Origin of the sequence: Fodinibius sp. Rm-B-1B1-1 (assembly GCF_038594945.1) — a bacterium.
Classification (GTDB): Bacteria; Bacteroidota; Rhodothermia; order Balneolales; family Balneolaceae; genus Fodinibius; species Fodinibius alkaliphilus.
The window spans coordinates 519,045-749,730 of sequence record NZ_JBCFYD010000002.1 but is presented as its reverse complement, the minus strand read 5'-3'; the positions used below and the strand labels follow the sequence as shown (position 1 = coordinate 749,730).

212 protein-coding genes (2 of these 212 only partly in view) are annotated in these 230,686 nt (G+C 40.2%); 100 read left to right on the top strand and 112 right to left on the bottom strand.

Annotation, left to right across the window (positions count from 1 at the left end; genetic code table 11):
* The 16 genes from AAFH98_RS10575 to AAFH98_RS10500 all read right to left on the bottom strand — a co-directional run.
* Positions 1 to 565, bottom strand: the 5' portion of a protein-coding gene (locus AAFH98_RS10575; protein ID WP_342522679.1) for an anthranilate synthase component II. 17 nt of this gene lie to the left of the window's left edge; 565 of the gene's 582 nt are visible here — the first part of the coding sequence; its start codon is at positions 563 to 565; its stop codon lies beyond the left edge, outside the window.
* A gap of 106 nt (positions 566 to 671) precedes the next feature.
* The gene (trpS, locus tag AAFH98_RS10570; RefSeq protein WP_342522678.1) at positions 672 to 1,661 is read right to left on the bottom strand and encodes a tryptophan--tRNA ligase; all 990 of its coding nucleotides are present in this window, start codon (positions 1,659 to 1,661) and stop codon (positions 672 to 674) included.
* Positions 1,662 to 1,925: 264 nt separating this feature from the next.
* Complete coding sequence (gene trpE, locus AAFH98_RS10565; RefSeq protein ID WP_342522677.1) at positions 1,926 to 3,395, bottom strand: anthranilate synthase component I; 1,470 nt, start codon at positions 3,393 to 3,395, stop codon at positions 1,926 to 1,928.
* Positions 3,396 to 3,683: 288 nt separating this feature from the next.
* On the bottom strand, positions 3,684 to 4,511 hold the full coding sequence (gene pssA, locus AAFH98_RS10560) for a CDP-diacylglycerol--serine O-phosphatidyltransferase (RefSeq protein ID WP_342522676.1): 828 nt from the start codon (positions 4,509 to 4,511) through the stop codon (positions 3,684 to 3,686).
* Positions 4,512 to 4,513: 2 nt separating this feature from the next.
* On the bottom strand, positions 4,514 to 5,170 hold the full coding sequence (locus AAFH98_RS10555; RefSeq protein WP_342522675.1) for a phosphatidylserine decarboxylase family protein: 657 nt from the start codon (positions 5,168 to 5,170) through the stop codon (positions 4,514 to 4,516).
* 14 nt (positions 5,171 to 5,184) lie between these two features.
* Positions 5,185 to 6,519 (bottom strand): RIP metalloprotease RseP, encoded by a 1,335-nt coding sequence (rseP, locus tag AAFH98_RS10550; protein ID WP_342522674.1) that lies wholly within the window; start codon positions 6,517 to 6,519, stop codon positions 5,185 to 5,187.
* A gap of 15 nt (positions 6,520 to 6,534) precedes the next feature.
* A complete protein-coding gene (locus AAFH98_RS10545; RefSeq protein WP_342522673.1) occupies positions 6,535 to 7,680 on the bottom strand; it encodes a 1-deoxy-D-xylulose-5-phosphate reductoisomerase in 1,146 nt (381 codons plus the stop codon).
* Positions 7,681 to 7,766: 86 nt separating this feature from the next.
* Positions 7,767 to 8,666 carry a histone deacetylase family protein gene (locus AAFH98_RS10540; RefSeq protein ID WP_342522672.1) on the bottom strand — a complete coding sequence of 300 codons (900 nt, stop codon included), beginning with the start codon at positions 8,664 to 8,666 and terminating at the stop codon, positions 7,767 to 7,769.
* 14 nt (positions 8,667 to 8,680) lie between these two features.
* Complete coding sequence (gene pgeF, locus AAFH98_RS10535; protein ID WP_342522671.1) at positions 8,681 to 9,445, bottom strand: peptidoglycan editing factor PgeF; 765 nt, start codon at positions 9,443 to 9,445, stop codon at positions 8,681 to 8,683.
* Positions 9,426 to 10,307 (bottom strand): shikimate dehydrogenase, encoded by an 882-nt coding sequence (locus AAFH98_RS10530; RefSeq protein ID WP_342522670.1) that lies wholly within the window; start codon positions 10,305 to 10,307, stop codon positions 9,426 to 9,428. The genes pgeF and AAFH98_RS10530 overlap by 20 nt, the downstream gene beginning before the upstream one ends.
* 55 nt (positions 10,308 to 10,362) lie before the next feature.
* Positions 10,363 to 10,860 (bottom strand): SRPBCC family protein, encoded by a 498-nt coding sequence (locus AAFH98_RS10525; RefSeq protein WP_342522669.1) that lies wholly within the window; start codon positions 10,858 to 10,860, stop codon positions 10,363 to 10,365.
* A 200-nt stretch (positions 10,861 to 11,060) separates the two neighbouring features.
* Positions 11,061 to 11,675 carry a dTMP kinase gene (gene tmk, locus AAFH98_RS10520; RefSeq protein WP_342522668.1) on the bottom strand — a complete coding sequence of 205 codons (615 nt, stop codon included), beginning with the start codon at positions 11,673 to 11,675 and terminating at the stop codon, positions 11,061 to 11,063.
* A gap of 106 nt (positions 11,676 to 11,781) precedes the next feature.
* Positions 11,782 to 12,483, bottom strand: coding sequence for a PspC domain-containing protein (locus AAFH98_RS10515; RefSeq protein WP_342522667.1), 702 nt, complete (start codon positions 12,481 to 12,483; stop codon positions 11,782 to 11,784).
* A 77-nt stretch (positions 12,484 to 12,560) separates the two neighbouring features.
* The gene (locus AAFH98_RS10510) at positions 12,561 to 13,133 is read right to left on the bottom strand and encodes a 5-formyltetrahydrofolate cyclo-ligase (protein ID WP_342522666.1); all 573 of its coding nucleotides are present in this window, start codon (positions 13,131 to 13,133) and stop codon (positions 12,561 to 12,563) included.
* Positions 13,134 to 13,135: 2 nt separating this feature from the next.
* Positions 13,136 to 14,752: a bacillithiol biosynthesis cysteine-adding enzyme BshC gene (gene bshC / locus AAFH98_RS10505; protein WP_342522665.1), complete on the bottom strand. Its 1,617-nt coding sequence runs from the start codon at positions 14,750 to 14,752 to the stop codon at positions 13,136 to 13,138.
* Between the two features lie 3 nt (positions 14,753 to 14,755).
* The gene (locus tag AAFH98_RS10500; protein WP_342522664.1) at positions 14,756 to 15,313 is read right to left on the bottom strand and encodes a bifunctional nuclease family protein; all 558 of its coding nucleotides are present in this window, start codon (positions 15,311 to 15,313) and stop codon (positions 14,756 to 14,758) included.
* 167 nt (positions 15,314 to 15,480) lie between these two features.
* Between AAFH98_RS10500 and AAFH98_RS10495 the strand changes: the two genes are divergently transcribed.
* From AAFH98_RS10495 to nuoH, 9 genes are all read left to right on the top strand, one after another.
* Entirely contained in the window at positions 15,481 to 15,855 is a 375-nt protein-coding gene (locus AAFH98_RS10495; protein ID WP_342522663.1) for an Mth938-like domain-containing protein, read from the top strand.
* A 163-nt stretch (positions 15,856 to 16,018) separates the two neighbouring features.
* Positions 16,019 to 16,396, top strand: coding sequence for an NADH-quinone oxidoreductase subunit A (locus AAFH98_RS10490; protein WP_342522662.1), 378 nt, complete (start codon positions 16,019 to 16,021; stop codon positions 16,394 to 16,396).
* 21 nt (positions 16,397 to 16,417) lie between these two features.
* A complete protein-coding gene (locus AAFH98_RS10485; protein WP_342522661.1) occupies positions 16,418 to 16,900 on the top strand; it encodes an NADH-quinone oxidoreductase subunit B in 483 nt (160 codons plus the stop codon).
* Position 16,901: 1 nt separating this feature from the next.
* Positions 16,902 to 17,414 carry an NADH-quinone oxidoreductase subunit C gene (locus AAFH98_RS10480; protein WP_342522660.1) on the top strand — a complete coding sequence of 171 codons (513 nt, stop codon included), beginning with the start codon at positions 16,902 to 16,904 and terminating at the stop codon, positions 17,412 to 17,414.
* A gap of 8 nt (positions 17,415 to 17,422) precedes the next feature.
* Positions 17,423 to 18,715, top strand: coding sequence for an NADH dehydrogenase (quinone) subunit D (nuoD, locus tag AAFH98_RS10475; protein ID WP_342522659.1), 1,293 nt, complete (start codon positions 17,423 to 17,425; stop codon positions 18,713 to 18,715).
* A 64-nt stretch (positions 18,716 to 18,779) separates the two neighbouring features.
* Positions 18,780 to 19,331: an NADH-quinone oxidoreductase subunit NuoE family protein gene (locus AAFH98_RS10470; protein ID WP_342522658.1), complete on the top strand. Its 552-nt coding sequence runs from the start codon at positions 18,780 to 18,782 to the stop codon at positions 19,329 to 19,331.
* The gene (gene nuoF / locus AAFH98_RS10465) at positions 19,331 to 20,620 is read left to right on the top strand and encodes an NADH-quinone oxidoreductase subunit NuoF (RefSeq protein ID WP_342522657.1); all 1,290 of its coding nucleotides are present in this window, start codon (positions 19,331 to 19,333) and stop codon (positions 20,618 to 20,620) included. The genes AAFH98_RS10470 and nuoF overlap by 1 nt, the downstream gene beginning before the upstream one ends.
* Positions 20,621 to 20,708: 88 nt before the next feature.
* Complete coding sequence (locus tag AAFH98_RS10460) at positions 20,709 to 22,442, top strand: NADH-quinone oxidoreductase subunit G (RefSeq protein WP_342522656.1); 1,734 nt, start codon at positions 20,709 to 20,711, stop codon at positions 22,440 to 22,442.
* Between the two features lie 11 nt (positions 22,443 to 22,453).
* Positions 22,454 to 23,464: an NADH-quinone oxidoreductase subunit NuoH gene (nuoH, locus tag AAFH98_RS10455; protein WP_342522655.1), complete on the top strand. Its 1,011-nt coding sequence runs from the start codon at positions 22,454 to 22,456 to the stop codon at positions 23,462 to 23,464.
* A 71-nt stretch (positions 23,465 to 23,535) separates the two neighbouring features.
* Here nuoH and AAFH98_RS10450 read toward each other — a convergent pair whose 3' ends face one another.
* The 15 genes from AAFH98_RS10450 to AAFH98_RS10380 all read right to left on the bottom strand — a co-directional run bounded on the left by AAFH98_RS10450 (position 23,536) and on the right by AAFH98_RS10380 (position 42,565).
* Positions 23,536 to 24,645 carry an NAD-dependent epimerase gene (locus AAFH98_RS10450; RefSeq protein ID WP_342522654.1) on the bottom strand — a complete coding sequence of 370 codons (1,110 nt, stop codon included), beginning with the start codon at positions 24,643 to 24,645 and terminating at the stop codon, positions 23,536 to 23,538.
* 181 nt (positions 24,646 to 24,826) lie between these two features.
* Positions 24,827 to 26,014, bottom strand: a complete 1,188-nt coding sequence (gene rffA / locus AAFH98_RS10445; protein ID WP_342522653.1) for a dTDP-4-amino-4,6-dideoxygalactose transaminase — start codon at positions 26,012 to 26,014, stop codon at positions 24,827 to 24,829.
* A 35-nt stretch (positions 26,015 to 26,049) separates the two neighbouring features.
* Positions 26,050 to 26,982: a glucose-1-phosphate thymidylyltransferase RfbA gene (gene rfbA / locus AAFH98_RS10440; RefSeq protein ID WP_407935506.1), complete on the bottom strand. Its 933-nt coding sequence runs from the start codon at positions 26,980 to 26,982 to the stop codon at positions 26,050 to 26,052.
* 8 nt (positions 26,983 to 26,990) lie between these two features.
* Positions 26,991 to 28,190 carry a TDP-N-acetylfucosamine:lipid II N-acetylfucosaminyltransferase family protein gene (locus tag AAFH98_RS10435; RefSeq protein ID WP_342522652.1) on the bottom strand — a complete coding sequence of 400 codons (1,200 nt, stop codon included), beginning with the start codon at positions 28,188 to 28,190 and terminating at the stop codon, positions 26,991 to 26,993.
* Positions 28,187 to 28,888, bottom strand: a complete 702-nt coding sequence (locus AAFH98_RS10430) for a WbqC family protein (RefSeq protein WP_342522651.1) — start codon at positions 28,886 to 28,888, stop codon at positions 28,187 to 28,189. Before AAFH98_RS10430 ends, AAFH98_RS10435 begins: the two co-directional genes overlap by 4 nt.
* A 5-nt stretch (positions 28,889 to 28,893) precedes the next feature.
* A complete protein-coding gene (locus AAFH98_RS10425; RefSeq protein WP_342522650.1) occupies positions 28,894 to 29,613 on the bottom strand; it encodes a NeuD/PglB/VioB family sugar acetyltransferase in 720 nt (239 codons plus the stop codon).
* A gap of 397 nt (positions 29,614 to 30,010) precedes the next feature.
* Positions 30,011 to 30,781, bottom strand: coding sequence for a nucleotidyltransferase family protein (locus tag AAFH98_RS10420; RefSeq protein ID WP_342522649.1), 771 nt, complete (start codon positions 30,779 to 30,781; stop codon positions 30,011 to 30,013).
* Between the two features lie 2 nt (positions 30,782 to 30,783).
* Complete coding sequence (locus tag AAFH98_RS10415) at positions 30,784 to 32,091, bottom strand: NAD(P)H-dependent oxidoreductase (RefSeq protein ID WP_407935505.1); 1,308 nt, start codon at positions 32,089 to 32,091, stop codon at positions 30,784 to 30,786.
* 51 nt (positions 32,092 to 32,142) lie between these two features.
* The gene (gene lhgO / locus AAFH98_RS10410; RefSeq protein ID WP_342522647.1) at positions 32,143 to 33,351 is read right to left on the bottom strand and encodes an L-2-hydroxyglutarate oxidase; all 1,209 of its coding nucleotides are present in this window, start codon (positions 33,349 to 33,351) and stop codon (positions 32,143 to 32,145) included.
* Complete coding sequence (gene rfbF, locus AAFH98_RS10405) at positions 33,344 to 34,144, bottom strand: glucose-1-phosphate cytidylyltransferase (RefSeq protein ID WP_342522646.1); 801 nt, start codon at positions 34,142 to 34,144, stop codon at positions 33,344 to 33,346. Before rfbF ends, lhgO begins: the two co-directional genes overlap by 8 nt.
* 190 nt (positions 34,145 to 34,334) lie before the next feature.
* Positions 34,335 to 36,053, bottom strand: coding sequence for an ABC transporter ATP-binding protein (locus AAFH98_RS10400; RefSeq protein WP_342522645.1), 1,719 nt, complete (start codon positions 36,051 to 36,053; stop codon positions 34,335 to 34,337).
* Positions 36,054 to 36,175: 122 nt separating this feature from the next.
* Positions 36,176 to 36,706, bottom strand: coding sequence for a hypothetical protein (locus AAFH98_RS10395; protein ID WP_342522644.1), 531 nt, complete (start codon positions 36,704 to 36,706; stop codon positions 36,176 to 36,178).
* Between the two features lie 49 nt (positions 36,707 to 36,755).
* On the bottom strand, positions 36,756 to 39,095 hold the full coding sequence (locus AAFH98_RS10390; RefSeq protein ID WP_342522643.1) for a GumC family protein: 2,340 nt from the start codon (positions 39,093 to 39,095) through the stop codon (positions 36,756 to 36,758).
* Positions 39,096 to 39,148: 53 nt separating this feature from the next.
* Entirely contained in the window at positions 39,149 to 41,065 is a 1,917-nt protein-coding gene (locus AAFH98_RS10385) for a polysaccharide biosynthesis protein (protein WP_342522642.1), read from the bottom strand.
* Between the two features lie 288 nt (positions 41,066 to 41,353).
* Positions 41,354 to 42,565 carry a DegT/DnrJ/EryC1/StrS family aminotransferase gene (locus tag AAFH98_RS10380; RefSeq protein ID WP_342522641.1) on the bottom strand — a complete coding sequence of 404 codons (1,212 nt, stop codon included), beginning with the start codon at positions 42,563 to 42,565 and terminating at the stop codon, positions 41,354 to 41,356.
* 514 nt (positions 42,566 to 43,079) lie between these two features.
* Here AAFH98_RS10380 and AAFH98_RS10375 point away from each other — a divergent pair.
* Positions 43,080 to 43,811, top strand: coding sequence for an outer membrane beta-barrel protein (locus tag AAFH98_RS10375; RefSeq protein WP_342522640.1), 732 nt, complete (start codon positions 43,080 to 43,082; stop codon positions 43,809 to 43,811).
* 232 nt (positions 43,812 to 44,043) lie between these two features.
* Entirely contained in the window at positions 44,044 to 44,865 is an 822-nt protein-coding gene (locus AAFH98_RS10370) for a hypothetical protein (RefSeq protein WP_342522639.1), read from the top strand.
* On the opposite strand, the gene AAFH98_RS10365 is transcribed toward AAFH98_RS10370, so the two are convergent.
* The 18 genes from AAFH98_RS10365 to AAFH98_RS10280 all read right to left on the bottom strand — a co-directional run bounded on the left by AAFH98_RS10365 (position 44,862) and on the right by AAFH98_RS10280 (position 67,710).
* Positions 44,862 to 45,968 (bottom strand): ATP-grasp domain-containing protein, encoded by a 1,107-nt coding sequence (locus tag AAFH98_RS10365; RefSeq protein ID WP_342522638.1) that lies wholly within the window; start codon positions 45,966 to 45,968, stop codon positions 44,862 to 44,864. The two genes, AAFH98_RS10370 and AAFH98_RS10365, sit on opposite strands and share 4 nt — an antisense overlap.
* Positions 45,969 to 45,983: 15 nt before the next feature.
* Complete coding sequence (locus AAFH98_RS10360) at positions 45,984 to 46,586, bottom strand: sugar transferase (RefSeq protein ID WP_342522637.1); 603 nt, start codon at positions 46,584 to 46,586, stop codon at positions 45,984 to 45,986.
* A gap of 10 nt (positions 46,587 to 46,596) precedes the next feature.
* The gene (locus AAFH98_RS10355; protein WP_342522636.1) at positions 46,597 to 47,817 is read right to left on the bottom strand and encodes a phenylacetate--CoA ligase family protein; all 1,221 of its coding nucleotides are present in this window, start codon (positions 47,815 to 47,817) and stop codon (positions 46,597 to 46,599) included.
* A gap of 99 nt (positions 47,818 to 47,916) precedes the next feature.
* Entirely contained in the window at positions 47,917 to 49,053 is a 1,137-nt protein-coding gene (locus AAFH98_RS10350) for a hypothetical protein (protein WP_342522635.1), read from the bottom strand.
* A gap of 62 nt (positions 49,054 to 49,115) precedes the next feature.
* Positions 49,116 to 51,383 carry a glycosyltransferase gene (locus tag AAFH98_RS10345; RefSeq protein WP_342522634.1) on the bottom strand — a complete coding sequence of 756 codons (2,268 nt, stop codon included), beginning with the start codon at positions 51,381 to 51,383 and terminating at the stop codon, positions 49,116 to 49,118.
* Positions 51,380 to 52,492 carry a glycosyltransferase gene (locus AAFH98_RS10340; protein WP_342522633.1) on the bottom strand — a complete coding sequence of 371 codons (1,113 nt, stop codon included), beginning with the start codon at positions 52,490 to 52,492 and terminating at the stop codon, positions 51,380 to 51,382. Before AAFH98_RS10340 ends, AAFH98_RS10345 begins: the two co-directional genes overlap by 4 nt.
* A gap of 5 nt (positions 52,493 to 52,497) precedes the next feature.
* Positions 52,498 to 53,181, bottom strand: a complete 684-nt coding sequence (locus AAFH98_RS10335) for a hypothetical protein (protein WP_342522632.1) — start codon at positions 53,179 to 53,181, stop codon at positions 52,498 to 52,500.
* A 361-nt stretch (positions 53,182 to 53,542) separates the two neighbouring features.
* Positions 53,543 to 56,128: a hypothetical protein gene (locus AAFH98_RS10330; RefSeq protein ID WP_342522631.1), complete on the bottom strand. Its 2,586-nt coding sequence runs from the start codon at positions 56,126 to 56,128 to the stop codon at positions 53,543 to 53,545.
* Between the two features lie 407 nt (positions 56,129 to 56,535).
* The gene (locus AAFH98_RS10325) at positions 56,536 to 57,894 is read right to left on the bottom strand and encodes a leucine-rich repeat domain-containing protein (protein WP_342522630.1); all 1,359 of its coding nucleotides are present in this window, start codon (positions 57,892 to 57,894) and stop codon (positions 56,536 to 56,538) included.
* A 5-nt stretch (positions 57,895 to 57,899) separates the two neighbouring features.
* Positions 57,900 to 58,916, bottom strand: coding sequence for an ATP-grasp domain-containing protein (locus AAFH98_RS10320; protein ID WP_342522629.1), 1,017 nt, complete (start codon positions 58,914 to 58,916; stop codon positions 57,900 to 57,902).
* A gap of 6 nt (positions 58,917 to 58,922) precedes the next feature.
* The gene (locus AAFH98_RS10315) at positions 58,923 to 60,053 is read right to left on the bottom strand and encodes a sugar-transfer associated ATP-grasp domain-containing protein (protein WP_342522628.1); all 1,131 of its coding nucleotides are present in this window, start codon (positions 60,051 to 60,053) and stop codon (positions 58,923 to 58,925) included.
* Complete coding sequence (locus tag AAFH98_RS10310) at positions 60,050 to 61,171, bottom strand: hypothetical protein (protein ID WP_342522627.1); 1,122 nt, start codon at positions 61,169 to 61,171, stop codon at positions 60,050 to 60,052. The genes AAFH98_RS10315 and AAFH98_RS10310 overlap by 4 nt, the downstream gene beginning before the upstream one ends.
* Before the next feature lie 10 nt (positions 61,172 to 61,181).
* Positions 61,182 to 62,438, bottom strand: coding sequence for a hypothetical protein (locus tag AAFH98_RS10305; RefSeq protein WP_342522626.1), 1,257 nt, complete (start codon positions 62,436 to 62,438; stop codon positions 61,182 to 61,184).
* Complete coding sequence (locus AAFH98_RS10300; RefSeq protein WP_342522625.1) at positions 62,426 to 63,559, bottom strand: glycosyltransferase family protein; 1,134 nt, start codon at positions 63,557 to 63,559, stop codon at positions 62,426 to 62,428. Before AAFH98_RS10300 ends, AAFH98_RS10305 begins: the two co-directional genes overlap by 13 nt.
* Before the next feature lie 50 nt (positions 63,560 to 63,609).
* Positions 63,610 to 64,479, bottom strand: a complete 870-nt coding sequence (locus AAFH98_RS10295; RefSeq protein ID WP_342522624.1) for a glycosyltransferase family 2 protein — start codon at positions 64,477 to 64,479, stop codon at positions 63,610 to 63,612.
* A gap of 1 nt (position 64,480) precedes the next feature.
* Positions 64,481 to 65,455, bottom strand: a complete 975-nt coding sequence (locus AAFH98_RS10290) for a glycosyltransferase family 2 protein (protein WP_342522623.1) — start codon at positions 65,453 to 65,455, stop codon at positions 64,481 to 64,483.
* Positions 65,452 to 66,780: a protoporphyrinogen/coproporphyrinogen oxidase gene (locus tag AAFH98_RS10285; RefSeq protein ID WP_342522622.1), complete on the bottom strand. Its 1,329-nt coding sequence runs from the start codon at positions 66,778 to 66,780 to the stop codon at positions 65,452 to 65,454. Before AAFH98_RS10285 ends, AAFH98_RS10290 begins: the two co-directional genes overlap by 4 nt.
* Positions 66,781 to 66,783: 3 nt before the next feature.
* Positions 66,784 to 67,710 (bottom strand): NAD-dependent epimerase/dehydratase family protein, encoded by a 927-nt coding sequence (locus tag AAFH98_RS10280; RefSeq protein WP_342522621.1) that lies wholly within the window; start codon positions 67,708 to 67,710, stop codon positions 66,784 to 66,786.
* A 542-nt stretch (positions 67,711 to 68,252) separates the two neighbouring features.
* Between AAFH98_RS10280 and AAFH98_RS10275 the strand changes: the two genes are divergently transcribed.
* On the top strand, positions 68,253 to 69,941 hold the full coding sequence (locus AAFH98_RS10275; RefSeq protein WP_342522620.1) for a PQQ-dependent sugar dehydrogenase: 1,689 nt from the start codon (positions 68,253 to 68,255) through the stop codon (positions 69,939 to 69,941).
* A gap of 858 nt (positions 69,942 to 70,799) precedes the next feature.
* Here AAFH98_RS10275 and AAFH98_RS10270 read toward each other — a convergent pair.
* Positions 70,800 to 72,080 (bottom strand): class I SAM-dependent methyltransferase, encoded by a 1,281-nt coding sequence (locus AAFH98_RS10270; protein WP_342522619.1) that lies wholly within the window; start codon positions 72,078 to 72,080, stop codon positions 70,800 to 70,802.
* Between the two features lie 198 nt (positions 72,081 to 72,278).
* Positions 72,279 to 73,304, bottom strand: a complete 1,026-nt coding sequence (locus tag AAFH98_RS10265) for an NAD-dependent epimerase/dehydratase family protein (protein ID WP_342522618.1) — start codon at positions 73,302 to 73,304, stop codon at positions 72,279 to 72,281.
* A 572-nt stretch (positions 73,305 to 73,876) separates the two neighbouring features.
* Here AAFH98_RS10265 and AAFH98_RS10260 point away from each other — a divergent pair.
* On the top strand, positions 73,877 to 75,007 hold the full coding sequence (locus tag AAFH98_RS10260; RefSeq protein ID WP_342522617.1) for a hypothetical protein: 1,131 nt from the start codon (positions 73,877 to 73,879) through the stop codon (positions 75,005 to 75,007).
* 102 nt (positions 75,008 to 75,109) lie between these two features.
* Here AAFH98_RS10260 and wecB read toward each other — a convergent pair whose 3' ends face one another.
* From wecB to AAFH98_RS10240, 4 genes are read right to left on the bottom strand one after another with little or no spacing between them, the layout of a single operon-like run.
* On the bottom strand, positions 75,110 to 76,213 hold the full coding sequence (wecB, locus tag AAFH98_RS10255) for a non-hydrolyzing UDP-N-acetylglucosamine 2-epimerase (RefSeq protein ID WP_342522616.1): 1,104 nt from the start codon (positions 76,211 to 76,213) through the stop codon (positions 75,110 to 75,112).
* Positions 76,214 to 76,243: 30 nt separating this feature from the next.
* The gene (locus tag AAFH98_RS10250) at positions 76,244 to 77,650 is read right to left on the bottom strand and encodes a nucleotide sugar dehydrogenase (RefSeq protein ID WP_407935504.1); all 1,407 of its coding nucleotides are present in this window, start codon (positions 77,648 to 77,650) and stop codon (positions 76,244 to 76,246) included.
* The gene (gene gmd / locus AAFH98_RS10245) at positions 77,607 to 78,707 is read right to left on the bottom strand and encodes a GDP-mannose 4,6-dehydratase (protein ID WP_342522614.1); all 1,101 of its coding nucleotides are present in this window, start codon (positions 78,705 to 78,707) and stop codon (positions 77,607 to 77,609) included. Before gmd ends, AAFH98_RS10250 begins: the two co-directional genes overlap by 44 nt.
* Before the next feature lie 32 nt (positions 78,708 to 78,739).
* The gene (locus tag AAFH98_RS10240; protein WP_342522613.1) at positions 78,740 to 79,687 is read right to left on the bottom strand and encodes a GDP-L-fucose synthase family protein; all 948 of its coding nucleotides are present in this window, start codon (positions 79,685 to 79,687) and stop codon (positions 78,740 to 78,742) included.
* Positions 79,688 to 79,978: 291 nt separating this feature from the next.
* Here AAFH98_RS10240 and mtaB point away from each other — a divergent pair, with 291 nt between their 5' ends.
* The 3 genes from mtaB (at position 79,979) to dnaB (ending at position 83,830) form a co-directional block, all read left to right on the top strand.
* Complete coding sequence (gene mtaB, locus AAFH98_RS10235) at positions 79,979 to 81,313, top strand: tRNA (N(6)-L-threonylcarbamoyladenosine(37)-C(2))-methylthiotransferase MtaB (RefSeq protein ID WP_342522612.1); 1,335 nt, start codon at positions 79,979 to 79,981, stop codon at positions 81,311 to 81,313.
* An 8-nt stretch (positions 81,314 to 81,321) separates the two neighbouring features.
* A complete protein-coding gene (locus tag AAFH98_RS10230) occupies positions 81,322 to 82,188 on the top strand; it encodes a uracil-DNA glycosylase (RefSeq protein ID WP_342522611.1) in 867 nt (288 codons plus the stop codon).
* A gap of 142 nt (positions 82,189 to 82,330) precedes the next feature.
* Positions 82,331 to 83,830, top strand: a complete 1,500-nt coding sequence (gene dnaB / locus AAFH98_RS10225) for a replicative DNA helicase (RefSeq protein WP_342522610.1) — start codon at positions 82,331 to 82,333, stop codon at positions 83,828 to 83,830.
* 71 nt (positions 83,831 to 83,901) lie between these two features.
* Here the strand turns inward: dnaB and AAFH98_RS10220 are convergent, their stop codons facing one another.
* Positions 83,902 to 85,140, bottom strand: coding sequence for a glycosyltransferase family 2 protein (locus AAFH98_RS10220; protein WP_342522609.1), 1,239 nt, complete (start codon positions 85,138 to 85,140; stop codon positions 83,902 to 83,904).
* 468 nt (positions 85,141 to 85,608) lie between these two features.
* On the opposite strand from AAFH98_RS10220, the gene AAFH98_RS10215 reads away from it, so the two are divergent.
* Positions 85,609 to 86,454: an AAA-type ATPase lid domain-containing protein gene (locus AAFH98_RS10215; RefSeq protein WP_342522608.1), complete on the top strand. Its 846-nt coding sequence runs from the start codon at positions 85,609 to 85,611 to the stop codon at positions 86,452 to 86,454.
* 152 nt (positions 86,455 to 86,606) lie between these two features.
* Here AAFH98_RS10215 and AAFH98_RS10210 read toward each other — a convergent pair whose 3' ends face one another.
* The 12 genes from AAFH98_RS10210 to AAFH98_RS10160 all read right to left on the bottom strand — a co-directional run bounded on the left by AAFH98_RS10210 (position 86,607) and on the right by AAFH98_RS10160 (position 96,797).
* The gene (locus tag AAFH98_RS10210) at positions 86,607 to 87,635 is read right to left on the bottom strand and encodes a sigma-54 interaction domain-containing protein (protein ID WP_342522607.1); all 1,029 of its coding nucleotides are present in this window, start codon (positions 87,633 to 87,635) and stop codon (positions 86,607 to 86,609) included.
* Positions 87,636 to 88,014: 379 nt separating this feature from the next.
* On the bottom strand, positions 88,015 to 88,761 hold the full coding sequence (rnc, locus tag AAFH98_RS10205; protein WP_342522606.1) for a ribonuclease III: 747 nt from the start codon (positions 88,759 to 88,761) through the stop codon (positions 88,015 to 88,017).
* A gap of 3 nt (positions 88,762 to 88,764) precedes the next feature.
* A complete protein-coding gene (gene fabF / locus AAFH98_RS10200) occupies positions 88,765 to 90,009 on the bottom strand; it encodes a beta-ketoacyl-ACP synthase II (RefSeq protein ID WP_342522605.1) in 1,245 nt (414 codons plus the stop codon).
* Positions 90,010 to 90,035: 26 nt separating this feature from the next.
* On the bottom strand, positions 90,036 to 90,275 hold the full coding sequence (locus AAFH98_RS10195; RefSeq protein ID WP_342522604.1) for an acyl carrier protein: 240 nt from the start codon (positions 90,273 to 90,275) through the stop codon (positions 90,036 to 90,038).
* Positions 90,276 to 90,409: 134 nt separating this feature from the next.
* The gene (gene fabG / locus AAFH98_RS10190) at positions 90,410 to 91,159 is read right to left on the bottom strand and encodes a 3-oxoacyl-[acyl-carrier-protein] reductase (protein ID WP_342522603.1); all 750 of its coding nucleotides are present in this window, start codon (positions 91,157 to 91,159) and stop codon (positions 90,410 to 90,412) included.
* A gap of 12 nt (positions 91,160 to 91,171) precedes the next feature.
* Positions 91,172 to 92,059 (bottom strand): ACP S-malonyltransferase, encoded by an 888-nt coding sequence (gene fabD, locus AAFH98_RS10185; protein WP_342522602.1) that lies wholly within the window; start codon positions 92,057 to 92,059, stop codon positions 91,172 to 91,174.
* Between the two features lie 3 nt (positions 92,060 to 92,062).
* Entirely contained in the window at positions 92,063 to 93,058 is a 996-nt protein-coding gene (locus AAFH98_RS10180) for a beta-ketoacyl-ACP synthase III (RefSeq protein ID WP_342522601.1), read from the bottom strand.
* 14 nt (positions 93,059 to 93,072) lie between these two features.
* Positions 93,073 to 94,056, bottom strand: a complete 984-nt coding sequence (gene plsX / locus AAFH98_RS10175) for a phosphate acyltransferase PlsX (protein ID WP_342522600.1) — start codon at positions 94,054 to 94,056, stop codon at positions 93,073 to 93,075.
* Positions 94,057 to 94,077: 21 nt separating this feature from the next.
* Complete coding sequence (gene rpmF / locus AAFH98_RS15090; protein ID WP_407935495.1) at positions 94,078 to 94,257, bottom strand: 50S ribosomal protein L32; 180 nt, start codon at positions 94,255 to 94,257, stop codon at positions 94,078 to 94,080.
* 21 nt (positions 94,258 to 94,278) lie between these two features.
* Positions 94,279 to 94,791, bottom strand: coding sequence for a YceD family protein (locus AAFH98_RS10170; RefSeq protein WP_342522599.1), 513 nt, complete (start codon positions 94,789 to 94,791; stop codon positions 94,279 to 94,281).
* 46 nt (positions 94,792 to 94,837) lie between these two features.
* A complete protein-coding gene (locus AAFH98_RS10165) occupies positions 94,838 to 95,503 on the bottom strand; it encodes a deoxynucleoside kinase (RefSeq protein ID WP_342522598.1) in 666 nt (221 codons plus the stop codon).
* 4 nt (positions 95,504 to 95,507) lie between these two features.
* Positions 95,508 to 96,797, bottom strand: coding sequence for a glucose-6-phosphate isomerase (locus AAFH98_RS10160; protein WP_342522597.1), 1,290 nt, complete (start codon positions 96,795 to 96,797; stop codon positions 95,508 to 95,510).
* Between the two features lie 306 nt (positions 96,798 to 97,103).
* On the opposite strand from AAFH98_RS10160, the gene AAFH98_RS10155 reads away from it, so the two are divergent.
* The 3 genes from AAFH98_RS10155 to AAFH98_RS10145 are packed head-to-tail and all read left to right on the top strand — an operon-like array spanning position 97,104 to position 101,287.
* Positions 97,104 to 98,123, top strand: coding sequence for a polyprenyl synthetase family protein (locus AAFH98_RS10155; protein ID WP_342522596.1), 1,020 nt, complete (start codon positions 97,104 to 97,106; stop codon positions 98,121 to 98,123).
* Between the two features lie 12 nt (positions 98,124 to 98,135).
* Entirely contained in the window at positions 98,136 to 98,921 is a 786-nt protein-coding gene (locus tag AAFH98_RS10150) for a UDP-2,3-diacylglucosamine diphosphatase (RefSeq protein WP_342522595.1), read from the top strand.
* A complete protein-coding gene (locus tag AAFH98_RS10145; RefSeq protein ID WP_342522594.1) occupies positions 98,921 to 101,287 on the top strand; it encodes a penicillin-binding protein 1A in 2,367 nt (788 codons plus the stop codon). The genes AAFH98_RS10150 and AAFH98_RS10145 overlap by 1 nt, the downstream gene beginning before the upstream one ends.
* Positions 101,288 to 101,502: 215 nt before the next feature.
* Here AAFH98_RS10145 and atpC read toward each other — a convergent pair whose 3' ends face one another.
* Together atpC and atpD are read right to left on the bottom strand one after the other, a co-directional pair.
* Positions 101,503 to 101,922 carry an ATP synthase F1 subunit epsilon gene (gene atpC / locus AAFH98_RS10140; protein WP_342522593.1) on the bottom strand — a complete coding sequence of 140 codons (420 nt, stop codon included), beginning with the start codon at positions 101,920 to 101,922 and terminating at the stop codon, positions 101,503 to 101,505.
* A gap of 16 nt (positions 101,923 to 101,938) precedes the next feature.
* Complete coding sequence (atpD, locus tag AAFH98_RS10135; RefSeq protein WP_407935503.1) at positions 101,939 to 103,441, bottom strand: F0F1 ATP synthase subunit beta; 1,503 nt, start codon at positions 103,439 to 103,441, stop codon at positions 101,939 to 101,941.
* Positions 103,442 to 103,821: 380 nt separating this feature from the next.
* On the opposite strand from atpD, the gene AAFH98_RS10130 reads away from it, so the two are divergent.
* From AAFH98_RS10130 to AAFH98_RS10075, 12 genes are all read left to right on the top strand, one after another.
* Positions 103,822 to 105,420, top strand: a complete 1,599-nt coding sequence (locus tag AAFH98_RS10130; RefSeq protein WP_342522591.1) for a histidine kinase dimerization/phosphoacceptor domain -containing protein — start codon at positions 103,822 to 103,824, stop codon at positions 105,418 to 105,420.
* A 184-nt stretch (positions 105,421 to 105,604) separates the two neighbouring features.
* On the top strand, positions 105,605 to 106,453 hold the full coding sequence (locus AAFH98_RS10125; protein ID WP_342522590.1) for a class I SAM-dependent methyltransferase: 849 nt from the start codon (positions 105,605 to 105,607) through the stop codon (positions 106,451 to 106,453).
* 40 nt (positions 106,454 to 106,493) lie between these two features.
* Complete coding sequence (locus tag AAFH98_RS10120; RefSeq protein WP_342522589.1) at positions 106,494 to 107,831, top strand: APC family permease; 1,338 nt, start codon at positions 106,494 to 106,496, stop codon at positions 107,829 to 107,831.
* Between the two features lie 157 nt (positions 107,832 to 107,988).
* On the top strand, positions 107,989 to 109,308 hold the full coding sequence (rsmB, locus tag AAFH98_RS10115; protein WP_342522588.1) for a 16S rRNA (cytosine(967)-C(5))-methyltransferase RsmB: 1,320 nt from the start codon (positions 107,989 to 107,991) through the stop codon (positions 109,306 to 109,308).
* A gap of 232 nt (positions 109,309 to 109,540) precedes the next feature.
* Positions 109,541 to 112,240, top strand: a complete 2,700-nt coding sequence (locus AAFH98_RS10110; protein ID WP_342522587.1) for a valine--tRNA ligase — start codon at positions 109,541 to 109,543, stop codon at positions 112,238 to 112,240.
* A 103-nt stretch (positions 112,241 to 112,343) separates the two neighbouring features.
* Positions 112,344 to 114,608 (top strand): ATP-dependent helicase, encoded by a 2,265-nt coding sequence (locus AAFH98_RS10105; RefSeq protein ID WP_342522586.1) that lies wholly within the window; start codon positions 112,344 to 112,346, stop codon positions 114,606 to 114,608.
* 32 nt (positions 114,609 to 114,640) lie between these two features.
* Entirely contained in the window at positions 114,641 to 116,203 is a 1,563-nt protein-coding gene (locus AAFH98_RS10100) for a DUF5723 family protein (protein ID WP_342522585.1), read from the top strand.
* Positions 116,204 to 116,366: 163 nt separating this feature from the next.
* Positions 116,367 to 118,901: an endopeptidase La gene (gene lon / locus AAFH98_RS10095; protein WP_342522584.1), complete on the top strand. Its 2,535-nt coding sequence runs from the start codon at positions 116,367 to 116,369 to the stop codon at positions 118,899 to 118,901.
* Between the two features lie 90 nt (positions 118,902 to 118,991).
* On the top strand, positions 118,992 to 119,918 hold the full coding sequence (gene rsgA / locus AAFH98_RS10090; RefSeq protein ID WP_342522583.1) for a ribosome small subunit-dependent GTPase A: 927 nt from the start codon (positions 118,992 to 118,994) through the stop codon (positions 119,916 to 119,918).
* An 83-nt stretch (positions 119,919 to 120,001) separates the two neighbouring features.
* A complete protein-coding gene (locus AAFH98_RS10085) occupies positions 120,002 to 121,114 on the top strand; it encodes a DUF6588 family protein (protein WP_342522582.1) in 1,113 nt (370 codons plus the stop codon).
* A 72-nt stretch (positions 121,115 to 121,186) separates the two neighbouring features.
* Positions 121,187 to 121,810 carry a trimeric intracellular cation channel family protein gene (locus tag AAFH98_RS10080; protein WP_342522581.1) on the top strand — a complete coding sequence of 208 codons (624 nt, stop codon included), beginning with the start codon at positions 121,187 to 121,189 and terminating at the stop codon, positions 121,808 to 121,810.
* A gap of 53 nt (positions 121,811 to 121,863) precedes the next feature.
* Positions 121,864 to 122,256, top strand: coding sequence for a DUF2914 domain-containing protein (locus AAFH98_RS10075; RefSeq protein WP_342522580.1), 393 nt, complete (start codon positions 121,864 to 121,866; stop codon positions 122,254 to 122,256).
* On the opposite strand, the gene polA is transcribed toward AAFH98_RS10075, so the two are convergent.
* Positions 122,253 to 125,033, bottom strand: a complete 2,781-nt coding sequence (gene polA, locus AAFH98_RS10070; RefSeq protein WP_342522579.1) for a DNA polymerase I — start codon at positions 125,031 to 125,033, stop codon at positions 122,253 to 122,255. The genes AAFH98_RS10075 and polA overlap by 4 nt on opposite strands.
* A 128-nt stretch (positions 125,034 to 125,161) precedes the next feature.
* Here polA and AAFH98_RS10065 point away from each other — a divergent pair, with 128 nt between their 5' ends.
* Complete coding sequence (locus AAFH98_RS10065; protein ID WP_342522578.1) at positions 125,162 to 126,313, top strand: PP2C family protein-serine/threonine phosphatase; 1,152 nt, start codon at positions 125,162 to 125,164, stop codon at positions 126,311 to 126,313.
* Between the two features lie 57 nt (positions 126,314 to 126,370).
* Here AAFH98_RS10065 and tkt read toward each other — a convergent pair whose 3' ends face one another.
* The 8 genes from tkt to AAFH98_RS10025 all read right to left on the bottom strand — a co-directional run bounded on the left by tkt (position 126,371) and on the right by AAFH98_RS10025 (position 134,624).
* A complete protein-coding gene (gene tkt, locus AAFH98_RS10060; RefSeq protein ID WP_342522577.1) occupies positions 126,371 to 128,380 on the bottom strand; it encodes a transketolase in 2,010 nt (669 codons plus the stop codon).
* A 144-nt stretch (positions 128,381 to 128,524) separates the two neighbouring features.
* Positions 128,525 to 129,547 (bottom strand): tetratricopeptide repeat protein, encoded by a 1,023-nt coding sequence (locus AAFH98_RS10055; RefSeq protein ID WP_342522576.1) that lies wholly within the window; start codon positions 129,545 to 129,547, stop codon positions 128,525 to 128,527.
* Positions 129,548 to 129,748: 201 nt separating this feature from the next.
* Positions 129,749 to 130,450: an LOG family protein gene (locus AAFH98_RS10050; RefSeq protein ID WP_342522575.1), complete on the bottom strand. Its 702-nt coding sequence runs from the start codon at positions 130,448 to 130,450 to the stop codon at positions 129,749 to 129,751.
* Between the two features lie 6 nt (positions 130,451 to 130,456).
* On the bottom strand, positions 130,457 to 131,119 hold the full coding sequence (locus AAFH98_RS10045; protein WP_342522574.1) for a DUF5683 domain-containing protein: 663 nt from the start codon (positions 131,117 to 131,119) through the stop codon (positions 130,457 to 130,459).
* Positions 131,103 to 132,035 (bottom strand): ParB/RepB/Spo0J family partition protein, encoded by a 933-nt coding sequence (locus tag AAFH98_RS10040; protein WP_342522573.1) that lies wholly within the window; start codon positions 132,033 to 132,035, stop codon positions 131,103 to 131,105. Before AAFH98_RS10040 ends, AAFH98_RS10045 begins: the two co-directional genes overlap by 17 nt.
* Before the next feature lie 13 nt (positions 132,036 to 132,048).
* Positions 132,049 to 132,849, bottom strand: a complete 801-nt coding sequence (locus tag AAFH98_RS10035) for a ParA family protein (protein ID WP_342522572.1) — start codon at positions 132,847 to 132,849, stop codon at positions 132,049 to 132,051.
* A gap of 279 nt (positions 132,850 to 133,128) precedes the next feature.
* Entirely contained in the window at positions 133,129 to 134,241 is a 1,113-nt protein-coding gene (ald, locus tag AAFH98_RS10030) for an alanine dehydrogenase (protein WP_342522571.1), read from the bottom strand.
* Between the two features lie 110 nt (positions 134,242 to 134,351).
* Entirely contained in the window at positions 134,352 to 134,624 is a 273-nt protein-coding gene (locus AAFH98_RS10025; RefSeq protein ID WP_342522570.1) for a hypothetical protein, read from the bottom strand.
* A gap of 172 nt (positions 134,625 to 134,796) precedes the next feature.
* Between AAFH98_RS10025 and AAFH98_RS10020 the strand changes: the two genes are divergently transcribed.
* A complete protein-coding gene (locus AAFH98_RS10020; RefSeq protein WP_342522569.1) occupies positions 134,797 to 135,672 on the top strand; it encodes a DUF58 domain-containing protein in 876 nt (291 codons plus the stop codon).
* Between the two features lie 3 nt (positions 135,673 to 135,675).
* Here the strand turns inward: AAFH98_RS10020 and AAFH98_RS10015 are convergent, their stop codons facing one another.
* On the bottom strand, positions 135,676 to 136,974 hold the full coding sequence (locus AAFH98_RS10015) for a M23 family metallopeptidase (RefSeq protein WP_342522568.1): 1,299 nt from the start codon (positions 136,972 to 136,974) through the stop codon (positions 135,676 to 135,678).
* Between the two features lie 162 nt (positions 136,975 to 137,136).
* Here AAFH98_RS10015 and AAFH98_RS10010 point away from each other — a divergent pair, with 162 nt between their 5' ends.
* The 4 genes from AAFH98_RS10010 to AAFH98_RS09995 all read left to right on the top strand — a co-directional run bounded on the left by AAFH98_RS10010 (position 137,137) and on the right by AAFH98_RS09995 (position 143,551).
* Positions 137,137 to 138,162, top strand: a complete 1,026-nt coding sequence (locus tag AAFH98_RS10010; RefSeq protein ID WP_342522567.1) for a hypothetical protein — start codon at positions 137,137 to 137,139, stop codon at positions 138,160 to 138,162.
* Entirely contained in the window at positions 138,159 to 139,151 is a 993-nt protein-coding gene (locus tag AAFH98_RS10005; RefSeq protein ID WP_342522566.1) for a vWA domain-containing protein, read from the top strand. Before AAFH98_RS10010 ends, AAFH98_RS10005 begins: the two co-directional genes overlap by 4 nt.
* A gap of 127 nt (positions 139,152 to 139,278) precedes the next feature.
* Complete coding sequence (mfd, locus tag AAFH98_RS10000; protein ID WP_342522565.1) at positions 139,279 to 142,632, top strand: transcription-repair coupling factor; 3,354 nt, start codon at positions 139,279 to 139,281, stop codon at positions 142,630 to 142,632.
* Positions 142,625 to 143,551 (top strand): L-threonylcarbamoyladenylate synthase, encoded by a 927-nt coding sequence (locus AAFH98_RS09995; protein WP_342522564.1) that lies wholly within the window; start codon positions 142,625 to 142,627, stop codon positions 143,549 to 143,551. The genes mfd and AAFH98_RS09995 overlap by 8 nt, the downstream gene beginning before the upstream one ends.
* A gap of 9 nt (positions 143,552 to 143,560) precedes the next feature.
* Here the strand turns inward: AAFH98_RS09995 and AAFH98_RS09990 are convergent, their stop codons facing one another.
* Entirely contained in the window at positions 143,561 to 144,640 is a 1,080-nt protein-coding gene (locus AAFH98_RS09990) for a M42 family metallopeptidase (RefSeq protein WP_342522563.1), read from the bottom strand.
* A gap of 269 nt (positions 144,641 to 144,909) precedes the next feature.
* On the opposite strand from AAFH98_RS09990, the gene AAFH98_RS09985 reads away from it, so the two are divergent.
* Positions 144,910 to 145,356 (top strand): acyl-CoA thioesterase, encoded by a 447-nt coding sequence (locus AAFH98_RS09985; RefSeq protein ID WP_342522562.1) that lies wholly within the window; start codon positions 144,910 to 144,912, stop codon positions 145,354 to 145,356.
* 48 nt (positions 145,357 to 145,404) lie between these two features.
* Positions 145,405 to 146,661: an HD domain-containing protein gene (locus tag AAFH98_RS09980; protein WP_342522561.1), complete on the top strand. Its 1,257-nt coding sequence runs from the start codon at positions 145,405 to 145,407 to the stop codon at positions 146,659 to 146,661.
* An 88-nt stretch (positions 146,662 to 146,749) separates the two neighbouring features.
* Here the strand turns inward: AAFH98_RS09980 and AAFH98_RS09975 are convergent, their stop codons facing one another.
* Genes AAFH98_RS09975 through mgtE form a run of 3 tightly spaced genes read right to left on the bottom strand, consistent with a single transcriptional unit; the run spans position 146,750 to position 149,470 of the window.
* Positions 146,750 to 147,223 (bottom strand): dihydrofolate reductase, encoded by a 474-nt coding sequence (locus AAFH98_RS09975; protein ID WP_342522560.1) that lies wholly within the window; start codon positions 147,221 to 147,223, stop codon positions 146,750 to 146,752.
* Positions 147,220 to 148,068, bottom strand: coding sequence for a thymidylate synthase (locus AAFH98_RS09970; protein WP_342522559.1), 849 nt, complete (start codon positions 148,066 to 148,068; stop codon positions 147,220 to 147,222). The genes AAFH98_RS09975 and AAFH98_RS09970 overlap by 4 nt, the downstream gene beginning before the upstream one ends.
* Before the next feature lie 19 nt (positions 148,069 to 148,087).
* Positions 148,088 to 149,470, bottom strand: coding sequence for a magnesium transporter (mgtE, locus tag AAFH98_RS09965; protein WP_342522558.1), 1,383 nt, complete (start codon positions 149,468 to 149,470; stop codon positions 148,088 to 148,090).
* Positions 149,471 to 149,682: 212 nt separating this feature from the next.
* On the opposite strand from mgtE, the gene AAFH98_RS09960 reads away from it, so the two are divergent.
* On the top strand, positions 149,683 to 151,095 hold the full coding sequence (locus AAFH98_RS09960) for a phytoene desaturase family protein (protein ID WP_342522557.1): 1,413 nt from the start codon (positions 149,683 to 149,685) through the stop codon (positions 151,093 to 151,095).
* A gap of 113 nt (positions 151,096 to 151,208) precedes the next feature.
* On the opposite strand, the gene nfi is transcribed toward AAFH98_RS09960, so the two are convergent.
* Positions 151,209 to 151,904, bottom strand: a complete 696-nt coding sequence (gene nfi / locus AAFH98_RS09955) for a deoxyribonuclease V (RefSeq protein ID WP_342522556.1) — start codon at positions 151,902 to 151,904, stop codon at positions 151,209 to 151,211.
* 280 nt (positions 151,905 to 152,184) lie between these two features.
* On the opposite strand from nfi, the gene AAFH98_RS09950 reads away from it, so the two are divergent.
* The 3 genes from AAFH98_RS09950 (at position 152,185) to AAFH98_RS09940 (ending at position 156,967) form a co-directional block, all read left to right on the top strand.
* Positions 152,185 to 153,606 carry a pyridoxal phosphate-dependent decarboxylase family protein gene (locus tag AAFH98_RS09950; RefSeq protein ID WP_342522555.1) on the top strand — a complete coding sequence of 474 codons (1,422 nt, stop codon included), beginning with the start codon at positions 152,185 to 152,187 and terminating at the stop codon, positions 153,604 to 153,606.
* 302 nt (positions 153,607 to 153,908) lie between these two features.
* A complete protein-coding gene (locus AAFH98_RS09945; protein ID WP_342522554.1) occupies positions 153,909 to 154,613 on the top strand; it encodes an SDR family oxidoreductase in 705 nt (234 codons plus the stop codon).
* 47 nt (positions 154,614 to 154,660) lie between these two features.
* On the top strand, positions 154,661 to 156,967 hold the full coding sequence (locus AAFH98_RS09940) for a M28 family peptidase (protein ID WP_342522553.1): 2,307 nt from the start codon (positions 154,661 to 154,663) through the stop codon (positions 156,965 to 156,967).
* 97 nt (positions 156,968 to 157,064) lie between these two features.
* On the opposite strand, the gene AAFH98_RS09935 is transcribed toward AAFH98_RS09940, so the two are convergent.
* Entirely contained in the window at positions 157,065 to 157,406 is a 342-nt protein-coding gene (locus AAFH98_RS09935; RefSeq protein ID WP_342522552.1) for a DUF971 domain-containing protein, read from the bottom strand.
* An 85-nt stretch (positions 157,407 to 157,491) separates the two neighbouring features.
* Between AAFH98_RS09935 and AAFH98_RS09930 the strand changes: the two genes are divergently transcribed.
* On the top strand, positions 157,492 to 158,205 hold the full coding sequence (locus tag AAFH98_RS09930) for a hypothetical protein (RefSeq protein ID WP_342522551.1): 714 nt from the start codon (positions 157,492 to 157,494) through the stop codon (positions 158,203 to 158,205).
* On the opposite strand, the gene AAFH98_RS09925 is transcribed toward AAFH98_RS09930, so the two are convergent.
* The gene (locus tag AAFH98_RS09925; RefSeq protein ID WP_342522550.1) at positions 158,202 to 158,609 is read right to left on the bottom strand and encodes a CoA-binding protein; all 408 of its coding nucleotides are present in this window, start codon (positions 158,607 to 158,609) and stop codon (positions 158,202 to 158,204) included. The two genes, AAFH98_RS09930 and AAFH98_RS09925, sit on opposite strands and share 4 nt — an antisense overlap.
* Before the next feature lie 136 nt (positions 158,610 to 158,745).
* Between AAFH98_RS09925 and AAFH98_RS09920 the strand changes: the two genes are divergently transcribed.
* Complete coding sequence (locus AAFH98_RS09920; protein WP_342522549.1) at positions 158,746 to 159,816, top strand: DUF2914 domain-containing protein; 1,071 nt, start codon at positions 158,746 to 158,748, stop codon at positions 159,814 to 159,816.
* A 78-nt stretch (positions 159,817 to 159,894) separates the two neighbouring features.
* The gene (locus tag AAFH98_RS09915) at positions 159,895 to 160,332 is read left to right on the top strand and encodes an FKBP-type peptidyl-prolyl cis-trans isomerase (protein ID WP_342522548.1); all 438 of its coding nucleotides are present in this window, start codon (positions 159,895 to 159,897) and stop codon (positions 160,330 to 160,332) included.
* Positions 160,333 to 160,393: 61 nt separating this feature from the next.
* Here AAFH98_RS09915 and AAFH98_RS09910 read toward each other — a convergent pair whose 3' ends face one another.
* On the bottom strand, positions 160,394 to 161,020 hold the full coding sequence (locus tag AAFH98_RS09910) for an O-methyltransferase (protein ID WP_342522547.1): 627 nt from the start codon (positions 161,018 to 161,020) through the stop codon (positions 160,394 to 160,396).
* An 82-nt stretch (positions 161,021 to 161,102) separates the two neighbouring features.
* On the opposite strand from AAFH98_RS09910, the gene AAFH98_RS09905 reads away from it, so the two are divergent.
* On the top strand, positions 161,103 to 161,765 hold the full coding sequence (locus AAFH98_RS09905) for a lysophospholipid acyltransferase family protein (protein WP_342522546.1): 663 nt from the start codon (positions 161,103 to 161,105) through the stop codon (positions 161,763 to 161,765).
* 448 nt (positions 161,766 to 162,213) lie between these two features.
* Here the strand turns inward: AAFH98_RS09905 and AAFH98_RS09900 are convergent, their stop codons facing one another.
* Positions 162,214 to 163,293, bottom strand: coding sequence for a hypothetical protein (locus AAFH98_RS09900; RefSeq protein WP_342522545.1), 1,080 nt, complete (start codon positions 163,291 to 163,293; stop codon positions 162,214 to 162,216).
* A gap of 184 nt (positions 163,294 to 163,477) precedes the next feature.
* On the opposite strand from AAFH98_RS09900, the gene AAFH98_RS09895 reads away from it, so the two are divergent.
* The 5 genes from AAFH98_RS09895 to AAFH98_RS09875 all read left to right on the top strand — a co-directional run bounded on the left by AAFH98_RS09895 (position 163,478) and on the right by AAFH98_RS09875 (position 167,999).
* Positions 163,478 to 164,560 carry a glycosyltransferase family 2 protein gene (locus tag AAFH98_RS09895; protein ID WP_342522544.1) on the top strand — a complete coding sequence of 361 codons (1,083 nt, stop codon included), beginning with the start codon at positions 163,478 to 163,480 and terminating at the stop codon, positions 164,558 to 164,560.
* A 74-nt stretch (positions 164,561 to 164,634) separates the two neighbouring features.
* The gene (xerA, locus tag AAFH98_RS09890) at positions 164,635 to 165,552 is read left to right on the top strand and encodes a site-specific tyrosine recombinase/integron integrase (RefSeq protein ID WP_342522543.1); all 918 of its coding nucleotides are present in this window, start codon (positions 164,635 to 164,637) and stop codon (positions 165,550 to 165,552) included.
* A 23-nt stretch (positions 165,553 to 165,575) separates the two neighbouring features.
* Positions 165,576 to 165,875 carry a ribosome hibernation-promoting factor, HPF/YfiA family gene (hpf, locus tag AAFH98_RS09885; RefSeq protein WP_342522542.1) on the top strand — a complete coding sequence of 100 codons (300 nt, stop codon included), beginning with the start codon at positions 165,576 to 165,578 and terminating at the stop codon, positions 165,873 to 165,875.
* Positions 165,876 to 165,881: 6 nt separating this feature from the next.
* On the top strand, positions 165,882 to 166,913 hold the full coding sequence (gene hprK, locus AAFH98_RS09880; RefSeq protein WP_342522541.1) for an HPr(Ser) kinase/phosphatase: 1,032 nt from the start codon (positions 165,882 to 165,884) through the stop codon (positions 166,911 to 166,913).
* 111 nt (positions 166,914 to 167,024) lie between these two features.
* Complete coding sequence (locus AAFH98_RS09875; protein WP_342522540.1) at positions 167,025 to 167,999, top strand: M23 family metallopeptidase; 975 nt, start codon at positions 167,025 to 167,027, stop codon at positions 167,997 to 167,999.
* A gap of 108 nt (positions 168,000 to 168,107) precedes the next feature.
* Here the strand turns inward: AAFH98_RS09875 and AAFH98_RS09870 are convergent, their stop codons facing one another.
* Entirely contained in the window at positions 168,108 to 168,794 is a 687-nt protein-coding gene (locus tag AAFH98_RS09870) for a TrmH family RNA methyltransferase (RefSeq protein ID WP_342522539.1), read from the bottom strand.
* Positions 168,795 to 168,877: 83 nt separating this feature from the next.
* Here AAFH98_RS09870 and AAFH98_RS09865 point away from each other — a divergent pair, with 83 nt between their 5' ends.
* On the top strand, positions 168,878 to 169,321 hold the full coding sequence (locus AAFH98_RS09865; protein WP_342522538.1) for a CBS domain-containing protein: 444 nt from the start codon (positions 168,878 to 168,880) through the stop codon (positions 169,319 to 169,321).
* Between the two features lie 80 nt (positions 169,322 to 169,401).
* Here the strand turns inward: AAFH98_RS09865 and AAFH98_RS09860 are convergent, their stop codons facing one another.
* On the bottom strand, positions 169,402 to 170,079 hold the full coding sequence (locus tag AAFH98_RS09860) for a response regulator transcription factor (RefSeq protein ID WP_342522537.1): 678 nt from the start codon (positions 170,077 to 170,079) through the stop codon (positions 169,402 to 169,404).
* 99 nt (positions 170,080 to 170,178) lie between these two features.
* Positions 170,179 to 170,880: an alpha/beta hydrolase gene (locus tag AAFH98_RS09855; RefSeq protein ID WP_342522536.1), complete on the bottom strand. Its 702-nt coding sequence runs from the start codon at positions 170,878 to 170,880 to the stop codon at positions 170,179 to 170,181.
* Positions 170,881 to 171,061: 181 nt separating this feature from the next.
* Between AAFH98_RS09855 and bioB the strand changes: the two genes are divergently transcribed.
* Positions 171,062 to 172,066: a biotin synthase BioB gene (gene bioB / locus AAFH98_RS09850; protein ID WP_342522535.1), complete on the top strand. Its 1,005-nt coding sequence runs from the start codon at positions 171,062 to 171,064 to the stop codon at positions 172,064 to 172,066.
* A 64-nt stretch (positions 172,067 to 172,130) separates the two neighbouring features.
* Here bioB and AAFH98_RS09845 read toward each other — a convergent pair whose 3' ends face one another.
* Both AAFH98_RS09845 and AAFH98_RS09840 read right to left on the bottom strand, forming a co-directional pair.
* Positions 172,131 to 173,090 carry an integron integrase gene (locus tag AAFH98_RS09845; RefSeq protein WP_342522534.1) on the bottom strand — a complete coding sequence of 320 codons (960 nt, stop codon included), beginning with the start codon at positions 173,088 to 173,090 and terminating at the stop codon, positions 172,131 to 172,133.
* Between the two features lie 471 nt (positions 173,091 to 173,561).
* The gene (locus AAFH98_RS09840; protein WP_342522533.1) at positions 173,562 to 173,822 is read right to left on the bottom strand and encodes a hypothetical protein; all 261 of its coding nucleotides are present in this window, start codon (positions 173,820 to 173,822) and stop codon (positions 173,562 to 173,564) included.
* A gap of 97 nt (positions 173,823 to 173,919) precedes the next feature.
* On the opposite strand from AAFH98_RS09840, the gene AAFH98_RS09835 reads away from it, so the two are divergent.
* The 13 genes from AAFH98_RS09835 (at position 173,920) to AAFH98_RS09775 (ending at position 184,193) form a co-directional block, all read left to right on the top strand.
* Positions 173,920 to 174,729: a hypothetical protein gene (locus tag AAFH98_RS09835; protein ID WP_342522510.1), complete on the top strand. Its 810-nt coding sequence runs from the start codon at positions 173,920 to 173,922 to the stop codon at positions 174,727 to 174,729.
* A gap of 180 nt (positions 174,730 to 174,909) precedes the next feature.
* Positions 174,910 to 175,170, top strand: coding sequence for a hypothetical protein (locus AAFH98_RS09830; RefSeq protein ID WP_342522532.1), 261 nt, complete (start codon positions 174,910 to 174,912; stop codon positions 175,168 to 175,170).
* 15 nt (positions 175,171 to 175,185) lie between these two features.
* Entirely contained in the window at positions 175,186 to 175,434 is a 249-nt protein-coding gene (locus tag AAFH98_RS09825) for a hypothetical protein (protein WP_342522531.1), read from the top strand.
* 235 nt (positions 175,435 to 175,669) lie between these two features.
* On the top strand, positions 175,670 to 176,164 hold the full coding sequence (locus tag AAFH98_RS09820) for a Crp/Fnr family transcriptional regulator (protein ID WP_342522530.1): 495 nt from the start codon (positions 175,670 to 175,672) through the stop codon (positions 176,162 to 176,164).
* An 82-nt stretch (positions 176,165 to 176,246) separates the two neighbouring features.
* Entirely contained in the window at positions 176,247 to 176,804 is a 558-nt protein-coding gene (locus tag AAFH98_RS09815; RefSeq protein WP_342522529.1) for an NADPH-dependent FMN reductase, read from the top strand.
* Between the two features lie 159 nt (positions 176,805 to 176,963).
* Positions 176,964 to 177,518, top strand: a complete 555-nt coding sequence (locus tag AAFH98_RS09810; RefSeq protein WP_342522528.1) for a hypothetical protein — start codon at positions 176,964 to 176,966, stop codon at positions 177,516 to 177,518.
* A gap of 154 nt (positions 177,519 to 177,672) precedes the next feature.
* Entirely contained in the window at positions 177,673 to 178,161 is a 489-nt protein-coding gene (locus tag AAFH98_RS09805; RefSeq protein ID WP_342522527.1) for a hypothetical protein, read from the top strand.
* Between the two features lie 688 nt (positions 178,162 to 178,849).
* Positions 178,850 to 179,575, top strand: coding sequence for a hypothetical protein (locus AAFH98_RS09800; RefSeq protein WP_342522526.1), 726 nt, complete (start codon positions 178,850 to 178,852; stop codon positions 179,573 to 179,575).
* 237 nt (positions 179,576 to 179,812) lie between these two features.
* Entirely contained in the window at positions 179,813 to 180,481 is a 669-nt protein-coding gene (locus tag AAFH98_RS09795) for a DUF6064 family protein (protein ID WP_342522525.1), read from the top strand.
* Between the two features lie 139 nt (positions 180,482 to 180,620).
* Positions 180,621 to 181,682: a hypothetical protein gene (locus AAFH98_RS09790; protein ID WP_342522524.1), complete on the top strand. Its 1,062-nt coding sequence runs from the start codon at positions 180,621 to 180,623 to the stop codon at positions 181,680 to 181,682.
* Positions 181,683 to 181,892: 210 nt separating this feature from the next.
* Positions 181,893 to 182,378 carry a DUF2306 domain-containing protein gene (locus AAFH98_RS09785; RefSeq protein ID WP_342522523.1) on the top strand — a complete coding sequence of 162 codons (486 nt, stop codon included), beginning with the start codon at positions 181,893 to 181,895 and terminating at the stop codon, positions 182,376 to 182,378.
* Positions 182,379 to 182,646: 268 nt separating this feature from the next.
* A complete protein-coding gene (locus AAFH98_RS09780; RefSeq protein ID WP_342522522.1) occupies positions 182,647 to 183,435 on the top strand; it encodes a hypothetical protein in 789 nt (262 codons plus the stop codon).
* Positions 183,436 to 183,578: 143 nt separating this feature from the next.
* Positions 183,579 to 184,193 carry a hypothetical protein gene (locus AAFH98_RS09775; RefSeq protein WP_342522521.1) on the top strand — a complete coding sequence of 205 codons (615 nt, stop codon included), beginning with the start codon at positions 183,579 to 183,581 and terminating at the stop codon, positions 184,191 to 184,193.
* Between the two features lie 269 nt (positions 184,194 to 184,462).
* Here the strand turns inward: AAFH98_RS09775 and AAFH98_RS09770 are convergent, their stop codons facing one another.
* A complete protein-coding gene (locus AAFH98_RS09770; protein ID WP_342522520.1) occupies positions 184,463 to 186,127 on the bottom strand; it encodes a hypothetical protein in 1,665 nt (554 codons plus the stop codon).
* 345 nt (positions 186,128 to 186,472) lie between these two features.
* On the opposite strand from AAFH98_RS09770, the gene AAFH98_RS09765 reads away from it, so the two are divergent.
* Together AAFH98_RS09765 and AAFH98_RS09760 are read left to right on the top strand one after the other, a co-directional pair.
* Positions 186,473 to 187,672: a PIN-like domain-containing protein gene (locus tag AAFH98_RS09765; RefSeq protein ID WP_342522519.1), complete on the top strand. Its 1,200-nt coding sequence runs from the start codon at positions 186,473 to 186,475 to the stop codon at positions 187,670 to 187,672.
* Positions 187,673 to 187,886: 214 nt separating this feature from the next.
* Positions 187,887 to 188,618, top strand: a complete 732-nt coding sequence (locus AAFH98_RS09760; protein WP_342522518.1) for a hypothetical protein — start codon at positions 187,887 to 187,889, stop codon at positions 188,616 to 188,618.
* A 163-nt stretch (positions 188,619 to 188,781) separates the two neighbouring features.
* On the opposite strand, the gene AAFH98_RS09755 is transcribed toward AAFH98_RS09760, so the two are convergent.
* On the bottom strand, positions 188,782 to 189,066 hold the full coding sequence (locus AAFH98_RS09755; RefSeq protein WP_342522517.1) for a hypothetical protein: 285 nt from the start codon (positions 189,064 to 189,066) through the stop codon (positions 188,782 to 188,784).
* 94 nt (positions 189,067 to 189,160) lie between these two features.
* Between AAFH98_RS09755 and AAFH98_RS09750 the strand changes: the two genes are divergently transcribed.
* The 15 genes from AAFH98_RS09750 to AAFH98_RS09680 all read left to right on the top strand — a co-directional run bounded on the left by AAFH98_RS09750 (position 189,161) and on the right by AAFH98_RS09680 (position 200,929).
* Complete coding sequence (locus tag AAFH98_RS09750) at positions 189,161 to 189,655, top strand: hypothetical protein (RefSeq protein ID WP_342522516.1); 495 nt, start codon at positions 189,161 to 189,163, stop codon at positions 189,653 to 189,655.
* 154 nt (positions 189,656 to 189,809) lie between these two features.
* Entirely contained in the window at positions 189,810 to 190,379 is a 570-nt protein-coding gene (locus tag AAFH98_RS09745; RefSeq protein ID WP_342522515.1) for a hypothetical protein, read from the top strand.
* 597 nt (positions 190,380 to 190,976) lie between these two features.
* Positions 190,977 to 191,330, top strand: a complete 354-nt coding sequence (locus AAFH98_RS09740) for an antibiotic biosynthesis monooxygenase family protein (RefSeq protein ID WP_342522514.1) — start codon at positions 190,977 to 190,979, stop codon at positions 191,328 to 191,330.
* A gap of 162 nt (positions 191,331 to 191,492) precedes the next feature.
* Positions 191,493 to 191,939, top strand: a complete 447-nt coding sequence (locus tag AAFH98_RS09735; RefSeq protein WP_342522513.1) for a hypothetical protein — start codon at positions 191,493 to 191,495, stop codon at positions 191,937 to 191,939.
* Between the two features lie 142 nt (positions 191,940 to 192,081).
* Positions 192,082 to 192,759 carry a hypothetical protein gene (locus tag AAFH98_RS09730; protein ID WP_342522512.1) on the top strand — a complete coding sequence of 226 codons (678 nt, stop codon included), beginning with the start codon at positions 192,082 to 192,084 and terminating at the stop codon, positions 192,757 to 192,759.
* 167 nt (positions 192,760 to 192,926) lie between these two features.
* Entirely contained in the window at positions 192,927 to 193,634 is a 708-nt protein-coding gene (locus tag AAFH98_RS09725; RefSeq protein ID WP_342522511.1) for a DUF948 domain-containing protein, read from the top strand.
* A 168-nt stretch (positions 193,635 to 193,802) separates the two neighbouring features.
* Positions 193,803 to 194,612: a hypothetical protein gene (locus tag AAFH98_RS09720; protein ID WP_342522510.1), complete on the top strand. Its 810-nt coding sequence runs from the start codon at positions 193,803 to 193,805 to the stop codon at positions 194,610 to 194,612.
* A gap of 157 nt (positions 194,613 to 194,769) precedes the next feature.
* Positions 194,770 to 195,687: a hypothetical protein gene (locus tag AAFH98_RS09715; RefSeq protein ID WP_342522509.1), complete on the top strand. Its 918-nt coding sequence runs from the start codon at positions 194,770 to 194,772 to the stop codon at positions 195,685 to 195,687.
* Between the two features lie 148 nt (positions 195,688 to 195,835).
* Positions 195,836 to 196,324 (top strand): hypothetical protein, encoded by a 489-nt coding sequence (locus AAFH98_RS09710; RefSeq protein ID WP_342522508.1) that lies wholly within the window; start codon positions 195,836 to 195,838, stop codon positions 196,322 to 196,324.
* Positions 196,325 to 196,482: 158 nt separating this feature from the next.
* The gene (locus tag AAFH98_RS09705; RefSeq protein ID WP_342522507.1) at positions 196,483 to 197,175 is read left to right on the top strand and encodes a hypothetical protein; all 693 of its coding nucleotides are present in this window, start codon (positions 196,483 to 196,485) and stop codon (positions 197,173 to 197,175) included.
* A 153-nt stretch (positions 197,176 to 197,328) separates the two neighbouring features.
* Entirely contained in the window at positions 197,329 to 198,042 is a 714-nt protein-coding gene (locus tag AAFH98_RS09700; protein ID WP_342522506.1) for a hypothetical protein, read from the top strand.
* Between the two features lie 157 nt (positions 198,043 to 198,199).
* Positions 198,200 to 198,934 carry a hypothetical protein gene (locus AAFH98_RS09695; RefSeq protein ID WP_342522505.1) on the top strand — a complete coding sequence of 245 codons (735 nt, stop codon included), beginning with the start codon at positions 198,200 to 198,202 and terminating at the stop codon, positions 198,932 to 198,934.
* Positions 198,935 to 199,110: 176 nt separating this feature from the next.
* Entirely contained in the window at positions 199,111 to 199,443 is a 333-nt protein-coding gene (locus AAFH98_RS09690) for a hypothetical protein (protein ID WP_342522504.1), read from the top strand.
* A gap of 168 nt (positions 199,444 to 199,611) precedes the next feature.
* The gene (locus AAFH98_RS09685) at positions 199,612 to 200,265 is read left to right on the top strand and encodes a COG1361 family protein (protein ID WP_342522503.1); all 654 of its coding nucleotides are present in this window, start codon (positions 199,612 to 199,614) and stop codon (positions 200,263 to 200,265) included.
* Positions 200,266 to 200,431: 166 nt separating this feature from the next.
* On the top strand, positions 200,432 to 200,929 hold the full coding sequence (locus tag AAFH98_RS09680; RefSeq protein ID WP_342522502.1) for a hypothetical protein: 498 nt from the start codon (positions 200,432 to 200,434) through the stop codon (positions 200,927 to 200,929).
* A 176-nt stretch (positions 200,930 to 201,105) separates the two neighbouring features.
* Here the strand turns inward: AAFH98_RS09680 and AAFH98_RS09675 are convergent, their stop codons facing one another.
* The gene (locus AAFH98_RS09675; protein WP_342522501.1) at positions 201,106 to 202,092 is read right to left on the bottom strand and encodes a hypothetical protein; all 987 of its coding nucleotides are present in this window, start codon (positions 202,090 to 202,092) and stop codon (positions 201,106 to 201,108) included.
* A gap of 247 nt (positions 202,093 to 202,339) precedes the next feature.
* On the bottom strand, positions 202,340 to 202,942 hold the full coding sequence (locus AAFH98_RS09670; protein ID WP_342522500.1) for a toxin-antitoxin system YwqK family antitoxin: 603 nt from the start codon (positions 202,940 to 202,942) through the stop codon (positions 202,340 to 202,342).
* A gap of 373 nt (positions 202,943 to 203,315) precedes the next feature.
* On the opposite strand from AAFH98_RS09670, the gene AAFH98_RS09665 reads away from it, so the two are divergent.
* From AAFH98_RS09665 to AAFH98_RS09620, 10 genes are all read left to right on the top strand, one after another.
* Complete coding sequence (locus AAFH98_RS09665) at positions 203,316 to 203,537, top strand: hypothetical protein (RefSeq protein WP_342522499.1); 222 nt, start codon at positions 203,316 to 203,318, stop codon at positions 203,535 to 203,537.
* A 195-nt stretch (positions 203,538 to 203,732) separates the two neighbouring features.
* Positions 203,733 to 204,191, top strand: a complete 459-nt coding sequence (locus AAFH98_RS09660; protein WP_342522498.1) for a M23 family metallopeptidase — start codon at positions 203,733 to 203,735, stop codon at positions 204,189 to 204,191.
* Between the two features lie 233 nt (positions 204,192 to 204,424).
* On the top strand, positions 204,425 to 204,865 hold the full coding sequence (locus tag AAFH98_RS09655) for an MgtC/SapB family protein (RefSeq protein WP_342522497.1): 441 nt from the start codon (positions 204,425 to 204,427) through the stop codon (positions 204,863 to 204,865).
* Between the two features lie 330 nt (positions 204,866 to 205,195).
* Positions 205,196 to 205,540, top strand: coding sequence for a DUF6249 domain-containing protein (locus AAFH98_RS09650; protein WP_342522496.1), 345 nt, complete (start codon positions 205,196 to 205,198; stop codon positions 205,538 to 205,540).
* A 2-nt stretch (positions 205,541 to 205,542) separates the two neighbouring features.
* Positions 205,543 to 206,106 carry an RNA polymerase sigma factor gene (locus AAFH98_RS09645; protein WP_342522495.1) on the top strand — a complete coding sequence of 188 codons (564 nt, stop codon included), beginning with the start codon at positions 205,543 to 205,545 and terminating at the stop codon, positions 206,104 to 206,106.
* Complete coding sequence (locus tag AAFH98_RS09640) at positions 206,106 to 206,477, top strand: hypothetical protein (protein WP_342522494.1); 372 nt, start codon at positions 206,106 to 206,108, stop codon at positions 206,475 to 206,477. Before AAFH98_RS09645 ends, AAFH98_RS09640 begins: the two co-directional genes overlap by 1 nt.
* Before the next feature lie 289 nt (positions 206,478 to 206,766).
* On the top strand, positions 206,767 to 207,423 hold the full coding sequence (locus AAFH98_RS09635) for an outer membrane beta-barrel protein (RefSeq protein ID WP_342522493.1): 657 nt from the start codon (positions 206,767 to 206,769) through the stop codon (positions 207,421 to 207,423).
* Between the two features lie 189 nt (positions 207,424 to 207,612).
* Positions 207,613 to 208,227, top strand: coding sequence for a hypothetical protein (locus AAFH98_RS09630; RefSeq protein ID WP_342522492.1), 615 nt, complete (start codon positions 207,613 to 207,615; stop codon positions 208,225 to 208,227).
* A 310-nt stretch (positions 208,228 to 208,537) separates the two neighbouring features.
* Positions 208,538 to 208,996 carry a TspO/MBR family protein gene (locus AAFH98_RS09625; protein WP_342522491.1) on the top strand — a complete coding sequence of 153 codons (459 nt, stop codon included), beginning with the start codon at positions 208,538 to 208,540 and terminating at the stop codon, positions 208,994 to 208,996.
* Positions 208,997 to 209,013: 17 nt separating this feature from the next.
* Positions 209,014 to 210,180, top strand: a complete 1,167-nt coding sequence (locus tag AAFH98_RS09620; RefSeq protein ID WP_342522490.1) for a lycopene cyclase family protein — start codon at positions 209,014 to 209,016, stop codon at positions 210,178 to 210,180.
* Here the strand turns inward: AAFH98_RS09620 and AAFH98_RS09615 are convergent.
* The 11 genes from AAFH98_RS09615 to AAFH98_RS09565 all read right to left on the bottom strand — a co-directional run bounded on the left by AAFH98_RS09615 (position 210,177) and on the right by AAFH98_RS09565 (position 220,557).
* Positions 210,177 to 211,256, bottom strand: coding sequence for an AI-2E family transporter (locus AAFH98_RS09615; RefSeq protein WP_342522489.1), 1,080 nt, complete (start codon positions 211,254 to 211,256; stop codon positions 210,177 to 210,179). The genes AAFH98_RS09620 and AAFH98_RS09615 overlap by 4 nt on opposite strands.
* Positions 211,257 to 211,267: 11 nt before the next feature.
* Positions 211,268 to 211,981: a PIG-L family deacetylase gene (locus tag AAFH98_RS09610; protein ID WP_342522488.1), complete on the bottom strand. Its 714-nt coding sequence runs from the start codon at positions 211,979 to 211,981 to the stop codon at positions 211,268 to 211,270.
* A gap of 109 nt (positions 211,982 to 212,090) precedes the next feature.
* Positions 212,091 to 212,828 carry an ABC transporter ATP-binding protein gene (locus AAFH98_RS09605; RefSeq protein WP_342522487.1) on the bottom strand — a complete coding sequence of 246 codons (738 nt, stop codon included), beginning with the start codon at positions 212,826 to 212,828 and terminating at the stop codon, positions 212,091 to 212,093.
* 11 nt (positions 212,829 to 212,839) lie between these two features.
* Entirely contained in the window at positions 212,840 to 214,207 is a 1,368-nt protein-coding gene (locus AAFH98_RS09600; protein WP_342522486.1) for an efflux RND transporter periplasmic adaptor subunit, read from the bottom strand.
* Between the two features lie 15 nt (positions 214,208 to 214,222).
* Positions 214,223 to 215,593, bottom strand: a complete 1,371-nt coding sequence (locus AAFH98_RS09595) for a TolC family protein (RefSeq protein ID WP_342522485.1) — start codon at positions 215,591 to 215,593, stop codon at positions 214,223 to 214,225.
* 104 nt (positions 215,594 to 215,697) lie between these two features.
* Positions 215,698 to 216,093: a hypothetical protein gene (locus AAFH98_RS09590; RefSeq protein WP_342522484.1), complete on the bottom strand. Its 396-nt coding sequence runs from the start codon at positions 216,091 to 216,093 to the stop codon at positions 215,698 to 215,700.
* Between the two features lie 9 nt (positions 216,094 to 216,102).
* The gene (locus AAFH98_RS09585; protein WP_342522483.1) at positions 216,103 to 216,540 is read right to left on the bottom strand and encodes a phage holin family protein; all 438 of its coding nucleotides are present in this window, start codon (positions 216,538 to 216,540) and stop codon (positions 216,103 to 216,105) included.
* A gap of 1 nt (position 216,541) precedes the next feature.
* Entirely contained in the window at positions 216,542 to 216,754 is a 213-nt protein-coding gene (locus AAFH98_RS09580; protein WP_342522482.1) for a hypothetical protein, read from the bottom strand.
* Between the two features lie 70 nt (positions 216,755 to 216,824).
* Positions 216,825 to 218,078: a glycosyltransferase gene (locus tag AAFH98_RS09575; RefSeq protein WP_342522481.1), complete on the bottom strand. Its 1,254-nt coding sequence runs from the start codon at positions 218,076 to 218,078 to the stop codon at positions 216,825 to 216,827.
* A 12-nt stretch (positions 218,079 to 218,090) separates the two neighbouring features.
* Positions 218,091 to 219,314, bottom strand: a complete 1,224-nt coding sequence (locus AAFH98_RS09570) for an ABC transporter permease (RefSeq protein WP_342522480.1) — start codon at positions 219,312 to 219,314, stop codon at positions 218,091 to 218,093.
* Between the two features lies 1 nt (position 219,315).
* Positions 219,316 to 220,557: an ABC transporter permease gene (locus AAFH98_RS09565; protein ID WP_342522479.1), complete on the bottom strand. Its 1,242-nt coding sequence runs from the start codon at positions 220,555 to 220,557 to the stop codon at positions 219,316 to 219,318.
* A 144-nt stretch (positions 220,558 to 220,701) separates the two neighbouring features.
* Between AAFH98_RS09565 and bshB1 the strand changes: the two genes are divergently transcribed.
* Positions 220,702 to 221,445 (top strand): bacillithiol biosynthesis deacetylase BshB1, encoded by a 744-nt coding sequence (gene bshB1, locus AAFH98_RS09560; protein ID WP_342522478.1) that lies wholly within the window; start codon positions 220,702 to 220,704, stop codon positions 221,443 to 221,445.
* 26 nt (positions 221,446 to 221,471) lie between these two features.
* Here bshB1 and AAFH98_RS09555 read toward each other — a convergent pair whose 3' ends face one another.
* Complete coding sequence (locus AAFH98_RS09555) at positions 221,472 to 222,296, bottom strand: inositol monophosphatase family protein (RefSeq protein ID WP_342522477.1); 825 nt, start codon at positions 222,294 to 222,296, stop codon at positions 221,472 to 221,474.
* A gap of 43 nt (positions 222,297 to 222,339) precedes the next feature.
* Complete coding sequence (dnaG, locus tag AAFH98_RS09550) at positions 222,340 to 224,412, bottom strand: DNA primase (protein WP_342522476.1); 2,073 nt, start codon at positions 224,410 to 224,412, stop codon at positions 222,340 to 222,342.
* 201 nt (positions 224,413 to 224,613) lie between these two features.
* Between dnaG and sucD the strand changes: the two genes are divergently transcribed.
* Entirely contained in the window at positions 224,614 to 225,489 is an 876-nt protein-coding gene (sucD, locus tag AAFH98_RS09545; protein WP_342522475.1) for a succinate--CoA ligase subunit alpha, read from the top strand.
* A gap of 396 nt (positions 225,490 to 225,885) precedes the next feature.
* Here sucD and AAFH98_RS09540 read toward each other — a convergent pair whose 3' ends face one another.
* Positions 225,886 to 227,421, bottom strand: a complete 1,536-nt coding sequence (locus AAFH98_RS09540; protein ID WP_342522474.1) for an N-acyl-D-amino-acid deacylase family protein — start codon at positions 227,419 to 227,421, stop codon at positions 225,886 to 225,888.
* A gap of 190 nt (positions 227,422 to 227,611) precedes the next feature.
* Between AAFH98_RS09540 and AAFH98_RS09535 the strand changes: the two genes are divergently transcribed.
* From AAFH98_RS09535 to AAFH98_RS09525, 3 genes are all read left to right on the top strand, one after another.
* Positions 227,612 to 227,935 (top strand): hypothetical protein, encoded by a 324-nt coding sequence (locus AAFH98_RS09535; protein ID WP_342522473.1) that lies wholly within the window; start codon positions 227,612 to 227,614, stop codon positions 227,933 to 227,935.
* Between the two features lie 88 nt (positions 227,936 to 228,023).
* Entirely contained in the window at positions 228,024 to 228,506 is a 483-nt protein-coding gene (locus AAFH98_RS09530; RefSeq protein WP_342522472.1) for a hypothetical protein, read from the top strand.
* Between the two features lie 73 nt (positions 228,507 to 228,579).
* Positions 228,580 to 230,686: the 5' portion of a TonB-dependent receptor gene (locus AAFH98_RS09525; protein WP_342522471.1), read on the top strand. 161 nt of this gene lie beyond the right edge of the window; the window shows 2,107 of its 2,268 coding nt (coding positions 1-2,107); its start codon is at positions 228,580 to 228,582; the stop codon falls past the right edge of the window.

Here is a 230,686-nt window from a genome sequence, read left to right as displayed (position 1 = left end):
ATTCCAATTCAAGCCAATTTTTTACAAGATTTGGTCCCTCTTTTGTGAGAATACTTTCGGGATGAAATTGAATACCTTCAAGGGGATATTTACGATGCCGTAATCCCATAATCACATTGTCATCACTGCGCGCAGAAACCTCTAATTCATTAGGTATGTGGTCAGGATCCAAAATCAACGAATGATATCGCGTAGCAATAAAATCATCGGGGATGTTTTGAAATACTGATTTCCCATCGTGTTTAATCAGAGATGTTTTTCCATGCATCAATTTTGGGGCATGAATTATTTTTCCACCAAATACTTCACCGATGGCCTGATGACCAAGGCATACGCCTAAAATAGGTGTGTAGGCCCCCAACTCTTTAATGACCGGCTCAGTAATGCCGGCGTCAACGGGACGGCCTGGACCTGGCGATATAAGTATTTTATCGGGACCTAATTCCTTCACCTCATCCACCGTGAGCTCATCATTGCGGACTACTTTATAGTCATCAGTAAACTCCGCAACAATATGTACCAAGTTATAAGTAAAAGAATCGTAATTGTCGATTATTAAAATCATGGCTAATTCAATTGTTGCACAGAGTTACGCAAAGAAAACACGAAGATTCACAAAGGGTCTCCTTGTAAATCTTTGAGATACTCTGTGATTCTTTGTGTTATAATAGTTAACTCGTAAAATCATATGTTTTAAATAAGCCAGTGGCCTCACGTACCGGCTCCATCACTTCCTCGGCACGTTCGCGGGCTTTCTTCCCTCCTTCTCTAAGGATGTCACGAACAGTATCCAAGTCCTGCGACAGCTCTTTTCGCCGTTCTCTGGCTTCCGCAAAATACTCTTCAATCATACCCAATAACTCATTCTTTGCATGCCCATAACCGTATCCACCCGCCCGATACTTCTCGGCGATCTCATTCTTCTTCTCTTCATCCGCAAAAAGTTTAATCAATGCAAATACATTACAACTTTCCGGATCTTTAGGTTCATCCAACGGTGTAGAATCGGTCTGGATTGACATTACCTTCTTCTTCAACTCTTTCCCTTCATCAAAAATGCCAATAGTATTTCCATAGGACTTGCTCATCTTCTGTCCGTCGACCCCAGGCACAACCGCCACCGATTCCAAAATATGTGGTTCAGGTAACTTTAGGTATTCATCCCCATAATTATGATTAAATTTGCCAGCTAAATCGCGACAAATTTCAATATTCTGTTTCTGATCCTGCCCTACGGGAACCAAATCGGCATTATACATCAGGATATCAGCGGCCTGCAAAATCGGATAAGTAAACAACCCTATATTGGGATTCAATCCCTGGGCAACTTTATCCTTATACGCCACGCCCTTCTCCATCAAACTTACAGGACAAAACGTGCCTAAAATCCAAGCTAATTCCGCGTGTTGGGGCACATCACTCTGGGCAAAAAACGTGGCTTTATTGGGATCTAACCCCAGTGCCAGGTAATCGAGCGCTACATCAATAGTATTCTGGTAAATTTCTTCACCGTCGTTAATAGAAGTTAATGAGTGGTAGTTCGCTATAAAGTAAAAAGCGTCGCCTTCCTCCTGCATCTGGATATGCTGACGCAAAGCTCCAAAATAGTTACCCAGATGAAGTTTTCCTGACGATTGTATGCCTGATAATATTGTTTTCATTGGTTCAAGTTGTTCTAATTCAATTATTAATCAATTTAAGATTCCGTGTCATCTTGAATTCATTTCAGGATCTATCAACTTTATTCTTTGATGTACTAAAATAAGTTCAGCATGACACTGCCTTTTTTCTTTACTCTTATCTATATAATCAATCTCCCTAAATCCCTCTTCTCCAAAAGGGATTTCAAAACGTTAATCCTTAGAGTTTCTCCTTGGAAAAGGAGGTCAGGAGGATTGAACTTAAAACATCAATATTTTTTGTATTCAATTATCATCCGTTATCGACAGCGCTACGCTAAGTGCTTCAACCAGCGCACCGGCCTTGTTTTGTGTTTCTACATATTCTTTTTCTGGATCACTGTCGGCCACAATGCCGGCCCCAGCCTGAATATACACTTTTGAATCCGTGACAAGCATCGTGCGAATCACAATGCAGGTATCCATATTGCCAGAAAAATCGAAGTAGCCAACAGCCCCTGCATATGGACCACGCTTGGTTGGTTCCAACTCATCAATAATTTCCATGGCACGAATTTTAGGCGCCCCGCTGACCGTTCCTGCCGGAAAACAATATTTGAGTGCATCTACTGCTGTTTTATCCTCAGCCAGTTTTCCTTTTACGTCCGAGACGATGTGCATTACATGCGAATACCGTTCAATCACCTGCTCGCGAACAGGCTTAACTGTGGCTGGCTTACAGACACGCGACAAATCATTACGACCCAAATCAACCAGCATCACGTGCTCAGCAATCTCCTTGGGATCATTTTTAAGATCCTCTTCCAGCTCCAAATCCTCTTCCGGAGTTTCCCCACGGGGACGAGTCCCCGCAATGGGTAGTAATTGTGCCGTTTCATCCTGAGCACGTACCAACACTTCCGGAGACGAACCAACGAGCCCAAAATCATCGAAATCAAGAAAAAATAAATACGGCGACGGATTAACCATCCGCAAGGCACGGTATAACATAAAACGATCTCCGCTGAAATCTGTTTCAAATCGCTGCGATAAGACCACCTGGAAAATATCACCCTCGTAAATATACTCCTTTGCTTTTTGGACCATTGCCTCAAACTCAGGCTGGTCAATATTGCTGGACAACTTATCCGGCTCAATAGAAAATGAATCAGTCGATCGTTCCGGCCGATATACCAACTCTTCCATGTCGTCCAATCGTTGCTGAGCCTCATCAAAAAGCTTTGCAGGTGAGGAATTGTTATCCGTAAACACTGTTTTGATGATGATTACCTGCTGTTTCACATGATCAAAGGCATACACTTCATCATAAAACGCCCAAATAGCCTCCGGGATATTAAGATCATCTTCCGGAGCATCCTCCAGTTGCTCCACTTCCCGAACGGTATCATAAGAAGAAAACCCAACAGCTCCACCCGTCAACCGCGGCAAATTGGGAATTTCAGGCTCACTGTGCTGCGTCGTCAACCGTTTCAGTGCATCGAAATAAGATTCTTCAAGATTCTGTGTCCTTCCTTCTGATTCCAGCGTTACTGCTTCTCCATCATATTGTAGCACTTGATATGGATTACGACCCAGAAAAGAATACCGGGCCACCTGTTCTCCCCCTTCCACTGATTCCAGCAAAAAAGGATAACGAGCTTCTTTTCGGAGTGACAGAAACAATGAAACCGGAGTTAAAACATCGGCCATGAGCCGACGATACACCGGTACTGCCGTATAATTCTTTGTTAATTTTTTAAAGTCTTCTAAATCCATTTACCGTCGTTTAAGATCCTGAAACAAGTTCAGGATGACATTATATCTTCAATAACTATTTTAAAACAAAAAAGCCCACTCCAGTTTCCTGCAGTGGGCTCTCAATAATTCTTTGGATCAATTCAGCTTATAAAAATGCCACTGCCTGTGTATGTTGCTTCACAGGCCAGCACCAATTGATATTTTTATGAGCTGATTTTTTCATAACGGAGTGAAGATAGTATCCGACAAGGCGAAAATCAACAAGTTTATTTGGTTGATTAAACATCAACCATGATTAGTTTAATCCTAATTTGCTCCTTCTTCCAAATAAGAGTCATCTCCAAAAGCTTCTTTCCAAAAAAAGTACGCTCCAAAGAAAATGCCTTTCAGAATAAACACAGAAAAGACGATCATTAGCCCTACCTCCTGAAATAAAAGAATCAGTATTCCATACACGATAAAAAGTGACAGCTTCCCTTTATATCTTCGGATTGATTGCTTATCGAAACTGGGCATCTTGTCGAATGGAATAGTGCTTACCATTAAAAAGGACAGTAAGACAATTAAGGGTATTAATATAGTATTGATTCCATATTCGAAACCTCCGAAGAGTTCAAGTTGGTTATAGAAGGTCAAATAAAATGCCGCTATCATAATGGCTTGGCCGGGAATGGGCAGCCCTTTAAAGAAATCCTCCCTGCTTTCCTGCACATCAACATTATAGCGGGCAAGACGAACAGCTCCACAAAGTGGCGGCAAGGCACTTAAAATGATCCCAACAAAAGGAAGTTCTTCTAACCCAAATGAATACAGCAGAAAACCCGGGGCTACACCAAATGAGACGACATCGCTAATAGAATCGAGCTCGATACCAAATTGACTGGTGGCATTGGAAAGGCGTGCCATAAATCCATCCAGCGCATCAAATAATCCCGCAAAAACGATAAGCCAGGCTCCAAAGAAAAGGCGTCCTTCAGCAATACTAATGATCGCCAGAAATCCACAAAAGAGATTCATCAGCGTAAAAAAGCTGGGGATTACAGTTCGTGGAATTTGTCGACGGTTATCCCTATTCTTTTTTTTGCGTTTTCTACGGCGGCGAAACTTCTTCCATTTTTGAATTGGGTATTTCATCTTTATGCGTTAATAGTCGCTAAAATTGTTTTTCCAGCCACAGCTTTTTCCCCTTCGGATACATTAATTTCAACTTCTGGCGGAACAAGTATATCCATTCTGGAACCGAACTTCATCATCCCAAACCGTTTTCCGGCTTCCAGCTGATCTCCTTTCTCAATATGATATACAATACGTCGAGCTAAAAGACCGGTGATTTGTCTAAAAAATATTTTTGTCTCTGAAGGATGTTTTACACCAAAATCAGCACGCTCGTTGAGCTCTGAGGCCCGATGATCATAGGCCGCCAAGAATATGCCGGGTTCATATTCCAGATATTCCAACGTACCACTTATAGGTATACGATTTACGTGTACATTTAGTGGAGATAGAAAAATACTTATCTGCGTGGCAGGCCCATTTATATATCGTTCTTCTTCTACCTCTTTTATTTGAACGACCTTTCCATCAGCCGGAGATAATATGTAATTATCGCCCTTTGTAATTTCTCTATCAGGATCACGAAAAAAGTAGAGTATAAATGCCACAAGCAAAACCATGGCACCATAAAGTACATATGATGACCAATGGGGTCCCACAAAATATTTTGTTAATCCACTTACAATAAGTGCAAAAATGATAGTTACGAATATTGTAGCATATCCGTCGCGTGCAAACATAGGTATATATTTAATTAGCCGAACTGTCGTAGAATGTCATTAAAGGTAACAAAAATAAAGAGTGCAATGATAAGCAAAAAGCCAATTTGCTGCAGTGCCATCCGAACTTTAGGAGAAGGCTCACGGCGGGTAATCCCCTCATAAATCAAGAACATAAGATGCCCTCCATCTAAAACAGGAATTGGTAAAATATTCATAATCGCCAAAGTAATACTTAAGAAGGCCGTAATTCTCCAAAATCCAACAGCTCCTCCTGCATCCGTAGCTTCTTTGGTTACATTGGCAATGGCTACAGGTCCGCCTAAATTATCACGAACCGATATATCACCGGAAAACATTTTACTAAAGCCCCCAATTATACCCGTAACCGTTTCATTCGTCCGATCAACGCCAACATCCAGCGATGCTAAGAGACCATAATTAAATTGTTCAACTTCAAATACTTCTTCTGAGGGGGCATAAATTCCTAATCGGTTTTGAGAATCCGGCTGAATGGTAAAGTCCAACAGCTCTCCATCACGATTAATAACTAATGAAACTGAATCTTGGGCAGTAGAAATTTGCTCTACCAAATGAGCCCAGTGCGAAACTGACTGACCGTTTATTTTTGTGATCATATCACCCGCTTGTAGCCCAGCCTCTTCTGCGGGACTTCCGCCAGCCACTTGGCTTATTTTGCTTGGCAATATGTTGACAAGCGTTATTAATCCCTGTTGGCCAATTTCATCGAGCAAGCTATCAGCAACGGTAACCGTCTGTTGCCTTCCATCGCGAAGAACCGTATAGCTCAGAGAAGAAGCCATCATTTTATTGGGCGCAAATAAATCCTGAAAATACGGGACTTCTTCTCCATTCACCCCCACAAGTTTATCCCCCGTTTGAAATCCGGCCTGTGCAGCTATTGAGTTTTCTGTAACATAGATGCTATCAACACTGTCCAGCTTAACTTTCGTATCACCATTAGAAAATGCTAAACCCGCGTAAATAAGCACGCCTAAAATCATATTAAAGATCACTCCGGCGGTAATAACAATTATGCGCTGCCAGACGGGTTTACTCCGATACTCCCACGGCTTGGGTTCCTCATCAAGATAATCGTCGTCCATACTTTCGTCGATCATCCCCGAAATTTTAACGTATCCGCCTAACGGAGTAGCACCAATACAATAATCGGTCTCTCCTTTCTGAAACCCCCAAATTCGAGGTGGAAAGCCAAGAGAAAACCGTTCGACACGCATGCAAAAAAGTTTCGCCGCTAAAAAGTGCCCCAACTCATGAAAAAATACCAGTATTAACAGAGCTGCAGCAAAAATTCCCAGCGTTGACAGTAAACTTATAATCCATTCCATGAAGCAAAAAAGTACTTAAATAGTTAATGCCAGCTTTCTGGCTCGTTGGTCTATATTTTTCAGTGATTCTAACGTAACAGATTCAGAATTATTTAATTGTTCTAAACACGATTCTATAACCTTAGGAATCTCAATATACGTAATTTCTTCTTTTAGAAAGCGAGCAACAGCCACTTCATTAGCCGCATTTAAAATAGCTGGGGCTAAACCTCCTTCTTTAATGGCCTCAATAGCTAAACGTAAGCAGGGAAAACGATCATAATCAACCGGTTCAAAATTGAGATCAAAAGCTGATTGCCAATCTAATCGTGGGGCATCAAGAGTAATTCTATCGGGATATGTTAGTGCATATAAAATAGGCACTTTCATTGTTGGCGGGCCTAATTGTGCTTTACTGGATCCATCAGTAAAAGTAATAACCGAATGAATAATACTTTGGGGATGAACAACCGGCTCAATTTTCTCCAGTGGAATATCAAAAAGCCAGTGGGCTTCAATAATTTCAAGTCCCTTGTTCATCATCGTGGCCGAATCGATGGTAATTTTGGCCCCCATCGACCAATTGGGATGATCCAGGGCATCCTCAACTGTAATCTCCTTCATCTGTTCTTTCGTCCATGAACGAAACGGACCGCCACTGGCGGTAATAATTAATTGTTCTATTTGATCGACAGATTCGCCCACCAAACACTGCAACATGGCACTATGTTCAGAATCCACCGGGATAAGCTGTTCTCGATTATCACCCAATAATTCGTTGATTAACGCTCCGCCAACGACAAGAGATTCTTTATTTGCCAATGCTACTTTTTTACCCGCTTTGATAGCCTCAACCGTAGGATCAAATCCCGAGTAGCCTACTAAACTATTCAAAATCACATCAGCGTCATTAAGGGTAGCCAGTTGTAACAGTGCATCACTGCCGACCAGTAATTCAGTTTCATCAGGCAGTTCATCTTTGAACCTATCTACATATTTTTCTGATCCGATAAGAGCATATTCTGGGACAAATTCCTGCGCCTGCCTCAACAGTTTTTCCCAACTGCTGTTGCAACTGATAGCCAATACACGAAACCGATCAGGATGTGCCCTGACAATATCTAACGCTTGCTCACCGATAGAACCGGTGGAACCCAATATGACAATATTCTTTTGTTTCAAAAGCGGCAATTCAGTTCAAAAATAGCTCTGAAGATAGATAAAATGAGATAGAACTCAGAATGATTTTCGAAGTCGTTTTGATCGCTCTAATATCCGACTTCTTTCGCCATTTTATACATCAAAGCATGTGCTAACACCGTTTCTTTGAGCGTTGGAGCATATCCCCCCGAAAGTAATAAAACCAATGGTAAATGTTCGCCAACAACTTTTTCAATTACGATTCGATCGCGCTGTTTTAATCCATTTAGTGATAACGACAAGCGACCATAATGGTCTGTTTCAAGAGGATCAATACCTCCCAGATAAAATACCAAATCGGGCGAAAAATCTTGAAAAATTTTATCCAGTGCATCGCCAAGGATTTGCAGGTATTTTTTATCTCCTGTTTCATCCGGCAACCCAATATCAAGCGTAGAAGGTGGTTTCTTAAATGGATAATTCTTTTCGCCATGCAGCGAAAACGTATAGACATCCGCGTTATCCTTAAAAATTTCTGCCGTTCCATTTCCTTGATGGACATCACAGTCAATCACTAAAATTTTCTTTGCCCACATCGACTGCTGCAACACATGGATAGCTACGGCTACATCATTAAACACACAAAATCCTTCCCCGAAATCAGGCATGGCATGATGCGTTCCTCCCGCTAAGTTTCCGGCAATCCCATCTTCTAAAGCCATAATCGCTGCGTTAATGGTACCTTGTACTGCCAGACGCGAACGAATAGCCAACCGTTTTGACCATGGAAGGCCCAACCGCCGTAACTTTTTGTCTCCCAAAGCCCCATTCATAATTCCATTGGCATAAGCTGAGCTGTGTACCATCTGCAAGTTTACCATATCAACCATGGAGGGAGCTATTACATCAGCTGCATTTAGAATATTCTGCTCCAGCAAATAACGATGTAATCCCGTAAACTTCTTCATCGGGAAAATATGATCCTCTGGGATAGGCGCATAATATCCGGGAGCATAAGAGACTCTCACAGTATACCGTAACTTTATTTTTGAATTGATATTAAGGCCATCATCCGCCCACTATTCTTCCCTTCCCTTCGAAAGGAATAGAACTTACCAGCATCATCAATAGTACACTCCGGTCGTATTTCTATCTTGTGTTTGGAAATCCCAGCACTTGTCAGTTGATCTTTTATAAAAGCCTTTAAATCGATGTGTGGCTTTTCAAAATTTGTAGCATCAACAAATCGATCAGGAAATTGTTCGGCAACCTCTATTCCTACCTCAAAGTTTGTTTGTGATATACATGGACTTACAAAAGCTTTTAAATGCTTAGTTTCTCCGCCCTGCCTTACCACTTCTTCTATTCCCCGAGGTACAATATTACCGGCAGCGCCACGCCACCCGGCATGTAAGGCTGCAATGACATTATTGGAGGAATCCCATAGTAACACAGCTGCACAATCGGCAACCTGTATAGCAAGCGTCAGCCCGGGGATTTTTGTTACTAAACCGTCTGTTGAGGGGTACGTTCCTCCCTCCGAAACAACTTGTATACGGTTACTATGTACCTGATCAGCATAAGCAGTCCATTCCGAATCAATATTAAGACTTTGAAGTAACGCCAACCGATTTTGGGCTATTACTTCTTTGCTTTCGGGGGTGTTAAAACCAAGGTTAAGTCCCGCAATAGATTGCCCAGCACTGACATAGTCAGCATTTTTTAAGGTAAACCAAGCCCCTACACTTTCGTCCTCCTCAAGTAATTGAGGCCTAATACATTCAAACTCAGTTTTTAATTCTTTCATGGAGTCTTTTACGAATTTTATCAATCGGAAATGATTTTCCTGTCCATAATTCAAACGACTTATTCCCCTGTTGAATTAACATCTCCAACCCATTAATCGTTTGTGCTCCCACTTCTTTAGCCTGTTTTAGAAATTTTGTTTCAAGGGGATTATATACGATATCGTAACATATACGATCCTGCAAGAAGTATTTTTCTGCCTCACGAACCGGGGATTGGTTAACATCGGGATGCATCCCCAACGGTGTAGCATTTACAATAAGAAATGTATCATCCAAAAAGGATGTCCAGTTATTATAAGAGATTAATTCCACATCTTTGCGATTAATCCAAGAAGATGAATTCGATCCCGGGGAACGAGAAACTAAATAAATTCGTGACAATCCCATGTCGCGAAGTGCAACAACAATAGAACGTGAAGCGCCCCCAGTACCAAACACAATGGCAGAACTTCCATCAAGCTCATATTCATAGTCCAGAAGTGGAGCCTTAAACCCCTTATAGTCAGTGTTGGTACCCCTTAACTGAAAATCATTTTTCACAATAGTATTAATAGCGCCAATAGCTTTGGCAGATGGATCAATACTATCCAAATAATCCATCAGAATCTCTTTATATGGAATCGTAATATTAGCTCCTAAAAAATTCTCCTCATTAAAAAAAGCCGCCAACTCATTAAGCTCATTATTCTGCACAGCTATGGCAACATACTGCGCTTCTATATTATGATACTTCAGTGCCAAGTTATGCATCAGTGGAGACCAACTATGCTCAATTGGATATCCCAACAAAGCATAAAATGGCGTATTGCTTTTGTCGCTTTTCTTAAAGTCAGAAAGGGTCATTATAATTTTATCAGACAAAAAAAATGCGCACTAAAAAGTGCGCATTCCTAATATTCCCAATTAAATCTATTGGTTATGCTGCCGCCTCTTCTTCAGCCTCAGCCTCTTCTTTTTCAATTGCTGCAAGCGTATCATCAGCTTTTTGCTTAAAAGTACCATCTTCAGCCTCTTCCTTAAAACGCTGAAGATCCTTTTTCATTTGAGCAGGAAGCCCTTGAATAAAATTGGCTAACTCTTCATCCGGCTCTCCATAAAAAGTACGATAATCTAAACTAAAATCGACACGAGTTCGCTCACCATTATCAAGCGGAGTAAAACGAATTGTTCCGGTTTGATTTAAATTACCATTGATTGTAATCCATGCGAATCGTGTATTGCGCAGGTCATCAATGATGTTGGTAGTCCATTCGAAATTCTCACTACCAAGAGTAGTAGCAAATTCGAATGTCTGTGAATTTATTTTGTTGACTTTTTCAATACGTTCGAAGAAGTGAGGAAAGTAAGTGGGATCACTTAAGTATTCATAGACTTTGGCTAAAGGCAGGTCAACGTCAATTCTTTCGTGCGCCATAATTTATACTTCAGAGTTGGTTAAAATTAAAAATTGAAAGATTTCAAAAGCAGATTTTCAATTTTGTAATAGGGTTAATCCACAATGCAATAAATATAAGCATTTTATCTGTTTTCAGCAATAAATTTCATTCTTAGAATTAAGAGGCTTTTTTTGAATAATACTTATACAAACGCTTTAGGGGCTATTTCAAAATTTTTCTATCGATTTCTATTCTTATACAACTGCTGCACATGCTCCCAAATACAGTCACCTACTTTTGAGGCAGGCTTTGTAGCATCTACCGTAAAGAAGCGCTTCTCTTGATTTGCCAACTTATCATACCCTTCAATAACTTTTTTATAAAAGTCATCTCCCGACAACTCCATCCGGTCTTTCCTTTTTGCCATCCGTTTTTTAGCATCTGCCAGAGATAACTTCATGTAAATAGTAAGATCTGGCTCACGCTGATGGCTCGCTATATTGTTGAGATGATGAATTTCATCTATTGAAACGGAGTTTCTGCCATATCCCTGATAGGCCGTAGTGGAATCGAAAAAACGATCCAGGATAACCACCTCTCCCTCTTCTAAATGTGGAAGTACGTTTTCTGCCATTAACTGGGATCGCGATGCAGAAAACAGTAATAATTCGGTAACCGGATCAATATCATAATTGGGATTTAATAATAACTCTCGAACCTTTTCCGAAACCACAGGTCCGCCGGGATCTCGAAAAACATGTACTTTTGTTCCCTTTTGCTCGAAACGTTTTTTTAAATTGGCTATCTGCGTTGATTTGCCACTACCATCAATCCCTTCAAAGGTTATAAACACATTCACATATTTTATATTCAAGAAATATTTCTGTGAATATAACAATCATCTCCCAGTAATGAATTCCTTTCCTCCAAGTTCTCCAATGAGATGCTTACGAAAAAGCCTAAAAATTGAAATCATCCATCATTTCCGGCGGCTCTTTATCTAATGCAATAGCAAGAGCTATATATATAAGAAGAGACGTCCCCCCGGCTGCGAAAAGAGTAATTACAAAAAGAGCCCTGATAACCCCGGCGTTAATACCAAAATACTTTGCCAATCCACCACAAACACCCGCAATCTTTTTGTCTGTTCGTGATCGATATAATTTTTTACTCTTTGAAAAAGCATACCGATCAAAACGCTCTTTTGTTGATGACTTTTTCTCATCATTGCTTTTGCCTTTGGAACCCAAATCATTTTCTAATGTAAAACCCTCTTCTTCTTTACTGCCCGTATTTTCTTCAAAGTCGTAATCATAGTCATAATCAAAACTTTCAGCAGTCTGGTTTTTCTTTTTCTTCTTCCGGTCTCTCACGAAGAACCCAAAACCAACAAGGGTTACAATAATACCACCAATAAGAGGCAAAACTCCAACGACTCCAGAAACATCCGGACCGATTGACAAACCGATCATCTGAAAAATATAGACGATCGCTACAAAAAACATGGCTATGCCTGCAATGGTAGCAAAGTTCCAGATATTGGTGTTCGACTTCTTTTCTTCTTTTAAAAACTCCTGCATGGTAGCTTGCAACTCATGAGCCTCAAAGTCCATGAGTGAATCTGCCTGTTGCCTGGATCGTCGTTTTGTTTGATCAGCCATAACTTTTAATGCCCAAGGATTATTTATTAACATCGCCTGATACGCAAAAGAGTATATCGGTGTTACAATTAGCAATGTTATTTTTTCAAAATACGTTTTTCAGTAATGATTTTCTCTAACGGAACATCAAAACTTTCTGTGGGAATACTTTCAACTACATTCCGATCAAAAATCAATCCAACTGTTGGACAATTAAGCTCCTCTAAAAATCGGTCATAGAACCCCTTTCCATACCCTATTCGATTGCAATTACGATCAGCACCTACCATTGGGACAATCACCAACTCTAATTCTTGGGGAGATACTTCCACTCCTGTGGCAGGCTCTAAGACTCCCCATTTGTTCTCTTCCAAATCATCAAAAGATTGCAATCGAATGTGGGTAAGCGTTCCATCATCCATATTTGTAACCGGCACAACCACCTCTCTGCCCTTTTGGATCATCTCCCAGATCAGTGCCTTCGTTTCAACCTCACGGCGCTTGTTGATTGACACATAACAATGTATAGTCTGCGCTTGCTGATATTCTTTCTGCTCTTTTAGCTTTTCGATGATCGTTGCCGATGCGCCATAAAACTCCGGCTCTGAAATAGCCTCTCGTTGCGCTAATAACTGTTGTCGAAGTTCTTCTTTGTTTTCAGCAGTCTCCACAACTATAAGTAAACTAATTTATGTTGATCAAAGTCTTCATTTTCATCAAATGCATCCAACAGGTTATCCCACAAATCAACGCCATACTTATTCATAAAAAAGATGGCAGCTAACGTTCGCTCTTGCAGACCATCCCCAGGATATAAGTTGGCTTTAATCCTTCGGATACGGTTAAGTTGCGTTTGGTCCTGTTTTTTAACCGATCGGTACACCTTGCCTTTCAACTTGTTGAGTTCATTAATATAAATAGAGGTTGCCTTTTCGGCCGCTGCTTCCAGCGTTGGATCAATTTCCTTTATATCCTTTTTCTTCTGATCCGTCAACTCCTCAACGGGCTCCATCCATTCCTTAAAAATTCCTTCAATATCATGCTGGTCCGTTTTTGAAACGTAATCCGATTCTAAATCCTCAATTCGATTGCCAAACTCATGAAATTCAAATGGCAACTCATTACTAATTCGATCAATGGCTGGTTCAATCAACGTGGCACTAAAACGTGGAAAAATGATGGGCATGGAAAGCCCAAAACACTCATACATCGATTTCATCTGTCCGTAATATGCCGTTTCTCCCGGTCCCGCTACATAGCCAATAGTAGGAAGCAAAGCATCTTGCAAAATGGGACGCATAAATACATTAGGGGAAAAACGTTCGGGATGTGACTCAATTTCATCAGTAAGTTGCTCTAACTCCCACGTATTATAGCTATCTGCCTTCCATCCTTGTCCATTGCGACTGATTTTTGTCCGTCCGGCTTCCTCATCCAAATAAAATAAATTGGAATCATACAGGGTAACCTGCTGGTGATACCGTTGACCAATAGCCTCACTTTTAGCTTGCAGCTTTTCTCGTATTTGATCAGCCTTTTTTACAGAAGTTTTTAGATACTCTGTCGTAAGCATTTTTGCCTTGGGGTGATTGCTCCCGGCAAGAACTAACCCGTGTTTGGAAAATAAGCGACTTATCAATAGGCCAAATGCTTTTAAAAAAGTGTTGCCCGGCTTAAAGGCTTCATCCAACAGGCCCCAAAGGTCATTTGAGAAATCAGTATTATAAAGTACTTGCTTTAATTCTTTTTTGAGCTCAGATATGTCTTCGGGAAGTGCGATTTCTGCGACCGTTGGCAAATGATCATTAAGAGGTGGTAATGAAAATGTTTTATGCTCTTCATCATCAATAACAGTCAGTTTTCGAACCTCATCATAATCATGATCTTCATCTGCCAACCAAAAAACAGGAATAACCGGTCGGTCTAACTCTCGCTCTAATTTTTGGGCCTGATGGATTGTACCAAGTGTTTTAAATACTGTATATAATGGCCCACCCAAAACCCCCAGCTGTTGGCCCGTTACTATGGCAAGGGCATCATCTGATTTGAGCCGTTCAATATTTTCTTTAGCTGCCTCATGGACATCAAACGGAGCATTAAATTCTTGAAGAAAAGCCCCTATTTCCTCTCGGTCTCCCTTAAACTCAAACTGTTGCGCTTTTTTCCGGACAGCTTCCGCATCAAAGGGGTTGACTTCAAAAAAATCACTTAACGTATCAAAACTCTGCACATATGTTTTAAATAGCTCCGAAAATGGAAGGTGTTCGAACGAATAATCGGTAATCTGCAACACTTAACCTTTTAATTTTTGGATTTTGTCCCGCAACCTGGCGGCCTTCTCGTAATTTTCAGTATCAATTGCGGTTTGCAGTTCGCTCTCAAGTTGTTCCAACTTACTCATCTCTTGGGGCTGATCTTGTGATTGTGTGGAAGCAGTCAAATCGCCACTGGATTCCCCTTCCGACACAATACCGGCTTCTTCTAAAATTTCACTGGCTACATAGATCGAGGCATCAAAACGAACAGCCAGAGCAATGGCATCACTGGGACGCGCATCCTGTTCCATCTGTTGGCCATTATCTTCATAAATAATCTTAGCGAAAAACGTACCTTCACTTAAATCGTTAATAAAGATCTGATCAACATTGGCACCAAAATTCTGGATCATATTTTTTAGTAAGTCATGTGTCATAGGTCGTGGAGGCTTAATATGTTCCAGTTCCAAGGCAATAGCCTGTGCCTCAAACGTTCCTATAATAATGGGTAAGCGCCGATTACCATCAATCTCATTCAAAATTAACGCATAGGCCCCACCACTACTTGGACTCGTCGAAAGTCCTAATATATCCATCTTTATTTTATCCAATGCTATAAAAGTTTCGTTCGAAATAGTTACTACTATTAAAGAATAGTAAATTTACTGATTTTTATGGTACCCGTAAACTTTAGAACCAACTTTAATAAAGCTATTTTATAAGTAAGAGTAAGTTAAAAATTACTGATAAGATTTTTCACCTCATGGATATAAAAACAGAATCACCCAAAATTAATTCCATAGAATGGGGAAAGATTAACGTTGGTGACAACCATATATATAAGGATGCAAAACTATTTCCCGGAGGATCGCGAGAATGGGATTGGAACGAAACGGGTACCCATCACCAACCGGGAATACAACCGGCCGATGTTGAAGAACTGGTTGATAAGAACGCACAAGTAATTATACTCTCAAAAGGTTTTCATAAACGGCTACAAGTTTGTGATGAAACAGTCGATTTTCTCAAAGAAAATGAGATAACATTTCATATATTAGAGACTGGTAAGGCTGCTGAAAAATATAATGACATCCGAAAAGAGAATCCGACGGGTGCACTGATTCATTCTACCTGTTGAAAAGACTTTTTTGCCAGCTATATATACTCATTTTAAATAAGATTGGGTCCGAAAATTTATATCTTTTCAAAGTCAGATGTCATATATTCTTTGCCTTATTTTCATTGACATTACGAGCCATTGCTACTAATTTCCGACTGACCAAAATCAATATTATTAAGCGATGTTTGAGAATTATTTACCTATTGTAATTTTAGCCGGTATTGCTGTTGTTCTGGCTATCCTTTTAATGAGTTTATCCCGTTTACTGGGGCCTTATCGCCCGAACAAAAACAAGCTGGATCCATACGAAAGCGGAATGGATCCTGTTGGCGATGCAGCTGATCGTTATTCTATCGCTTTCTACTTAGTAGCAATGGAATTTATCGTTTTTGACTTGGAAGTTGTTTTTATCTATCCCTGGGCGGTCAACTTTCTTGAGTATGGAGTAGGAACAATTGTAGCAATGGTTGTATTTATACTGATTCTTTTTGTTGGCCTACTCTATACCGTTAAAGTAGGTACGCTCGACTGGGATATGAAGAAAGGAATGTTTAATTAATCATAGTTAGCCTATACATTTATGGGTATTGAAAGTTCACTTGGTGACGGTTTTCTCACCACTAAAATTGATGCACTTACAAATTGGGCACGATCTAATGCGGCTTGGCCAATGCCAATGGGACTGGCTTGCTGCGCCATTGAGATGATGGCTTTTGCCGGACCTAAATATGACGCTGCTCGCTTTGGTTCAGAGGTAATGCGTTTTTCTCCTCGGCAAAGTGATGTTATGATTGTAGCCGGCTGGGTCAATTATAAAATGGCTCATGCTATTCGTCGTATCTGGGATCAGATGCCAGACCCTAAATGGTGTATTGCCATGGGAGCTTGTGCTTCTACCGGCGGCATGCACCGTTGTTATGGAGTCGTTCAGGGATGTGACAACTTCCTCCCTGTTGACGCATATATTTCTGGATGCCCTCCTCGGCCCGATGCCCTCTTACATGCCTTGATGAAAATTCAAGACAAGATTCGTACCGAACACTCCGTAATGCTCGATACTTAATATGGAATTAGAATTATCTGACACACTACAACATACGGTAGATAAATTAACCGAAGAATTTTCGGATGATTTTATTGAGGTCTACCAATCGACCGGTGACACTTTCATTCGGGTAGAACCCCAAAATATTGTAGACATATGCAGCTATCTTAAAAATAAACTGCATTATATTTACTTGAGCGATATCTTTGGGATTGACCGATTTGCATCCGAAAATCGCTTTGAGGTCGTATATAACCTGGTCTCTTTGCGAAATCGCGAAGTACTCTTCCTCAAAGTTCAGCTTCCCGAAGAAGAACCCGTACTTGATTCAGTAACCGATATCTGGAAATCTGCTTCATGGATGGAACGGGAAGTCTATGACATGTTCGGTATCAAATTTAATAACCATCCCGATTTTCGTCGTATTTATATGCCGGAGGATTACGACTTTTATCCCATGCGTAAAGAATTTCCACTGTTGGGTGTTCCCGGCTCTATTGAACTGCCAAACACAACACCTGACACTGAGTAGTTTTTATTATGGATAAGACTAAAATTACTGATCAATTAGATTCAAAGTTTTTTGAAGAGCACCAGAACAAACTGTACCAGGCTCTTGAAGACAAGCATACAACTGTAGAAATGCTTGACGACGAGGATCCACTGAGTACAAAAATGGTACTCAATATGGGTCCACAGCACCCGGCTACCCACGGAGTATTACGACTAATACTTCAACTCAATGGGGAACTTATTGAAAAAGCCAAAATTGACATCGGCTATCTGCATCGAGGTGTTGAAAAAATAGCCGAGAATAAAACCTATCAAGAGTTCATGCCTTATACTGATCGCATGGACTATCTTTCTCCCTACAGCAATAACGTTGCTCTTTGTACCGCTGTAGAGAAAATTGCCAATGTTGAAGTACCCGAACGTGCCCACTATATCCGGATGATTGGATGCGAACTTGCACGTATTTCTTCTCACCTACTTTGGTTGGGTACCATGGTGATGGATGCTGGTGCTGTTTCGTTCTTTATTTGGACCTTCCGAGAACGAGAAAAATTATACGATATTTTTGATCATATTGGTGGCCACCGTTTTACTATTTCTCATGCACGTATTGGCGGAGTCGCAAATGATCTTACTGATGATGCGCTTGGCATGATCAAAAATTTTGTAAATGAATTTCCACAAGAGCTGAAAGATTTTCACGGACTGCTGGATAGAAACAAAATTTTCTTTGATCGTAACCGTGAGGTTGGGGTGTTATCTACTGAAGATGCCTTAGATATTGGAGCTACGGGACCTACCTTGCGAGCTTCAGGTTATGCTTATGATATTCGCGATTTTGCCCCCTATGCTCGGTATGATGAAGTGGATTTTGAAGTACCAACACGACTGGAAGGTGATAACCTTGCCCGATATTACGTGCGGATGGAAGAAATGCACGAAAGTATTCGCATCATCCGACAATGTCTTGATAAACTGCCAAAAGGACCGGTTAGAACCGATAACGCCAAGCAGGCCTACCCTTCCAAAGATGAAGTTTATTACTCGATGGAAGGAATGATTCATGACTTTATGATGACTGACACCGGAATTTGTCCCCCGGAAGGTGCCGAAACGTACCATGCTGTTGAAGGTCCCAAAGGGGAACTTGGTTACTATATCCAAAGTGACGGTACCGGCCATCCGTGGCGGTTAAAAATCAACTCTCCATCATTTAAGAACTTACAAGCACTTGAAGATATGCTGGATGGAGAAAGCGTTGCCGATACCGTAGTTATTATCGGTGGTGTTGACCCAGTAATGGGCGAAGCAGATAAATAGAACTAATTGTGAGATTTTGAGCTAAACAAGCTCAACTTTTCGAAATATAAGATAGTAGAATTCAATGGCTGAATTGTCATTTACACAAGAAGAACTTGACGAAATAGAACGCCTCAAGGACAAGTTTCCTACGGCAAAAGCGGCTACGTTACGTGTTTTATGGTTGGCCCAGAATAAATACGGGCACGTAAAAGACGAAGTGCAAAACTTGGTGGCTGAAGCACTTGATGTACCTAAAGCCCATGTTCATGGAGTTGCTCGCTTTTATACACAGTATTACAAAGAAGAAAAAGGGAAATTTGTTCTTGATGTTTGTACCTGTCTTAGTTGCCAACTTTGTGGTGGCTATGATATTTTACATCACTTAGAAGACGAGCTGGGTATTCAAGCTGGTGAAACCACCGATGATGGCATGTTCACTGTTAATGAAGTAGAATGCCTCGGTGCCTGTGGATATGCTCCTATGCTTCAGGTCACAAATGGCGTATACGTCAATAATTTAACAAAAGAGAAAGTTGATACTCTTTTAGAAAATCTTAAGAACGGCAATATGCCTGAGTTTGAATCCAAGGCAATGCCGGAATTAGAAAAACGAAATCAAGCTGCCTCAGAATAATGGCTCAAGACTGGAAATCATTCGAACCACTACTTATTCCTGATATTCCCAATCTCCAAAAGATTGATGTATATGAGGAAAACGGTGGCTATGACGCTTTAAAGAAAATTTTTAATGACCAAAATACCTGGTCGCGTAAAAGTGTTGTTGAAGAAGTTAAACAAGCTAACATTCGCGGCCGTGGCGGCGCTGGGTTCAACGCCGGTCTAAAGTGGAGCTTTATGCCCGATCCCGACGGAGGCCCCCGCTACTTGGCCTGTAATGGTGATGAATCAGAACCGGGTACGTTTAAAGATCGCAAGATTTTTGAGTACAACCCGCACCTTTTTATTGAAGGGGCTTTGATTGCAGCCTATGCGATGACGATTGACACTATCTATGTATATATCCGAGGAGAGTACATTTCTTGGGTTGAGATGTTCCAGGAGGCCGTTAATGATGCCTATGAAAAAGGATATTTAGGTGAAAATATTTTAGGCACTGACATCTCAATTGATTTGGAGGTTACGTATGGTGCCGGAGCTTATATCTGTGGTGAAGAAACTGCTATGCTTGAATCGCTTGAAGGAAAACGCGGTTATCCACGAACAAAGCCTCCCTTCCCTGCTCAAAATGGATTATGGGGACGTCCTACCACCATCAACAATATTGAGACGTTAGCTAATGTACCGTTGGTGATCAATAACGGGGCTGACTGGTATGGAGATATTGGAGCCGAAGAACACCCTGGACCTGTACTTTATGGCATATCTGGCCATGTAAATCGCCCGGGAGTTTATGAATACCCAACGGGGGTTTCGGTAATGGATTTGATTAATGATGTAGCCGGTGGTATTCGCGGTGGAAAAGATTTGAAAGCTTTAATTCCAGGTGGATCTTCAACTCCCGTTCTCCGGGCCGATCAGCTTGAAGGTGTTACGATGAATTCTGATTCACTTAAAGATGCCGGATCCATGATGGGAACAGCTGGTATGGTGGTCATGGATGAAGATACCGACATGGTTGACGTATTGTGGCGTATTGCTCACTTTTATCATCACGAATCATGCGGACAATGTACGCCCTGCCGCGAAGGTACCGGTTGGTTAGAAAAGGTATTGAAGAAGATTAAAGACGGAGAAGGAGAAATGAAGGATCTTGATCTCCTTCTTGATGTAGGTAATCAGATGGAGGGCCGTACTATTTGTGCTCTTGCTGATGCCGCGGTATGGCCTGTGCGTCATACTATCAACCGTTTTAGAGATGAATTTGAAGCACGTTGTAAGAAATCTGTTCACGCTGTAGCGTGATCTAAATAACAAATCACAGATTACAAATTGTGATAGTCAATTAGTTGGCTATCGCAATTGCTTTGTGAATTGAAATTTATTCAACATTATGCCAGAAGTATTTATAGACGGTAAGCGTTACGAATATGAAGGACAACCAATGTTGCTCCAGTTTATTCTGGATCAGGGATTGGAAGTTCCATTTTTCTGTTATCATCCATCCATGTCGATTCCGGCAAACTGCCGGCAATGTATGGTTAAAGTGGGAACTCCTGTTAAAGATCGTGAAACGGGAGAATTTGAACTGGATGAAAATGGAGATCGTAAGATCCGTTGGTTTCCTAAGCCACAAACTTCCTGTTCTACCCCTCTGCAAGATGGCATGGTTGTACATACGCAGGAGACTTCCGAAGAGATTGCACGCGCTCAAAAGGATAATCTTGAATTTATTCTTATTAATCACCCGCTGGATTGCCCTATTTGCGACCAAGCCGGTGAATGTCCGCTGCAAATACAGACGTACAAATACGGACCGGAAGGCAGTCGATTTGAGGTTAAAAAAGTTCACAAACCGAAGCATGTTGACTTAGGACCTCGTGTTACATTGGATGCTGAACGATGCATTAATTGTACGCGCTGTGTACGTTTTACTGAGGAAATTAGCGAAACGAATCAGCTTACAATTGTTGACCGTGGGGATAGCAACTATCCAACGACGGCACCGGGAGAAACCTTTGATGATCCCTATTCAATGAATACGGTGGATATCTGTCCGGTTGGCGCGTTAACTTCTACCGATTTTCGATTTAAAGCTCGCGTTTGGGAAATGAATCAAACGCCAAGCATTGATATCACAAATGGGAAAGGCTGCAATATTGACCTTTGGACCCGCGATAATGAGGTTCTACGCATCACACCTCGACAAAATGAGGACGTCAATGATTACTGGATGCCTGATGCCGGTCGTGATGCGTATAAATTATTCAATGAAAACCGCGTTGATCGCCCGTCTATTACCCTCGATGAGAATAATCAGTCTAATACTTCTTGGAATAATGCAATTGAAACTTTTGCAGAGGTAATAGAAGCTAATGATCCGAGCGACATAACAATTGTTGGAAGCCCCCATGCTTCAGTTGAGGAAAATTATGTGTTTAACAAATTTTTCAACCTGCTGGGCGTCTCCAATGCGAAATTCACCCCCCATGTAATTCCGGGATCTGGGGATGGATTCTTAATCACTGATGACCAGGCACCTAATACAAATGGTTGCCGTGTTATTAATCTTGATGAAACCGATGATGGAGCTATCCAATCGGTGGTTTCGGATGCAAAAGTGGTTATTATATTGTCTGATGATTTAATAGGACGTGATGTTCTCACTTCATCAGATTTAGAATCCCCATACACTATCTCGCTCGCAACCAATATTAGTGACACTACAAAAGCTTCCGACTTGGTTATCCCGATCACTTGTGTCGCAGAACATGCTGCAAGCTATGTAAACGTGGATGGACGCATTCAGCGCTCCTATCCTGCCAAAGAAACGAAGTATACAAACCGCCGACTCAATTTAGAAATGTCGGAAGGTCGTTTAGATCGTTTTGGTACAAACTTTGACAACTGGGTAAGCGAAGAAAACAAGGTGGATTGCCTGCCCCTTTGGGAGTTTTTGAACAAACTGGCAGACCGCTTGGGATTGGAGTTTGAGTATAATCACTCTCGCGAAATTTTCACTGAACTGAGTAACTCGTTAGATGTTCTCAGTAATGTGTCTTATGATCGCATGGATGAAGAGAAAGGCGTTCAACTGCCCATCAAACAGAAAGAAGTTAAAGCATAAATAAAATTTTAATGGAACCAGTAACAACAACCTCATATATCGTTTTAGGAGTTGCCCTCTTTATGCTGTTGAACTCAGCAGCTATTGCCGTTTACGCCGAAAGACGTATTTCGGCAGCGATCCAAAATCGTTTGGGGCCTAACCGAGTTGGACCATACGGAATTTTACAGCCCCTGGCTGACGTAGTTAAGCTACTTTTAAAAGAAGATGTAACCCCGGCTCGTGGATTTAAGACTGTCCATGCCATTGCCCCTATGATTCCGGTCATTACCGCATTAATGACGGTAGCAGTTATCCCTTTTGGGGATGGGCTTTATGCCACAGATATCAATGCTGCAGTTCTTTATTTACTTGCTGTCAACTCATTAGGCGTTTATGGAGTTACACTTGGAGGATGGGCATCAAACAGTAAATACTCTCTATTGGGGGGATTACGCGCTGCCGCCCAAATGATTAGCTATGAATTGCCCATGGGTATGGCTATTGCTTCCTGTATTTTGTTTACAGGATCGTTAAGTATGATTGATGTTGTCAATTCGCAAGAAGTTTGGTGGAATATTTTCCGTAATCCCATTGGAGCTGTAATTTTTATTGTAGCTGCCTTTGCCGAAGCAAACCGAACCCCCTTCGATCTGGTTGAGGCCGAACAAGAACTCGTTGGTGGATTCCATACTGAATACAGTAGTATGAAGTTTGGAATGTTTTTTCTTGCCGAATATATGCACGTTGTTATTGGCAGTATGTTAATTACTACTTTCTTCTTTGGCGGTTACCACCTCCCCTTTGCAGGTTACTGGTTGCCAGAAATGAGTCCGATGGCAAAATCAATTTTAGATGTCTCGGTATTTACAGTTAAAACGCTCTTTTGGGCTTTTGTCTACATCTGGGTGCGATGGACCATTCCACGATTTAAGTATAACCAGGTGATGAAATTAGGTTGGAAACGCATGCTCCCGATCAGTATCCTTAACTTCATTGGATTAGCGATCATTATTTATGCATGGCATCATTACATAGCATAGACAAAAATTGTAGTAGGGATTAGATACCAAAGTAAAAAGGGGAAGAAAAATTAATTTCTTCCCCTTTTTCATTAGCCGTTAATTAGAGCTGCCTTCTCATCATCTACCGGTACTCTCTCTTTACTTTGTGGGATCAAATAATATTCTTTATACCACTTCACAAACTGTTCAATTCCCTTCTTATATCCCACCTGTGGATGGAAATTGATATACTCAAAAAGATCATCCACATCAGCCCACGTTTTGGGGACATCTCCAGGTTGTAAGGGAAGTAAATTTTTCTCGGCTCTAAAACCAAGCTGATGCTCAAGCTCATCAATAAAATCCATGAGCTTAACCGGACGACTATTGCCAATATTAAAGATACGGTAGGGAGCAAAACTTGTTGATGGGTCAGGTGCAAGCCCCGTCCATGATTTATTGGGGGTCGGTGGCTTTGGAACCAAACGTTTAATCCCCTCTACAATATCATCGATATACGTAAAATCTCGTTCCATATCCCCATAATTGAATACATCGATGGGCTTATCTTCAATTATGGCTTTAGTAAAAAGAAACAAAGCCATATCGGGACGTCCCCACGGACCATAGACCGTAAAAAAACGTAATCCGGTAGTGGGAATGCCATACAGATTAGAATAGGTATGCGCCATTAACTCATTAGCCTTTTTGGTAGCTGCATATAAGCTCATAGGATGATCTACATTGTCCTTGGTCGAAAACGGCATACTTGTATTTGCTCCATATACCGAGCTCGATGAAGCATAAATTAAGTGCCGCAAAGAATAATGACGAGCGGCCTCCAAGATATTCAGAAAACCTGAAATATTGCTATCAATATATTGATAGGGATCCTTTAAACTGTGCCGAACACCAGCTTGGGCAGCCAGATTTATTACCACATCAAACCCCTCTTGATGGAAGAGTTCGTTAATAACATCCTTATTTTCAAGATCCGCTTTAATAAATCGAAAGTTACCGATTGTTGAACTTTCAATAAGAATATTTTCTTCAACAGTCCCCTTGATGATTCCTAATTCATTTAAGCGATCATACTTTAATGAAGTTGAGTAGTAATTATTGATATTATCTAACCCTACAACCTCATGGTTTTCTTTAATTAAACTTCTTACTGTGTGAAACCCAATGAACCCCGCTACCCCAGTGACTAATATTTTCATAATGTATTTCTCTCTAACTAAAGTTATTTATTTCACCATGTACAGAGATCTCAAAAAACGTGCCAGCTTCTTATTTGATCATTAATACTCCAATTAGAGCTTTTCATAGGGAGCTACAACTGGTTGTATAGGCATTAATTACAAACACAATGCAGGCATGAGTAAATTTTACTCCCCCTATCTATGTCGACTTAGCTACTAACTTCTGATGTTTTCTATCCGTTATGATTGTCTCTTTCTTAAGGTTGATAGCTGTTAATGCCTTTATAACCTTCTCTTGTTCAGTATCCTCAAGCTCGAAGTATAACGGTAATCGTAGCAAACAATCCGAATAATAATCGCTCATAGGCAGTTCCTGATCAGTATCATATCCCTGCTGCTTGCAATAGGTACTGTTATAGAGGCTCAAATAGTGAGACACTGTGTGTATCTCCAGTAATTTCAAGCGGTCAATAACAAGCTGCCTATCAGCCTCCCTCTGGAAACACAAATAGTACATGTGAGCATTATTGCTGGCATAAAATGGAACAATTGGTTGGCGGATATTATTATAGTCTGCCCATGAACGTAGTTCCTTATGATAACGAAGCCATACTGATCTTCTCCGCTTTTGGATATCTTCGATATTCTCTAACTGAGCCCACAAGAATGCTGCCGTCATATCTGATGGCAAAAATGAAGAACCTGTATCTTTCCATTCATACTTATTTACTTCTCCCCTGAAAAATTCAGCTCTGTTTGTCCCCTTCTCCCAAATAATCTCTGCTCTCCCAACAAAGCGTTCATCATTTATTGCCAGCAACCCTCCTTCGCCCGAGATAATATTTTTAGTCTCATGAAATGAAAAGGCCGCCAAATGCCCTATACTACCTAATGGCTTCTCTTTATAAGTCGATTCTATAGCCTGTGCGGCATCTTCTATCACGATTAGATTATATTGATCGGCCAGATCCATTATTTTATCCATATCACAGGCCACCCCAGCATAATGGACGGGTACAATAGCTTTTGTTTTTGATGTGATAAGCGATTCCAAACATTCCTCAGCTATCCCGGGATGGTCACCTCTACTATCAGCAAAAACAATTTTGGCTCCCTGTCGAACAAATGCCAGTGCCGTTGATACAAAAGTATAAGACGGTACTATAATTTCATCACCAGGCTTTATACCAATTAGCAAAGCACACATTTCCAATGCATCTGTACATGAGGTAGTCAACAAAGCCTTTTTAAGATCATAGCGATCTTCAAAAAAGCTCTGACATTTCTTGGTATAAATTCCATTACCCGAAATCTTGCCCGAATATACCGCTTGGTACATATAATGCATCTCTTTGCCTGTCAAATATGGCTTATTAAATGGAATCATAGCTATTCTCCCTTTATTCTTTTGTCTTGCTAACCCTATACCATTTCTACAGCTGGATACGCTTCATTTTGTTGCCATTTATTTCTGTCATCATTAATCAATAACGACTTCAGATACTCTCCGTACCCATTCTTACACATATCACTGGCTAATCCCAGTAAATCACTATCATTAATCCACTTTCTGCGCCATGCTATTTCTTCGGGACATGATATTTTCAATCCCTGTCGTTTTTCAATAATCTCAACAAATTGTGAGGCTTCCTGCATAGCTGTATGTGTTCCAGTATCAAGCCAGGCAAAACCCCGTCCCAATACTTCAGCACGCAACTCACCTTGCTCTAAATACATTTTATTGATGGATGTTATTTCAAGCTCTCCCCGCTCCGATGGCCTCACCTGCTTCGCAAAATCCACCACCTGATGGTCATAAAAGTAAAGTCCTGTTATCGCAATATTACTTTTGGGAACCTTCGGCTTCTCTTCGATACTGAGTATGCGGTCAAACTTATCCACTTCTACAACACCAAACCGTTGCGGATCACTAACGCGATAGCCAAAAATCCGTGCACCCGAAAAATCATCCACTACATCTTCGAGCAGCGGACGAAATCCGTGACCATAAAAGATGTTATCTCCCAATATTAAACATACGTTGCTATTGCCGATAAATTCTTCACCAATAAGGAACGCCTGAGCCAATCCTTCGGGACGCGGTTGAACTTCGTATCGAATATGGATGCCCCATTCATAACCATCCCCGAGCAATCGCTCAAAACTGGCTTTATCTTCGGGCGTCGTTATAATTAAAATATCTCGAATTCCAGCCAGCATCAGTACAGACAGCGGGTAATAGATCATCGGCTTGTCATAAATAGGCATTAACTGCTTTGATATTCCCTTTGTGACCGGATATAAACGAGTACCTGAGCCCCCTGCTAAAATAATGCCCTTGCTTACCCCCCTCATCATTTTCTTCATAATGCCACCTCTTGCTGGTTTAACGTATTGTTATAATCAAAAATATCTTTAAACGCTTTTCGCATTTCTTCCACTAAAACAGCTGTACTTAACAACTCCTCTAATACAGCTCGATTATGCATCACCTGATTACTTGATAGGAGTTCGAATGGTTTCTTTTGGGATGTTAAATCTTCATCAATTAAAAAGATATGGCACCCTAATCCCTTAAAATATTCGTATACATTAGTAGTGTTTAAGAAAACCTTTGCGCCCATATACAGTGCAGCAATAATATTTCCCATCGCCTGTGGACGATAATGGTTCATTATCACAATACCACAATGACTTATCACCCGATTATATTCATCAATCGGAAGAAACTTATTTAGAGGCACAAACTGATCACCAAACAGTTTTTGTCCTTCATCCACAATAGCTTTGGCATATTTTTCAGACCCATAGCTTAAAGGGGTAATAATTTTTCTATCCCCCAGATTAATTGATGACAGAAGTTCAAAAGCTTCCAAATGATTATTCGTTGCAGAAGCTGAATTTCCCAGCAGGATGTCTTTTCCCTGTACCCTTAAATCTTTGTCACTGATAATAAAATCAATGGGATAGTAGCTGAAAGGAATATGCTGTACAAATGGGTTATATATTTTTTCGTTAATGTATTTCTGATATGATATCCCTGGCAACGACCCAAACACCTGCATTTGATACAAAATGTGTAATAAATCAACCTGCTTGGGATATTTATGATTACGGTATTTAATTTTTCGAAGAAGATTCTTTGCTCGTTCAATAAACGTTGTTTGAGAGGTGTTTTGATACAATTTTTTTGTCTCATCTCCCATTAACACTATATCCATCAAACCACTGTTATAGATCTCTCCTCCGTGGATAATCCCCATAAAACGATCTTTAAAAACAGCCGAAGAGTAGATAAGAGCATGTTCATTATTAAGTCCATGTAATACCGTAACTGAGTATTCTGAACTCCGGTCAGCAAGCTGCTTAATAGTAGATCGCGATATAATCTTAAATTCTGCTTTAGCAACTAATTTTTTATTTAGATAGCGAATCGGCGGATCGGCCGGTGGCTTAAGCACAACAAATCGATTTCGGTTGGGAAATGCTTTCTCAAATAAGTAGTACGCACCGTCGATGAATTTTTCGTCCTTGGTAATATGCAGTATCTCACCGTTGCTCATATTTCTACTTGTATAGCTGTTTTTAGGTAATCAAGCGCTTGGGGACCAGTATTGAACAATAAATCAAGTATTGAAACGGTATGGTCAAACTCCCCATACAATTGAGGATACTCTTTATAGTCCTCATAATTCATCCATTGTACGGTAATGCCCTCTTTGTTGAATAATCCTACATCTAAATATGCTTTGGCTGCCGGACCCGAAACATAAACATCAGCATTCGCCTGTTTACAAATTGATATCAATCGTTCAGTTCTATCACCTCTTGCATTATAATCCGTACTCCAGCTAAAAGAAGTTTTAATCCCTAATAGCTTAGTAATACCAACAAGGAAATGACGATTGATCTCACTTAACCGACTGAATGTCGCCTGCTCATACAGTCGTAAAATGTCCCGTTCCCAATAACTAAAAAATGGAGCTTGATTGTATATATGCCGAAGTATTTGCCAATGCTTTTCATTCCAGTCATTATCAGCAATGTCAACTTCATCAATACTATCACTTTGACTTCCGTGGACCGGTATAGTAAGCCATTTTGGCCCCTGAGGAGTTTTAATACGATTCCGATTCCGCCAATCCCGAGTGGTATACTGCACTTCGTCGTAGAGAACAAACTCATCGACCTCTGCAATGAAATCGAAATAACCTTTCCAGGGAATATAATTGGATTGCGATATAGCTATTGTTTTGCTCACTGGTATTAGCTGTTGGTGATAAATAACGTTTTCGATACATTCTCGACCACATCTTTAGAATGCTTTTTACCATTTCCATTGAGGTGATTAATGGGCTTAGCCGGATTGCCAATAACAGTCGTATTATCTGGCACATCTTTAGTTACAACAGCTCCCATTCCCACCACACAATTTTTCCCGATGCTAACATTATTTCTGATCAGCGCTTTTGCGCCAATAAATGTCTTATCCCCAATATTTACATTGCCCATAATTCCAACATTAGGACCTATAAAACAGTAATCCCCGATGTCGCAGTTGTGACTAACAATTGATTGCTGACGGACAATTACATTTTTTCCGAAATGGACGCCGGCTCCGACAATAACTTGTGGAGAAATGATAGAACCGGCTCCAACAGTAATGGTATCCAAATCGATATCCGGTGGTTCAGGAAAGATAAGCGTGCAAATTTTAGCATTATGACGATCAATTTTTTTAGCCACCGCTTCCATTTTATCAGTCGATGAAGCCACGTTATTGAAAAAATAATATCCCTGTTCAACAAAAGCGGAAATCGAAGTCTCATCACCAATAATGGGATAACCATGATAACTAACCTCTTCTCCAAAAAGGCTGTCATCCAGATACCCCGCTATTTGCCACTCTTCTCCTCTCATATTTAAATATTTAACCAAACTTGTAATAGACGGATAACCGCATCCATATATCAATAACTTTTTCATAGAGATCCCTCTTTTTATCAAATTAAAACCAACGTATTACCCCAATAAACCACTCAGCATAAATGACTCTCGTAATTTACCTGATCATTAAATGGAACTGCCTCATAATCTGAAACCTTCCTCTTTTCTTATATACAATTGTCATGCCAACTCTAATACAACTTGTAGTACTTATAGAGGAGAATTCAAGATGCATTATATATACTTTGTGTACTGTTTTCTCCTGCTAACATTTTTCTTTTTGAAACTTCCTTATATCAGAAATGACTTCATGAATGCTATAGGGTTTTATTTACTTTCTTTTGAGTAATAATTACTCGAACTATTCTCTAATCACCTTAAAAGCAATCACTTATACGGATAAAGAAATACCTTATTTCTTCTTGGCAACCAACCCCTAAAAAACATCCATCCAGCTTTGATCTCGTATAGTACTAAGCTCTTCAGGTGTTCCAATATCAAGGAAAGATCCAGAATCAAATGTTACATATGAGGTCTTCATTTTTGAATGAATAGCTGCTCTTACAACTTCTCCAATATGTAACTCTTGTTGACCTTTAGGGGACACATTTGCGGAAAGAAAATCATGGAGAAATTCCGTAAAGGCAGGCGTCCAAAGTGCAATGATCCATGTATAAGAAAGGGATGTTTGTTCAGGTTTAATGACAATATCCTGCAACTCATTTTTGCCATCCAACGAAACCATGTCTGCCTTGTGTGGCTTCTGGGTTTTGAAGAGTCCCAAAACCAGGTCAGCATCGGTTCTCTCCTGCTTTTGGAGTAATTGTTGAAATGCATCAACAGGCCTAAATATAATATCAGGAAAACCCAGGAATACTATGCTATCTTTTATAAATCCATAACTTTTATCCAGGGTAAAGGGCACTCCACTCGTAGATCCAGTGACAATATAAGCTAATGGTAGTTCAATAGCTTTATCATTTGCTAACGTCTCAGGAATATCCCATTTACCCTCTCTTAATATCACATAAGCTTTATCAGTGCCAGCTTTTTGAAAACTGTCAATCAAAAATGAGGCTACCGGTTTACGGTATCCATCCGCTAACATTACCGGGAATACCTCTTTGCTTACTGAAATTTGTGATGAAATACGCCGGGCAAATCCGGCTGCTGGAATCAACCCGACTACAGGCAATGATGCACACATAGTTATTCAATTGCCATGTTCTTAGAAAAAAAGGATCGCTGTTCCGCTAACAACTGATCTATTAACCGACCTTCAGGCAGCTCCACGTCTTGATAACACAACACCTCGTCTTTATTAACATCCCGTTTCAATATGCAATCTTCGGCAGCCCCTAATGGCAATAACTGCTCTTCGGTAACAACTTCCGAGTTTTCACACATCCCATAAGTCATATAGAATCCAATTCCATCAATCTTTTGGCCAGCTTTTAGATCTCTCTTAGCCACTGCCACTACTTCTACCTGTGGAGCAGATACAGGTGCAATGGTGGCATCGTTAAATAACATTGCCCGGGCAACAGTATTGGGTACTTCGAAATGACATAAGTGAAAAGGAGTATAAAAACAGTAAAACGGACCATCGCCCAGCTTATAAAGCTTTAAATAATGCTGCTGCAAAGGGTGATCGCAAGTTCCTACGATGAAAATGCCTGGCCCTGGCTCGGCGCCTACTATATAGTCAACAATTCCGGCTTCGAAAGTAAACGCTTCATCAGGGTACGATTTTATAGCTTCTGTTATAGCAGTACCGGCATCAACAGTTGGCCCATACATACCCCTTTTTGCCACTTTCATTTCCGTAGCATTAGCAATCACCGCCTGTTCAAATGAAATTTTACTGCCATCAGCAAAGGACGTGACCATAGCTGCATTTTGTCCCCATTTATTTGCAAACTCTTTTTGCGTTTGTGGATTTCGGTACGGATCATGCAACCCCTTAATGTTCCCACACAGCACTGGTTTAATCCCCACTCCTTTGATGAACCGATAGAGATTCATAATTACCCCCGGTTGATCGCCATCAATATCAGTAAAAATAACGCCAGCTTTATCGGCATATATTTTTAAAATGGGACCCACCGTACCGTCAAGTTCCGCATTTACAATCACATGTTTTCGATGCTCAATAGCAGAAAGAACAACCTGAGCCCCAAAAGATATATTTCCCGTTGCCTCGATGATTACATCAATTCTATCAGACTTACATAACAAAAATGGGTTGTTCGTCACACAGGTTTTGCCATGCTGTATAGCTGCATCCAACACTATCTGTGATTCTACTTCTACCACATCATCGATACCCACTTCATCACAAAGCCGAATTGCATTTTCTGGTGTTCGATTTGCAATAGCAACCAAACGCATTCCAACAGCTGCAGACACAAACTGCAAAGCAACCCCACGAGCAAAAAAACCAGCCCCAACAATACCTACCTTAATAGGAGTATCAGCTTTTTCAAGCATTTCCAACTTTTTATCCGTAATAATCATAGATGTACTCACAAGCTAAAACGTTAAACCATTACTTCTATAAGAAGATATTTAAACTGCTACTCCCGTAGATTGATGTTTCATTACATAGTCGGCTATTTGGTCTCCGATTTCGAGTGATGCCGTTGCAGCCGGTGAAGGTGCATTGCATACGTGGATGGTTCTGCCATGATATTTGATCAAGAAGTCATCTACCAAGCTTCCATCCCTATTCAACGCCTGTGCCCGTACACCAGAGTTGGATGGAACCAGATCTTCTTCTCGTATTTCGGGAATTAACTTTTGGAGACTTTTCACAAATTGAGACTTTGACAGCGACCGGTGCAATTCTCGAAATCCCTCCCGCCAATGTTTACCAGCGAGTTTCCAAAAACCGGGATATGTTAATGCACTCCAGGCATCTACAAAGTCAAAAGAATACTTCGAGTAGCCCTCCCTTTTTAAACTAAGCACAGCGTTGGGACCGGCATGGATACTACCATCAATCATTCGCGTAAAGTGAACTCCCAGAAATGGAAAGCTTGGATTAGGTACTGGATAGATCAGGTTATTCACAAGATGTCGGCGTTCGTCAACAATTTCGTAGTATTCGCCCCGAAATGGAACAATGCGATGCTGGACATTTGCTCCCGTCTCATTTGCTATCCGATCGCTCTGTAAGCCCCCGCAATTGATAATATATCTTCCCTTGAAACGACAATTTTGAGTTCTAACCTCACAACTTGTTTCACCACATTTGATTCCCTTAACATATTGATTGAAACCGATCTCAACGCCATAATCTTTTAACCGATCAACAAGCACTTCGGCAACGTTTTTATAACTGACAATCCCAGCTTCTGGCACATACAAAGCTGCCTTTCCCGTTACATGCGGCTCCCGCTCGGCAAGCTCTTCTTCTGTAATCTTGCGAACATTAAGCCCATTCTGTATTCCTCGCTCTTGTAGGATATCTAAATAAGGAAGCTCATCCTTATTGGTAGCAACAATAACTTTTCCACATTGCTCATACTTAATACCATGGTCTTTGCAGAATTGAATCATCCGTACACTTCCACGGGTCGCAAGTTCGGCTTTTTTGCTACCCGGTTTATAGTATATCCCTGAATGTATAACTCCACTATTTCTACCGGTTTGATGGGCAGCCGGGTGAGACTCCTTCTCCAATATCAGAATAGCCGATGCCGGATTCCTTTTTTTGATAGCATAAGCCGTAGACAGCCCAACGATGCCGCCCCCAACAATGATAAAATTATACATATATTTGCTCTTTCGGTTGTTCCCAAATTTTCCATGGACATTGACCGGAACTCCACAAATCTTCTAAGACATTTTTATCCCGCAACGTATCCATACACTCCCAGAACGAATCGTGTCGGAAGGCACAGAGTTCTCCTTTTTTAGCCAACTGTTCCATCGGTTCACGCTCAAATACAGTTGCATCTCCTGCTATATAATCAAATATGGTCGGCTCTAAGACAAAAAAGCCACCATTGATCCAGGCATCATCCTGTTTTGGCTTTTCTCGAAATGAGTTAATTTTATATTCTCCTGAACTTAACCGAAATGCTCCAAATCGTCCTGTTGGCTGTACGGCCGTAACCGTAGCAATGTTTTTATGGCTATTATGAAATTCAATTAAGTTCGTGATATTGACATCACTAACTCCATCTCCATATGTAAGACAAAACGTTTCGTTACCTATATATTCTCTTACTCTTTTTAATCGCCCGCCAGTCATTGTACCATTGCCAGTATCAATTAGCGTAACCCGCCACGGCTCAACATCATTTTGCAAAACTGTCATCTCATTCTTCCGTAAATCAAAAGAGATATCGGAGCGATGCAGAAAGTAATTGGAAAAATATTCTTTAATCACATACCCTTTATATCCACAACAAATGATAAAATCATTCACTCCATAATGGGAATATATTTTCATGATATGCCACAATATCGGCTTTCCTCCTATCTCCACCATCGGCTTAGGACGAACGCTCGTCTCTTCACTTAACCGTGTACCAAATCCCCCTGCAAGAATTACTGCCTTCATTGGAAACCCCCGTTTTTTTTATTCATCTTGTTTTAACACTCTCAACTACCAATAGGAATTCAAATAATGTGCCAGTAGTACATAAATATCTAATTGTTTAACAATTAGGAGTTCTAAGGCTATTTCTCTCTTTCCCCGAAATCATTACCGAGTAAATATTTCACCCTCTCCCAGCTTTTTACCCACTCTTCTACTGCTCAAGAGCCATTTCTTTAAATAGAATATTCGACCGAACCAGATCTTCGTAAGCCCCTTCTTCTACGATCTTACCCCCTTCCATAAAATAAAGCGTATCACAATTCTTGACCGTAGTAAGCCGGTGTGCAATCATAATTAATGTCCGCTCTCCTTTTAATGACTCTATAGCCTGGGTGATCTGTCGTTCTGTAATATTATCCAGTGCCGAGGTCGCTTCATCCATAACCAATACTTCAGGCTCATGGTAAAGAGCACGGGCAATCCCTACTCGCTGCCGTTGCCCCCCTGAAAGTCTTGTGCCATGTTCACCAATAATAGTATCTAATCCCTCCGGCAATTGCTCAACCAATGAGTTGAGTTGTGCAAGCTCTACAGCTTTTAGCACTTGTTGATTATTGATTTCTTCTTTTGGAATACCAAAAGCTATATTTGAACGCAGGGTCTCATCTGCCAAGTAAATGCTTTGTGGGATATACCCGATGTTTTTTTGCCACGCTGATATATTCTGCCTGATATCCACTCCATCAACAGCAATTGCACCCTCATCGGGTTCAAGGAGTCCCAGAATTAAATCTACTATTGTTGTTTTTCCAGCCCCTGAGGATCCAACAAACCCAACCGCCCGCCCCTTGGGAATCGTTAGTGAAATATTTTGTAAAGCATGCACTTCACTATCGGGATAACAATAACTTACATTTTGGATCTCAATACTATGGCGCAGTGATAGCTGTATATCTTTTTTCCGATCTTTAACAAATGCCTTAGTAGCAGATTCTAACTCTTTCAAATCATTGTAAATAGGATCCAGCGATACCATATTATACCGGAGCCGAGTATACATTGTCGCCAATTGCTGGATGGAGGGCATCAACCGTACAGTGGCCATCGCAAAAAGAGTTAATATAGGAATGATAGCTCCCATTGGACGATCCTGCCATACCAACAATACGGCAATAAGCAGCATCCCCAAAACCGCGGTAGTTTCAACAACGGGACGTGGTATCTGTTGGATAAATCGCAAATAAGCCATAAGACGCGTGCTGTAATAGGCCTCCCGCCGAAATTTTTCAATAAAATCATCCTCTCGGTTCAATACCCGCGCTTCTTTTATACCACCTAAGCCTTGATTTACGGCCTTAATCATTTCTGCACGTCTCACCTGTTCCTCTTCCCCATACTCTTTCATTTTTCGTTTGTTTAACAAGATAAACGTACCCGCACCAAATCCCGATAAAGCGATAACAAGGAGCGTAATAAGTGGTTCTACGGTAAACAGAAAAGCCAAAATAGCCAATGTTACCACCCCCTCTCGACCCATCATCAGTATATTGGTTATAACACTATTAATAAGCACGTTTATTTCCTGGCTGATATTTCGAAGTAGTTCAGCGGTATTTCTTTTCAAATGAAATACATACGGAGCTTGCATATAGGAGCGCATTAGCTCAAAACTAATCTGATAACGGCGATTGAAAATAAAGCGTGCTTCGAAATAGTTAAATATTATGATATAGCCTCCCTTGATGATAAAAATACCCAATAGCAGTGCTGATCCCCATATAAGCAGATCTTGAGCATTCGTGATATCTAAAAAGCCTATCAGCGGTTGCAACCATTCTGCATTGAGTACGCGTCCAGGATCAGCAACTATGGCTACAAAAGCAGGAATCATCCCAATACCTGCCACTTCAAGCGCCGCGGCCACAAGCATGAGTAAAAATAGAATAAAGAGCTTAATAACATCTCTTTTAGATAGTATATAAATGAACTTTCGAATGGTTGTTATCACGTTATCGCACCAAGGATTAAATATTTATTAGCTATATATAGCTGTTAATTGTTGCCGCGTAAATTTTCTATCAATAAAAATGAGGTAGCGATAACTCCCACCACTGGCGCTACAACCCCCACATAATCGGTAAATGATGGCTTACGGCGGACCTGTACACTTACGATGTCGTTGTTTTGTAAATCGAACTCAAACATTCTAACAGGTTCCGGATCATGGTATCGATATCGAAACATAGCCACTTCTACTAATTTTCTTTGCTTATTGTAGCGGGATACTTTTACTTCGATCTGTGTTTTAGACCAGTCAATATTTGACTCATTTCCCCGTAGTTGGGTATAGCCAAAACTAAATGAAAGCAATTCAGGGATATTAGTGCCCTCAGGCACGATATATCGCCCTGAACTTCCCACATCTCCCCAAACATTTACTGAATCGGCCAGCTCTCCAATTTCGGCCACACGTATATACCGATCCCCCATTCCCTCGGCCACTTGTTGAGCCATTGCCCCCATAGGCCATTGAATAAGCAGGGCAAAAACCGGTACAAACAGATAAATAATTTTTCTTCTCATGGTTGTTTTTCTTAATAGGATAATAATAGTATCAGGTAATAGAACTTTTTTATTTAACATAAGTCTCGTAATTGGTATACAACGAGTGGTAATAGCCCGAGCCATAGTAATTGCTCGTTTCTTTGCGATAGTCAAAATCATTTAAGACTACCCCAATTACATTTGCTTGTATCTGCCCAAGCTCTTCTAAAGTACGTCGCAACATGCCCTTATTTGTTTTTCTGTATTTTGCAACGACGACAGTAGCTTCAGCATTTTTCAGAATAGCAGTAGAATCACTGATAATACCAAATGGTGGGGTATCGAGAATGATGACATCATAGGTTTCTTCCATCTTTTTCATCAACTGACGGAACAACAGGCTGCTACCCAATACTTCCGGATTATGGGAATTTTGGCCTGCTTCAATAACGTGAACATTTTTTTGATCAGTCTCCTGAATCAATTTTTCAAAAGCCAAATTACCTTCCAAATAATCAGATAATCCCTTTTTAGTCGTAAGACCAAAGTATTTACCGACTTGCGGTCGGCGAAAATCTGCTCCGATAAGCACTGTCTTAAACCCTTCTTCAGCAAAGGCAATTCCAAGATTAGCCGCGATAGTAGATTTTCCATCTCCTTTTTCGGGACTTGTAATCGCAATTGATTTCGGAGGTACATCTCCATATTGATAGATAATATTATTTTTCAATCTTCGTATGGCTTCAGCAGATATGCTGTCTCGATTTTGCATAAGTACCAATTCGGCAGGAACTTTTCCTTGCCCTACTTTAAACGACTTTCGCTTGCGGCGAGATATTTTGTCAAATGAGGGTACCACCGTAACTGATGGCAGATACATTGTTTTCAACTCACCCACATCATTCACACTATTATCACGGAACTCTTTAATAAAAATGAATCCAGCCGAAACCAACCCACCAAGCATTACCCCCAATAAAAGTAGTATCTTTTTATTGGGACTTACCGGATTGGAAGGGACTTGACCAGGATCGATAATGCGGCCAAAACCAAATTGTGATTGTTTCCAGACTGACATATCAGCAAACTGGCGGGAGATATTTACATAAAGTTCTTCATTAATTCGTACATCACGCTGTAGCTTCGCCAACTCCACTATATCATCAGGTAACGAATTAATATCCGTGTTCATCTCATCTCGGTATTGCTCAAGTGCTTCTATTTGTGAGGCCAATTGGTTTTGCTCAATACGCAGCTCCACAAGTCGTGCCTGCAAATTTGAAACGATTTGTGCCCGATCCTCACTATCCATACCCAGGTATTCATCATTTTCTGTAAAGAGCTGATCTGAAAGCATTTGGATCTCATCTTTGAGACGTGCAATCTGTTTATCCAAATACTGTAACCTTGCCGGCAAAGGATTTCGGTCTAAAACTCCAGGGTTCTTTGAAATAATGAGCGTTCGCTCCCGCTCATAACGGGCTAGGTCTTCTTGCGCATTTCTTATTTTAGGGCCCACTGCATTCGTAAATTGCTCATTAAGCCCCGGCTTCACCTGGTTAAGCTGCTCCTCATAATTTCCGATAGTTTCTTCGACAGTTTGTAAATCCAGCCTCAACCGTCGAAGCTCAAGCTCAGTATCAGCCTGCTGTTGAACCATGCCCGTTGTCTGCTCATTAACCTGTACAATACCCGTATTATCCATATAGTTACGCAGACGTCTTTCCGATTCATCCAGCTTTTGCTTCACTTCTGCTTTTTCTTTTTCCAAGAATTCGGCCGTAGATGTTGCAGCCTGTCGATTTTGACGCGTAGAATTTTCTACATATATCTTCATCGCAAGATTTACAATTTCTGTAGCCTCTCGTGGTGAGGTACTACTAAAGGCGACTTGAACAACATCTGACTTCTCTTCAGGTAAGATAAAAGTGAGATTATTCTTTATACGAGAAGTCACTACAGCTTCACTAGCCCGATAGCTTTCTCCATTTTCATCTGTAACCCAAAAAATGGGCAGCTCATATAACTGATCTGGTTCATTTTCGGTAAGGCGATTTGCTACTTGCTCTGAAAAAGTTCTCGATTGCAATACCTGTAATTCATTCTCGAGCGTAGAACTTGTTCCATAGCCTGTCGCTTGAGAAATTATTTGAGAAAGCTCATCATTACGTGCCTCCCCATTAGAGCTAATCATCAATAGTCCCCTGCTTTCGTACACTGGTTCAATGGTATCAGCATAGAACCACGCGCCGGTGCCGCCTGCAATTAGAAAAAAGATTACCAGCCATTTATATCGCATTAACAAAGCGATAATTTGCTTGGGATCCAGTCCATTGCTTTCAGTACCTGATGGTGTGAAATGGGGGACGTACTCAAACTTGGATAAGCTATTTGAACTGTTATTATATTTTTGAATTGAATCTGACATTGCCGTTTCCTGAATTACATTGTTTAGAGCTATGAGAATAGCTATTTAAAAAATTATCCTATCAATAATGGTTCATCTGCCTTCTTGAGGTTTTCACTTGGCCTTTTTCCTTCTTTTTCTTTGAAGGAATAGGTTGGCACTAATGATTTTAGTAACGCCCGTATTGAAGATGAATCTTGATTTTCAAGGGCTCCAAAAAGTTGATCTATGCGGGTCTCCAACATTGTAGCCGAAAGCTTCCGGCTACATATGGCTTTAAATATTTCTTTATGCTGTGTTTCTATCACTCCTTCTTCTGCATTTAAGAGTTCTTCAAACAACTTTTCCCCGGGGCGTAATCCCGTAATTTGAATTTGTATATCCCGATATGGTTCAAGTCCGTGCAAGCGAATAAGTTCTTTTGCCATATCGAGTATCTTAACTGGTTCGCCCATGTCAAGCACAAAAACCTCTCCCCCATTACCAATAGCACCAGCCTGCATCACAAGCAATACAGCTTCGGGTATCGTCATAAAATATCGCATCATCTTAGGATCAGTAATCGTTACCGGTCCACCATTTTTTATCTGATTAATAAAAAGTGGTACCACAGATCCCCGAGACCCCAAAACATTTCCAAAACGTACTGACATAAATTTTGTACCGCACGTACCGTTATAAGACATACAGATTTCTTCGGCAACTCGTTTTGTTGCTCCCATAACATTGGTCGGGTTCACGGCCTTATCTGTAGAAACCATAATAAATCGTTCTACATCATGCTTACAAGCAAGCGAGGCCAACAAACGGGTTCCACCAACATTAACCTTAATTGCCTCTCCCGGAAAGCTTTCCATCATGGGAACATGCTTATATGCTGCTGCATGAAAAATGATATCCGGTTTATACAATGCCAACACTTTATCAATTTTTCTACTGTCCGTAATACTTGCTACACAGGGGATAACTCTTGTTTCTTTGTTTTTAAACTCGTTTTCAATATAGAATAACTCTGTTTCATCAATATCGAGCGCTATTAACTTGGCAGGCTTTAAATTTGCACACTGCCTAACCAGCTCACTACCAATAGAGCCCCCGCCCCCTGTTACCAACACTATTTTATCACTGATGCTTTCTTTAATTGAGTGCAAATCAATTTCTACCGGTTCACGTCCTAATACGTCTTCAATACTGATCTCTCGTACATGCTCAAAGCCAACCGGATCATCCGTTAACGAGTGGAATGAGGGCAATACTTTGATATCAATTTCGGGTCGGATGGTCTTTACTTGATCAATAATCTCTTTCAAATCTTTCTTTGGATACTGTGGGTATGCTACGATAAGCTGATCTACCGGATGTACTTTAATGTATTCAAACATACTCTCTTTACCTCCTAAAATACGCACACCATGTAATAATAACCCTGGCATCACGCGGTCATCGAAAATACCATAAACTGATACCTTCCACTGTTCATTCGTCAAAATATCCCGCAAAATCTGTTCACCTTCACTTTCACCACCAAATATTATGGCGTGTTTATTTTCTTTATTCTGAGATTTTATTAATCCGTAATACATTCGCTTGCTTATACGAAATCCCCCAACTGTAAGAACAGCATTAGATAAAACCAGTGTTACAAAGGTTGCTTCATAGCTATCCATCCCAACAGCAAATTGAGCCACTCCTAAAGCAATACCTCCGCCCAACGTAATGCCAAGAATAATCCGGCCCAGATCATTTAAACTGGTATAACGCCAGTTGACCATATACATCCGAAATACAATTAATCCAAACAATACAGATCCGACTATAATAAGGGTATGAGCTATTGGAAATGCTTTTTGTGATGCTCCAAATGGAATTAACAATCCATAAACAATCACTGCTGACAAAAAGAGTGAAGCCGTATCTCCCACCAGTAGAAATATCCCTCTCGTATATTTATTCAAGTATTTAGGCTTTGTTTCAAATGTTACACTACTCATAAAATTCCTCCCCTTTTTCTCCATGATGTTCTTTCCCTATTACCTGTTACAATAGTTATGCCAAAACGTTAAGTGTGAATCAACAACCTATAACTTTATTCAAAAGCGTCATTTTATAGACCTCAGGGATTCTGATAATCGATCCCAACTGAAAAAAACGAAATGGCGTACATTGCAGGTCTTGCTATCATGGATAGTTAACGTGTTATTTTTATCATCGTCACGAGTAAATATTACGCGACCTTTGTTCTCTATTATTATCTAAGATCATCTTGGATGTTCGGCCGATTATACGACCACTCGTTTTGTTGAGAGAACAGCCTTTATTGCTGAACAAACCTCTTCCCTTTGATCATCAGTAAGGTTGCTGCCCGAAGGCAAACATAATCCATATTCAAAGAGTTGATCCGACACTCCTGCTCCGTAATAAGGATACTTCTCATAAAGCGGTTGTTGATGCATGGGTTTCCAAAGCAAGCGCGACTCAATGTTTTGAGCCTCCAAAGCCAAACGAATATCGTTATTAGTAATACCTCCTGTCTCATCGGGATGTACCAACAGCGTTGTTAACCAACGATTGCTAACATAACGCTCCGGCTCCTTTAAAAAGTAAAGTCCCGTATCAGAATATCCGGTAAATCCTACAGAGTTATTTTCAGGATTAGAATCGAGCCAACTTCCATTGAGGAAATCGAAATAATCTTGATGATTTTTTCGACGAACGCGTACCCGTTCATCCAACACTTCCATCTGTCCCCGGCCAATGCCTGCCACAATATTACTCATCCGATAATTATAACCCAGCTTGGAATGCTGGTAATGAGGAGCATCATCTCGTGCCTGTGTAGCAATAAACCGGGCTTTATTAATTACTTCTCCATCATCGGCAAGTAATGCACCACCTCCCGATGTTGTAATAATTTTATTTCCGTTAAAAGAAAGCACTGAAAATTGACCCAAAGCCCCACATTTTTTATCCCCCAATGTAGATCCCAGCGCTTCTGCAGCATCTTCTATTACTGGAATATTATATTTACTTGCGACTTCTATAATTCGATCCATTGGGGCGGGCATTCCATACAAGTGCACTACAATGATAGCTTTGGGAGTCCCTTTTTTACGGATACGATCCTGAATAGCTTTTTCCAACAAATCGGGATCCATATTCCAGGTCGTAGTCTCCGAATCCACAAATACGGGTTTTGCCCCTTGGTACAAAATAGGATTAGCCGATGCTGCAAATGTTAATGATTGACAGATAACTTCGTCCCCGGCCTCCACCCCACATAGCATTAAAGCCAAGTGAATAGCAGCAGTTCCCGAAGTTACGACTGCAGCATGTGCTCGACCTGTGTAATTTTGTAGATCTCGTTCAAAACCGTCCACATTTTCTCCCAATGGAGCAATCCAGTTTTTCTCAAAAGCATCATTTATATAGTTAATCTCATTACCGCCCATATGCGGTGAGGATAAGTAAATACGAGCACCGGCTTTTTTCATATCGCTATTGTTACAAAATCTTTTGTTACTGTTGTCCGCTTACCGCAGTTTTGCTTAAGTAGATACAATAGCTATGCCAACAGGTGCCAAAACATATTTTATGCTGGTATAACGTTCAGAACCGCATAATTATACCGCTTGTTGTTTCTTTAACCGTCACCTTTACAAGTGGTGTGAGTAATTATTACGTATTTTTTTTAAAATCGTATCGTTAAGTGCAGCTACGAAATTACTGAGTATATTACTTCATACTCACTAAAAAGCTGCCGCCGTTGATAAAAATTATGATAGCTATCTATACGAAAAGCTGTCGATTTCTTATTCTATAAAAAATGATGTTCATCATAGGAAATTTAAATTTCTCGAAGCAATTTGGACCTATTCTTGCATAAGTAAGAGTAACGAAACACTTACATCAGTGGCGGATTGGGCTTTAAATTTGAGACATAGAACAATCAACGTTCGTGATACTGAAAACAAGAATATCAACAGACCTATAAAATTAAAACGTACGATGAGCAGCATTCGAGCGATTTTATTAACGACATTCATCATTATCCTCATTATTATTTCAGGATTTACTAACAATGCGAAAGCACAAAATATAGACTGGGGACCTACGGCGGGGCTCACGGTTAGTTCTCACCTCAACAAATTTTGGTTTATCGAAGATGATATCCGCATCCGATTAAATCCTGATGTTGCGGTAGGTTATCAACTTGGTCTGATAGGACGGGCAAATATCAGTTCTACTCTTCGTATTCAGTTAGAGCCATCCATAATACTTTTAGGTGCCAAATACGATGACTCTTTTACGTTAAGAGGAGTCGAATTTGAAACAGATAGTCGAACAGAATTAACCTATATTCAGCTTCCTTTGTTGCTCCAACTCTCCACAGCTGAAAATCAATATAACGTATATGGTCGTAAGCGTTCTATTACCACCTATCATATTTCGGGGGGACTCTTTGGTGGATATTTATTGGATGCCCGATTTGAAGGAACAAATAGAGGCGCTCCTATCGGCATTGAATTCGAAGGGGGATTTTCTAATGATGTAACGCCTCAATATTCTAATTATGATGTAGGTCCTATGCTTGGATTGGGACTTGAACGCGGTCATTACAATAAGGTTGGATTTGAAACAAGAGCTCAGTTTTCAATCATTGATTCTGGTAGCGAAAAACTATTTTTCTTTCGACCTCAAAACATCGCATTAACATTCTCGTTGTATGTTTTGTTTTAAAAACAAGGGAAGATGATAAATAAGTATGATTAACGTCATCTTCCTGAGAGTTTAACCTTTTAGGCCTATTCTATATAAAACCCATCGTTCCGCTTATTCCACTGTGGGTTTCTCTCTTACAAATTAAGCAGAAGAACTTTTCTGGAGACTATAGGTATATACGTTATAAATGAAGCTTCACTCATTACCGTTAAAAGGCTTCTCCCCTGCTATCTGATTATGGTCTAAACAGATGAATTATATAGAAATTATTGGCCCTCCCGGCGTTGGTAAATCAACACTTTTAAAAGCCCTTGTCAACAGAAGAAAGAATGAGAGGTGGAAAACCTATCAGGAAGCTATAATCAATATTGCCAACACATTGAAATGGAAGCAATTAGGCAGCTCCAAGAGCCAGCTCCTGTACGTACTCAACAAAATTAACGTAAGCAAATATAAGGAGCTTGGCCTCGCTAACACCATCGTTCAGTATGAAGCTTCGCAAATAGCTAACTCGATAAAGAAAAAATATGAATATTTCGTTGATGCAGAATTCGAAGCCCTTAATAAAATGCCCTTACGTATATCTGCAATAAATAAAAGTAGTTTCCTTAGCTGGCATATCAAATCCCTGAATAAACTGTTTATCATGGAAGCCTTCGGCTACATGCCCACTGTTATCTTTGCTGAAGGTCCGTGTAAAACACACCATGGGCTAAAATATATCCAAGAACATAAAGTCACAGCTGATACTTTGCCCAGAGCCATCATTTACTGTACGCTAAGTGCTAAAGATAATATCAAACGGATTCAGACCCGTGCAACAGCAACAGGCTCTGTAAGTACCATCCATAATCAATTAAATGACGAACAGCTGGAAACGCTGGTTTTGTACACGCACCAAGTAGCTGAGGAGAACCTTACATTTCTAAAAAGGTTGGGAATTCCTACATATGAACTCAACCTCACTGATACACAGTCAGATGTCGAATTGAATCATATTCAGGATTTTATCACAGAAAATATCAACAACAGCAGACACTCACTCTTAGACTTTGCCCGTATATACCCTTAGGGCTGATAAGCAACATGGGATCCTATGTTGTATTCTTTGAGCAAGTTTTCTTCACTCATAATGATCGGCTCTGCATCAACATCCCGTAAAAAGATGAACGGTTCGCTGTATGTGTAATCGATTCGCTCCATCCCATTGATATTCTCATCAAACAAAGCCAACAATGTATCAGCTGGCAGATTGGCTCCCCCCGCTGCAATACTGGATGTAAAAGCAACATGCCGCACATTAATTTCAGTTATATTGGGAGTTCCTGATCTATCCTCTTTGTAATCGACGGTGAATATACCATGCAGATTAGCACCTGTTGCAGAAGATATCATTTGCAGAGCTTGTTCAGATAATTCCACAAGCTTAGGCTCATTTATAAGCCTTCCAAACGATGTATTTCCGGTGACTCCTGACGGGGCTACTTTAGCCATAATATAGTTGATACGCTCAGCACAAGCTGTTCGTTTGAGCTCTCCATCAAAATAGAGCATCTTGCACGCCATATTGCGTCCTGGCAAGTACTCCGTTGCAATAAACTCATTTACTTTAGGATTGATGGAAATCCACTGACGAAGCGCTCCTTCAGACTCAATTTTAAGCGAACCCAATCCACTGGAACCTTTGGTACTACGAATCCAAAATGGCTCACCTATTTTGTCAACAATTAGCTGATAATTAAAAGAGGTTGGGCTTATTTTTATAAATTTGGGAATTAAAGAAGAACCTGCCAGCTGCTTATGCATGGCGTGTTTATTTACAAGAGCGCGGGCCAATTGGTAATCAGGAAGATGGGTATGAATTCTCTGGTCTAACCTCGAACGATTTTTAGCCCACTCCAGTACTTCTTCTTCTGGCAAAATGATGGCTGCATCAATGTGCTCTTTTGATATGATATTATTAATCACAGACCAATAAGCCTCATCATCAGCACGTGGAATCACATAGCTTTGATCAAAAAGCGACTTGTCATACAAACCATATGCCAGTGGATTACAATCTACTCCAATAAATCGATACTGATTTTCTGGGGTATGATCTATCAATTTTACCGCTCGTACAAAAGATCGTGGTGTTGGCCCACCCACTCCGGTTATTAGAATATTTTTCATCATTTTGTCTACTAATAGTTAATTTGTTCCATCAAATGGTTGCATGGGACGCATTTCAGATTGATTTACCCCCTCACGCTGCAATACTTTTATAAACGTTAGCCATAATATTTTCAGATCTAAATACAGCGACTGGTGCGTAACGTAATATAGATCATGCTCAAATTTTTGGGTCCAACTGATAGAATTCCGTCCATTTACCTGGGCCCAACCAGTTATACCGGGCTTTACATCATGCCGGTGATGTTGTCGTTCAGAATATAGAGGCACATACTTGGGTAACAGCGGACGCGGCCCCACTAAACTCATCTCTCCCTTCAATACATTGATAAGTTGAGGAAGTTCATCCAAAGAAAGCTGGCGCACCCACTCTCCGACTTTTGTAATTCGTTCGGTATCGGGCATCAGGTGTCCCTCGGCATCTTTCTTATCCGACATTGTTTTAAATTTTATGATCCAAAACGGTTTTTCCTGATAGCCAATACGTTGCTGGTAAAAAAAGAGGTGTCCCCTATTTTGGATAAAAAGAAGTATCGAAATCAATATCACAAGAGGACTCAGCAATGCCAGAATAACCATTGAAAAAACAATATCTATTATTCGTTTAACAATTAGATACATTTATTCATCCTCAATTTAAATTTAATTCATTAACCACAAACTGTCTTTTCCCAGAGGACAACAATGGTATTTCATGCACAAATTTAATGCTTATTGAGGCATCATCACCCACATATTTTTTCAAGGCTGATTTTATATCCCTACAAAATGACTCAGTAGTATTAAATGTATTCAACTTTAAGGTATAGCTTGTTTTCCCGGTTTGAACTAACTGGAACTGGTTGATGCTGTCATATTTTCTTAATGCATAATCAATGAAATGCGGGGATAAGCGTTTCCCATTGGTAGAGTGAATAAAATCCAGTTTTCTTCCTTCAATTCTTTGGAAGAATAATAATTGTTCTTTGCCCGGTTCTTGAACCTTTGTGATTACCCCAATATCTCCGGTATCATATCTGATGAGTGGCATTGCATAATTAAATAAATCTGTAACTACTATTCGTCCGGATTTGCCAAAATCGACTGGTTTATCCTTTTCAAAATCTAATATTTCGATATGATAACTGGCTACATTCACCAAATACTCAGGACGATATGATGCAACCTGGTGCCCTAAAAATCCATTTTCAGAATTCGAGTATCGGGATAAGATTTGACACCCAAACTTTTCTTCTACTTCTTTTCTTGTTTGCGGGTCTAATGCTTCGGCCATGGTAAAAATACATGTTATATCAGAATCTACCTTCGTGATACCCAAACTATCTAAATTCTGATTTATGGCTTTTAATGTAGATGGGTACACCAAAATAGCCTTTTTGCTATGATCTTTTGATAGTTGACCTATAAGGTCCTTGGTTTGCTCTTCCGATAAGTCTGAAACATCAACGGGCACAATATTTTTCAAAAATAATTCTACGGGATGAAGTGCATTTGTTTCATTCCAAACCCTGAGATAGTATAGTCGATCCCCAACCTCAAATCCTCCTAACTCATTAAAATAGATATTTTCGGCATGCTGCCGATTTTGTTTACCCTTGTCGTGATATAGTTTTAGTGGTACTCCTGTCGATCCACTGGTGCTTATTTTTTTAAGATTTTCCCCTTTAAATTTTCGGGACTTGAAATCTTCAAAATGATCCAGCACGGTATTTTTATTTATCACTGGAAAGTCTGTAATACGATCTGTATAACTAAACCGACTATAAAATGGAGTTGTATTTACAGCATGGGTTAATACTCGCTTCAGGTAATCATTTTTATTCGTATGATGTCCATGCCCTTTTTCAAGCATCTCCTTAACATCCAGATAGTGCTTGTGTACTTCTCCCCCTCTTAAATAATCCAAACCCCAAAATAATGGCTTTCTCCAATTCATGTTATCCTCCTCTTGTTATGTAACTTCAATAGTTTCCCCAAGTTCATTCGCTGATAAAAACTCTACCTCTGGCCATCTTGCAATAATACGATCAAGCAATTCTTGTAATGCTGTAATACCTATAGCCCTATTTTGTTCATCGATGTGACCACAAAAATTTACGCGATGTGAGCTTATTATGGCCGGACGATTCCACCGAAATGCTGTCTCTATCTGTTTCATCGCATATCCGACCCAATCCAAACCTCGATCATCAGTGGGCTCAAAAACAACATTCCTAACCAAGTAAATTTGTCCCCACGTATTTTGCTTTCCGGTATAGTTAAAAACCGTCCTGTAATCCCCCTTTCCTTGATGCTCGTTCTTTAGCAGAGGCGTATCAAGATATTTAATCCCATTATCGTACAAGGCTTTATGTATAACGGGATGCTCTCGTCCACCCGGCGGATTAAAATGCACAGCCGGATAACCAAAAACATCCTTAAATGCTCGCAAACCATCACAAATCACATCCTTAAATCGATCATTTTCCTTTACATCCCAAAATTCAAATGCTGCAGATGGTGTAATTGTCTCGTAGTTTTTTGCAGAAATACTGGTGTACGAACGATTTTTAAGTGCAGTAAGAATCTCATTGTCGTTAGAAGCTAATTTCTCTTCAAAGATCTTCAGGTTCAAATGCTCTCTTCCATGAAATTGCGGAAGAAATATTTTTTCTGTGATTCCTTCTTGAATTAATTCCCACGCCCCATCATACGCCTCTGGTTGTTGGGATGACAATTTACTAAAAGTCTGAGGAAGCAATTCATACTCATATTTTTGATACCCGTTTGCTGCCATTTTTTCGAAATTGATATTACATGGCACTGCAAAAGGAGTAAATACAGCGTTACGACCATTGGAATCTGTTACACTCATCAGCGTTTCAAATAAAACCTCAATATCTTCTCTGGTTTCAAGCGTATCGTAAGCATCAAAACGATTATAAACCTTTAACCCATGTTGGTTCATCCGTTGACGAGCAGCCTTCGAATCAACCCGTACATTCCCATAATCATCCACTGAAAAAACGACGATCTTTCTATCTGTACGCCACCCAACTACGTTTTTGGCATTTAGGATTGAGTATGTTTTTAGAGCTTGAATAGTCATTGTTTTAGATTTAGATATATCCTCATGGTCTGATCAATCAACCTTATTACTAATAGCTAATTTCATGCCAAATAGTATTCGACAATTTTATCAGCGTTAGAGCGACGATAATTTTGAGACGCTTTGACCGCATTTTGGGCATATTTCTCCCTTAAATTACAGTCTGATTTAAGCGAAAGAATAAAATTGGCAGCCTCTTGCAAGTTTGAACTACTCACACATTTTGCATGCTGATACTTCACGGCGTAGTCATAGAGCTCAGAATCTTCCCCTGCGATATATAACGCTGGGATACCATAGCTCATAAGGTTATACGACTTGCTGGGCACACTGCCCTTTGAAGTGGCTTCATCAAGGATAACAACACCAATGTCAGCTGCCGAAAGAGAATATGGAAACATTTCATCAGACTGGAAGGGCAAAAACTGGCAGTTGAGTAAATTTTTCTCTTTTACTAATGCTTTTAAATGAGGTACGCGCGTCCCCCGACCAATAATCTGAAACAAAATATCATCATGATCTTTCATCTTTTCGGCCAACGCTATCATCGTTTCCACATTATGGGTCAACCCAATATTTCCGGAGTACTGTACAACAAACTTATCTTGCAGCTGTTGAGCCAAAACAAAGGGATTATTTTCTTTTTCAACCTTCCCATTAGACTGAAAAATGGACCAAATAGGCGTAATTTGAATTTTCTCTCGATCCACATAATTAGCTAACAATTCGGCCATTTTAACACCAATAGTATACACCCGGTGGGCCTTCTTGAACGCTATCTTGTTCAGCTTAGCCCACGTTTTATATAAAAGGTTAGTCTCTGTCATCCCTGTAATCTTAAATACATCGGGATAAACATCCCAAATAAGCATACTGCAGCGGTTAGGAAGAACTATGGATAACAGGTAGGCCATTGGTGGCAACGACATGAAAAACACATCGTGTTTTCGGTACCGCGTAAGTAATAACGTATAGATCCTCAAGCATCCCCATACATAAGAAAGCATCTTTTTCCAGCTGGGACGATCTACCCATGTATTCATCTTCGTAACCCTAACAGATTTTTTTAGTGATTCCCCTTGCTCATGAATGCTACCCGTTATCAAATCTACCTGCCCAAACTCCTCGGTAAAAGCGTTACACAAACCTACCGTCAAATAGTTGACGGCCTGATTAACAACTACAATTTTTCGGTCCTTATTCCGATCAGCTTTGACAACCTTTCGGCAAATATCGAGATACCGTTCAGCCCGCTGTCTGGCAGACAAAAACTTCTTTTGTTCTTCTCTACCATTCTGTATTAATGTTTGTCTGAGATCGGAATCATTTATCAACTGTATAATTCGGGCTGCCCATTCATTGGGATTTACCGGATCAGCATATAAGGCAGCATCACCACAAACGGTATGCGCAAAGCCTAAGTCAGACGTTATGATTGGCTTTCCCATCTTCATCGCCTCAGCATAGGTTGCAGAAAAACATTCGAGCAATGTTGGTAGAAATAGCGCATCACACTCTTTATACAGCGATGGCCCCTCCTCGGGCCGGATAGGTCCAACATTGATAATATGTTCTCCTAACTTATCAGAAAAACTCCTTTTAAAATCCTCCTCTGGAAGGGTCACCACAAATCGAACACGCTCTCTCACCGCTTCAGGTAAGGCTTTAATTACGGTGGGAATTATTTCCAGATTTTTATGGGCATGCCATGCTGATAAAATCAAAAAGCGAAATTCTTGGTCACTCTGGCGATGAAGCTTATCGCCAAATTTTCGGGGATGCTCATAGTGCTGATTATAGGTGTTTGATACTGTATACACCCGATGACTTTTTACAATGGGCTGTAATCGTTCATTAACGTCATCAGTCTGAACGACATATGCATCAGCTTCTTTTTTAAAGAAATGTGTGACGATTGCTCCCTTCAAGGCCCACTTTTTTTTCTTCCAAAATGATATCTGATTAAAAAAGGGAGAATCTTTATACACATAATGCGGCAAATTATATCCTACAACATGCGGTGCATGAGGACGCCAATAAGCCGGTCCCGAGGTGGTAAATACCACATCAGGATTAACTTTTTGTTCTAACTTTTCGAAGAACTCACTTTGCGATTTGAATCCCAAAACCCGTGTTGCGGGCCGGTAACCTATCTTATAAAAAAAGAAATTCGATGGGTAACGATTTGTATCGATAAGTTCAGCAATCATCTCTCCTAAAACGACATGGTATTCATGATCCCTGAACTGTTGACACTCTTCTAAAAATGATTGGGCAACCTGTACGCCTCCTCCCTTATACGTGCTGGCAGTATTTATGAGAATTTTCATATACCCACCCTCACAGGAGTGTAATGATGATTATTTATCGTGATAAAGCTGAAAAAACGATCAGCAGTATCACTCGAATTTAAATGACTTATAGATTCAGCACATTTTTCACTCATTTGATTTCTTAGTTGCTCATCATTCATCAACTGTTTTAGCTTTCGTTTAAATTTTTCCTGATCAAAGAGGGGAACAAGAAATCCATTTTTATTATCTACTATCATTTCTGAAGGTCCTGCTATACAGTCATAAGCAACAACCGGCAGGCCAGCCGAGAGCGCTTCTCCTATGACATTGGGGAACCCCTCTGAACTGGAAGTAAAAGCAAATATTTTACTCCTGTTATAATATCGGTGAATATCAGATTGTTCTCCTTCGAGCTGTACTTGTCCGTCAGCATTTAATTCTTTAACCAAGCTGTAAAGCTGGCTGGATATATTCTGCTTCTTCGCATCTCCACCTACAATCATTAATCTCCAACCTGGGGGAGCAACCTCTACAAATATTTTTATAAGCTGATCGAAATGTTTAGTGTCAATTAACCGGCCGACAGACAGAACAATATTGTCTTTTTGAATTGCATGCTCTCTCTTAATACTTCTTATCGGATTCCCGATCACTTCAACATTCGTATTCCATCCATTTGTTAAACAAATTTCTCGGGCCTTTTCGGTCTGTGCAATATATCCCTCCGCTTTTGGATACAATTGTCGGCGAAGATAATTATGTAATTGACCAAGATTTTTATCGGGCTGACTTCGATCAGATATATAAATAGGAACATCCAATCCCTTCAAGGCAATGAGAACCAAATTATTCCACAGTTCCCCAAAACTTAGCACCGTATCAGGATTAATTCGTTTAACCGTTGTCCGTAAAAAAACAATCGTACGAAGGGTATCAAGATGACGCCGCTTATTCTGAAATCTAAAATTTGGTTTATGAATGGTAACCAATTCTGAAATCTGATAAGCTACCTCGCGTTTTCTACCTATCAAAATAATATGAACCTGAACATCTTCTCGTGCTGAAAAATTATTTGCAAGCTCAGCCATAACCCTTTCCATCCCCCCGATACCCAGCGAATGGATAACAAGACATATTTTCTGCATGCTGATTATTTTTCGGCGATAGTAATAACAGTTTGAACATCAATCGGCATTTCAGCTACCACGGCAAACTTTGCCCCATTTTGATCAAAGTTGAAGCTCTTATAATTTGCTTCAACAAAATCCAGGATTTCATATACCTTCTCATAACTGAATAAAGCTTTCCCATCTTTCCGAAACTGTCCGGGCAAGTTTTCTATAGAGGTAGTTTCCAGATCAAATTCGGGATAGGCCCGTAATGACCAAATAACCAGTTGGATTTCCAGCCATGTTATTTGGGGATCATTATTTCTTAACGCCTGCTGGACATTAAGCAAATAGTTTACCGGTTTCCATTGTTCAACAAGATGAGTAGAGTACAACTTGATATTCGTATATACTCCATCATTGCTGTCTATAGATTTCCAAACATCAATACACCAACCATCTTTTAACTCATTATCAATAATTTTATTAGATCCAATATTGGAGAATTCGATATTAAAATAAGCCTTCTTTGCCCCATTTATATTGATAGTCAACGTTGCACTCTCTGCCCCTTCAATCAAACTCATTTCTTCAATTGGAGTAAGGGATTCACCCAGATCAGGTTTTCTGTCATCTTTGTTGCCCGTTAAAGGATTTTCACAAGCCATAAACATGATCGATGCAACCAAACACCAAATCACAACCAACTTTTTATTTGTACTCATTTTTGCCCTCTTTTAGTTAATGATCATATTCAAACATTGATAAATAGCTTCTGCAAGATAGATACCATGAGTTACTATTACGTGATACAATAGTTGTGCCAAATAACTTGGAGACTTAGTTATACTGCAACAAAAAAGAATAAAGGTGGGCAGAGTTCTTATTAGCTACTAAAATATATGAATGTGGTTAGTTGCCACTTACTCTTTAGTCCTTAAAATAATTGCTCATTTTTTCTAATCCGACGAGTATGTGTAAAAGTTACACTGAAGCCCTCGAAAAGAATTGTAAGAAATGGTCTAAAATAAAAAGAGGAAGCACCCAAAAGTGCTTCCTCTACTTTAAAAGTATATGTAATTAAAATTAATAACTTAGCACATTCAGATTGCCATCCGCCTCAAGTGCATTTATAAGTGGATCTAAATCAGAATCTGATAATGAATTTGCTCTCAAATCCAAGTCTCGGAACTTTGGTAGATTACCAACTTCGGCCAAATCAGCATCAACCTGATCAGACAACTCGTTGCCACGAAAATCTAAGAACTGTAAATCTCCATTTGATGTATCCACCATCGGGGGAGCCCCAGTAAAATTGTTGTCATTGGCTCGCAGATACCGAAGCTGGTGTAGATTGGATAAGTCAGGAATCTGCCCTTCTAAATTATTCCATCCCAATCCAAAGTTCTTGATACTATCTATATTTTTTACCGACTCTGGCACCTTGCCCGTTAACTGATTACCATCTAACTGTAAAGCCTTTAGATTATTGGGCGTCCCAAATTCTGGCAGAGTTCCTGTCAGTTCGTTAAAACCTAAGTCAACCATGTTAATTTTTGGCATCGTACCATCGAAAAAATACCTGGGGATTTCACCGGTAAATGCATTCTTTTTAGCAATAAAGGCTTGCAAATCAGATAAATTGCTTAGATCAGGAATTGAACCAGAGAAACCGTTGTCTTCAATTAGTAAATATTTCAACTTTGTCCAATTTGCTATCCAAGAAGGCAACTCTCCAGTTAACTTACTTTCGATAATGCCAAATTGATATAAATTAGTCAGATTACTCATTGACGTGGGTAGAGAATCAAAACTATTGTAACTCAAAAATAGCCCTTCAAGTTTAGTTAGTTTCCCTATCTCCTTTGGAATAGGACCTGTTAATCCCGTATGATCAGAATTCACTCCCATCAATTCTAAATGGATCAAATTTGACAAGTTTCCAACCTGGGCTCCCATTGATCCAGTAAAATCATTCGTTCTCTCGTCAGAATAACTTCCACTCAGATCTTTCCCAGGATGGTGATAAGCCTCATTAGGCCTTGGATCAACCGTTCGACCATTTAATAGCAAATATTGCAGACTGGTCATATTCCCAATTCCATTCCACGGAAGCGTTCCTGACAACCGGTTCTGCTTTACATTGAAATAAGTAACCTTTGTAAGGTTTCCAAGGCTTTCCGGGAGCTCCCCCTGCAGACCATTGCTACGCAAGTTGACTTCCACAACTCGTCCCTGGCCGTCAACCTCAATACCGTGCCAGCTGTTGTCGGGATTTCCACTACCCCAACCACTGTCGTTGTGCCAGCCTGTGCCGCCCGTCGCTTCATATAAGTCCATCAGCGCCTGGCGATCTCCTTCTACAGAATTTGCATAGTCTCCGCTATCATTATTACTGGATTCGGATTCAGTTGTAAAGCTATATATGGCAGACCAATTTTGGGAATCGCCATCTCCATCCACTTGAACTCTCCAATAATACGTCTGATTATAATTCAGCCCAGATGCCGAGTAAGAGGATTCACTAACGTATGTATCAACTTCAGGAGAAGAAAATGAATTATCTTGTGCAACCTGTACTTGGTACTCATTTGCCCCTGATACTGTTTCCCAATCTAATGTCAAGTTGGTAGATTGATAGCTGGAACCATCAGATGGGGAATTCAATGAAACAGATGAATCATTGGAATCATCGCTTCCTCCTGATCCAGTAGTAAAGCTGTGAATTTCTGACCATTCGCCCTGCGTATCACCGATAACGGCTCGAACTCTCCAGTCGTGATCTGTTTGTGTAGCTAAATCACTTTCTGGAGTAAAGGTTGTTCCTTCCACTTCCGTTTCTACCACCATTTCTGTAGGATCTATACTGTTGGCATGCAGGATATAATAATCGGCACCATCCACTTCTTCCCATTCGAAAGTAGGTTGCAATGCAACATCAGTAGCTCCGTCATTCGGAGATAGTTGTGCAGGAGCTGGAATTTCACCCTCGGCAAGTGTAGAAAATTGAAATACATCGGACCATTGGGTTTCTTTGCCAGAAACAACGGGTTCAACCTTCCAATAGAAGGTCTGCTCTGCAGATAAATCAGTAGTTTCATAGGAACTTGACGTCACCTCTTTATCTATAATCAAAGAGCTAAACTCTTGGTCAGATGCTACCTGTACGTTATAGGCGGAAGCACTCGCTATTGCAGTCCACGAAAATTTAACTGAGTAAGGACTTTTAGATGCTCCGTCACTTGGTGAGGTTAAATCCGTTGCCAAAGGTTCAGAATCTTCTGAGGTTGACTGAGTGAAAAACTGCCATGTTGCTGACCAGGGTCCTTCTTCACCATCAATAACAGGACGAACCTGCCAATACAATATGGTATCAGAAGGGAGTCCCTTAACTTGGAAACTATTTTCTTCTGTTAAACTATCTATTATTATAGAAGAGAATTCTGAATTTCCCGAGAGCTGGAATTCATAAGAATCGGCTTCTTCGAGTTGACTCCAATCAAAAGATACAGCAGTACTTTGATCGGACCCATCTTCAGGGGAAGCTAAACTAACTTCGGCTAAATTGTTGTCTTGATTTTGATTTGCAGTTATTGTTAAAGAATCTTCGCATTGAGTTAAAGTAACAAGCAAAAATATACTCGTTATGAGATATAGAATCTTTGATCTCATGGTAAATATGAGTCTTTTTGGGGTTTGTAGAGAGGGCCCAGAAGGTGGGGTAACCTTCTGGAAAGCCGTCTATAGATGACATTTAAACATAATGATTACAATAATTTAGGGGTAACCATTACAAGAAGTTGATACCCAAACCTACAACCATTGTTCCAGTTATATTAATTTTTATTAATATAATCTTTGATGAGGATAATAGGTTGGCTCACAAGAAATTAAGAAAGGGAAAAAGCCTACTCGAGAAAGATACTACAAAAAAAATATCAGGAAATGGTAAATTCTGTTCGTAAAAAAAAGATGGAAACATAGCCCTTGCTTTATTTCTACAGGTAGAATGGAAAAGATAAATACGCTAAACAATTAAAAAAATGTAGGGATATGCTGTATCAACGTGTGAGCGATCCTTAATATCTAAGCAGATCAGTCTTCCCCATTTTGGTTAGCTCTTCCATCAATAGCTCGACATCAGAATCGGAAAAATTGTTATTTCTTAGGTCTATTTCTTTAAACTTTGGCAGGTAGGCAAGTTTAGACAAATCTTTAGGCACTTCTCCAGATAAGTTATTCTCTTGCAGATGAATAAACTGTAAATCTCCATTTGATGTATCCACCATCGGGGGAGCCCCAGTAAAATTGTTGTCATTGGCTCGCAGATACCGAAGCTGGTGTAGATTGGATAAGTCAGGAATCTGCCCTTCTAAATTATTCCATCCCAATCCAAAGTTCTTGATACTATCTATATTTTTTACCGACTCTGGCACCTTGCCCGTTAACTGATTACCATCTAACTGTAAAGCCTTTAGATTATTGGGCGTCCCAAATTCTGGCAGAGTTCCTGTCAGTTCGTTAAAACCTAAGTCAACCATGTTAATTTTTGGCATCGTACCATCGAAAAAATACCTGGGGATTTCACCGGTAAATGCATTCTTTTTAGCAATAAAGGCTTGCAAATCAGATAAATTGCTTAGATCAGGAATTGAACCAGAGAAACCGTTGTCTTCAATTAGTAAATATTTCAACTTTGTCCAATTTGCTATCCAAGAAGGCAACTCTCCAGTTAACTTACTTTCGATAATGCCAAATTGATATAAATTAGTCAGATTACTCATTGACGTGGGTAGAGAATCAAAACTATTGTAACTCAAAAATAGCCCTTCAAGTTTAGTTAGTTTCCCTATCTCCTTTGGAATAGGACCTGTTAATCCCGTATGATCAGAATTCACTCCCATCAATTCTAAATGGATCAAATTTGACAAGTTTCCAACCTGGGCTCCCATTGATCCAGTAAAATCATTCGTTCTCTCGTCAGAATAACTTCCACTCAGATCTTTCCCAGGATGGTGATAAGCCTCATTAGGCCTTGGATCAACCGTTCGACCATTTAATAGCAAATATTGCAGACTGGTCATATTCCCAATTCCATTCCACGGAAGCGTTCCTGACAACCGGTTCTGCTTTACATTGAAATAAGTAACCTTTGTAAGGTTTCCAAGGCTTTCCGGGAGCTCCCCCTGCAGACCATTGCTACGCAAGTTGACTTCCACAACTCGTCCCTGGCCGTCAACCTCAATACCGTGCCAGCTGTTGTCGGGATTTCCACTACCCCAACCACTGTCGTTGTGCCAGCCTGTGCCGCCCGTCGCTTCATATAAGTCCATCAGCGCCTGACGATCTCCTTCTATGGAGTCTTCAAAGGTTTTTATTTCGACTAAAAATGAAAGACAAACCCCAAATATTAATATGATGAGTGGATACTTTATCAATGTTTTTATTTTACGACTTTTTCTAAAAGACTTTCAACCATCCATCCCTGGGCATCAAAAGATCCAGGATTCCAATTTAAATTTCTATCCCAATAACCTTCACAGGAATAATAAACTTCTTTAATAAATCCATAACTAATTTCAACAACCATCGGCTTTGCCCCATCATATACATAATCTATAGCTAAACATTGACTTTTTAACTGATCAGCAATTTCAAAAGATTGTTGTATTAATTCTTCGTCAAAATGTTTTTTCTCGTATAAAACATGTCCACTTCCTGAAGCTCGAAAGTCCCCTTCTCGAGTCAGTCGCTTGATAGCAAAAGCCTTACCTGCAATCACTATTACACGGATATCATAGTCATTTTGAGGTATAAAGTCTTGAAAATATACATATCCTCTTTCATTACCTGCGATTTTGGCGAATTGAGTAGTTTTAGCCAAACGTAATACTCCTTTAATTACATTCCACCAACTGTTCTTTCCATTTCTAAACTTATACAAACGATCTTTAATACTCGCTATTTTATCATATTGACTAAAACCCCGGCTAAATGCTCTATGAATTATTTTTCTCGCATCCTTACTACTTTCTATCAATTTTACGTGTGCCGATCCTGCTCCATGACGTAATTTAAAAACCTTAGGAAAGGTGGTTTGCTCAACCCAACTTAGTGCTTCTGTCTTATCATAAAAAACATAGGTAGGAACCAAAGGGGCTCCTATAGCTTCTAATAGATATTTTTGAGCCACTTTATCATCAAAATGCCAAGAGGTACAAAAATCTGGAAATACTTTTTTTCCTGAAGCCTCTAATGCAAAAATAAGCTGTTTAGCAAATAAATAATCAGCTGGGATAGCTTGATTAAAATGCCACATTAAGGCATTACACTCCTGCAATTCCTCAATAATATTATTGCTATAACAGTTAACAATCTTATAATCTATACCATTATTTTGACAATACTCTATCCATTTAGAGCTGAAATCATTCTTTTTTTGATGAATAGCAATTTTCATAAGCGATCACCTCAATGACCAATGATTATTTTTACAAAATTCAATTACCTCACTTGTGAATTTTCCCAAAAATGGACTTCCCCCATATTGAGAAAAACGAATAGTATGACCTTTAGTATTTAATTCTATTACTCTCCATTGATTACTTGTATCCAAACAAATATCCAATCCTATAATATGTGAGAAAAATACCTTGCCAGCTATTTTTAAGGTAAGTTCTTTTAATCCATCATAATTAGGGATAATTCCTTCAAATGGATAATTGGTATCGGGATGCTTACTATACTTCCTGCAAAACTTATCAACAGCATATCCATTAAGATGACCACTTGGTTTTATTAGACAATGAATTCCACCATCCGTTTCATTATCGAGAGATCCCCCTTTACCCATTCTAAGAGTAGTACTTAAAATATGAAGTTGATGATCTACAACTGATCGATATACGTAAACCCTAATTGTATTTAGCCCTACAGGATTAAACTTCGAAAAGAAATCATGTTGTGAAATTTGTTCCTGTACTACAAAGTTATCTTCATTCTCTACCAACCTAACTAATTCTTCTTTGCTTCTTACGAAGTGAATATTCTTTCCACCATAGGAATCCTTATTGGGCTTCATTACCACCGGATAAGAAATATCAGCCAAGCAACTTTGAATTTGCTTCCTTTCAACTCGTTTAAAATTTTGATCCAAATATTCTCCATCAATTCGATGCAAAATATCTTTTGGAAATACTCCTTCATCAAACCACTGGTTATAAAAACTTTTATGACTTAAGAAATGAACAGACTCTTCTATTAGCAATGTAGGCTCAATATCAGATACAAAAATATCTTCCGGAATAAATCTTGGATCTGCTATTCCTGAAATGTTCTGGCAAAGATTAAGTGTACTCACGTTAACATTATCTCTAAAAGGAGCCCATATTTTTTTGTGTTCGGCCTCAATATTTCTTGGAGATGACTTAGCATATGAGCTATTAACTTCAAATACCTTTTGATGACGATTTTTCCATGACCGCTCTGCTCCTCTTTTACGAGCTTCGTAATAAAGTAAGTTCTTTACTTTATTTTTGTTGCTCAGTCTATGGGACCCTAAAATATTTTTTTGTATTTGACCTATCATAGTTTTCATTCCATCATTTTTCCTAATTGTACTGAGTTCATAAACTCAACATCAGGCCATTTTTTAACGATTTCTGTTAATAATCTTTCTAATAGCTTAAGGTTTTTGTCTCTATTTTGTTCATTAATATGTCCTACATAATTTAAACGGTGAGAACAAATAATTGCAGGTTTATTAAATCGAAAAGATGAATTGATATCCTTTAAACATTTTTCCACCGTATCACTACGAGAGTTATTCATAGCAGGTTCAAAAATTGCATTTCGAACCAAATACTTTTGTCCAAATGTATTTTCCTTTCCCAAAATGTGAGTATTAAATCTAAAGCTACCATCAAAACGAGGTTCTTTCATTTTCCTGCAGCCCTGATAATATCGTACTCCTCTCTTAGATACTTTTTCATCAAAGTCAGGGCTCCATATATAGTTTGGGGGAATAAAAGACTCTGAGTGATATCCCATCAAATTTTCAAATAAATCTAACCCTTCAAGAACAATATCAAGCTTATACTTTTTATCTATTTCATTGTTAAATCGTAACGATTCTACATATTTGTTACCCTTCATTCCATTGTTTTTTGATATACAACCTGGCAAACCATTTTTAAAACCAAAATGAACATCTTCATCTCCTTGTTGAAGAGCATTCATAAATAATGACACATTCAGATGTTCTCTACCATGAGATTGTGGATAAAACAGCCTGTTTCTTTTTCCTTCTTTCCAAAGCTCAAAACAGTTATGATGATTCGGATACTTTTTAAAAGTTTCAGTTATCAATTCATAAAAATATTTCTGAAAATGGGCTTCCTTAATTTTTTCAAAATCTGGATTGGCCATTAAAACATTAGCTGTTATCACCGGTGAATTACCCTTATGGTCTTTTATAGAACTCAATAGATTAAACAACAGTTCTAAATCATCTTCACTTGCTAAACTATCTACCCTTTCATATATAATGTGATCTACTCCATAACCAGCTTTCAAACACTTTTCATACACTTCTTTTGAAGGCATCCTTATACTCCCCCAATCATCACTTTCAATAACGACTATTTTTCGATCCGTTCGCCAACCGGGAATGTTTACTAAATTTCTTTTTACGGATTGTTTTAGATTCTTCAACATATTTCACCTCCTATAATATCATTTTCATTACATCATTAAGGGAAATATGCTCTCCCATAAACAATATGGCGATGACAGGATTACCGAGCACCGCAGTTGCACTCATGGAGTACAATCCTATCCGAAAAGCTACGAGAATAAACAATAGTAGCGCAGGTGTAGCGAACCAAACAAAACGCTCCATTACTGTTTCCTGTTCTTTATTCTGTATGTATAAAATGATTAATACTAATGCTATCACATTAGCGATACTCGAATAGCGTCCGCCTGAAGGCAATGAGCTAAATAGATTCGCCACACCATAAAACAGCAGCGTAAAAGAAAATAGATTACCCCAACTTAGATTATTTCTAAAAAAGTCGCGTCCTTTAATAAATAATATTACTAAAAATCCCATTATCGACCATTTTAAAAGCCGACCGTACCATACAGCATACCATACGGTGTCTGTATTTGTCTCTTCTCTATATGCTTCAACTTTTTCTTCCCCCCTATATCCTGAAGAACGATCTTGGATAATTTCAGGTGCATAAGATTCAATTATATTGTTTAAAGCCGTTACATCAATCTCTGATACAAAAATTGTTGCAAAGAAAAAGCAGAAATAAATAATGGGTCGATTTCCTGCAATCAAATATCCCAAAAGAATGCCAATCGGCACTATAAAGGCGAAATGTACCAATAAGGAAAGTAGTGAAACTACAATGCCCCCTTTTTTCTGATCAAAAAGAAAAAGTAATAACCCATAAATAAATATGTGTGCAGCGGTCCAAAATCGAAATCCATTTATTTGCCAGATAGGAATAATTAGAAATAAACACGCTACAAGAATAAGAACTATCGGCTGAATTTTCCCTTTCAACCGCTCAAGAACAAACCACATATTTCTTGAAAAGAAATATCCAAAAATAATCCCATATATAAGTGTGAGCACTGCTGATTCACTGGTGAATCTGGAAACCAAAACAGCAAGAAAAGTTCTTAAAACATCTATCTCTCCACTCTCCATGTAATATTGAATAGCCCCTGAAAAAGTCATTTTTATCCCTGCCAGGTATTCAAGCTCAGTAACATAACGAACGATATCACTGTTTTGACTTTCGGTGCCTATGGCAAAAGCAAATCCATAAAAAGCCACAAATGCCCATAAGATATTTTTACCCCATCCTGAAGAGTAGTTTCTCAAGGCAGATATAACTGCTAACAGCGGCCAAATAAGAAATAAAATAACCGCGTAATATCCGGATTTATCATTTACACTTTGCATTGATTCTCATTCATGTAACATAAATTCAAAAACTGATCGCAAACATTTTCGATTTTATAACGATCCATATTTTCAAATTTATATTGGTTCTCGTAGTTGCCAAATAAAAACTCTTTGATTACAGTCTCATCAATTTCAAAACTTGATACCGAAAGCACTGGCCGAGCCGTTAAATAATAATCAATCAACTTGCTCGGCAGCTGTAACGAAGTTTTATTTTCAAAGTTGATTAAAAAATCCATGCCTGATAAAAATTGAAGTAATTCTTTTCGAGGTAGGTAATCCCGTATTTCAATGTTACCATTTGCCCTTTCTAAATAAGGCTGAACCATGTTTTTATTTTTGGTGAATATGATAAATTTAAAGTCCCATTCAATCGAAGTTAAATACTCCAGGAACGCTCGCGGATCTCTTCCTCCTGGAATAAATCCACCGGCATAAGCAAAAGTAGGAACTGGATTTTTTTGATGATCAGCAGGATCAATTTCTATATCATCAAACTTAAACCCCTGAGGAATTACTCTAATTTTGTCACGAAATTCAGGATAATATGCTTTCTTGGCCTCCTTGATAGGAACAGTTATATAATCAGCTTTAAAACAGAAATTCTTTTCGAAATATTTGAAATAAAACATTTTGCTAAACGAATCGAGCGTTTGCCCCATGTAGGGATCTCCGCAATCAGCTACCCAGGTTTTTGCAATAGGATTTTCTTCTCTCCAAGCCCAAGCTACCCCCCAATGAATAGGATGTGGTACGGCTATTGAAATCAACAGATCGTACCCTTTTTCAAAGGCTAATGCCTTTTTTACCCGGTACATCAGCTCTATATCCGGATACTCAAAAAGCTGATATAATGCCCTGCGAATAATCCTTTTTCCCAGTTTCTGGACTCGTGCCCCTTTATTTAAATTGATATCAGGTAGATTTAATGGGCCTAAATCTTTTATAGTTACTCCAAATTCATTCTCGAATGGAATATGATACTCATCATTTTTTACGGTTAACAATGTCACCTTATGTCCCTGACGTGCAAACTCCTTAACAAGCTCCGTCGTCCTAAAAGAACGAGGAGAATTAACAGGAAAAAACGAACCGGATACTATGAGAATATTTTTCATTTAACTTTCAATTTATCTTAGGTAACACTCTTTTTTGCATGATGCTGCCATTACTCTCTCACTTTATCGGGATTTATCAATCGAAATATGACTCCGACATAAATAATTACGCGATACATAAACTTCATCAGGTCAATAGAATAAACGATGAAACGCTCATTCATACTTAATTCTACTTTTGACCTCTTTTTTCTGCCTGTGAATCCGCTTTTTAGATGACTCCCCAACATTCGCAACTGGCTATGCCCATATTCTCTCTTTATGTTTAAAGCTCCTCCACACGTTAAGCGGTAATGCTTTCTAAAAATAGTGTGCAAATTCCGCGCCGGATGTTTTACTTTTACATCATCAGCATAAGCCATGTGGTGGCCAGCTTCGGTACATCTGAGTGTAAATTCCCAATCACCTCCTGATTTAATTGTTGTATTAAATCCTCTCATCTTTTCAAACACTTCTTTTTTTACAAATAAGTTGGCTGTCACCCCTCTTCCCATAGGCACATTGTTATGCTGTGGAAATGCCGTTACTCGTTCATACAAATAGCCATATTTACTCCCCCCGTCTGGTTGGAAAATTTCCACCTTTCCCCCAACCAGATCTGTCGTTTGATCAAAATGTTTTTGAGCATTTTTTAGCCAGTTTCTACCGGGAATACAATCTGAGTCTGTAAAAGCCAATATTTCACCTGTAGCTATCTTGGCCCCTCTATTTCGAGCGGCATAAGAACCAGGTTTGGGTTCGTGGACAAGTTGAACACTGCTTGGCAAATTTACCTCTTCTGGAATCTCTCCATTTTCACTATTATCTACCACGATAACTTCATACTGATCGTGAGACAATGTTTGATCTTCTAAGGCTATAACACACTGTTGCAACCTTTGCCAATCGTTATAAGTAGGTATGATTACGGAAAATTTCATCTCAGGCCTTTTCTAATTTCAATCCAAAAATACTAAAGAGTTGCAGAACCATTTCTCTCATAACGTTTTTGAGAAAACGACCAGTCTCGAACTCTAACTCTAAATGATCAAGTATTTCGCGTTGACGGTTAAATTCTTCTATGGACTTAGTCTCAAATAAATTGCGTGCAAGCAAGATGTAATACTTATTTACCTGAAATGTGAAGCTTTTTTTGTACTCCTCCTCACTTAGAAAAATGGGTCCATAGGTTAACAGGCAAAACAACCTTGCATGAATAAACGCATTATTCTCTTTGGCCTCAGTATTTGATATGCTCATATCATGGCGACGTGTAAACGTGAGTACCTCATGAACAAATCCAAAGTCGGACTCTTGTAATAGATCGATACAAGCAGTAGTATCTGTTGCCAAAAGGGAATCCTCATACACCTTATCCCGTTTCCGGATAAGATCCGACCGAAGTAACAAAGAAGACGGAGAGCCAAATTGTGAGGTCCCATGCTTCAGGTATCTCCGGGCAACTTCTTTGCCCTCATTAACGTGACTTGGATATGGCAAACCATCTAAATTTACGACGGTTTCATCTAACCGATAGGCACTAACAATCCCCACGGATGGATGTGCTTCGCCCAGTTCAACCATTTTGGCAATACACTCGGGAAACAGCCAATCATCGGCATGGACCACCTTACAATATTTACTCTTGGGGGAGATTTGCCGAAATGCATGGTTCAGGTTTTCCATCTGTGGCAAGAATTCCTCATTAGAATGAACCCTAATACGACTATCTTGCTCTACATACTTTTTGATGATATCAAGACTGCCATCCGTACTTTGGTTGTCAACAATTACGTACTCCCAATTACTGTAGGTCTGATTAAGCACGCTCTGAATACATTCTTCTAAGTATTTCGCGCCATTATAAACCGGCGTCAAAACGCTTACAAATGGCTCTTTTTTAGTTTCCTTGTTCATATTTCTCTCGTTGATAGTTTGTTATCTAAAACTTGTTGTGCAGCATTCTCTCCACTCTTAAAAGCTTCATCAGTCCACAGGTATCCCCAATCTCCATACCGGCCACAGTATCGTATCCCAATGTCATCTAAGTAATCATGGACTATTTTCAATGCTTCTTGCCGGTCAAGATCAAAAATCACATTCGCATATTTGATAAATAAAGTACTCGTATGCAGAATGTTATCATCTTCAGTCAGTAACCCACACTTCTTTAAATCCTGAATTACCGGCTTAATACATTCTTCCGGGTTTCGATCTACCGGGCGATATTTATCGGAAAAATAAATTTCGGCCTGTATGCTTCCACACCCGTCCGGCACAGTATTCGGTGACATTAAATGAGGAAAACTCAGTCTTGTAAATATGATATCCGTATCATAAAAGTAGCTCCACACTGCTTCTGTAAAATCATTCCTGTCAATCCCGATGTTTACAATAATACAACTCGTGCAGGCCAGTTTTTTGCCGGCTTCCACAATATTCTCTGGCACATCATTAATGATATTGGTAACAAGTTCTGGCAGTGGTATAGATGAAATCAGTTCATCATAGTCAGTAGTCGTACCATTGTTGAAATGGATGAGCCGTTCTTTTGCGTCTATCCCCGTTACTTTATGATTCAGTTTTATCTGAGCCAGTGAGGTAAATTTATCCAGGTAATGGGCAAACCCATGATTAGTTGGATATCTAAACTTGTCAACATAATGAACATCAGGAGTGGATGGCTCAAGAGCCCCTTTCAAAACCTCTTGCAAGTCAGGCTGATAGAGTCTTGGCCCCAGCCAATCAATATCCATATTTTCTGCATCCACCGTGTGATATTTTTTTCCATAAACCATAGGAAACGTCTCGGCAAAAGTTTTACCGAATTTCGCATAGAGCCACTCTTTATAGTTTACTATATGGCCGTTGGTTTTGTGTTTCGCCTCAACAAAATCACTAATAACATCTACGATTAAATCTGATGGCAATCCATGCAAATTACATTGGGCGGGATGCTTAATCCAGTAGCCCTTCCAATAATTATTTACTGTTGCCTTTAGTGTTTCATACTCGTGGTCAATATTGTCGGCCAACAGGTCCTGAATTCTTTTATCGTCTGTAAACGAAATGTGAGGGCCATCATCAAAAATAAAACCATCATTTGTTTCGAAAGTAGCTGTATGTCCCCCGATGTATGCATTTTTATCATACATGTATAGATCACTTTTAACCCCTTCTTGTCGTAGTCGATATGCTGCGCCAAAGCCGGCCATCCCTGTTCCTAATATCCGAATATTCATTATTTAAAATTGCTTAGTTTTCATTTTTAATTGGGCTTTCCACCAATCAATTGTTTTGTCAATTCCAGTTTCCAAATCATATTTAGGCATCCACCCAAGTTTATCACGAAGTAGAGATATGTCAGCAAATACTACTGAATATTGACTCTGGGTACTATTTTTATTCTGGTATATAATCAGCTCTTCCCTGTTGAGCTTTTTGCCGACCATCGCTACAATTTCGCGCAATTTTTTGGGCTGACCCGATCCAATATTTACTGAACCTTTAGCTTCACTTTTAAGCAATGTTACCAATGCATCTGCCACATCAGTTATATATAGATAATCCCTAATTTGATTAGCATGTTTTAGCCTGGCTTGCTGCCCTCTTAACAAATTTTTTATTACATAGGGTATTAATCGATCCTCAGATTCATAAGGCCCATACATAGAAAAAAATCTTCCACAGGAATATTGAATCCCTTTCTCCTGGCAATACTTTTCAACAACTTTATTCAAAGATGCTTTGCATACTCCATATATTGAGCTGTTGCCTGTTGGCGTGAGTGCCTCATTGCAATACCCGTATTGCCAGTTATACTCGGCACAACTACCCGCCAAAACTATTCTCTGTCCTCCATTTTCTGCAAATCTACGGACGAGATGTAAAGAAGCCTCTACCCAGTCAATATTGACTGGAGAAGTCATTCGAAGTTTATGATCATCATACCAGGCCAGATGTAACAAATTATTGGCTGCTACTTGCCCGCAAAAAGTAGTTACTTTAGCATAATCAAAAAGATCTACAGAGTGCCATTTAATATCATTATCCAAACATTTTGGTATATCTTTAGATGTGATGGCATGAACATCAAAGCCTTTATTTTGTAACATCTTGATGGCATGTCTGCCGATAAATCCCGTTGCGCCAGTTACAATTATTTTTTCCATGAATTGGACAAATTCTTAGACTTTTATGGTTCTTCGATTTAAATACCTGTTCCGATAGCCAGTATAACTACTTACATATTTAAATAGCCTTTTATTACTTAAATCTGCTGTAACTACAAGAACAGATATTAAGTATAACTTCAGTTCTCTCTACTGTACTTATTGGCCAAGTTTTATGACTAATACTTCAATAAGTGTGCCAGTTTATAATTACAACTAACCCTATCTCTATGTACCGGATATATATAGATTATATTCATTTTTAGCTTCTCCTAAGTTTCCCAACCAGTTAGAAAAAAAGAAATGAGTAGTTTTTACGCGGATGATGTAGTAAAAATTACCGTTACTGCCAGCTCTTTATCTTTTTTGAAATTGGTAGCAGTCAAAAAAGAATTTAATAAGCCATACCTAATTTCTTACCGATACAATTACCTGTTGTAAGAGATTGGCACAACTATTGTTGCCATACTTGATGGTACGTTTCTAACCTCATTCGAGTTAAACCAAGAGAATCTGATCAAATAATTAATAACAAAATAATTATGAGTAGATGGAATAAGTATATTCTTGCTTTCTTTTTTTTGGGAGGGGGATTTTCTATTATTTTATTTGGTGGCTATTTAGCTGGCATCCACGAACTTCCCCCTTACTGGTTTCTTCGCAGAGTGGAGTTGCATGTATTTGGTCGTACTTTTGAAAAAATAAAGACTACCGAAAATCCTGAATATTACGACTCTATTTTTCTTCGGTTATATAGCAACCAAATCGATATTAGCGATCGTATTAATCGTGAAGGAAGAGGAGGAGGATTAACTTCATTTGGAGATGCCGTAGTATTATTAGCTCACGATGGACAAATATTTGCAGCCTATTCTGCTGACGATATAAGAAATACAGACATAACGGTCCCTGAAAATGGATTTTCGGCTTACCAAAAAGCTGCAGAGCTTGATGAGTTCAAAGATCTAAAGCACAATTTTGGTCTATACAGGTACAACGATATTCTATTTTACGAATCAGAAAGGCACCGGGGGCTGGCTGTATCTTATACCGAATTTGATAGTACAGAAAATTGCTACCGTAATGCCGTAGCAACATTACCTGTCGATGGGGGTATACGATCTATTGAACAGTTATCAGTACAAAGTGACGATTGGGAAATCATTTACCGTACACAACCTTGTCTTGAACTCAAAAGCATTAACAATGCGCTGGAAGGAGGACTTGCAGGAGGAAGAATTGCGTTTCAAACTCCTTCTACGATATTTCTCGGTAGCGGAGACTATCACTGGGATGGTATGTATGCCCCAAAGGCCATTGCACAAGATCCGATATATGAATACGGGAAAATTATAGGTATCGACTTGGATTCAAGAAGTTCACGAATCGTAGCTACCGGAATTCGAAATCCCCAAGGGGTTACCGTGGATAATACAGGAACACTCTGGACGGTCGAACATGGTTTGCGTGGAGGTGACGAGTTAAATCATATAGAAGAAGGCAACAATTATGGTTGGCCCGTAGAAACCTTGGGAACTCAATACTCTAAGCTTCCCGTTCCAAATATTTTGGTTTACGGACGCCATGATACATTTAAAGAACCCATCTTTGCATGGTTACCTTCTGTTGCTATCTCCAGTCTAACTTCTATACAAGGTTTTCATGAAAGCTGGGATGGAGACCTTTTAATGGGATCCCTTAAAACCATGAGCCTTTTTCACACTCGTATAAAAGACAATCGTGTGCTCTTTTCAGAAGAAATTAAAATTGGTGAGCGACTACGCTATGTCCATCAGCATACCGATGGGCGTCTGGTTATATGGACGGACAGCAAAAAGCTCATATTCCTCACCGGTCAGCCATATACCGATAATTTTGTTAAAGATTATTTGGTAGAATCAATTGGTAATGAAAAGGTGCGTAATAATATCAAAACAACTATTGATGGATGCAGGCAATGTCATTCAATAGAACCGTCTGACCATATAAACGCGCCCAGCTTGGCGTCTATCTTCGGCTCAGAAATAGGTTCGACCAATTACCAATACTATTCAGAGGCCCTTCAAGATAAAACAGGGAACTGGACACACGATAACCTCAAGGAATTTATAAAAGATCCGCAAGGTTTTGCTCCAGGAACAACAATGCCGAACCCCGGCATCAGTGATAATACTACTCTGGAAGAACTTATCAATTTGTTAGAAGTCCTTAGCAAAAGGTCTCCAAATTAGATTGGTAAGTACTAACAAAAGTCGGGGTATTCACGAAGCTTATACAAAGCTTCTTTGAAATGGAAAATGGTAATCATCACTGTAATTGTAATAATTTAAAGCTTTTTTTAATAGCTTGACCGGCAATTACACAACCAACTCTCTTGAAATAGACGGGGGCATCGGCAAAATGACTATGGGGGGATAATATTCTCGTTTTCATACCTCTGCTTTATTCCTGAAATATAAAGCTCACCCTTAATATGATATTTTAGTACCTACTGGAAAACTTGTTTTGTGTCCTCCTCTGGAATGCTAAAAGGACGAAAGTCCTAAATGTCTCCTTTTTTATTCTCCGTTCTTTTGGTAAATAGTTTATTCTATTGCGCTGATATAACATTTAGATGGCAAGAAATTTCGGTTTCCTAATTCTGTACAATAGCTAAACAATGTGCCCTCTCCTTTGGTCCGAAATAATTGCCCCATCGGTCCATTCCTAACACAAGATCAGGTCGCGGGACTTCCCACTTCGAAATTTTGGGGTGATATCAATTTTCACTAACTCACATTATGTGACAAATCCAAAGTCAGATTCTTTTAACAAGTCACTCTCCCAAGTGTAATCTCACATATTATCACGCTTTCGAATCAATTCTGACCAAATTAATAACGATGAGGGAGACCTAAATAGTAACCTTTATTTAACAAGTCGGCTATAGTAATTTCTCTCCCGAAGAAATTTATCGCTATTATATACGGATGTTAACACCAACACAAGTGGTCACGTGTCCACATCAATTTTTTAGCAGGATAGCAGGATTGTTAATCCTGCTCCTTTTCTTAACTGTGGTAACTTTATCAGCTACCACAATTTTGTCGTTATAAACCACTGGTTAACACCGGCAGTTCAATTTCCATTGGTTTTGAATTAATAACCATCGGTTGCGGTATCGGGACAATAAATTGCGCTCCCCAATCCGACACGTAACGTAATTGTTGTATAATTTCATCTTTCAAATTCCATGGCAAGATAAAAATATAATCTGGCTCAGTATCCTTTATCTTATCCGGCGATAATATTGGTATCAATGATCCCGGCAAATAGTGCCCCTGTTTATGAGGACTCCGATCTACTGTATAGTCGATAAAATCAGTTCCTATTCCACAATAGTTGAGAAGCGTATTTCCCTTACCGGGTGCGCCATATCCTACAATAGATTTGCCCTGATTTTTTAAATTGAGAAGCAGCCGCAAAATATCTCGTTTTGTCTGTCGCACATATTTTTCAAACGATTTATACAGCTCAACATTCAGATATCCTTTCTGTTTCTCTTCGGTAAGCATATGCTCAACATTTCTGGAAACCTGATATTCCCGGTTTGCCTCCCGACTCACAAAAATTCGGATAGATCCTCCATGCGTATCCAATTCTTGTACATCAAAAACTTTGAATCCATGTTTTTTGAACAGAGCTTGCACACTATGTAAAGAATAATAGAAAAAATGCTCGTGGTAAATGGTATCAAACTGGTTGTTTTCTACCAACTGCATCAAATGTGGAAACTCAAACGTCATGATCCCCTTCTCACTTAGCATAATCCCCAAACCTTCTATAAAGTCATTGATCGATGGAACGTGAGCCAATACATTATTGCCTAAAATCAAATCCGCTGGCTGGTATTTATTTTTGAGCTCTTTAGCTGTATTAGTGCCAAAAAATTTCATCTCAGTGGGTATTCCCTTGTTCAAGGCGGCCTTAGCAACTGTATGTGATGGTTCAATACCTAATAAAGGAATGTTTTTTTGATTGAAATACTGCAACAAATAGCCATCATTGCTGGCAATTTCTACCACAAAACTTTCTCGATCGATATCATAATTCTCTATCATAAAATCAACATACTGCTCGGCATGGCGTAGCCAGAAATTGGAATAAGACGAAAAATAACTATAGTCTTTATAGATTTTTTCGGGACTTACACATTTCCCAACTTGTACTAAAAAGCATTCATCACATACATAGGTATGCAACGGATAACTCATTTGTCCGTCGTTCACCTGCTCCGGCGTCAAAATCTCATTACACAACGGCGATGTCCCCAGATCAGCAAAAGTATGCTCTAATCGGTTTCCACAATTCAAACATGTTAATTTTTCCATAATTCTCACTCTTGGTTTTTTCATTTTTATACTCCCTGCGTCTTATTATACACCTTTACCTGCTACAATTGCCGTACCAATTTAGCTTTTCTCCTATTCTGTATGCCGGTTTAAACCAGGTCAAACATAAGTTGCTACATGGACATGAATTGTTTATTTTTTTGATAATCCTTGAAATAATTACTCAATAAATCCAGCTTAAACCCAGTACAGATCTTTGGTTACCTGATTTGTACCTAATAAATATTTTAATTGTTTGAGTCTTGTATAAGGATTGGAATTAAATACTTCCGGATCTAAATTGATCTTTTTAAACAACTTATAAAGTTCCTCTGCCCCATCCTGAGCCGTGTATTCACACTTGAAGCCAGGAAGTTGACGGTTAATCTTATCGAATGATACCCGATAGCTCCTGTTATCGCCTCCATTGTCGCCAAAGGTTGTTTTGCATCCCGGAAAGGTTGCACCCACAATCTCTGCAATCTCTCTGACTCTAAAATTCTCTCGAGTATCTCCCACATTAAAAATTTCTTTGTGAACGGTATCTAAAGGAGCCTCCAACGTACAAGCAAATGCTTTACTTATATCCTTCACATGTACCAACGGACGCCATGGCATTCCGTCACTTATCATTTCGATAATACCTGTTGTCCATGCCAGACCGGCTAAATTATTCAGCACAATATCAAAACGCATTCGGGGGGAAGCGCCATAAGCAGTGGCATTTCTCAAAAATGTAGGCGAAAAGTGATCATCAGCCAATTTGCTTAAATCTCGTTCTACGCGGGTTTTACATTCTGCATAGGCCGTCTGAGGATTCACCTCCGACTCTTCAGTTTTGTAGCTATCGTCTCCCTCGCCGTATACACTGCATGATGAAGCATATATAAATCGTTTGATTCCCGCTTGTTTGCACAACGTTGCTAATCGAACACTCCCTTCATGATTAATTTTAAAGGTGATTTCAGGATTCAATTTCCCCAGCGGATCATTGGACAACTCTGCAAGATGAACAACCGCATCAAACCCATCCAAATCGTCCAAGGTAACATCTCGCAGGTCCTTATGGATATAGGAGGGATAAACCGTGTTTCCATTGTTGAATAACCAACCCGCCCGATAGAAACCGGTATCCAATCCTGTAACCTGATGTCCTTTTTTAATTAAATATGGTCCCAATACGGAACCAATATACCCATCTGTACCCGTTACTAATACATTCATGATGATTTCATTTTTGATGCCATTAACTTCAGTGTTTTGCCCAAAATTTTATGACAACTCTTATTATTTGTAATGATCGTTCTCTTTTTATGAGACCTGCTTAGTTATAGAAATTCAATAAACGTGCCAATAATACCATTGGGACACTCAAGGCTATAAAAGTACTTCTAACCACTTATTTTTGATCTGGTCCACTTTAAACTTCTGAAAAAAGAAATGCCTGATTAAAAATTACCCAACCGCTGATGTAAATATTACTCTATGTCTAACATCATGTTAAAGTCTCCTATACTTTTTTCTTCTTGGAAAGGATAAAATAACTATCCCTGAAAATGGCACAAATGTTGTACCATAGAAGTTGAATAATAAAACTTGGCTTTTCGGTGTTTGGAACGGAAAAGTTACTATGGATCAGGGGAATATTTTAATACTTCACTCATCCAAACCTGTTAAGATTACACATCCGATAAATCCAATAACAGAACTATGCACAAGGCATTATTCACGCTTCTATTGCAGAAAGCAATAGCGTTAAAAAAACAATTACATTCACTTAAAATGAGGGAGTATAAATGAAGACGATAAAATTTCATTCAATTATTGTGGCCACAATTAGCCTTGCCTGGCTATTTACAAGCTGTGAACCAAGTACAAACACGTCGATAGAAGAAAGTTTTGAATACGTAAAAACGGTAACACCGGTACAAGGAGCACAAAGTACATCGATGAACTTACAAACAGGCGACAAATATGACAGCTTTTTCGTAGTTACCCTGGCTGATGGATCAATGCGCGAAGGTTGGTGTATAGAGTGGAACGACGAATATATAAAGGGAGACCAAGATGACGTTAACATGTATTCCACCAAAGGCCATCCGCAGTGGGAAACCTTGAATTACTTTATGAGCATTAAAGATCAGTTAAAAGCCAATGATCCAAATTTAACATTTCGTGAAATCCAAGTGATTATCTGGTCGCTTATAGATAATCCAGCTTTCAATGTTGACAATATTGCTACCTACGACAACATTCCATCCAACATTTACAGCAACGGTAACACTCACTTTGATATCCAGAAGGTAAAAAGTATTGTTGCCCAAGTAGAACATACTGTTGGATCGGTCCAAAATAAATCATCCCTCAATCTACCTGGTGTAACACTCATCGAAAATGATGGACAAACAATTATGCTTGGGGATGAAACGGCCTTTGCCGTCAAAACAAATAGTAAAAATGGCCAAAAAGCAGTCAACGACAATTACTCTACCTGTTTTGACGAGGAAATTATTCCCAATGTCTCCTTCAACAACTGGGGCTGGACCAATGGGCCCATTGCTGAAAACAGTGGTGAATTAGTCTATGACATCTATGCCGGGGCAGGCCAATGTGATCTCAGCAAAGGAATATTGGTAGGTCAATTAACAGCAACCTATTCAAATGGTACCTTAGCGATAACATATACTATGACCGAGACCTCGACTTTCGGCAACACGCCTTATACCCTTACCGAAACTCATTTGCATGTAGGAACTGTACCGTATCCACAGTTAGTGAATGGTCAATACACAGCTGCTCCGGGTCAATACGGTAATCAAAACACCCATGAAAATATCACCGAGTACAGCTATGAAGTTGAGGGACTTTCGGGAGATATCTATTTTATTGCCCATGCTGTTGTAAATGGATTCAGTACTGAAGAATAGCATAGTTTTGACTTCAAATATGATTTAAATTAAAAAGGGAGCCCAACGAAACGTCGGACTCCCTTTTTTTACCTTCCGGAGTGATGGGCAACCTACCTACTCTTACTCTACAAGTTTATCCTTAAGTATTTGCAAGATGCGGTGTGTTGCCTTTCCATCCCACATGGGTGGGATTGAGCCTTTTTTATATCGCCCCTCTTTAATAGCACAGATTGCTCTGTTAATCTCATTCAAATCAAAAGGTACAAGGGTATTAGTTCCAATCTGGATGGTTGATGGACGCTCGGTATTCGGTCTCAGTGTCAAACATGGCACCCGTCGAAACGTTGACTCTTCCTGTATGCCTCCACTGTCAGTAAGGATGAACTTACAATTTGCAATGAGCTTTTGGAACGAAAAGTAATCCATGGGTTCAGTCATAATTACATTACTGTTTTGAGACAGTCGATAATAAAGCTCAAACGCTTTAAGCTTATTTACCGTACGCGGATGGATTGGAAAAACCAACTTATCGGTTTTGGTAATCTCTTCAATAAGCGAAATAAGTTTTAACAGTTCATCTCGATAATCCACAGTCGCGGGACGATGCATCGTCATCAGAACGAATCGTCGCCTCTCCAAGCCCAGCTTTTCCAGAATAGGTGATGCTTTGATCTTATCCTCAAAAGCTACCATTGTATCGATCATAGTATTGCCCACAAAATGAAGCTGATCATCTGTTTTACCATTTCCACACAGATTTCTCATTCCGCTCTCTTCGGTAATAAACAGAAGGTCCGATATTTCGTCCGTCAATACTCTATTAATCTCTTCCGGCATATCCCTATCCCCACTTCGCAACCCACTCTCAACATGGGCTAATGGAATATCCATTTTGTTAGCGGTTAGGGAAGCTGCAAAAGTTGAATTAACATCTCCCGTCACCAACAAGATATCAGGCTTCACCTCCTTAACGACAGGCTCAAGGCGCAACATAACCTCGGCCATCTGGTTGTTTGGAGAGGAAGGAGGAATTTCAAGAAAATAGTCTGGCTTGAGCTCAAACTGCTCGAAAAAGACATCCGCCATCTTATCATCATAATGCTGACCAGTATGTACAATTTTAATATCAAAAACACCTGGAAAATCCTGCTCTGCCACCCGCTTGAACTGCGTAACTTTAATAAAGTTAGGCCGCGTACCTACCACAATTAATACGTTCTTCATCGCTAATAAATTGATTTATACCACTATAAACTACGCTTTCCAGATCTGTGTGCTGGTTCGCGGTTTTACATGCTTCATTGCATTCCGCGTATCAATGATCACATCATTCCAATCGGCCAACTCCTGGTAATTAATATCCGAGTGATTCGTCGAAATAATAACGGCATCAAAATCAGCGATTGTTTCCTCATTCCATGCCACTGTTTTCAGTCCAGCCCACTCTTTATGCTCTCGGGTCTCCCAAATTTCTGGGATGTAATGATCATAATAGTGAACATTCGCCCCATATTTTTTAAGATGATCCATAAGCTTAAATGTGGGTGATTCTCGCAAATCATCAACATCCGGCTTATAAGCAAGGCCAATAATCAAAACATCACTGCCATTAATCGCTTTGTGATGAGCATTGAGAGCCTTGATGGTTCGGTCGATCACATAGCGTGGCATACTGGTGTTTATTTCACCCGCTAACTCAATAAATCGTGTATGCTGTTCATACTCACGAGCCTTCCACGTCAAATAAAAGGGATCGATAGGGATACAATGTCCACCTAAACCAGGACCGGGAGTAAACTTCATAAAGCCAAACGGCTTAGTTTCTGCAGCATCCAATACCTCGTGGATATCGATGCCCATCTCTTGGAAAACAACTTTAAGCTCATTAACCAATGCAATATTGACTGATCGGAAAATATTCTCCGTAAGCTTTACAGCCTCGGCTGTTTTGTTATCAGAAACCGGTACCGTTTTTACAATCACAGTATCATATAGCTCGGTCGCAACCGCCAATGCTTCAGGACCGTCGCCCCCAACCACTTTTGGAATTTTGGCGGTATTAAAATTCGGGTTGCCCGGATCTTCGCGCTCGGGACTATAAGCCACAAAGAAATCTTTGGCTGATTTTAATCCAGACATTTTTTCTAATATTGGAATAACTAATTCATCTGTTGTGCCTGGGTATGACGTCGATTCCAACACTACGAGCTGACCTTTTTGCAAATGCCGGCCAATAGTTTTTGTGGTTTGCTCAACATACTGCATATCCGGCTCACGATAAGCATTCAAAGGTGTTGGAACACACATAATAATAGCATCCATATCCGTAAGTCCTGCGAAATCGAGCGTAGCAGAACACTTCTCAGATTGTGCCAGCTGCTCCATCATTGAATAGCCCAAATGCTTGATGTAGGGAGTGCCACTCCCAATATTTTCCACTTTTTGAGCATCTACGTCAAAACCAACAACCGGAAACCCTTCTTCATGAAACGTCCACAACAGTGGTAGTCCTACATAACCAAGACCGATAATCCCAATGTTTGCGGTTCTGTTTTCGATACGCTGAGTAAGCCGGCTTTTCAGTTCACGAATACGTGGTTCCTGAATATAATCGCCATTACTGGATATAGTTGGAAAGCTTGGAATAGTCTTCATCTTTATTATTAATTATAAGGTTAATCTTTTCTTGGTCTTCACGGACCATTTCTTCAATAAGTTCTTCAAATGTATACTTCGGCTCCCATCCCAATTTTTCACGAGCCTTAGTGGCATCTCCAATAAGCAAATCCACTTCAGCGGGACGAAAATAGCGAGGATCGATTTCTACAATTACATCTCCTGTTTCCACATTAATTCCCTTCTCATCTATGCCCTCTCCAATCCATTGAAGTGGAACCCCTGCATGCTGAAAAGCAAGCTCACACAACTCTCGAACGCTGTGCGTTTTGCCCGTTGCCAACACTAAATCTTCGGGAGTATCCTGCTGGAGCATAAGGTACATGCCCTCGATATAATCTTTAGCATGTCCCCAATCGCGCTTTGCTTCCAGGTTACCGAGATACGTTTTTTGCTGCAGTCCAGCTGCAATGCGTACGGCAGCACGAGTAATTTTTCGTGTTACAAAGGTTTCTCCACGCACCGGTGATTCATGATTGAACAGAATCCCATTCACCGCATACATCCCATAGGCTTCGCGATAATTTACAGTGATCCAGTAGGCATAAAGCTTAGCAACACCATATGGCGAACGCGGATAAAATGGTGTAGTTTCCCGCTGAGGGACTTCCTGCACCTTTCCATACAACTCACTCGTTGACGCTTGATAAAATTTTGTCTTATGCGTTAATCCCAGAATTCGAATCGCCTCTAAAATCCGTAGTGTTCCCAACGCATCACTTTGAGCTGTATACTCTGGCGCCTCAAACGAAACCTGCACATGACTTTGGGCTCCTAAATTATAAATCTCATCGGGCTGTGTATCCTGAATAATGCGAATTAAATTGGTGGAATCTGTTAGATCGCCGTAATGCAGATAAAATGGCAAATCATCAGCATGCGGATCTTGATAAATGTGATCAATGCGTCCGGTATTAAACGAGCTGGAGCGCCGTTTAATGCCATGCACTTCATATCCCTTTTTAAGCAAAAATTCCGCAAGATATGACCCATCCTGACCCGTTACGCCGGTTATTAGTGCAACTTTTCTCTTGTTCTTCAAATCATCCTCACTTTTAAATTAAACTGATTACGCTAAATCTTGACTTCTTTCAAATCATCAATATTCTCCAGATACCATCCATAGGTATTACGAATGCCCTCTTCTAATTCACACTCATGTTCCCATCCCTTGGAATGAATCTTCGAGACATCCAATAACTTTCGCGGTGTACCATCGGGCTTGGTTGTATCCCAAATGATTTCGCCCCGGTGACCCACAATTTTTTGAATTAAATACGCTAACTCTCTAATCGAGATATCTTGACCGATTCCCACATTGTAGAGATCACCCTCGATGCGTTCCTCTATCGAAAACACGATAGCTTTCGCCATGTCACTGACATGCAAAAATTCTCTTTTGGGATTTCCAGTACCCCAAAGACCGACCACCTCATTTCCATGGACTTTTGCTTCATAAAACTTTCGAATCATTGCCGGTACTACATGAGACGTTTTCAAATCAAAATTATCACGCGGGCCATATAAGTTGGTCGGCATCAAAGAAACATAATTGCGGTTGTACTGTCTGTTTAACGCCTCACAAAGCTTTATACCTGCAATTTTAGCTATCGCATACCACTGGTTTGTTGGTTCCAGTGATCCAGTAAGCAGATACTCTTCTTTAATAGGTTGATCAGCATGTTTGGGATAGATACAAGAGCTGCCTAAAAAAACAAGTTGGTCAACATCACACTGATGAGCCGCATTTATTACATTACTTTCAATCATTAGATTCTCATACAAAAATGGGTAGGGATTACGATCATTCGCTAAAATGCCCCCTACCCTCGCTGCAGCCAGCACAACGACATCCGGTTGATGCTCGCGCATAAATTTATCGACGGCCTGTTGATTTCGGAGATCCAATTCATCACTGGATCGGGTTATCAGGTTCGAATATCCTTTATTTTCCAGCAGTTGTAGCACCGCCGAACCCACCATCCCACGATGCCCCGCTATATATATTTTTCTCTCTGTCATTTTCATCTTTTTTATACAGTTACCCCCAGAAATGACATTAATTACAACAACTGTACCATTTTTGAAGAACAGCCTACTCATTGCTATTACCCCACAAAAAACGATCATCCATTCACCGATTAAAAATTAACGAGTAATTATTATATGCCTCCTTCCTATTTGGGCAATTTTGTTACATCATTAGGTAAGTGAATCTCAATGTTAGAAATACGATCAGCATCGATATTTTTATAGGCATTTCGTATTTTTGATGGCTTAGTAAGTGAATTTCAAATCCACCATCTGCAATACATGAAAAAAGTTGCTTTTAAAACCCTTGGCTGTAAGCTGAACTATTCTGAAACAATGGCTATCCAGCGCGATTTTGAAAACGAGGGCTATGATATAACAGATTTTGATGAGCAAGCAGATATATATGTGGTTAATACCTGCTCGGTTACCCAAAGTGCAAACAGTACGTGCCGCCGACAAGTGCGACGTGCCCTTCGCAGAAATCCAGAAGCTTTTGTAGCGGTTATTGGCTGTTATGCCCAACTTGAACCTGAAGAGATTGCAGAAATTGATGGTGTGGATGCCGTACTTGGGGCCAAAAACAAATTTAAACTGCTTGAACTTTTCGACGATTTTGAAAAACGATCTGAGCCTATTGTCTATAATTCAGATGTAAATAAAGCGGTTGATTTTCACAATGCGTTTTCGGCGGATGACCGGACACGTGCTTTTCTTAAAGTACAAGACGGCTGCAGCTATAACTGTTCGTTTTGTACGATTCCGATGGCTCGCGGCGAAAGTCGAAGCCCCAACATTGAGGCCGTAATTGAAAATGCTAAGCTCTTGGTAGACGAAGGGTTTAAAGAGGTTGTTGTTACTGGTGTTAATGCCGGGGACTTTGGTCGCGGTACGGATGAAAATTTCTTTATGCTACTCCAGGAACTTGATACCGTTGGCGGACTTGAACGCATCCGGTTTTCATCGGTGGAACCCAATCTTATGCATGAGAAAATTATCCACTTTACGGCTGAGTCAGATAAAATTCAGCCACACTTTCATATGCCCCTGCAAAGCGGAAGTGATAAAATGCTGGGGCTTATGCGGCGACGGTATCAGTCTGACTTATATCGCCAACGCGTGGAACTCATTAAAGAGTTAATGCCCGATGCAGCTGTTGGCGTTGATGTTATAACTGGTCACCCGGGCGAAACTGCAGAACTGTTCCAGGAATCATACGACTTTATCGACAACTTACCAGTCTCTTACTTGCATGTGTTTACCTATTCTGAACGACCGAATACCCATGCTTTAAATATTGAACCTCAGGTACAAGACAGCGTTCGAAAAGATCGTACTCACAAATTACGACGCCTGTCCAAGAAAAAACGTTTCGAATTTGATACCTCATTTGCAGAGGATATTCGACCGGTATTATTTGAGGGTGCCGAGCACAATGGGGCCATGCTTGGGTGGACGGATAATTACGTGCGTGTGGGAATCCCTTATAATCCTCAATATGAAAACAAAATTTTGCCTGTTCGGCTGGGAGAACGAACCAAAGAAGGGTACTTGATCGGTGAACTTACCCCAGAAGCAAAAAAGGAACAAAAAGTAATCGCAGAACTTGTCGGATAACGTTTATTATGGCTGATTCTACTCAAGATCCCCACCAAATTATTGCTGATGCTATCTCATTTATCGAAAAAGAACGTGAGCTATATGGAGATTTTTCCATAGAAGCTTCGAAAAAAAGTAGTGGAGCAGAACAGTCTGCAACCAATAAAAATGACGCTACTTCAAATTCAAACGATAATGTCGTAACAGAACCCAGCCTGCAGCAATCTTCTAACAACGCTAACGCTTCATCTTCCAAAGGGCTCGATCCCCAGGAAGGACTCTTCAACAAAGACGAATCTAACGATGTCTACTATCATATCGACAAGTGTAATTCGCTTGAAGAGCTGGAAGCATTATGCCAGAAGGCCGATGTGTTACGCACTGATTTAAAGGAGACACAATTGGTGTTTGGCGTGGGGAATCCCAATGCTGATTTAATGATTATTGGTGAAGCGCCCGGGGCTGAAGAAGATAAACAAGGGGAGCCATTTGTTGGGAAAGCAGGACAGTTATTAAATAATATTTTAGACGCCATTAATTTTAAACGTGAGGATGTATATATAGCTAATATCCTCAAACATCGTCCGCCCAACAACCGCAATCCCAAGCCTGAAGAACGCGAACGCAGCTTGCCGTTCTTGCTCAGACAAATTGATCTTATTGACCCTAAATTAATTTTAGCAGTCGGTAAAGTAGCTGCTCAAACATTGCTTGATAAAAATCTTTCTTTAACAAAAATGCGTGGACAGTTTCACGATTTCAGAGGAAAGTATCAGCTGTTAGCAACCTATCATCCCGCTGCATTACTTCGTCATCCTAAATGGAAACGCCCCACTTGGGAAGATGTACAGCTGCTCCGTAAACGATACAATGAGTTAGGCGGCCAACCCTAAACTTTTACAAAATTTCTGCCCCCTTTTGCTTCGGTAAGAGTTACTGTTTTATTATACTTGTGAATGCGTCAGCAAGAAGCGATTCTTGTTATCATCGCAATCAGTTCATGTGAATTTGCTACAATTTTAGATACGCTCTCGGATGGCATCAAACAAAGGATCAAACTATAATAAAAGCGATTCAGGCATATTAGATCAGGAAGGTCGTGTTCCTCCACAAGCAGTTGAGGTTGAGGAGGCCGTACTTGGTGCTATGCTTATTGAACACGAAGCCGCGACTATTGCCCTGCAAATGCTATCCGCTAAGGATTTCTATAAACCTGCTCATCAGCATATTTTTGAAGTACTTCACGATCTTTATGAACGTGATAACCCCCTTGATCTTTTAACGGTAGAAAATGAGCTACGTGATAAGGGGTTACTAGATACCTGTGGCGGTGCCGGATATCTTTCTGAGCTAACCCGTTCAGTAAGTTCTGCAGCCAATATTGATTATCATGCCCAAATAATTTCGGAAAAAGCAACAAAGCGGAATTTAATCCTGGGCTGTACCGATATTATCAAGCAAGCCTATGACAGTTCCAGCGACACCATTGATGTGTTGGATTATGCCGAACAGCGTATTTTTGATTTAGCAAATTCTAAGCAACGTTCGCAATCTCAAGCTATTGGTGATGTATTAAAAGACACTCTCTCTTACCTCGAAGACATTCGAGGTAAATCAGCAGGTATCACCGGCGTACCTACTGGCACCGACGTTGATAAGATGACGGCTGGATGGCAAGATGGAGATCTCGTCATTATTGCCGCCCGTCCCTCAATGGGTAAAACAGCTTATGTACTAACCACCGCGCGAAATGCAGCACTACATCAAAACGAAAAACTGCGTACGAAAGTAGCAATCTTTAGTTTAGAGATGTCTAATCAGTCTCTTGTCCAACGCTTGCTTACGATGGAGGGACGTATCAATGCACAAAGTGCCCGATCTGGGCAGTTAGAAGATGAGGATTTTAAACGACTCATCGATGCCGCGGGCCGACTTTTTACAGCCAATATTTTTGTTGATGATACTCCGGGACTTAGTATCATGGAATTGCGAACTAAAGCCCGGCGCCTCAAAAGCGAACATGATGTTGGTTTAATTGTAGTTGACTATCTGCAACTTATGACTGCAAGTGGTGATCACGGTACTCGTGAGCAAGAAATTGCTTCAATATCCCGAGGCCTCAAAGCTTTGGCTAAAGAATTAGATGTACCTGTTATTGCCCTGTCACAGCTTAGTCGAGCAGTAGAACAACGGGGCGGTGATAAACGTCCACAACTTAGTGACTTGCGGGAATCGGGATCTATTGAACAGGATGCTGATGTTGTTTGTTTTCTGTATCGTCCAGAATATTACGGTATCAAAACAACACCAGAGGGACAATCAACGACAGGACTTGCAGAAATCATTATTGGAAAACAGCGTAACGGTCCCACAGGTAGTATACCGTTGTATTTTGTTGAGGATTATGCTCGATTTGAAAATCTGACTACTGCCGATACTGGACCTTATGGAGAACCAAACAATAATGGATCTGATGATGGCGGTTCGCCTCCTATGGGACACAGTCCGGGCGGAGATGATCAAGCCCCTTTCTGATCTAAGTCAAGTCGAACAACCTAACCTCTTTAGCTTTCACCTCTCTATTAATACCTAAGAACGATACCCTATTACATAGAGTGATTATCATCAGAAAAAATTAACGGCTCTCGATCTCTGTCTACTTTATCCATTTTAATACCTTTCTTATTCTCAGAAAGCGAAAACCACCTCCAAAAAGGGCTTATATTTATAAAAAATATAATAGGTAAGTAAACAGTCGATTTTACCAACTTATCTTTTTCTTCCAAAACAACTAATAGCATAAAAACGCAAAGCCATCCGGCTATCATAATTTCCAACCACATGATAGTATAGATCATCGGAATCAAACCTATACTCCATCCAATACCATTAAAAAGAATAGCCCCCATTATTAAGTTGATAGCTGTTGAAAATTTGGGTAAAACCAAATCAATATATCGATCTAAATATTGGAAAGATTTCGTTTGAATAAACAGCTTTAAAAAACGTGGACCATACTTTCTAATAATATTATACTTTTCGAGCAATGTCTTTTTGTATGATGGGATATTTTGCTGATCAACAATCTCTGAAAAGAATATTGCTTCCGGGGCAAAATCAATTTCAATTCCCTTTAGCTGCAGTTCCAAACCGTATTCAATGATGTTCTTTTGCTCATTGATATCCCATCTAATTTCACGTAGTAAAGGAACTGCAAAACAGGTTCCAGTATCCCGTAATAGCATACTTGAGCCGAGAAATCTCCGACCCAGAGACTTTATTTTGTTATTTATGAGAAATTCAATTTTCAAAACTTTTTGAACCCAATTCCTTGTCTGAGGCAAAACTTGATGACAACTCTGTACAACTTCACTTCCTTGTTCCAAATAATGGTTCATTACTTTCAAATAATTACCGGAAACCAAGCAATCTGAACTAAATACTATAAGAGCATCATATTGCTTTGTTCGTTGCATGATATGATCAAAAGCACGTGCTAAAATTATATCTTTGTTAGCAGCGTTTTCTTCCTCAGACAACATTAACGCAATTGCTCCCAAACTCTCAGCCTCTTTAATTACTTGATCAGACAAATTATTCGCTATAACAAATAAGTCATATTTATTTTTGGGATATACTAATCCAGATAAACTATACAGTGATCGTGAGAACGTATTTCCCTCATTTTGGGCAAGCAACACTATGGCATATTTGCGGACCTTTTCCGTAGAGTAGTCTATCTCTCTTTTATTTGTAAAGGCCAAAACCCCCAGCAAAACATAGTAGCCGATAAACAAAACGGTTACTGCCAGTAATAAAATATTTAATCCCTCAATTATAATCATTCATATACCCATTAAGTCGGAACCTATATTCCAAAATTAGTCACTCACTACATTCATATTTAACGATACCACTTTAATACTACTAAAACTTATTAAGCAACAAACGCGCCAAGAATAATCTGGGAGCCAACTATCATTTAAGCCACTATATGTTTTGCGTCAAATTATAATCTCATGAGTCATAATCCCCGATTTTTCTTTTGATAACCTAAACAATGCCCTATGTGTCTTTAAGAATAAAAAATTCATCGCCTACCCCTCTTTTAACCTTCCGAATCAATATTACACTTAACTCAAACCTATCTATGAAATTTATTCACAGATTTTCATCTCTTCGTTTTAAATCTGGTATTTAAACAAATCTGTATCCCTTTTGCCTATAGTCAGAATTTATTGGCACATTTATTGTATTACTATTTATCTCGTGAGAGTGATTGAAATATACTTGCTTAACTTACTGTTTATATTATGCTTACCGAACAAAAAAATACAGAAACAAAAACAGTACTTCTTTCTGATTTAGAAACTTCATTTGTAAGTTTTTTAATGCAGGACATTTTCCATAAAGTTTTACAAATAGCTAAATTAGAATCCAATGTTGTAATTGTTGGAGAGATTGGTTCTGGAAAAAAGATTATTGCTGAAACTATCCACAAAAATAGCAATCGATTATCAAAACCTTTCGTCTCATTTTATTGCGTAGATATTAACGAAACTGATTATAAGGACGCCTTTTGGGGGCAGCTAAATTTTGAAGAGAATCAACTTACCCTAAGGTATGATGCCCTGGAAAAGGCCGAAAGCGGAGTACTATATCTGGATCAATTTTCCGAACTATCACCAAAATACATGGATCAAATCATTGATTCGATCCATAAAGGATTTCATCAACTGTATCGCAATAATCAGAATAATAAACTAAAGCCACGGATCATTCTTTCCTTTAATCAGGAGTCGTACCGTGATATCATCAATACCGATGTATGGAAGGTTCTTTTAGATAAACTGGATCCCATGGTGATTATGTTACCTCCCCTTCGCGAACGTAAAGAAGATATACCCGTACTAATCGATCATTTCTTGGAAGAGATAAAAAAAGCAAATGCCGACTTTAAAGACCTTGGAATATCATCGCAAGCTCTATCTAACTGTTTCAATTACAGTTGGCCGGGCAATATACGTCAGCTGAAAAATGCTATTTTACAGGGGGCAATACTATCTTTTGGGCAAACTATAAAGTCAGAACATCTCCCATTTACTATAAACTGGAATTTGCCCTATAAGATTGACGATCCGAAAGGTATAAAAGGATAACCTGTTATTCCTAACTTGTAGCTTGCTTAATGATTAAGAGGGTAAGTTTTTCAAAATCCAACAACTATTCTCTTCCCAATAGCCTTTATTTACCTTCGGCTCCACTATAAAAGTATAAATTAGCCAACCCTTAAAGTCCCAACATTCTTGTTTTAATCATTGGTTTCTTTCTCTTCTGATGCGTACTTGCTTAGCTTATTGTGTAACGTCTTGCGGGTAAATCCCAAAATTTTAGCAGCTTCAGTCTTATTATTATCAACCGAATAGAGCGTTTGATCAATAACACGACGTTCTATTTCTTCTAAACTTGTACCAATTGGGATTTGAATTATTTTATCGTAGGGATTACTACTGCACACCGGATAAATATTTTCGCCGCGGTGAATGCGCGAAGGTATTACGTCCATATCTACTTCAGCACCCTCTGAAAGAACTATGCTACGCTCAACTACATTCTTGAGCTCACGTACGTTACCAGGCCAATCATAGGATAAAAACATATCCATAATCTGGTCATTGAATTCAATGTCTCCCATGTTGTAAGATTCTACAAAATGATTCTTGTAGAACTCAACCAACAAAGGGATATCTTCTTTACGATGACGTAATGGAGGTACATAAAGTTCAATAACATTCAATCGGTAAAATAAATCTTCTCTAAAACTCCCGGATTGAACCTGATCAAAAAGAACTTTATTGGTAGCAGATATGAGTGTTACATCTACTTCAATCTCTTCCTGGCCCCCAACCCTTCTAAATGAACCTAACTCGACAGCACGTAATAATTTAACTTGGATTGATTTAGGCATCTCCCCAATTTCATCCAAAAATAACGTGCTTTGGTGAGCAAGCTCAAAACAACCTTTTTTCTGAGCATGAGCGCCGGTAAAAGCTCCTTTCTCATGGCCAAAAAGTTCGCTTTCGACCAGATCCGTTGGGATGGCTCCACAGTTAATAGCCACTAATTCATTGTCTCTTCTATCACTGTAGTAATGAACCAGTTGAGCCAAAACCTCTTTTCCTGTACCATTCTCTCCCGTAATTAGAAGTGTAGCTGATGTTTTAGCAACTAATTTCACCTTAGCTATCAGCTCCTCCATGATAGGATTCTGCGTTATAAGAATAGGCTTTTTAGACTGTCCTTTACTTTTGTTCTTCTTTACTGAATAACTACTTGCCATAATAGTAACCCCTCTCTATGTTATTAAATTAGTTTTAACCCATATCAACTTTTTATTTATTACCATCAGCAATTCGTATCCCCTAATAATAAATTGCTGAGTTATAAATGATGATTTAAATTTTTATCCTCCTAAGCACTTTTATTGGGTAATTATTTACCCTCTAAAGCAAATTTTCAATTCATCTGGTTTAGAAAGCTATAATAAATTAGCTTAAAGCCCAGTTAAATTTTCCTAATTCTTTTGTGGGGGAAACCTTGATTTTATTGCATTTAGAGCAATTATCAGCTTTAAAACTCCTTTATCTTTAATATTTATTAATACGGTGTAAAAAAGATTTGAGAAAATACTTGCGCTGACAAATAAATTATCGCCCAGCCTAATTTTCTAACTTATCCAAAGCCTTTCGGGCTGCTTCTTGTTCTGCAGATTTTTTACTTTTCCCTTTTCCCCTTGCCATAGGTTTTTTATCAACAAATACTTCTACACCAAAAGTTTTATCGTGGCCGGGCCCCTCTTCGGATATTACGCTGTAGGTAGGAATTTCCATCTGCTTAGCTTGCGCGTACTCAAGTAGCAAACTTTTATAATTATCGAGAGAGTTAATGATCTCATCAAAGTTGACATATTTTTCAATGACCTGTCTCACAAACTTAGAAGTAGGCTCATACCCCTGATCAAGATATAATGCCCCAACAAGTGCTTCAAAAAGATCAGATAATACGCTTTTGGACTGCTCTATGCCTTGTCCCCTTACCCGTTCACCGAGTAGCATAAGCGAATTCAATTCAAGCTCTTTGGCATACATCGCCAACGAACCCCCTTTAACAAGCTTAGCACGTAGTTTTGTCAGGAAACCTTCATTCTTCTGGGGAAATAGATCAAAAATGATTTCCGTAACAATTAGATCAAGAACGGCATCTCCTAAAAATTCAAGACGTTCATAAGAGTCAACTGATGAAAAATTATCATCCGCCAACATCGAACGATGCCTGAGTGCACGAATGTACATAAAAGGATTATCGACTTTAGTATCTATAATCCCTTCAAGTTTTTGTATGCGCTCTTTTTGCTCAGGTGGCAACTCTTCATCAGATTGGAAGTAAGACCTGAGTCTTTCGAACATCCCTTACTCTTCAAATTTTTTAAAAACGAGCGTCGTATTATGCCCACCAAATCCAAAAGCATTATTTAGTGCATATTTCACATCTCGAACTTCCGCTTCGTTAAAGGTGTAGTTGAGATCACATTCCGGATCGGGGGTTTCGAAGTTGATGGTAGGCGGCACCATTCCATGATACGTTGACAATAGCGTAGCTAATGCTTCAATAGCACCTGCTGCACCAAGAGCGTGACCTGTCATCGACTTGGTAGAATTGTGATTAATCTCATACGCATGGTCGCCAAATACTTTTTTAATAGAATTTGTTTCAGCGATATCGCCAAGAGGCGTAGAAGTACCATGCATATTAATGTGATCTACCTCTTCAGTCGAAATACCGGCTGAATCAAGTGCTCTGTTAAGAGCAAGAATAACCCCTTCTCCTTCAGGATCGGGAGCAGTGATATGATGCGCATCGGCAGAAAAACCATAACCAACAATTTCTCCATAAATTTGCGCACCACGTTCTTTAGCATGTTCATATTCCTCTAAAAAGAGAATGCCTGATCCTTCTCCAAGGACAAAACCATCCCTGTTTTTATCAAACGGACGTGATGCCGTTTTAGGATCGTCATTACGGGTGGACATAGCTTTCATAGAATTAAATCCTGCTACACCAATACGAGATACCGGTGCTTCAGAACCTCCTGATACGGCCATGTCGCACTGACCATTCTTAATTGAGTCATAAGCCAGAGCAATGTTGTGAGAACCGGTAGCACATGCTGAAACAGCACAAAAATTAGGACCTTTAAACCCATATTTAATGGATATTTGTCCCGCTACCATATCGGGTATTAGCTTGGGAATAAAAAATGGAGATACGCCACGAGGTCCATGCTCATGAAATGAGATCGACTGCTCATAAAACGTATTCATGCCTCCAATTCCTGTTCCAACGATAACAGCCACATCATCTTTATTGACCTCATCGAGATCAAGCCCCGTATCCTGAATTGCTTCATCAGTAGCAATTAATGCGTACTGACAAACCTTATCCAGCCGGCGTGCTTCTTTACGATCGAAATAATCTTGTTCGTCGTAACCTTCGATTTGTGCGGCAAACTTAGTTGGGAAGTCAGAGGTATCAAAATGCTCAATAGGTTGAGCTCCACTTTTCCCAGATACTAATCCGTTCCAGAAATCGGGTGCCGTCTTACCTACAGGGGTAAGGGCACCGATTCCAGTAATAACAACTCTGCGATTTGACATGCTAAAATAATTAGCGCTTGAGAATGTTAGCTTACTTTCTCTTGAAGATAATCAACAGCGTTACCTACTGTTGCGATATTTTCAGCATCTTCATCGGGAATGCTGATATCAAATTCTTTTTCAAACTCCATAATGAGTTCAACAGTATCCAATGAATCAGCACCTAAATCGTTAGTGAAGTTTGCTTCATGAGTAACTTCTGATTCATCAACACCTAATTTATCAACGATGATTGATTTTACTTTTGATTCTACGTCTTGAGACATAACAGTAGTTTAACTTATGTTTGGGTTAATTTTAATGAAAACTGCCCACTTTCGCTAAGCATGGGCTGAAAATACAATATAAATTTGTAAAATACACTTTCGTTTGGGACGAAATGAATTCGCCCGAGAATTACTTACATCGCCATTCCGCCATCAACGCGGATTGTTTCTCCGGTAATGTAAGAACTCAGGTCTGAAGCTAAAAATGCAACGGTCTGCGCCACTTCTTCAGCATCACCGGCCCGAGACAACGGGGTATCTTCTTTAATAGCTTCTAAAACATCCTCATCCAGCTCATCAGTCATTTCAGTCGTAATATATCCGGGAGCTACTACATTCGCTCTAATGTTCCGAGATGCTAACTCTTTGGCATATGATTTAGTAAATCCAATAATACCCGCTTTTGAGGCTGCATAATTGCTTTGACCGGCATTACCTGAAAGTCCCACAACGGAACTTATATTGATAATTGATCCGCCTCGATTTCTCATCATGGGCTTTGCAACCGCTTTGCTGTAGTTAAAGATGCTCTTCAAATTGGTATCTATAACTTGATCCCATTGCTCTTCACTCATCCGCAGGATCAAATTATCCTTCGTAATTCCTGCATTATTAACCAAGATATCCAATTTCTCCCAATCCTCGGTTAATTCGCTAATTACTTTCTCAGCCTGTTCAAACTTAACAGCATCAGCTTGGATAGCCTTTCCCTTACAACCTTTTGCTTCAATTTCTTCTTTTACGCTGTTAGCAGCATCGGTTGAGCTTCGATACGTAATTGCCACATCGGCCCCATAATCAGCCAGTGTTAAAGCAATGGCTCGTCCAATTCCACGGCTACCGCCGGTAACCAATGCTGTTTTTCCTTCTAATGATAAACTCATGATATAATAATTTTATTGATAACCGTTTATTTCAACATCATTCAAGGTTCGCTTCACCAGTCCCTGCAAAACATTGCCAGGCCCTACTTCAATAAAACTATCAGCCCCATTGTTATGCATATTTTGAAGCGTCTGGGTCCATCGTACAGGATTCAGCAACTGCTTTAACACATTGGAACGAATTTCGTGGGGATCAGTTGTAGGCTCTGCCGTAAAGTTACTATAAATTGGGCAACTTGGCGTATTAACATCAAGGGCTTCCAAACTTTCCCTAAGTCCATCATATGCCGGCTGCATTAACGAAGAGTGAAAAGCGCCACTGACGGGTAGCTTTTTAGCCAAACGGCAACCTTCTTCTTTCAATAACTCAACTGCTTTGTCAATCGCTTCTTCATCCCCGGAAATAACAACCTGACCTGGGCAGTTATAATTGGCTGTAATCACTTCTTTGCCAACTGTTTCAGAAGCCTTCTTGCAAATACGTTCAACCACTTCATCATCCATCCCAATAACGGCCGCCATCGTACCCGGATTATTTTCACCGGCCTGTTGCATTAACTCTCCGCGTCGTCGTACAATCTTAAGCGCATCCTTAAAAGCAACAGCTTCACATGCTACCAATGCTGAAAACTCTCCAAGGCTGTGCCCGGCTACCATATCTGGAGTCGCATCCAGCGTATTATAAAGAGCAACAGAATGCAGAAAAATAGCCGGCTGTGTAAATTCTGTTTGCTTCAGTTTTTCTTCAGGCCCCTCGAACATAATTTTCTTGAGATCAAAACCCAGAATATCATTAGCCTGATCTACTAACGAAGCAAATGTATCATTATCCTCATAATGAGTTTGCCCCATTCCAACTGATTGTGAACCTTGTCCCGGAAATAAATATGCTGTACTCATAAATTACTTACCTCCCCATTTTACATAAATTGATCCCCAAGTATAACCGCCGCCAAAAGCAGCAAGGATCAAATTGTCACCTTCGTCTAATTTGTCTTTCCAATCATACAAACAAAGTGGAATCGTTGCGGCCGTAGTATTTCCATATTTATCAATATTAACCATGACCTTTTCGTTATCTAATCCCATGCGATTTGCTGTTGCATCAATAATTCTCAGATTCGCTTGATGCGGTACCAACCAATCAACATCATCGGCCGTAAGATCATTATCCTTCAAAATTTCTGCCGATACATCCGCCATACCAACAGTCGCTTTTTTGAATACTGTGCGACCATCTTGCTTGGCATAATGCAACCGATCAGCAACAGTTTGTTCACTTGCCGGGTTTAAACTCCCTCCTGCCGGCTGATATAATGACAAGTTCGTATCACCTTCCGACCGATGGATATAATCGATAATTCCGTTTTCATTCCCTGAAGGTTCCAGCAGAACAGCGCCAGCACCATCACCAAATAGAATGCATGTTGATCGATCAGTATAATCAATAATAGAGCTCATCTTGTCTGCTCCGATGACCAACACTTTCTGAGCCCGTCCCGACTCGATAAAATTAGCACCTGTTGTAAGTGCAAATAAAAAGCCGGAACAAGCAGCCGAAAGATCAAAGGCATAAGCATTGCTTGCTCCTATTTCTTTCTGAACTAAGCAAGCTGTAGCCGGAAAAAGATAATCTGGAGTAACCGTAGCAAAAACAATGACATCAATATCTTCTCCAGAGAGGCCTCGTTGCTCCAAGACCTCCTTAGCTGCCTCTGAGCCCATAAAAGCTGAGGCTTTATCATCATCTTTCAGGATGCGACGCTCTTCAATACCTGTTCGGGTTCGTATCCATTCGTCATTTGTTTCAACCATTTCTTCGAGATCGGCATTTGTCAACCGATTCTCAGGCAAATAATGTCCTACTGCTGTTATCGCTGCTCGTTTTCGTTCCGCCATGTATGGGGGAGTATTTATTTAAGAGATGCTATAATTTTTTCGTTGATATTGTGCTCTACACATTTTGCAGCACTCAATATCATATTTTTAATCGCTAATGGAGAACTACTTCCGTGTCCTACCATTGTTAATCCATCGACACCTAAGAAAGGCACACCACCTACCTGATCGGGGTCAAATTCTGCAAGTGATGTTTTTAAAACCTTACTAACCAATTTTGCTTTGTCAGCTCCAAGCCCTAAATCCTTTATTCCTTTCTTTACAAACATTTCAAGAGCTCCCGGGATTGATTCACCAAATTTAAGTACAATATTTCCAACTAAACCGTCGCAAAGAAAAACGTCGGCTTTAGCTTTAAAAATATCACTCCCTTCGACATTGCCCACAAAATTTGGAAGGGCAGACAGCTCCTTAAATGCCTGTTTTAAGTTATCAGTGCCTTTTTCTTCCTCCTCACCCACATTGAGCAGACCCACTTTGGGATCATCTACACCCATAATCTCCTTAACAAAGACCCGTCCCATCTCTGCAAATTCGACATACATAGAGGGACGCACTTCGAGATTAGCTCCGGCATCCATCACCAGACGAACACCGTTGACTGTGGGGTACATTGCCGCGATTGTTGGACGACTAACACCTTCCAACTTTCCCAACAGGAAGGTAGAAGCAGCCAATAAAGCCCCTGTATTACCAGCACTTACAAAGGCATCACATTTACCAGCCTTATGCATACCAATCCCAGAAACAATAGAGGAATTTTGCTTCGTTTTTACAGCCTGAGCAGGCGATTCATTCATTCCAACTATTTCGGGAGCATGCTGAACAAGTAGCCGTTCTTCGTTGTATTCATGGCCGTCAAGCTCGGCGTTGATCATATCTTCAGGTCCAACAAGAACAACCGTAAGGCTGGAATTCTCATTAATGGCCTGAATTGATCCTTCAACCGGGCTTGTGGGATAATGATCCCCCCCTGCGGCATCTACAGCAATGATCATGAATAAAAGGTTAGGATAAAATTATTTGTTCACGTCGATGATTTGTCGACCGCGATAGTAACCGCATTCCTGACAAATATGATGATATCGGTGAAATGCCCCGCAGTTATCGCATTCAGCGAGCGTTGGCTCACCGATTTTGTGATGTGAGCGACGTTTACCCTGTCGGGATTTTGAATGTTGTCGTTTTGGATGTGCCATTAGTTAATAATGATATTTCAGTTAATTCTTAAGTTCTTTTAGTTTTTCCCACCGAGGATCAATGGCCTCAGCATCTGTATCTTCTTTAGTGTCTCCAAACGATTTTGTTTCAAAGTTTTCGGGTCTCCCCTCCTCGTCCAGAAACTTTGGATGAATTTTTTTAATCGGAATATTTAAAAATATCGTGTCGCGGACTTCATTCTCAACACTTAATGTGTTGCTCGAAAAATTAAATCGCCGCACCGCGCCGTTTTCATCTTCTGTTTCTTCCTGTACATCAACCTTGAATACTACTTCATAGTCCGATTCGATGGGTTGGATGTAGGGTTCAAGCGAACGATCGCATACCATTTCTACATCCGAATCCACATGAAAACTTACCCGGATAAAATGAAGCGTGCGGTAAAATTTAAGATCTATAGCTCCGCCCATAAACGTATGGGGAGACAAATCAAGATCATCTTCCACAAGCTCTACTGTGCGTCGGCTTTCGCCTTCGGGTATTTCTACTATGTTAAATTCAAGTTTTGACATAACTATTACAGTTCCCAAAAATATGAATATTTGGTTTTATCTGCAATCAATTAAACAACCCAAATAACCGCTGCTCAACAAGTTCAATTATTCGCCCTAAATCTTCATTATTATTTACAAAATCCAGGTCATCAGTATCGATAATCAGCTTCTCATGCGGATAACGGTCAATCCAATCTTCATATAATCGATTAAGTCGCTCGAGATATTCAATGCGAATCGTGTTTTCGTAGTCACGGCCGCGCTGCTGAATTTGATTTACAAGCGTTGGAACCTGCGCACGAATATAAATCAACAAACTGGGCTCTTGCAGGTAGCTGGTCATCTCTGTAAACAAGGCTTTATAATTTTCAAAGTCTCGATCACTCATTAATCCCATCTCATGCAAATTTTTCGCAAAGATCTCGACATCCTCATAAATAGTTCGATCTTGCACAAACCGGCCCTCCTGTTCAAGCATCTTCTTTTGATGACGAAAGCGACTGGACAGAAAATAAATCTGCAGATTAAAACTCCAGCGCCGCATATCATCATAAAAATCAGAGAGATACGGATTATCATCAACCGATTCGTAAAATGGTTGCCATCCAAAATGTTTGGCCAGTAAACCAGTAAGCGACGACTTGCCCGCCCCTATATTTCCGGCAATAGAAATAAATTTAAGATTATCTTTTTCGGTTTCCTCTATTTGCTCGTTAATATCGTCTGACATTTCCCTATCTTTTTCCCAATAATTGATACATTTCTTCTTTATAGTCCTCAACGCCTGGCTGATTAAAGGGATTTACTTCGAGACAATAGCAGTAAATAGCTGTCATCAGCTCAAAAAAGTAGATAAAAGCCCCAATATGTTGTGCATTCAACTTATCTATAGATACCACTACACAAGGCACATCCCCATTTATATGTGCTTTAAGCGTGCCATAAAAAGCTTGGGTATTGATTTCGTGAAATGATTGTCCCGACAAATAATTCAACCCATCATGATTGCCAGGTAGTTCTTCTATAGTAATACTTTTCCTGGCAGACCTAACAGTAATAAATGTTTCCATCATGTTACGAGTGCCCTGCTGTATAAACTGTCCAATGCTGTGCAGGTCGGTTGAAAATGAGGCTGTTGCTGGAAACATTCCTTTTTCTTCTTTCCCCTCACTCTCTCCCAGCAGTTGCTGTAGCCATCCCGTTAGTGCTTTAAGCTGGGGATCAAACGTTGTCAACACATCCAAACTTTTTCCCCTCTGATACAGCGCATATTTCGTAGCTGCATATTCAAGAACTTCCTGAGGGTCGTCTTCCAATTTTTCATAGGTTGACACTGCTTCATAGAAAAGCGTCTTCACATCAACCCCCGATACCGCAATGGGAAGTAATCCCACTGGAGTAAGAACTGAAAAACGTCCGCCCACATCATCGGGAATAATAAACTTTTTGTAACCGTGTTCAACAATAAGCTCATTTAATGCCCCGCCCTCTTTGCTGGTCGTACAGATAATCCGATCAGAAATATCATCAGGAAATCGATTATTCATCCACTTACGCAACACACGGAAAGCAAGAGCTGTTTCTAAAGTTGTGCCCGATTTTGATATCACATTTAAATATACGCTTTTAGGCTCACCATCGGCTTTTGACTGTTCTAAATAACTAACCAGTTCTTTTAGGTACTTTCCACTCATCTGGTGTCCAGCATATATAATTTCAGGACCTTCGCATCCAAAAAATGATCCTAATGCTTCTACCACTGCACGAGCCCCTAAATGCGAACCTCCAATGCCACATACAATAAATACGTCAGCCTTTCCACGTATTTTATTAGCCAAACTGTCAATCTCTTCAAGAATGGCGTCATTGGGATCAGCCAACATGTCGCGCCACCCCAGCCATTCCGCACCTTTTCCACTTCGATTTTTAATTTTTTCAAAAGCTGTGCTCGCTTTTTCAAAAGCAGCAGTAAACTCATCTCCTGCCAGAAACTTCCTGGCCTGGGTCACATCTGTTTTAATCATGCGTAATGACAATTTAATTCGATAATTCGGTACCAATCAAAGTAGCTGAATAAGCTAAAAAATTTGAGGGAATATAAAACCTGATTAATTGCTAAAATTCAAATTATTATTTCATATTTTAAGCTTTAAAATCTGAAGCCACTTTTATAAACCCACGACTTTTTTTTGACACAAGGAAAAAATCGATTTAATATCAGCGGACTTTCAGATAGTGGAGAAGCTCATTCGAGAAGCCTATATTGAGCCTCCTTTATTTTAAACTTAAACTGGCGCGTTCTCCAACTTATCAAGTCTTCTTAAACGGCAATGATTGATACTGAACTAAAAGAAGCAACAAAATTTAAGCGTAAGGATAAAAAGACGCTGAAAGAAATTACCAGTCCTGTTTCCAATAGTTTATCCGAATTCCGTGTCTTTTATAAAGATGCCCTGTGCACGGATGTATTTCTACTTGATAAAATTGTTCAATATTTACTACGTCAAAAAGGAAAGGAGATTCGTCCCACACTGGTATTTATGTCCGCTAAACTCTTTGGGGATGTAACCGAACGTAGCTACGTAGCTGCCACGATGATTGAACTTCTTCATACTGCCACGCTCATCCACGATGACGTTGTAGATGATGCAGAGGTACGGCGAGGATTTTTAAGTATTAACAAAGTATGGAAAAACAAAGCCGGCGTATTACTGGGAGACTTTTTGCTTTCAAAAGGATTGTTAACGGCTTTAGATTATGAAGAGTTCAAGCTGCTTAAAGTGCTTTCTGATGCTGTTAAAAAGATGAGTGAAGGTGAGCTTCGTCAATTTAAAGCAGCCCGGCTTTTTAATATGGATGAGGAGTATTACTTCAAAGTGATATCCGAAAAGACAGCCAGTCTCATTGCCGCTTGCTGCGAATGTGGTGCCATTTCCACTTCAGACGACCCCAACATGCACCAAAAAATGCATGACATTGGAATGAATACAGGTATTGCTTTTCAGATCCGTGATGACCTTTTTGATTATGGTGTGGATGATATCGGCAAACCTAAACGCAACGATATCCAGGAACGTAAGGTTACCCTTCCGTTCATTAAGGCATTGGAAAATGCATCGTTTTTAGAAACTATCCGCATGCGCCATTTGATGCGAAAACGTAAAAAGAAGTCCAAAGATATCGATAAGATTGTGCATTTTGTTCACGAGAAAGGAGGCATTAAATATGCCCGATCCATTATGCATGACTACGCTGATAAAGCCCTTGACGAACTTTCTACGCTCCCATCAACCCCTGAACGGAAATCTTTTGAGGAGCTTATTACTTTTATTATCGAGCGTAAAAAATAGCCTCAACTGTTAATGGATGGTCCTGCATTAAATCCACCTCTGTTATTTATTTCGGATGTTCATTTGGGAGGATTTTCTAAATCACGAAATGCACGCATACAATCCGAACTTATTCAACTTATAAACTATTGTCAGCGAAACGATATCCGTATTGCCATCCTGGGGGACCTATTTGATTACTGGATGGAGTATCCCAACACTATACCGAAACTTGGAAAATCACTGCTTGATCGGTTTGAGACCTTTAATAAACAAATGGGCCCTACCCTTTTTATTACAGGGAATCACGACAACTGGACCCGAGATCATCTTTCAAACCGCGGATTTTATCTTGTTCATGAAGATTATGTATTTCATTTAGATGACAAACAGTTTTTAACACTACATGGCGATGGATTGGCAGATCCGGCCTACAAATTAGAGCGGCCGCTTATGCATCGTTTTCTTAGAGCTCCCTCTTTTGTAAAATTCTTTCAATCCCTATTTCCTCCCAATATAGGAATCGCCATCATGAAACATTTTTCCCGTATTACCAGGAAAATGGATTGGGATCCGCAGAAAGAAAAGAAGTTGAACAATTGGGCTAAAACCCAATTAAAAAGCAATAACCATGATGTTATTCTATGCGGACATGATCATATCCCTCGAAAGAAACAATTTCCTTTCGGAACCTATATAAATTTGGGTACCTTTTACGAGCATAGATCCATGGTTTATTACAATAAAAATGAAATAAATCTCGTTTGTTGGGAGGTCAACTCACAGACGCTAAAGCAATTTAAAAACGACAGGCATTAATGAGTAACTCGGATTACGAAAACGACATGGATCGCTATTTTAATGATCCAGATTATCGTCGGCAAAAAGCCCAAAAACAAAATGGAGATTCAGCTGAGAATTCTTCCAAAAATAGCAGCCCCGGATTTAACCAACTAAAAAAATGGTCGGCCGCAGCTATTGGGATAATAATTTTTGCAACAACTGGCTTTACGCTCTACCTGTTCCAGGGCTTACCTTCCATTGAAGAACTTGAAAATCCCCAAACAGCGGTAGCATCCGAATTAAAAAGCAGAGACGGTGTTGTATTAGATCGTTACTATACCGAAAATCGGACGTATGTACCTATCGAGCAGATCTCTACCCATGTTGTAGATGCGCTCATTGCCACCGAAGATCACCGCTTTTATAATCACTGGGGGATCGATATGATAAGAACGCTTGCAATCCCCTGGCATCTTATCAACGGACGAGTTCAAGGTGGATCAACAGTAACCCAACAGTTAGCCCGAAATCTATACAAAAAAATTGGTCGAGAGTTTTCGGTTATTCGTAAACTGCGGGAAATGATCACGGCCGTTCAGATAGAGCATAACTATACCAAGCGCGAAATTATTGAGATGTATCTCAACACTGTAGAATTTCCTAATAGCGCTTTTGGTATAGAATCAGCTGCGCAAACACACTACGGAAAACCAGCCAGTGATCTTACCGTTTCAGAAGCTGCTACATTGGTAGGTTCGCTGCAAATGGTGTACCTGTATAATCCCCGTATTTATCCCGAGAATACCAAGAACCGTCGTAATACTGTACTCTTCCTGCTCAATAAACGGGGCTTTATCAATGATGCTGTTTACGATAAGTTGCGGCAAGAGCCTATTGTCTTAGATTACCAGCCGCCTTCTAAAGCTGGACAAGAAAATCGATATTTTGGTCATTATGTTCGCAAACAGGTTAACCCTTGGTTAAAAGAAAATGGGTATGACTTAAATACTGATGGATTAACAATTTATACGACTATCGATTCGCGACTACAGCGCTACGCCGAACAAGCGCTTCGTAGTAAATTAGATTCCCTGCAAACTATTTATGAATGTGAATGGACCACAGGATGGAGCCAGTGGAATCCTGAAGCTTCGCTCACCAAATGTAACAAGGCCATTGAAAATGGAGATTATATGGCCCGTTTATGGAAAAAACATCCCACTTTTTTGCGTGAGTTTATGCGTGATACCGATCGTTATAAAAACGCTTTTTCTAAATACAATACCGATCAAGAGTCTGTAGTGTTTGACTCACTCTTTACAGATTCTGCCTATGTTGATTCTGTTAAAAGAGCAAAAACACGTCTCGAAGCCGGCTTTGTAGGCATTAATCCCAATAATGGCAACATCTTATCGTGGGTAGGTGGATCAAATTATGGGGATGTTCAATTTGACCATGTATACCAATCAACACGTCAGGCCGGATCAACATTTAAACCCTTTGTATATACTGTAGCCATCGACAACGGCTATAAACCGTATCATAAGTTTTCTAAATATCCCAGCGTCTTCTATGATCGTTCAGGAAAAGCCTGGAAACCAAAGGATCCACAGGTTCCTTCGGGGCCTGAGATGGTACCTTTGCGACAAGCCTTAGCGCGAAGTTTAAATAATGTTACCATTCGCCTACTCCCGGAATTAGCCGGTGCACCAGGGACAAATAACTTGGAAGAACTGGAACCTGCAGCACGCAAGATTAAACAAATGGCTTCTAACCTGGGAATTGATATGTCCAATACGTCTGCCTACCCATCCATTGCTTTGGGTACCGCTGAAGTATCACTCCTCGATATGGTTAGCGCCTATACAACCTATGCAAATCAGGGCGTCCATATCGACCCTATAGCAGTCACTCGTATTGAGGATAAAGAAGGAAATGTAATCAAAGAATACCATCCCGAATATCAGCAAGAAGTAATTAGTCCCGAAACAGCCTATATGATGGTTGATATGATGCGGGGCGTTATTCGAGGTGGAGATGGCTACCACGGTACTGGTGTACGGCTGCGTAATATTTACGGAGTTCGTCAGGATGTAGCAGGCAAAACAGGAACAACCCAAAATAGTGCTGATAACTGGTTTATTTCGATGATGCCCCATATCACCATGGGTGCCTGGGTTGGTGGTGAAAATCGTATGATTCGTTTTCCCCAAGATACGTACATTGGTCAGGGAGCTCGATCAGCACTGCCTATCGTAGGAGAATTTATTAATTTAGCTACGGCTGATCCGGAAGCCCCCTGGAGCTACGAACCTTTCCAATCGCCACCGGGGTTTGTGATGCCGGAAGATCCTGACAGTACAGAAGACAATGATACGGGAACAGGTCGTATCGGCTGGTAATCCAAAGTCATATCATATATAAAACGAGAAAAGCATCCGCAATTCTGCTGCGGATGCTTTTATTTATGCCAATTGGATAGCAAATCCTAATTATAATGCCAACACCAGTCTGTTGCCAATTCTTCTACAACCTCTTATCCGATACTTTCTCTACCCAAATAAAAAAAGGTGACTCCAAAATGGAATCACCTTTAAAAGAAATTATCAAAAGAAAGTTATTGGGTAGAAACCCCTACGTCAGCCGACAATTTTATTCTATTTTCGGCACGTTTTAAGGCCTTCTTTGCCCGCTTCTTATCAATGCTCTTATCATCAGCGTTAAGACGTTCTTCTGCTCGCTGTTTAGCTTGCTTTGCCCGTTCAACATCAATCTCTTCAACAGGTTCAGCAGCCTCAGCCAACAGGGTTAACGTATTATCAACCACTTCTACAAAACCACCGGTAACGGCAAAGTGTTCTTCACCGCCGGCTGCTTTGCGAACAAGAATTTCTCCAATATCAAGCGATGAAATAATATTCGCGTGAAGGGTCTTAACTTCAAAGCTTCCCATCTCTCCTGGGACACGAACCCCTACAACCTCGTCATCAAAGACAGAGCCTTCCGGGGTTAGAATTTGTGCACTGAAAGTATTCATTTGTTAACTAATTAAATTATTCTGCGGCTTCAGCTTCTTCTTCGGCCAATAGTTTCTCACCTTTTTCTTCGGCTTCCTCAATGGTACCTACCATATAGAATGCCTTTTCTGGCAAGTGATCAAGCTCACCATCAAGAATCTTCTTGAAGCCTTTAACCGTATCTTCAACATTAACAAACTTACCGGGCTGACCCGTAAACTGTTCCGCTACGAAGAATGGTTGACTTAAGAATCGCTGAATTCGTCGTGCACGAGCAACAACGGTTTTATCTTCATCAGAAAGCTCATCCATACCCAGAATAGCAATAATATCTTGCAGATCTTTGTATTTCTGAAGAATCTCTATTACGCTCTGAGCAGTTTCGTAGTGCTCTTCACCAACAACATGCGGATCGAGAATACGAGAAGAAGAATCAAGCGGATCTACAGCCGGATAAATACCGATTTGCGTCAACGCACGACTTAATACCGTCGTTGCATCCAAGTGAGCAAAGGTCGTTGCCGGAGCAGGGTCAGTCAAGTCATCGGCAGGTACATAAACAGCCTGAACCGAAGTAATAGATCCACCCTTAGTAGAAGTAATTCGCTCCTGCAAATCTCCCATTTCAGTAGCAAGCGTTGGCTGATACCCTACCGCAGAAGGCATACGTCCAAGCAGAGCTGATACCTCAGAACCAGCCTGTGTAAATCGGAAAATGTTATCAATAAAGAGCAGGATATCTCGAGAAACCTCTTCACGAAAGTATTCAGCAAGCGTCAATCCTGAAAGCGCTACTCGAGCACGTGCCCCTGGCGGTTCATTCATCTGACCAAAGACAAATGATGCCTTCGATTCTTTAAGAGCTTCTTTGTCAACTTTTTCAAGGTCCCATTTCCCATCCTCAAAAGCTTCTTTAAACTCTTCGCCGTAATTAATAATATCAGCTTCAAGCATCTCGCGGATAAGGTCGTTACCCTCACGAGTACGTTCACCTACACCGGCAAATACCGATAGACCACCGTGACCTTTTGCGATATTGTTAATTAACTCCTGAATAAGAACTGTCTTTCCTACACCGGCACCACCGAAAAGTCCTGTTTTACCACCTTTGGCATAAGGACAAAGTAAATCAATAACTTTAATACCGGTTTCTAACATTTCCGTTGACGTTGCAAGATCCTCAAAATCAGGAGCAGAACGGTGAATAGGATATTTACGATCACCTTTGGGAGCTTCAATTCCGTCAATAGGTTCCCCCACCACGTTAAATACCCGTCCACGGATGTCTTCGCCAACCGGCATTGATATTGGTCCACCAGTATCAACAACTTCCATTTGTCGAACCAATCCATCGGTAGAGTCCATCGCAATGGTACGCACTCGGTTTTCACCTAAGTGCTGAGCTACCTCAAGATAAAGTTTAGTATTATCTTCTCTTTCGATATAAAGTGCATTCAGTACCGGGGGGATCTCACCTTGATCAAAGTCAACATCCACAACCGGACCAATCACTTGGGCAACGGTTCCTTTATTCATTATCTATATAATTGTAATGAGTTAATTTTTGATAATTTCTTGTCGGAAAGAAGTATAATTCTTCCACCACATAAGAAGCGGCAAAAGTTAGGACTTTTTCCAAGCAAATGAAAGTACAAATATCATCATTATCTCATCCTTTTCCGTAAATTTCCGCCAATTATTTTTACTTTTGGGATTTATTTTTACCTCCTCTTGGATAACAACCTTGGCCGCTACCCCGATCGAAGTTTATCCTACCCCAGTGGTCCTCATTCTTTGTCTCCCAAAACAATTTAAATATACTACCGGGAAAACATTAAGAATTTTTAATTTTTAATGAGTTTATTACTTTTATTAAAAATCGACGTGCGTAAAAAAGTAGAATTTGGGAATACTTCGGGATGAGCATTAAAAGCGAGAAAAATAATGCGTTCTGGCAACCTCTTACCTTTGATGTACTACTGTCACGCTACTCCATACTAAACAAACGTGTATGGAGCGTTCTTGCGGTCTGGATTTTATGCATCTTTTTTGCCCTTTATTCAACAATCTACCTACTACCCAACGAGTGGATGTCACTCTCTAACAGCCGGGCCGATGTTATGAATTTCTTTCTTTTTAACCCGGCTCTCATTTTGGGATTACTGTTATTTTTCTGGTTTGGTTTTGAATGGGGATTCATTCCCATATTCCTCTGCTCCTTTGTTATAGCTTTCCACTCAAGTATGCCCTGGGGCTGGGCACTCGTATTTGCCGGGGCTTTTGTTTTGGGGATAGCTATTTGTGCCATGGCTTATCAGGGATTTAGTATCCCCTATGATTTAAAAAGTTTTAAGAGCATTGCTTTCTTTATATCCATTATGTTTATCGCTTCTATAGCCAGCTCCCTTGGTTCATTTATTTGGAGCTTTACTCATCAACTTTCTGCTTCCGAAACACTGATGATCTGGAAAAGTTGGTGGAGCGGATCATTTATTCAAGCGGTTGTTTTTACAGGTCCCATATTGTGGATATTTACCCCTGCAATTGAAAAGTTCAAACGAAAGTGGTTTCAATTGCCTGAGCGGGGGAAACTCTCCCTAAAATGGGTTTCCGGAGCTGTTACTTCAATTACTGCTGCTTTGGCACTTTTTATCTTTTCGGGTAAGTACCTGGGCAAGTTACGGGTTCAGGAGGTGATGGCAGAAAGCCAAACTGCGACAGTTGTTGATGTAATAAACGCCCTTGAGTCATTTGAGATTATTTCGTGGATATCCATTGGTATCATCCTTGTTACGGGATATGGTGCCTTTAAACTTATTGGCGGCTGGAACCAACAACTATCCACAGAGGTAAAAAATCGTACCCAGCAACTGCAAGAAAGTCAAGAAAAGCTTCAGGTATCTCTTGACGAAAAAAAGATGCTGCTCGAAGAGATCCACCATCGGGTCAAAAATAATATGGCTCTTGTTAGTGCCCTGCTTGAACTTCAGGAACAAACATCAGAGACCGGTAATAACAAAGCTCTCTTTAAAACGGCCCGTGCACGAATAAAATCAATGGCATTAGCCCACGAGGTACTCTACCAAAATAAATCGTTTTCGAGTATAAGTATGAAAGATTACCTGAAACGCATTAGTGAACTCACTCACCGATCGTTCTCTTACAAGAATAAGGATATCGACTTAACATTTGATCTCGAAGATGTGAGCATTGAAATGTCAAAATCTATTCCTTTGGGCTTAGTTATCAATGAAATACTGATAAATGCCCATAAACACGCTTTCAATGGGCAGGACAATGCACGCATTGAATTGGAAAGTACCGTTGATAATGAAATGATTACAATTTCTGTCCGCGATAATGGGGTTGGGCTGCCAAAAGATATCAACGAAATGGGTAAAAAGTCGCTGGGTATGACATTGATAAAAAAGTTTGCCAAACAACTAAAAGCCGACCTTTCTATTGAAAGTGAAAAAGGTCAGGGTACCATGTTCCGGCTTGCCTTCCCAAATTCCTAATACCTATTCCCTTTCTCACCGCTGCTATCTAAAAACCTTTCTATAACCATTAAAAAATGTAATTTCTAAGTGTATCCGGAACACGGTTATAAAAAAGTTAGTTGATTTAGAACAGTAGCGAATATTGGTTATATATAACCTGCGTTTTGCTAAATTTATTTTTTAAATAAACTTAGGTCTCGTCATGAAAAAGCAATCATTGGCAACGTCTTTATTACGCTCACCTCTTGCCCTACTTCTTTTTTTAGGATTTATTTTATTATTTACATCACAATCTTTTGCCCAAGATTTGGATGTCCCCTATGTACCCACCCCTCAAAACGTGGTCGAACGCATGCTCGATCTGGCGGAGGTAGAATCCAGTGATTACGTTATTGATTTAGGGTCCGGCGACGGACGTATCGTTATTGCTGCTGCAAGCCGTGGAGCTAATGGCCATGGCATTGATCTCGATCCGGAACGCATTGCTGAAGCCCGGGAAAATGCATCAAAGCAAGGCGTAGATGATCGTATCATGTTTATGGAAGAAGATATTTTTGATACCGAATTCAGTGAAGCCTCTGTCATTACGATGTACCTTTTGCCATCAGTAAATAAGAAGTTACGCCCTAAATTATTAAACGACCTCCAACCAGGTACTGAAGTTGTTTCGCACAGTTTTGATATGGGAAGCTGGCAAGCCGATAAAGAAGTTGTAGTGAAGAAAGATGGGCGAAGCCACGACATTTATTACTGGATTATTCCCGCAAAAGCTGAAGGAAACTGGAACTGGTCGTTTAATGATAAGCAATTTACGTTAACTGTAAATCAGCGTTTCCAAGAAATTTCAGCAAAGCTAACTGATGGTAGTAATTCGTTTTTTGATATCCACAAAACGGAATTAAAAGGTAAACGAATTACCATACGTGCGTCCAATGGAGATCAAAACTTTATTTTTAGCGGACGTATAGAAGGCGACCAAATTTACGGCGTTATGCAACATCACAGCGGAGAAGAAAAAAAGTTTTACCAATGGTCAGCATCCCGCAAATAATATGCTAAGTAGTTAACCCTCAACTCTTTACGCTACTTAAATGAGCAATACTGATTCGGGATCTCCAGCTAAAATTTTTTCCTCTTTAAGTGCTATCGCTGTCATCGTTGGTATTGTGGTAGGCATTGGTATCTTCAGACTTCCCTCTATTGTTGCCCAGAATACCAGCTCTGAATGGCATTACATTAGCTTTTGGCTGGTCGGGGGACTTATCTCAATAATAGGTGCGCTCTGCTATGCCGAACTGGCTACCAAAAAGCCAGATGCCGGCGGTGAATATTATTTTTTAACAGAAGCCTATGGTTCAACCGTAGGTTTTCTGTTTTCGTGGGGACGTATGACTGTGATACAAACTGGATCAATAGCCCTTGCGGCTTTCATTTTGGGGGATTATGCTTCTACCATCTATGACCTGGGCCCCTACAGCTCATCATTATATGCAGGTATAACAGTTACTGGACTTACAGGTCTCAATATTTGGGGTACCCATCCTTCAAAAAATGTTCAAAACGGCATGACCACCCTAATCGTCAGTATTTTAGTAATTTGTGGACTGGTCGGTTTTTTTACAGGAGGCGAAGTCACCTCCCAAGAATATACGGGCGACCTGACTAACAGTTCGGCCGGAGCAGCCATGATTTTCGTATTGCTCACCTATGGGGGCTGGAACGAAGGAGTCTACCTTTCAGCCGAATTGAAGAACGTCCGCAAAAATATGTCGCGCGTACTCATCATCGGTCTCTCAGTAATCACGATCTTATATATCCTAATAAACAGTGCATATCTACAAGTTCTTGGCCTTGAACAACTCCGTACCTCAGAAACAATTGGGGTCGATTTAACAAACAATATTTTTGGAACAGAAGGTGCTTTTATCATGGCAGTTATTGTCATCATCTCTGCCCTTTCTACAGCCAATGCAACTATTATTACCGGTGCCCGCACTAACTATGCATTAGGACGTGATTTCAAAGCACTAAAATGGATTGGAAAATGGAACACTCAATATAACTCCCCCATTAATGCCCTGCTTGTACAAGGTGGTATCAGTTTAGCATTAATTTTCTTGGGAGCTTTTACCAAAGAAGCTGTATCCACGATGGTCGACTATACCGCACCTGTTTTCTGGTTCTTCATCCTCTTAACTACCATCTCCCTATTCGTTTTTCGAAATCGCGAAGAACACACCGAGGATAATTTTGAAGTCCCACTTTATCCACTCACTCCCCTACTATTTATCTTATCCTGCATGTATCTCCTGTATTCAAGCATAATGTTTACCGGATGGGGAGCTATGGTAGGGATTATATTTTTACTTATCGGACTCCCAGTCTATTACTGGGCACGAAATAAATCTAACAACGAGTCGTATAGTTAACAGAATTAATCCATTCTCCATTAGCAACTCCCGTGCTAATCTCGTATTTTTGGCAACCTAAGAAACCACTTTTTTTATTCTTGACCGGCAAGAAATTAGTGATTTTCTCCACTTGGGATTGTTGTCACCGGAAATTTAACTTTAAACAGATATTGCATTGGATACTGAAGCAACTGCTCGTTCTATCAGCGTAGAAATACTAATTGATTTTGATGAAAATGGCGTTCTTGACTATTCAAAAGCCAACAAACTGGAAAGCCGCGACCGTGCTGAAGTACGCGAGTATGTGCAAAATATTTTAAGACGACGCTCCTACCTCGATTTTCTTATTGATCATTTCTCAAATGTTAAGATCAATGAGATGAAATCGAGCTTAAAGAATATTCTTCGTCTTGGAATCTATGACATGGTTTTCATGGATAGCACCCCTGACTATGCTGCTATTAATGAATCAGTAGAAATAGCCAAGTATAGTCTCGGATCTCGTACTGGTGATCTTACCAATGCTATTTTGCGGAACCTTCAGCGTGATATTGATAACCTTCCCAAACCAGATTTTGAAGATCGCACCAAGTTGGTAGCAACAACTTTTTCGCATCCCGAATGGTTGGTAAAACGATGGACTGATCGATTGGGCGAACGAGAAGCTTTTCAGTTAATGCAAGCCAATAACAAGCGACCAAACTACTTTGTCCGGGCCAATAACCTGCGCACCAAGACCGAGAACTTTAAATTGCGTATGACCAAACACGGTATTGAGTTTCAGGAAAGTGACTGGCTACCGGGTTATTTCCAAGTGGATAGTGTAGCACCTTTTATTTCTAAAGGATGGCTCGATAAAGGATTTTGCCAAGTTCAAGATATTGCAGCTGGGTTTGCCCCTTACCTGTTAGATCCCGAACCCGGTGAATCTGTTTATGATCTCTGTGCAGCTCCTGGCACGAAAAGTGTTTTGATGTCTGACTTGATGAATGGTGAAGGAGATATTTTAGCTGTTGACATTTCTTCAGAGCGACTTGATAAACTGGCCGAAAGCGCCCTCTCCTATCATGCTGAAAATATACGGGTACGCCGAGCCGATGCTACGGAAGTAGAACTTGATGAAACAGATGCAGTGCTCTTAGATGCTCCCTGTACAGGAACAGGCGTACTCAGTAAGCGAGCTGACCTGCGTTGGCGCCGCGATAAAGAGGGCCTTAAGAATGCCGTTGAGCTTCAAGCCAAATTGTTAGATTCCGCCGCAAAAATGGTCAAGAAAGGTGGACGAATGGTTTACAGTACTTGTTCTTTAGAGGAAGAAGAAAATATGGAACAAGTTATGAATTTCTTAGATCGCAACGAAAACTTTGAGATGCAATCTGTTGAGGGATATGTACCTGATGAAGTCATAGTCCACGGTGGATTAGCTTATCAAACCTTCCCTCACAAACACGGCTGTGACGGTCACTTTGGTGTGCTATTAAAGCGAACCAATTAATAAAACAGCACGTGATCCTAAACTTGTTTCAAGATCTGTAACATTTTGCTTTCGTAGCCCCTTACCGAACTCTTAACACGGATGAGTTATGCTGCGAAAGCTTTTTATTTAATATGGTTTTAGGAGGGGATAAAAACCAGCCCTAAATCCCACTCTACATCTTCTTTCCTTTTTCGTATCTTTGCGACTAAAATAGCGAAAACCGAAACTTGCAAAACGAGCTTTCATAATTTTGGATAAATCCACGGCTTCTCAAGACATCCCAAAACATTTTGATCCCGGCAGCATTGAAGATAAATGGTATAGCTTCTGGGAAGATAACGGCTTTTTTCACTCCGAGCCTGACGACCGCGAATCGTACACGGTCGTCATTCCTCCACCCAATGTTACAGGTGTGCTGCACATGGGGCATATGCTCAATAACACCATACAAGATGTGTTGGTGCGCCGTGCCCGTATGCAGGGTAAAAATGCCTGTTGGGTACCCGGTACCGACCACGCCTCTATTGCTACCGAGGCTAAAGTTGTTCAAAAGCTTCGCAACGAAGGTATCACCAAAGCGGATTTAACGCGCGAAGAATTTCTGGAACACGCCTGGGACTGGACTGACGAGCACGGAGGAATCATCCTGCAGCAGCTGCGAAAACTCGGAGCCTCCTGCGACTGGGAGCGCACGCGTTTTACGCTCGAAGATGACCTATACGAAGCCGTCGTTGATTGCTTTATCGAACTCTATGAACGCGGCTATATCTATCGCGGCAAGCGGATGATTAACTGGGATCCAGAAGCCCAAACGGCGCTCTCTGATGAGGAGGTCATTCACCGCGAGGAAACGTCTAAGCTCTATCACGTTCGCTATAAAATCAAAGACAGCGACGAGTGGGTTACCATTGCGACCACACGTCCCGAGACTATCTTAGCAGATACCGCTGTTTGTGTGCATCCGGACGACGAACGCTATCAAGACCTTATTGGCAAAACAGCTATTATTCCTGTTGCAGAACGCGAAGTTCCCATTATTGCCGACGAATATGTGGATATGGAATACGGAACCGGCTGCCTCAAGATTACCCCGGCCCACGATGAGAATGACTACGAAATTGGACAGAAGCATGATCTGGAAATTATCGATATGCTTAATCCCGATGGGACGTTAAACGAGGCCGCTGAGCATTATATCGGCGAAGATCGCTTTGATGCCAGAGCGTTGATCATCGAAGATCTACAAAAGAATGATCAGCTGGTTGAGATTGAAGAAATGCAGAATAAGATTGGCTATTCTGAGCGGACGGACGCGATTATTGAACCACGTCTGTCGCTGCAGTGGTTTTGCAAGATGGATGAGCTGGCCAAACCGGCCCACGAAAATGTAATGAATGATAACATTCAGTTCCATCCTGACAAATTTAAGAACTCCTACAACCACTGGATGGAAAATATTCGCGATTGGTGTATCTCGCGTCAACTTTGGTGGGGACAGCGCATTCCCGCTTGGTATTACGGCGATGGCAAGGATGATTACGTTGTAGCGAAAACGGAAGAAGAAGCCGTTGAAAAAGCACGCGAAAAGTCTGGCAATGCTAAATTAACCACTGGTGATGTAAATCAAGATGAGGACGTCCTCGATACATGGTTTTCGTCTTGGTTGTGGCCCATTACCGTTTTTGATCCGGAGTATATTCGTACGGGAGAAGCTAATGAAGAACTGGAGTACTACTATCCTACACAGGACTTGGTTACGGCTCCCGAAATCATGTTCTTCTGGGTAGCACGGATGATTATATCCGGCTATGAATTTATGGATGAACAGCCCTTCAGCAATGTCTATTACACGGGCATCGTCCGTGACAGCCAGCGCCGAAAGATGTCAAAATCGCTGGGGAACTCTCCCGATCCATTGAAACTCATGGAAGAGTATGGAACCGACGGTGTTCGCGTGGGCATGCTGTTCTCCTCTCCTGCCGGTAATGACCTCCTTTTTGAAGAACAGCTTTGTGAACAGGGACGAAATTTTGCCAATAAGATCTGGAATGCGTTCCGCTTTCTCTCGATGAATAGAACTGAGGAAACGACGCTGACCAATGAACTTGAAATTGATGAGGATAATCTCGTTGACCGGTGGATGCTCTCTCGTATACATGAGACCATTAACGCCATCAACAAGGATATGGAGAACTTCCGTATCAACGAAGCATTACATAAGATTTACTCACTGATCTGGGATGATTTCTGCGATTGGTACATCGAGTTGATCAAGGCTGATGAGCCGGGTGCCAGTATCCCTGAAGATCGCCTCTCTCGCGGATTTAATTTCTTTGAACAGCTAATGAAGCTGCTGCATCCATTTATGCCTTTTATCACCGAGGAAATTTGGCAGCTTATCCGCAACCGCGATACCGACGAAGCGATGATTGTAGCTTCCTGGCCGGAATTTGATGAAAATTCTGTTTCCAAAAATGATCGCCAGCTTTTTGAATCTATTCAAAAGATGATCTCATCTATCCGTAATATTCGAGCGGAATTTAAGTTGAGTCCCAATGATGAAATTGATCTGATAATTAAGGCCAAAGACAAAGAAACGGCCGACGCATTAAATGACAACGAGTGGATCTTCCGCAAGCTTCAATCCATTGATACGTTTAAGGTAGAAGCAGATCTGGAAAAACCTGAAACTTCAGCTTCAGCCGTTATTGAAGGTACCGAACTATTCGTTCCACTGGAAGGACTCATCGATCTCGATAAAGAGCGTGAACGTATCCAAAAAGAAATTGATCGCCTTGAGGGATTCTTGAAATCTATTGAAGGCAAGTTAAATAACGATGGATTCGTTAATAATGCCCCCGAGGATGTAGTGCAAAAAGAGCGAGATAAAAAGGAAGACACTGAAACGAATCTTAAAAAACTTCGCGAAATTTTAAGCGAATTGAATTAATAGAACACCAATAACGCAGGTTTGCGCTGATCTCCAAATTATTTTACCCGCGTAAATTCGTTTATTTTGCGTTATCAGCGTTCTACAAAACATAGATTTATTTATGCCGAAGGAGCCGGATTTTATACATGATTTAAATGAACAGCAGAAGCGTGCTGTACGTCACGGTGAGGGCCCCCTTTTGATTGTGGCCGGGGCCGGCAGTGGAAAAACACGCGTGCTTACTTATCGCATTGCGTACCTTATTCACCAAAATATGGCAGCGCCCAATGAAATTTTGGCGCTTACTTTTACCAACAAGGCGGCCAAAGAGATGCAGCAACGTATCGGGCAGCTCATCGGCGACGAAGCTAAACGTCTGTGGATGGGAACATTTCACTCCGTTTTTTCAAAAATTCTTCGGTTTGAAGCTGAAAAAATCGGATTTAATTCCGACTATTCCATCTATGATACCGAAGATTCGAAGAATGCAATTAAGCAGATTCTGCGGGAGAATAACTACGATCCTAAAGAAATTAAGCCACGTATTCTGCAGCGACGAATCAGTGATGCTAAAAACGAGCTTATCAATCCCGACCATTACAACCAAAAGTTTGTCCATAGTACACTCGATGATATTACGGCCCGCATCTACAAAATTTATGTAGAGCGGTTAAAGCACAATAATGCCATGGATTTTGATGACTTGCTCATCAAACCTATTGAGCTGTTTAGTGAACATGAGGACGTCTTGGAAAAATACCAGGATCGTTTCAAATATATTATGATTGATGAGTACCAGGATACCAATCATGCCCAGTATACAGTAACAAACATGCTGGCTGACAAATACGAAAATCTTTGTGTCGTTGGCGATGATGCACAGTCTATCTACTCGTTTCGCGGGGCTGATATTCAAAATATCCTGGATTTTAAAAGCGATTACGAAGATGCTGTCGAAATTCCACTGGAGCAAAATTATCGCTCAACTAAAGCCATTTTGAAAGCTGCTGATTCCATCATCAAAAAGAATAGTGAGCAGTTGGATAAGACGCTTTGGACCGACAATGATATGGGGGATACGATTACCGTGCTCGACAATTATGACGAGCGTGACGAGGCCAATCGCGTAGCCAATTATATCCAGGATTTAAAGATGCGCAAGGGTTATGATTACAGCGATTTTGCCATTCTGTATCGTACAAATTATCAGAGTCGCGTTTTTGAGGAAACCTTTCGTCGCAAAGGAGTAACCTATCAACTGGTAGGTGGACTTTCCTTCTATCAGCGTAAAGAAATTAAAGATGTGCTGGCATACCTAACACTGTTGGTCAATCCCGATGATGATACCAACCTAATGCGTATTATCAACGAGCCATCGCGGGGCATTGGACAAAAATCGCTCTCCGATTTGATGCAGCGTACCCGCGAAACCGGGCAATCTCTGTGGCGTATCCTTGAAAATGTGGAAGCGGCTGACCTGTATAAACCGGCTGAAAACAGCGTTAAAGATTTTGTGCGCATGATCAATGGATTGAAACAGCAGCTTAACAATGGAACAAGTTTGACAGAAGTTACCAAGCAACTGTTGGATGAATCTGGCTACATGAAGTCGTTGGTGGAAGAAAATTCTCCGAAGTCGATGACACGCCGCGAAAATATCCTGGAACTTCAAAACGCGATCTCCTACTTTGAGAAAAATAATAACAATCCTACCCTCTCCTCTTTCCTTCAAGAAATTAGCCTGATTACGGACACCGACAAATACGATGAGGACAAGCCTGCCGTTACTATGATGACGGTGCACGCAGCCAAAGGACTCGAATTTCCCGTAGTGTTTATCGTGGGATTGGAAGAAGAACTCTTTCCCGTAGGTAGCCGTAATAATGAAGATGTCAATATTGAGGAAGAACGGCGCTTATTTTATGTAGCTATCACTCGCGCTGAACAAGAGCTGTTTTTTAGTCATTGTCGCAGTCGTTACAAATATGGTGAGGAACAACGTAAAACACGATCGCGGTTTTTGGATGAGGTAAGTTCTGATGTAGTACGGACCGAGACTGGGGCTTCTATTGATCAAAATAAAAACCGGTTTTCGGACAATAAAAAAAGCGATAAATCTAATAATAACGGCACGCAAGTAGAATACGACTGGAAAAAACCGCTGTACAATAAAAACAATCGTTCATCAAATACCCAGATTCACTACGATAATCCCGATGAAGATCCGTTTCAAGTTGGGGCAAAAGTGGTGCATAATGTATTTGGACAGGGAAAGATTATCAGCAGAAGTGGCCAGGGCGAACGAACAAAAGTTGTTGTATTTTTTAAGGAACGCGGACGAAAAACATTGATGCTTCGGGCAGCTAAAATGCAGGTTATCGGCTAATATTATTTAACGCCGGCTTATAGGATCAGCAAATGAAAAAATCACAATCTAACGCTTTGCAATTTCGATTTGCTTTGGTAGCAATTATTGCAGCTTTGGCGTTGCTATTTGGATTTACATCTCCCCTTAGCGCGCAACCCGTGCTTGGGGCTCAAAATACAGCGCTGGGTGGGGGCGGTACGGCTTATCTCTCAGGAAATGAAGCCATATTCTGGAATCCTGCTAACCTTGCTATTAATGATCGGTATGGAACAATTCATATTAATGTCGGTCATGGCGGTATATTGTACTCTCCTGTTCTTTCATCCAATGTAGCAGACGACCAATTCAACAGTTTTACCGATAGCTATTTCCCCTATTCGGCTGATGCTGTTCAAATTACACCCGATCAGCGACTGACCATTATAGATGAAAATTACCCTCGTCGTCGACTGGTATCTGAACACCAGAGCCGATCTGATGTTTTGTTGGGAGCCCTTTCTTGGCAAAAAAGGAATGAAACTTTTTCAATAGCAGCCCGGGCCCGTTATTCATCCCGAATTGAAGTGGGCAGAGGTTGGTATTCCACAGAGTTTGTAGATCGGGGAGATCAACAAATTCGCGATTTTACCTTAAATCAGCATATCAATCAAAATTTGGAAATAGCACTGGGATACGCTCGTGAATTTTCGTTTTTAGAAGGACTCTTTCCCCGTTTAAACAAACTTTATGTAGGATTTTCTCCAAAATTTATTATTGCTGGTCCCCATTTTAACGCTACCTATACTGGTCAACAACAGCGAACGGATGAAAATGATCCCGGCCGATACGTTTCCGATTTTTCCTACCGAGCTACCGGTGAGTATTCCAACATGACCATTGACTATTTATCTTCGGGTAATAGTCGAGCTGCTATAAATAACAATTTAAACAAAAAAATTAATTTTGATCCCACCGGCTATGGTGCTGCTATTGATTTTGGACTGACGTACCTTATTCCCATTGGCAGCGACTTGAATCTCCTTGAGGATGATCTTGAAAAATCAGTAGTCCAAAAATCTCTTCGTATCTCGGTCTCTTTTAATGATATTGGGATCATTCGTTATACCCAGCAGCCCATAGATATAACGGCTTCACAAGACACGGTACAAATTGGCACAGAACCTCCCCGAAATGAAATGTTTATTGGTTCGGGCGGACAGTACCTCACATATTTTGATGACGCTTCGGAAATCACCAATCCCTTTAGCCATAATCAAAACCCAAATGATAACAGCTTTTCCGCCCCTACCCCGGCCACACTCAATAGCGGTATTATGTTAGATCTTAATCGGCTAAAATTTATGGGAGATTTAACAATCGGGTTGAATAATAGTAGCTTCACAAATACAAAACTGACCATGCATTTAGGGCTTGAAGCACGACCAATCCACAGAATACCACTACGCGTAGGTACCCGGCTGGCAGCAGGCGTACCAACATATGTAGGATTTGGTACTGGGTATGAATCCCGTTATTGGGATTTCAATGTGGGTACACAAATTATATTTCGCTCTCATACCTTTACAACTGAAGTGGTTGGCGGGGCCTTCGCAGGACTCCAATTCCACTTGTGATACATGCTTTTCTGCCAAGCTGTCAAGCTCATTTCTAATACAGAGCTCATGTTGCTATTTTGCCATAAATCCTGACTAATTGGTAGTTCATTAAAAGTTGGCTCTTTATTTGCAACACCTTTAAATCAACAACTAAAAAAATATCTACCTAAATTATTTATTTATGAAGAACATCTTCGAAAACATAGCCAATTTTGAGGATATTCAAGATCAGTTTGACGATTTTGAACAGGCTATTCCCCTGATGTCTGAGGAGGAGGAAAAGGAGCTAACACAGTCTGAGGTACCCGATGAGCTCCCTATTTTGCCTTTGAAAAATACTGTGCTCTTCCCTGGTGTTGTAGTGCCTATTACCGTAGGACGAGATCGATCACTTAAACTCGTAAAGGAGGCCTACGAATCAGATAAAACAATTGGGGTAGTTAGCCAAAAAAACGAAGACGACGAAGATCCCGATAAAGAGGATCTTTATGAGGTTGGAACCGTTGCCCAAATTCTGAAGCTGATCAAAATGCCGGATGGCAGCAAAAGTATTGTCATTCAGGGAAAAACCACTTTCAAAGTTGAAGAATTTCTCCAGAAAGATCCCTACTTCAAGGCCAATGTTGATACCTATCGCCAAGAGATGGATATTGAAGGTGTTGAGCTGGATGCTTCAATACGATCGGTAAAAGAGACGGCAACAAAAATTGTAAATCTGTCGCCTAACATCCCTTCAGAGGCCTCTGTTGCTATCAACAATATCAGCAGCCCAAACTTTCTGTTGAATTTTATTTCCTCGAACCTAAACGTTTCCACCTCTGATAAGCAGGAGGTTCTGGAAATACGGAAGTTTTCTCAGCGCATGGAACGTGTGATGGAATTCCTCAATAAAGAACTGCAGGTTCTGAATTTAAGTGAGGAAATCCGTACAAAAGTGAAGTCGGATATCGACGAACAACAACGTGACTTTTACCTGCGACAACAGATGAAAGCCATACAGGAAGCACTTGGGGAAGATGGTGAACATCAAGAAATAGAATCGCTACGCAAGCGTGCGAAGGAAAAAAATCTGCCTGAAGAAGCACAAGAAACGGTAGATAAAGAACTCACCCGGCTTGACAGAACGCCTAATTCTTCGCCCAATTACGGCGTCATCCACAACTATATCGAATGGATTTTAGATCTCCCGTGGGATAAATACTCTGATGATAATTTAGATCTGGAAAATGCCCAAGACGTATTGGACGATGACCACTACGGGTTAGACAAGGTCAAGAAGCGTATTATCGAATACTTGGCAGTATTGAAACTCAAAAAGGATATGAAAGCGCCTATCCTTTGTTTCTATGGCCCTCCCGGCGTTGGTAAAACCTCGCTCGGTAAATCTATTGCTCGTGCGCTAAATCGTAAATTTGAACGTTTTAGTTTGGGCGGCATCCACGATGAAGCTGAAATCCGCGGTCATCGCCGTACATATATCGGTGCCCTGCCGGGACGCATTATTCGCGCGATGAAAAAAGCAGAAACCAGCAACCCGGTAATGATGCTGGATGAAATTGACAAGGTAGGATCTGATTATCGTGGTGATCCCACCTCTGCCCTGCTTGAAGTTCTTGATCCGGAACAAAACGACAGTTTTGCCGACAATTATCTCGAGTTGGAGTACGATCTTTCTAACGTTCTCTTCATTGCTACAGCGAACTCCCTCGATACGATTCCTGCTCCACTGCGTGATCGTATGGAAATTATCAACATCAGTGGATATACGCTTGAAGAGAAGACTCAAATTGCGAAGAAGCATCTGATGGATAAACAGATTGAAGAGAATGGACTCAATGAAGATCAGATTACCATTACTGATGAGGCCATTGAAAAAATTATTGAACAATACACACGAGAATCGGGTGTACGCTCCCTGGAACGTGAAATTGGATCAGTCTGTCGAGGAGTAGCTGCCAAAATTGCCAAAGGTGAAGAGGGTCCCCATACGGTGGATGCCGATGATCTGGAGGACTTTTTAGGCAAACGTAAATACTTCTCGGAAGTAGCAGAACGAACTAAAGTTCCTGGTGTTGCTACCGGTTTGGCCTGGACGCCTTATGGAGGTGATATTCTCTTTATTGAGGCCAGTGTATCCAAGGGAAGTGGTAAACTCCATATAACCGGTCAGCTGGGCGATGTGATGAAAGAATCGGCCATGCTGGCAATGTCGTACCTTAAGGCGCACTCCGATGAGTTGAATATCCCCGAAGAAGCATTTAAATACTGGGATCTCCATATTCACGTGCCTAAAGGTGCTGTTCCAAAAGATGGACCCTCAGCCGGGGTATCTATATTTTCGGCCGTAGCATCCATATTTACCCAGCGTAAAGTGAAAGGAACGCTGGCTATGACCGGTGAAATCACACTCCGTGGACTTGTTCTTCCAGTGGGTGGAATCAAAGAAAAAGTACTGGCCGCCAAACGAGCCGGTATTGAAAAGGTTCTGCTTCCGCAGAAGAACGAAAAAGATGTGGCTGAAATTGAGGAAGATGTACTTGGAGATCTCGAGGTAGAGTATCTTGAACGCATGGATCCCCTGCTTGATATTGTTCTTGAGGACGATCCTGTAAAAGATCCTCAAGAACGATTTAAAGTTAGTGAGTCCTACAAAAAGAAGACGGGGGAAAACTCAGAATCTGCGGACTCTACTGAAGAAACCATTGTGATGGAATAATTATCCATTATTGAAATTGAAAAGTCGTCTCGATTAATCGGGGCGACTTTTTTATTTTCTATTCATCAATAATAACTCAATCATATAGCATTGCCCCAAAAAGGACGCGTTGTAGAATCCACCGGCCATTGGTACAAGGTCGCCTATAATGAAGAGGACGGAATGCAAACGATCAACTGTCGGTTGCCCGGGCGGTTTCGGCTGAAAGATCATGCTCTTACCAATCCTATTGCTGTTGGTGATTATGTGGATTTCGAAATGAATGATGATGGCTCAGGGAGTATTGAGGAAATTAAAGATCGTGAAAATTATTTAATCCGGCAGTCCACTCATCATCAAGAAGAACATCAAATATTGGCCTCAAATATTGATTGTGCCTATGTGGTTCAATCAGTCAGGAGACCTAATATTAAACAAGGGTTTATAGATCGATTTCTGGTTACATGTGAAGCCTATCAAATTCCGGCTACTATCATTTTTAACAAAATGGATTTGGCTGACGAGCATGCCAACACTTATGTAAATTCGCTGACGGATCTCTATGAATCCATCGGTTATCCTGTTCTACAAACCAGCATTAAAACCGATTCTTCTTTAGATGAACTCAAAAAACGATTGAACAATAGCACCTCGGTGTTAATTGGCCCTTCGGGTGTAGGAAAAACCAGTATTTTAAATCACATCGACCCCAATATCGATCGTAAAGTTGGGGTTGTATCTGATTTCAATGAAAAGGGAAAGCATACCACAACTTTTGCCAAACTTCTTCCCCTGCAAACAGGCGGCTATATTGTGGATACCCCCGGCATTAAAGAGTTTGGGTTGGTAAATATTGAACCGTGGGAACTTTCTCTTTTCTTTCCAGAGATGTTGGAGCCCCGCCGAAATTGTAAATTTAATAACTGTACACATGCCCACGAACCCGGATGCGGCGTCATTGAGGCGTTTCAAGAAGGAAAAGTAGATCCTGACCGGTATGACTCCTACCTGAATATTCTCGAATCATTGGACGAGTAATTAATAATTAGAGAGTTACCTTCAAATTTTTTAGTATTGCAATAGTCTTGGATGGCTATTAACCGCAAATCAATGTTAGGGATATGAAATTAAGATACCGTTTACTCACTATTGTCTTTTTAAGTGGACTTTTTGCTCTTACCTCGATGCCGGCACAGGCTCAGGTAGGAGATATTGGTGATATTTTACAATCAGGAAGAGAGGATGCCAATACATTGGCACGCGCCTATCTTGAACCTTTTGGATCAGGATTTGGGGCATCACTCAATACCGGCTGGACTAATACCGCCAGCCCACACAGCAAATTTGGGTTTGATCTTACTGTAAGTTCTGGATTAGCTATTGTACCAGACGCTGCCAAATCGTTTAATGTAAATGATTTAGGGCTCAAAAAATTAGAGCTTGAAGGTAGCGATCCTGTTTCTCCAACTATTAATGGTGTCGATGAAACAGGTGCTTCTCTTGCTTACTATGAAGAAATTAATAATAATCGCGAGAAGATACTGGAATTCAACATGCCTGAAGGCTCCGGTTTTGGATATGTGCCTGCTCCCATGATAAAAGCCGGTGTTGGGCTGATTAAAGATACGGAGCTGATGGTGCGTTACACCCCGGAAACTGAAATTGGTGATTTTGGCTCTTTTAATCTGTTTGGTGTTGGAGCAAAACACGGCATTAATCAATGGTTACCCGGTGGAAAGATGCTACCGGTTAACCTCTCTGTGATGTTTGGTTATACCGATATGGAAGTGGGTTCCGACTTGGACCTGTCGGCTGAAGATGTAATCGAAGAACCCAGCAGAACCGAAAATCCTTACAATGCTTCACAATGGGATGGTCAGGCAGTCGCGCTTAATACTGATGCCTGGACAATTAATGCACTGGTTGGTAAAAGCCTACCCATTATTTCTGTTTATGCCGGAGTAGGCTACGAGGCATCTTCGTTCAATGTAAAAACGGCAGGCTCCTACCCTACAGTCATTCCCAACGAAGATTATGAGAGTGATCCCCAAAATAATGAACCACTAATCGTTGACGCTGTCGACGAACCTATTGACGTATCTATCGATGGAGATAATGGATTCCGAGCCCTGGCTGGTTTTCGGTTCCGTGCAGCCATCTTCCATATCTCAGGATCATATACCTTATCTAATTACTCAAGTTATAATCTGGGCGTTGGCATTAGTTTTAGATAATCCTCACTTCAAACGTAATGGTTTAGGGGAGTTCATATGAGCTCCCCTTTTTTATTTCCAATATCTAAACACATGTTAGAATCTGTTGATATACTTTACCTGCTGGATCTTTTTGGGGTAGCCGTCTTTGCAATATCGGGGGCTCTTACCGCTGGACGCAAAAGCCTTGATCTGTTAGGCGTAGTCATCATTGCCGTAGTCACAGCTGTTGGCGGAGGTACCACTCGGGACCTGCTTCTCGACCGCCATCCTATTTTCTGGATTGCTGATCCCATTTACCTGTTGGTCATCTTAGTAGCTGCCCTCCTAACCATTTGGTATACCCAATACCAGAATCCTCCGGAAAAAGCATTACTATTGGCGGATGCTTTAGGCTTGGCAGTGTTTACCATCCTTGGAGCTCAAATAACACAAGAAGTTGTATCAAATGGCGTAATTATCGTCATTATGGCCGCCATTACGGGAACAGTCGGCGGACTGATTCGTGATATTTTAAGCGGTGAAATACCGCTTATCCTTCGTCGGGATATCTATGCCACTGCCGCCCTGGTCGGTGCAACTATCTATCTATTGTTACAGGTTCCAAGATTAGATTCTACACTTACAATTATCTTAGGTATGTTAGTTGTAATCGGATTACGATTAGCAGCAATTCAGTGGAATCTTCACTTGCCACGATTTAAATTAAGGGAATAAAATTGAAACTACGTTAACATGGTTACATAAATAAAACAGAGCATAGGTGGCTTATGAAAACGTCAATAATAGCATTCTGTGTAATAATCATCCTATCCGCGGTGAACGTTCAAGCACAAGAAATTACCGTTTCTCAGCTTGATTTCGCTACCGCCATCGAAAACAGAGGCCCCGTTGGTATCGATTCGACATTTGCATCAACAGTAGGCACTGTATACTGTTTTACCCGCATCGACGGCATCACTGATACCACACAAATTACCCACGAGTGGTACTATAAGGATGAGGAAAAGGCGCGGATCGACCTCACTGTTGCCTCCGATAACTGGCGGACATGGAGTTCTAAAACCATCCTTGAAAGTTGGACCGGGCCTTGGCGTGTTATGGTCGTAGGAGCAAATGGTAATGTGCTTGCCACAAAAAATTTCGTTGTCACTGAAAATTAGTGAGCTTTCAACCAATTATCGGCCAAGCCCATATCTACTTTTAGCGGACAGTCCAGCTCGTAGGCATTCTCCATTAACCCTTTTAGATTTTCGGGGATCATATCAACCTCTTCTTCAGGAACCTCAAAAATAAGTTCATCATGAACCTGCAGAAGCATACGCGTCCTTAGCTGCTCCTCTTCAAGATAATGCTGGATGTCAATCATCGCCTGCTTAATGATATCCGCTGCAGTCCCTTGTATGGGCATATTGATAGCCGTGCGTTCTGCAAATGAACGTCGATTCCAATTACTGGCATTAATATCCGAAATATAACGCCGCCGCCCCATCAGCGTTTTGACGTATCCATACTCCTTGGCAAAAGCTTTAGTTTCGTTGATGTATTCCTGAATTCCAGGAAAACGTTCAAAATATTGATCAATCATCTCTTTCCCTTCATCATTACTAATTCCCAGTCTATTGGCTAAACCATAAGCACTTACACCATAGGGAATTCCAAAGTTTACCTCTTTGGCCTTACGTCGATGATCAGACGTCACGTCATCAATTGAATCCAAATCAAAAATTTCTTTTGCTGTCCGGGAGTGTATATCTTCGTCATTTTGGAAGGCCTCAATCATATTTTCATCACCAGACATCGAGGCAATTACCCGAAGCTCAACCTGAGAATAATCAGCTGAAAGTAACTGAAAACCATCATCAGCAACAAAAGCCTTGCGAATTTCGCGTCCCCGTTCCGTACGGATGGGAATATTTTGCAAATTGGGATTCGACGAAGAAAGACGTCCCGTAGCTGCAATATGCTGATTAAAATCGGTATGAATGCGTCCAGTCTCTTCATTAATAAGCTTTGGCAGAGCATCTACATACGTAGACTTCAACTTACTCAGGCCTCGGTACTCCAATATCAAATCCGGCATTTCGTAATCTTTTGCCAACTTCTTGAGGACCGACTCCGCCGTAGAATATTGCCCGGTTTTGGTCTTTTTTCCAGCCGGCAAGCCCATCTTATCAAACATTACTTCGCCCAACTGTTTAGGAGAATTGATATTGAACTCTGTGCCCGCCTTCTCATAAATTTCTTGCTCAAGTTCTATTATTTCATCACGTAAATCCTGTGACAATTCTTCAAGCATTGCTTGGTCTAACAGAATCCCATTCATCTCCATCTTTGCTAAAACCTCCATCAATGGAAACTCGAGCTGTTCGGCAATATCAGTAAGCTCATCGCCTTCCAGCTTATCACGAAGTATTTCGTAAAGCCTCAAGGTAATATCTGCATCCTCACAGGCATAAATACGCACCTCTTCAGGCTCAAACTCGTCCATCGACTTTTGTTTCCGTCCACTGCCAATCAGATCTGTAATAGGGATAGGCTGATAATTCAGATAGGTCTCCGCCAACGTATCCATCTTTAGCTTTTGATCTGCATCAAGCAGATAGGCAGCAATCATTGTATCAAATGCTTCGCCCTTCACCTCCAGGCCTGCCCTGCGCAACATCATATAATCGAACTTAAAGTTGTGGGCCACTTTTGTCGTTTGCGGATTGGTAAAAAGCGGGCTCAAAATATCCAAGGCTTCTTGCTCCTCAAATCCCTGCTCTCCGTTGATGGGAATATAATACGCCACACCCGGTGTTGCCGAGATTGATAATCCCACCAGTTTATTTTTCATAGGATCAACCCCATCCGTCTCCGTATCAAAACAAAATACTTTTTCCCCTTCAAGTTTTTTGACCAGCTCTTTAAGTTTTTGCTCGGTATCCACCAGTTCATAGGTCACGATATCTTCATCGTAACTTTCCAACGGGGATTCTTCTTCTGTTTCATCTTCAGCAATAAATAGATCCTGCTGATTTTCGTCTGCAGGATCAGATTTCTTATCAATAGAGCGCTGAATCTTTTCCCCCAAATACTTTTCGGTAAGGGTGCGGAATTCCATACGCTTAAAAAAAGCCCCTAACTTTTCATCATCAGCACCGTGCCAATCCAAATCTTCCCAATCGATCGTATCAGGAACATCTGTTTTAATTTTAACCATCTCCTTCGCATGCAAAGCCTCTTCCTTATATTCTTGCAAGCCCTCGCGATGACGCTTAGAACTCATGTTGGGCGCATCCTCAATAGCTGCTTCTAATGTCCCATATTTATTAATAAGCTTAGGAGCACCCTTTTTCCCAATCCCCTTGACCCCGGGAATATTGTCTGATTTATCCCCCAATATGGCAAGTACATCAACCACCTTTTCAGGATATACGCCGAAATAATCTTTTACCCCTTCTCGATCAATCAGGTTAAAGCCACCATTTTGGTTATCCGGTTTGTACATGGTGATATGGTCGTGAACCAACTGCATAAAATCTTTATCCGGAGTCACCAAAAATACCTCCACATCTTCGGCATTCGCTCGATCTGCAACGGTGCCAATAATATCATCAGCCTCGTACCCATCCTGTTCAATATTTTCGATACCGTAGCCCTCAATCATTTCCTTAATCAGCGGAATACCAATGGTAAGTTCTTCGGGCTGAGGTGGTCGATTCGCCTTGTAATCCTCATCCATTTCGTGACGAAATGTGGGTGCCTGCGTATCCCAGGCAACAGCAATGTGTGTGGGCTTATGTTCTTCCAACAACTTTTCAAGCGTGTTGGCAAAACCCAAAATAGGTCCGGTGGGAATACCCTCAGAATTCTTTAAATTACTGCTGATAAAAGCGAAGTGCGAACGATAGGCCAACGCCATACCATCCAATAAAAACAGGAGGCTTTTCGACATGCTTTACATTTTTTCTTAGAACGTTAAAATTCTTTCTATTTGATCATTAATTTAACCGGTAAAAGGTAAAACTTTTTCGCCTCGTTTTCGAATAACAACTTCATATAAATAATCGACCAGACTTTTTCATGGGTTTAAAAAACGAAGCACAGTCAGCATTCCAGAATACCAAAAGCTTTTACAAGGAATACGTATCCGGTATGACCCGGGAACGGATGGGTAAAGAGTTTTACAAAGATACTGATCGGCTAAAACAGCTCTACGCCGAAGCCGTTGGCGAAGATGTGCAAAAATCTGAGGATAAGACGATTCCCGGTCATCTAAAAATTATGCGCCTGTTTTCAGCTCTTACGCAGCGGCTCAACCCAACCCGTCGATTGGTCTTCGGGTTATCCGTTATCTCGTTTATAGCTCATTATCTATTCGGGTTTTTACAACTTACGGGAATTATCATTTTTTATGACTTTTTGCTCCCCTTTGCCTTTCTCACAATGGCTGTGCTACTGCTTGTTGAGCTCCTTGAAAAATCGGATGTGAAACGAGAAATCGACCTCGCACGAGAAATTCAGCTTAGCCTGCTGCCCAACACTGAACACTACCGTGATAACCTTGAAATTGCCTCTTTTGCCAATACGGCCAAAGAAGTTGGCGGCGATTATGTGGATGTTATCGAGAGTGATGAAGGAACCTATATTGTCATTGCGGATGTTTCGGGCAAAGGACTTTCCGCTGCCTTGTATATGGTACGAATGCAAGCATTAGTCCATCTAATTATAGAAAAAAGTTCCCCCTCCCCTAAAGAGCTATTTTTGGAACTGAACAACTATGTTAAATCTGATATTAAGGATAAAACCTTTGTAACAGCCTGTGCCGCCTTTTTCCCAAAAGGAGAAGACCACTTTATCTTTGCCCGCGCCGGGCATAATGCCCCTATACTATTTAGTAACGAACGCGATGCGACCTTCGATTTACGCTCGGATGGTTTTGCCCTTGGGATGACGACCTCCCAAAATATGGAGCAACACCTGCAGGAAAAGAAATTTCATTTTAAACCCAACGACAGCATCATCTTTTATACTGATGGACTCACTGAATCGCGCAACGAATGGGGGGAAGAATATGGTGATGAACGATTGGATGGTCTTATAAGTGTTTATGGCTCGCTTCATGCTAAATCTATCATTCACAAGATACAATCGTCACTTGAAAATTTTATTGGCAGTGAAGAACCTGTAGATGATGTCACTTTTACGTGCGTGCATCACATTGAACGAAAATAAAAAAGGCGAATCCCAATAATGAGATCCGCCTTATACTTAGGTAATTATTTTAGAAGGTTACTCAACCAACTTGATGACTTCCTCTACCATATCATCGCTGGTTAATCCAAAGTTTTCAAAGATATCTTCATAAGGTGCTGATGCTCCAAAGCGATCAACCCCCATAGCAGTCCCTTTGGTACCAACCCACTCTTTCCATCCAAAAGTAGCCGCCGCTTCAATTGAAACGCGCGCAGTTACTTCATCAGGCAGCACTGACTGACGATAGTCTTCGTCTTGCTTGCGAAACAGCTCCCAAGCAGGCATACTCACCACACGCACATCGATATCCTTTTCAGCAAGTTTTTCTTTTGCTTCCATGGCCCGATACACCTCAGATCCACTGCCCATAAGAATCGCATCGGGCTGATCTTTCTCAGAATTGGCAAGGATATATCCACCCCTGGTAACATTTTGTGACTTATTAGCTTCAGTACGTTCGAAAGTCGGCACATTTTGACGCGTTAACACCATCACCGATGGACCCTCGGTATATGTCAACGCAGATTTCCAGCACCAAGCTACCTCATTCGCATCAGCGGGACGAAGTACCAACGTATACGGCATAGCGCGCAGCGAAGCCAAATGTTCGATCGGTTGATGGGTAGGACCATCTTCGCCCAACCCAATACTATCATGCGTCATTACAAATATTGAAGGAATATGTGATAACGCAGCGATTCGAATAGCCGGACGACAATAATCGGAAAATATAAGGAAGGTACCACCATAAGGTATGATCCCCTCGTGAAGTGCCATCCCGTTTAATGCGGCTCCCATAGCATGCTCACGCACACCAAAGTGGATATTTCGACCACTGTAATCAGATGCAGAAAAGATACCCGCATCATCAATCCAGGTTTTATTACTTCCGGTTAAATCAGCAGAGCCACCTACCAATTGAGGTACATTTTCGGTAAGTGTTTGTAATACTTTTCCTGACGAAGCCCTTGTTGCCATTCCCTTTTCATCAGCCTCAAATTCCGGCAAGAATTCCTCAAAATTATCTGGTAGTTCCCGATTGATCGCATCTCTCAAACCATTAGCATTGTCGGGATACTCTTCTTCATAAGATGCCAAGAGGTCTTGCCATTGTTGATATGCTTCTGCTCCATCTTCAATAGCAGTACGGAAATGTGATAACGCTTTATCGGGAATATGAAACTTCTCTTCCGAAACCCAATTTAGATTTTCTTTTGTTTTACGCACTTCATCTTCGCCCAACGGTGCCCCATGAGACGCTGCACTATCTTGCTTATTGGGACTACCATATCCAATATGAGTACGGCATATGATCAATGATGGTCGTTCTGTTTCTTGTTGGGCTTCTTCAGTGGCACGAGTAATTTCTGCGTGATTGTGACCATCAATCTTGATAGTATGCCATTTGGCAGCATCAAAACGTTGTTCAACATCTTCGGTGAAGGCAAGATCAGTGCTTCCGTCTATGGAAATCTCATTATCATCATACAAATAAATGAGCTTTCCGAGTTCGAGATGGCCTGCCAACGAAGCAGCTTCTTGCGAAATACCTTCCATTAAATCTCCATCACTTACGATACCGTAGGTATAATGGTCGGTGATAGGGAATCCATCTTTATTATATTTCGCGGCCAGGTGTCGTTCAGCCATAGCCATTCCAACACCGGTAGCAAACCCCTGCCCAAGCGGGCCAGTTGTTGTTTCTACACCAGGTGTAAGTCCATATTCTGGGTGACCAGGCGTTAAACTTCCCCACTGACGAAAGTCTTTAAGTTCTTGAAGGGAAAGATCGTAACCTGTTAAATGCAATAAACTATATAATAACATAGAACCATGTCCCGCCGAAAGAATAAACCGATCGCGATTATACCAACGTGGATTAGCAGGATCATGCTTTAAAAACTTTGTCCACAGTACATAGGCTGCATCAGCCATCCCCATGGGCATACCCGGATGGCCTGATTCTGCTGCTTGCACGGCATCAATCGAGAGTGTTCTAATCGTGTTTACACATAGCTCGTCAAGTGAGGATTTTTTTGAGCTCATTAATAAAGTATGGTTTTGTTTGAAGGCAAAAATTAGATGCTGAAAATAGTCAATGCATAGCTTACTTAAAAGAGAAGATCCTTTAAATAAAAAAGGCCTCCGCTGGGAGGCCTTTTGAAGGTTAGTAAATTATTGAAAACTTAATTAGTCAGTAGCACTTTCACATTCAAGTTCATATTCCATTTGGTGCTCAGCTGGGGATTTGAATGAACCATAAGCAGCATTACCAAAAGCACCGCATGCATTTTCTTTTTGTCCTAATCCTTGATAAGCCGTTGCAAGCTCAAAATAAATCTTAGCTTTATCAGTACGTCCACCAGTTTCAAAGCCAAGCGCTTCTTTAGAATGATCTACGGCCTGTTGCCAATCCTGGGTTTTATTATACGCTTCAGCCAAACGATAATGTGCATCAGCTGAGTTAGAATTATACTCTAAGGCACGATTTAACAATTCTTTAGCACGAGAATAGTTTTTATCTTCAGTTGCAGAAGCACCGCGATAAACAAGCTCATCATGAGCTGCTGTTGTTGCTCGGGATACAATCTGTGAGTCATTAGTTTTTTGCCCAACCTCAATAGCTTTATCAAAAAGCTCCATAGACCGCTCTAATTCGGTGCCCTCAATTTTCTTGAGTACAATACCTTTTTGATAGTATGCCTTAGCATAATTTGGATCTCGCTCTATAAGTTGATCAAGCGTAGCAAGTGCATCTTTGAAGTTTTGCTGCTTGTACTGAACAATAGACTTGCTATACAACAACTGATTAATAACGCCATCAGCCTGATCTGCAATTGGAGAATTATCATACTCTTCTGCTACATCCTTGGTCTCATCAAAGGCATCAATCGTAGCATCAAGGTTAGAAATCGTTTGGTCATTTTTAAACGTACGATACTTATCAAGAGCAATTTGACGATATACTTCCGGTAATTTCTTCTCTGCTCGCTCCACAATGTCTTGCCCCTCTGTACCAATTTGCTTCGCCACTTCTATAGCATTTTGGAACTGCACAATGGCCTGCTCATATTCACCAGAATTCACTAATTCTCGAGCATTGTTATATGTTTGAACAGCCTCTCTGCGATCCTGCGCGTCTGCCGTTTGGCCTAATCCTAACATAAATAAGCCAAGAAGTAATATCGATATACCTGATTTAAACAATTTCATTTGTTCGTTCTTTTTGGGATTAAGTTTTCAAATACGCAAATGTATAAAACGAATTTTACAAAAGTAAAACTAATTCATGCGTATTTTATTGTTTACTGTGATGAATGCAATAAACCACCACAATCATTAATTATGGGTTATGTATTGCAAAAACCTAAATTTGTTTCGTTTTATAAGCATTTTTTTTCTAAATATAAACTCCTAAAAATTGGGACTTAGTGTATGTTTCTGATAAAAATCACAAATAATCTCTACAGCTTCATCCTCATCATCCGTTAAGTGGAAAAGATCGACATCCTCCTCAGCAATAGTCCCATTAGAAACCATCGTATTGGTAATCCAGTCAATTAAGCCCTCCCAATATTCGGATCCGATTAATACAATAGGAAAAGCATTGACCTTACGAGTTTGAATCAACGTTAAAGCCTCAAAAAACTCATCTAAAGTACCAAATCCCCCGGGAAACACCACAAAGCCCTGCGCATATTTCACAAACATCACTTTTCGGGCAAAAAAGTAATGGAAATCAATAATGTATTCTTGATCAACAAAACTGTTAACCCCCTGCTCGTGAGGCAGTGAAATACCCAGGCCTACTGATTTACCGCCTCCTTCTTGTGCTCCTTTGTTGGCCGCTTCCATAATACCGGGTCCCCCACCCGTAATAACACCAAACCCCTGTTCCGTAATCTTTTTCGCCGTTTGGCGTGCCATCTCATAGTAAGGATTTCCCTCTTTAGTACGCGCTGACCCAAACACCGAAACGCAAGGACCTATTTTAAACAGCTTGTCATACCCTTCCACGAATTCTCCCATAATTTTGAAGATACTCCATACATCACTGTCATGGCTATCTCCAAAGTTATCGGGTACTGTCAGCTTCGTAATATCGTTACTACTCATAATGATCTATTTAGTAATTAAATCAATTGAAAGTGTTATACCAGGCGCATTTGATTGTGCCATAATACCGGGACTAATTGTAGGGCGCATACTCAAATCTTCTGATACATCAAACGAACGCATATGTGCAAACACATAAGCATCTATAATATTTAGCCCATAAGCCAGAACAATTCCTACATAAACAAGATCGCGATTATTCCGATACTCATTTCTGAGATTTCGAATTTGTTCCAAACTGGCATTCTCTGGAATATACGAAGGTGTTGGACCGAAACGTTGATCAGTTGGGGGTTCATTTGATGGCGGTCGCGGATTTAAATTATAATACGCAGCTCTGTAGTCATGATATTTTTTCGTCAAATGAACACTAAAATATCCCAATCCTCCTAATATGCCATATACAATAGGTACCTTCCAAGCTTGTTTATTTACAATCTGTCCCCACCCCGGAATAATCATCGACTTGTATAATACACTCGAGGGATCGGGTAGATCCGTATTAACACCTTGTCCCAGCGTATCATTAAGTGCAACAAATGGTTGATGATAGCTTATTCCATTAGCTAAGTTATAATCTGTGTTATGGCTAAAGGTTCTATGTACAGATTGTGGATAAGCTGTTGCAGGAGCACAAATAAGAATGGCCGCGCTAAGAAATAGACTCAAAAAGATCGAGCAGGCGATCCAGCTCCTCATCCGAATAATATTCAATACGTATTTCACCACCATTCTTTTTCGATTTTATATTCACTTTCGTGCTTAACGTACTTCGTAGGCGGTTCGATATTTCCTTTAAAAAAGCACTTTCGCCGCTATTTTCCTTTTTCTTGGACTTTTTGTCCCTGTCTTCTTTTAGCTTTCGGATAACTTTCTCTGTTTTTCGCACCGAATAGCCTTTATCAAGAATATTCTTATAAATTTTTTCCTGAACCTCTTCATCCTCAATAGAAAGCAAGGCGCGGGCGTGGCCCATCGAAATTTTTTGATCGCGAAGCCCCGCCTGAATAAATGCAGGCAAGTTTAACAACCGAAGCATATTAGTAACCGTAGAGCGATTTTTACCAACACGTTCTGCCACCTCCGCTTGGGTATATCCGGCCTCCTCAATAAGTCGCTGATAGCCAAGCGCAACCTCAATAGGATTTAGATCCTCACGCTGGATGTTTTCAATAAGAGCATACGAAATAATATCTTCATCATTAACCTCCCGAATATAGGCAGGGATCTCTTCCAGACCAGCCAGTTTTGCCGCCCGCAATCGACGTTCCCCGCTAATCAGCTCAAAACGCTTTTCACCGATATAACGCACCGTTATCGGCTGGATCAATCCATGCTTGGCAATAGAATCAGAAAGCTCACCAAGACGATCTTCATTAAACTCTTTTCGGGGCTGATGGGGATTCGGACGTATATTTTCGACCGGAACCTGTAAGACAATGTTGACTCGCTTTTGAGGCTCTACATATGGCGAACCTTCTCCTTCATTCTTTTCAGCTGACTTATTTTCCTTTCCTTCACCCTCTTCATCATACTCTGGAAAGAATGCTCCTAATCCTCGACCTAAAACCTTTTTTGATGCCATAATTCATCACCTTTTAACTGCTCGCAAATACCGGACTATCCTTAAAAAGCTCTTTATTGCGATGGATTATTTCTCGTGCCAATGCAAGATAATTCTTAGCACCCGTACTTGTGGAATCATATAACACGGCAGGCTTACCAAAACTGGGGGCCTCCGCAAGACGCACATTACGCTTAATAATCGACTCAAATACTCGATCATCGAAATACTTTCGAACTTCATCTGCAACCTGATCAGATAATCGAGTACGAGTATCATACATCGTTAATAGCACACCCTCAATTTCAAGTTCTGTATTCAAGTGCTGACGTACAATTTTAATAGTATTTAATAGCTGACCAAGACCTTCAAGGGCAAAATATTCGCACTGAACAGGAATTAATACCGCATCTGAAGCTGTTAAAGCGTTAATAGTTAACAACCCTAACGAAGGCGGACAATCGATAATGATAAAATCATATTGGTCTTTAAGTCCCGAAATAGCTTTTTCGAGAATCCGTTCTCGCTGATCTCGGTCGATCATTTCAATTTCAGCGCCTACCAGATTTATATGGGATGGAATTAACTCCAGAAAAGGCAACTCGGTCTCCCGAACAGCTTCCGAGGCCTCAACCCCTCCTACCATTACTTCATAGACCGAATGGGATACCGTTTTGGCTTCGATGCCTAACCCACTGGTTGTATTACTCTGGGGATCGATATCAATGATTAGCGTTGTGTGTTCAATAGCAGCGAGGCTGGCAGCTAAGTTAATAGCTGTGGTCGTTTTCCCTACTCCGCCTTTTTGGTTCGCTATAGATATTATTTTGCCCATGAAATTAATCTGTGACAACTATTTATTTATATAATGATTCAAAAATATAATGGGATGACTTTTCGTAAACAAAAATACTTATTAACAAATTGTTCACCAATCTATCAACATTATTACTTACTTGCATAGCAATAACTTACAACTGATTAGTTAATAAAATATTTTAAATGTTCCACAAATAGTTTCACACACTCTTAATAAACAACAAAATTTGTAATAAAAAAGCCGAATATCCGGTTACAGATATTCGGCTGATCAAACAATGATTTTTTACAGAATTTACAATACCTCTTCAAGTGGCGTGTATTCCATATCAAACGCTTCTGCAACCTCTTTGTAAACGATATCTCCATCTACCACATTGAGACCTTTAAGCAGCTCATCGTCATCTTTTAGCGCCTCTTTCCAACCTTTATTCGCAATATCTACCGCATAAGGAAGCGTAACATTGGTTAAACCAATTGTTGAGGTACGTGGTACCGCCCCTGGCATATTAGCTACACAATAGTGTACTACACCGTCAACTTCATATATAGGTTCATCATGCGTGGTAGCCTTTGAAGTTTCAAAACATCCTCCCTGATCAATAGCAACGTCTACCAGCACCGATCCCTTCTGCATGTCTGACAACATATCTCGGGTAATCAAACTTGGTGCTTTCGCCCCAGGTATCAGAACTGCACCGATAACCATATCAACATCGGGAAGCATCTTTCGAATATTTGCTTCTGAGGAGAACATGGTATCGATATTACGAGGCATAATATCATCCAGATATCGCAATCGAGACATATCGATATCCATTATTGTGGTATTCGCTCCCATCCCGGCAGCAATTTTTGCAGCATTAACCCCAACAATACCTCCGCCAATTACTAATACATTAGCAGGTTTTACGCCAGGAATTCCTCCTAAAAGAATCCCCAGTCCGCCTTCCGGCTTTTCCAGATACTTAGCTCCTTCTTGGGATGCCATACGTCCTGCTACTTCACTCATGGGGATAAGCAACGGCAATGAACCGTCCTCTTTTTCAACCGTCTCATAGGCAATGGCAACGGCACCAGATTCCTGCACCGCTTCTGTTAGCTTCTCACTTGCAGCAAAGTGAAAGTAAGTAAAAATTATTTGGCCCTCTTTCATTCGGCCATACTCTTCTTCGATAGGCTCTTTTACTTTCATGATCATTTCAGCCTTATCCCACAAGGCTTCAACGTCATCAATAATTTTTGCCCCAGCCTCTTCGTATTGCTCATCAGGGAAGCCACTACCCTTACCTGCTCCTTTCTGGATGAATACATCGTGACCATTTCTTTTTAATCGAGTAACGCCACCAGGTAATAATGCAACCCGGTTCTCGTGTGTTTTAATTTCTTTGGGTACGCCTATTATCATGGATACAAATTTTTTGTTAATACTATGCTATAAGGGATAAAATCCGTGGCAAAGGTAGGTAATTTTTTGCAAAATTTTAACCCTAAGTATTTCTTTTTTAGGAAAGAGCGTCAGGCGTTGTTTTTGAGCTGATAATACTTCTCCAATCCTTCCTCTGTAATTGTTATATGTCCGTATAATAATGGGCCACCAATCGTCTGAATATCTATAAAGTTCAGCTCATCAAGATACTCTATCACATTTTTTATTTCAGTCCGATCCAACTGGGTAACTTCGCATAACTTTTTGACTGAAATATGGTGCGAAATATCTTCCTCAGATAATGCCCCTACTTGTTTTAAAAGTGCTTCGTACTTTTTACTAAAATCGTTTCCAATGATCATATTCCAACCTATTCTATAATCCAATCTGACAATCAAATACAATACTTTTATCTAACTAAAACGTTATGGAACTGTTACTAAATTGTTATGATTGACAGAACGATTTCCGTATCCGTCTTTTATCTAAACAATAATTCTACTATCCTTAGGCTTAAATCAATTCAGTGTTTTTATGATCTCGAAAGAAATACTTCAGAAAGTCCGTAAAATTGAAATCCGTACCAAAGGAAAGGTTAATAGTCTTTTTGGTGGTGAATATCAGTCTGCTTTCAAGGGACGAGGTATGGAATTTTCGGAAGTACGGGAATATCATTACGGAGATGACATTCGACAAATTGACTGGAATGTTACCGCTCGCACCGGAGATCCCTTCATAAAACAGTTTGAAGAAGAGCGCGAACAGACGCTGATGCTGTGCGTGGATATCTCACCAAGCGGAACTTTTGGCAGTAAGGGACAAAGTAAACGAGAACTTTCGATTGAAATCTGTGCCGTTTTAGCTTTTAGTGCAATCAAAAATGGGGATAAAGTGGGGCTCATTCTATTTACGGATGAGATCGAAAAAGTCATACCTCCCAAGAAAGGTCGTTTGCACGTATTACGGCTTATCCGTGAAATGCTCACCGCAGAGCCTCAAGGTTCGGGGACTGACATCAGCGAAGCCCTTGCTTACGTCAATCGTCTTTTAAATAGACGAGCTATTATTATTTTAGCCAGCGACTTTCAGGATGCTGATTACGACCAGCAACTCAAAATTACCAATCGTAAACACGACTTGGTAAACATTTTTATAAACGACAAGCTTGAGGATGAGCTTCCCGACCTTGGATTGGTGCCCCTCCGAGATGCAGAAACCGGACAGGAAGTTCTGGTTGATACCTCAAGTGAAAAAGTTCGGCAGCAGTTTCAGAAAAAGAGGAAAATAGCCAAAGATAAACTTCGTGATCAATTTTTGCGGATGAAAATCGACATGATTGAACTCGAGACAAACACCTCTTACATTCGTCCACTCATGACCTTCTTTCGCCGACGAATGCACCGTTATTAACACTTATTTTGTATTCACCTGTGTGATAACAGGGCTATCTGTTTGTTCATTAAGTCGTTCTTTTAACTCACGATCTAACCGATCGCGGTGTTGTGTAAAAACATCCATCAAACTATCAGGTACCGATTCTGAAGAAGGCAAATCTACCGTACGAGAGTTTACGGGCTGATCATTTTTATAGAGCGAATAGTGCAGGTGTGGTCCGGTAGCCCGTCCCGTACTTCCTACGTAGCCAATCACCTGTCCCTGCTCAACTCGTACTCCTCGAGACACTCCCCTTGCAAAGCCTTGCAAGTGCAAGTAAGCTGTACGATAGGTCGAATTATGGGTGATCTTCACAATATTACCATTTGCTCCTCGATAGCGTGCCTCTGTAACTCTACCATCTCCAACCGCAAGCACCGGCGTTCCCGGTGGCGCAGCATAATCAACGCCATAATGAGGTACCCGTTTCTTTAGAATGGGGTGATACCGACTGCGCGAAAAGTTTGAACTCACACGCTGACTAAATTTAAAAGGAGCTTGTAATAATGCTTTTTGCACACTTTTACCTTCCTCAGTATAAAAACCGTTAATATCATCATGCGAAAATTTATAGGCCCGGTAAGTCTCCCCACGGTGTGTGAATTCCGCAGCTTTTACATCTCCAATACCTAAAAACTGATCATCAATAAATTGCTGCTCATATAATGCTTTGAAAGAATCTCCAGACCGTAATCCAAAAAAATTAATCTGCCAGGCAAATATATTCGCCAATCTATTTGCCAACAGTTGGCTTTTCCCTTGTGCGCTTACAGTTTGATATAATGAGTTTTCTATTGTTCCTGATGTTGCAGCTAAGTCTCGCTTAAGAGGTCTTGCAACCTTATATATATCCAAAGAATCTTTTGCCCAATCAAAAACAACATATTCCAGTGAATTTACACGCCACAATAGATGTGAAAGACTATTCGTGCTATCTTGTTGGGTATATACGCGATAACGCTGTCCCGGCTTAAAGGAACTAAAATCGATTAATCCTTGTGCTTGATCAGTTATTCGATAAATTTCCTGGGGCGAAAAACCATATTTGTCGAGTATAAGATAAAGGCTTTCGTTGCGTTGAATTTGGTGATCGTCAACGTTTACACTATCAATCGGTATACCATACTCATCATACGTTGGCTCAATGAGCGAACTATCTAATGTGACCGTTTGTAAATCGAGTGAATTGTCCTCGATTTTCTCAAAATCTGATTGCTCTGAATGGCATCCCCAGATAAATAGTAAAAAAGTTACCCCTAAAAGAAAGCTATTTCGCATTACTAAAATATTGTTATAAATAGTTTGATAAAGTTAGCATTTTCAAAACTTTATTGCACTCTTATTATTGCATCTTCTTTAAATTGATTTTTTTCGAATGCACTGATTTTTCTATTTTTGTTGCCAAAATTCATTATCCAACCCAAATATATATTTATATAGGTGAACAGAACAACAGTTATAAAAAGTCTTATTATAGCATGTCTGCTATTCATATTTCCTCTGTGGCATACAACACAGGCTCAAATTTTAAATGAATTTACGACTGTTGATTCTTTACAAGTAGGCGATACGTTTGATTTTGCCATTACTCTTAGCCGGGAAACCGAATATGATGACATCTCCTTCCCCGATAGCAGTCACTTTGAACCGACCTTTGAAATAAGGAGCCGTCAGCAATTTAAAGTCACATCGTACAAAGACAGCATCCATTACCAATTACAATTTTTCGGTACCGCTGATACACTAATTCCAAAATTACCCATTCAGTTGGTAGAAGGACAAGACACTACAACCATCTATACTAAGCCCGTACCCGTTGGCTTTCACAGTGTACTTGCTGAGAATGAGGACTCCTTTCGACCTTTAAAACCAATTTTTGAATTTGCCCGTACCTGGTGGCCCTACCTTCTGGCGTTAGTGTTATTAATCGTCGGTGGGTATTACGGATACAAATATTATTTACAGCACCGCAAAAAAGAAGAGGTTGCGCAAGAAATACCAGAGTTTAGTCCAACCCCCTTTACCAACCCACTCAAAGAATTTAGGCAATCTATTCAAGAACTTGAACAACAAGAGCTTAACTCCCAGGAAGACTTTAAAATATTTTACAGCAAGCTTGGGGATGCGATTCGTCAATATTACGAATCGTTATATAATTTACCGGCTTTAGAGTCTACCAGCCGAGAACTTTTAAATATGCTTCGTAATGGTGCTATCGACCAAAGCCTTATCGACGATACCCGCGCGGTCTTGCAAGAAGCAGATATGGTGAAGTTTGCTAAATTTAACCCCACCGATAAACAGGCCGAACGCGCTCTTAAGAAAGCATATAACTTCTTGGATCGTGCCAAAGAAATTGACGGACCTCGCATTGATCATATGCGCCGGAAGCATCAAACAAAAATGGAGGCTAAACGCGAGGAGTTTTATCAGCAACACCAAAAAGAATCGGAGGTTGAAGCATGAGCTGGGCAAATCCACATTTCTTATGGCTACTATTACTTCTGATACCAGTGATCGGTTATCAGGTTTGGAAATTCTATAACAAAAAGAACCCCAGTTTACTTTTTTCTGATACCTCTAACCTTGCCAGCTTAGATGGCAACTGGCGTTCGTATGGCGTTTGGGCAGCCCCTGTTTTACAAGTTCTTGCCTTTACCTTAATTGTTATTGCCCTTGCTCGTCCCCAGTATAAAAACACCACCGTTGAGCGAAATGCAGAAGGTATTGATATCGTATTAACCTTGGATATCTCTACCTCGATGAAAGCAGAAGACTTAAAACCCAATCGTCTTGAAGCCGCTAAAAACGTTGCCGAAGATTTTATTAATAAGCGGATTTCTGATCGTATTGGTTTGGTTCTCTTTGCCCGGAAAAGCTTTACGATGGTCCCTCCCACGCTTGACTACGATATGTTAAAACAATTGTTGGGTGATGTTGAAATGGGAGTAGTAGAAGATGGCACCGCCATCGGTATGGGAATTGCCACCGCCGTAAATCGACTAAAAGAGAGTAATGCTGAAAGTAAAGTTATCATTCTGCTTACTGATGGACAAAATAATGCCGGAGAAATTGACCCCGTTACGGCAGCTGATTTAGCTGTTTCTTATGGTATCAAAATTTATACTATTGGTGCCGGAACCCGAGGTACAGCTCCCTACCCTGTTCAAGATCCTATTTTTGGAGATCGCTACCAAAATGTTGAGGTCAATATTGATGAAGAAATGCTCACTCAGATTGCTAATATGACCGACGGATCCTACTTTCGAGCTACTGATACCGAAAAACTTGAAGATATTTATACACAAATTGATGAGCTCGAAAAGACTGAAATCGAGGAAGTCATTTACACCGATATCCAGGATCTGTATCCACGATTTATCTTGCCCGCTATTCTACTATTGATGCTAAGCATAATATCCGAACAATTTATCTTTAGAAAAGCTACCGAGTAATCAGCTCGTTAAACAGAGCAACACAAAAGCAGGTTTTCCCGTCCTTCATTATTCCCGAAGAACCTAATTAATGCTTATTTTGTTGGGCTTTTTTAAATGGTAACATTTGTGTTCAATTAGATTATAAATGGCGTTACAATCCGCATTAAAAACATTTTCAGCCCAAATTCCCTGGAGCGATCTTACTCCCCATATCAAAGATCGAAATGTCATCCAGCTCAATCACTTTGTAGGCTCCACCCCGGCTTTTCTGATCGCTAAGTTGGCCGAGAAATATGATAAGATTGCAGTTATTCACGGCGATCCCGAGTCAGCTACCTTTCTACAGGGCGATCTTGAAGCACTTGAGGTAGAACAAGCGCGGTTTTTCCCCTCAACAGGCCATAAACCCTACGATGATCAACAGATAACAGACAGCTCGCTAATTGTCCAGCGGTCGGAAGTACTGGAACAGATTACGACCAATTCCCAATCAGTTTTAGTTACCTCAGCGCCGGCTATTTTCGAAAAAATAGTTGCGCCCGAAGTCTTCACCGATGCTGCCGTTGCGATTCAGAATGGCGATACCGTCGAAATTGATAATCTCAAAGAGCAACTCCTCGATCAACAATACGAATCGGTAAAATTTGTAAATCAGCCCGGAGAATTTGCACATCGAGGCGGCATTTTAGATGTCTTTCCCTATTCCGGTGAATATCCCATTCGGCTTGAATTTTTTGGTGATGAGGTAGATTCTATTCGGGAATTCGATCCCGATTCGCAACGCTCGATCTCTTTTCTGAATGCTGCACGATTTGTGCCCGATGCTTCAAACTTGAGCTCAGGACAAAAACAGTGCGTACTTTCCTATTTCGATGAGGATACGGTTTTTGTGCTCATCAACCAGTCGCTGATTGAATCAGATATAGAGGAGCGTTTTGAACAGGCAACCGCAACTTATGCAGAACTCGAAGATAACGATGACGCATTACCTCCCGAAGAACTTTTTGTAGACCTGGAAGTACTTCGAACATCATACAAAAACCATGCGCGGCTGCATTTAGGCGGCTTTTCGGAAAAGAGTGAACCTCATTTTACCTATCGCCTGGATGCCAGTCCTCAACCGGATTTCAACGGGACTATTAAGTTGCTGCGGGAAAATATTCACCAGCTAAGCAGAAAGAGCTTCGACACTTATATTCTTTGTGATAACGAGGGACAGCGCGATCGCTTTGAAGAACTGTTGGGCGAACCCTCCAAAGATTTACGTTATCATCTATCGGTAGAATCTATCCACGAGGGATTTGTACTCAACGGACAGGGATTAGCGGTCTACACAGATCATCAAGTTTTTAATCGTTACCATCGTCCCAAAGTCAAGCGAAAACGCCAGACCAGTAATATATCCCTTAAAGAACTACGCGATCTCAACATTGGCGATTATGTTGTTCACGTGGATTACGGGATTGGAAAGTTCGCTGGCTTTAAAAAGATCCAGGTCCGTGGCGTTGAACAGGAATCGGTGGTGCTTCGGTACAAAGAAAACTCTGTACTGTATGTTAACGTCACAAGCCTGCACAAAATTCAAAAATATTCCGGTAAAGAAGGCACACAACCCCGGATTGATAAACTTGGTTCTGGACGCTGGGCACGCAAAAAGGCACAGACCAAAGAAAAGGTTAAAGACATAGCACGCGATCTGATTGAGCTATACGCCAAGCGAAAATCTCAGGATGCGCATGCTTTTTCTTCGGATACTTCTTGGCAAACCGAAATGGAAGCCCGCTTTGAATTTGAAGAGACCCCTGATCAACGTGATGCCATTGAAGCCGTAAAGGAAGATATGGAATCAAATACCCCGATGGATCGTCTGGTCTGTGGCGATGTGGGCTTTGGAAAGACCGAGGTTGCCGTACGAGCAGCGTTTAAAGCTGTCATGGATCACAAGCAGGTAGCAGTCTTGGTACCAACTACTATTTTGGCCGATCAGCATTACAAAACATTTGCCGAACGAATGAAAGACTTCCCCGTTACAGTTGAAGTACTTTCGCGATTCCGTACGCGCAAAGAGCAAAGGGAAACGCTCAAAAAGCTTAAAGAGGGCAAAGTTGATATTGTTGTTGGCACGCATCGGCTAACCTCTAAAGATGTGGAATTCGATGAGCTGGGATTATTAGTTGTAGATGAAGAGCAACGATTTGGAGTAAAAGCCAAAGAAAAATTGAAAGAATATCGCGCGACTATTGATGTACTCACACTCACAGCTACCCCAATTCCACGCACGCTCCAATTTTCGCTGATGGGCGCTCGTGATCTCAGTATCATCAACACCCCGCCGCCCAATCGTCAACCAGTTGAAACCGAAATTCACAGCTTTGACAAAGAACTTATCCAAGATGCCATTACTCAGGAAGTTTCGAGGGGTGGACAGGTTTTCTTTATCCATAATCGCGTTAAAAATATTGAAGCCATTGCCAACATGGTTCGTGACCTGATGCCAGATGTCCGAGTCCGATTTGCACACGGACAGATGAACTCCAAGAAATTGGAAAATATTATTGAGGATTTCTATGCGCATAAATTTGATGTCTTGGTCTCTACTAATATTGTAGAAAACGGTATCGATATTTCTAATGCTAACACGATGATCATCAATCGCGCAGATATGTTTGGCTTAGCTGAACTACACCAATTGCGCGGACGGGTGGGACGCTCCCACCGCAAGGCATTTTGCTACCTGATTACCAAAGATATCAAATCGCTAACTGATGATGCGCGTAAACGCTTACTTGCACTCGAAGAATTTTCTGACTTAGGTTCTGGATTCAATATTGCCATGCGCGATCTTGATATCCGCGGGGCCGGTGATATTTTAGGTGCCGAACAAAGTGGCTTCATTAATGACCTTGGCTTCGATCTGTATCAAAAAATATTAAATGATGCAGTAAAAGAGCTTAAAGAAGAAGAGTTTAGCGACGTTTTCAGTGATGTCGAAACCGAAATCGAGCTTCCCGAAACACAGGTAGAGTTTGATCTCCCTGCCCTATTAGAAAGTGATTATGTATCGGACAACGTAGAACGACTTAACCTATATCGTAAATTAGCGGGGGCCGAAGATCTCGAAACCATCAAAGAATGGAAAGAAGAGGTGAAGGATCGATTTGGTCCGATCCCCGATGCTACCCAAAATCTTATTACGGCTTCGGTTATAAAGCTCTATGCATCACAATTATTTGTAACGAAAGTACGTATTCGATCGAACCGCATGTGGCTTGAATGCCCTAAACATGATTCCGATCTTGGAAAAGAATTCTATGGCGATCGTTTCCAACATGTGCTTAAGATGTTGCAGAAAAAAGCAGAAGGACGTTTTGAAGTCATCCAAAAAGATGACCGCGTACGCTTTGTGATTAAAGAAATTCCAAGCTTGGAAGGAGCTGCTGAGTTTCTACGGGAATTGTCCCCCTCATCAACAAAGAAACGGGAGGTTAGTCTTGCTTGATCGGTTTATTACATTGCTTAAAAAAGGGGAAGTGGTGGCCTTTCCCACTGAAACGGTGTATGGTCTTGGGGCCGATGCGCAAAATCCCGATGCTATTAAAAAGGTGTTTGAGACCAAGGGCCGTCCGTCCGATAATCCACTGATCGTACATGTATCGGACCAAAAACAAGTGAAGCAATTTGCTACAAATATTTCTGAAGATGCCCGGAAACTGATGGATACCTTTTGGCCTGGTCCACTAACTTTAATCTTTAAAAAGAAGCCAGAAGTGTTAGATCTTATTACCGCAGGCTTAGATACAGTAGCATTGCGGTGGCCCAAACATCCTCTTTCGCAGGAACTTATTGCATTGGCTGGCCCCTTGGTTGCCCCCAGTGCTAATTCTTCGGGCAAACCGAGCCCCACCAAGGCCGAACATGTTAAAGAAGATTTTGGGAAAGATTTTCCCGTTGTCGAAGCCGGAGAAACAGCTATCGGTCTGGAATCAACAGTACTCGACATATCTTCTGAGCCGTACACAATCTATCGTCCCGGGGCGATTAGCGCGCAGGAAATTGCGAATATTATCCATAAAAACGTTGAATACAAGAGTACAAAATCCCAAGAGACAACTGCTAAAAGTCCCGGAACAAAATATACGCACTACACGCCCGATGCCAGTGTACAGTGGCTAAAAGAGAATCCACACATAGCTGATAACACACTCTATTTGCTTCATAGCCGTACTATTTCCGACGGTAAAAATATGATCCAGTATGAGGGAAATTTTAATAAGATGGCTCATGAACTTTATGATCGATTCCGCCAAGCCGATCACTTAGGTTATACGGCTATTGCCATTGAACCCTTTTCTGATGACCAGTACGACAATCCCATAGTGCAAGCCCTCCAAAATCGTATCTCAAAAGCTATTGGATAACTTTCATTATTATTTGAGAACATGGAAGGTCTGATCGGGTGCCATATTTAATACCGATTTGGTCATCAGATCAATAAGTGCTTCGATATCTTTAAACGAAGCTGTTTCTACCGGGGAATGCATATAACGCAGCGGCAGTGAAATTAGCGCGCTTGGTATTCCGGTTTTCTGATAAAAGATGCTGTCAGTATCAGTACCAGTCCGGACACTCGTAGCCTCGTGCTGAAGTGCTATCTCATTTTTCGCAGACACGTCTTCAATGAACTCTACGATCTTGGGATGATTAGCTCCACCGTGTTGAATAGAAGGTCCATTTCCCAATGTAACTTTTCCGTGTTCTTTGTGATCAATCCCAGGGGTATCTGTTGCATGTGTTACATCAGTTACCAACGCCGCATCAGGATCAATACGATAACTCATCATCCGGGCGCCGTATCCTCCAATCTCTTCTTGAACGGAGTTCAATGCTACCACATTCACTTTCAATTCATCGCGCCGATCTTTCAGCCGTTTAAGAACCTGGGCAATCATAAATCCGCCAATCCGGTTATCAAGTGCACGACCTGATATAATTTCGTCCGAAAGGTAATCGTAATCATCCGCATAGGTTACCGGATCACCTACCTGGACAAGTTCCAAAGCTTCATCACGACTGGTAGCTCCAATATCGATATAAATGTCTTTCCACTTTGGCTGCTCTCCTCCGCCATTCTTTTTATCCTGCAAATGGATGGCTGTATTGCCTGTAACACCGGATACAATTCCTTTACGAGCATGAATATTAACCCTTTTAGCCCGAGCAATGGTCGAATCACTCCCGCCTAATTTATTAACATAGATATATCCATCATCGGTAATGTGTTGCACGATCATGCCAATTTCATCGCAATGTGCCTCCAGCATTATAGTAGCCACATCATAGCTGGTATTGAGCTTGGCAAAAGCAGATCCATAAGCATCCGATTGAACCTCATCGGCTATATCCTTCATATACTCGGTCCATACTTGTTGGCCTGCCGATTCAAACCCCGTTGGACTCGGGGTAACCAATAACTCTTCTAAAAATTCCTTTTCTGTCTCGTCAAACATTGTTCACTAAAAATTTAATTCACATGTCATTCTGAACTCGTTTCAGAATCTAACAATCATTGCAAGTTGTAATAGATCCTGAAATAAATTCAGGATGACACCTTAGATTTTATTTCGAAACAAATAGAGTAATTCACTCAATTCTGAATATAAGAATTCACAACTCTACCGCTAAACTCATTTTTAGATTACAATAAGATATTCAACGCTAAGATGATTATTTTAGGCCTATCTTTTTTGCAGCTCAATTTATTACAAATATTTCCATTATGATTCGACCGGAATATAATGCAAAGCTCTTTCCTCACTGGACAACCCTGCCCATTCGTTTCAGAGATTTAGATCCCCTCAACCACGTAAACAATGCTATTTTTAGCACCTATTACGAAGAGGCTCGTATTGAATTTATTCAAGAAGTCAATAACTTGGCCAGTCAGCTAAAAAATGGATTCAGTTTTGTATTGGCCAATATCGAAATTGAATTTATTCGCCCCGTTGAGTTCCCTAACGATATTTTAATTGGAACAGGAATAAAATCGCTCGGCAATTCAAGCATAACCAGTTTCCAGGCCATCTATATTGATGATGGTAAAACACTTGCATCTACAGCCGAAGCCCATGGTGTTTGGTTCAATTTGGATAAACAACGTCCAGCAAGAATTCCGGATATCCCGGATACGGACAAATACATGCTTCCCAATTCTCTTTTTAAATAATTCCGTAACTCATTACTTTTGTAGCCTTAATTTATTCGGTCACACATCATGGATAAAAGCACCCAATACAAAATATTTAATGATCCTATTCACGGGTTTATTACTGTACCTAAAGGATTAGTTCTGGATCTTGTCGACCATCCCTATGTGCAGCGCTTGCGACGCATCAAACAGATGGGATTAGGCTATTTGGTTTTTCCAGCAGCGGAGCATTCACGTTTTTCGCATGCCTTAGGTGCTATGGAGTTGGCCCAGCGTACGCTCAATAATTTACGTGAAAAAGATACAACCATTAGTCCCGCCGAATATGAGGCTACCCTAATTGCGGTATTACTCCATGACGTAGGACATGGCCCCCTTTCCCACACCCTGGAATTTGATCTCATTGAGGATTTCCATCACGAAAAAATGACGCTGGCCGTAATGCGTCACCTCAACAGAGAAACCGATGGTAAGCTCGATTTGGCTATCAAAATCTTTACGGATCAGTATCCCAAAAAGCCGTTTCTAAACCAGCTTATTTCTTCACAACTGGATATTGATCGACTGGATTATCTGAAACGAGATAGTGCCTTTACCAATGTTTATGAAGGCTCGGTGGGGATTGAACGCATCCTCAAAACGATGCGCGTACTTAAAGGCAATATTGTGATTGAAAAGAAAGGGATCTATGCCATCGAAAACTATATTTTGGCGCGCCGACTAATGTATATGCAGGTTTACTTGCATAAAACGGTTCTCAGTGCTGATAAATTAGTACGACAAATTTTTAACCGAGTTCGCAAACTAATCAACGATGGAAAGAAGCTATACCATGCTTCACCCGCACTCCAATACTTTCTGGAAAATAAGCCCAGCGCCAAGAAAGGCATCAAAAGCGAAGTAATGCAAAAGTATCTCCAACTTGACGATAATGATGTTTTTCAAAGCATAAAATATTGGCAATATTCTTCTGACCCCATCTTGGCAAATCTCTGTAAGCGATTTCAGTCTCGCAAACTATTCCGTACAACTTTTTTGGATAAGAAACCTTCAAAGAAGATCAGCAAAAAGATTCTTACAAAAACACAAAAAGTCCTTAAAGCCCGTGGCCTCCCTTATGATGAAGAAGCAGCTGGCTACTATTATTCTTTTGATGAAAGCTACAGCGAGGCTTACCAATATGAAAAGGAAGGGATCTGGATTTTAGAGGAAAAAGATAATGCAGTGGAGTTTTCAAAAGCAGCAGATACCAAAAATATTATTGCTTTAACCGAGCCAGTCGTAAAGCCGTATGTAGTACACCTAAAAGATATTGAGATATAGGATAACAGTTACCAGTGTACAGTGATAGTATCCCGAGGTAAAGGTTGCGGGTTGCAAGTTCTAACTACAACTGTTCAGCATCCAACTTTTAATCCATCCGCTTGTATACCACAAAAGAAAGCTCATCCCTATCATCTCTTTTAATCTCTTTCCAAGTTACCCCAATCTGATCACGGTACTCGGGAAAATAGGTATCTCCATCATATTCTTCGTGGATTTCTGTCACAAATAGTTTGTCGCACTGATCGAGGAACTGCTTATAAATTTCACCACCCCCAATCAAAAAAACGAGTTCTTCCTCTTGAACATATTCTAACGCATCATCGAAAGAGGAAAAACTGGGCACATGATCATAAGTACGGGAGCGACTGAGTACAATATTTTCACGCCCCGGCAGCGGTTTCTCTCCCAGCTCTTCAAACACCACGCGTCCCATAATAAGCGGATGCCCTATAGTCGTGCGTTTAAAATATTTCAGGTCCTCGGAATAGTGCCACGGCAAGTCGCCGTCTTGGCCAATCACTAAATTGGGATCATGTGCTACAATGGCTGCCAGCGTCATACAGCCACCTCAAATTTGATAGAATCATGTGGATTGTAATCCTTGAGCTCAAAATCATCAAATTCGAGATCATCAACCGGTTTATCGGCAATTTCCAAAGTTGGCAATGGACGTGGTTCACGAGTGAGCTGTTCTTTCAATCCATCAACATGATTTTCGTAGATATGCGCATCTACAATAGTGTGTGCAAATTCACCGTATTCGAGCCCAACCTCATTGGCTATCGCCATCGTAAGCGCGGAATAACAAGCCAGGTTAAACGGAATACCAAGGGCTATATCTCCAGATCGCTGGGTCAGATGACAATTTAATTTTCCATCGGTAACATTAAAAATATACATTACATGGCACGGTGGCAGGGCCATCTGGTCAAGCAATCCCGGGTGCCATGCACTCACCACAATGCGTCGGCTGTTGGGATTTTCTTTAAGCATCTTAATCGCCCGCTGCACTTGATCAAACTCCTTTTTGATCAACACTGTTTTACAGATGTGAGATGCATCTCCTTCAAAATGAATTTCCTCTTCTTCATGATAAGGAAACCGCCGCCACATCACCGGATAAATAGGTCCAACGTGGCCGTCTTCGTCTGCCCAATCATCCCAAATATGACAATCATTTTCATCGCGCAGCCACCGAATATGATCTTCGCCACGCAGATACCACAACAATTCCAAGATAACCGACCGAAAATATACTTTCTTGGTCGTCAGCAGCGGAAATCCCTCTGATAAATCGACTTTATAAAACTCTGAAAAATTGGAAATAGTATCGATGCCAGTACGATTTTCTTTTTTAACACCATTTTCCAATACACTTTGGACAAGATCTAAATATGCTTTCATATACCCTATTATTTTAAAGTTATAAAACCACTCCCTGCAGTAATAATAATGCAACTGAAAAGTAGATAATGATACCCGTTACGTCAACCAGCGTTGCCACAAAAGGAGCTGACGTTACCGCCGGATCTAACCCAAAATGCGACATAATAAAAGGTAACATCGATCCACTTAGATTCCCAAATACAACAACCCCTACCAAACTGGTTCCAACCGTTAATGCCTGTAAAATTAGCCCATATGAAAGCGGATCACCTCGCATCACCATCCAAGTTGCAATGACAATTGATCCCAAAACTCCCAAAAAAGATCCCAACATAAATCCAGATAATAATTCTCTTTTAAGCACCATCCCCCAATCGCTAAGCTTAATATCATCAGTTGAGATCGCACGGATAATCAACGTAGCCGCCTGGGATCCCGAGTTACCACCACTCGAAATAATCATGGGGATAAAAAACGAAAGCATTGCTGCGGCAGCCAGTGCCTCTTCATAATTAGCCATAGTCGTAACAGTGAGCATCTGTCCCATAAAAAGCATAATCAGCCATCCCACCCGTTTCTTCACCATATGAAAAACGGATGTTTCAGAATAGTAATCATCCAGCGCGCTCATCCCAGCCATCAACTGCATATCCTCGGTCGTTTCCTCCTCGGCAACATCAATAACATCATCAACAGTAACAATGCCCACGAGTATCCCATCCGAATCGACTACCGGCATTGCTACGCGATCGTACTTACTCAGCATCTTTACCGCATCCTCCTGATCGTCAAATGCGCTTAAAGCTTCAAAACTTTCATCCATCAGCGACGAAATGGGTGCTTCCGGATCGGCCAGAATGAGCTGATTCAACCGGAGGTCGTCAATCAGGTGCTCATCGGCATCCACGACATAAATAACATTTACGGTCTCAACACTATGGCCAAATTTCCGTATATGCTCCATCGCCCGTTGGATGGCCCAATCTTTTTTGACCTTTACATAACGTGGCGTCATCAGTCGCCCCACGCTTTCTTCGGGATATCCGAGCAGCTTTTGCGACTGCTTTCGATCTTCTACGTTCAGTGAATTCATTACCCGCTGTGTAAGATGCCCGGGCAGCTCCTCCATCAGCGATACACGCTCGTCGGGCTCCAAATTCGACATTACCTCACTGAGTTGCTGTGCAGTAAACATATTGAGAAGTTCCAATCCTTTCCCCGAACTCAGGTAGGTAAAAACATCCGCTGCCTTCTGCTTTTTAAGCAACCGAAAAATAACGATAGCGATCTCGGCATCCAGCTCCTCCAATAATTCGGCTACATCAACAGCTGGTACGTCATTCAGAATATCTTTAAGAGCTACCCAGTCTTTCTCTTTGATTAGCTCTTCAAATTCCGGTTTTAACAGGTCAACTATCATAAGAACTATTACTTATATATCGACTATTACAGTCATTATAATAATTTACAAAAGATACTCTATTACTGGACTTACTCTCAATGATTTCGTTCGGAATGTAAGAATAGGTTTTAGAATATCACAAAAATGGTTTTAGTTATCTTTCATTCTTAAATATGATTAGTTTTGGATATAATTTTTTAGCACTTCAATTATAATCGGGAAAAAAGTCAATGAGCTACGACGCTATTATCATAGGTTCCGGTCCCAACGGTTTGGCCGCAGGAATTCATCTTGCACAGAAAGGACTTTCGGTTAAAATTTTTGAAAAATCTGATACCATTGGAGGCGGCACACGTACTCAAGAGCTGATCCAACCCGGCTTCTATAACGATGTGTGTTCAGCTATCCATCCGTTGGCTAAGGCTTCACCATTCTTAAAAAGTCTTCCACTCGAAGAGTACGGACTCGAATGGATTCAACCTGAGGTGCCAGTGGCCCACCCTTTAGATAACCAGCCTGCCGGAGCCCTGTTTCGTTCACTGGATAAAACGATAGATCACCTTGGCCAAGATGGCAAAACCTATCAAAAGTGGATTACTCCTTTTATTGATTCCTGGGATGAACTCCTCACTGACATTTTAGCCCCCTTTTCACCCATTCCCAATAATCCCATATTGATGGCTCGTTTCGGCTTAAAAGCCTTACGATCTGCTAATGGGTTTGCAAAACGATATCAAACAAAAAAAGCACGGGCCGTTTTTGCTGGCATCGCTGCTCATGGCATTATGCCATTTGATGATATTGCTACGGCTGCTATTGGGTTGGTGCTGGGCACAGCTGCCCACACCGTTGGTTGGCCATATCCTAAAGGCGGATCACAAGCCATTACCAATGCAATGGCTCAACATTTTCAATCGCTGGGCGGAGAAATCGAAACCGGCGTTGAAATAACTTCTGTTGATGAACTGCCTGAATCCCAAACCATTCTTTTTAATAATACGCCCAAGCAAATTTTGGATATTGCTGGCAAACATCTTCCGCAATCCTACGCCCAAAAATTGCAACGTTATAAATATGGGCAAGGCGTTTTTAAATTGGATTTTGCTCTCAGTGATCCCATTCCCTGGAAAGATGAACTCTGCCGAAAAGCAGGTACTGTACATGTAGGTGGTACGCTCGCAGAAATTGCCATATCAGAGAAACAATCAGCCAATGGGAAACATCCCGAAAAACCATATGTCTTAGTTGCACAACAAAGTTTGGGAGATAACAGCCGAGCACCTTCGGACAATCACACCGGATGGGCATACTGTCACGTACCCAATGGATCAACCAAAAATATGACCAAGCCTATTATTCAACAGATAGAGCGTTTTGCCCCGGGATTTCGAGATTGTATTATCGATATGCATTCTATGAATACGAAAGCGATGCAGTCCTATAATCCCAATTATATAGGTGGTGACATCAATGGTGGGCGTGCAGATATTACGCAATTATTTACGCGTCCGACCGGACTTTTTGATCCGTATTACATCCCCAAAACCAATATGTATATCGCTTCCTCATCCACTCCCCCAGGTGGCGGAGTCCACGGCATGTGCGGTTATCACGCGGCAGAATCGGTATTGAGACGGATATAACAGATGACAGTAGGCCGTACGCAGTTATTAGTCAGTGGCCTTTTAATTATTTTCAAATCTTTAAATTCTTCTCTCAGCATAAAAATTTAACATACAAAACTGCTACCTACTCCTTAGACCTCTATATATCCTTCTTCGGCCTCCCCTTTCCGTAATTTATTCGCCCATTGATGCGCCAATCGGGTAGTTTTAGGAAGCTTGTATTTCGTCAATGATTGCATCACAATTTCGTAGGTATCTCCAAAAGAACACATATGTCCCGGCGATACATAAATTGGATTTACATTTGTCCGGCTCCGCAATGCTATTCCAATTTTATCATTGCCATCCAAAATATTGGCTTTATCTCCCTTCTCAACTCCTATATCACTATGCGTGCCAGTCAATATATTCTTTGCACAGCCTATGGTTGGATGATCAATCTCAATGCCAAAATGAGTAGCAATGCCCATCCGGCGGGGATGTGCGATACCGTGTCCATCTAAGATCAATACATCCGGTTTAAGCCGAAGTTGACTCCACGCCTTCAAAAGTACCGGTATCTCTCGAAACGCTAACAATCCCGGGATATATGGAAAGGTAGTTTCATCAGAAATTAATGACAGAGCCACTGGTTGTAGCGTGGATAACTCCAATATAACGATAGCAGCATGCATCACATCTGAATTGCGATTAAAGGAAATATCCGCACCGGCTATGTATTTCGGCGGCTCCGCCAGCGGCTCTAATACTATTTGCTGACGTAACTCTTTTTGCAGGCGCTTCGCCTCTGCAGGATCAATAGTTTTATAATGCTCTAAACGGTTCATAAACTAAATTCCATAATAAATATTTTCTATTACTTAGCCTCAGGATCAATGCTAAACAAGTTGGATTGAGACACAAAAAATACTTTAATACCAATTAAAAACAGTTATCGCCTCAGATAGAATAAGACTATCAAAATTTTGCTTCGTGTAAAAATATAACTGCCGTAAAATAGCGTGTAGTCTTTGGCTTTTTTAGTTCATCTTTTCGTCATTGAAAAATGAACAGTATTATAAGCACATAATAAAATTTAGATACTAACTCAGGAAATTAGCAGACCCAATGGATAACAATGAATTCCGCGAAAATGCCCACCAACTCGTCGACTGGATGGCTGACTATTTCGAAGAAGTCGAGAACTATCCTGTAAAGCCAGATGTAGATCCAGGTAATATCTTAGAACAACTTCCCGGGGAGGCTCCCCAAGAAGCCGAATCTTTCGAAAAGCAGTTTAATGATTTTCAAAACATCATCATGCCCGGCATGACCCACTGGCAGAGTCCCAATTTTATGGGCTATTTTCCCGCCAATACCAGTTTTCCATCAGTACTGGCCGAAATGCTGACTGCTACCCTTGGTGCTCAGTGCATGAGTTGGCTAACCTCCCCCGCCGCCACCGAGCTTGAAGAACAAGTAATGGAGTGGCTTCGGAAAGCCATCGGGCTACCAAAAGTATTTACAGGAGCCATTCAAAGTACGGCCTCAACCTCCACCCTTTGCGCCTTACTAATGGCCCGCGAAAAGATTACTGACTTTACAGTCAACGAATCAGGATTTCCAAAAGGTGAGACATTTAGGATTTATTGTTCATCAGAAACACACTCATCCATCGAAAAGGATGTGAAAATTGCAGGATTTGGGCGTCAAAACCTCCGCAAGATTCAAGTGGATGAAAACTACGCGATGAAGCCGGATGCACTGGAAAAGGCAATCCGCAAAGATTTAGAAAATGGGTTTACCCCCACAGCCGTGGTTGCTACCATTGGCACAACTGGCTCGACCGCCATTGATCCACTAAAAGAAATCGGCGAAATTTGTTCAAGATATGATATTTTTCTCCACGTGGATGCCGCCTATGCCGGTACGGCCCTGCTGCTTCCCAAAAAGCGGTGGATGAATGAAGGAATTGAGTTGGCTGACTCATTCGTTTTTAATCCCCATAAGTGGATGTTTACCAACTTTGATTGCTCGGCGTTTTATGTACAGGATGAGGCACTGCTCGTCCGCACGTTTGAGATTATGCCGGAATATTTGAAGACCCCTGAAGATCAGCGCGTCAAAAACTATCGCGACTGGGGGATTCCACTGGGACGTCGATTCCGAGCACTCAAGCTATGGTTTGTACTGCGAAGTTTTGGTATTGAGGGATTACAAAATAAAATTCGTCAACATATTTCGCTGGCTCAGAATCTCAAAGACCAAATCGAGCAGCACCAACATTTTGAACTATTAGCTCCCGTTCCACTTAACGCAATTTGCTTCCGTTTTCATCCGAATTACATTGATGATGAGGAAAAATTAAACGAACTAAATGAAAAACTGCTTAACCAAATTCAGGACAGCGGGAAGCTGTTTTTAACCCATACAAAGCTTAATGGCAAATATACGATTCGCATCGTACTGGGTAACACAAACTTAGAAGAACGTCATGTGGATGAGGCGTGGAAACTGATACAAAATTTAGCTCAATCCTTAATTGCGTAATTAATTATAGCGCAAAGTTACACGAAAGAGACTCAAAGAATCACAAAGTTATACTTTGAATATTAATTCCATTATTAATACCAACAGCATGTCATGCTGAACTTGTTTCAGCATCTGGTATTGACTAAAAATAAATAATGTGACGATCCTGAAATATATGCAGGATGACACAGAGTATTATCATTTTGTGTAAATCCTGATCCCTCACGGTAATGTTGTGTGATAACCTCAATTTGTATCTAAACGATTTACTGCAAATATTACATCAAAATTTTAGTATCTAATCTTATAACTGTTCAGCTATGGAATTATCTAATATCAAGGCATTGGTAACGGGTGGAAGCTCGGGCATTGGAAAGGCAACGGCAAAAGCCATTATCGAAGCGGGTGGAGAAGCGGTTATTGCAGCTCGTGGAATGGATAAGTTAAAAGCTACAGCCAAAGAAATCGGGGCGATTCCTGTACAATGTGATGTTCGCGAAGAAGATCAAGTTATTAATATGGTTGAGTCGACAATCGATGAGCTTGATGGCTTCAATGTACTCATCAATAATGCGGGCTATGGGCAATTTTCAAAGCTAACCGACTTATCCGAAAAAGCCTTAAAAAGTGTACTACAGGTGAATACGGTTGGTGCTATGATGGTGGGCCGCGAATGTGCCAAACACTTTGCAGATCAAGATTATGGAAATATTATTAATGTCTCCTCTTCTGCAGGCAAGCGTGGGTTCGAAGGCGGAACAGCTTACTGTGCCAGCAAGTTTGCACTCAGCGGTATGACTGAGTGTTGGAGAGCCGAATTACGTCCCCACAACATTCGCGTGATGCAAATCAATCCGAGTGAGGTACAGACAGAATTCTTTGACAAAGCAGGGCGCGGTGGACGTGATTTCAACCCCACAAAATTGATTGCTGATGATATTGCCAAGGCAATTTGTAACATGCTGTCGCTACATGACCGCGGTTTTATTACTGAAACCAGCGTGTGGGCAACGAATCCACAATAATATTTATAACGGGGATGCATAACAGCATCCCCTAACTTTATCCCCTTATGCAGACAATAAAACATCGGCTTGTCTTAGGAGTTATATTGGTATTTTCGGTATGGTTCAGCTTTTACCTCATCCAACCGCCGGAGCCCAAACCTGAATCGAATCCTGAGACTGAATTTTCAGCCGAACGCGCTTTTGAACATATAAAAGCACTGGCACAGACTCCTCATCCACTGGGTACTGCAGCTAATGACAGTTCCCGAAGCTATATTATGGATAAACTTCGTCAACTGGGCGTAGAACCAACAGTACAATCCGGTATCGGCATTGGTTCCAGTTTTGATCGCGGACTGGTGGGTAACACGAATAACATCATTGCCAAAATGGAAGGCTCTGACCCACAGAGGACAATTCTGCTGATGGCCCATTACGATTCCAAACCCAACACCTATGGGGCCGGTGATGATGCCTCGGGCATAGCTACTATCTTGGAATCCTTGCGAGCTCTGAAATCCCAAAAACAGCCCCTGCAAAATGATGTATGGATTCTTTTAACCGATGGTGAGGAGCGTGGTTTGTTGGGTGCTGAACTTTTTGCGGATGAATACGAACAGCTACAGGAAATCGACTTGGTTCTCAACTTTGAGTCACGTGGTTCCAGCGGTCCATCGATGATGTTCGAAACCAGTGAAAACAACGGTCACCTTATCCCCCATTTTGCCCAAGCCACGCCCTATCCCGTAGCTAATTCCCTCATGTATACTGTGTACAAGATCTTGCCGAACGATACCGATATGTCGGTAACTAAGCGAGCAGGACTTAACGGACTTAATTTCGCTTTTACCAAAGACTTTCTTCATTACCACACCATGCTCGATACCCCCGAGAACCTCTCACTGGCTTCTATGCAACACCACGGTTCTAATCTCTTGGGGAATGTCCGCTATTTTGGAAACACCGATTTCCAACAACAAAGCAACACTGAGTTTGTCTATTTCAACAACCTCACCGGCGGACTGCTTTACTATCCTTCGGGGTGGTCTTTACCGTTGGCCGTCATTACAGCCCTGCTGTTTATTGCTTACCTTATCTTTCTTTTTCGTACTGAGAGAATCACTGTTGGAACATATTTGGGGAGCCTGATTCTATTCCTGATAACGATTACAATCAGTGGCCTCTTCACCTTTTACGGCTGGCAGGTAATCAAAGCGCTACATCCCAGTTACGAATGGATTATCCAGGGCGAAGTCTATAATCACACCTGGTACTTCTGGGCATTTTCGCTTTTGGTCAGCGCTATTTTTGTCGGGATTTATAGCTGGATTCAAACTAAACTCACCATTCAACCACTCATTAGCGGCCCGTTTACCATCTGGATCCTCCTCTCCCTCATCACAGCCTGGTACCTGCCCACAGCTTCCTACATTTTTACATGGCCGGTGCTGATGGCACTTGTCGGATGGATAATTTTGGGGGATGATCTGACGACCTTTTCTTGGAAATCCAGCCTTATTTTAGCCGTCGCATTCTTCTGGGGATTATTTATCATTTCGCCCTACATCAGGCTGGTACAAATTATGCTTACTACTGAAATGCTCTTCATTAGTATGATTTTATTGGGACTGCTTATCGGATTAACATGGCCGCTTATTACTCAAATCATCAAAAACCATGAATTCAAATGGAGCGGTGGACTTACCGCTATAGCCCTTACCTGTTTCGTTGCTGCTTCTTTCACCTCTGGCTTTGACAATTCCCATAAAAAACAAAACAGCGTTAATTTTGTTCAGAATCTGGATTCAGAAACAGCCTATTGGGTGAGTCGCGATCCCCATGTCGATGAATGGACACAGCAATTTTTATCAGATAATTATCAAACCGGAACCCTCCCAGGTATCTCGTTACCATTTGGTGATGAGGTTCTTTATCAAAAAACAGCTACTGCAAATATTCCCCGGCCTGAGTTTGAAATCATTAGTGACAGCAGTTTTAATTCTCAACGACATTTGACTCTACGGATGAATGCGGGGCAAGGTATTGCTATGAAGATGGATTGGAGAAATACTTCGACATCACAAATTAAAATTGAAGGAAAGGCCATTTTTGATGCCAAAGAAATGGGACAATATCTCTACTATTTCACTGATTTTTCCGAGCCGGTAGAGCTAAGCATCAGGTATCTCAAAACTCAGAGAGCCCCTTCGTTGCAATTTACTTTTGTCGATTCTAATCTTCCCACAGAATCCATTGAAAACTATCAGGCGCGACCGAATCACATTATTCCTGCCCCCTATTCAGTATTCAGTTCGGATGCTACGATTTGGCAAACCAATGTTGAGCTTGAAGAAATTCTTTCAGAGAATTAGCATATCCCCTTATCTCATCCAACATCCGTTTGCGTTATTAATTCTTTCTTAAATTTCCATCCGATCACAAACCCAGGGATCAGATGGAAAAACCTCATCAATCCTGCTCTGGATAGCATTCTTCACACGGGCACATATCACGCAGCGTTTCCCACTGGTACATGCCGTTGTTATGGCCGTCATTCCAGAAAATTTTAATAGCATGATTGCCAATCTGTTTGATATCCTCAATCTCAAAATGCTGGGTTGGCTCTACAAAAAAAAGTGAGCGGTCAAAAGTATTCATATTTCCATGTCCGCCCCGACACATTACACAGGGACAGTTTTTTCGCAATCCAAAAAGAGCGTACTCTGAATGGTGTCCGTCAGACCAGTCTATTTCCAGAATCTGGTCGCTGTTAGAAACTTCAATTCCAGTAGGTATAATATCGCTTTGCATAGTCTTCTTTTATTATATTATGTCGAAAGGTAAGGCGTTCCTCTCATGGATTCCAACACTTTAATCATTTAAAATAAATACGGGAATGTATCTCATAATCACATTTTTAGGACTTTCATTTTTGCTTTCCTTTTGGATGGGATACCGTCGTATGCTACGGCTGCAACATTTAAATCAACATCGGGTAGTAAATGGATTTTTGGGGATTATGATAATCCTCACCCTGCTTTCTGCCGGACAGTGGATGGATATTATCTCCCAGGATATTGCCGCTCATTTCACCATGTTTTTGTATTCTCTGGTTGCAGGATTCTTTTTGGGATTTGCTTTTAAGATGGTATTCCTTAAACAGAAAGTGGGTGAAATTGAATACGTCTTTCGCTCGTTTTGGACCGATGCCGCTCCCAATATTATTGCGATACTGATTATTGTTTTTGGAATCTACCGTACCGGAATTCTACATTTAGGTCCTTACACAGGCATTGGCATTACCTCGGGATTATCACTACTGGGCTTCGGATTCTGGGGACTTACGGTGAAGATTGTCCCGGAATTTCGAGACGACGGCATTTTAATTTTAGATCAGTGCGTTTACTGGAAAAAAGTGGTAGCCTATCGCTGGAAATCAGAACATGTGTTACTGATAGAGTATTATACCCAAAATGATAAACTCACTGACTTTACAACCTATATTCCACCGGAAGATGAATTAGTGATAGAGCGCTTACTGGCTAAAAAACTAAAAGAGTATCATCAAGATCGTAAAGAGACGATGACCAAATCAGAAGACGAACTTTAGCCCGCTAACCTTTCGTGCTGTACCATAAGACATTCATTTTCTACATATTTAAACCCCGCCTCTTCAGCCAATGACTTAGCCTCATCGGTAGAAACGTCTAACTGGGTCCATATCACAGGCTTTTGTCCCGTTTTTTCCGACCAAGAAATAATATCCCGAACCATATCGGCGGTATAGTCCGAATTGCGAAATATATCTACCACATCTATGGTTATATCCTTGGGAACTTCATCTAAACTCGCGCGACATTTAACCCCCAACACTTCCTCGTAATTGGGATTAATTGGAAGAATACGAATACCATTTTCTTTTAAATAATTTGCAATATGATAGCTTGTCCGAAATTTATTCGCCGAACTCCCAATTATTGCCACCGTCTTTAAATTGTCAAGTATATCCTTCATTGCGTTACTTATATTAAGCCTTTGAAATTAATGAACAAATATAATCATTAGAGTCTGAAACATTGATCATAATAATATATTTTGCGCTTCATTTTTTAAGAACAATTCCGGGATGATATCAAACACGAAACAATTTTTGAACAAGCACAAAAAATATCTACCCGTACTGTTCTTTATCGGGGGATTTATCTGGGACAGCCTCACCCTGGGACGTATCGACGGTTGGTACAGCAATACCATTTTATTTACGTACCTGATTAGTTTAACGGCTTGCCTTTACATTTATAATCTTGCCGACGATGACCATTGGAAAAACACTTTTTTAGAACCTTATCAACAATATGCACCATTGGCGGTTCAGTTTTTCCTGGGAGGCCTTTCCAGCGCCTACGTTATCTTCTTTTTCCAAAGTGTCACCTTTACCCGCACCATGGTATTCTTTGTAATTCTGGTGATCCTCCTGTTATCAAACGAGCTGCTGCGCGATCGTATATCCAACAAATATCTGCAGTTTGGAGCCTATTTTTTTGTCACCTTTACCTTTTTCACCTTCTTTACCCCCATCATTTTTGGAATAATGAATACCTTTTTATTCATCATTTCAGGTTTAATCAGCTTCTTCTTTTCCCTGATATTTATCAGTTATATCTATCATAAAAGTCCCTCTACCCGGAATGATATTTCCTGGTTCAAAATGGCCACCATCATTTTTACCATATATGCTGGCATCAATATTTTTTATTACTTCAATTTAATTCCGCCCGTACCACTGTCGATGCAAAACGGAATTGTGGCCTATAACGTAGATAAACAGGAGGATAAGTTTAGCGTTTCTTACGAACAAACCTCCTCGCTAAAATTGTGGGAATCGTATGACAAAACATTCAATTATACTCCACGGGATACTGTATTTATCTACACTTCCGTTTTTGCCCCTACCGATTTATCTAAAAATGTGAATCACCAGTGGCAAAATTATCGTCCCAAATCCCAACAGTGGCATACTACCGATACAATCACATATGAAGTGGTTGGAGGCCGTAGAGGTGGTTTTAGGGGATATACATACAAAGAAAATATATGGGATGGAAAATGGAGAGTTAACGTTACTACAGAAGAAGGATTAGTTTTAGGGCGCATTGACTTTACCGTCACAAGCGATTCTACCTTCGATAAATCCCAATTATCGACCGTAGTATTTCAATAATTTTGCCGGTCTTAATTTTCCCTAAAAACCCTTATATTTAGAGACATTCACGACAATTGGAAACAAACCAAAAGTATTTTGTCAAAAGTTAAAGACGGTGACACCGTAAAAGTGCACTACACAGGAACGTTAACAGAAGAAGGAACTGAATTTGATAGTTCCGAAGGCCGAGAACCTCTTGAGTTTACACTGGGAGAAGGACAATTGATTCCCGGTTTTGAACAAGCGGTTATTGGCATGGAAGAAGGCGACGAAACCACCGTGGATATTGAGTCTGGTGATGCGTACGGCCAACGCCGTGAAGATCTCGAGCTGGAAGTTTCAAAGTCTGACCTGCCCGAAAATATCGACCCGCAGGTAGGCATGCAGCTACAGATGCAACAGCAAGAAAATGGCCAAGCCATTCCAGTTCAAATTACCGCTGTTGAAGATGAATTCGTTAAGCTCGATGCTAACCATCCGTTAGCTGGTAAAGACTTAACGTTCGATATTGAGCTTATTGAAATTGTTGAATAATTATTTCAACGCTCACTACTGATTTAAGGCCTGAATCTGATTCATTCGGATTCAGGCTTTTTTATTTCTTCCGAACAATTGTTACCCCATCCCGCACCGGCAACATTACTTGCTCTACCAAGTCGTCGTCCCTAATCATTCTACTAAGCTGATCTATAGCTTCCGCCTTATCTGTCTTGGGATCTAATACCTCCCCGCCCCATAACACATTATCAACAACGAGTATACCATCCTGCTCCAAACGTGGTAAAATAAGCTTGTAATAATTCGGGTAGTTAATCTTATCGGCATCTAAAAACACAAAATCGAAGGTACCTGGTATTTTAGGGATGGTTTCCAATGCCTTCCCCATCACGAGTGTAATTTTTGAACCATACTCACTGTTATTAAAGAATGTACGAGCAATATTTTCGTAACGCTCATTATATTCGCACGTAAACAAGGCTCCATCTTCAGGCAAAGCCTCTGCCATCGTCAGTGCCGAATACCCCGTAAAAGTCCCTATCTCCAAGACTCGTTTCGCCCCCGATATTTTGATCAATATCGACAGCAAACGCCCTACTACCCGGCCACTCAACATATCAATATGCTCCAGATCTTCATCCGAAGCAGCGACAAGTTCTTTAACCATTTTAGAATCATCTGTAGTATAATCTTCGGCATACGACTGCAACGCCTTACGATCCATAGAAATATTCTTTTTTATTACTGGAAACTCTTGTTAAGCCTAAAGATATTCAGGTCAGCAACACTCAACAAATATTTTCGCCGTGGATTTTATTCCCGCCAACGAATCGCCCATTTTTATTAAAGTCTTTCGACTGTACACCAAACTCCTTTTCAAACGGAGATTTAAAAAGGTATGGCTGAAACAGGAATATGAGCCATGCTCGCAATGCAAAACGGTGTATTTTCTGAACCATCACTCTTGGTGGGATGGATTAATTCCGCTAATGCTTAACGAATATCGTTTCCAACAACAGGCCCGAGCCCTCATGGAGGATAAACAGATGAAAACTTATTCTCTTTTTCAAAAAATTGGGGCTTTTTCTATTGATAGGGATAATCCTCGTAAAGCCATCAGCTCGTTACGTTATGCCGTAAAATCATTTGAACGTGACCATGCCAGCCTTTTCATCTATCCCGAGGGAACCATTACACCAGCCGGCAGTGCTATGAACTTTGAAGGAGGTTTGGCTTGGCTGCACGAAAAACTGGATAATGTAGATTTTGTGCCTATAGGAATTTACATGCATACCATTCGTCACGATAAACCAGAGCTTCATCTGCATGTGGGGCCGCCGGTTCGATTGAATGATGATTTGCCAAAAGATCAAAAAACAGCACAATTTGAAAATGTGCTAAATACGATGCTAAACGAACTCCGAAAAAAAGCCGGATTTGATGACCGAGAGTTTGAACAGTTTTTGTAATAAATCCTCAGTGTTTTATTCACTTCTTGTAAGATTAATCATCCAAATAATTGAATAGGTCTTCTTGTTAATACAGATTCCCGAGGGATCTAAATAAAAAATTCTACTTTCTATCTACCCTATATAACCAGACACCACAAAGGATCACTTGTTCGTACCAACTTCAAGGTTTTAGGAATCGGCCTTGGATTCTGAGCAGAGTGAAAGCGGGTGAAGGGGATAATTCTGTACTGGTTCTAATTTCAGAATTTACTTCCAGACGTGATGGACCATCAAAATTATCCCACCCGCAAAACGTCGTGTCGTCAGAATCCAAAGTCTTGACCTTTTTGTCCCTTTTGTGTCAAGACAAAAGAGACACTCCGTGTAACTATATTCAATTTTCATATCAAGAATTTTAAGCCCAATTTTGTTCGAGAGTACAACTCTGGAGTCTAAAATAAACGAATCACCACGTCCACCGATAAAGCTGCTTTGAACGCTGCACCCAGTGCGAACCTTCCGGCTTATACCAAATCCGCATATTCACAAACGGCCAAAATAATTTGGCATAAATACGATCAGGACAAATATATTCGCTAATCCCCTGTGCAACTTCTACCCTATGGTTCTCTGTTATTTTCAAAAATGCATCACTCTGGTAACGTTGATAAAAAGGGCCGTTATCGAGTAGCTGCGACTGCTGAATTTGAATCTCGATGCCACCAGATTTAAAACCCAGCTTATGAGCCGTATTTAGCCCAAACAACGACAACCCTTTATCAACCAGCGATATCTCGTTAAAATGTTCTATCACCTCAAAGGTTTCATTATCAAATAACCAAGCCCGGTGCTGCTGCTCGTCCCGGCGATTCATCACGTAGTATACCAAGGTAGTATCCCCAAAATGAAAACGTCCCCAGTACCAATCATCAAACTCATCACGCATGGGCTCTTGCCCAGTATTGTGATCGTGGTAACCGTTTCCAGTAAATGTCACGTTTCGCTGTTCTTCTTTGATTTGCAGATCTAAATCGACAGTAATTTCAGCCCAAGGTTGCACTAAATTCCAAGTATGCCCTATGTTGCTCTGATCAGATTCTTCCAGAAAATAATTCTTTTCATCACTTCTAAAAGTGAAGGTCCCCTGTAGCTGATCTCCATTCGGCAACTGCTCGTTCAGCTTAAGTTCATAACTTAATTCACCATCGGTTAACTGCCCTTCCATTTGGTGATCTCCAACCCTCACCAGCGGCTTTTCTTCGTCGAAATGACAATCTGACTTATCAAACTCAGTAAAACTGTAATAGATCGGTTCTCCGTGTTCATAAATCGAAATGCTTATAGCCGGATGGTCGACGGGAGAAGGATTTTTATCCGCCAAAAGCGCCCTGTTATACCGCGTAGAAAACGGATTTCCCTCATATAGAATAACCACAAAACTGAATCGATCATCCGAAGAAATACCATCGAAGTACCACCATTCATAACCACCGGAATAGTGCGAAGAGCTACGTACATCTTTCGAAAAATCGGATAGGATATTCATAAACGGCTAATTAAATAGTTTGAACGATCAGCTGCAAATAGATGTATCTGTTTGCCTGCAAATTGTTTGATGTTACTTCTTACACTACTACCTTTTAGTGATGACGATCTTACTCTACATAGCACTGGGCTATCTATTGGTTACGAGCGGAATTCTGTACCTCAACAGAAGGGATTTCCGACCTTTGTCACCTACCCCCCGCCATTATTTTGATGAACAAGCTCCGCACGTAACAATCTGTATTCCCGCCCGCAATGAAGCAAACTCGATTGAACGGTGCGTGCGTTCCGCCATTGATCAACAATATCCCAACTACCACATCTTGGTACTTGATGATGAATCCACCGACGGAACGTCAGAAATTTTAGATTCGCTGGAACATCAATACTCTGAACAGCTTACCGTGTACGAAGGAAATCCCAAGCCCGATAACTGGTTGGGAAAATCCTGGGCCTGTCACCAGCTTTCGGAGCACGCTTATGGCGACATCCTCATTTTTATTGATGCTGATACCTGGCTCGAACCCGAAGCAACATCAAAAGTAGTGCGCACGATGGGTAGTGACGTTGTCGACTTTATCACTCTGTGGCCGATACAAAAACTGGGATCATTCTGGGAAAAAACAGTTATCCCGCTGGTCTATTTTGCCTTGCTCACACTACTTCCAACCCGTTATGTGTACCGAGATCCAAAATGGTTGCCACATTTCTTGAAAGAGAAAATGAATCCTCTTTTTGCTGCTGCCAACGGACAGTTTATGGCTTTTAAAAAGAAAGCGTATAAAGCTATTGGCGGACATCAATCTGTAAAACAACAAGTGGTTGAAGATGTGGAGTTAGCAAAGAATATCAAAAAGGCCGGTTTTAGGATGAACATGTATCATGGTCGAAGAGCCGTTAGCTGCCGGATGTATGAGTCGGGCAATGAACTTCGGGAGGGATTTCGAAAAAACTTTTTTGCAGGATTCGGCCAGAATACCACGCTCTTTATTGGGATGGGTTTGCTGCATATTATCACCTTTATTTTGCCTATCGTAAGCCTCCCCTTTCTTCTGCTTTGGGGATCTGCGAAACTCTTGCTTTTGGCCTGTTCTGCTATTGTGTTAATGTATGGGCAACGTTTTGTGCTTGACCGCTGGTTTAGGTGGGAATCTCGATATGGACTTCTACATCCATTAGGCGTAGGATGGTTCCAGCTGCTTGGCCTGCAAGTACTTGGGGATTATTACAAGGGAGTATCAGCACAATGGAAAAACAGGGATCTTTAATCTTGCAATTAAAAGCCATCTAAGCTGAAAGTTGCTGTTTATTTTTATCTGTAAAGTATCCATATTGCTGACAGATGAAGAAAGCGATTGAAAAATATCTACGCTATTTAAAGGTCGAGCGCAATGCCTCGGAACACACCATTACTTCGTACAAAAATGACCTTACACAATTCCTAAACTTTTGCAGTGTCCAGTTTAATGTTGATGAAGACGAATTGGATATTGTCGGCATTGAAAGACTCACCATTCGTCTTTGGCTGGGAGAGTTGTCGGAACACGGCTTGGCCAAAAGTTCGATCGCAAGAAAAGTAGCCGCTGTACGTTCGTTTTTTAAGTACTGCTTTAAACGAGGCATTGTAGAACAAAATCCTGCTCACTTACTCATTGTACCCAAGAAAGATAAACCATTGCCTAAAACCGCCAATGCCGAAGATTTAAACCGGATGATGGAACTGGCCGAGGGAAATTCAGCTGATTCGACACAGAATAGAGCTATTTTAGAAACGTTATATGGCACCGGAATTCGACTGAGCGAACTGGTGAATTTAAATGAGGAAGACATCAATTTTACGCTCAACCAAATTAAGGTGCTCGGTAAGGGAGCCAAACAGCGAATCGTTCCCTTTGGCAAGCAAGCAGGAAAAGCACTAAAAAATCATCTTGAAACAAAACCAGAACTCTACGGCGAACGGACAGATGCAGATGCGCGAAAAGCTGTTTTTATTGCAGCCAGCGGTCAACGATTGTATCCGCGGGCGGTACAGCGCATTGTAAAAGACTTTTTGCAACGGGCCAGCGAGGTGACACAGAAAAGTCCACATGTTTTGCGACACAGTTTTGCTACCCACCTGTTGGATCAAGGTGCCGACATCAGAGTCATTAAAGAATTACTGGGCCATGCCAATTTAGCCGCTACTCAAGTTTACACGCATACTTCAGTTGAACGACTAAAAAACGTTTATGAAATAGCTCATCCAAGAGCTAAAAACTAAAGCTAATTTAGGAGGTAATACTTATGAAAACCACATTCACGGCAAGACACTTCGATGCAAATAAAGAACTCCATCAATACGCCGAAGATGCGGTGCAGAAATTAGACCAGTTTTATGACCGAATATTAACCTGTGATATTGTTTTACAACCCGTACCTGATGATGAAAATCCACAGCAAGCCGAATTGAATGTAAAAGTGCCTCAAAAACTTATTAATGCCAAAGAGCAAGCCTCCTCTTACGAGCAGGCTATCAATATGGTGATTGAAAACGTCACACGTCAGCTCAAAAAGTACAAAAGCAAAACGCTACACAAACGATAGTATATTATGCCTTTCGGTGATCACGAATCAATACCAAAAAAAGAAAAAATCTCGGTTTCCTATCTGGTAGAACGTTTACAAGAACGCGTTCAAATAGATCTGGAAAACTTTGTGGCCGAAGGCAATGCCGATCAGCGCTATGTTACCGAGGCGGATCTACACCGCCCCGGGCTGGCGCTGGCCGGATTTGTTAAATTGTTTACTCATCAGCGCATCCAGATTATTGGAAATACCGAAAGCAATTATATCCAAGATCTTTCTAAAGAAGAACAGATTAAAGCTTTTAAAAAGCTGACCCAATATGATATTCCTGTTTTAATACTTACCCACGAAAACCAGTTACCCAACTACCTTTTAGATCTTGCCGAAGAAGCTGGCATTCCCGTGTACGGGACCCCCCTTGAAACCACGCAATTTATGCACTTAACGCGCGACTTTCTCGAAGATCAGTTTGCGCTACAGACTATGGTACACGGTTCAATGGTTGATGTGTATGGTATTGGCATTCTGATCGCCGGAAAATCGGGGATCGGCAAAAGTGAGGTAGCCCTCGATTTAGTAGAACGTGGGCACCGTCTTGTGGCTGATGACGTGGTCATCCTGACAAAGAAAAACAACGTACTGATGACCTCTGCCACCGAAATGAATAAACATTTTATGGAAATTCGGGGACTGGGCATTATCGACATTATGTCGATGTTCGGCATTCGGGCTATCCGCTATCAAAAGCGGCTGGAGGTGGTCTTAGAACTTTCGCTTTGGGATGAATCTAAAGATATAGAACGCACGGGCTTAAACAGGGATGTAACTTCCGTATTAGGGGTTGATATTCCACTCATCAACCTACCTATTACACCGGGTAAAAATATCACCGTAATTGCCGAGGTTATTGCTATGAATTACTTGCTGCGTCATTACGGCTATGATGCGGCCGAAGCATTTCAAGATAAAGTTAAGACACATATCGCCGATAAAGCAAAAGCAGCGGACCCTATGCCCCGCCGGGCAATTGAATACTTTGAAGGCGATATCGAGTAACACGCTGTTCGTTTTTGATATTTTATTTTTATCACTACTTTGTGATCTTTTTGTAACAAACGGCGGTTACAACATCTTGTATATAGATCAGTATGAAATAAAAAATCATCTATGGCTTTGAATAACTATTTCTACTACGACGAGCAGACCTGTGAGTTTGTGCCCGTCGAGTACAACAGTTTGGAACGTATTATTTATACGGCTTGCATATGGATTTTATGTGGTGTCGTACTTTCGGGGATTGGCATTTCTATTCTTTCTTTTTCGGTAGGCACTCCTGCAGAAATTGCGCTAAAAGCTGAAAATCAGGAATTAATCAATCAGCTGGAACAAACAAAAACCAAAATACAGGATCTGGATCAGGAGGTAGAGCAACTTGCCAAAGCCGATAATGAGATGTACCGGTCGGTATTGGGCATGGAAGAGATTCCATATGACGAGCGCGAAGCCGGTGCTGGTGGTGCTGATGTATATTCAGAGTTTGATGTATACAGCCAGGAGACCTCAGAAATATTGAAGTGGACGGCCGAAAATCTCGAAAGCCTGGAGCGCAGTATCAATATCCAGAAAATGAGTTTCAATGAGATTAAAAGCTATTACAACAACAATAGTACCAAATTAAAACATATTCCCGCTATTAAACCCACTGAAGGTATTCTTTTAAGTGGTTTTGGAATGCGGTTCCATCCGGTACTTCGGTATGAAACCCAGCATGATGGCCTCGATTTTCGAGCGAACGTAGGTAGTAAAATCTATGCCACGGGGGATGGTGTTGTCAAATATGCCGGTTTAAAAGGAACATTTGGACGACTCCTGATTATCGACCATGATTACGGCTATGAAACATATTACGCGCACCTCTCCTCTTTCGCAAAGGGAATAAATCCCGGTACGAAAGTAAAGCGGGGAGATCTCATTGGCTTTTCGGGTAAATCGGGACGAGTCTCAGGACCACATTTGCATTACGAAGTTCGGAAAGATGGTTCCCCGGTCGATCCTATCAACTTTTTATTTGCTGATACAACGCCCGAGGAATACATGATGTATAAAGATATTGTTGAGAATAACCATCGCTCGATGGACTAAGATGATTTAAAGATAGTATAAACAACTATTTTAAGGGGCTACTTCCGGGTAGCCTCTTTTTTTTGACAAAACCCTACTTCCAGGCAATCATCATAGTAAATCAGCTATTCACTCCTCCCTTTCCGAAAGATACCGATCAATAAGCTTTTCTGGAGCCCGAACCGTCTTTTTAAGCCAATCGAGCTGCAAGTCGATAATCTCGTTTTCATCTAATTGCCAATCATCTCGTTGGGCCCGCATTCGCTGACTCAATTCATAAAGGCAAAGCGCCGCACTTACTGATATGTTAAAACTTTCACTAAATCCCTGCATCGGAATTTTTGCATACCCATCGGCATGTTCCAGCGCATAATCCGAAAGTCCCGTAAGTTCAGCCCCAAATAACAGCGCTGTTTTTTGATCTAACGAAACCTCATCAATATTAACATCATTTTCGTGAGGAGTCGTCGCAATGATCTGATATCCTTGCCCCTTCAATTGTTCAAAACAGGCGGCCGTATTATTTTGTTTAGGCTGATTATGAGACTGTAGGCTAATCCATTTATCAGCGCCAATAGTTACCCCTTTATTGGGATCAAACTCATTTTTGTTTTCGATGATGTGCACATCCTGAATCCCAAAACAATCGCAGCTCCGTAATACCGCACTGGCATTATGAGGCTGATAAATATCCTCAAGTACGACCGTCAAATACCGAGTTCTTTTCTCCAGCACCTTATTTATGGTTTCCCAGCGGCTGGTCGTTGCAAATTCTCGTAAATAGGTAATAAGTTCTTTTTTTAGGCTCTGATCCATCTAAACAGTGATTATGTTTTTAATGTAAAGAAATGTTATAATGTTCTAAGGCAAATCTTTTCTACATAAAAAACGGAGGTCGTATGCTTGTAAGGGATATACTACACAACAAGGGAAATAAGGTTTACTCCATCGCCCCTAATGAAACAGTTTACGATGCCATTAGCAAGATGGACGAATTAAACATTGGAGCGCTTCTGGTTTTAGATAATGACGATCTTGCTGGTATCATCAGTGAACGAGATTACCGGAGCAAAGTCATTTTAAAAGGCCGCTCATCGAAGAGTACCGAAGTTCGAGAAATTATGACAGAGGATGTCCTTTGTGTTACTCCTTCTGATTCCGTTGAGCGATGTATGGCCATCATGACGGAACATAAAATTCGTCACTTACCTGTCGTAAAATCTAACCAAGTAACCGGAGTAATATCGATTGGAGATTTAGTGAAATCGATCATTTCCAAACAGAAAGTAGAAATTAAAAATATGCGACAATACATCCAGGGCGAAAGTAAATACCCGGGATAAATCCGCAATTATTTATAATAAAAAACCCTTGCAAGAAGCAATTTCCTGCAAGGGTTTTTTAATGCGTTATCCCACTTCCTTTAATCTTCACATCTAATAATAAATCCTTTCTTACGAACAGTGTCTATATATTCGTCCTCCGAATGGTTGCGAATTTTCTTACGCAAATAACTAATATATACGTTGATGTAATTCGTCTGTGTATCAAAATGGATATCCCATACATTTTCGGCAATCTCTTCCTGGGTAACGATATTATTTTTTCGTTTTAATAAGTATACCAACAGGTTATACTCATTATTGGTCAAATCAACCTTTGTTTCGTTCACCCAGAACTCGCGCTCCAGCATATTTATTTTCAACTCACCACACTCCAGGGTACGATTTCCATTTACTTCAACCGTACGTCGCCCGATAGCCTCTATGCGTGCTAAAAGCTCCTCGGTATTGAAAGGCTTTGTCAAATAATCATCAACGCCGGCGCGCAAACACTTTATTTTGACATCCGTTTCCTGCTCGGCCGAAAGTACTAAAATAGGTGTTGTTATTTCCTGATCTCTGACATCTTTCGCCAAATCGAAACCATCTCCATCGGGTAATCCCAGATCAAGGATAATGATATCATACGAATTTTCTACGGCCCGTTCTTCACCACTTTTAGCCGTCTCAGCAATATCCACGTCATATTCATTTTTCTCCAATACCGCCTTTACCAACGTGCGTACGGAAGGATCATCTTCAATGACAAGTACATTCATGGTAGTAAATTTATCTATTCCCTAAATTGCGTCCTGTAGTTTATCGTTGATAGATTATAACCAACTGATGGTAAACATGCTAAGTTTATATCTCAAAATCTATAATAATTTATAGCCAAAAGAGTTAAGCCAGCTCTTAGCTTCATCCAGGTATTGCTCATCTAATTTATGTCCCTTCTCAAGCTCTTTAAATGTTACCCTTGTGCCCCACTTTGCAAGCTGTCGGCAACTTTTTTCTTGTGGCCCACTTTTTACACTTCTGTCGGCTGATCCATGCAATGCCAATACATTAAGCTGCTCATAATTTTGGGGTTTACCTGCAAAAACCTCCGTTTTAATGCGCGCACCAACAACCACTAAATCATCCACCTGCGGGTAGCGTGACAACCCCAGATAACCTGCCAAATAGCCGCCCATAGAATATCCTAAAACAGCAGTGCGTGATGGTGATACCTGCTTGATAACTCTGTCGATTTCCACCTCCACAAACTCCGATGCCGACTCCAAAGATTTTACAAACTGTTCCTGCTCCCCATCATACAAATACCACGAACATCCCCACTCCTCGACCTTTTTCTCACGACTGCGATCATAAATAGGATACGGTGCCTGTATAAAAAGATGGTACCCCTCAACATCAAACATTGGCTCAACCAGTTTTTCAAACAGTTCAATATTCTGATTAAACCCATGCAGATACACAATAAGAGGTTTTTGGGACGACAAGGAGCCTGTCTCAATCAATTTATAAGGCGTTTCAACAGTAAAAGAAGCCTTACCGTTTTTGAGGATATTTTTCATAACTGAACTTTTAATAGTAAGCAAAAAAGTGATGCAAAGTTTACGGATTTGAAGATATCTAATCTACCTATCCACTAATAAAAATTGAAAAGTTGATTGCATTATAGCTACACGATAAATAGTATTTGGTGACTTATCTACATGCGATACAATGAATTACAGACCTAATACCCCAAATATCATGGCTGATTTACGAACAGATTGGACCAAAGATGAAATTTCTGATATCTACCACACTCCTTTGATGGAACTTATTTATCGTGCTGCAACCGTACACCGCGAACATCAAGAAACGGGGGAAGTGCAAGTTTGCACCCTGCTGTCGATTAAAACCGGGGGATGTCCCGAAGACTGTGCCTACTGTCCGCAGTCGGCCCATCACGATACTGATGTGGAAGCTGAAGATATGTTAGAACCCAAAGAAATTCTATCCGCCGCCGAACGCGCCAAAGAAGCCGGGAGCACACGCTTTTGTATGGGAGCAGCCTGGCGTTGTGGACGCGAAACCAAAGATTTTGACCAAGTGTTGGATATGGTAAGCGAGATTACCGACATGGGGATGGAAGTCTGCTGCACCCTGGGAATGCTCACTGATGAGCAAGCAGCTAAGCTCAAAGAAGCCGGTCTCTATGCCTACAATCACAATCTCGATTCGGGAGAAGATTTCTATAATCGGATCATTTCTACCCGCAAATACCAAGACCGTCTGGATACCATAGAACGCGTTCGAAAAAATGATATCAGCGTTTGCAGTGGAGGTATTATCGGGATGGGTGAAACGGATGACGATCGAATTGAACTTATCCATAACCTTTCAACCATGCCCGAGCACCCCGAATCAGTCCCCGTTAACGCCCTAATCGCCGTCGAAGGTACCCCGCTCGAAGATCAACCTAAAGTACCCTGGTACGATATGGCCCGGATGATTGCCACCGCTCGTATCACTATGCCCGATTCTATGGTGCGTCTTTCTGCCGGACGCGTGGATATGAGTATGGAAGAGCAGGCGCTCTGTTTCATGGCTGGAGCAAACTCTATTTTTACCGGCGAAAAACTATTAACTACTGACAACAATGAGCTGGAAGAGGATAAACGCATGTTCGAAATCCTTGGATTAGAACCTCGTGAAGCTTTTAAGGATGCAAAAGAAAAACATGTGCCTGAAAGTGCGGAGGCAGCGGAATAATAAAAGTAGAAAGGGCAAAATGAGAAGGATACAGCTGTCAGCTTTCGTTGTTTTATTGTTCAGCTTAGCTGTCGATGGGGCTTTTGACAATACTACCTTTATTTTTAATGACATGGGTGTAAATCATGGTCGTGTTTACATTTTTATGGCCCAGTAGCTCCTGGACTGTTCGGATGTCATATCCATCCTCCAACAGATGTGTAGCAAAGCTATGGCGAAGTGTGTGACAGGTTGCATGTTTTTTGATTCCACTCTTCTTCACCGCCTGCTTCACTTTTCTCTGGATAGTCGAGTCCGAGATATGATGGCGATGAACTAATCCCGATCTCGGATCTTTTGCCCGTTTTGGAGAGGGAAAAAGATAATGCCATTTCAACTGTTTAGAAGCGTTGGGATATTTTTTCGATAAAGCTTTAGGCAGCAGGGTTTCTTCATAACCTGCAGCTGTATCCTTTTTATGAATCATCTTAACTTTCTGAACCTGGTCTTTCAGCTTCTTCTTGGTTGTCTGTGGCATAATCGTAATTCGGTCTTTCTTCCCCTTTCCGGATCTTACTTGAATCTGATTATAACTAAAGTCAAGATCCAACACCCTAAGTCTAAGGCATTCCGATATGCGAAGTCCCGCCCCATAAAGTAATTCAGCGACAAGTTTTGGGGTACCATCCAACAGATTTAAAACTTGCTTTACCTCATCAGATGTTAACACGACAGGTAACTTTTTAGGTGTTTCTGCCCGTTTAAAATCCATCATTTCCTCTATAGGATCTTTAAGGACATGTTCATAAAGAAAAAGGATAGCACATAACGCCTGATTTTGTGTTGAAGCCGCAACATTGCGTTCTTCTGCCAAATAATTGAGATATTCAATCACCTCCTTTTCGTTCATTTCATTGGGATGACATAAATCATGGAACTTGACAAACCGGACAACCCAAGTAGTATAAGCCTGCTCCGTTCGATAACTATAATTTCTCCGTCGAATTTCTGATCTCATCCGACTCAATAAAGATTTATCAGACATAATGAAGAAGCACTTTGTACCAACGTTTTATTAGTAAGACCGCTAAACCAGCCACTCCTTACAAATTAATATTACATCACAATGTTATATCAATACCCTTTGACATAATATTCTGAAATAATATAGGTTTTGGACTTTACCCTATTTTTCAGGAAAATAGAGGCCTTGATATAAAAATTTATACACATACCTTAGTTGGTATAATTACAGTTAGGTACACTCTTTGTTTCTAAGGTTATTTGCCTTCTTAATCTTATCCCTAATCTTGCCACATTCCCCCATGCCCCCATCAATTCCCATTCCGCCCCTGTTGGTATAATAGAATTGTTGCGTACAGGTTTCCCTTTCACCACAAGTGCATTTTTTAGGAGTGTATTTTCTGGATCTCCATAAGTTATTCCACCAAAGCTTTATGCCTGTTTCCATAATGTCGTGTACCTAACCATGCGCATTAAGCGGATAAAACTCGCCTTAACCTTCCGCATATTGTTCGCGCTCTGGATTTTCACTTGCTTGTTTTAACTTCGTTAACCGCATGTCAAACATACGTTCTGCCCACCGCAAAGAATTTGCCTGTGGTGTCCATGTAGGCCAGTCATAATTTTGCGGTTCAGCATCTTGTAATTCCATTATCTCATCATGCGCTTGGTTTAAATCCTTGCACAATTGAATAATTAGATCTCTCATATTTTCCTTAGTCGGTTCATCGCGCTCACTTTTGCTTGTACTCATAATATTTCCTCATCTATTTATGTTATCGGTTTGTTTTACAGCTTATGCGCTCCGTCGTTAGGTAAACTTAAATTGTAATCTAAATTTTCATTCCAGATTGGAAGAACCAAAAAGGCTCACCCCAGAAAAAGACACTCTGAGAGAATTATATCTTAAATCAGGTAATCAATGTGCCTTTCCGAAATGCCAAAATGTAATCATGGACGAAGATGGAGATTATGTTGGAGAAGTATGTCATATTGAGGCTGCCATGCCTGGTGGCGAAAGATTTAATCCTGACCAAACAAATGAAGAAAGAAGAAGTTTTGATAACCTGATGCTATTGTGTCAAATACATCACACAAAAACTAACGATGTAGAAAAATTTCCTGTTGGTCGTCTTAAAATGATAAAATATCAGCATGAGGATAGATATACTTCAGCAGTTGATAAAATATTCAATAGTATCACAGATAAGACAAAAGAGATTAAAGTTGCCCCTCCTGCAAAACTTTCAAAAATAAGTAAAAGCCTCAGTTGGAATCTAAAAGAAGATGAACTTGAAGAAACTGCAAAGGATATTCAAGAATATTTGGATGTCTTAAGTAAAGTACCTGAAAATTCAAGGAGAGTTTATACCATTATGATTGAAAGGCACGAGAAAAATTTCTTCGATAATGTTATAAATCCGGAAGAGTTAGAGGAAGTAACACAAACAAGAGCGGAGAAATTAAAAAAACATATAAGAATTTTAGAAAAATATGATTTGACTACAGATTATTACTTGAACATGGATGAAAAGCCAGAAGTTGAAATAAAGGATTTTAATGACTGGGACATACCAATCCAACTTTTTGAATTCTGTAAAAAAGAAGAAATTGAATTATCAGAATTACTAGTCAATCTAAATTTTAAGCTTCTTGGGTAAGTTTACCTAACCCGCGCATTAAGGGGACGTGCCTCGCCAATTTTTGCCAACCTCTCTTTTTATAGTTACCCTTTCATCTGTAAACAATTTCAACACGTTGGCGCACGCAGCTTATGCGCAAGGTCGTTAGGTGGCTTCGTAAAACGATAAACTAGAAATATTAAAATTAACCAATTATATATGTCAAAAAATCATCGTTCTGAAGCGTTTGGAAAGACTGAAAGCGGGTTCTTATGGTGTTTACATTGTGAACGCGCTTATGAAGAAGATGACTATAGAGTAGTTGAAAAAGATGGAGAAGAGTTTCAAATGTGCCATTATGAAGGTTGTAATGGAAGTACCGTAACTGATGGTTGGGCTTGGGAGGATTATAGAGAAAAACATCCCGATGCACCCAAAAAGCCTGAAATTGGCAAAGTTTATCCACTCTATCCTGAATAACAAAAATTCTTTATTATGGCTTTTTTGGGAATCAATATAACTTTGACAAGCTTCGGATTAATTTTAGATATATTGGGAGCTAGTTTACTTTTTTGGGGAAATCTTTCTTGGAAAAAAGAAGGTGACAAAGCTGTACTAAAAAAAGGTATAACTTGGGATGAAGGGCTAAGCAAACCAATTCGCAATCTACGTTATGAACAATTTGGTTTAGGAATACTAATTCTTGGTTTTATACTACAGTTCATAGCTTCTATCTCAAATTAAGCCACCTAACCCGCGCATTAACGCGGACAGGCCTCGCCATCTCCTTGCCTCCCTTCCAGTTATTGGTTAATCTATCGTTTTAAAACTTATTCAACGCTCCGGCGCCTGCCGGTTATGCGCAAGGTCGTTATACTTCAATTCAAATATTAGAGCTATCAAGCAACTGTTCAATCATATTGAGGAAATTGTTCCACTGGAGGATTCTGACCGTTCGGTCATTCAGGAGCATTTTGAAGTGAAAGAACTACAAAAGAACGAAATCCTTTTATTTAAAGGCGACGTTTCAAGACATATGCGGTTTATAACGGATGGCTGCTTGAAATGCTACCATATTGACGGGGATGGTGATGAACAAATATTGCAGTTTGGCATTGAAGGGTGGTGGATTAATGATTTATATAGCTATCTAACACAAACCCCAGCTAAATACTTCATTCAAGCTATTGAAGACAGTTCCATACTTCAAATTGAACGAAATTCATTAGAGCAAATTTACAAACAGATTCCCTCCTTAGAACGATTTTTTCGCATTAAGATTCAACATGCCTATGTCGCATTGCAGGATCGAACAATTCATAGCATGAGTAAGCCTGCCAAACAGCGGTATCTGGATTTCCGAGAGTCTTACCCCAACATTGAGCAACGGGTGCCACAGTATATGGTTGCATCATACTTGGGAATAACCCCAGAGTTTCTCAGTTCCATTCGCAATGAAATAACAAATTCATGATTTCTTAAGATACCTTAAGTCTTTTCTTGCAACTTCTTGACACGTTAGTGCTGTAATAAATTAGAACAAACCCAACAGCACTATGAAAAATCACATTATCGCATTTGTAGGAAGCAATAGTCCACAATCAATTAATGAGGAACTCACAAAAGCAGCAATAAACAATTTAACTGATGAAAATGTGGAATATATTGATCTCAAGAAGATGGATATTCCGATGTATGGCAAGGAGATAGAAAAACAAGAAGGTATCCCAACACCCATTAAGCATTTATACCAGAAAATGACAAAAGCTGAAGGGTTTATAGTGGCTTCCCCAGAACATAATGGCCTTTTGCCTGCATTCTTTAAAAATATCATTGACTGGTTAACACGTATAGATCAAGAAATCTTTATGAATAGTCCCGTTCTGTTACTTAGTGCCTCTCCCGGGGATAACGGTGGTGCAACAAATCTATCGATTCTATCAGATCTTATGCCTTTTTGGGGCGCTGAAATAATTGGCACCTATTCTCTTGGTAAATTCAATGAACACTTTGATACCGAGTTACAAACCATTGCCAACCAAGAGGAAGCGAAACTGTTTAGAGATGTACTGAAACAATTTGAAAAAGAACTGCCTAAATCAATGGCACATTAGAATTGAAGTATAACCCGCGCATTAACTCGGACAGGCCTCGCCATCTCCTTGCCTCCCTTTCATTTATTAGTTAATCTTTCGTTTTACAATTAAATCAATATTCCGGCGCCTGCCGGTTATGCGCAAGGTCGTTAGCTGGCCTAAATTAAAATCCAATACATGCTAAATACTATTACTGGAAATATTGAACTAACAATAACTGTACTTTTATTCTTAGGTACAGCAATAGGATTTTTTAAATACAAATTTTTAAGGCGTCCCAGAATCAATATTGAAGTAAAAAAATTAACTGGGAAAAAGAGAATAAAAGAAGAAGTTAATTATCCAATTGATAGTGATGACACTCCAAATGCAGAAGATTTAATCCATCGATATCATTATGAAATTAACTTTGAAATCGAAGTACTTAATAATTCTGAAGTAGATGCCTATGACATAGAGTTGGAGGTACTTGATACTTTAGAAGGCCACTTTCGTTTTTTCCATCCATTAGAATTTAGTCCTCTATCTTCCCAAGATACTTATTTGATTCAGGGAAAATATATTAAAGATGTCGAGGCTCCATTGAAGAAAGGACCAAATATTCCAACTATACAAAGAGAATTGCTTGAAAATTTTCAGTTAAGAACAAAGGTGGTTAATCAATATCGTGTAAGAAATTTTTATACTCATTATTCTCAAGAAGAAAATACTTTTACTTTTTTTAAACCTTAAAATAATAAGGGCCAGCTAACCCGCGCATTAACGCGGACGCACCTCGCCAATTCTTTGCCCCTCTTGGTTTTAAGGCTCTTCTTTCGTTAGTTACAAAATAAACAGCAGTCCGTGCGCAGGTTATGCGCAAGGTCGTTATACAGCAACACCCAAAATGATGAAATCAATAATATCCACAGTTGGAGTTTCTATTGCTTGGTCAGTATTAGCTGCTGTAATTGGAACAGCTTGCTGGATCCTACTCCTAACCATCATTCACCCATTAACATTAGGAGAGTCACTCACTGAAATAATAAACCACAGTAAAAGCACGGCTATTGGTGCTTTATATTTTGGTGGATTTATAGCTTTTCTGTTCTCTATTCCTTACTCGCTTATTTTTATCATTTATCTAACATTTAAAGGCAAATTTTGGCTAAGTGATAAGACTAAAGTAGAAAACGCCATCTCAACATTTGTTTTATCTCTTCCATTGGTCATCACAGTTTTTATTTCGACAGTAATGCCAACAGGAAGTTTAGGACCATTTTGGAGAAGAGGCTTTGAGTTGTCAAGTTGGGTTTTAATTGCTGCATGGGTTGGAATTTTAATTTCTAGGCTCCTAATAAATCCACTAATAAACCACCGTAAAGTTGCTGTATAACCCGCGCATTAAGGGGACGCACCTCGCCTGGTCTTGCCAACTTTTGGCTTTTTAGCTCTCCGTTCATTATTTATCAACTCAACGTATTCCGTGCGCACCTTATGCGCAATGTCGTTAGGCTTTTTTGTAAATAATGAACTTTTTTATATAAAATTTGCAATCATCTATGAAGGACAAGAAGTTTGTCAGAAATTGTTTCGGACCTTTCATTGGAATAATTATCTATCAATTGTTATTTGATTTTTCTGACCTATTCCAAAATTATTGGACAAGCTTTTTCGTGGAAATATTGATCATGAGTTTTTTTGCATTTGGTGGTATAATGCTCATTGAATTTTTGGGCAAAAATATTTCCCTCTTTCAGACTAACGAACAAGAAAATGCCTAACCCGCGCATTAAACGGACGTGGCTCGCCTGGGCTTTCCCAAAATTGGTCGCTCTTTTTGCCAATTTTTTAGTTAATTGCTTTTCAAAAGTTTAGCAGCAACGGTCAGTCTCTCTTCGTAATTTTTTTGCTGGCTTCTTCAAAATGGTCGCGGCCATTGCTTTTTGGATCGCTCCCTTTTGCTTGTGTTTTCGGCTGTAGTTTTTAACTTGATTCTAATTCGTAACCACGCACCTTATGCGCAATGTCGTTAGGCGTTTTCAATATAAAATCACAGTCATATGTTTTTAAATGGTTCATCAATGTATTTAGAAATGTCAAGAGCGTTGTTAGATATTGATGTCGAATTGGAAAAAGATAAAAATCTAAATGGTATAGAAGATATTCCAATACCGGTTAAAGCAAATCTAAAATTTATACAATTCTCAGGCTCTGTAATTTTTAGCATTTCATATCTAGAAGCTAATATTAATCATAGCCTCTCCGATATTTTTAAAGACAGAATTAAACTGCAAAAAATTAATGATCAAGAGTTAAGGAATAAATTAGCTGAAAACTTTTCTAATCTGAAAAGTAAATATGACTCTGAAGATTCACGGAATGAATTATTTCGGTATGAAAAACTTACTAAAAAGCTAAATATACTCTATCACACTTTTGATTTAACAAGATTAAGTGAAAGTCCAGACGAAACAGATCAAAGATTATGGAATGATCTAAATAAACTACAGGACATTAGAAATGAATTAATCCATTTAAAACCTGATTTTGTAGAATCAGAAGAGTTTCTGGATTTCTTTAATACTGGTGAAGAAGAGTTTAAGCAAAGATTAAGAACACCTTTATTTATAGTCTTTAAATTACACGAGGATCTACCATCAATTATTCCTAATCTTAAAGAAAATGCAATTATAGAAAAGCTTATTTTTAAATATAAAGGTGATGCAATAAATGAACACCTTTTAACTACTGGTACACCTTATACTATCCAAAATGTTAAAAGGCATGGAACAAGATGGATCTTTTAATCAAGGTTTATCAAAACGCCTAACCCGCGCATTAAGCGGACACGCCTCGCCAATTCTTTGCCCCTCTTGGTTTTAAGTCTCGTCTTTCGTTAGTTGCTAATTTAACATTTCATCGCGTGCAGCTTATGCGCAAGGTCGTTATCCGGCCTCTTTCTTGGAGAATCAACTTTCATAACTTTATTATTCCTTTTCTGTTCCATCTTTTTTAATCTATTACTAGAGGATAAAAAATTCATTATGATGGAACTACCTTTTACTACAGAACAGTTTCTTAATGTTTTTCAAGTTTACAACAATGCTATCTGGCCATCCCAGTTGATCGCTTACCTATTCGGGATTGTTGCCGTAATTTGTTCCTTTTGGAAATCGCCAGCTTCTGATAAAATTATTAATTCTATTTTAGGGTTTTTTTGGCTTTGGATCGGTGTTGTCTATCACATTCTATTTTTTAGTGAAATCAACAATGCCGCTTTTGGTTTTGGTACCTTATTCATAATTCAGGGCTTATTATTCTTGGAAATTGGGCTGTTTACTGATAAAATCCAATATCACTTTAACGCTAATACTTTTGGTATCACTGGAATCATACTCATTGCTTATGCCATGGTCATTTATCCTATCATTGGCTCCCTTTTAGGTCATTCTTATCCATTTTCACCAATGTTTGGTGTTACACCCTGTCCGGCTACCATCTTTACGTTTGGGTTACTTTTATGGACTAACCAGCAAATCCCTTGGTGGTTTCTTCTTATACCTGGTCTTTGGTCAGTGATTGGATTTACGGCAGCCTTTCAACTAGGCATTGTTGAAGATACTGGCTTGCTTGTTTCGGGAATTCTCAGTATTGGATTATTACTATACCGTAATATGAAAAAGAACTCTCAAAAACTTAATCCGGCCGCATAACCAGCGCATCAACGGCGGACGCAGCCGCGGCTTCGGTCAAAGCAGTTGCTTGTGAGTGTTCAAATTCCTAGCCTTTAAAGAAACCACAGACTCTGCGCCGGTTATGCGCGGAGGCGTTAGCAGTATTAATTAAATTGATATGGCAAAAGTACTTTTTGACAAAATTTCTAAAGCTACTATTCCAAGACATGACGGAGGGAAACGAATATCCCAAAATGAAGAGATTGCTCTGAAATCTACGTTTGCGGAAAGTCTGCTCCTTTCTGACCAAATTTATGTTAATAATTTTGGACCTAATTTAAACCTTGTAGTTTTACTTAATTGGTTAGGCCAAGATTTATTAGAAGAACTAATTCATAAAGGAAGTATCTCTTTTTTTCATAGTAATACAACAGTTGGATATGCCAATAAGGATACGGCTGCCTTATTGAATGCCAATCCCGGATTTATGGCTTTCCAAGGAGTTGGAAGTCACTTTGAATCAGTTTATGATGGCACTTATTCAATCTTAAAAGAGCAAACAGAATTAAGCGACTACGACATTGGTCGATTAGCAACTTTGGTTGATGCCAATAACAAAGACCTCGATTGTTTTGAAATTGGCAAAAAAGCTTCTCGCAAAGGAAACCAATTACTGGAAACATATGATAAATCAGAGTCAAAATACCTGGACTTTGCTAACGCAATGTATCTAGCCGGTCTCTCTTCTCAATTAGATTGTGAGCTTGTAATTGCTGCAGATAGGTTTCTTGATAATCTGAATACTTATTTCGATTCAATAATTGACTATTCCAAGTTAACTACTAAACCTTTTCAAACGATCTTGGAATATGAAGATATGCCAAGTCTTCAAGCATTATTACTGGATGGACAAATTTCGTTTGAAGAAATAGTCAAAATTCGAGAAAACAAAGAAGCAGAAAAATTTAGAGATTGGTTATTCAACATCCAGAATGAAGATGAAATAGGTGTAATCAAAGAGTATTCCAAGGAAGTTTTCCACCCATTATATGAAACACCATTTAGTAAACCAGTGAGATTTGCAATTAACTCTGCATTAACAATTGGATTATCTTTCGTTGAACCGCAAACTGCAATAATAACAGGTTTAAGTTATCAAGCCTTTGATGAATTGATCATAGATAAAATATCAAAAGGTTGGTCACCAAAAATATTTATAAAGAAAATACGCAAAGAATAAATACTGCTAACCCGCGCATTAAGTGGGACGTGCCTCGCCGTTGGCTGCCGGTTTCGATTTGATTAGTTTCCGTAGTACATTTTAAAACAAATACAACGTCATTTTGCACGCCCCTTATGCGCAATGTCGTTATACCGCTTATTCATAACTTTAAGCCATTCTTGCCGTATCATACCATCTTGGCAATTAATCTAACTAAAACTTGAAATTATGATACTTACGATTCACACCCTCAGTGGAGTTATTGCTATCATCACAGGTGCCTGGAATTTAGTTAGCCAGAAAGGAACACAACAACACCGCCTCGTCGGATGGATCTATATTGGCTCGTTTACTATGCTCCTTCTCACCTCGTTTGGCATCTACGAGATGTTTGGCGGCTTCGGCCCCTTTCACATCATGTCAATTGTAAGCACGGTTACCCTCGGGCTCGCCATTTACTTCCCGCTTCGTAGAGAACACTATGAAGGATGGATAGAACATCATTACTTTTGGATCTTATACTCCTATATCGGTCTGTTAATGGCGACTGGCTCACACTTATCCCGATATGGTCCATCTGGATGGCCCTTCTGGGCACGCATTCTGCTATACTGGGGTGTCCCACTCGTTATTGGTTCTGCACTAATATTCAGAAAAAAGACCCAAATTCTCGAACGTTATCAAGCATCTCAAACCTCAGAAAGTGCGGTATAACAACGCATATTACCACGAACTTATCTCCAACTTTGGCTTAAGTTTTTGTTGCTTCTTTTAACGTGAAAATTTCAATAAAGCCAAAATAAATAGCTGTTTCTAAATCATAAAAGCGGTATAACCCGCGCTTTAAGGGGACGCGCCTCGCCTATTCTTTGCCAGCTTTTTGGTTTTTCAACTCTTCGTTCGTTATTTAGCAATCAACAAAGCTTTCGCGCGCTCCTTAAGCGCAATGTCGTTATACTGCTAAAACCCAATTCATCTAATTATGAGATCAATTCTACTCTTTTTGCTCCTACTTTTTTTAAACACAAATTTAATTTATTCCCAATCAAGTGATTCAACGAAAGTAGCTGAGAATTTTCAGGCACAAAAAATTCAAGTTCTTGAAAAAGAGTTAGAAACCACACAAAAATATTTAGATGAAATAACTGATACAGTTTATTGGTCACTGGGAGTTTTAGTAACTATTGCAGGCTTATTAGTAGGTTTTGGATGGTTTAGTAATTTCAAAGTTTACGAAAGAGATAAAAAAGCTCTAAGAAATGAATTAAAATCTTTGTTGAATCAAGAATCCCAAGAATTGGAATCCAGTCTGAACAATCGTTTTTCTGAAGTTTCAAATAATATAAGTGAAAATGTAAAAGAGTTTAGAGAAAACATTAGAAATCATGCCGAAGAAACAATAAAAGAAGAATCTGAAACTCTTAAACAAAAGGTAAAAAGCTTAAATAATAGCATTGAGTATTTGAAAAGATTAAACAAACAGAGGAAGCTCGAATCTTATAAAGCTGAAAGAAGATATTGGGAATTAAAAGAAGTTGAACAAAATGAGATGTCCTTATACAGACAAATTTTAAAATTAGCTATTGAATTAAATGACGAGACTGAAATTTCCTACGCCTTACAGGGTATACGAGAACTCTATAAAAAAGGGATTGATAGTGGTCCTGCTTTTGAGCCTGTATTAATGAAATTACTTGAAAATTTACCCTCAAAATATTCAGAAGAAGTAGCGAGTATCAAATCAATGATCAGAAAATCTAAAGAAGCATAGCAGTATAACCCGCGCATTAAGGGGACGCACCTCGCCAGGTCTTGCCAACTTTCTGGCTTTTTAGCTTTCCGTTCATTATTTAACAAATCAATAATTTTACGTGCGCACCTTATGCGCAATGTCGTTATACCTTAAAAATTGTGATGGATATACTTCTCATGAAGTCACGTTTTTTAATCATTATCTTTCTTGTTAGCGTTTCTGTGATATCAGTCAATCTTGGATATGCACAGAACCAGGAAAAAGCGAAGAATACCTTCGGAATGGAACAACTTAATCCAAATGCTCCAAAACAGCTTTCAGCTTTTGGTTTCCTCCTTGGTAAGTGGAACTGCAAGGTTATAGCCAAACAGGAAGATGGAACCACGTCTGAACTTCGTGCAACCTGGAAGGGGCAAACCATTCTTGATGGATACGTAATTGCGGATGAATATCAGATGATGGACTCAGAAGGAAGTCTGGTGATGCTGGGAATGAATTACCGAGCCTACAATACAGAAACTGATGTCTGGAATATGAAATGGCTTGAAGCTTTATCTGGAACGTGGTTGGATTTGGGGACTCAAGAACTCGGGGGTGTTCAAATCACCGATACAACAATTGTATACAAAGCTGAATATAAACCTGGAGAACTTCATAGAATATCGTTTTCTGACATTACCGAGAACCATTTTATCTGGAGCGTCGACATATCAACAGATGGAGGGCAGAGCTGGAATGAATCTGTTATGATTATTCAGGCGAACCGAAGTCTGTAAGCTTAATCACAAATTTTTAAGGCATAACAAGGGCTTCAAGCGGACGATATTGCGTTTTTAACCTCACTTAAAGTTTGTTAGCCCTGTGCCGTTATACCGCAAAACTGAGGACTTTTCTGTATTGAAATGATGCGAAACTTTTATTTAGAAACAGTAACCAACGATAAATATGGTAAGCAAAAAATCAGCAAACCTGCATGAAGTATGGAAAGCAACACACACTTTAAAAACGTAGTTAAGCCTGGCAAATCACAAAGGCCATTTTAATTTTAGCAAGGTGAGCCTGGATTATTCTTTTGTAGAGCAGTGCGCTTGGATACATTGCCTGATCCCTCCACAACTTCCAGACGGCCTGGGTTGTCTGGGTCATAGATATAATAGGCATATAGCCCATACCAATCTAAGCGAACATAAGATTGGGTCCCATTAAAACTTTGGGAATAGTCGTGCCAACCAGAATGGCATATATTATCGTTGCTAGGAATGTTATAACCAAGGTGTTCCCCTGTTCCTCCGTCACCAAAGTCGATTAATTCGGTCTGTGATATTGAACCGTCCACGTTATACCAGATAAAATACCATTGGCCCTTCAGATCAAAATCCCTCTCAGTAATTTTAGCTTTCACATTTGTGGATCTGATAAACCCTTCTTTATTCACGGTAATATCAAAGCTAAACTCTTCTTCCGCTCCTGTAGTCGATTCAAATTTAACTTTCTCCCCATTTTGAGACACAAGATTTACGTTAGAATTTGAAATATTGGATATGGTGATGTCACCGGTTTCCAATTCGACTGCTTCTTCATCCGACTCAAAGGTCGGTAGTTTTCCAAGCAACTCAGTAAAATCATTCCAATTTGAGCGTAGTTGATCGTATGAGACGATAAAGAATTCGGTTTCTTCAGTTATTTCACTGTCTGAGGACTGAATAGTTCTAAATTTGCCATCAATCCCCATATCGGTTTCGGTTTCATTCGGATATTCTTCGGTTACGACTAAGAAAATAGCTTTTACAAAAATCCAATTTGCTTCAAGAAAATCTACAAGATTATGTTTCAACTTAAGAACTGCGGGACGCACTTCAGTGATTAATAAATATGCAGCAGTACCAAACGATAATGTGCTCCCAATAGCTGTAAGTCCCCATGAAGTCGGTCCAGCATACCAAACTTGTGAACCTAGATATGCCGCTGCTGTACCATAACCAACCCATTCACCAGTTTTTGCCAAACTTTTCCCCAATTCATTGAAGGAGTCGCCCAAATTGCTTGCTGTACAAGGATAATAAGTTTTATAATTAGTTTTGGGACAGTCAGAGTTTGCTAAGGATTTACGTGAAAATTTGTTATAGGTTTTAGAAACATTCTGATTAAAGTTTCTAAAAAGATCTTTATTAGCTTCATAAAATAAAGCCACTTCCTCTTTCTGTTCACTTGTCAATGAGTTATAAAGCTCTTGAACTTCACTCTTTAATTTTTTCGTATTCTCCACTTCCTGTTGATCAATCAGAGTATCAGATGATAGACTCGATAGCTCATCATCGATTCCTACAAATGCATCCGAAACTGTCTCCTCAGGGTTAGAAACTACGATTTGATTAACCTCGTAGTCAATTTCGCCTAATTCAAAACCTAGACTTTGAGTACCACTTTCGACGTTAGGTACTATGAAAGTAAGCGTGGAATCAGAAGTCTTGATAAGTTCTACTTCAGAGCCTGCAAACGTAGCCGTATATTTATCGTCAAAGTCTGTGTTGACTAGCAAAGAGGTAATCTCAAATGTATTTACATTTTTGTTTTGAGCAACTACATCTTCTTCAATTTCTATGGGTTCTTCAGAAGGATTTGTTGGATCTGAACCCGAAACACCACTCTTTTTACAGCCAAAGATTAGCATCATGCAAGAAATAAGGAGTGTAATATGAAAAATTTTCATAGCGGCTGTTTTAGTAGAAGTTTATACTATAAGCTATTGTGGTAAACTCTTGGCAACAATGAATGATTAACATTGGGTATTTTTAATCCCCCCCTCCAATTATTTAAACAAGCATATACTTTAATATTGTCAAAAACCATTAGAATCGATTTAAATATCAATTGCTGGATTTAAGTGGTCCTACTTTTTATATGTTTTGCGATATAACCCGCGCATTAACTCGGACGTGCCTCTCCATCACTTACCACATTTTTGGCTTTTTATCTTTCCGTTCATTATTTAGTTAATCAACATCATTTTGCACGCCGGTTATGCGCCAGGTCGTTAGGTAACTAAATAAATCTTATGGAAGACAAAGAGAAAAATATTTGGGAAAGTGAACCAGTTATCGTTTTTGATACATCCACTTTACTAGATTTTTATTTTTATCCCCAAAAGACAAGAGAAAAGATATATAATAACGTTTTTAAAAAGTTAGACAATCGACTTTGGATTCCAAACCATGTGTACTTTGAATTCTTAAAGAACAGAAAGTCTGTTATAAAAAAGCCAATTAATAAGAGCTACTTACCATTAAGAGATACACTAAAAAGAATACAAAAAGGAATTGAAAAAATTGAAAACAACTATAAAGACTTTCACCAAAAATCTAAGAAGCCTGACCGTTTCCCACATATTGACGAAGAATTAACCAAACAGTATTCAGATTTAGTAGAAAAAGTCGAGGAGGAAATAACTAATTTTAATGATAAGCTAATTACAAAAATTGAAGAGGCTGAAACTGAAATTAAGGAAACAGTAGAAAACGATGATCATTTTGAAAAAATTAAAGAATTTTTCTCAGTAGGAAGATCATATAATTTTTCAGAATTATTAGAAATAGTAAAAGAAGGTGAATTAAGATATAGAAACAATATACCTCCCGGCTATAAAGATTCTGATAAAGATGGAATTCAAAAGTTTGGTGATCTTATTATTTGGAAACAGATACTTGAATTTATTGAGAGTGAAAAGAAGAATTTAATTTTTGTCATTGATGATCAAAAAGAAGACTGGATTAAAGAGACTAGTGGCGAAAATTACTTTCCTAGATTAGAACTTGAGATGGAACTAAATTCAGTTAGCGGCAAAGAATTATGGATTTATAATCAAACAGATTTTTTAAGGGCAGCAAATGAAATTTTAGAAGCTCAATTTGATCCCGATGACTTACTAACGATTGAGGAATACTTAGAACAAAAGAGTGAGTTTGAAGAAGATCCTGTTCTAATTTGCAAATGCAATGATTGCGGTTTTATGACAGAATTTTATGAGGAAAATTTATTTATTGATTGGCAACATGTTGCAAGTTATGATAGGAATATGGGACCTGAGCTAGAATATGAAGCAATATTGAATTTACCTTGCAAAAATTGCCAAAAAAACTTCGAGATAATTTTTAGAGGTTGGGAATATCCTATGGGTGCTGTAAATAGTACAGATATTGAAAATTATGGTTGTGAAATTATTGATGTTAGTTTCCCTAAAGTACCAGTGAATATTTAGTTACCTAACCCGCGCATTAACTCGGACGTGCCTCGCCATTACTTCCCAGAATTTTGGCTTTTAAGCTCTCCGTTCATTATTCAAGTAATTAACATCACTTTGCACGCCGGTTATGCGCAATGTCGTTAGCTGTCGGTTTGGCATTTTGCACCCAACAGTCCATTTTGAAATATATTTAATAGAGTTGGCTACCAATTAATCAAAGAGAAATAAAATGAGTACTGATATTGAAAAAGCTGAATTTCATCTTGAAGCAGATGAATATGAGAAAGCTGAAGAAATATTCTCCGAAATATTCGACTCAGATAGCAATTCTAACCAAGCAATCAAAGGACTTGTAATCTGTAAAGTCGCTCGAAGTAACTTTGATGATAGTAAAATTAAAGCAGCTAGTGTTTATTTTGATAAACTCGATGAGTCTAAACTCAGTGTTGAAGAAAAAGAAGAGTTTATTAGTAGCCTGCTTGATCAGGTTGAAAAATATTTCAAGAAACTGAACAAGAAATTCAGAGAGGAAGCAAATGAATTAACTAAAAGACCTGCTCTTGATGGTCAACTTTATGCAGTCAAAGAACTTAGCGACACCACAGATTATATGGACTTCTTAAATAAAAATGTCGATAAGTTTGAAGAAGGGATTGAATTAGCTTCAAAAAGTTATGATTTGACTAAGTACAAAGAAGATACTGCATTCAAAATAGTCTCTTTGCACGATTTATTTTTCAAAAGTATCAAGGAGACACCTCAAATGACTGGAAAAACGCTACTTGATTCAAAAGAGCTCTCTGACCTAAAAGAGTCTCGTAAAAAATGGCTTGATTTAAGTGGTGAAAACAAATCAAAAGTTACAGCTGATCCATCCGACTCAAGTGGTTGCTTGGTATTAATTTTTGCACTCTCAGGTTTAGTCGGCTCGGTATTTTTAGCCCTATTTACATTACTGTAATTCAATCAATATTTGAAACCGACCAGCTAACCCGCGCATTAAGCGGACACACCTCGCCAATTCTTTGCCGCTCTTGGTTTTAAAGTTCATCTTTCGTTAGTTGCTAATTTAACAGTAAATGCGTGTGCAGCTTATGCGCAAGGTCGTTAGGTGTTTTTGAAATTTAGTTGATCAATTTTTCCACAGACTTTGAAATCTTTATATCATGGTTATCTGAGAATTTAATTATTACATCTTTAATTCCAGAGTAATTATTAACTAACCATTGATTCCGTTTTTTTGATATGTAGTTTACTCCTCCTGTAGTTGCTTGAAACACAGCAATTACTTCATCGGATTTTAAATTATCTTCAAGATATTTGTAGGTATCATCGTCAGATTCTGGATGTGAAATAACAATATTACTATCACTATTTATAAAAATGTCGTAATTGGGTGGGATACTCATAGTTGTCTCTTTTTGTTGAAGAGATGATTGGTAAAAAAATATTTGTTCTTGTACTAATTTAAAACCGATTTTCTAGGTCAGTCAAATTTAGAAAATGATATTTTCCATAAATATTTTAACTGAAGCAGTTTTAATTGGAATAATATCCTCACTTACTGCAGCTTTTATTACTTGGGGTATTTCAATCTTATATAAGAAATTGAGGGACTGGCTAAAATTTAAAGATCTAGCTGGCACCTACGATGGATATGGTTATCAAGAAGATACAAATGAGTGGTCACTTAAGGATGAGCCGCAAAGTAAAGCCACTATTAATCGAATAAGAAAAAACATTTTAGAAATTCAGGTCATGTCCATAAATAAAAATGGAAGATATATTTGGAAGGGAACAATTTTTATGGACTCTGAAAATCAAGGCTCAATTTCTTGGCGCTATATAAAATGGGGTGGTGTTGAATACGGTAATAAAAGGCACAAATTTGGTTATAAGAAAATTACAATAGTTGAGGATGATGAAAATATCTATTTCTACTTAAGCCCAGAACCAAATGATGGATTTGACAAGGCTGTATTTATAAAAAACACCTAACCCGCGCATTAACTCGGACGCACCTCGCCAATTATTTACCTCTCTTGGTTTTAAGCCTCTTCTTTCATTAGTTGCTAATTCAAACAGTAATCTGTGCGCCGGTTATGCGCCAGGTCGTTAGCGCAAAACCAAAATAACTATTCACAGTTGATCTATGAGAACTTATTTTTCAGACATAATTCCAAAGTTTAAAAAATATAGTCAGAAGTTAGATGATGTAACCCTTCTAACTAATCAACATTGGCTTATATTCAATGAGAATTCGTCTAAAAGAGTAGTTTACATATTTCGAGATAATAATGAGTTACTAATCTCAAAAAATGGTAAGGTTGAAAAAGGGAGCTGGGAGTATTTAGGCAATAGTTCCCTACTAATTGATCAGGGTAATAGTAGTTTCTTATTTAATCATGGGTTTTTAAATGAAAAAATTCTTGCTTTAAAGACAGATGGGGAAAATGAATATGCTATACTTCTAAATGAGCAAAAAATACAAAGAGAAATCTCCACTTTGGAAGATGTTACTGAACTCCTTAAGAAGAGTTCTCAGAGAGAATATTTGCCAAATGAAAAACAAGAATCTAAAAATAGACCCAAACAACACTTATCAGAAAGTGCCCAAAAAATTGCAGATAGCGATGTAAGTTATGACTACAATATGCTTGGTTTATGGGTTGTGATAATATTGGTTGCTTACTTGTTATATTTTATAGTCAGCTCTTCATAATGTAAGGGTTTTCCGCTAACCAGCGCATTAACGCGGACGCACCTCGCCAATTCTTTGCCCCTCTTGGTTTTACGACTCTTCTTTCGTTAGTTGCTAATACAACACTAATTCGTGCGCAGGTTATGCGCAATGTCGTTAGGCTGCGCGGCTAAGGCCATCTCGGTTTGTCAAAAAGTGCGGCCACAATTTCTGCTATAAATTTGGCTATTAATCGGTTACGGTTTTCGGTCATTGGTTAACGATTGCTCCTGCCTGGCTGGCTGCAAAATTACAGCCTATCGCCTCTTTTAACGAGTGACTTTACAACGTTTATTGCTGTTTCCCAGGTTTTGCCTCCTCGCTCCTTTCTCTCGTCCCGCACTGGCGCCGCTTCCAACTTCTTCTCCCGCCCTGCTTCTTTCACATTCCTCAGGTTTTGGTGGCACTGGTTTCGGGCCTCAGCCTAACCAGCGCATTAACGTGGACGCACCTCGCCAATTCTTGCCCCTCTTGGTTTTAAGTCTCTTCTTTCGTTAGTTGCTAATTCAACAGTAATCCGTGCGCCCGTTATGCGCAAGGTCGTTATACCCACTTTATTCTCAGCAATAAATCGAGATTATGAAAAGATGTACAGAACAGATTAGCAAACTTCTTAACAATGGATCCTCTGTTTACTCAGCAACTTTTGTTTTCCGTATTAAAAATTACGATTCGGAGTTCGAAAGTTTAAATAGCATTATAGATGAAGTGGCGAACTCTAATTCTGGTTTTTTAGGCAAGGAGAGCTGGTCTAATGAAGAAGAAAACAAAAGGGCAGTAGTTTATTATTGGGATAGCTTAGAATCATTAAAACAATTTTCTAACAACCCAAATCATCAAAAAGCCAAGCAGAATTATAACAAATGGTATAGCGGTTATGAAATTATTATCTCAGAGGTTGTGAATTTCAAATCAGATAATGGTCTTCAATGAAAAGTGGGCATAACCCGCGCATTAACGCGGACAGGCCTCGCCATCTCCTTGCCTCCCTTTCATTTATTAGTTAATCTATCGTTTTAAAACTAATTCAAGACTGTTGCGCCTGCCAGTTATGCGCCAGGTCGTTAGGCATTAACTTTAAAACCAAAATAGATTATGAATAAATTACTTGAGAGTATTGCTCATATCCTTATAGAAGGAGAATATTCATCTTTTATCCAACTAATTTTAACTGTAGCTATTTCGGTCAAAGTCTTATCATTCATTACAAAAACCCTTCAACTTGAGTCAAGCAAGAAAGTAATAAAAGCATGCAAAGAAAAAGCTATAAAAATTGGAGAATGGTTCTTAAAAGCTAATAGGCATCCAAAAGAACCCAGCCCCTTAACTTTAAAATTTCTCAGGTGGTCTGAAAAATTGAGTTACTGGAGCATTGCTTTATATTTTTTTGCATTCTTTTTGACAACTTTAGGTCTTTTAGTATTAAATACACCAGAAGGCATAAAAGGTTTTTTCGCTTTCTTATTTGTTCTTTCTCTTTTCTTTGCATCAAATATCTATTATGTACAGGGCTTAAAAGTCAATACACAGATAGATAGTTAATGCCTAACCCGCGCATTAAGGGGACACGCCTCGCCAGGGCTTGCCAACTCTCTGGCTTTTTCCCTTTCCGTTTGTTATTTAACTAATCAACATTCCATCGCGTGCAGCTTATGCGCAATGTCGTTAGGCAAAGTTAGAAAACATGTTCAAGTATCTCCCTCGAATTTTACTATTTGCAGTATTTGTATTTAGCATTACAATATTTATTGCTGCTATAAATATTCTTGGTGTTTCTAATGTCTCTACATGGGCAACTCTTGTCGCTGTTTTAGCAGTTTTAGCTTCCGTAATTTCTGCTTGGTCAAGTTTTGAAAATGTTGTTTTACAAAAGGAAGCACTGAAACCAGATTTGGAATTGAGTTTTGATTTCAGGAGTCGTTATAGCCTAATTCAATTGTCATTAGCCAATAAAGGTGGTTCTGCAGCAAAAAATATCAAAATTGAATGGGACAATAATATCGTAAATAATAAAGACGAAGTTGTAACTTTTAATAGCTCATCTGAAGACTACGATATTCTTAAACTTTCTCAGGGAGAAGAAATATTGAAGAAAGTAGATGTTCACTTCAGTTTTTTTGAAAAGAATGATCCTGTAGTATTTACTGGAGTTTTAAAATATTCTGATTTGAGTGGAAAAGATTATGAGCAACCATTCCGCTTGAGTGCAGAACACTATAAAGGCACTTTAGTTTACGATAGAGAAGAAATCAAAACTCACTACGAGATGCAGAAATTACCAAAGCTTTTTAAAAAAATTATCAGAGAACTTAAGCAGCTAAACAGGAAACTTGACAGCTTCCAAGAAGACGAACAAACGTAAACTTTGCCTAACCCGCGCATTAAGTGGGACGTGCCTCGCCGTTGGCTGCTGGTTTCGATTTGATCAGTTTCTGCAGTACATTTTAAAACAATTTCAGCGTTGTTTTGCACGCCCCTTATGCGCAATGTCGTTAGGTGTAGAGTAATTTTAAAATCAACTAAACCATCATGAGATACATCAGTTTTCTAATATTTCTGATTCTACTTCCTGGAATTTTATTGGCTCAAGAAGTTGATTCTTTAAATTCAGAAATTAATCAACTCAATCAGAACAAAAATTTGATTGAGTCACAAATTGATTCTCTGGAAACCGAAAGAGAGCAATTAGTTAACAAAATTTCGGAATTAAGAGGTCAAGTCAATAAAATTAAATTAGAAAGTGAGAGAGAAAAAGGAGTTCCTACAAGAATATCTATGATTGGTGGTAGATTAAGAGATAAACCATCAAGCAATGGTAATGTAATTGTCGAACTTGAAGAAAATGACGAAGTATTAATTTATGATTGGTTCCAAAAACCTTATGTGAAAGCATCTTATAATGGTGAAGTTGGTTACATTTCTTATGGGGCTTTAAAAGAGAATAAATTTGTTCGGCAGATTAAATCCCAAATTAAGCAGAAAGAACTTCAGAAAATTCAAGAAAATAATCCTAAACTAGCTCGATTAATTAAAAAATATGGTGAATCAACTGCTAAAAGATTAATAGATGGGGAAATTTGGATCGGAATGACAGACGAAATGGCCAGAGAAGCTCTTGGCAGACCAAATGATGTAAATAGAACAACTACTTCGTATAGCGTAAGAGAACAATGGGTTTATCCAAATGGAAAATATCTTTACTTCGAAGATGGAGTGTTAGATAGTTGGCAAGAATAATCTCTACACCTAACCCGCGCATTAAGGGGACGCACCTCGCCAGGCCTTGCCAACTTTTGGCTTTTTAGCTCTCCGTTCATTATTTATCAACTCAACATTTTTTCGTGCGCACCTTATGCGCAATGTCGTTAGGTAAACTTAAATTGTAATCTAAATTTTCATTCCAGATTGGAAGAACCAAAAAGGCTCACCCCAGAAAAAGACACTCTGAGAGAATTATATCTTAAATCAGGTAATCAATGTGCCTTTCCGAAATGCCAAAATGTAATCATGGACGAAGATGGAGATTATGTTGGAGAAGTATGTCATATTGAGGCTGCCATGCCTGGTGGCGAAAGATTTAATCCTGACCAAACAAATGAAGAAAGAAGAAGTTTTGATAACCTGATGCTATTGTGTCAAATACATCACACAAAAACTAACGATGTAGAAAAATTTCCTGTTGGTCGTCTTAAAATGATAAAATATCAGCATGAGGATAGATATACTTCAGCAGTTGATAAAATATTCAATAGTATCACAGATAAGACAAAAGAGATTAAAGTTGCCCCTCCTGCAAAACTTTCAAAAATAAGTAAAAGCCTCAGTTGGAATCTAAAAGAAGATGAACTTGAAGAAACTGCAAAGGATATTCAAGAATATTTGGATGTCTTAAGTAAAGTACCTGAAAATTCAAGGAGAGTTTATACCATTATGATTGAAAGGCACGAGAAAAATTTCTTCGATAATGTTATAAATCCGGAAGAGTTAGAGGAAGTAACACAAACAAGAGCGGAGAAATTAAAAAAACATATAAGAATTTTAGAAAAATATGATTTGACTACAGATTATTACTTGAACATGGATGAAAAGCCAGAAGTTGAAATAAAGGATTTTAATGACTGGGACATACCAATCCAACTTTTTGAATTCTGTAAAAAAGAAGAAATTGAATTATCAGAATTACTAGTCAATCTAAATTTTAAGCTTCTTGGGTAAGTTTACCTAACCCGCGCATTAAGGGGACGTGCCTCGCCAATTTTTGCCAACCTCTCTTTTTATAGTTACCCTTTCATCTGTAAACAATTTCAACACGTTGGCGCACGCAGCTTATGCGCAAGGTCGTTAGCCGTACAACTTAACAACAATCCTTTATATGAAAGAAATTAATTCTGAAGAACTTGAGGATAATTTAGAAAAATTGCTTAATCCAGATCGCTCCAGCTATGAATTACATCCTCAGTTAAAGATAGCCCAAAACTTCATGCATTACTGTTCTAATTCTATCTATCCCAATAAGATTATTATAAACGATGAATTGGGTTTACTTAGACGTTTTGAAGAAGTTTTTTATGCAATTCAAAGTATAGTTGAAATATTCAGCAAAGAGCTAAATGAAAGAATTTCAGATATTGAATCTAAATTAAACCTTTCTCAAAATATAGTTCGTCTTGGAATGATGAGAGAAAGTTTAAGCCCAACTAGATTTGTCCTATTTCGTAAAATTCAGAGCCAAGACATTGAGCTTCAAATTCCTGAAAGTGGATACAAAAAATTAAATTCTCAATTATTGCTAGACCTTAAGACAGCACTAGAAAGATTGGCTGGAATGTGTGGGGCAGCTTCAAGAGAAGCTAAAAAATGGTGGTTAACAAATGAAGATGTTTTTGTAATTGAGGATTTTTATGATCCCCGTCATATATCTAAAAATTATTTAAAGATACTTGTCGGAAAAATAAAGTCCTCCTTAAACGAAGACGAACAAATTCCAGCCGGTGTTGTCAAGAAACTAACTACTGAATTAGACAACGTTGTAGATGAACTAGAAAGTGATAAAACCTCATGGAATAAAGTTTTTTCAACACTATCTCAAACAGTTATTGTACTTGCAGCCGTAGTAACAATAGCTGCTAATTGTGATGAGGCATTACAAAATGCGAAAACGGCATTTGAATATATCTCAAGTAAATCAGTTTCTGTGCCTAAAGTATCAGAAAATGGATTAAATAATATTCCTAAACTTTCTGGAATTGACGAAAAACATGGAAATAAACCTTCCGATCAAGAGGAGTAGTACGGCTAACCCGCGCATTAAGGGGACGCACCTCGCCTGGTCTTGCCCACTTTTGGCTTTTTAGCCCATCGTTCATTATTTAACAATTCAACATTTTTTCGTGCGCACCTTATGCGCAATGTCGTTAGGTTGCAACAGTTTTAAACCTATGAAAACAAACAAAGCACCACTCAAAACTTCTTTCATCTGGGCCATTTCGGCTGCAATATTGGGTACGATGGTTTGGGCCACAGTTATTTCAATTTTTGAGCCACTACTTCGGGGAGAAACCATTGATCAAATTTTGAGTCTTATTGTATACAGCCTCATTTCAGGAGTATATTTTGGAGGGTTTATCGCTCTAATTACAGTCATTCCGTATTCCTTGCTTTTTTATGGCTTTTTAAAATTAGCTAGCAAAAAACCCTCCATTGATTTTTATAAAAAACAAGTTGTCCTAACCTCATTTCTTTTAGCCCTACCTTTCACCTTGGTTGTTTTCTTTTCATACGTATTACCAACTGGAAATTTAGGTTTTTCATGGTCAGATGGGTTTTCAGCACTTCCTTGGGTATTAATTAGTGCTTGGGCTGGAATACTGCTACCAAGATTTATTATTTCATCATTAAAACCTTCAGGAAATGAAGTTGCAACCTAACCCGCGCATTAAGCGGACGTGCCTCGCCCTTGGCTGCCGATTTTTAGTTCCTCAATTTCTGTAGTACATTTTGTCTTAAAACCACGTTGGTCTGCACGCAGCTTATGCGCAAGGTCGTTAGGTGGCTTCATTAATCATTTACTTATTGAATTAAAAAAATGAATTGGACTGAAACTGAATATAGGTTTACAGCATTCTTTGATCTGATGGGATTCAAAAACTATGTTTTTAGAAATAAACATAGCTATGTGAAAAAGCGGATGGTAAAACTCCACGAAATCATCAATAGTGTTGAAGAACTTGACGAACCATTATCTCAAGGAAAACCTCCAAGAGATTTAATTAAAACTTTAATCTTTTCTGACTCCATACTTTTGACAACTAAAAACAAAAGTAGTGATTCATTATTTTCGATAGTTCTTACAAGCGGATATATAATGGCTCGATGCATGGTCAATCGTATTCCCATCAAGGGTGCTATTTCTTATGGTCAAATCACTGCAGATTTTGATAAATCACTATTTTTTGGGAAAAGCTTAATAGATGCCTATCAACTTCAAGATGAGCTTTTTATGTATGGTGTTATTTTTGACCACAAAGCGGAGAAAAAGATTAATAAAAATAGAAAACAATTATCAGATATAATTACAAAGACAAAAGTACCTACTAAGTCCGGAAATATTTCTCATTTCGCAATAAATTGGACGAAGTTTTTTTCTCTTATTGAAGGTGCTGATCGAATAAACAATTCTATTCAAAGAAAACTTTATGAGCAAGTATCTGGTGAAGCAAGAAAGTATGTTGATAACACCATAGAATTTATTGACCAAGTAAATAATAATGCCACCTAACCCGCGCATTAAGTGGGACGTGCCTCGCCGTTGGCTGCTGGTTTCGATTTAATCCGTTTCAACAGTACATTTTAAAATAATTTCAACGCGACTTTGCACGCCCCTTATGCGCAAGGTCGTTAGGCCACTTACTAACAAGGAAAAAATATTCTCATGGTTAGTACTTCATATCAAATGCATTTGAGGACATATTTGTCCCTCGACTTAATAAAATCAGCAGCCTTCTTTGCTAGAAAAGCTCATGAATATGAGCAGTCAGACAAACCAACAAATCCTAAACAAAAAGTTGATTTTTTAGCGGAGCATAAATCATTTGTGCTTGGTTCTATATTTAAGTCAGTAACATTTTTAGAGGCTTTAATTAATGAAATCTATTGCGACATAAATGAGAATGTCGATAAATTTGATAATGTTAATAAATCAAAGTTGGAACTTATATCTAGATTATGGGACAAAGGAATCCCAAGAACTGCTAGCTATCCAATTTTACAGAAATATGAAATATTTTTGGATTTACTGGATAAAGATGAGTTCAATCGAGGAGTAGAATTTTATAGCAACGCTAAATTCTTAATTATTTTAAGAAATGCTTTAATTCATTTTGAACCAGAAAGTATTCTAGCAGATGTAACTCCTCCTTCCGATCCCAAAGACAAGCACAAATTTGAGAAGTATTTGAAGGGTAAGTTTAATGAAAATCCATTTACAGGAGATGGAAATCCCTTCTACCCTGATAAATGTCTAGGTCATGGATGCGCTGAATGGAGCGTAAAATCTTCTTTAGAATTTACCGATGTGTTTTTTAAAAAAATTAATGAAGAGCCAGACTATGATATTATAAGAACATCCCTAAAAACAAAGAGCTAGTGGCCTAACCAGCGCATTAAGCGGACGCACCTCGCCCTACCCTGCCGACCTCTGGCTTTTTAGCTTTTCGTTCATTATTTATCAACTCAACATTTTTTCGTGCGCAGCTTATGCGCAATGTCGTTAGCCATACTTCTCAAACACTAAATTTGTCCTAATGCAAAAAGAAGAAATTGATAAGACTTTTTTAACTCATGCAGCTAGTATTCTTGGAGAAACACACTCTGGCTTAAGTGGTTCAGAAATAGTAGATAAGACTTCCAAATATGCATTTGAATATAATGTCGAATTGCCCCATTCTGACTATCCATTTAAAGGGATCATTAATAAAAGAACAGCCTTAAAAGACAACCTTGAATGCTTTACGCCTGCCCAACAGTTTAAAATAATCAAGGATATTTGTGAATTAGAAAAGTTTCAAAACAATTCAAAAGCTAAAGATCTAAAAATAAAACTCATCTCTAGGTATTCTCATTTTTCCGATGGATTAGATGATTCAAGTGTTAATGAGATACTTATTGAAGAAACAACCCATTGGCTCAAAGATTATCCCAAAGCATTAAAAATTTATGAGCGTGCGCTGACAAAGTTTGAGAATGATGCTTTTGAGAGAAATACCCTAGATGATTTACGTTTATCACTCGAAATATTACTAAAGAGTATCTTTAATAATAATAAATCCTTGGAGAACCAGATTTCTAATGTAGGTAACCATCTTAAAACAAAAGGTGGTTCTCCTGAGCTAAGAAATATGTTCGTCAGACTAATTAATTATTATACTCATTATCAAAATTCATATGTCAAGCATGATGATGCTGTAATTGAAGAGGAAATTGAATTTATATTTGAGATAACATCGTCATTTATGAAGCATATCATAAGAATGTCTTAAAACAAGTATGGCTAACCCGCGCATTAACTCGGACAGGCCTCGCCATCTCCTTGCCTCCCTTTCATTTATTAGTTAATCTATCGTTTTAAAGCTAATTCAACATCCCGGCGCCTGCCGGTTATGCGCAATGTCGTTATACGGTCTAATAATCTTTTCAATCATTTTAATTAATCATTATGGCAACTATTCAAGATTTAATTCAACAACTCAACGATGGTTCACAAAATTCTCAAAATGCTGATGATATAGAAGCGTCACTCGGATTAGATTCAGGAAGAACAGCAGAACCTACTCGAAATCTAATTAGAGAAGCTATTCTCGATAATAATATACCAATAGGAAGTAATAGTAATGGTTATTTCTTAATTGATTCAGAAGATGAACTTAAATCGGTTTTGCAATCTCTTAAAAGTAGAATCGAAGGTTTAAAGGAACGAATAGATTCACTTGAAGAAGGTTGGAAAAGACGTGAAGAATCTAGAGATGATGGTAACAATTGGCCAAAATGAAGTACAATAAATATTATACCGTATAACCCGCGCATTAACGCGGACGCACCTCGCCAATTCTTTGCCGCCTTTGGTTTTAAAACTCATCTTTCGTTAGTTGCTAATTCAACAGTAAAACGTGCGCCGGTTATGCGCAAGGTCGTTATACCCACAAAATTAGCTAGATAAATGTCAAAAACTCAAAAAACACTCATAGCTATCTCTCTGATATTTTTTGCTGGCTTGGGTGTTCTTCTCATTTATCAGTCTTATGCTAAACCTGGAAGTCAATTTGTTTCTAATATTGGATCCTATTCAAATGTAATACTTGCTGGCTTAACGCTTGTGTATGTATTTCTGACATATCTGATTTTAAGATCTAATAATCAATCTATAAAAGAACAAAATCGACCATACATTGTGGTTAGTTTCCCTTACATAAATCACAGACTTGATTTAAAAGTGAAGAATATTGGAAATAGGCCAGCAAAAAATGTCTCCATTTCTTTTGATCCAGATTTGTCAGCAATGTTTACAGAATCCTATCGGGAATCTTATAAAAACATGATAACACAGAAATTTATGCCGCCAGGTTTTTCTGCAAATGATATGATTGGTATATCATTTGATACCATGAAAACAGAAAAGGAAAATAGAGAAATTAATGTGTCTGTTGAATATGAAGATTTAGAGAACAACGAGTATTCGCATGATTATGAAATTCACGTGCATAATTATTTATACTCAGATAAAGTTGTTACTCGAGACAAGCGATATCAATTAGAAAAAATGAGAGAAGCGATGGAAAAAATTCAAAAGTTACTTAAGAATAAATTACGGTAATTAGTGGGTATAACCCGCGCATTAAGGGGACGCACCTCGCCAGGGATTGCCAGCTTTTGGCTTTTTAGCTCTTCGTTCATTATTTATCAACTCAACTTTATTATGTGCGCACCTTATGCGCAAGGTCGTTATACCGACTTTTTAATCCAATAAATCAAGAAGTGTTATGAAACCAATACCTAATTTTGCAATCTTATTTTTAGCTTTCTCAGTTTTGACCAGTAGCTGCTCCGTATTCAGTGCGGAAGAAGAAAATCCTACTGTTCAATTTTCCTCTTCTCCTCAACATGACAAACTATTGAATGAAGGTAGAATTAAAATACAAGTTGGCGAAAGTAGCCAAGAGATTACATTAACTGATAATCAGCCTAAATCACAAAACAAAACCGTACCATCTGGGACTTTTTCCTTTGCATTTAGCTTTTCAAAGTATGATACCACCAAACCTATTAGCCAAGGGAATGCAAAGATAGATCTCGAAGTAGACAAAAATTATAGTATTTCATTTGGTTCTTGGAAAGTTGATACTACATCTGAAGATTATCTGAGTTACGGTGGATGTTTTGAATGTCTTAAATTTAAATCATTCAGCATTAATCACTCTGCACTAGATTCTACATCTTCTTTATTCCACCATCGTCTACTTATTACATTCTTCGATTAAGTTTATATGTCATGTTTACTTAAATCCTTGTATAAATATAAGTCGGTATAACCCGCGCATTAACGCGGACGCACCTCGCCTATTCGTTGCTGCTCTTGGTTTTAAGTCTCCTCTTTCGTTAGTTGCTAATTCAACATTAATTCGTGCGCAGGTTATGCGCAATGTCGTTAGGTGTATTACTCAGATTGGGAAGATACGGTAAATTCCCTGACAGTCGATTTACTGGTAGGTTGCTCTGATATCCAAGCATATCGCCCTGGTTCTAACTCTACAGTAAAATAGGCAGTATTACCTCTTGGCATTTCATGTGTACCACCTATGAACGTAGCCGGAGCTGGATCCTCCGCTGTTGAAACGAGTCCTTCAGCATTGTTAAAGTCAAGCCAATATATAATGTCCTGCAGATCATCATTTTTGTCCAACTTAGCAATATGTACATCTCGGGCAATCATCCCAGGATTCTCTTCATCAAAATTTACTTTAACCAAATGGTTACCGGGGGTAACCTCACCAGTAATATCTAACCCGTTGTCGTTTGTTGTTATTTCAATTGTGGGTGATTGCGGTGGGTTGGCATCCGTTGTATCAGAAGTGACATGTAGATCTTTGGTCATTCCTTTCTTCCAATGAAAGGTACCGTCAGCCGTTTTTATATAACATTCCATCACGTAGTTGCCGGGTCTCATAAAAAGTGTGGCTTCGGTAGTTTTGCCGGGCGAAACAAATCCTGGACCCCCGCGAAAAACGATATCGTTAAACCAGTCAGGAAGTTTTGAAAAGACTGCCTGAGCCGAATCATTTTTACCCTCCATTAGCAAATAAGAAGATTCCTGAAATACCGGACTCACTTCTGCCAAAAGGTCCTCGCTCATCTTACCTTCAGGTAAGTAGTCAAAAAACAGAAAATGTACCATCGGACTTAGATTCGCAAACTTAAAAGTAGTCCAACCTGCTGATATCGTATCCGTATCGGTTTTAAATAAATGGCGATCACTTTCGGGTTCGTAAATAGCACTTACTTCCACTAATGCTGGTCCATTTACTGATGTATTACTACTCTCTTGCTTTGCTTTTGATGTATCATTACTATCTTGCTTATTGGTACAGGATAGAAAGCCTATTAATAGTATACCTAAGAGTACTCCTTGATAGTAATATTTCATAACAATGATTTTTTAACCCCTCCCATTTAAAAATATTTACAAAAATTAAGAATAACCTGCAATTATATTCATTAATTGGTCCTGTCATAAAAATACACCTAACCAGCGTGCATTAAGCGGACACGCCTCGCCAGGTCTTGCCCTTTTCTGGCTTTTTAGCTTTCCGTTCATTATTTATCAACTCAACATTCATTCGCGTGCAGCTTATGCGCAATGTCGTTATACCCCCTACTGCAACAAACCTTCGTTATTTTATCGTTTCTACCAATTCCCCATCTTCATATCGTTCTTGCATGGTAATATTGCCCTCTTCATCATATTCCGTCAAAAGTCCTTGCTTTACCTGGTCTCCAGTGTAAGAATGTTCAACTGAAAGCTGCCCATTCTTGTACCACAAGCGAACATGACCCATTCCGTCTTTGCTTTGCGTAGGTGGGACATTTTCATAAACTAAAATCCCATTTTCATACATTTCCTTAAGGTGAGGCTTATTTAGATATATACCATGCTTTTGTCGAACAATATCTCCGTCATCATAGTAAATGACAGATCCCGTTTGTATCCCATCTTCAAAAAACTGCTTCATATGCAGACTGTCTGTATCGGAGTAATAAATCTTTCGCGTTCCCATGAAGGGCTCTCCGGAGGAAGTGTAATGAGTACCTAAAGGCTTCTCAAGTTTTTTATCACGCTTGCCGTCCAAATGAAGTTCAACATTACTGTAAGTTGTCTCCGGATATTGAACCTTGTTTTCAGCCTCTTTACAACAGAACGTAAGCAAGACCAGGATTGGTAGGAGCAGTGCGGTATTCAAAATTGATCGGAACGGTGAATAGTGTCGATACATCATTTGAAGCCTCTTTTTTAAAATGAACAGGTAATCAGCTGGTTAACTATGGTTAATTGTTAATTGTATTTTTTTCTCTTGAAGCTATAATCACTTTTACAAAAGTAGTGTATAAAATTAAACTTCCAAACTAACATACAATAGCCGATTTTTCCGAATCCCTGCATAAACGTCTGAGAGGATTGTCCCATAAATAAGGTTTGGGCAAATCGGGTGTATAACCCGCGACGCCTCGCCAGAGCTTGCCAACTTCTGGCTTTTTAGCTCATCATTCATTATTTATCAACTCAACATTCGTTCGTGTGAAGCTTATACGCAAGGTCGTTAGGCATTATTCTAAATAATGAACTTTTTTTTATAAAATTTGCAATCATCTATGAAGGATAAGAAATTTGTCGGAAATTGTTTCGGACCTTTCATTGGAATAATTATCTATCAATTGTTATTTGATTTTTCTGACCTATTCCAAAGCTATTGGACAAGCTTTTTCGTGGAAATTTTGATCATGAGTTTTTTTGCATTTGGTGGTATAATGCTCATTGAATTTTTGGGCAAAAATATTTCCCTCTTTCAGACTAACGAACAAGAAAATGCCTAACCTGCGCATTAAGCGGACACGCCTCGCCAAAACTTCACCTTATGCGCAATATCGTTAGGCTGCTTAGGGATTGTATTAACAGTAGCTCCCAACTTAATCTGATATACTTACTATCGCTTTTAAAATTAAAATTGATGTGTTTCTGAGTAATCTTTTTATCTAATGGTGCAATATTAAACCACAATTAATTTTGTTATGAAAATATTTGTTAGCTCACTTTTTCTTTTGTTCTCTTTAAGCCTATTGAATCAAGAAGTAGTTTTTCACCACCCAATTCAAGAGGATGAAGAAATTGCTTCTCCATTCGGTCCAAGAACACATCTTAATTCAGGAGAACAAAGATTTCATTCAGGCATTGATTATCTTGTTCCTGTTGGTACAAAAATTTTTGCCTCTACAGAAGGTATAATCAAATTTGTAGGCATAAAAGATTTCTATGGTAATATGATCATTATTGAACACCCAAATAGTTATCAAACTTACTATTGTAATTTATCAAAACCATTGGAAGGATTGTCATCAGGTCAAAAAGTAAAAGCATCAGAACTCATAGGTTACTCAGGTAAATCAGGAAAAGCTATAACTGCAGGTTTTCATTTTGAGATAAGAAAAGATGGAAACCCTATTGATCCTGCTAAATATCTCAAAGAGTAATAAAACAATTAACTTTACCAGTAGGCTAACCCGCGCATTAACTCGGACATACCTCGCCTATTGGTTGCCGCCCTTGGTTTTAAAACTCATCTTTCGTTAGTTGCAAAATAAATAGAAATTGCGTGTGCCGGTTATATACAATGTCGTTAGGCAGCTCGATTTTATAATTGCCAGACATCTATCTGCTTTTATTAATTACTCTGTTTCACCATAACCAAAAATGTTACCTCTTTATGATGCCAAATATCTTATCGGGATATGAATTAGTATTCCTTATCGATGTCGCCTTATCTCTCCTGGCGGGTTTTAGTATTGGAGCTGAACGAGAATCCAGGGGCAAAGATGCAGGAATAAGTACCCACAGCTTGGTCATTACAGGTGCTATGCTTTTTACTTTTTTATCGATGAGAGTAGATCCTTCCTCACAATCCCGTATAGCAGCACAAGTTGTAACGGGCATTGGCTTTTTGGGTGCGGGATTAATACTCAAAGAAGGTGCAACAGTAAAAAATCTAACCACGGCAGCCAGTATATGGTTCGCGGGAGCAATCGGCATGACCTTTGGGTTTGGATATCACGTTATTGGAATCATTGCCACTGTTATTTCAGGTATTATTCCCAGGCTAGCTCACCTTAGCAGAAGAAATCAAAGACCGAAAGAAAATAAAGATTGAACCTTAACTTACGGTCTACTTTTTATTGCAATCCATTCCAACTAGGTTCTTTATCTGAAAACAAACCTAAAGATAAAACCTATTTATATTTTTCTATTTGAACTCTACAGCTACCTAATCCGCGTATTAAGCGGACACACCTCGTCAAGACGCCCCTCTTGGTTTTATTGGTTACTTCGTAGATATCGATGTCAGTTCGTTTAGAAGAGCCTTCCAAAGCCCCTTTTCTATATAATATTCAAAAATATTTCATAGGCCTGTAACATTTTTCCCTTGGCGCTTGTCTAAAGTATAGCATTCGTCATTAACTAAAACCAAACCCGAATACTTATGGACCCCCATATAACCGTCACCCTTATTTTTATCGCTTTTCTGCTTACCGCTTTTCTAACCCTGGGATTTTTTGTGTGGTATACCATTCATAAATCCAAGGAAAAAGAGCGGATTGTTCTGCTGGAAAAGGGATATGATCCCAAGGATATACCGGACCGGAATATGACCAATTTTTCCGGGTTAAAAATGGGATATGTAGTAACCAGCATGGTTATCGGCTTGACGATAGGCCTATTCCTTGAAGAAGTATTTGAAGCTGCTCCTGTAATTGGCATGTTCCTGTTTGGAGGAATCGGATTAATAATTGCCCATAATGTGGACAAGTCAAATGGCAAATCCTGAACATGTCAAAAGGCAATTTAAAAAAAGTTCTGGAGGGGGATTATGAGGCGTTTCGCCTTATCATCAGAAAGCATAAAGATGATGCTTTTACCCTCGCCATGTCGGTTGTAAAAAATGAGACATTGGCCCAGGATGTGGTTCAGGTTGCTTTTATCAAAGCCTATGACAAGCTGGATACATTCAGAGGGGAGTCCAAATTCTCCACGTGGTTCTATCGGATTGTTATTAATGAGGCTTATAATCGACAAAAGAAGCAGAAGAAAAAAGCTCAGCCCCTGGAGAGTATATCCCAAGATAGTATACCGACAGAAGAGCTCAATGAAATCTTTTCAAAGATAGAAAAAGACAACCAGCGGTATTTTATAAATGAGGCCCTGATGAAGCTTCCGGCCGATTACAGCTTGGCGTTGCGCCTTTTTTACCTGGAGGAGTTCAACCTGAAGGAAATTAGCGAAACAACCGGCTGGACCAATGTCAATACCCGTGTGCTATTGCACAGAGCGCGAAAAGAAATGAAAAGTGTGCTGACCGAATTGTTAAAGTTAAAAAAAGAGGATCTATACTGATGAAACAAACAGAAGAAGATTTTTTTCAGGATCTGATTTCCCAAAGCAAGCTTACGGTACCCGACTCCGACTTTGAGGACAAGGTGATGATGCATATTCAGGAGGCCAAGGCCACCCAGCAGGAATCCATACCGAGTGGGATCAAGATGTCATGGGTGCTTTTCACACTTACCGTCATTCTTGGTGTGGTCAACTCCCTGCTACTGCATCAGATGCAGACGTTTGCCCTGGGTATCTCCCCGAGCATGGCAAAGACGGTGTTTGACTTCCTGCTTATTCTATTTGTGATCATGCAACTGGATACGCTGTTAAGAGCCACATTCCGTTACACCAATATAAACCTTGTCAATCAACTCCGAAGAAAAACGTAATCAGACAAATCATGGAACTAATTAACACGGTTTTGAACACTAACACAGTTTAAAAGAGCACCTTACTAAAGCTGATATCACCATATAACCCGCGCATTAACTCGGACAGGCCTAGCCATCTCCTTGCTCCCCTTCCATTTATTAGTTAATCTTTAGTTTGTTAACTAATTCTACATTCTAGCGTCTGCCCCTTATGCGCGTCGTCGTTATATGGCTCAATTTCTAAGTAATCATCTATTCGGATCAACGTGTAAGCCTATAAAAGGAATTATTATTAAAAATTCAGCAAATGCGTGTTATTAAATACTTTCTTCTTGCTACAGTTTTAATGCTTTCTACGAATTCATATGCCCAAAATGGTGTATCTGAAAATGAACAAAAAAATAACTTTCAGGTAGGTTTATTCTATTCAATAAACACCAATTTAAGCGGAGATATTGAATTAAGTGATGAGATTGGATATAGAACTAAATATAATAGAAATAACTTTACTGCTGGATTAGACTTGCAGTATTCGATCATTAAAAGTTTGGCTTTGCAGTCCGGGATGAGTTATTCTAACAGAGATTTTTCGGGAACGTATTATTGTAATGTTTGTGATTTTATGACGCCTCCCCAACAGGAAGAAATAAATCTTCGATTCATACAAGTTCCTACTGCACTCCGATATTCAAATTATTTCAACAATCTTGGTTTCTTTGGGAAAATAGGTGTCCTTACTCAGCTTGTGATCGAAGAACCAAATAATAATGAATTTTATGAATTAGAAACTAACTCTTATTCCTTGAGTGGAATCTTAGGAGCTGGAATAGAGTATAAGTTCGGCGGTGCTTTTTCGACCGCACTATCAACAAATTATGCAAATGGATTAACACAAATTTTTGAAGACGCAGATTATTCATATAAAACTTTGGGTATTCAGCTTGATCTCTCTATTGAATTATAAAGTTAGTCATCAGCGCCATATAACCTGCGCATTTACGCGGACACACCTCGCCAATTCTCTCTATCCCCCTTGGTTTTAAGTCTCTTCTTTCGTTAGTTGCTAATTTAACATCTATACGTGTGTAATTTAGTAGTCAGATCGTTATAGGACTCTTAGAATTTGACAACAAAAAAACAACTAAAGAACCAGATGAAGCTCAAAACAATACTAATCATCCTTCTTTTTACTTTCCATAATGTTGCAAACGGACAATCGGCCCATGAGGCATCAAATATCGGCAAAGTTGGAATCACCATTTCATCTTTAAGTAACAATGACGTTACATATTTTAAAGATGTTGTGGGATCAGCCGGTTATAATGGGAAAAACTTTTTCTCAATTGGACTTAATTATATTCATCCATTGAAAAATTGGTTAGAAGTTGAGACAGCAGTAGAATATTCTGAGTTTACGATGGAAGTAAATCCTCCATTCTATCCTGGTATTAATAATGAATCTTACAATACAGAAGTCGCTCTTTTAGATATTCCTGTCACTTTGCGAGCTAATTTTTTGGAGTATTTCTATGCTAACAGTGGTGTTTTATTAGATATCGATGTTAGTAATTCCAATGCTATTGACGATCAATCTGGAATAGGTGGCACATTTGGCGTTGGTGCTAAATATGATTTGGGTTTTGGGGCTTCCATATTTATAAATCCTTATTTTAAAATGCACTCAATTATTCCCTTTTCACAAGAAGGGTCAATGCATCAACGATTAACAGAATCCGCCATTCGATTTGGATTTACCTACCAATTATAATTTTAGAAATGTAACTTACTTCAAACTGTTGAGAAAAGGCTTCGCAAAAATATTTGGAAGTACCCAACTCCGAAGAACTAAAAAACTCCTAAACCAACAATCACCAAACCAAATTTCTTATATCAGCTACATCACATTTATAATTTCCACTAAGATTATAAATCTTACCTCAAAAATATTGCAACAGTTTAACTCTTCATACATAGCACATAAAATACCCTGCTTCCGGCCTCCCCATATCGCAAAGTAAACCAAATGTTACATGCCAAATCCATGTTTACGGTATATAATCAAACACCTATAACAGCTTATGAAAAACATAGTTAGCCTTTTAATATGGATTTTAGTCTGCAGCCTTGCTGGAATCTTTGCTGCTCAATTTGAGCCGGGGGTATGGTACGAAGCTCTACAAAAACCTGTCTGGACCCCACCGAATTGGGTTTTTCCTGTTGTCTGGCCCATCCTTTATATCATGATGGGAACTTCTGCCTGGCTCATTTGGCGAATGGATTCTGTATCTCTGACCGACTATGAGTTTAAATGGTTTTTTATCCAGCTCATTTTGAACGCACTTTGGTCCTGGCTCTTTTTCGGTAAACAATATATTTCGACGGGATTAGCTGAGATTTTATTACTTTGGATCGCCATTGCTTTTACCATACTTTTATTTGGAAAGAAAAGGCGATCCGCCGGACTATTACTCATTCCGTATTTTCTATGGATAAGCTACGCCTCAGCGCTAAACTTTGCGATCTGGCAACTTAATTAAATTCAGCTATAAAAATTTTGAACCAAGAGTATGATTATATCATTGCGGGAGCCGGTGCAGCAGGCCTTTCCTTGGCCTACAAAATGCTCCACCCTTTTTTTGATGATAAGCGCATCCTTGTTGTAGATGAGTCGCTGAATCCTTCTCACAACAAAACATGGTGCTTTTGGGATAATAAAACGCCTCCCTTTGCTGATTTAATGTACCGCCAATGGAACAACGCAGAAGTTAGCATTTCAGGCAAACGGATCAAAAGCCCTCTCAACGAATATACCTATTATTGCCTGCGCAGCATAGACTTCCAAGAACAGATACTCCGCAGATTAAAGAAAGAGTCACGCTTTGATTTCCTTGAAAGTACTATAGAAGACCTTTCGGTTTCCTACGGAATCCCTATTTTACAGACCAAATCCAATTCATATCAAGCAGAATTTATCTTCCAAAGCTGCTTTAGCCCCTGGAATAGTAGTACCGACCAACCTGATTATCCATTGCTACAACACTTTTTAGGATGGGAAGTAAAAACCACAAAACCCGTCTTTGATGATGCTTTTTTTACATTGATGGATTTTGACGACACCTTCGACGAAGGTATCGCCTTTATCTACTTGCTACCCTGGTCCAAGACCTCTGCCCTTATTGAATACACTATTTTTTCCGATGAATTGCTATCAAGAGAAAAGTATGAAGAAAAAATTTCTATCTACCTCAACAATAGATACAATCTTAAACCCATTGATTATAAGATAACACGTACAGAATTTGGGGAAATCCCAATGAAAGATCGTCCTCATAAACCTTGGTATGATACCCGAATATTAAACATAGGCACCGTAGGTGGGGTCACCAAACCATCCACGGGATATACCTTTTCCCGAATTCAAAAGCAGACCGACCAAATCATTCGAGATTTACAAACAGACGAAAAACCCAACGCACATTCTCCATCAAAAACAAGATTTAAAGCTTATGATTTATGGCTTCTACAAATCATTCATGACCACCCATCAGAAGCATACCATGTGTTTAATCAACTATTTAAAAACAATTCGATGGATGCCATTTTCAGCTTTTTAGCTGAAGAATCTGCTATTACAGATGATTTTAAGATCATGAGTAGCGTTCCATACACTCCTTTTTTTAGAGCCATCTGGCAAACAAAAGAACGCCTCTTGGAAATTTAGGTATCATCTTCAGGAGAGTCAGCGACCTCATACGCCATGCGGTTCCCAAGCAAATACCCGTATGGTTTAAGTCCATCAACCTGGTCAAATACACATTTTAGAATCCCTAAAAATGGTACGAATAAAATCATTCCCGCAATTCCCCATAATTGTCCCCCAATTACCAACGCAACTAAGGCCATAAAGGGGTTAATACTCACTTTTGAACCAATAATGTTGGGAGTGATAAAATTCCCTTCCAAAAATTGCACTACCGCAAATACGGCTATTACGCCAACTGGATTTAGTAACGAATCAGTAAACAGGAGAGCAAAAATAATAGCCGGCAAACTTCCTATAATAATCCCAATGTAAGGAATAACAGCCAATATAGCCGCAAAAGTTGCAAAAAACAGCACATGCTCAATACCAACAATCCATAATCCAATTGCATTTAACATGGCCAGTATAGAAATAACCGTTATCATCCCTACAATATAATTTTGAGTCACACTTTGAATGCTATCCATCACAGAATCAATAGCATCATTTTGTCCTTCAACAGAGCGATGCAGAAAAGTGCGATACATTTTTTTGTAGTACATCATAAAAAAGACAAAGAACGGTAAAAGCCCTACGGTAGTGAATACGCTTGTCGTAGTTCCCAAGATACTGCTTATATATTCCCCACTTTTATTGATGCCTGTTTCTAAACCACGCTCCAAGAATTGAACTTGTCGCTCGGGAGCAAGATTAAACGTTGTCTCAAAAAACTGGATAACATCATTGCTCAAAGATTGAAGTTTAGTATTTGCTTCCGGCAAACGATCAGCAAATTGTACCAGCTGAATGGAAAGCAGTGACAAAATTCCACCTAATACAATGGTCATAAGTACCATACTGGTGATAATAGCTACCACACGATTAACCTTATACTTTTGCAACCAAGCGCTAATGGGTTCCAGTAACATAGCAATGAGTGCAGCAAAAGCGAGCGGCATTAAAATAAATTTACCATACAAAAATACTACAACTATTAAGACCAGCCCAATCAATATAGCCGTTCCTTTTAGCCAGATAGGATATGTATCACTCATAAATGAACTCGTTATTTATCGGATAATTGATCGGTAATATCTTTAAGCGGTGGATCATAATCTTCTTGAAAGATTTCAAAAGGAACGCGGTTCCCAACCTCTTCCTTAACATTACTATCCTCGATTACCTCCTGATAGGTTTCATAACAATCAAGGGCCGCTAAAAACTTATTGTAATCTTCTTCATTTGCTTCCACCCAGCAATCGATATCTTCCTGTTTGGATGATGTGAGGTTAAACTTTCCCTCTCCCTGCTTATCGCTAAAATGGGTAAAAAAGGCTAATCTTTTGGGATAATCGTACCCTTCTCTTTTCATATCACAATACACGCTCTTTACCACGGCATGACTTACCAAATGATCTTCAAAACCACTAATTCCATGTACTGCGTAGGTCACGAGCACATCCGGTTGAATTTTTTCTACTTGGCTTCGAATTACTTCCTGGATATCAGCAGGATCCATCTCCTTTAACCCACTATCTGGCAGGTCAAAAACAGTCATACCGTTTAAATCCAACACTTTTTCAACGCACTGCATCTCCTTATAACGGATTTCTCCCATCTCTTTTTTGCTGATGCCCAGCCGAAATCGCTGTTTCGTTGCCTCACCCCTGGTAAGGGTAAACAAGTATACCTCATGCCCTTTTCTTCGCTGTGTAGCAATGGCCGGTGCAGGACCAAATGATTCATCATCGGGATGGGGAAATACATACAATATCTTCATAGCAAAATCATTTAGAGATTCAAATCACTTGCATGATGTTAATCATAATTTTGCTATCACAAAACCTGAATCTCTCCTTACAGTTTAAGAGAACCAAACCGAGAATTGCTTAACCTGCTGCAGACTCAATCATAATCTCCTCTTCATCCAGAGCGGGGTTTTCAACGGGTTCATCACTTTCAATCTTACCATCACGCAAGCGAATAATTCGGCGGGCATGCTGAGCAATTTCAGGCTCGTGCGTAACCACAATAATGGTATTGCCCATCCGGTAAAGCTCTTCAAAAAGCATCATAATCTCATCACCGGTCTGTGTATCGAGATTCCCCGTTGGCTCATCAGCCAATAGAATAGAGGGATTGTTGACCAGAGCCCGGGCAATAGCAACACGCTGACGTTGTCCACCGGAAAGTTCATTAGGTTTGTGATCTATGCGATCCCCTAACCCGACGCGTTCCAACGTTTTTGCTGCACGCTCGTGTCGTTCAGCTGTTTTTACCCCAGAATAGATTAAAGGCAATTCTACATTTGACAGACAATCGGTGCGTGGTAGCAGATTAAACGTTTGAAAAACAAAACCAATTTCTCGGTTCCGTACTTCGGCTAAATCGGAATCATCAAATTTACTTACATCTTCCCCATTTAAAATATAGGTTCCCGAGGTAGGAGTATCCAAACATCCGATTAGATTCATCAATGTCGATTTCCCAGATCCGGACGGACCCATAATCGCGATATATTCATTCTCCTGCACCTCAAATGAAACACCGTCGAGGGCTCGCACTTCTTGCGAACCCATCGTATAAATCTTTGTTAAATCCTGAACCTGAATTACAGATTTTTTCATACTACTACAGATTAGTTTGAAGCCATCTGTCCAAACCGATTATTATTTACATTCACCTCATCGCCATCTGACAATCCCTGTGATAACATACGATAACTACCCGTAACTACTTCTTCACCTGCTTCAATACCTGATAATATTTGTATATGTGTATTATCACTAATGCCCGTTTTTACTTCCTTACGCACGGCTTTACCATCTTCCACAACAAATACAACCTTTCGCATATCTTCTTCCGGTACTACTAAATCTTGATCAACGTCCGTGGTATCACTTTGGGTAGTATCCGCAGGTGTTTCCCCGGCAAAATCACGAACTGTAACAGCTTGTATGGGTACTGAAATCACATTTCGTGCCGTTTCAGTTTGTACATCCACCGCAGCCGACATACCTGGTTTAAACGAAGGCACAAACTCATCTTCGGTCATCTCGGATGATTCTTCCCGAACCATTTCTCCGTCCCCCACCATATCAAGATTATGTGGAGTAGCCACCCTGATTTTCACTTCGTAATTTGTAACCTGTTCGTTAGTTCCTTCTCCAGAAATTTCAGCAGAGTTGGCAATTTCTGTTACTACGCCCTTAAAAACACGTTCGGGATAGGCATCAACTTCAATATTCGAGGTATCTCCTACCGACACATTTACAATATCATTTTCATTAACCTCAACCTGTACTTCCATCTGGTCCATTTTTGCAATTCGCAACAGCTCCGTTCCGATGGATTGCGTATTACCAAGAACACGTTCCCCTACTTCAACTGCTAACTTGCTAATGGTACCATCACGCGGAGAGCGAATGATCGTCTTCTGAAGTTCTTCTTTGGCCTGTTCCAGTTGGGCCTCACTACTTTGTACCTGGTATTTGGCCGCGTTGAAATTAGCCTTTTGTGCTTCATAATTAGTCTCAGACTGAACAAATTCTGTTTTTGAAATAGCTTCCCTTTCGTACAGCTTTTTATTCTGCTCATACACCGATTCTGCTTCTAACAAGGAAGCACGGGCCTGTTCAAGTCGTGCTTTTTGGGTCAATAACATCGCATTGGTTTCATCAATTCGAGCTTGATAGATGTCCGGTTTTATACGAACCAAAAGCTCTCCCTCTTTAACATAATCTCCTTCTTTAACCGGGAGCTCTATAATTTCTCCTGATACCTCCGGCCGCATTGTGATCTCTACCTCGGGCTGTAATTTGCCCGATGCTGAAACAATTTCGGTTATCGTTTTTAGCTTTACTTCCGTCGTTTCAACATCTTTGGCAGCCGTTCCGCCGCCCATCCATCCCATTGACTTGCCAACAACAGCACCGAGTCCAATTAGAATAACAAGACCGGCAACCACATACAGTAATTTTTTTGTACTTGATTTACTTTTACTCATAGAAGAATATTACCCTTAATTTAACGTCATTTCTTGATCCATTTTACCGATGTAATAGTCCAATAGTTTCTCCTGGAAAATGAGATTATATAATGCACTTGCCAGATTCGATTGCGCCTCAGTATACCGGGCACTGGCATCACTAAGTTCAATAAGAGTGCTTGAACCAACTTCGTAACGCTGTTTTTGAGTTTCATAACTACGTTCAGCTGCCCGTAATGCTTTTTGTGATGATTCTAATCGTTTGACATATGAACGGTAATCATTATAAGCTTGACGCACCTCTTCACGAACTGCATACTCTTGATCCCGAAGGTCAAGTTGTGCATTCTTAAAATTAACTTGCGCTTGCTGAACACTTAACCGTTGGTTCCAGTTGTTGAAAATGGGAATGCTTATTGAAAAACCAGCAAAACGAGAAATCCGCTGGTCAAAAAATTGGTCACCAAAATCTATCGGACCAATTTGATTTGTCTCCGGATCAACAGCACGATACAAGTCTTGATACGAAGTAGAAATACCCGCACTTGCCGTAACTGAGGGATACAGATCATATTTTGTTTGTCTTAAATCATTCCGCAATGTCTCAATTAACAGTTCCTGGGATCGCAAATCTTTCCTGTTATTAAGAGCACGTTCAGTAAGACTTTGTAGATCTAACTCAGTTGTTGAAACATCTTCAACATCAACCTCTGGAGTGGCAAACTCATAGGTTTCAAGAGGCTCAAGCTGTAAAGTTCTAATTAACTGAGTTCGACTGATCTCTAATGCATTTTCTCTATTAATCAGTTCAAGCTCATTACTTGCTACCTGCGACTCTTGATCATACAGATCAACAGAGGGTCGAGAGCCAACTTCAACCTGAGCCTCCACTTGCTCAAGCTGTTGACGAGAAGCCTCCAAATTTTCTTTAGCAATTTCTACTAACTGTTTGTCCAGCAAAACTTGCAAATAACTACTTGCAGCATTAAAAATAACACGTTCGCGGGTACGTTCTAATGAGTTTTTTTGACGATCTACATCTTTCCGACTGTTTTGGAGCGTAAGAATGTTTCTAAACCCTTGAAATATTGGGATACTGGTATTTATAGAACCGCTTATAGAATTACTGGTAACCTCTTCGAAACTAACTTCACTTTCAATAAACTGTTGACCTACTGTTTGGCGGCCACTTAGTGAAGCATTCAGCGAAGGTAAAAAGTTCGCTTTTGCACTAAACTCTTGCTCTTTGGCAAGATCTAAATCATTCGAAGCCTGTTGTAATTCAATGCTATTTTCCAGTGCAATATCTATTGCTTCTTGCAACGAGATTTTTTGCACTTCCTGGGCGTGAGCTGTAAAACTCAACAACACGAATACTACAATTAAACTTATGCCTTTACGCATGTCTTACTTGTTTTGTGATTTATAATTGGGATGGTTACACGAACTATGATACGAATTGTTACAAGGCAATTAGATAATTTTACGTAAAAAATTTAAAAATCTATCTAACTTGCCGAATCCTCATCATGATCTGAAGGAAGGTGTTCATCAACTTTTTGCTCCAACGTGCGCTCAACATAATCGGTGGCAAAGTTAATAGCTTTACGAGTAGCAAGTCTTTTCAACTCTGATAAAAGTGCTCCTGAAAAATCGTTCCCCGTGCCAGAATCAGATGATGTGGATGAATTTTTGTTTTTATGACCGAGAAGAAAACCTAACAAAGCAGAACCTCCTACGATGGGCAGGGGATATTTCCGAATTATATTTTTGGGGTCCAAGTTGGAACTCACATCCTCTTTTACCCTGTCAATTGAATCATCCAGCTCACCCTGAATTTTATTCAATTCCTTTTCCAGCTCCTGCTTCTTTTTCTCTAACTCATCTACTTTCTTTGCTGCCATAATAATGTCTTAATCTTCTTTAGATTGTGAACGAACATCTTTTTCAATTTGAAGCGGCTCTTTAGAACTTTCCCCATTTTGTTCAATTGATTTTAATACTTCATCCTCAAAACGCTGTTGGATCTGCTCAAAAACACTGTTCGGCTTTAGGTATAAAAACATAAGTCCCACCAGCAATAAAGGAAGTGAAACCAGTACATACCCCAAACTACGACTACTTAATACATCTCCAAGGTAAATAGCCAACGCAAATAGTAAAAAACAGACGCCACCCAATAATAAAAAGACGCCAATACCACGCTGCACGGAAGCAGCCATTAATCCCGAAACTAATTCTCCAAGATTGAGCATCGTCAGCTCAATGCGTTTTTCAAGATATAATTTTAAATCAGCGGTAATGGTTCTAAGACGATTACCTAACTGATCGGATTTTTTTTCACTGCTCATATTAATCTTCGGAACTCAAAAGTTTGCCTACGATATATCCAATTAATAATCCGCCGGCTACACTCTTAACCGGGTGTTTTCGAACTAAGTTTTCTGCTCGTAACTTTAACTCCTCAATACGCTTGGCCAGCTCTTCATCCTCAACGATTTTACGTCCACGATCAAGTGCACTGTCAAGCTCTTCATTTAAATTCTCTAAAATTTCTTCGTCCATAGCTTCATAATCTTGTTAAGTTCATATGCGACATCCGCTTAATTATAAGGAAATATGTAGACATTAAATATCATCGATTTCTATTTTTGGCTTCAATCCACCGGCCCATATACTTGGAACTGGCCGCGGTATGATGCATCAACATTTGCCCGGTAAAGTTCTGCCGACGATGTTGATCAAGATTCCTTTGAATGTGTGTTATCTGATCAATCAAAGCCCTTTTAAAGTCGACTTGTGCAAAACGCTTATTGATTATAAGAGCTCCCTGTTCCTGAGAAGCTTTCCAAACCTCTTCATCGTTATATAAACGAACAGCAGCATCAGCAAATTTTTCGGGCTCATCAGCAATAACGCCCCCCCACGAAAGATTTCCCTGAATACCTTCTGCTCCAATAGTTGTGGTAATACTCGGGGTGCCGCATTGCATTGCTTCGATCAATTTCCCTTTAAGTCCGGCTCCAAATCGAAGCGGAGCTAACATCACTTTTGCTTCTGATATAACATCCGCAGCATTCGGTGCCCTTCCCTCAATAATAAATCCAGAATCCGGATCATGCATCTGTTCGGCTTCTTGGGATACATACGCTCCATAAATATGCAGCTGAGCATCAGGCAGTTGTTTTCGTATCAAAGGCCACATCTGTTTCTTTAAATATCGAACAGCATCCATATTTGGGGCATGACGAAAATTACCAATCGTCATAAAGTCTTTTCGTTGACCATAATCACGCCAATTTGATGCTGTTGAGGGGGTTATAGCCTCCAGAACAAACGGCAGATACTGTAACAAATCTGATTGCACACCAAATGTATTTTCGAGCAGATCCTGTTCCGTATCCGAAATAATAAGCGATAAATCGGAGCGGTAGATACTGGCAATCTCACGTTTGGCATCTTTTGATGATCGTAAATCGGCCTCGGTACACGAGCGGCTCTCATTTACTGCTTTTTTACGTGCTCTCCTCAAAAAGTGTAAGTCTTCGGTATCCAGCACCCGCACGGCATTGGGGCACTGCTCAGCAACCCGCCATCCAAATTGTTCTTCGACCACGAATCGATCAAAAAGAACAATCGATGGACGTAAGTCTGCCACAAAAGTATCAAATGTTGAACTATTGATCTCTATTGATCTGGTATTAACCCCTAACGATTCCAAATTGACCATGTGCTCAGTTTTAGCAGCTGAGCTGGCAAACGTTACTTGCCAACCTTGGGCTTGAAAAAGTTCTATAAGTTGTACCATCCGTTTACCCGCAGCTGAAGAGCTGGGTTCGGGCCAAACAAAGCCTATAATAAGTACGTGCTGCTTTATTGTTGGTGCCATTATACAAATACGTTATTCGTAACGTAGACTTTCAATAGGATCTAACTGTGCAGCTTTGTAAGCGGGGTAAACTCCAAAAAGAAGAGCAATAACAAACATCCCAAAAAAGCCAGACAGCACAGCCCAAATGGGAATAACCGGTTCTGTTTCAATCCATAAAGCCATACCATTACCTGCTAATACACCAAGGGCTATGCCAATAAGTCCGCCCAGCTGACAAATGAAAATTGTCTCAGTCAAAAATTGGGAAACAATCGCTTTTTTTGTAGCGCCTACGGCTTTCCGGAGTCCAATTTCGCGGGTGCGTTCCGATACTGATACGAGCATAATATTCATTACCCCAATACCGGCACCAAACAACGTGATGCCGCCAATCACAAATCCCACGGCATACAAAATAAAGGTGAACTGATCGAAAGTGCCGCCCAGTGAATCATTGGTTTCGATTTCAAAATCATTTTCAGCACCGGGTGCTACTTTGCGGATCACCCGCAGTACTCCAGTAATTTCATCCATCGCCATATCAATAAATTCCATGGCCGGTGCCTTCACCTGGATATCGATATTACGATCTCCGCCATAAACCATAAGTCCCGCCGTATAGGGAATAAGTACGAACTCATCTTGAGATTGGCCAAACACACTTCCCTTTTGATCCAATACACCAATCACTCGGTATTGATGTCCCGCGACTCGAATACTTTTACCCAGTGGATTTTCATTTAAAAAGAGCTCTTGCTGTACATCATAACCGATAATAGCATATAGACGTCCATACTGTATATCTTCTGAACTAAAATTACGCCCTTCACTCAATTCATAGGCATTATTATCAAGATAATACTGGTTGCTGCCTATAACCCGAACTGTTGGATCTGTTTCCTCATTCCCATAAATAACTTTGGTATAGTCAAAGGTTTCATCGGGACTTACATCCTCGGCCATCCGAAGCATATCCTGCAATCGTTCAGCGGTCTCAAAAGTAATATCCTGCCGATTTCTCACATTATCGGCTCTACCCCCCATCTGCATCGACGGTGTCTTAGAAACATTAATAACATCGCCTCCCATCATACTCATCGTATTCTGGAAAAAGTTATCCAGCACAGCAACTGCAGTAGTAGAAACAATCACTGAGAACACCCCCACTACCAATGCCAATAACGTCAACGATGAACGCAATTTGTTAGCCCAAAGGGAATCGAATGCCTGTTTGAAAATTTCTTTAAGGTTCATCTTATTCGTATCTCAATGATTCGATAGGATCTGATTTAGCTGCTCGATAAGCCGGAACGAATCCAAAAAACACGCCCACTACAGAACAGAGTATGATGGCTGCAAGAACAACACTCAAGTCAATACTGGCTACAAATATTTGGTTCAGCAACATGCTTAACGGATAGGAAAGTAATAGACCAATTAATCCTCCCAGCAAACACATGATTACCGCCTCTATTAAAAATTGGTAAAGAATCTCCCACGCTTTCGCCCCAACGGCTTTTCGAATACCAATCTCTTTTGTTCGCTCTCTGACGGATACAAACATGATATTCATCACACCGATACCACCAATAATTAGCGAAAGAGCCGTTAATGCCCCACCCACCAAATATAATCCGGTTTTGAATGACGAAAGCTGAGCCTCAAACGCCTGGGGTTTATTGAGCTCAAAATCATTTTTTTCAGCAGCATCTAATCCACGAATACGCCGCATAATTCCTTCAAGTTCGTATTCTCCTTCCTCCAGTATTTTCTCATTTGGGTATTTCACAGCGATCTGGATATTGCCTCGCGTGCTAAAAATCTGTCCATACGCTTTTATGGGCGTCATAGCTCGACGATCCATATCCGCAAGACCCAAAAATTTTCCCTGTTTTTCCAACACACCAATCACTCGAAATCGCTGCCCACCAATACGAATCTCTTTATCTAATGGATTACTCCGATCAAATAGATTTTCGGCCAATGAGGCCCCAAGTACCGTTACTTTTGCTCCACGTTGAATTTCTTCTGGCGTAAAAGCACGACCGATTTCTATATCAAGTCCAGCCGTTTCAAAATATTGGTCCGTTACCCCAGCCATAAAAACGCCATCGGCACTTACATCGTTATACCTGATTGAGGTACCCCGTGCCGCCACTGCTGATACTGCCGATGACAGTTGACTGTATTCCCGAATATCATCAACATATTCTAATTTGATATCACGACGACTGCGATACTCCCACCACTTATAGTTTGGTCCGCGATTCCAGGGTTGTTTCTCAACATACACAACGTTCTGTCCCATCATGGCCATGCTTTTATCAAATTCGGCATCCATACCATTGCTAACCGCATTCATCAGCGTAACCATTACAATACCGATGATAATACATAGCGTTGTAAGAAAGGATCGGGTTTTATTAATACCGAGTGCACTGAGAGAAATTTTGAGTCCCTCCCAACTGCTGTTCAAAAATCGACTAATTTTAGACATGCCCTATCTTCAGGTTTAAATTGTAACGACGACCTATACGGATTAATAGAAAAATCGTTACATCTTTTTTTAAAAAATTCGAAGTTTAGCGATCCTGCAAAATTCGGCTATATTATACGGTAAATTTTATAGAAAATGCATGTCATGAAACTGGATCTTTTAGCTCTATCTGCTCATCCTGATGATACTGAACTCTGTTGCGGCGGAACCCTTGCTGCTTTGGTAAATCAAGGAAAAAAAGTGGGCGTAGTTGATTTTACCCGTGGAGAGATGGGAAGTCGCGGCACGCCCGAACAGCGACTTAAAGAAGCCCAGCATGCTTCTGAAATTATTGGACTTGAAGTCCGCAAAAATTTAGGGTTACCGGATACACAACTCGAAAGTACGCGTGAATATCAGAAGAAAATCATCCAGCAAATTCGAAAATATCGCCCTCATATTTGTTTTGTTGGTGCGCCTTCTGATCGGCATCCCGATCATGGAAATGGTACCCGGCTGGCTTTAGATGCTATTTTCTTTAGCGGATTAACAAAGATTGAAACTTTTGACGAACAGGGGGATCCACAAGAGCGATGGCGACCTTCTCACGTGTTGCATTTTATGCAAGACCGTCCCTTCGATCCGGATATCGTTTTTGATATTTCTGATACGTTTGAAACAAAGAAAGAGGCAATCTTGGCTTTCGAAACGCAATTTAACGTAGAAAACCCGGGGGACGAACCAGAGACTTACATTTCTAATACCAACTTTTTTGATGGCATTGAAGCAAGAGCTCGTCACTATGGTCACCTGATTGGCGCCACCTACGGCGAACCGTTTATATATCAGAATGGACCGATGCCGATGGCTTCATTTGATTCATTATTTGAGACGGAGCCGCAGAGGTAAAAGCGAGAAGTACATTATCTTTCATCTCATTTTTTACTTCTTGCTTTTATCTCATCCTCATCAAAATAGTTTGCAATCTCATCCAGTAAAAAGGTATGCACTGCAGAATTTCCGGCTACAATTCGCTTACCGAATAACCAATCGTCCCCGCCAGACCAATCGGTAACCTTTCCACCAGCTTCTTGCACAATAAGCGCAGCGGCTCCTACATCCCATGGATTAAGAGAATACTCGTAGAACCCTTCGAAACGCCCACAAGCTACAGAGCACAAATCATACGACGCAGCACCAGGACGACGAACACCCTGTACCGTTGTCATTAACATACGAAAGTATGCCATATAGTGGTCTATCAGACTCAAATCATTATAAGGAAAGCCCGTACCAACCAGCGCATTTGAAGGATTATCTTGGTTTGATACTGTTATTGGATTGCCATTTAAAAAAGCACCTTTCCCCTCAATGGCTGTAAAATATTCATCGCGTGAAACCTCTAACACCAGTCCCATCTTGGGAATCCCATCTTCCCATAAACCAATGGAAACACAATATACCGGAAAACCATGTGCAAAATTAGTCGTCCCATCGATGGGGTCAATTAACCACGTTCGACCATCAGGCAACTCCAGTGTATCTGATGACTCTTCAGCCAAAATATGATCTTCGGGGAAGTTTTCTTCGATTACTGAAAGAATTGTTTTTTCCGCTTTGACATCTGCCTCCGTAACCAGATCATTCTTTCCTTTAAAATCGACTGAAAACGAATTTTTATTTCGGAAATCCTTAATAATTTGTGCAGCTTTTCGTGCTGCCTTCTTTGCAACATTCAGTTCTATCGTAAAATCTGACATTCGAAATATAGATTAGACTAACATTAAAGAAATGGTATAGCTCTTATTCTTCGGACTCCCGTTCATGCTTCATCTTATACTCAAACACCTTATCGGATACCTTTTTGGCAGCATCAGAATCAGGTTCGGGGAATAACTCATCAATAGGTGACTCCTGCAATAGTGTTCGCTGGCGACCTGCTTCTTTCATTGCTTTCATCACTTTTCGCCGCTCCTCTTCATCATCAGAAGCATTATATCGCTTGTATAAATCTTCTTGCAACCGCTCTAAATAGTGAATCTTTAAAGCCTTAAGTGCTCCTTTTGCTGTACGATAGGGATTTTTATCCCGCTTATACTGTACGCCTATTTTCTCGTGATGCCGTTCGCTCACTGTATGTTCTTCGAGCACCACTTCCCCGACGAGTTCAGGATAAGGATGTTCACGCTCGGCATAAGCCTCAACTGACACCTTTTTCTCAGCTTTATACCGTTCGATAATATCCTCGTAAAACGCCCGGAGTTGCGGATCTTCAAACTGTTTCTCATTACATTGCGAGCCGATGTAGTCAATCATATCGCGGTCATACATCAGCATTAAGCGAATCAGCTCTTTTTCATAATTGGGTCGTTTCTTAGGGGGTAAAGGTTCGCTTTGCCTTTGAGAGGTATTTCCCTGCTCTTCAAACCCAACCGAGTGGGGCGTCGTTGCCTGGGGGCGTTGATCCATATCCACATCCTGCTGACGGTTTTCGCGCCGTTCTCGAGCTTCACGCTCTCGACGTCGTTTTTCACGCTGTTTAGCTTTCTGGCGCTCCTCTTTTACTCTTTTTCGGATTTTCCCCAACTCTTCAAACAGCGCCCGATCCCCGATTTTAGCCTTGCTGTTCAAATGCTGCACATATGTTTCTCGGGATACCTGATCCGGCATATGGGCAATGCTTTCCAAAATCTCAGAGATAACTTTCTTCTTTTCAGCAGGCTCTTCCCAGCGTCCTTCCTCTTTGGCTTTGATAATTTGGTAACTCAAAAAATCTTCCGACTCTTCGTCCTTCATCTCCAGAAATGAATCCTTCCCAAACTGTCGAACAAACGAATCCGGATCTTCTCCTTCAGGCAACTCCAACAGCTTTACATCCATCCCTTCTCGCAGCGCAATATTGATACCCCGCTTCATTGCCCGTTCGCCGGCGGAATCCGAATCATAAATCATAGTAATAGTATCACCATAGCGGTGCAGCAACTTCATTTGGTCAGGCGTCAATGAAGTACCACTGGAGGCGGCCACATTATTAATCCCGTATTGCTGCAGAGAAATCACATCGGTATATCCCTCGACAAGAATAACCTCATCGTTCTTGCGGATATCATTTTTAGCAAAGTTTATTCCATACAATACTTTGCTCTTATTATAAACCTTGGTCTGTGGCGAATTTATATATTTGGCCGTTTTCTTATTATCGCTCAGCACACGTCCGGCATATGCAATAACCTTACCTGAGGGATTAAAAATCGGGAACATCAACCGTCCCCGAAATGCATCATAAAAACCATCACCATGATTACTGGGTTTGACAAGGCCGGCCTCGAGCAAATACTCTTCATTAAGACCGGAATCAATTGCTGTGCGATAGAGTTTTTCCCCATCCGATGGCGCATAACCCAACCCATATTTTTTTATGATCGAGCGGTCGTACCCCCTACTTTGCAGATAATCCCGGGCTTTCTGGGCTTCCTTCGTTTCCATTAAATGACGAAAAAAGAATACCCCAGCATATTTGAGAGCGTGATAAATACCTTCACGGAGGTTGTGTTCTTCATCAAATTCCTCAGCATCTTCTTCGGGTAGCGATACGCCATACCGGTCGGCCAAAGAACGCAACGCCTCCACAAAACCGACCCCCTCCATTTCCATCATAAAATTAAACACATCCCCAGACTCTCCACAGCCAAAACACTTGTAGATTCCCAAGTCTGGCGTAACATGAAAAGAAGGAGTTTTTTCATCATGAAACGGACAAAGTCCTTTCCAACTCCGGCCCGATCGCTTCAGTTTTACATAGTCCTCTACCACCTCGACGATATCCGCCGCACCTCGAACTTCTTCTTTTTTTTCATCGGGAATCATGGTTGCCATAGCACCGAAATAATAACAGAAATGACGATGATAATCATCCCTTTTTAATGATGAATTTAGAATTGATAAGCAGGAATTATCCAATATTATAATATCTTATTTCCTGATTCATAATTATCAACTGTGATCTTTGCCAAATCACGATGATGTGGGTATATTCCGACCGACTTAAAGAAACTATTTAACCTAATTTCAAAGTTCATGAGCGTACTTGTAGGTAACGACACTCGATTAGTTGTACAAGGAATTACCGGTAGTGAAGGAAGCTTTCACACCGAACAAATGATTGAATACGGCACCAATGTTGTAGCCGGTGTAACACCTGGAAAAGGTGGACAAAAACATCTTGATTTACCCGTTTACAATACGGTAGCTGATGCTGTTCAAGAAGAAAATGCCAATACGTCGGTTATTTTTGTGCCTCCAGCTTTTGCCGGAGATGCTATTTCGGAAGCTGCGTTTTCCGGCATTAAAACCATTATCTGTATCACCGAAGGCATACCGGTTAAAGATATGGTTACGGCTAAACAAATTGTTAACAGCCACGGAGCTACGCTCATTGGTCCAAATTGCCCCGGTGTTATTACACCTGGCGAAGCCAAAATAGGAATTATGCCCGGCAGCATTTTCACCGCTGGCAAGGTAGGACTCATCTCCCGTTCCGGAACACTAACTTACGAAGCTGTTGACCAGCTTACGAAAGCCGGCCTCGGACAAAGCACGGCTATTGGAATTGGCGGCGACCCTGTGATTGGAACGACACACACCGACGCGGTAAAACTTTTTGAAAAAGATGACGACACCGAAGCAATTGTACTGATTGGTGAGATCGGCGGAACCGCTGAGGAAGAAGCAGCAGCCTATATCCAAGAAAATATCGACAAACCGGTTGTCGCATTTATTGCAGGTAGCACAGCTCCTCCCGGCCGTCGTATGGGACATGCCGGCGCTATTATTTCCGGTGGCGAAGGCGGTGCCGACGCCAAGAAAAAGGCCCTCCGTGATGCGGGTGTTACCGTTGTTGATAGTCCCGCTGAAATTGGGAGCACGCTTAAAGAATTGTTAAAAACAGCCTAAATCGATCGATAAAGAAATATAGGAAGAACCATTGCAAATCCTATCATGTCATGCTGAACTTGCTTCAGCATCTATTGCAATAGACCCTAAAATAAATTCAGGGTGACACAGGTTTTTCAAGAATCTCTAAAGCCTTCTTTCCACTTGGAGAGAAGGCTTTTTTATTATCTATTTTCAGCTTATCATCAGATTGACTTAAAAAATATACGTTGTTATATGGGTTACCTTATTTTTGGTTTTGCTGTCGGTACTCTCGTGAGTGGATTAATTGAAAAATTTAATAAAAACGAAGCTACAAACTGGATCAATCCACGTTATCTTTTTTTACTCAGTGGTTTATTGTTCGTGGTTTTTATCTATCTCGAATGGCATCAAATCCAACAGGTATTTCAAAACCTATTTTTTTGATGCCCCTTTCCCCTTTAAGAGCCGACCACTCGTTACTTTATTAAACTCTCCATCCCCGCGAACATGAGTCCCGTTCACCATAATCCAGTTAAAACCTTCGGCTAATTTATGGGGATGTTCAAACGTTGCCCGATCCTCAATTTCCTCCCGATCAAAAATTAACAGGTCAGCTTTTTGCCCTTCCCGGATAAACCCTCGGTCGTTCAATCCAAGCGTTTTTGCTGGCAGACCACTCATTTTATAGATAGCTTCTTCAAGACTCAGCAACTCTTTTTCGTTCACATAGTACCGAATAATTTTAGCAAAACTCCCATACCCCCGCGGATGGCGCATCGTAGGACTCCCATCCGAGCTTACCATCACTTTTCCTCCCATCAAAAGCCGATCCTGCAACGCCTGATCCATTACAAAATGAGCCGCTGAAGCCGCCTCGGGACCCATTTTTATAAGCAGATCTACAGGAGATACCTTTTCCCGTTCAGCGGCCTCCTTTAGGCTTAATCCGGTATAATCACCCGATCCAAAAAGAATTGCATCAGCACCATTACGTTGTTCTACCTTATCCTTCAAAAACCGCCGAAGCACTTCAGGACGTTCCTGCAAAGCGTTTTTCCACTCATCCTCCGTCTTAGCCCAATCCGGAAACACAATACCAATTCCCGTAAAGCTGGCTGAATACGGATAAATATCTGCCGTCATCGTAATCCCTTGTTCCCGAAAACGATCGATATAATTAAGGATTTCTTCGGCACGTTTTTCTCCTTCGCCATATACCACTTTTAGATGAGAAACATGTACATTCGAAAACTCCCCCTGTTGAGCCAATTCGTCCAGCGAAGCTTCCATATCCGAATCATCTTCACTACGCATATGACTCATGACAATTCCATCGTTTTCGCCCACGATCGCAGCCATCCGCTTTAATTCTTCTTCAGCAGCATACATACCCGGCACGTATTCCAATCCCGTACTCATTCCAAATGCTCCATCCTGCAAATCAGCTTTCAACAATCTATGCATTCGCTTTAACTCTTGGCGGGTAGGATTTTGTTTACCAACGTTCACCTTGGCACGAATGCTTCCGTGTCCCGATAACATTGCAATATTTACGGTTGGATTTGCTTCTTCAACTTTTGCCAGCCAATCATCCAGCTCCCCAACAGCCGGTGACGAACCATCCTGCCCCAATACAATAGTAGTAATACCCATCGCCAAAAAGTTATGAAAGCCTGGGGTTTCCAGCGGATTGCCGTGAGCATGCGGATCAATAAACCCAGGTGTGACTACCTTGCCACTGGCATCAACGTTCTTTTGGGCCCGTACAGTATCAGGATCAAGAGGCCCAACAAATGCTATTGAATCACCTCGAACTAATATATCAGCCTGATAAGGCTTCCCTCCGGTCCCATCAATAATTGTACCTCCAGCGATATGCCAATCCCATTGTTGCTGAGCCTGTACTTCAGAAATGTAACATGATCCAAAAACAATAAACGCTGATAACAGTAAAATGAATCGTTTCAATACAATAGACTTTAATTACAAATGGTGTTAGTAAAGGAATACATTACAAAGAGTTTTGTAAAGAAAATAACCGTCCCGAATATCCGCACTAAATAACATTCAACTACCGTTATTACCGAGTAAAAAGTCTAACGTGTTTTTACAAAAACAATTTTGCACCATCTTGGGTTTACAGTTATTTTAAAAAATAGTGGTTCGAAAAAAGCTACATATCGCACTGGGAATTTTTGTTGCATCACTTGTTGGTGTAACCCTTACTTTTTCTACCCTCCACTCCCACCACAACTTAGAATTACATAACTCATCAGAGTTTGCGAATACCGGACACTGTATTACCGCTGATACTACGCTTTGCCCGATATGTGCTCACCTCATCCAGAATGATGATTTTTTGAATGACTATTCGGGCCCATCATTTACTGTTGTAAATACGATTACGTTCGATCCAGCTAATATCTGGACTCCTCTTTTCTATCTCCCTAATAAGGGACGCTCACCTCCTATTCTTGGCTAACTTTGGATTTTTTCTACCTATTACTGCCTGACAATGGCATGTAATATTTGCCCCTATACACAATTTTCACATTAAAGAGCCAAGAACCATGAATATTTCTACACATTTTCCGAACAAATTAATTGTCCTTACTTTTGCGACAGCACTTCTTTTAGCAGGATGCAACAATCCAGCCAGTAACGATGATCATGAAGAACATTCTGATCCCCATAGCATAGAATTTGTGATGAACGGAGATACGATCGTTACCTATGCGGATGGAGAGGTCAGTGGACATTTCCATCTTGAGGCAGGACAAGAAACTTCGTTGATAACCGCTGAATTCTTCGACGAAGATGGCAATGAAATCCATGGTGAAGATCTCGGAGACGAATATTCTTTAGGCTGGGAGATTGCCAATACCGATCATGCAGATATCGAACAGCATGATGAAGATGGCAAATGGAGTTTCCACATCGTAGGTAAATCGGCCGGAGAAACAACCGTAATTTTCAAGCTCATGCATGGTGCTGATCACTCAGACTTCAGTACTAACTCCATTGAAATTCACGTAGAAGAACACAATAACTAATAGCAGTGACATATATCGGAGGTGAGTCTATATTCGCCTCCGATTTCTTTAACAGGAATTAATAATCCTTTGAATGTCACCATTTACGACCATGATGTTTGTTGCCAAAAACTTTCTACTTTTTTTATTGCTTCTGGGGATGTTACAGCCCATCGCTGGATTTGCCCAAAATAGTACTGTTACAGGAACAGTGGTGGACGATGAAACGGACGAGCCAGTCAGTTATGCCTACCTCTTCATGGAAGGTATCAACCGGGGACAAACGACACATAGCGATGGCTCCTTTACCTTTAAAGACGTACCTGCTGGTACCTACTCTATCAAAATGCAGCGCATCGGTTACAAAACGCGTTCGCAGAGTATAGAAGTCCCGTCCAATGATACCCTGCGAATTACGTTTCGGATAACTCCCACCATTTTAGATAATGTAGGTGTTGAGGTCATTGGCCAATCTGAACGTGGAGGGAATGGTCATCTGGAAAATGCTACGCAAACTATTTCCGGTGAAACGCTGCGACAGAATTTGAGTACCACGCTTTCGGGTACGCTTGAAGATATGCCCGGAGTTAGTACCCGATCAATGGGAACCGCTCCCGGCCGACCAGTGATGCGCGGTCTGGGTGGTGAACGACTGATGATTCTACAAGATGGCGAACGGTCGGGCGATGTATCATCCCAATCGTCCGATCATGCTGTTACTGTTGATCCGATGTCGGCAGAAGAAATTGAAATTGCACGCGGCCCCTCTGCATTAGAATTTGGATCCAACGCTATTGGCGGGGTTATCAATGTGGTGCAAAACCAGGTTCCATCGAGTATTCCTGATCATACGCACGGAACAGCCAGTTTGCAAGGTGAATCTGTAAATACCGGTGGAGCCGGAGGCGTGGAATTTGCAACCCCAATTAGCAATAGCTTTGCTCTTAAAGTAAATGGTAATTTCCGTTCAGCATTAAACACCCAAACTCCCAACAGCAAACTTACTAACTCTGGAATATTATCCACCAATAATACGGTCGGCTTAGGATATGTTCGCCCCTGGGGACATGCCGGCCTTTCTGCCAATATTTACCTAAACAACTACGGCATTCCACCCGATTCCTTGGGAGGCCATCCGAATGGCGTCAATATTGAAATGGAAAAACTCCAGGTCAAAGGCACGACAGAAATCATTTTGGATCGTCCATTTTGGCAAAACCTTGAAGTGGATCTCTCACACAAAAGTTACTTCCACCAGGAAATTGAGTCCAGTGGATTTGTAGGGACAGAGTTTGGTGTGCTTACCACAAATACCTCCGTCAAAGCTAACCATAATGAATTTACACTCTTCGATGAAGGAAAAGTGGGGCTTTGGGCTGAACGAAAAAACTACGCTGTTAATGGCACGCGTACCCCAGATTCAGACTCCTATAGTTTTTCCGGGTTCTTTATTGAAGAAAAAGATATTGGTTCGTTACACCTTGAAGTCGGAGCGCGGCTGGATCACACCACTGCTATACCGGATGTCGAGAATGAATCCATACAGGGACGCCCCATTAGAGATCGTAACTTTACGGCACTGGCCAGTTCGGCCAATATTGTTTATGATTTGGGAGGTGGATTTTTTACCGGTGCCAACATTATTCACTCCTTCCGTCCTCCATCCCAAGAAGAACTTTTTTCGCAAGGTCCCCATTTAGCCTCCTATTCTTATGAAGTGGGTAATCCCGATTTAGATCCCGAACGCGGACTCGGAAAAGAACTTTATTTCCGGTATCGCAGCTCTAATGCCCGGGCGGAACTGACCTTTTTCCACAATGGATTTAACAATTACAATTATGCCCGCAATACAGGGGAACCATCCCCACAAGATCGGTCGCTGTATATCTATCAGTTTACCGGCACCCAGGCAGTATTACAAGGCATTGAATTTAGCTCTCAACTCAAAGTTTTTGAGAACTGGGCGCTATCTACCTCAATGAGTTACACACACGGAAAGCGCAAATTATTCGATACCGAGCAACAAAATTCCGATAGTGAGTGGAATCCTCTCCCCATGATTCCTCCCCTTAAGGGAAATGTAGAAGTAAGTTATAATAACAGCGGACTTAAAATTGGTGCTAAAAGTAAATGGGCAGCCGAACAAAACCGCACTGGTGAATTTGAAACATCCACCGACAGTTATGCCATTTTTAACCTCT

Bases quoted from the DNA above. Each gene is read 5' to 3' on its own strand.
- trpS (WP_342522678.1), bottom strand. From the start codon at position 1,661: ATGAAAACAATATTATCAGGCATACAATCGTCAGGAAAACTTCATCTG.
- trpE (WP_342522677.1), bottom strand. From the start codon at position 3,395: ATGGATTTAGAAGACTTTAAAAAATTAACAAAGAATTATACGGCAGTA.
- pssA (WP_342522676.1), bottom strand. From the start codon at position 4,511: ATGAAATACCCAATTCAAAAATGGAAGAAGTTTCGCCGCCGTAGAAAA.
- AAFH98_RS10555 (WP_342522675.1), bottom strand. From the start codon at position 5,170: ATGTTTGCACGCGACGGATATGCTACAATATTCGTAACTATCATTTTT.
- rseP (WP_342522674.1), bottom strand. From the start codon at position 6,519: ATGGAATGGATTATAAGTTTACTGTCAACGCTGGGAATTTTTGCTGCA.
- pgeF (WP_342522671.1), bottom strand. From the start codon at position 9,445: ATGAAAGAATTAAAAACTGAGTTTGAATGTATTAGGCCTCAATTACTT.
- AAFH98_RS10525 (WP_342522669.1), bottom strand. From the start codon at position 10,860: ATGGCGCACGAAAGAATTGACGTTGACCTGCCTTTAGCCAAAGTCTAT.
- AAFH98_RS10515 (WP_342522667.1), bottom strand. From the start codon at position 12,483: ATGGCTGATCAAACAAAACGACGATCCAGGCAACAGGCAGATTCACTC.
- AAFH98_RS10500 (WP_342522664.1), bottom strand. From the start codon at position 15,313: ATGGATATATTAGGACTTTCGACGAGTCCAAGTAGTGGTGGGGCCTAT.
- AAFH98_RS10495 (WP_342522663.1), top strand. From the start codon at position 15,481: ATGGATATAAAAACAGAATCACCCAAAATTAATTCCATAGAATGGGGA.
- AAFH98_RS10490 (WP_342522662.1), top strand. From the start codon at position 16,019: ATGTTTGAGAATTATTTACCTATTGTAATTTTAGCCGGTATTGCTGTT.
- AAFH98_RS10485 (WP_342522661.1), top strand. From the start codon at position 16,418: ATGGGTATTGAAAGTTCACTTGGTGACGGTTTTCTCACCACTAAAATT.
- AAFH98_RS10480 (WP_342522660.1), top strand. From the start codon at position 16,902: ATGGAATTAGAATTATCTGACACACTACAACATACGGTAGATAAATTA.
- nuoD (WP_342522659.1), top strand. From the start codon at position 17,423: ATGGATAAGACTAAAATTACTGATCAATTAGATTCAAAGTTTTTTGAA.
- AAFH98_RS10470 (WP_342522658.1), top strand. From the start codon at position 18,780: ATGGCTGAATTGTCATTTACACAAGAAGAACTTGACGAAATAGAACGC.
- nuoF (WP_342522657.1), top strand. From the start codon at position 19,331: ATGGCTCAAGACTGGAAATCATTCGAACCACTACTTATTCCTGATATT.
- AAFH98_RS10460 (WP_342522656.1), top strand. From the start codon at position 20,709: ATGCCAGAAGTATTTATAGACGGTAAGCGTTACGAATATGAAGGACAA.
- nuoH (WP_342522655.1), top strand. From the start codon at position 22,454: ATGGAACCAGTAACAACAACCTCATATATCGTTTTAGGAGTTGCCCTC.
- AAFH98_RS10450 (WP_342522654.1), bottom strand. From the start codon at position 24,645: ATGAAAATATTAGTCACTGGGGTAGCGGGGTTCATTGGGTTTCACACA.
- rffA (WP_342522653.1), bottom strand. From the start codon at position 26,014: ATGATTCCATTTAATAAGCCATATTTGACAGGCAAAGAGATGCATTAT.
- rfbA (WP_407935506.1), bottom strand. From the start codon at position 26,982: ATGAGGGGGGTAAGCAAGGGCATTATTTTAGCAGGGGGCTCAGGTACT.
- AAFH98_RS10435 (WP_342522652.1), bottom strand. From the start codon at position 28,190: ATGAGCAACGGTGAGATACTGCATATTACCAAGGACGAAAAATTCATC.
- AAFH98_RS10425 (WP_342522650.1), bottom strand. From the start codon at position 29,613: ATGAAAAAGTTATTGATATATGGATGCGGTTATCCGTCTATTACAAGT.
- AAFH98_RS10420 (WP_342522649.1), bottom strand. From the start codon at position 30,781: ATGTGTGCATCATTGCCTGTAGTCGGGTTGATTCCAGCAGCCGGATTT.
- AAFH98_RS10415 (WP_407935505.1), bottom strand. From the start codon at position 32,091: ATGATTATTACGGATAAAAAGTTGGAAATGCTTGAAAAAGCTGATACT.
- lhgO (WP_342522647.1), bottom strand. From the start codon at position 33,351: ATGTATAATTTTATCATTGTTGGGGGCGGCATCGTTGGGCTGTCTACG.
- rfbF (WP_342522646.1), bottom strand. From the start codon at position 34,144: ATGAAGGCAGTAATTCTTGCAGGGGGATTTGGTACACGGTTAAGTGAA.
- AAFH98_RS10400 (WP_342522645.1), bottom strand. From the start codon at position 36,053: ATGCTTGTGGCCGCGGCGCTTGAAGTGGCAGGTATTGGGATGATTCCT.
- AAFH98_RS10395 (WP_342522644.1), bottom strand. From the start codon at position 36,706: ATGAGAAGAAAAATTATTTATCTGTTTGTACCGGTTTTTGCCCTGCTT.
- AAFH98_RS10390 (WP_342522643.1), bottom strand. From the start codon at position 39,095: ATGTCAGATTCAATTCAAAAATATAATAACAGTTCAAATAGCTTATCC.
- AAFH98_RS10385 (WP_342522642.1), bottom strand. From the start codon at position 41,065: ATGAGTAGTGTAACATTTGAAACAAAGCCTAAATACTTGAATAAATAT.
- AAFH98_RS10380 (WP_342522641.1), bottom strand. From the start codon at position 42,565: ATGAAAAAAGCCGGTGCTCGTATTTACTTATCCTCACCGCATATGGGC.
- AAFH98_RS10375 (WP_342522640.1), top strand. From the start codon at position 43,080: ATGAGCAGCATTCGAGCGATTTTATTAACGACATTCATCATTATCCTC.
- AAFH98_RS10370 (WP_342522639.1), top strand. From the start codon at position 44,044: ATGAATTATATAGAAATTATTGGCCCTCCCGGCGTTGGTAAATCAACA.
- AAFH98_RS10365 (WP_342522638.1), bottom strand. From the start codon at position 45,968: ATGATGAAAAATATTCTAATAACCGGAGTGGGTGGGCCAACACCACGA.
- AAFH98_RS10360 (WP_342522637.1), bottom strand. From the start codon at position 46,586: ATGTATCTAATTGTTAAACGAATAATAGATATTGTTTTTTCAATGGTT.
- AAFH98_RS10355 (WP_342522636.1), bottom strand. From the start codon at position 47,817: ATGCTTGAAAAAGGGCATGGACATCATACGAATAAAAATGATTACCTG.
- AAFH98_RS10350 (WP_342522635.1), bottom strand. From the start codon at position 49,053: ATGACTATTCAAGCTCTAAAAACATACTCAATCCTAAATGCCAAAAAC.
- AAFH98_RS10345 (WP_342522634.1), bottom strand. From the start codon at position 51,383: ATGAAAATTCTCATAAATACTGCCAGCACGTATAAGGGAGGAGGCGTA.
- AAFH98_RS10340 (WP_342522633.1), bottom strand. From the start codon at position 52,492: ATGCAGAAAATATGTCTTGTTATCCATTCGCTGGGTATCGGGGGGATG.
- AAFH98_RS10335 (WP_342522632.1), bottom strand. From the start codon at position 53,181: ATGAGTACAAATAAAAAGTTGGTTGTGATTTGGTGTTTGGTTGCATCG.
- AAFH98_RS10330 (WP_342522631.1), bottom strand. From the start codon at position 56,128: ATGAGATCAAAGATTCTATATCTCATAACGAGTATATTTTTGCTTGTT.
- AAFH98_RS10320 (WP_342522629.1), bottom strand. From the start codon at position 58,916: ATGAAAATTGCTATTCATCAAAAAAAGAATGATTTCAGCTCTAAATGG.
- AAFH98_RS10315 (WP_342522628.1), bottom strand. From the start codon at position 60,053: ATGAAAACTATGATAGGTCAAATACAAAAAAATATTTTAGGGTCCCAT.
- AAFH98_RS10310 (WP_342522627.1), bottom strand. From the start codon at position 61,171: ATGTTGAAGAATCTAAAACAATCCGTAAAAAGAAATTTAGTAAACATT.
- AAFH98_RS10305 (WP_342522626.1), bottom strand. From the start codon at position 62,438: ATGCAAAGTGTAAATGATAAATCCGGATATTACGCGGTTATTTTATTT.
- AAFH98_RS10300 (WP_342522625.1), bottom strand. From the start codon at position 63,559: ATGAAAAATATTCTCATAGTATCCGGTTCGTTTTTTCCTGTTAATTCT.
- AAFH98_RS10295 (WP_342522624.1), bottom strand. From the start codon at position 64,479: ATGAAATTTTCCGTAATCATACCTACTTATAACGATTGGCAAAGGTTG.
- AAFH98_RS10290 (WP_342522623.1), bottom strand. From the start codon at position 65,455: ATGAACAAGGAAACTAAAAAAGAGCCATTTGTAAGCGTTTTGACGCCG.
- AAFH98_RS10285 (WP_342522622.1), bottom strand. From the start codon at position 66,780: ATGAATATTCGGATATTAGGAACAGGGATGGCCGGCTTTGGCGCAGCA.
- AAFH98_RS10280 (WP_342522621.1), bottom strand. From the start codon at position 67,710: ATGGAAAAAATAATTGTAACTGGCGCAACGGGATTTATCGGCAGACAT.
- AAFH98_RS10275 (WP_342522620.1), top strand. From the start codon at position 68,253: ATGAGTAGATGGAATAAGTATATTCTTGCTTTCTTTTTTTTGGGAGGG.
- AAFH98_RS10270 (WP_342522619.1), bottom strand. From the start codon at position 72,080: ATGGAAAAATTAACATGTTTGAATTGTGGAAACCGATTAGAGCATACT.
- AAFH98_RS10265 (WP_342522618.1), bottom strand. From the start codon at position 73,304: ATGAATGTATTAGTAACGGGTACAGATGGGTATATTGGTTCCGTATTG.
- AAFH98_RS10260 (WP_342522617.1), top strand. From the start codon at position 73,877: ATGAAGACGATAAAATTTCATTCAATTATTGTGGCCACAATTAGCCTT.
- wecB (WP_342522616.1), bottom strand. From the start codon at position 76,213: ATGAAGAACGTATTAATTGTGGTAGGTACGCGGCCTAACTTTATTAAA.
- AAFH98_RS10240 (WP_342522613.1), bottom strand. From the start codon at position 79,687: ATGACAGAGAGAAAAATATATATAGCGGGGCATCGTGGGATGGTGGGT.
- mtaB (WP_342522612.1), top strand. From the start codon at position 79,979: ATGAAAAAAGTTGCTTTTAAAACCCTTGGCTGTAAGCTGAACTATTCT.
- AAFH98_RS10230 (WP_342522611.1), top strand. From the start codon at position 81,322: ATGGCTGATTCTACTCAAGATCCCCACCAAATTATTGCTGATGCTATC.
- dnaB (WP_342522610.1), top strand. From the start codon at position 82,331: ATGGCATCAAACAAAGGATCAAACTATAATAAAAGCGATTCAGGCATA.
- AAFH98_RS10220 (WP_342522609.1), bottom strand. From the start codon at position 85,140: ATGATTATAATTGAGGGATTAAATATTTTATTACTGGCAGTAACCGTT.
- AAFH98_RS10215 (WP_342522608.1), top strand. From the start codon at position 85,609: ATGCTTACCGAACAAAAAAATACAGAAACAAAAACAGTACTTCTTTCT.
- AAFH98_RS10210 (WP_342522607.1), bottom strand. From the start codon at position 87,635: ATGGCAAGTAGTTATTCAGTAAAGAAGAACAAAAGTAAAGGACAGTCT.
- rnc (WP_342522606.1), bottom strand. From the start codon at position 88,761: ATGTTCGAAAGACTCAGGTCTTACTTCCAATCTGATGAAGAGTTGCCA.
- fabF (WP_342522605.1), bottom strand. From the start codon at position 90,009: ATGTCAAATCGCAGAGTTGTTATTACTGGAATCGGTGCCCTTACCCCT.
- AAFH98_RS10195 (WP_342522604.1), bottom strand. From the start codon at position 90,275: ATGTCTCAAGACGTAGAATCAAAAGTAAAATCAATCATCGTTGATAAA.
- fabG (WP_342522603.1), bottom strand. From the start codon at position 91,159: ATGAGTTTATCATTAGAAGGAAAAACAGCATTGGTTACCGGCGGTAGC.
- fabD (WP_342522602.1), bottom strand. From the start codon at position 92,059: ATGAGTACAGCATATTTATTTCCGGGACAAGGTTCACAATCAGTTGGA.
- AAFH98_RS10180 (WP_342522601.1), bottom strand. From the start codon at position 93,058: ATGGCGGAACGAAAACGAGCAGCGATAACAGCAGTAGGACATTATTTG.
- plsX (WP_342522600.1), bottom strand. From the start codon at position 94,056: ATGATCATTGCTGTAGATGCCGCAGGGGGGGATCATTATCCCACAAGC.
- rpmF (WP_407935495.1), bottom strand. From the start codon at position 94,257: ATGGCACATCCAAAACGACAACATTCAAAATCCCGACAGGGTAAACGT.
- AAFH98_RS10170 (WP_342522599.1), bottom strand. From the start codon at position 94,791: ATGTCAAAACTTGAATTTAACATAGTAGAAATACCCGAAGGCGAAAGC.
- AAFH98_RS10165 (WP_342522598.1), bottom strand. From the start codon at position 95,503: ATGTCAGACGATATTAACGAGCAAATAGAGGAAACCGAAAAAGATAAT.
- AAFH98_RS10160 (WP_342522597.1), bottom strand. From the start codon at position 96,797: ATGATTAAAACAGATGTGACCCAGGCCAGGAAGTTTCTGGCAGGAGAT.
- AAFH98_RS10155 (WP_342522596.1), top strand. From the start codon at position 97,104: ATGATTGATACTGAACTAAAAGAAGCAACAAAATTTAAGCGTAAGGAT.
- AAFH98_RS10150 (WP_342522595.1), top strand. From the start codon at position 98,136: ATGGATGGTCCTGCATTAAATCCACCTCTGTTATTTATTTCGGATGTT.
- AAFH98_RS10145 (WP_342522594.1), top strand. From the start codon at position 98,921: ATGAGTAACTCGGATTACGAAAACGACATGGATCGCTATTTTAATGAT.
- atpC (WP_342522593.1), bottom strand. From the start codon at position 101,922: ATGAATACTTTCAGTGCACAAATTCTAACCCCGGAAGGCTCTGTCTTT.
- AAFH98_RS10130 (WP_342522591.1), top strand. From the start codon at position 103,822: ATGAGCATTAAAAGCGAGAAAAATAATGCGTTCTGGCAACCTCTTACC.
- AAFH98_RS10125 (WP_342522590.1), top strand. From the start codon at position 105,605: ATGAAAAAGCAATCATTGGCAACGTCTTTATTACGCTCACCTCTTGCC.
- AAFH98_RS10120 (WP_342522589.1), top strand. From the start codon at position 106,494: ATGAGCAATACTGATTCGGGATCTCCAGCTAAAATTTTTTCCTCTTTA.
- AAFH98_RS10105 (WP_342522586.1), top strand. From the start codon at position 112,344: ATGCCGAAGGAGCCGGATTTTATACATGATTTAAATGAACAGCAGAAG.
- AAFH98_RS10100 (WP_342522585.1), top strand. From the start codon at position 114,641: ATGAAAAAATCACAATCTAACGCTTTGCAATTTCGATTTGCTTTGGTA.
- lon (WP_342522584.1), top strand. From the start codon at position 116,367: ATGAAGAACATCTTCGAAAACATAGCCAATTTTGAGGATATTCAAGAT.
- AAFH98_RS10085 (WP_342522582.1), top strand. From the start codon at position 120,002: ATGAAATTAAGATACCGTTTACTCACTATTGTCTTTTTAAGTGGACTT.
- AAFH98_RS10080 (WP_342522581.1), top strand. From the start codon at position 121,187: ATGTTAGAATCTGTTGATATACTTTACCTGCTGGATCTTTTTGGGGTA.
- AAFH98_RS10075 (WP_342522580.1), top strand. From the start codon at position 121,864: ATGAAAACGTCAATAATAGCATTCTGTGTAATAATCATCCTATCCGCG.
- polA (WP_342522579.1), bottom strand. From the start codon at position 125,033: ATGTCGAAAAGCCTCCTGTTTTTATTGGATGGTATGGCGTTGGCCTAT.
- AAFH98_RS10065 (WP_342522578.1), top strand. From the start codon at position 125,162: ATGGGTTTAAAAAACGAAGCACAGTCAGCATTCCAGAATACCAAAAGC.
- tkt (WP_342522577.1), bottom strand. From the start codon at position 128,380: ATGAGCTCAAAAAAATCCTCACTTGACGAGCTATGTGTAAACACGATT.
- AAFH98_RS10055 (WP_342522576.1), bottom strand. From the start codon at position 129,547: ATGAAATTGTTTAAATCAGGTATATCGATATTACTTCTTGGCTTATTT.
- AAFH98_RS10050 (WP_342522575.1), bottom strand. From the start codon at position 130,450: ATGAGTAGTAACGATATTACGAAGCTGACAGTACCCGATAACTTTGGA.
- AAFH98_RS10040 (WP_342522573.1), bottom strand. From the start codon at position 132,035: ATGGCATCAAAAAAGGTTTTAGGTCGAGGATTAGGAGCATTCTTTCCA.
- AAFH98_RS10035 (WP_342522572.1), bottom strand. From the start codon at position 132,849: ATGGGCAAAATAATATCTATAGCGAACCAAAAAGGCGGAGTAGGGAAA.
- ald (WP_342522571.1), bottom strand. From the start codon at position 134,241: ATGATAATAGGCGTACCCAAAGAAATTAAAACACACGAGAACCGGGTT.
- AAFH98_RS10025 (WP_342522570.1), bottom strand. From the start codon at position 134,624: ATGATCATTGGAAACGATTTTAGTAAAAAGTACGAAGCACTTTTAAAA.
- AAFH98_RS10020 (WP_342522569.1), top strand. From the start codon at position 134,797: ATGATCTCGAAAGAAATACTTCAGAAAGTCCGTAAAATTGAAATCCGT.
- AAFH98_RS10015 (WP_342522568.1), bottom strand. From the start codon at position 136,974: ATGCGAAATAGCTTTCTTTTAGGGGTAACTTTTTTACTATTTATCTGG.
- AAFH98_RS10005 (WP_342522566.1), top strand. From the start codon at position 138,159: ATGAGCTGGGCAAATCCACATTTCTTATGGCTACTATTACTTCTGATA.
- mfd (WP_342522565.1), top strand. From the start codon at position 139,279: ATGGCGTTACAATCCGCATTAAAAACATTTTCAGCCCAAATTCCCTGG.
- AAFH98_RS09990 (WP_342522563.1), bottom strand. From the start codon at position 144,640: ATGTTTGACGAGACAGAAAAGGAATTTTTAGAAGAGTTATTGGTTACC.
- AAFH98_RS09985 (WP_342522562.1), top strand. From the start codon at position 144,910: ATGATTCGACCGGAATATAATGCAAAGCTCTTTCCTCACTGGACAACC.
- AAFH98_RS09980 (WP_342522561.1), top strand. From the start codon at position 145,405: ATGGATAAAAGCACCCAATACAAAATATTTAATGATCCTATTCACGGG.
- AAFH98_RS09975 (WP_342522560.1), bottom strand. From the start codon at position 147,223: ATGACGCTGGCAGCCATTGTAGCACATGATCCCAATTTAGTGATTGGC.
- AAFH98_RS09970 (WP_342522559.1), bottom strand. From the start codon at position 148,068: ATGAAAGCATATTTAGATCTTGTCCAAAGTGTATTGGAAAATGGTGTT.
- mgtE (WP_342522558.1), bottom strand. From the start codon at position 149,470: ATGATAGTTGACCTGTTAAAACCGGAATTTGAAGAGCTAATCAAAGAG.
- AAFH98_RS09960 (WP_342522557.1), top strand. From the start codon at position 149,683: ATGAGCTACGACGCTATTATCATAGGTTCCGGTCCCAACGGTTTGGCC.
- nfi (WP_342522556.1), bottom strand. From the start codon at position 151,904: ATGAACCGTTTAGAGCATTATAAAACTATTGATCCTGCAGAGGCGAAG.
- AAFH98_RS09950 (WP_342522555.1), top strand. From the start codon at position 152,185: ATGGATAACAATGAATTCCGCGAAAATGCCCACCAACTCGTCGACTGG.
- AAFH98_RS09945 (WP_342522554.1), top strand. From the start codon at position 153,909: ATGGAATTATCTAATATCAAGGCATTGGTAACGGGTGGAAGCTCGGGC.
- AAFH98_RS09940 (WP_342522553.1), top strand. From the start codon at position 154,661: ATGCAGACAATAAAACATCGGCTTGTCTTAGGAGTTATATTGGTATTT.
- AAFH98_RS09935 (WP_342522552.1), bottom strand. From the start codon at position 157,406: ATGCAAAGCGATATTATACCTACTGGAATTGAAGTTTCTAACAGCGAC.
- AAFH98_RS09930 (WP_342522551.1), top strand. From the start codon at position 157,492: ATGTATCTCATAATCACATTTTTAGGACTTTCATTTTTGCTTTCCTTT.
- AAFH98_RS09925 (WP_342522550.1), bottom strand. From the start codon at position 158,609: ATGAAGGATATACTTGACAATTTAAAGACGGTGGCAATAATTGGGAGT.
- AAFH98_RS09910 (WP_342522547.1), bottom strand. From the start codon at position 161,020: ATGGATCGTAAGGCGTTGCAGTCGTATGCCGAAGATTATACTACAGAT.
- AAFH98_RS09900 (WP_342522545.1), bottom strand. From the start codon at position 163,293: ATGAATATCCTATCCGATTTTTCGAAAGATGTACGTAGCTCTTCGCAC.
- xerA (WP_342522543.1), top strand. From the start codon at position 164,635: ATGAAGAAAGCGATTGAAAAATATCTACGCTATTTAAAGGTCGAGCGC.
- hpf (WP_342522542.1), top strand. From the start codon at position 165,576: ATGAAAACCACATTCACGGCAAGACACTTCGATGCAAATAAAGAACTC.
- hprK (WP_342522541.1), top strand. From the start codon at position 165,882: ATGCCTTTCGGTGATCACGAATCAATACCAAAAAAAGAAAAAATCTCG.
- AAFH98_RS09875 (WP_342522540.1), top strand. From the start codon at position 167,025: ATGGCTTTGAATAACTATTTCTACTACGACGAGCAGACCTGTGAGTTT.
- AAFH98_RS09870 (WP_342522539.1), bottom strand. From the start codon at position 168,794: ATGGATCAGAGCCTAAAAAAAGAACTTATTACCTATTTACGAGAATTT.
- AAFH98_RS09865 (WP_342522538.1), top strand. From the start codon at position 168,878: ATGCTTGTAAGGGATATACTACACAACAAGGGAAATAAGGTTTACTCC.
- AAFH98_RS09860 (WP_342522537.1), bottom strand. From the start codon at position 170,079: ATGAATGTACTTGTCATTGAAGATGATCCTTCCGTACGCACGTTGGTA.
- AAFH98_RS09855 (WP_342522536.1), bottom strand. From the start codon at position 170,880: ATGAAAAATATCCTCAAAAACGGTAAGGCTTCTTTTACTGTTGAAACG.
- bioB (WP_342522535.1), top strand. From the start codon at position 171,062: ATGGCTGATTTACGAACAGATTGGACCAAAGATGAAATTTCTGATATC.
- AAFH98_RS09845 (WP_342522534.1), bottom strand. From the start codon at position 173,090: ATGTCTGATAAATCTTTATTGAGTCGGATGAGATCAGAAATTCGACGG.
- AAFH98_RS09840 (WP_342522533.1), bottom strand. From the start codon at position 173,822: ATGAGTACAAGCAAAAGTGAGCGCGATGAACCGACTAAGGAAAATATG.
- AAFH98_RS09830 (WP_342522532.1), top strand. From the start codon at position 174,910: ATGTCAAAAAATCATCGTTCTGAAGCGTTTGGAAAGACTGAAAGCGGG.
- AAFH98_RS09825 (WP_342522531.1), top strand. From the start codon at position 175,186: ATGGCTTTTTTGGGAATCAATATAACTTTGACAAGCTTCGGATTAATT.
- AAFH98_RS09815 (WP_342522529.1), top strand. From the start codon at position 176,247: ATGAAAAATCACATTATCGCATTTGTAGGAAGCAATAGTCCACAATCA.
- AAFH98_RS09810 (WP_342522528.1), top strand. From the start codon at position 176,964: ATGCTAAATACTATTACTGGAAATATTGAACTAACAATAACTGTACTT.
- AAFH98_RS09805 (WP_342522527.1), top strand. From the start codon at position 177,673: ATGATGAAATCAATAATATCCACAGTTGGAGTTTCTATTGCTTGGTCA.
- AAFH98_RS09800 (WP_342522526.1), top strand. From the start codon at position 178,850: ATGTATTTAGAAATGTCAAGAGCGTTGTTAGATATTGATGTCGAATTG.
- AAFH98_RS09795 (WP_342522525.1), top strand. From the start codon at position 179,813: ATGATGGAACTACCTTTTACTACAGAACAGTTTCTTAATGTTTTTCAA.
- AAFH98_RS09790 (WP_342522524.1), top strand. From the start codon at position 180,621: ATGGCAAAAGTACTTTTTGACAAAATTTCTAAAGCTACTATTCCAAGA.
- AAFH98_RS09785 (WP_342522523.1), top strand. From the start codon at position 181,893: ATGATACTTACGATTCACACCCTCAGTGGAGTTATTGCTATCATCACA.
- AAFH98_RS09780 (WP_342522522.1), top strand. From the start codon at position 182,647: ATGAGATCAATTCTACTCTTTTTGCTCCTACTTTTTTTAAACACAAAT.
- AAFH98_RS09775 (WP_342522521.1), top strand. From the start codon at position 183,579: ATGGATATACTTCTCATGAAGTCACGTTTTTTAATCATTATCTTTCTT.
- AAFH98_RS09770 (WP_342522520.1), bottom strand. From the start codon at position 186,127: ATGAAAATTTTTCATATTACACTCCTTATTTCTTGCATGATGCTAATC.
- AAFH98_RS09765 (WP_342522519.1), top strand. From the start codon at position 186,473: ATGGAAGACAAAGAGAAAAATATTTGGGAAAGTGAACCAGTTATCGTT.
- AAFH98_RS09760 (WP_342522518.1), top strand. From the start codon at position 187,887: ATGAGTACTGATATTGAAAAAGCTGAATTTCATCTTGAAGCAGATGAA.
- AAFH98_RS09755 (WP_342522517.1), bottom strand. From the start codon at position 189,066: ATGAGTATCCCACCCAATTACGACATTTTTATAAATAGTGATAGTAAT.
- AAFH98_RS09750 (WP_342522516.1), top strand. From the start codon at position 189,161: ATGATATTTTCCATAAATATTTTAACTGAAGCAGTTTTAATTGGAATA.
- AAFH98_RS09745 (WP_342522515.1), top strand. From the start codon at position 189,810: ATGAGAACTTATTTTTCAGACATAATTCCAAAGTTTAAAAAATATAGT.
- AAFH98_RS09740 (WP_342522514.1), top strand. From the start codon at position 190,977: ATGAAAAGATGTACAGAACAGATTAGCAAACTTCTTAACAATGGATCC.
- AAFH98_RS09735 (WP_342522513.1), top strand. From the start codon at position 191,493: ATGAATAAATTACTTGAGAGTATTGCTCATATCCTTATAGAAGGAGAA.
- AAFH98_RS09730 (WP_342522512.1), top strand. From the start codon at position 192,082: ATGTTCAAGTATCTCCCTCGAATTTTACTATTTGCAGTATTTGTATTT.
- AAFH98_RS09725 (WP_342522511.1), top strand. From the start codon at position 192,927: ATGAGATACATCAGTTTTCTAATATTTCTGATTCTACTTCCTGGAATT.
- AAFH98_RS09715 (WP_342522509.1), top strand. From the start codon at position 194,770: ATGAAAGAAATTAATTCTGAAGAACTTGAGGATAATTTAGAAAAATTG.
- AAFH98_RS09710 (WP_342522508.1), top strand. From the start codon at position 195,836: ATGAAAACAAACAAAGCACCACTCAAAACTTCTTTCATCTGGGCCATT.
- AAFH98_RS09705 (WP_342522507.1), top strand. From the start codon at position 196,483: ATGAATTGGACTGAAACTGAATATAGGTTTACAGCATTCTTTGATCTG.
- AAFH98_RS09700 (WP_342522506.1), top strand. From the start codon at position 197,329: ATGGTTAGTACTTCATATCAAATGCATTTGAGGACATATTTGTCCCTC.
- AAFH98_RS09695 (WP_342522505.1), top strand. From the start codon at position 198,200: ATGCAAAAAGAAGAAATTGATAAGACTTTTTTAACTCATGCAGCTAGT.
- AAFH98_RS09690 (WP_342522504.1), top strand. From the start codon at position 199,111: ATGGCAACTATTCAAGATTTAATTCAACAACTCAACGATGGTTCACAA.
- AAFH98_RS09685 (WP_342522503.1), top strand. From the start codon at position 199,612: ATGTCAAAAACTCAAAAAACACTCATAGCTATCTCTCTGATATTTTTT.
- AAFH98_RS09680 (WP_342522502.1), top strand. From the start codon at position 200,432: ATGAAACCAATACCTAATTTTGCAATCTTATTTTTAGCTTTCTCAGTT.
- AAFH98_RS09675 (WP_342522501.1), bottom strand. From the start codon at position 202,092: ATGAAATATTACTATCAAGGAGTACTCTTAGGTATACTATTAATAGGC.
- AAFH98_RS09670 (WP_342522500.1), bottom strand. From the start codon at position 202,942: ATGATGTATCGACACTATTCACCGTTCCGATCAATTTTGAATACCGCA.
- AAFH98_RS09665 (WP_342522499.1), top strand. From the start codon at position 203,316: ATGAAGGATAAGAAATTTGTCGGAAATTGTTTCGGACCTTTCATTGGA.
- AAFH98_RS09660 (WP_342522498.1), top strand. From the start codon at position 203,733: ATGAAAATATTTGTTAGCTCACTTTTTCTTTTGTTCTCTTTAAGCCTA.
- AAFH98_RS09655 (WP_342522497.1), top strand. From the start codon at position 204,425: ATGATGCCAAATATCTTATCGGGATATGAATTAGTATTCCTTATCGAT.
- AAFH98_RS09650 (WP_342522496.1), top strand. From the start codon at position 205,196: ATGGACCCCCATATAACCGTCACCCTTATTTTTATCGCTTTTCTGCTT.
- AAFH98_RS09645 (WP_342522495.1), top strand. From the start codon at position 205,543: ATGTCAAAAGGCAATTTAAAAAAAGTTCTGGAGGGGGATTATGAGGCG.
- AAFH98_RS09640 (WP_342522494.1), top strand. From the start codon at position 206,106: ATGAAACAAACAGAAGAAGATTTTTTTCAGGATCTGATTTCCCAAAGC.
- AAFH98_RS09635 (WP_342522493.1), top strand. From the start codon at position 206,767: ATGCGTGTTATTAAATACTTTCTTCTTGCTACAGTTTTAATGCTTTCT.
- AAFH98_RS09630 (WP_342522492.1), top strand. From the start codon at position 207,613: ATGAAGCTCAAAACAATACTAATCATCCTTCTTTTTACTTTCCATAAT.
- AAFH98_RS09625 (WP_342522491.1), top strand. From the start codon at position 208,538: ATGAAAAACATAGTTAGCCTTTTAATATGGATTTTAGTCTGCAGCCTT.
- AAFH98_RS09615 (WP_342522489.1), bottom strand. From the start codon at position 211,256: ATGAGTGATACATATCCTATCTGGCTAAAAGGAACGGCTATATTGATT.
- AAFH98_RS09610 (WP_342522488.1), bottom strand. From the start codon at position 211,981: ATGAAGATATTGTATGTATTTCCCCATCCCGATGATGAATCATTTGGT.
- AAFH98_RS09605 (WP_342522487.1), bottom strand. From the start codon at position 212,828: ATGAAAAAATCTGTAATTCAGGTTCAGGATTTAACAAAGATTTATACG.
- AAFH98_RS09600 (WP_342522486.1), bottom strand. From the start codon at position 214,207: ATGAGTAAAAGTAAATCAAGTACAAAAAAATTACTGTATGTGGTTGCC.
- AAFH98_RS09595 (WP_342522485.1), bottom strand. From the start codon at position 215,593: ATGCGTAAAGGCATAAGTTTAATTGTAGTATTCGTGTTGTTGAGTTTT.
- AAFH98_RS09590 (WP_342522484.1), bottom strand. From the start codon at position 216,093: ATGGCAGCAAAGAAAGTAGATGAGTTAGAGAAAAAGAAGCAGGAGCTG.
- AAFH98_RS09585 (WP_342522483.1), bottom strand. From the start codon at position 216,540: ATGAGCAGTGAAAAAAAATCCGATCAGTTAGGTAATCGTCTTAGAACC.
- AAFH98_RS09580 (WP_342522482.1), bottom strand. From the start codon at position 216,754: ATGGACGAAGAAATTTTAGAGAATTTAAATGAAGAGCTTGACAGTGCA.
- AAFH98_RS09575 (WP_342522481.1), bottom strand. From the start codon at position 218,078: ATGGCACCAACAATAAAGCAGCACGTACTTATTATAGGCTTTGTTTGG.
- AAFH98_RS09570 (WP_342522480.1), bottom strand. From the start codon at position 219,314: ATGAACCTTAAAGAAATTTTCAAACAGGCATTCGATTCCCTTTGGGCT.
- AAFH98_RS09565 (WP_342522479.1), bottom strand. From the start codon at position 220,557: ATGTCTAAAATTAGTCGATTTTTGAACAGCAGTTGGGAGGGACTCAAA.
- bshB1 (WP_342522478.1), top strand. From the start codon at position 220,702: ATGAAACTGGATCTTTTAGCTCTATCTGCTCATCCTGATGATACTGAA.
- AAFH98_RS09555 (WP_342522477.1), bottom strand. From the start codon at position 222,296: ATGTCAGATTTTACGATAGAACTGAATGTTGCAAAGAAGGCAGCACGA.
- dnaG (WP_342522476.1), bottom strand. From the start codon at position 224,412: ATGGCAACCATGATTCCCGATGAAAAAAAAGAAGAAGTTCGAGGTGCG.
- sucD (WP_342522475.1), top strand. From the start codon at position 224,614: ATGAGCGTACTTGTAGGTAACGACACTCGATTAGTTGTACAAGGAATT.
- AAFH98_RS09530 (WP_342522472.1), top strand. From the start codon at position 228,024: ATGAATATTTCTACACATTTTCCGAACAAATTAATTGTCCTTACTTTT.